Origin of the sequence: Streptomyces sp. NPDC001406, assembly GCF_042895285.1 — a bacterium.
Lineage (GTDB): Bacteria > Actinomycetota > Actinomycetes > Streptomycetales > Streptomycetaceae > Streptomyces.
In genome coordinates, this window is the sequence record NZ_JBIAWG010000019.1 from 7,911 (window position 1) to 192,577 (window position 184,667).

Sequence of the window (184,667 nt, forward strand, 5' to 3'; positions counted from 1 at the left end):
GCGGCGGTCGGTGTTTTTCTGAGTGTGTTCGGGGGCATGTCGGGTCGGCGGACGGAGTCCGGCGCAGGCGGCCGAAGCCCGCGGAGCGGTGCGAGGGTGGCGGTGTGAATGGGTCCCTGGCGCGGCTTCTCGGCTTCCCGTACTTTCCGCTCACCCCTACCTTCCCGTGGCTGGGCCCGCTCGGGGCGGTCCCGCTTCCGACGAAGTGGACGATTCAGTTCGGTGAGCCGATTCCGACGGACGGTTATCCGCCGGAGGCGGCGGAGGACCCGATGTTGATGTTCAATCTGACGGACCAGGTGCGGGAGCAGATTCAGCACACGCTCTACAAGCTGTTGGTGCAGCGGCGGTCGGTGTTTTTCTGAGTGTGTTCGGGGGCATGTCGGGTCGGCGGACGGAGTCCGGCGCAGGCGGCCGAAGCCCGCGGAGCGGTGCGAGGGCGGCGGTGTGAATGGGTCCCTGGCGCGGCTTCTCGGCTTCCCGTACTTTCCGCTCACCCCTACCTTCCCGTGGCTGGGCCCGCTCGGCGCGATCCCGCTCACACGCTCTACAGCTGTTGGTGCAGCGGCGGTCCGTTTTCCTTTGATGCGTTGTGGCCGTCGGTGTACGGCGACGGGGGCGCCCCTTTCAGGAGGGGCGCCCCCGTTGGGTTGATGGTGGGCTAGTTGGCGTCGTTGCTGTCGATTCCCAGGCCCGGGAGGAGGCCCGGGAGGAGGGGCGGCAGGGTGACGTCCGGCTGTGTGGTCGGGGTCTTGCTGGTGGACGGGGAGGCGCTGCCGCTGCTCTTCGGCGGGTCGAACAGGCCGCCCGTGGTGCCGCCGAGCAGGCCGTCGCTCTCGCTGCCGGACGCCGAGCCGCTGGGGCTGCCCGTGCTCGAACTCCGGCCGGAGGCGGAGCTGCCCGTGGAGGGCGCGGTCGACCGGTGTGTGCCGGAGGAACCGGGGGACGCCGAGCCGGTGCCCTGCCGCTTGCCGTCCGCGGTCTGCGAGGGCGTCTGCGGGAGCAGGGACTGGAGCGGCGCGACCTCTTCGTCTATGGCGTCGAACACCGACGAGACCTGGTCACTGACGTCCCCGAGCTGGACGGGCAGCTTGTCGCGGAGCGCGCCCCAGGCCTCACGGTGGGACCGCGAGAAGGCGGAGAGGGCCTGGATGGGGCCCAGGGAGTCCGGGTCGCGCTCGTAGGCCGCGTGCAGCAGGCGGTGGCCCTCCGAGACGTCGTGCTGCATGCCGGACAGCGTGTGGCGGATCTCGCCGATGGACTCGTGGTCCAGCTGGCCGCTGCGCCCGCGCTCCATCAGCCGTCTGGCCTCGCTCAGCCTCGTCGAGGCCTGGTCGAGATACGTCTGGCCGCGCTCGTCCTCCCCATCGCTCAGGTAGTTGAGCTTGAAGTCCTCGATGCCGCGCTTGAGGCCGTAGAGCGAGTCACCGGGCAGCGCGTCGGAACTCGCGGCGGCCACTCCGCCGAAGGCCCCGGCGGCCACCCCGACGCTGAGTCCGCCGGCCGCGAGGCCCTTGGTCAGCCGTGAACGCGGTCGCAACTTCCCCAACGGGCTCGCCCGATGGGCGCCCTTGGCCCGGTGGGAACGCTGCTCGGGCACCGAAGGATCCGCCGCCCCGCCCAGGGTGCCCTCCCGCAGCATGGCCTCCATCGCGGCCACGAGCTGGGCCCGTTGGACGACCTTGACCTCCGGGTCGAGCTCCGGCCTGGGCAGCGCGCCCAGACCGGCCGCGAGGGCCAACAGCTCGCCCTGCTCGGTCCGTTCCGCAGTCGCGGGGAGCGGTGGCGATGCTCCCGGACTCTCGGACTGCGTGGCCGCCGTGTCCCGGTCGGACTGCTCCTCCAGGGCCTGGGCGAAGGCGTTCGCCCGCCGGTGCGCCGATACGTTCGCGATCACTGGCGGCACCTCCTCTCGTCATGACGGTCGACTCCCCAGGGGGTCCTGAGGGTTGCACGCCCCCGAGCACTTCCACACGATCTGGTGATCAGGGTCGGCCCGGACGTGACCACAGGGAGCCTGTATCCCGCACAACGACTGGCGCGGCACTTGGGTTACGGACGACAGATGAAAGGATCAGAAAGACAACAGGCCCTCACGGAACGTGAGTTGCTCGTTGCCCATCGTGTCCGGGCGGCGGCGCGAGTCAGCGTGCGTCGTCGGGCAGGAGCCGGGCGAGGGTGCGCACGGCCCGGTACTGGAGCGTCTTGATGGCGCCCTCGTTCTTGCCCATCACCCGGGCCGTCTCCGCGACGGAGAGGCCCTGGAGGAAGCGCAGCGTCACGCACTCCTGCTGCTGCGGGTTGAGCCGCCGTACGGCGTCGAGCAGAGCGGCGTTCGAGAGCGACTCCAGGACCGAGTCCTCCGGGGAGCGCTCGACCTCGTTGGCGTCGAGCATCTCACCGGTCGTCACTTCGAGGCGGAAACGGCTCGACTTGAAGTGGTCGGCGACCAGGTTGCGGGCGATGGTGACCAGCCAGGCCCCGAAGTCGCGGCCCTGCCAGGTGAAGGTGCCGATGCGGCGCAGGGCGCGCAGGAACGTCTCACTCGTGAGGTCCTCGGCGGTCGCCTTGCCGCCGACGCGGTAGTAGATGTAGCGGTACACCGTGTCGCTGTACTGGTCGTACAGGCGGCCGAAGGCCTCGGCCTCGCCGGACTGCGCGCGCTCGACGAGGTCCATCATCCGCGCGCTGTCGCTGTCCGCGGCCGGACGGCGGGCGGTGGCCGCACCGGCCGAGCGGCCGCGTCTGCCGACCGCGGCGCCGCCGTCGGCCAGTGCGTAGCACGGGCCCACGGGCGCGGCGGTGGCGAAGGCGGGGACGGCGGACGCGGTGGGGACGTAGCCGCGCAACAGCTGCTGGGCCGTCGCGACCGTTGCGCGCAGCGTAGCCAGGCCCGAGGCGTCAACCCCGACGTGTGGGTACACGGGACTCCCAGAGGCAGAGCTTCCATCACGTGCAGTGCGGAACCGTTCACCCGTCGTAGCGACGGAGAGGTACCGGTTTGCGTCCCAGGAGAATAACGCTTCGTGCAGGCGCTGCTACACCCAGTTGCTCAAATCATCGATTGCGTCGCTTCGGTAACCGTTTGGCGCCACTTCAAGTGCCATAGAGTGAACGCTTGTTGATCGGAAAAGTGCGAGTTCCTACGGAGCGAGGGCGTGTTGAGACCCCGGACGGCATAATCCGGCACCTGAGTGCGGCCGACCGGGGGTTTGTGGTGGTGGTGACAGAAGTGGTGACCGAAAGCGTCTACCGACGGCGTCGGTGCAGGGCGATCGCGGCCGCGGTGCCGCCGGCGACCGCTCCGACCCCCGCCGCTGCGGGGATGCCGACCTTCGCCGCCTTGCGGCCGGTGCGGTAGTCGCGCAGCCGCCAGTCCTTCTCACGGGCGTGTCTGCGCAGCTTGGTGTCCGGGTTGATCGCGTAGGGGTGGCCCACGAGCGAGAGCATCGGGATGTCGTTGTGGGAGTCGCTGTAGGCGGCGCAGCGGGACAGGTCCAGGCCCTCCGCGAAGGCCAGCGCGCGGACCGCCTCCGCCTTCGCGGGGCCGTGCAGCGGCTCGCCGACCAGCTTGCCCGTGTAGACGCCGTTGACGGACTCGGCGACCGTGCCCAGGGCGCCGGTCAGGCCGAGGCGCCCGGCGATGACCCCGGCGATCTCCACGGGGGCCGCGGTGACCAGCCACACCCGCTGGCCCGCGTCCAGGTGGGCCTGGGCCAGCGCCCGGGTGCCCGGCCAGATGCGCTCGGCCATGTACTCGTCGTAGATCTCCTCGCCGATCGACTGGAGCTCGGCGACGCGGTGCCCCTTCACGATCGAGAGCGCGGAGTCGCGGGCGTCCTGCATGTGCTCGGGGTCCTCGACCCCGGCCAGCCTGAACCACGCCTGCTGCCAGGCGAACTTCGCCAGGTCGCGGGTCTCGAAGAACTTCCGCTTGTACAGGCCCCGGCCGAAGTGGAACAGCGCGGCACCCTGCATCACGGTGTTGTCCAGGTCGAAGAACGCGGCGGCTTTCTCGTCGCCGAGCACCGGGAAGTCGGGCTCTTCCTCGTCGGGAACACCGGCGGCGTCCTGCGAGGACTTGCGCGCTGCCTCCGCCGAGGCCTCGCCTGCCAACACGCTCCGCGCCGTGGCGGAGCGCCTACGGGGAGTGAGCCATCCGAGAGCGGCCATGGCGTGAGCATAGCCAGTTTGTTCGGTGGTTCCGGAGTCCGGAGGTTTGGAGGCCGTGAACTCTCCGCGACCATGCCGTTAAAGAGGCGGGACAATGGCCGACATGAGTCCCCTCTTCCGCCGTAAGGCACCGGCTCCGCAGGACCGGCTCGTCACTCTCGTCCGCAAGCCCGGCTGTCATCTGTGTGATGACGCACAACTCGTGGTGGAGAAGGTGTGCGGTGATCTCGGTGTGGCCTGGGAACAGAAGGACATCACTCAGGATCCGCAACTGCACGACCAGTACTGGGAGCAGATTCCGGTCGTCCTGGTCGACGGTGAACAGCACACGTTCTGGCGTGTGAACGAAGAACGGTTGCGCAAAGCACTGACCGACTAGTTCAAAGTTCCACGGATGGTCGCTTAGGATCGACGGCGACTTGGTCTTGGGGGCGGGATTGACGAGGAAGTGCGCGGTTTTGCCCCCAGGAGAGAAGCGCGTGACCCCGGTCACGTTGGCCGGGCAAATCGGACACCATCTTTGTGCACGCGTTCACAAAGACATAGCCTGCTGTCGACGGGGCGGTCTGGGTACGTGTGACCGCCCGCAGCCCCGCTCTACCCGCAGGAGCACCGTGGCAACTGGCCGAACACACCGACCGGCGACCCGCAGCCGAGGGATTCCCGAGGCCACCGTCGCCAGGCTTCCGCTGTACCTCCGAGCCCTGACTGCACTGTCCGAGCGCTCGGTACCCACGGTCTCCTCCGAGGAGCTCGCGGCCGCGGCGGGGGTCAACTCCGCCAAGCTGCGCAAGGACTTCTCCTACCTGGGCTCCTACGGAACGCGCGGTGTCGGCTACGACGTCGAGTATCTCGTCTACCAGATCTCCCGCGAACTGGGCCTGACCCAGGACTGGCCGGTTGTCATCGTCGGTATCGGCAACCTCGGCGCCGCCCTCGCCAACTACGGCGGCTTCGCCTCCCGTGGCTTCCGGGTCGCCGCGCTCATCGACGCCGACCCGGCCATGGCGGGCAAGCCCGTCGCCGGCATCCCGGTCCAGCACACCGACGAGCTCGAGAAGATCATCAAGGACAACGGGGTCTCCATCGGCGTCATCGCCACCCCGGCCGGCGCCGCCCAGCAGGTCTGCGACCGGCTCGTGGCCGCCGGCGTCACCTCCATCCTCAACTTCGCGCCGACCGTGCTGACCGTCCCGGACGGCGTCGACGTGCGCAAGGTCGACCTCTCCATCGAGCTGCAGATCCTCGCCTTCCACGAGCAGCGCAAGGCCGGCGAGGAGGCTACCCCCGACGGCGGGGCCCCGGCCGTCGCAGACCGCAAGGACTCCGCCGACCAGGGGCCCGACGGGGACGTACCCGCCGTGATGCCGGCATGAGTCTCCTCGTCGTCGGACTGAGTCACCGCAGCGCTCCGGTCAGCGTGCTGGAACGCGCGGCGCTGTCCACGGACTCCCAGGTCAAGCTGCTCCAGGACACGGTCGCCGCCGAACCGGCCACCGAGGCCGCGGTGCTCGCCACCTGCAACCGCATCGAGCTGTACGCCGACGTGGACAAGTTCCACGCCGGTGTCGCCGAGCTGTCCACGCTGCTCGCCCTGCACAGCGGCGTCGGCCTGGAGGAGCTCACCCCCTACCTCTACGTGCACTACGAGGACCGGGCCGTCCACCACTTCTTCTCGGTGGCCTGCGGACTGGACTCGATGGTCGTCGGCGAGGGACAGATCCTCGGCCAGATCAAGGACTCCCTGGCCAAGGCGCAGGAGCTGCACTCCGCCGGCCGGCTGCTGAACGACTTGTTCCAGCAGTCCCTGCGGGTCGGCAAGCGCGCCCACTCCGAGACCGGCATCGACCGCGCGGGCCAGTCCCTGGTCACCTTCGGCATGGAGCAGCTGGCCGCGGGCACCGAGGTGCAGACCTGGGCCAAGGGCAAGAAGGCCCTGGTCATCGGCGCCGGCTCGATGTCCTCGCTGGCCGCCGCGACGCTTGCGCGCGCCGGGGTCACCGAGGTCGTCGTCGCCAACCGCACCCTGGAGCGCGCCGAGCGCCTCGCGCAGATCCTCACCGAGAGCGCCGAGACGGACGTGACGGCCCGCGCGGTACCGATGGAATCGGTGCCGTTCGAGCTGACACGTGCCGACGTCGCCGTGTCCTGCACGGGAGCGACGGGCCTGGTGCTCACGGCGGACGCGGTCGCGCAGGCCGTCACGGGCCGTACCGGCGAGCCCGCCGCCGGGGCCGAGGCCGGTTCCCGTACGGCGGTGCAGACGGACGTACGAACGGCTCCGCTGCCGCCCACCAGTGTCGGCACCGAGGAGAACTGCCCCCTCGACCTCCCCGCCGTACAGGGCACCGCCGGCTTCTCCGTGCTCGGCGAGGCCGCCGTCGCCGGAATGGCCGCCGCCGAGCTGGAGCAGCACGCGGCCTGGGTGGACAACGGCGCCCCGGACACCCCCGGCCGCGACCGGCGCACGTCCGCCGCGCCGGGTGCCGTCATCGCGCTCGACCCGGCCGCGGACGCCGAGGCGATCGCCGCCCTGGCCGCCACCGTGGCGCTGGTCGGCCGCATCCCCGAGCGCCGCAGGCCCGAACCGGTGGCCGAGATACCGCGCCCGGCCCCCGCGCTCTTCCTCCTCGACCTCGCCATGCCCCGCGACATCGACGCGGCCGTGCACCGGCTGGCCCGGGTGCGGCTGGTGGACATCGAGTCGCTGGCCGAGGCGGCGGCGGACGCGCCGATGGCGGCCGACGTGGACCAGGTCCGGCGTATCGTCTCCGACGAGGTCGCGGCCTTCGGGGCGGCCCAGCGGGCCGCGCACATCACGCCCACGGTGATCGCGCTGCGCACCATGGCCGCCGATGTCGTCGCGGGCGAGATCGCCCGGCTCGACGGACGCCTCCCCGACCTGGACGAACGCCAGCGCGGCGAGATCCGGCAGGCCGTGCACCGCGTCGTCGACAAGCTGCTGCACGCGCCGACCGTACGGGTCAAGCAGCTCGCGGCCGAGCCCGGCGGCGCCGGGTACGCGGACGCGCTGCGCACCCTGTTCGACCTCGACCCCGAGACGGTGGCCTCCGTCTCCCGCGCCGAGGACAGCACCGAGAACCAGGCCAAGAACCGAGGGCCAGCATGAGTACCAAGGCACTGAGACTGGGGACCAGGCGAAGCAAGCTCGCCATGGCCCAGTCGGGGCAGGTGGCGGAAGCCGTAGGCCAGGTGACCGGACGGCCCGTCGAGCTCGTCGAGATCACCACGTACGGCGACAGGTCCCGTGAGCACCTCGCGCAGATCGGCGGCACGGGCGTGTTCGTCACGGCGCTGCGTGACGCGCTGCTGCGCGGTGAGGTCGACTTCGCGGTTCACTCGCTGAAGGACCTCCCGACCGGGCAGCCCGCGGAGCTGGTGCTGGCCGCCGTTCCCGAGCGCGAGGACCCGCGTGACGTGATCGTCGCCCGGGACGCGCTGAAGTTCACCGACCTCCCGCGGGGCGCCCGCATCGGCACGGGTTCGCCGCGCCGCATGGCGCAGCTGAACGCGTACGCGCGCAGCCATGGGCTGGACATAGAGACGGTCCCGATCCGGGGCAACGTCGACACCCGCATCGGATTCGTCCGGGACGGCGAGCTGGACGCGGTCGTGCTGGCCGCGGCCGGCCTCAGCCGCATGGGCCGGATCGAGGAGGTGACCGACTTCCTGTCGGTCGACACGGTTTTGCCCGCCCCCGGCCAGGGGGCCCTGGCGATCGAGTGTGCCGCGGACAACGCGGAGCTGATCGCGGCGCTCGGCAGGCTCGACGACCCGTTCACGCGGGCCGCCGTGACCGCCGAGCGGTCACTGCTCGCCGCCCTGGAGGCCGGCTGCAGCGCCCCCGTGGGCGCGCTGGCCGACCTGCTGGCCGACGGGCAGATTGTCAAGGAAATGCGCCTGCGCGCTGTCGTCGGCACGACCGACGGCTCCCGCACGGTGCAGCTGTCCACCACCGGTCCCGTGCCCGAGACGTACGAGCAGGCAGTGGCGCTCGGTCGCGAACTCGCCACCGAGATGCTTGCCCAGGGCGCGGCCGGTCTGATGGGGGAGCGAGCACATTGAGCCCCACCACCCTTCCCGCCGCCGGTCCGGAACACGGGCACGTCACCTTCCTCGGTGCCGGACCCGGGGATCCGGGACTGCTGACTCTGCGCGCCGTGGAGGCGCTGTCGAACGCGGACGTCCTGATCGCCGAGCACGACGTGCTCGACGTCATCCGGACGCACGCCCGACAGGGTGTCTCCGTCGTGCCGACGGACACGGATTCCTCTTTGGATACGTATCCGGGCAAGGGCACGCCTCAACTGGCGGTTGTTGACGGCGCGTCAACAACCGCTGGGGTCCCGTCGGTGCGGGATGCGGCTCATCTTGTCATGGAGGCCGCGCGGGGCGGCAGGCGGGTCGTGCGTGCGGTGTCCGGGGACCCCGGGCTCGACGCGTACGCCGCCGAGGAGATGCTGGCGTGCGCCGGCGCCGGGGTGCCCTTCGAGGTGGTCCCCGGTGTCGCGGCCGCGGTCGGTGTGCCCGCGTACGCCGGTGTGCCGCTGCGGGACGCGCAGGGCGCGGACGTCCGGTTCGTGGACGCCCGTACGGCGTCGGACCGGTGCTGGACGGAGGTGGGCGCGTCGGACGGCACGGTCGTCGTTTCGACGACGCTGGACTCCGTGGCGGCGGCCGCGGGCGAGTTGGTGGCCGCAGGCCGCAAGCCGGACACTCCGTTGACGGTCACCGTCGCGGGTACGACGACGCGTCAGCGCACCTGGACCGCCACGCTCGGCACGATCGCGCAGACCCTGAAGCAGGCGAAGGTGCTGCCGTCCCCGGAGGGCGGCCGGCCGGTGATAGCCGTGGTCGGTGAGCGCTTCGCGGCCGCCCAGCGCGACCAGCTGTCGTGGTTCGAGTCCAAGCCGCTGTTCGGCTGGAAGGTGCTCGTACCGCGTACGAAGGAGCAGGCGGCGTCGCTCTCCGACCAGCTGCGGTCGTACGGGGCCGTGCCGCACGAGGTGCCGACGATCGCCGTCGAGCCGCCGCGGACGCCCCAGCAGATGGAGCGCGCGGTCAAGGGCCTGGTGACCGGCCGCTACGAGTGGATCGCCTTCACCTCGGTCAACGCCGTCAAGGCGGTCCGGGAGAAGTTCGAGGAGTACGGCCTCGACGCGCGCGCCTTCGCGGGCATCAAGGTGGCCGCGGTCGGCGAGCAGACGGCGAAGGCGCTGATCGCCTTCGGCGTGAAGCCGGACCTGATGCCGAGCGGCGAGCAGTCCGCGGCGGGCCTGCTCGAGGACTGGCCGCCGTACGACCCCGTCTTCGACCCCATCGACCGGGTGTTCCTGCCCCGGGCGGACATCGCCACGGAGACCCTTGTCGCCGGGCTGATCGAGCTGGGCTGGGAGGTCGACGACGTCACGGCGTACCGCACCGTGCGGGCGTCACCGCCGCCGGCGGAGACGCGGGAGGCGATCAAGGGCGGTGGCTTCGACGCGGTCCTGTTCACCTCGTCGTCGACGGTCCGGAACCTGGTCGGCATCGCGGGCAAGCCGCACAACGTGACGGTGATCGCGTGCATCGGCCCGGCGACGGCGAAGACGGCGGAGGAACACGGCCTGCGCGTCGACGTCATGGCTCCCGAGCCGTCCGTCCACAAGCTGGCAGAGGCCCTGGCCGACTTCGGCCTGCGCCGCAGGGCCGCGGCCCTGGAGGCCGGCGACCCGGTCACGCGGCCGAGTGAGCGCCGGCCGGGGGCACGGCGGCGTCGCTCGACGACGTAGCGGCTCCGCGCCCTGTGCGAAGTGCAACGCCCCCTCTCCTGTGGGAGACGGGGGCGTTCGCGATTGGTGCGGGTAGCGAGGGGGGGGTGACGAGCCGGTGGAGGGGGCGGCCGACTTCGGCCTGCGCCGCCGGACTGCGGCGCTGGGGGTGGGGGACCCCGTCACGCGGCCGAGTGAGCGGCGGGCGGGGGCACGGCGGCGTCGCTCGACGACGTAGCGGCTCCGCGCCCCTGTGTGAAGTGCAACGCCCCCTCTCCTGTGGGAGACGGGGGCGTTCGCGATTGGTGCGGGTAGCGAGGGGGGGTGACGAGCCGGTGGAGGGGGCGGCCGACTTCGGCCTGCGCCGCCGGACTGCGGCGCTGGGGGTGGGGGATCCCGTCACGCGGCCGGGGGGGGGGCGGCGGTCAACGACGTAGCGGCTCCGCGCCCTGTGTGAAGTGCTTGCCCCCGTCTCCTGCGCGAGGATGGGGGAGCCCGTCACCCGCCCGAGCGAGCGTCGGCCGGGGGGCCCGGCGGTGGCGGTCCACGGCCTGGGCGGGCTTCGCGGTTGCCGTGGCGTGTATGCCCCGCCGTCCCGTACAGGAGACGGCGGGGCGTTCTTTGTGCCTCAGTAGGCGTGGCGGTCGGCCTTGTGGGTCCAGGCTTCGTAGGCCTCGGCGCCGAGTTCGGGGAGGATCTGTTCGACGTGGATGCGGCGCTGGTCGAGGGGCCGCTGGAAGTCCTCGTACTGGAACGAGTCGTCGAAGCCGATTTCCCGAGTGGCCGTCAGATCGCAGCTGTAGTAGACGTCGTCGATCCGCGACCAGTAGATGGCGCTCATGCACATCGGGCAGGGCGCGCCGCTGATGTAGATCGAGCAGCCCTGGAGCATCCTGGCCCGCTCCGGCACCGGGTCGGGGGACCCTTCGGGGCGCGGCACGTATTCGAGTGTGCTCTCGTTCTGGTGTTCCGGCGATATCGACGGCGCCGCGGGGTTCAGGCGCTGTATGGCCTTGCGGATGGTCTCCATTTCGGCGTGCGCGGTGGGATCGCCGGTGAGCAGTACACGGTTCTGTCCCGTGGCCACGATTTCGCCGTCCCGGGTGAGCACGGCGCCGAACGGCCCGCCCCAGCCCCTCACGACGGATTCTGTGGCCAGCCGTACCGCTTCGGCCAGGAACTCTTGGTGACCCATGTCGGACCTCCACTCAGCACTGCCGAGAAAAAATTGCCCCGCCTTTCCTCGTTTGTTTGATAACTCCCCTTTGAACTAGACTACTCCGTATGGGTTCACGTGCAATCCATGCCCCGGCCGGAGACGGCGCGACCGTTGTGACCTCCCAAAAGGTGCGGGAAGGCTGCGAAGACGACTATCAGCGCTGGCAGGAACGGACCAACCGGGCCGTGCGCGCATTCGACGGATTCGAGGGGACGGAAATGTATCCCCCGGGCGTCGGCGACGAGCGTGCCTGGGTGGTGGTCTTCCGTTTCTCCCGTCTCGACCAGCTGACCGCGTGGCTGGACTCCAGCGAGCGCCGGGAACTGCTTGCCGAGGCCCGCCCGCTCTTCGACGGGACGCCGACACAGGAAGTCCTGGCCGGCGGTGCGCCACCGCAGGCCAAGGAGGAGGCCGTCACGGCGGTCATCTCCCATCATGTGCGCCCAGGCCGCGAGGGGGACTTCGCACGGTGGCAGGTCAAGGCCTTCAAGGCGCAGGCGAAGTACCCGGGTTTCATGGGCAACGAACTGTTCAGGCCGGTCGAGGGAATCCAGGACAACTGGGTCGTCGTCTTCCGCTTCGACACCCGTCAACACCTCGACGAATGGCTCGCGTCGGACACCCGCCAAAGGCTCCTGGAAGAGGGCGAGCGCTACTTCTCCGGCTACGACGTGCAGAAGGTGGGATCGGCCTTCAGCGGCTGGTTCCGCTTCGGCGCGGGCGCGGACAACGCGGTCCCGCCCAACTGGAAACAGGCCATGTCCGTGGTGCTGGGGCTCTATCCCACCGTGATGGTCCTGAACCTGACGGTCGGTCGTGTGCTGACCGACCTCCGAGTGCCCGGCTACCTCAGCCTGTTCGTCTCGAACGTGCTGAGCGTCTCCATCCTGACCTGGTTCATGATGCCCCTGGTGAATCGCATCTTCGCCTTCTGGCTGGTGCCCCAGCGGGCGCGTTCCGTGCGCACCCATGTGGCGGGGGCGGCCCTCGTGATGCTGGGCTGGGCGCTGTGCATCCTGATTTTCGGCCTGACGAGCGGCTGAGCCTCACGAGTGGCTGAGCTTCACGAGCGGCCGAGGAGCTTTGAGGAGCCGGCATGAGCGAAAAGATCGAGGGAGAAATCGTCCGACGGGGCGACGCCGCCTACGACAGCACCTGGTCGGCCATGCTGTGGAACGAGCTCAAGCCGCAGCGCTTTCCCGATCTGATCGTCCGGGCCGCCACCGAGCGCGACGTCCCGGCCGCCGTCCGGCTGGCCCGCGCCGAGGGGCACCGGATCGCCCTGCGCTCCCACGGACACAGCTGGTGCGGCTCACCGCTGCGTGACGGCGGCATGCTCATCGACCTCTCCGCGCTCAACGCATGCGAGACAGACCCGGCTTCGCGCACCGCCACCGTGCAACCGGCGCTCAGCGGGCGCGAGTTCGTCGCCGCGCTCGCCCCGCACGGCCTCGCCTTCCCGGCCGGGCACTGCGGACCGGTTGCCCTCGGCGGCTATCTGCTCAGCGGTGGCCTCGGCTGGAACGCGGGCGTCCTCGGGCCGGCCGCCGCAAGCGTGCGGGCGGTCGAGGTGGTCACGGCGGACGGCTCCACCCTCACCTGCAGCAAGGACGAGCACCCCGACCTCTTCTGGGCCGCCCGTGGCGCGGGCCCCGGCTTCTTCGCCGTCGCCACCCGCTTCCATCTGGCGCTGTACGACCTGCCGACGGCGGTCGCCGAGACCACGTACGCCTTCCCCCTGGCCGACGTCGAACCGGTGACCCGCTGGGCCACCACGGCGGCCAAGCGGCTGCCGGCGAACGTCGAGGCGTCCTTCATGCTCGCGACCGCCTCCCCGGACTACGCGACGGCGATGCCGAGGCCCAAGGTGATCGGTTTCACCGGCACCGCCTTCGCCCGCACGCATGAGGAAGCCGTCGCCTGCCTGGAGCCGCTGCGGGACTGCCCCCTGGCCGACCGCGCCCTGTTCCGCAGGGTGGACGAGCCCAGGACCTTCGAGGACCTCTACGACACGTCGTCCCGCTTCTGGCCCCGGGGCCACCGCAATGTCGTGGACACCCTGTGGTCGGACACCGGGTACGAGACCCTACTGCCCGCGCTCGCCGCCTCCGTCGCCGCGGCCCCCTCGGAGCAGTCACTGGTCCTCGCGCCCCTGTGGCCGGTCTCGCGGGACCGCTCCCTCTCGCGCGACATGGCCTTCCCGGTCCTGGGCGAGACCTATCTGGCCCCCTTCGCGACCTGGGACGACCCGGCCGCGGACGCCGACAATGTGCGCTGGCTGAGGGACACGATGCGGATCGTCGAGCCGTACGGAACCGGCCACTACATCGCCGAGGCCGACCTCACCGCCGATCCGTCCCGGGCCCGGCGGTCGTACACCCCGGCAGGCTGGGAGCGGCTGCGGGCGCTGAAGGCCGCGTACGACCCGGAGAATGTCTTCCACACCTATCTCACGCCGTGACACCGGGAGGGTCTCACGCCGTGACACCGGGCGGTCCGGGCTGCCCGGGGGCCGACAGGGCGTCGGCAAAGGGGCCCCTGCGCCAGGCGTAGCGTAGAGCGCATGACGAAGTACGGCTCCTTCCCCGGTTCGCGGCCCCGGCGACTGCGGACGTCCCCCGTGATGCGTCGCATGGTCGCCGAGACCCGGCTGCACCCCGCCGACCTCATCCTCCCCGCCTTCGTGCGCGAGGGGGTCGGTGAGCCGGTGCCGATCGCCGCCATGCCCGGCGTCGTACAGCACACGCGGGACAGCCTGAAGAAGGCGGCCGCGGAGGCGGTCGAGGCGGGGATCTCCGGGATCATGCTCTTCGGTGTGCCGGAGGAGGGGAAGAAGGACGCCCTCGGCACTCCCGGGACGGATCCGGACGGGATCCTTCAGGTCGCCATCCGCGATGTGCGGGCCGAGGTCGGGGACGACCTGCTGGTGATGTCCGATCTGTGCCTCGACGAGACCACCGATCACGGGCACTGCGGGGTGCTCGACGAGCACGGCCGCGTGGACAACGACGCCACTCTGGAGCGGTACGCCGAGATGGCGCAGGTGCAGGCCGACGCCGGTGCCCATGTCGTCGGGCCCAGCGGAATGATGGACGGGCAGATCGGGGTCGTCCGCGACGCGCTCGACCAGATCGGCCGCGAGGACGTCGCCATCCTCGCCTACACGGCCAAGTACTCCTCCGCGTTCTACGGCCCCTTCCGCGAGGCCGTCGCCTCCTCGCTCAAGGGCGACCGCAAGACCTATCAGCAGGACCCCGCCAACTGGCGCGAGTCCCTGCGGGAGTTGGCCCTCGATCTGGAGGAGGGGGCCGACATGGTGATGGTGAAGCCCGCCGGGCCCTACCTCGACATCCTGGCGAGGGTTGCGGACGCCGTCGACGTGCCCGTCGCCGCGTACCAGATCTCCGGCGAGTACTCGATGATCGAGGCCGCCGCGGAGAAGGGCTGGGTCGACCGCGACCGCGCCATCCTGGAGACGCTGACGGGCATCAAGCGGGCCGGCGCCCGGAACATCCTCACCTACTGGGCCACCGAGGTCGCCCAGCGGCTGCTCTGACGCGGCTCACCAGTTGAGGGCGTCGTCCGCGTTCTGCTGCCAGTACGTCACCTTCAGCGAGCTGTCGTAGTACACGCCCTTGGCCGGCAGCGACGGGGTCGCGGACGCGCCGCCGCTGCTGTTGGGCGTCTTGCCCTGGAAGGCGACGGTCAGCTTGTGACCCGTCGTGCCGCCCTCCCCGCTGCCGTCGGCGGCGGACAGCAGGACGCCCGCGTAGCCGGACTCGCCGGGCGCGAGGGTCGTCACGGCCTGCGGGTGGGTCTCCTCGGCGGCCTGCGGCACCCACTGCATCTCGTCGAAGCGGAGCACCGGGTAGTACGTCAGGTCGCAGTACTTCGACCCGGTGTTCTTGACCGTGATGAGCATGTGGTTGAGCGGGCGGGGGACCGGCTGCGCGGTGACCTTGGTGTTGGAGCCGTTGCACAGGACGCGGTTCTTCGGGTCCCACGGGTCCGAGGAGCCGCCGCCCGAGGAGCCCTTGACGGATCCGGACGAGCCCGAGGACGAGGACCCCTTGGCCGATCCGGACGAGCCCGACGCGGAGCCCGAAGTGGAGCCCGACGCGGAGCCCGAAGTGGAGCCCGAGGCGGAGCCCGAACCCTTCGTGGTGTCGGCGGTGGGTGTCGCGGCGCCCTTGTCGCCCGCGGTCGTGGCCGTCGTGGCGGAGGACCGCGACGCGCCTTCGTCCTTGATCCCGTCACCGCCGTTGCACGCCGTGAGGGCGAGGGCGGCAAGGGCGGCTCCGGTGACGGCGAGCAGCGGGGTACGGCGGGTACGCATGGCAAGTCCTCTTTCGAGCGGAGGGTGGTGTCGTGCTTGGATGACCAGAGCCTGCGGGGCGATCCGTCCCACCTGCCACACCCGGCGGCCGATCAGGGACGCTGGAATGGCCAAACAGGCTCTGACCTGCGGAAACAGTCCCTCCCTGGAACGCGGGAGTGGGACACGGGGGATGGAGGAACAGTGCCGGACAGCACTGTCGGCGGCGGCTTCGCCGAGCTGCTGCGGGAGTTGAAGGACCGTTCGGGGCTCAGCTACGGCGTGCTGGCCAAGCGGCTCCACATGAGTACGTCGACGCTGCACCGCTACTGCAACGGGGACGCCGTACCGGCGGACTACGCCCCCGTGGAACGGCTGGCCCGCCTTTGCAAGGCCGCGCCCGAGGAACTGGTAGAGCTGCACCGGCGTTGGGTGCTGGCGGATGCGATGCGGGGGCGGAAGGGGGAGCCGGCCCGGGCGGACTCCGTACCGGTGGAGCCTGAAGAGCCTGAAGAGGCGGAGGAGCCGGACAGGCCCGAGGAGTCCCGGGAACCGGTGACCTCGGTCCGTACGGACACGCGTCGCCGTACCCGCACCGCCCTCGTCGCCGGTATCGCGGTCGCCGCCGTTCTCGGTGCGGTCACGCTGGCGGTGAAGTTCTCGTCGGACGGTTCGGACGGCACGCACGGCGGTCCCGTCGCGGCGGCCTCGGCACAGGGCGGGGCCGCGGACGGCGCACACTCCGCGAAGACACCGGGCGGCACCGCCTCGCCGTCCGATTCGGCCGCCGGGTCCGCCTCACCCTCGCGCTCTGCCTCCGCCTCCTCCTCCGCGACGGACGAGCGGGATCAGCCGGGCGCCCGCGGCAAGGCCGGGGCCGGTGAGACCGCCACCGCGCCGCCCCTCACCGTCGCCACCCACCCCTACACCTGGGAAAGCCCCTGCGACCAGCGCTACTTGATCGACCGGCCCCCGACGAAGGTCGCCCCGCCGCCGACCGAGAACGACGCGACGGCCTGGGTGGCCGCGCACGGTGCCGTCTCCTCGGGGGAGCAGTACGTCACGCTCACCGTGCAGGGCACCGGCAAGGAGACCGTGGTCGTCGAGAGTCTGACCGTCCGCAGCGACAAGCGCTCGCCCCTCGCCTGGAACGACTACGCGATGGGCTATCCGGGAGTCGGCTGCGGCGGTGGCGTCCCGACTCGCTCCTTCACCGTCGCCCTGGACGCGGCGCGCCCCGCCGTCGTACCGGAGGCCGGGCACCGGAACTTCCCGTTCAAGGTGAGCGAGTCGGACCCGGAGGTCTACTACATCAGGGCCGACGCCTCGGCGTACGACGTGAGTTGGTACCTGGAGCTGAAATGGTCCAGCGGCGCCCGCCACGGCACGCTGCGGATCGACGACCACGGCAGGCCGTTCCGCACGAGCGGCAACAACGCGCGGCCCGCCTACGAGTTCCCGCTGGGCGGCTCGGGCTGGGTCGAGGAGGGGACGACCAAGTTCTGAGAGGACGTGCCGGTGTGCGCCGGAGCGTGCCGGGAGGCCGAGGAGGAGGGTCCCTCGTCGCGTATGCCCTGGCCGTCCTGACAGGCCGAGAGCGTGAACACGGCGACCAGCGCGAGTGCTGCGGCGGCGAGGGGGCGTGCGGGCATGGGGGGCTCCTGGGCGCGAGGGGGGCGTATACGGAACGGCGCTCGGTGTGCCCCCAGCCTGCGAGGAGATCCGGGCCGTTCGCCACCTTACGCGCGTGATTCGGGACGCCTGAACCGGGACCACGCGTCTGACCTGCGGAAACGAAAAGCTCTGGGACGGCGTTCCGGGACGTGCGGACGTGTCCGGATCGCGGAATCAAGGGTGTAGGAAGCAACTGCCTTCCTAGGCTGCGGGCACGGACCCATACGCGCAGCCTGCCGAAGGAGCCATTGCCATGACCGTCACCGAGCCCGCCGCCTCCTCCACCGCAGCCGTCCCGCCGCTCGCCGCGCGGGCCCGTACGGTCGGCGGCTCGCCGGTGCGGGACATCCTCGCGGTCACCGCCCGCCCCGAGGTGATCAACTTCGCGGGCGGTCTGCCGGCCCCGGAGCTGTTCGACCGCGAGGGGATCGCGGCCGCGTTCCACCAGGTCCTGGCCCAGGTCCCGGAGCGGGCGCTCCAGTACTCCACGACGGAGGGCGAGCCGACGCTGCGCGCGGGACTCGCGGCCCGCATCTCCACACAGGGGCTGCCCACCACCCCCGACGACCTGCTGATCACCACCGGCTCGCAGCAGGCACTCTCGCTCCTCTCGACGGCCCTGCTCGACCCAGGGGACACGGTTCTGGTCGAAAGCCCCTGCTATCTGGCGGCACTTCAGGTGTTCGGGCTGGCGGGCGCGCGGGTGGTGGCCGTGCCGGGCGACGACGGGGTGGACCCGGCGGCGCTGGAGGACCTGATACGGCGCGAGCGGCCCAAGCTGCTCTACCTCGTCCCGACCTTCCAGAACCCCACCGGCCGCACGATGCCCACCGCCCGCCGCGCGGCCGTGGCCTCGGCAGCCGCCCGGCACGGCCTGTGGATCGTCGAGGACGACCCGTACGGCGAACTGCGCTACGAGGGCGAGCGGGTGCCGTGGATCGCCACCCACCCCGGCGCCGAGGACCGCACAGTCCTCCTGGGCTCCTTCTCCAAGGTCATGGCACCGGGCCTGCGCCTCGGCTGGCTACGAGCCCCCGGCGAGCTGCTGCGCGCCTGCGCGGTCGCCAAGCAGGCGGCGGACCTGCACACCCCGACACTCAACCAGCTCGCCGCGGCACGCTACTTGGACGTGCTGGACGCCCACGTGGCGAAGGTCCGGGCGGTGTACGGCGAACGCCGGAACGCCATGCTCGCCGGACTTCCCGAAGCCCTCCCGGACGGCTCGTCCTGGAACCGCCCCGAGGGAGGCATGTTCCTCTGGGCCCGCCTCCCGGACTCGTACGACACCACGGCCCTGCTCCCCCAGGTGGTGAAGCAGGACGTGGCATACGTCCCGGGCGCACCCTTCTACGCCGCGACCCCCGACCCCTCGACCCTGCGCCTGTGCTTCGTGACCCAGACACCCGAGGAGATCGGCGAGGGCCTGCGGAGACTGGCCAGGGGGCTGGGCATCTGAAGCCGCGGGCGGCTCACCGGCGCACGGGTCAGTCCCACCAGAAGGACCAGGTGTGGGCGCCGACCAGGCTCTTGGCGTAAGCCTGGAGGTCCTCCCCGGACTCGTCCGGGCAGAACGCGAAGTGCTCGACCGCGAGTGCCTCCGCCTCGGCCGGTGTGGTGGGCGGCGCCGCGACCGAGACGGTCATCCGGGCGTAGGAGAGCGCTATGACACGTGCGCCGAAGCGGTCCTCCCAGGAGCGCAGTACGGCGCAGAGGCGGGCCACGTCGGGCTCGTAGTTGAGGGGGCCGGTCCAGCCGAAAGCCGCCGGGACGTCGGCGGAACGGCGCGCCGGGACGAGGGCCAGCCGGTGGTCCGCCGACCTGGGAGCCGCCTCCAGCAGAGCCGCCACCGCCTCGGCCGCCCGCGCCTCCGGGTCCGCCCCGTGCGTCCCGGCCGGCGCGAGTCCGGGCCACTCGTCCCACGCCTCGGCCAGCACCTCCTCCGCGTCGTGGTCCCCCGGGTACGACGTCTCCTCGGGGAGCAGCTCCCAGTTCTCCGGGCCGCCCAGCTCACCGCCGGCGTCTATGAGCAGCGGGAGGAGTCCGGCCTTCCGTGGGGCACGCTGGAGCGCGGTCCAGCCGCTGAGCGACGCGGGGCCGTCGGCGTACCACAGCACCTCGTCGATGACACGCCCAGGCGGAAGTTGAAGCCCCAGCGAGCGGCCGCTCGGATCGGTCGCCAGTGTGGGCAGCGGGTTGGGAAGAGTCGCCATGCCAGTGACTGTAGGCGCAGGCACTGACAGTGGCCCCGGGGGCTACTTGAGGGACGTGGTGAAGGCGGCCCAACTGGTTGGGGTTACCTGGAGGGTTGGGCCGGTTTCGGGGGTGTGTTTGGAGTCGCGGATGTGGATGGTGTGGGGGGTGGGGGCGACTTCGAGGCAGGCGCCGCCTTCGCTGCTGCTGTAGGTCGACTTGAACCACTGAAGTGCGGTGCTCATAGCTCTCCTAGCAGACTGTCCAGCAGGCTTCTTGAGTCCTCGATGGTGAGGGCCTGCGTTCGCAGCATCGCATACTTGCGAGCCAGGATGGACACCTCATCTGGGTCGGAAACCCACTGGCTGCCGCGTTGGGACTCGGCATAGGCGAGGTGCTGGTGGTCGGGTGTCTCAAGGAGGATGAACGGGCCCGCGTCCCCCGCGTGCGAAGTGCGGTCGAGCGGCAGGATCTGCAGGGACAGGCCCGGGAGTTCGGATTGCTCGCGCAGGTTCCGCAACTGATCAAGATGCGTCTCGTGGCCTCCCGTAGGCATGCGCAGCGCCGGTTCCCAGACGACGAAGCTCAGTGTCGGAGGCACCCTGCGGTGCAGAATCTCCTGGCGCCCGACGCGGGCCTCGATCTTCGTCTCCAACTCGTCCGCGTCGTAAGCGGGAACACGGCCGCCCAGCAGCGCACGCGCGTAGTTCCGGGTCTGGAGCAAGCCCGGGACGACCAGCGCGTCGTACCAGGACAGGGAGATGGCCTCCCGTTCGTGCGCCATGTACTGCTCGGCGTACAGCGGGAACTGGTCGATCTCCGGCAGGTTGTCCACCCCGGCGCTCAACAGGCCCTTGGTGTCGAGCAGTTCGTCCAGCAGCTCGGCGAGGTCCCGTTTCAGTGGTCGTCGGCCCTGTTCGATCGACGCGATCGTCTCCTCGTCCACCATGAGCCGCTCGGCGAGCGCGCGTTGCGTGAAACCGGCCGCCCGGCGCGCCGTCGCGAGCTGGGCGCCCAGCATCTTCATGGCCGAGAGGTTCTTCTTCCGCGGAAGCTTCCTGGAGTTCATGCGGGTCCAACTCCCCACGCCTGCCCTTACGCGACCCGGTACGAACCCGTACAAATAATCTGTACGGGCTCACTCGGTGATCCACGCTAGTCACTCTGCGCGACCTTCGTCTCGTGAACGTCGAAACCGAACTTCCCCACCAGCGCGACCAGTTCTACGGCCGTGACCGCCGATCCGTGCCCGCGGCCAGGCGGTTCACCTGGTGGTCGTTGAAGTACTGGGGACTCGACGACTGGGAACGCGCCGAAGACGTCTCGCTGTGCGTGAGCGAGCTGGCGACCAACGCGCTGGTGCACGGGGTACCGGCCGGGCGCGGCTTCCTGCTGCGGCTCCGGTACGACGGTGAGGTCCTGCGCGTCGAGGTGCACGACAGCGGGCCCGGCCTGCCGAGGGTCGCCGACGAGGCGGACGAGGGCGGGCGCGGGCTGCTGCTCGTGGCGGCGCTCTCCGACAAGTGGGGGGTGGGAGAGCGGGACTTGGGGAAACTGGTGTGGGCGGAGTTCGCCTCAGAGGCGCTCGGGCGTCCGGATGCCCAGTAGTGCCATGCCCCGGTGGAGCGTGCGTGCGGTCAGGTCGACCAGGAAGAGGCGGTTCTCCACGACCTCCGGCGCGTTCTCGGTGCTCAGCACCTGGCACTGGTCGTAGAACTTCGTCAGGTGCGTCGCCAGCTCGTACAGGTACGCCGCCAGCTTGTGCGGCTCGTACGCCGACGCCACCTCCAGGACCGTCTCCGCGAAGTGGTCCAGGTGCAGGCCCAGGGCGCGCTCCGCCGGCGCCAGTTCCAGCTCCGGGTGGGCGGCGGGGCGGGCCTCGCCGGCCTTGCGGAGGATCGACTGGATACGGGCGTACGCGTACTGGAGGTAGACCGATGTGTCGCCGCTCAGCGAGACCATCTGGTCCAGGTCGAACTTGTAGTCCCGCACCGCGGAGGTCGACAGGTCGGCGTACTTCACCGCGCCGATGCCGACGTACCGGCCGTTCTCGACGATCTCCTGCTCGGACAGGCCCACCTTCTCGGCCTTCTCACGGACCACGGCCGTAGCGCGCTCGACCGCCTCGTCGAGGAGGTCCTCCAGCCGGACCGTCTCGCCCTCACGCGTCTTGAACGGCTTGCCGTCCTTGCCGAGGACCGTGCCGAAGGCCAACTGGTGTGTCGTCACGCCGTCGTTCAGCCAGCCCGCCCTGCGCGCCGTCTCGAAGACCATGCGGAAGTGCAGCGACTGGCGGACGTCGACCACGTACAGCAGCGTGCTCGCCTTGTGGTTGAAGACGCGGTCCCGGATGGCCGAGAGGTCGGTGGCCGCGTAGCCGTAGCCGCCGTCCGACTTCTGGACGATCAGCGGGACCGGCTTGCCGTCCGGGCCCTTGATGTCCTCGAAGAAGACGCACAGGGCGCCTTCGGAGCGGACCGCGACGCCCGAGTCCTCCAGCAGGCGGCAGGTCTCGGCCAGCATGTCGTTGTAGCCCGACTCGCCGACGATGTCCGGGTCCCGGATCTCCATGTCCAGCTTCTCGAAGACGGAGTAGAAGTAGATCTTCGACTCGTCCACGAACTTCTGCCACATGGCCAGCGTCCGCGGCTCGCCGGCCTGGAGGTCGACCACCCTGCGGCGGGCGCGCGTCTTGAACTCCTCGTCGGAGTCGAAGACACCCCGCGCGGCCTTGTAGAGGCGGTTGAGGTTGGACATCGCCTCCTCGCCGCTCACGTCACCGGCCTTGTGGTCCAGCTCGTGCGGGTGCTCGTCCAGATACTGGATGAGCATGCCGAACTGGGTGCCCCAGTCGCCGATGTGATGCCGGCGGACGACGGTCTCCCCGGTGAACTCCAGGAGATGGACCACCGCGTCGCCGATCACGGCGGAGCGCAGATGGCCGACGTGCATCTCCTTGGCCACGTTCGGCTGGGCGTAGTCGATCACCGTGGTGCCCGGCCGCTCCGCGTACGGCACGCCCAGGCGGTCCGTGTCCGCGTACCGCGCGGCCAGGGTCTCGATGATCGCCCTGTCGCCGATCGTGATGTTCAGGAAGCCGGGGCCGGAGACCTCGATGTCCTTGATCACGTCACCGGTGACGACCTGGGAGACGACCTGCGTGGCCAGCTCCCTCGGGTTCGCCTTCGCCTTCTTGGCCAGCGCCAGGATGCCGTTGGCCTGGAAGTCGGCCCGGTCGCTTCGTCGCAGCAGCGGGTCCGCGGAGCCGGCGTCCGGCAGGGCTGCCGAGAGTGCCGTCGCGAGGTGCTGCTGGACTGAGTCGCTGAGGGACGTGACCGGGGCCATAGGTATGGGTGCCGTTCTCCTCGTGGGGATGGATAGACCCAGCCAGTATCCCATGGGAGGTAAAGCGGTTTTCCCGGTCGCGGGTCGGTCTGGGAGTATGGAGGTCCATCAAGAGTTCCAGGACAAGAGGACGTGCCGAACGTGGCTCAGAGCACCGAGACCACCGACTGGGTCTCCCGTTTCGCGGATGAGGTCATCGAGGAGTCGGAGCGTCGGGCCCCGGGCAAACCGGTCGTCGTCGCCTCCGGGCTGTCGCCCTCGGGCCCCATCCACCTGGGGAACCTGCGCGAGGTCATGACCCCGCACCTCGTCGCCGACGAGATCCGGCGCCGCGGGTACCAGGTGCGCCACCTCATCTCCTGGGACGACTACGACCGCTACCGCAAGGTGCCCGCGGGCATCGCCGGTGTCGACGAGTCCTGGGCCGAGCACATCGGCAAGCCGCTGACCTCCGTGCCCGCCCCGAAGGGCTCCGCGTACCCGAACTGGGCCGAGCACTTCAAGGCCGCCATGGTCGAGTCGCTGGCCGAGATGGGCGTGGAGTTCGACGGGATCAGCCAGACCGCGCAGTACACCTCCGGTGTCTACCGCGAGCAGATCCTGCACGCGATGAAGCACCGCGGTGACATCGACGCGATCCTCGCCCAGTACCGGACCAAGCCGAAGGCCAAGAAGCAGGGCCAGAAGCCCGTCGACGAGGCCGAGCTGGAGGCCGAGGAGGGCTCCGGCGCGGCGAGCGAGGACGACGGCAGCTCCGGCGCCGCCGGGTACTTCCCGTACAAGCCGTACTGCGGCAACTGCGGGAAGGACCTGACCACGGTCACCTCGTACGACGACGACACCACCGAGCTGGCCTACACCTGCAACGAGTGCGGCTTCTCGGAGACCGTCCGGCTCAGCGAGTTCAACCGCGGCAAGCTGGTGTGGAAGGTCGACTGGCCGATGCGGTGGGCGTACGAAGGGGTCGTGTTCGAGCCCTCGGGTGTCGACCACTCCTCGCCCGGCTCCAGCTTCCAGGTCGGCGGCCAGATCGTCGGGATCTTCGACGGCAAGCAGCCGATCGGCCCGATGTACGCGTTCGTGGGCATCTCCGGCATGGCCAAGATGTCCTCGTCCCGCGGTGGGGTGCCGACCCCGGCCGACGCGCTGAAGATCATGGAGCCGCAGCTGCTGCGCTGGCTGTACGCCCGTCGTCGGCCCAACCAGTCGTTCAAGATCGCCTTCGACCAGGAGATCCAGCGGCTCTACGACGAGTGGGACAAGCTGGAGGGCAAGGTCGCCGACGGCTCCGCCCTCCCGGCCGACATCGCCGCGCACTCGCGCGCGGTGCGTACGGCGGGCGGCGAGCTGCCGAAGACGGCGCACCCGCTGCCGTACCGGACGCTGGCCTCCGTCGCCGACATCACCGCCGGCCACCAGGACCAGGCGCTGCGCATCCTGTCCGAGCTCGACCCGGCCGACCCGCTCGGCTCGCTGGACGAGGCCCGGCCGCGGTACGACAGGGCCGAGGCCTGGATCAACACGCACGTGCCCGCCGACCAGCGGACCATCGTGCGCGAGGAGCCGGACGTCGAGCTGCTGAAGTCCCTCGACGAGGCCTCCCAGCAGTCGCTGCGGCTGCTGCTCGACGGGCTCGCCGAGCACTGGTCCCTGGACGGGCTGACCCACCTCGTGTACGGCGTTCCCAAGGTCCAGGCCGGGTTCTCCGCCGACGCCACGCCCAAGGAGCTGCCGGCAGAGATCAAGACCGCCCAGCGGACGTTCTTCGCGCTGCTGTACCACCTGCTCGTCGGCCGTGACACCGGTCCGCGGCTGCCCACGCTGCTGCTGGCGGTGGGGCAGGACCGGGTACGGGCCCTGCTCGGGGAGTAGGACGGCGTGGTGATGTGAAGAAGAGGGGCCCTCGGCTGAGGGCCCCTCTTCTTGTCGTCGTACGGCTTCTTGTGCTCGTACGGCTTCCTACGCGATGTGGTCCTCTTCCAGCTCCGCGTTGTAGCGGTTCGTGAAGCGGTTGACCATGCGCTTGGCCTCCTCCACCGGGAGGGCGATGCTGAACTCCGCGTCGACGTTCTCGCCGAACTCGCGGGGGGTCGGGTAGCTGCCGTTGATCGACTGCTTGAAGACCTGGTAGTAGGCCTCCTCGTCCGGCTCGGAGCCGCCGCCCTCGCCGAGTTCGCGGGTGCGGCCCGGGCCCACCGGGATGGGGAAGCTGCCGGTCTCCTCCCCGGAGGGCTCCTGGTACTGCTGCGGCTCCTGCTCCTGGCCCTGTTCCTGGTAGTACTGCTCGGCCTGCTGCTGTTCCGCGTACCACTGGGCGTACTGCTGGTCCGGGTCGTAGGCCGGGTCGTAGTCGCCGAAGTAGGGGATCTGCTGGGGGTCGACCGACTGGAACCAGGGGCTCTGGTCGTCCTGGGCCTGCTGCTCCGGGTGCCCGGCGTTCCGGTTCACGAAGTCGAGGCGCTGCTCGCTGGGAGGTGCCGCTTTCTGTGGGACGGGCGCCGCCCCAGCGGCACGACTGCCCGCAGCTATGGCGGATGCATCGACCGCGTCCGCCGCCGCCAGCTCCCGTGTGCCCGCTCCGGTGGCCTGTGCCGGCGCCGGGGGCAGCAAGGCCGGTTCGATGCCCGCCGCTGCCAGGCCCGCCGGGGCCGTGTCCGCCAGGGGGACGCCGTACCTCGCCAGCCTCAGGGGCATCAGGGACTCGACCGGGGCCTTGCGGCGCCAGGCCCGGCCGAAGCGGGCCTGGAGGCGGGCCTGGTAGACGAGACGTTCCTGTTCCAGCTTGATGACCTGCTCGTAGGAGCGGAGCTCCCACAGCTTCATACGGCGCCACAGCAGGAAGGTGGGCACCGGGGAGAGCATCCAGCGGGTGAGGCGGACGCCCTCCATGTGCTTGTCGGCGGTGATGTCGGCGATCCGGCCGATCGCGTGCCGGGCCGCCTCGACGGCGACCACGAACAGGACCGGGATCACCGCGTGCATGCCCACGCCCAGCGGGTCCGGCCAGGCGGCCGCGCCGTTGAAGGCGATCGTGGCCGCCGTCAGGACCCAGGCCGTCTGGCGCAGGAGCGGGAAGGGGATCCGGATCCACGTCAGGAGCAGGTCGAGGGCGAGCAGGACGCAGATGCCCGCGTCGATGCCGATCGGGAAGACGTAGGAGAAGTTCCCGAAGCCCTTCTTGAGAGCCAGCTCGCGGACGGCGGCGTACGAACCGGCGAAGCCGATGCCGGCGATGATCACGGCGCCGGACACGACCACGCCGATGAGAACGCGGTGCATCCGAGTCAGCTGCAGTGGCGCGGCCACCCGTTACTCCCCTCCCCTTGCGTGTTGTTGCGCGCAACAGGGTGGCACATGAGTGCGGCGAACGCGTTGCCGGACTGCCAGGAGCCCGGTCCCCGAGGGGGCCGGGCTCCGGCAAAAAGCGTGGCTGAGCTGGGAGTTGTGCGCCAGGTGTGACGGTCAGCTCTTCTTGGACGCTGACTTCGACGGAGAGGCGCTCGCGGTCTTCGACGAAGATCCGCCCGCCGGCTTCGACGCCGACTTGGAAGGCGAGGGCTTCGTCGTGCCCGCGTCCGAGCCGCTGCCCGTGCCGTTCGCCGAGGTCACGGCGGCCACGACCTCCTTGACCGCCTTCTGGGCGTCCTTCGTCAGGGCGGTGGCGTCCGGGGTCTTCTCGCCGGCCAGGCCCGCGCCGTTGTAGTCGAGGGTGACGACGACGTTCTCGACGCGCGCCACGACCGTCGTCTGCTTGAAGGTGCCTTCCTTCTTCTTCAGGTCGTAGCGCACCGCCATTGCCTCGTTGCCCACGCCGGAGACCGGCACCGACTGCGAGTTCTTGGCGCCGGTCACGCCCTGGGCGCCCTGGACCTGCTTCGTGTAGTACGCCTTGGCCTGGCTCTCGCCCGAGCCGCGGCTGACGTCGGAGTCGAAGCGGAGGAGGGAGACGTTGAGCCAGCGGAACTGCGAGCCCTTCACGCCGTTGCTGTCGAGGCTGTTCCAGGAGCAGCTGGCACGGGAGTCGACATCGTCCGATGTGCCCTCCTTGCCCGACTTCGAGCCCTTCGGTATCAGTTCGCCCAGAGTCTTGTTCGAGAGCGTGTCACACGCCTTCGGCAGCTTGTGGTACCTGGCCGCCTGCACGGTCGGCGAGGCGCTCGTGGAGCCCTTGCCGGAGCTGTCGGCGCTCGCGCTCTGCCCGGCGCTGCCACTGCCGCTGCCGTCGGAGCCGGAGTCCGAGGAGCAGCCGGCGGCGACGAACACCATGGGGACGGCGGCCGCGCAGACAAGGACGCGGCGGAGTCGCCCCGCTCGCCGGTCGCGCCGGTCACGCATGTCGTCTCGGTCGTCTCGCTGGGCTGCTCGCTGCATGGTTCCTTCACTCATGACGCTCGGGGTTCCTGCGGTCGGATCGGGTCCGAGGGGCCACGGTACGCGGTGGGTGAGCTGTGCGGTTCCGGTTCACGCGCTTTGCGGACGGCCGCCGATGGGGTCGGCGGGGCCGTCAGCCGTTGAGCGAGTCGTCCAGCCGTCCGGCCAGATTCCGGGCCCTGTCCTGCATTTCCTTGCTGTCCGGGACCGTGCCGAGGGCCGTCGGCTGCTCGTCGTACTGGATGGTCACGATCACGTTGGACGTGCGGAACACCACAGTCACCGTTCGCTGTTCGGCCGTCGAACCGGAGCTGCTCAGCTGGTCGTCGAGGAACGCCTCGTCGCCGAGATCGTCGAGAGTGCGGGGCTGGAGGTCGGCCGCGGCGGCCTCGGTGGAGGCGGACGAGGACGGGCTGGGGTCGCTCGAACCCGATGCCGATGCCGACGCCGATGCCGACGTCGAGGGCGTGGGCGAGGAGGTCGACGCGCTGGGTGCGGGCAGGTCGGCCGCGGTCTGCCTGGTGGCGAAGAGCTGCTCGGCCTCGTTGTCGTCGCTGACCGCGTTGTCGTAGGACACGACCCGCTCGAAGTCGACGAGCAGATGATCGGTGGCGTCGGCGGACTCGACCTTCCAGCGGCAGCCGACCTTGCGGTCGGTGTCGTACGTCAGCGTCGCCTCGCCCCGGTACGCCCGGTCCCGCTGGTCCGGGTCCGTGATCTGCTTGATGCCGGGCAGCAGGGAGTCGAGCGTGTCGTGACTCACAGCGCCGCAGGCCTCCGGAAGCGTGCGGTACTTGCCGGGCTGGGCGGCGACGGTGGCCGTGCCGGGCTCGCCGGGGTTCGCGTTGTCCGTCGGACTGCTTCCGTCCGAGCTTCCGGTGCAGCCGGCCAGCAGAGCCGCCAGGAGGGCGGCGATGCCGGTTACGTATGCCTTCCGCCGCACGGGCAGGCTCCTCTCGACGGTGGGTCCTCCAGTGTCCCCGCTGGTTAATCGCTTGCCGCAGCGGGGCGCTCCCTGAAGACAATGTGTATCGCACGCACTGCTGTGGACGCCGGTCCCATGTCCTGTTTCGTAGACCTTGGCCCCGCTTTTGCGCTTTGCCGTCATCAAGACTTTTGCTTGGGTATCCGGGGGAATGAGGAAGTTATGTCGTACGTGGAAATGGCGGGCGCGAAGGTCCCGATCCGTATGTGGACCGACCCCGCGACGGTCGAGGACGTCGCGCTGCAGCAGCTGCGCAATGTGGCGACCCTGCCGTGGATCAAGGGCCTGGCCGTGATGCCGGACGTGCACTTCGGCAAGGGCGCCACGGTCGGCTCGGTCATCGCGATGCGGGGTGCGGTGTGCCCCGCGGCGGTGGGGGTGGACATCGGCTGCGGAATGTCGGCGGTGAAGACGTCGCTGACCGCGAACGACCTCCCGGGCGATCTGTCCCGTCTGCGGTCGAAGATCGAGCAGGCGATTCCGGTGGGGCGGGGGATGCATGACGAGCCCGTCGATCCGGGACAGCTGTACGGGCTTGCCGCCGGTGGATGGGACGGATTCTGGGGGCGGTTCGACGGGGTCGCCGAAGCGGTCAAATTCCGTCACGAGCGCGCCGGGAAGCAGATGGGAACGCTCGGAAGCGGAAACCACTTCGTCGAGGTATGCCTCGATGCAGACGGCCGTCTCTGGCTGATGCTGCACTCCGGATCCCGCAACATCGGCAAGGAACTCGCCGAGCACCACATAGGCGTGGCCCAGAAGCTCCCGCACAACCAGGGCCTGATCGACCGCGACCTCGCGGTCTTCGTCGCGGACACACCGCAGATGGCGGCGTACGAGCACGACCTCTACTGGGCCCAGGAGTACGCGAAGTACAACCGGTCGATCATGATGGCGCTCCTGAAGGACGTGATCCGCAAGGAGTTCAAGAAGGCCAAGGTGACCTTCGAGCCCGAGGTGAGCTGCCACCACAACTATGTGAGCCGTGAACGCTACGAGGGCATGGACCTGCTCGTCACCCGCAAGGGCGCGATCCGCGCGGGCTCCGGCGAGTACGGGATCATCCCGGGCTCGATGGGCACGGGTTCGTACATCGTGCGGGGCCTCGGGAACGAGAAGTCCTTCAACTCGGCGTCGCACGGCGCCGGCCGGCGGATGAGCCGCAACGCGGCCAAGCGCCGCTTCTCGACGAAGGACCTGGAGGAGCAGACGCGGGGCGTGGAGTGCCGCAAGGACTCCGGCGTCGTCGACGAGATCCCGGGCGCGTACAAGCCGATCGAGCAGGTGATGGATCAGCAGCGGGACCTCGTCGAGGTCGTGGCGAAGCTCAAGCAGGTGGTGTGCGTGAAGGGCTGACCGGCCCTACAGCCGCTTCTCCAGCAGCGTCACCGCGTACGGGCTGCCCGATCCGCCGTCCTTGGCCGTCTGTTCGCCGACCACCGTGTAGCCCGCCGACTCGTAGTAGGCGCGCAGGCGGGGGTTGGAGGACAGGCAGTCGAGGCGGGCGTAGGGGCGGCCCGTTGCCGCGACACGGCACTCCGCTTCCGTCAGCATGTGGCGGCCCGTTGCGGGTGGGGCCGTGTGCGGGGTGGTCATCAGGCGGTGGATGTAGCCGGCGTCGGGCGGGCGGGGGCCCCAGGCCGCGGGGTCGTCCCACCACAGTTCCCAGGCGCCCGCCAGGTGGCCGCCCGCGTGCGCCAGCCAGACCTCGCCCTCGCGCATGCGGGTGCGGAAGTGGGCCTCGTCCTTCTCGCCCGGCTTCCACTGGTCGATGCCCCGGGCCAGTTGCCACAGGGCCGCCGTGTCCCGGAGTCGGACCAACAAAGTGGTGTCGGCCGGTGTCGCCCTGCGGTACGTCAGCGGGGGCCAGGTCGTCGGGGCCGGTTCCAGGAGGCTCGCGCGGAGGGAATCCGAGAGGGCCTTTGCGTCCAGGCCCAGGGTGTCGGTGACGTAGCAGTCGATCGAGCCGTAGCGGGTGTTCATGGCCGCCAGGAACAGGTGCATCACCGACGCCGGGGCCCGGCCGACGAACGGCCACGTCGGTGTGCGGCCCTCGTTTCTGCGCCGCCAGTCGGAGAGGAGAGCGGGGGTGGCGAGTTCCGTGAGGGTGAAGTCCTCGACGATGGTCGGCTCGTCGATGCCGAGCAACGTCAGCACCATCGCTGCCAGTTGGCCCGTGCGGTCCTTGCCCGAGGCGCAGTGGAAGACCAGGGGGGTGCCGGAGGCGGCCGATTCCGCGATCAGCTCCAGGGCCTCGGCCATCTCCTTCGTCCCGTCCTGAGCCACCTCCAGGTAGCGCTCGGAGAGATAGGGGCCCGGGGCCGTGTCGGGGGACTGGGACGGCTGGTCGTAGGGGCGGTGCTCGATGCTCAGGTTGTGGTACGCGAGAGAGACGTGCTCGGGGACGCGGCCCCTGGCCTCGGCCTCCCAGGGGTGGCGCAGATCCAGCACCGTGCCTATCCCCAGGGAGAGGAAGCGCTCCCAGTCCTTGGTGCCCTCGGCCAGTTTGCCCAGGGAGCCGGCCCGGTACAGCAGGCCCGGGCGGATCCGCCGGCGGCCGTCCGGGGTCGAATAGCCGCCCAGGTCACGGAAGTTGTGCAGGTCTTCGAAGGCTATGTGTCGGTCCACGCCTCAGTGTGCATGGCGGACGGCGTAGATCATCACGAACGCCACGAAGTGGATGCCGAAGAGGAAGTACGCGAGGAAGTACCAGACCTGGCGTTCGTTCTTCGTCTCCTGGGCCAGGCGGCGCTTCTCCAGGGACTCGTCCATGGCCGGGCCCGGCTCCTGGCCCATGTCCGGGCCCGTTCCCTGAGGCTCGCTCATCACAGCTCCCTGTGGACTTTGGTGTTGGACGCCTGGGCGCGGGGCCGCAGCACCAGAAGGTCGACGTTGACATGGCTGGGGCGGGTCACCGCCCAGGTGATCGTCTCCGCCACGTCCTCGGCGGTGAGCGGCTCGGCGACGCCCGCGTAGACCTTCTCCGCCCTGTCCGCGTCGCCGCCGAAGCGGGTCAGCGCGAACTCGTCGGTCTTGACCATGCCGGGCGCGATCTCGATGACGCGGACCGGCTGTCCGACGATCTCCAGACGCAGGGTCTCGGCCAGGACGTGCTCGCCGTGCTTGGCGGCGACATAGCCCGCGCCGCCCTCGTACGTGCCGAGCCCGGCCGTGGAGGACACCACGACCACGGTGCCGTCCCCGCTCGCCACCAGCTTCGGGAGCAGGGCCTGGGTGAGGTTCAGCGTGCCGATGACGTTCGTCTCGTACATCGCGCGCCAGTGCGCCGGGTCACCGGTGGCGACCGGGTCGGCGCCGAGCGCGCCGCCCGCGTTGTTGACCAGGACGCCGATGGTCCTGAAGGCCGTCGCGAACTCGTCGACCGCCGCGCGGTCGGTGACGTCCAGCTGGTACGCCGTCGCCGAGTGGCCGGCCGCCTCGATCTCCTCCGCCAGCGCCTCGATACGGTCCTTGCGGCGGGCGGTGAGGACGACCCGGTAGCCGGCCTGTGCGAGTCCCCGGGCCGTGGCGGCGCCGATGCCGCTGCTCGCACCGGTGACGACGGCGATGCGGGAGGCGGCGGGCGGTGCTGCGGGGGCCATGGGCTGCTCCTCGGGTCCTCGGATGTGCGTACGTTCGTTCCGACCAGGGTAGGCGGCGGTCAGCTCCCGCTCCTCGGCGCCCACATGATCACGGCCATACCGGCGAGACAGATCAGCGCCCCGGCGATGTCCCAGCGGTCGGGGCGGTAGCCGTCGGCGACCACGCCCCACAGGATCGAACCGGCAACGAAGATCCCGCCGTACGCGGCGAGGATGCGGCCGAAGTGGGCGTCCGGCTGGAAGGTGGCGACGAAGCCGTAGGCGCCGAGGGCGAGGACCCCGCCGGCCACCCACAGCCAGCCGCGGTGCTCGCGGACGCCCTGCCAGATCAGCCAGGCGCCGCCGATCTCGAAGATCGCGGCGACGACGAAGAGGGCGGCGGAGCGGAGGATGAGCATGCGCGCAGCTTCGCACGTGCGTGTCACCTGTTGGATGGCGCCTGCTCAGGGCTTTGCGTGGGATACATCCCTACATGGTGAGGACGAGGATGTTTGCTGCGTTCAGTGCGGTGCCGGCCGCTCTTGCGGTCGCGGCCGTGGTCGCCGTCGCCGGGCCCGCGCGGGCGGGCGGTGTGCCGGAGGCCGACCTGTCGTATCACGGTTCGGCGGTGATGACCGGGGAGCGGATGTACGTCCGGCTCACCCCGGCCAACCACGGGCCGTCCGCCGTTCCGGACTCCAGCGTGCGGCTGACCTGGTCGGTGCCGCTCGCGGACGGGCAGCGGCTGCCGGCCGGGTGCGTCCGTACGGGGGAGCGGGAGCTGGTGTGCGGGACGGGTGCGCTGCCCGCGGACGGGCTGGGACAGGCGACCGACGTCGGCGTGGTGCTGAGGGACAGCTCGCCGGAGGTGACGCTGGAGGTCGAGACGGAGTGGAGCGGTGGCACGGTGGACCGCAACCGGGGCAATGACCGGGCGCGGGTGCTGGTGCTCAACACCGGAGACGCGTACTCCTTCTGACCGGGGCCGGAGGTTTTGGCCGGGGGCGGGACCGGTGCGTCGTACGATCTCTGCACGGCGCAGGCGAAAGGGAGCAGGGCATGTCCGGGAGCGCGAACGGGACCGGTACCGCGCGGTCGCGGCTGCTGGACGAGCTGTCCACGGTCTCCCGCCGCTATATGGCGTCGTACGCCCTGTTCAACCAGGCCGTCGCCGACAGCATCGGTCTGCACCCCACCGACCTGCAGTGCCTGAACCTGCTCACGCTGGAGCGGGGACCGGTGACGACGGGCCGGGTCGCGGAGCTGACGGGGCTGACGACCGGGTCGGCGACCCGGCTGGTGGACCGGCTGGAGAAGGCCGGGTACGTGGTCCGGGAGCGGGACGCGGCCGACCGGCGGCGGGTGCTGGTGGCGACCGTGCCGGAGAAGATCGCCGAGTTCGGACAGATGTGGGAGCGGCTGGGCGGCGACTGGTCCGCGCTCTTCTCCGACCTGGACGACGGTGAACTCGGCGTGATCGTGCGGCACATGCGGCGGACGGTGGAGTTCAGCACGGAGCAGATCGCCAGGCTGCGGGGAGAGCGGGGCTAGGCCTGGGCTGGGCCCTGCCTCATACGTCCTGGTTCTCGGCGTCGTACTGGTCGCGGGCCTCGCGCACCTCGTCGAAGTGGTTCTCCGCCCAGTCCTTCACGGCCGTGAGCAGGCAGGCGAGGCTGCTGCCCAGCGGGGTGAGCTCGTAGTCGACGCGGACCGGGACGGACGGGGTGACCGTGCGGGTGAGGATGCCGTCGCGTTCCAGGGTGCGCAGGGTCTGGGTGAGCATCTTGGGGCTCACGCCCGCGATCTTGCGGCCGAGGTCGCTGTAGCGCATGGGGCCGGTGGACAGGGCGGCGACCACGAGGCCGACCCACTTGTCGCTGATGCGGCCGAGGAGCTGGTTGGTGGGGCAGCTGCGGATGAACGCGTCGTACTCGATGCGTGCCTGCTCGCGTCGCTGTGCCGCGGTCATGGTCGCCATGGCTCACCTCCGGGGGACCTACGCACTCTGAGGTAACTACTTACCGATGGATAGTAGCTCTTCCTAGGGTCGTTGGCAGCTGAGGAGATACCGAGGCGATCAGCCCGACAAGGGGAGTTGTGAGTCATGCGAGTCATGCGAGTCATGCGTGCCGCTGTGGTGACGGCGTTCGGCGGGCCCGAGGCCGTGGAGGTCGTGGACAGCGAGGTGCCCGAGCCGGGGGCGGGGCAGGTGCGGATCAAGGTCGCGGCGGCGGCGCTGAATCCGGTGGACGCGGGGGTCCGGGCCGGTGCGTTCGGCGGGGCGGGCCAGGGGATCGGGCTCGGCTGGGACGTCGCCGGGACGGTCGACGCGGTGGGCGGCGATGGGGGACCGTGGAACGTGGGCGACGAGGTGGTGGCGCTGCACTACGGCATGGTGAAGCCGCTGGGCACGCATGCCGAGTACGTCGTCGTGGACACGGACGCGGTGGCCAAGGCGCCGGCGACGGTGGACGCCGTGCACTCGGCGACCCTTCCGCTGAACGCGCTGACCGCCGCGCAGGCGCTGGATCTGCTGGAGCTGGAGCCGGGTCAGTCACTGCTGGTGACGGGTGCGGCGGGTGCGGTCGGCGGGTTCGCGGTCCAACTCGCCGCGCACCGTGGGATCTCGGTGACCGCGGTCGCCCGCGAGGCCGACGAGGAGCTCGTACGGTCCCTGGGCGCGGCCCGCTTCAGCACCGGCGAGGTGGCACCCGGCAGCGTCGACGCCGTCCTGGACGCGGCGCTCCTCGGTGAGCGGGCGCTGGAGTGGGTGCGCGACGGGGGCGCCTTCGTGGGCGTCATCCCGGGCGCCCAGCCCGCCTCGGTGCGCGGGGTACGGACCACCGCGGTGGAGGTGAGCCCGAACGGCACCCACCTGTCCGAACTGGCCGCCCTGGTGGACGAGGGCGTACTCACCCTGCGGGTGGCCGAGACCTACCCCCTGGAGGAGGCATCCAAGGCCCACGCCCGGCTGGGGGAGGGCGGGGTGCGGGGGCGGTTGGTGCTCGTGCCGTAGGGGTGGTGATTCCGTAGGGGACGTGGGCCGGGGTGGCCGGGGGTGTGGGCCGGGGTGGCGATGGTGCCGTGGCCCGGTCGGCCGACCCGGGGCCTGTGGAGGGCGTGTGGATCCTGCCGGTGGGCCGAGCGGCCATGCCCTGGAGGAGGCATCCGAGGTTCACGCCCGGCTGGCGGAGGGCGGGGTGCGGGGGCTGTTGGTGCTCGTGCCGTAGGGGGCGTGTGTCGGAGGTGGCTGGGACGTGGCCGGGGTGGCCGGGGGTGTGGGCCGGGGTGGCGCCCGTGCCGTGGCCCGGCCCGGTGGCGCCCGTGTCGTGGCCCGGTCGGCCGACCCGGGGCCTGTGGAGGGCGTGTGGATCCTGCCGGTGGGCCGAGCGGCCATGCCCTGGAGGAGGCCCCCCCAAGGTGCACGCCCGGCTTGCGGGGGCGGGGTGCGGAGGTGGCCGGGGTTCCTCAGGGGGTCGTGCCGGAGGTGGCCGGGTTGGTGGCGTAGGCCGTCGGGGGTACTCCCACCGTTGCCGTGAAGTCCCGGATCAGGTGTGCCTGGTCCGCGTAGCCGAGGTCGGCTGCCAGGGTGGCCCAGGCCACCGTGTGGTCGGTCTCGGCGTGTTCCAGGGCCTCGTGGATGCGGTAGCGGAGGATGACCCACTTCGGGCCCACGCCGACGTACGCGGCGAAGAGGCGCTGCAGGAGGCGTACGGACATGCCCTCGGACCGGGCGAAGTCCGTGACGCGGCGGATCGTGCGGTCGGTGCGGATGCGGTCGACCAGGGTCATGGCCAGGTCGGCCTGGGGGTCGGGGTGGGGGTTGAGCGAGAGCAGGTATGTGTCGAGGGCGGCTATGCGGGCGTCCTCGTCGTCGGGGGTGAGGACGGGGGCCGGGTCGGTGTCGGGGAGGCGGATCCGCTTGCCCGTCCACTGCGAGACCGGGTGGTCGGGGGCGAAGGGGCGATAGCCGCCGGGCCGGAACTGGATCCCGCAGACCCGGCCCCTGGCCTCCAGCTTCTGTGTGAACAGGCCGAGCCCGATCCCGGCGACCTCGGCGAAGGGCTCCTGCCCCTCGAACCGCTGGAAGACGATGTTCACGGACGGGTGCGGGACGACATGGGAGGCGTACGGCTGGGTCAGCTCCCAGTCGATCAGCCAGTAGTGCTCCAGGTAGGGGCGGAGCGGCTCCGCGGGCTCACGGCGCCGGAAGTCCACGCGCGCGAAGAGTTCCGCGGCGTCGACGATCCCTCGGGTGTCACGGCGTGGGGCGGCCATGTCGCGATCGTAGGACGGGGCACTGACAAGGGGCGGAATACCGGGGCGCGGGTGACGGTTGGAGGGGTATAGTTGAATCGTCAACAATTTGGAGGATGAGCGACCATGCAGTTCGGGATCTTCAGCGTGGGCGACGTCACCCCGGACCCCACCACGGGCCGCACGCCGACCGAGCGCGAGCGCATCAAGGCCATGGTCGCCATCGCGCTGAAGGCCGAGGAGGTCGGCCTGGACGTCTTCGCGACCGGCGAGCACCACAACCCGCCGTTCGTGCCGTCGTCGCCGACCACGATGCTCGGTTACGTAGCCGCGAAGACGGAGAAGCTGATCCTCTCCACGTCCACCACCCTCATCACCACCAACGACCCGGTGAAGATCGCGGAGGACTACGCGATGCTCCAGCACCTGGCGGACGGGCGGGTCGACCTGATGATGGGCCGCGGCAACACCGGGCCGGTGTACCCGTGGTTCGGCCAGGACATCCGCGAGGGCATCAACCTCGCCATCGAGAACTACGCCCTGCTGCGTCGGCTGTGGCGCGAGGACGTCGTCGACTGGGAGGGCAAGTTCCGCACGCCGCTGCAGGGCTTCACCTCCACCCCGCGGCCGATGGACGACGTGCCGCCGTTCGTCTGGCACGGCTCCATCCGCTCCCCGGAGATCGCCGAGCAGGCCGCCTACTACGGTGACGGCTTCTTCCACAACAACATCTTCTGGCCCGCCGACCACACCAAGCGAATGGTCGAGTTCTACCGCAAGCGGTTCGCGCACTACGGGCACGGGACGCCCGAGCAGGCGATCGTCGGGCTCGGCGGCCAGGTGTTCATGCGGAAGAACTCGCAGGACGCGGTGCGCGAGTTCCGGCCGTACTTCGACAACGCGCCGGTCTACGGCCACGGGCCCTCCCTGGAGGACTTCACCGACCAGACCCCGCTGACCGTCGGCTCGCCGCAGCAGGTGATCGAGAAGACGCTGGGCTTCCGCGAGTACGCCGGTGACTACCAGCGCCAGCTGTTCCTGATGGACCACGCCGGGCTGCCGCTGAAGACCGTCCTCGAGCAGCTGGACCTGCTGGGCGAGGAGGTCGTACCGGTGCTGCGCGAGGAGTTCGCCAAGGGCCGCCCGGCCGATGTGCCCGAGGCCCCCACCCACGCATCCCTCCTTGAGAAGAAAGAGGTGACCGCCGTATGAAGCTCGTCGTCGTCTCGGCGGGACTGAGCGTCCCGTCCTCCACCCGGCTGCTCGCCGACCGGCTGGCCGCCGCCGTCGACCGGCAGGCCCCGGTGGAGATCCAGGTGGTCGAGCTGCGCGAGCTCGCCGTGGAGATCGCGCACAACTTCACCAACGGCTTCCCGGGCCGAGGCCTGTCCGCCGCCCTGGACGCCGTCACGGAGGCGGACGGGCTGATCGTCGTCACGCCGGTGTTCTCGGCGTCGTACAGCGGACTGTTCAAGTCGTTCTTCGACGTGCTGGACAAGGACGCGCTCGCGGGCAAGCCGGTGCTGATCGCCGCCACCGGCGGCACCGCCCGCCACTCCCTGGTGCTGGAGCACGCCCTGCGCCCGCTGTTCGCCCATCTGCGGGCCGTGGTCGTCCCGACCGGGGTGTACGCCGCCTCGGAGGACTGGGGCGCGGAAGGGCTGCCGGAGCGGATCGAGCGGGCGGCCGGGGAGCTGGCGGGGCTGATGACCGGGCTGTCGGCTGCCAGGCCGGAGGCCCAGGGCGCCATGGATGTGGTGCCCTTCGAGGATCAGCTCGCGCGGCTCGCCAGTGCTTGAGTCGACGGTGAGAGGACGGTAGGGGCCCGCCCCGGGTTGCCTCTGTGAGGGTGAGAGCCAGGTAAAAAGGGTGATCGTAGGCCCGCTCGCCCCGGCCGAACCGGCACCGGCCTTGGCAGACTGGGTCCGTGCCCCAGAATGTGCTGCTCGCCGAAGACGATCGTGCCATCCGTCATGCCCTGGAGCGTGCCCTGACCCTGGAGGGCTACCAGGTGACGGCGGTCGCCGACGGTGTGGAGGCACTGGCGCAGGCCCACCGCACCCCGCCGGACGTGCTCGTGCTCGATGTGATGATGCCGGGCATCGACGGGCTGCAGGTGTGCCGCGTCCTGCGGGCCGAGGGCGACCGCACGCCGATCCTGATGCTCACCGCGCTGGTGGAGACCGCCGACCGCATCGCGGGCCTGGACGCCGGGGCCGACGACTATGTCGTCAAGCCCTTCGACGTCGAGGAGGTCTTCGCCCGGCTCCGCGCCCTGCTGCGCCGCACCAGCCCGGTGAACGCGGTCAGCGGCAACGGCCACGGCGGCGGCAGCGAACTGGTCAGGGAGCCGCAGATCTCCGACCGGCAGATCGAGGCCGCCGGGCTGCGCATGGACCTCCAGGCCCGCCGGGCCTGGCGCGGCCAGCGGGAGCTGGAGCTCACCCGCACCGAGTTCGAGCTGCTGGAACTGCTGGTCCGCAACTCCGGGATCGTCCTCGACCACTCCACCATCTACGACCGGATCTGGGGCTACGACTTCGGGCCCGGCTCCAAGAACCTGGCCGTCTACGTCGGCTACCTGCGCCGCAAGCTGGACGAGCCCGGCGCGCCGCAGCTGATCCACACCGTGCGGGGCGTGGGTTACGTGCTCCGGGAGGACTGAGTGGGCCGCCTCAGGCGGCTGCTGGCCCGGCGCCGGCCCAAGCTCGTGTCGCTGCGCACCACCTTCGCCGTGTCCTTCGCGGCCGTCACCGCGGTCGTCACCATCCTCGTGGGCATCCTGTCCTACGGCGCCGCCGCGCGGCTGGTGCGGGTGGACCAGCAGTCGGTGTTCACCCAGGTCGTGCAGGACGTGCAGGACGAGGTGCGGCAGCACGAGATGGTGCCGGAGGACTTCAGCTCCTCGCGGCCGGGGCACGATCTGGTACGGCCCGCCCGTACCGATGTGCAGGTGCTCGGGGCGAAGGGGCAGATCGTCGACCACGGGAGTCCCGTGCTCCCCGTCACCGCCCGCGACCGGGCCACGGCCACCGCCGGCGCGGCCGGCCGGACCGTCCAGTACAAGGATGTCCGGGTCGGCGAGGACCTCTTCCGCATCGCCACCGTGTCGCTCGGCGACGGGCGGGGCGCGGTGCAGGTCGCGCAGGAGTTCAGCGACACCGAGGACCTGCTGCGGGCGCTGCAGCAGCGGACGCTGATGCTCATGGCCGCCGTCGTGGTCGCCGCGGGGCTCTTCGGCTGGTGGCTGGCCCGCCGTATCACCCGGCGCCTGGTCGTCCTCACCTCGGCCGCCGAGGACGTCGCCCGCACCCGCCGGCTGGGCATCGAGGTGCCCGTCGCGGGTCTCGACGAGGTGGGGCGCCTGGGCCGCGCCTTCGACCGCATGCTGGGGCGGCTGGCCCAGTCGGAGGAGGACCAGCGCCGGCTGGTGCAGGACGCGGGGCACGAGCTGCGTACCCCGCTGACGTCGTTGCGCACGAACATCTCGCTGCTGCGGCGGATCGACGAGCTTCCGCCCGCCACCCGGGACGAGCTCGTCGCCGACCTCGGCCAGGAGGCGCGCGAGCTGACCGACCTGGTCAACGAGCTCGTCGACCTCGCCGCCGGGCAGTCCGACACCGAGCCCCCGCAGCGGGTGGACCTCGCCGACATCGCCGAGGACGTCGTGGGGCTCGCAAAGCGCCGTACCGGGCGGCAGATCGTCCTGCGGGCGAGCGGCGACACGAGCACCGACGGCCGGCCCGCCATGCTCCAGCGCGCGATCTCCAACCTCGTCGAGAACGCGGCGAAGTTCGACCGCGGCGGCGGGGCTCCCATCGAGGTCAACGTCACCGGGCCCGCCCGGCACGGCACGGTCCGCGTCGAGGTCCTCGACCGTGGGCCCGGGATCGCCGACGGCGACCTGATGCGCATCTTCGACCGCTTCTACCGCGCGGCCGACGCCCGCTCCCTGCCCGGCTCCGGCCTCGGCCTGTCCATCGTCCGTGAGGTGGCCATGGCCCATGGCGGCGCACCGTTCGCCTTCCGGCGCGAGGGGGGCGGATCGGTCATCGGGTTCACGGTCGACGGCGGGATCGCGGGCGGGGGCACGCGGGGCGGCAGGGCCTGAGGGGCCTGAGCGGCGTCACCGCAGCCCCGGCTGCCACCGCCTGGCACAGCCGCGCACATCTCTCCCACCGAAATGGCATGGACCGTTCACTCGTCGGCCAGGTACGACGCGTCGGAACGAAAGGATCCGGCCATTGACTCTCCACGCGCGGCGTCCGGTCGGGGCCGTGCGGGGAGAGTCGTTTCCGTATTGGGGGGACCCACGTGGTGTCCGCGCAAGAGGGCTTCGGCGGGCCGGAGCCCGCGAGACCCGTGCCCAGACGGCCGTACACGGCCAGAGGGCTCAGTGACCGGATCTTCCGGTTCCAGTTGACGGCCACGGGTGTCGTGGTCCTCGGGATCATGGCGGCCGTCGGGCTGTTCCTGCTCCTGAGGGCGGGGCAGGCGCTGCGCACCAGGGGCGTCTGGGCGTTCCTGACGACCGCCGAGTGGCAGCCGGACGTCCACAACTTCGGTATCGCGGCCGTGCTCACCGGCACACTGCTGATCGCCGTCGTGGCGGTGACGATCTCCGTGCCCCTCGCCGTGGGCACCGCGCTGTTCATCTCCGACGTGGCGCCGCGCCCGCTGCGCCGCACCCTCGTGACCATGGTCGACCTGATGGCGGCCGTGCCGTCGGTGGTGTACGGCCTGTGGGGGCTCTTCTTCCTCCAGCAGCACGTCATCGGGCTGTCCCGGTGGCTCTCCGACTGGTTCGGCTGGATCCCGTTCCTCAAGGTGGACGGCACCCAGCCGGGCGAGCCGCTGGCCTCCGACAGCGTCTACACGGCGTCCACGTTCGTCGCCGGGATCGTCGTCGCGCTGATGGTCGCGCCGATCCAGTGCTCGGTGATGCGCGAGGTGTTCGCACAGGCTCCGGCCGGTGAGCGGGAGGGCGCGTACGCGCTCGGCGCCACCCGCTGGGGGATGATCCGCGCGGTCGTCCTGCCGTACGGCAAGGGCGGCATCATCGGCGGCACGATGCTCGGGCTCGGCCGGGCGCTCGGCGAGACCATCGCCGTGTACCTGATCATCTCGCCGGTCTTCACCATCCAGCCGCACATCCTGCAGACCGGCTCGAACTCCGTCTCCTCCCTGATCGCCCTGCACTACGGCGATGCCTCGACCTTCGGAATGTCGGCGCTGATGGCGGCGGGCCTGGCGCTGTTCCTGCTCACCCTGGCGGTCAACTTCACCGCCTCCTCCATCGTGGCCCGCTCCCGGTCCGGCGCGCAGAGCGAGGCATGAGATGACCGTCGTAGAAGAGACCGCGCCCCTTCCCGCACCGGTCGAGGCCGTCCCCGCACCGGCTTCCGCATCCGCCGGACTCCCCGATGTCCCCGACGTGCCGCGCCGTATCGGCGGGCCCACCCGGTCGGGCGTGCTGTCGCTGTGCGGTGCCGCGGCCTCCGGGCTGTGCGTCGCCGTGCTGCTGTTCGGCGAACTCGCGCCGTTCTCCGGCGCGCTGGGCTTCACCGTCACCGCCTACCTCGCCTTCCTCGTCGTCTACGCGGTGCTGACCGGCCTGGAGGAGAACGGGCAGGCCGTGCTCGACCGGGTGATGAGCGTCGTGCTGTGGACGGCGGCGGCGCTGCTGTTCGCCGCGCTCGCCCTGGTCGTCGGCTTCACCGCCTGGCGCGGCCGCGAGGCGCTGCCGCACGGCAACTTCTTCACCCAGGACATGCAGGCGGCGGGCCCGCTCGACCCGCTCGGCAACGGCGGTATCGCCCACGCGATGCTCGGCAGCCTCATCATGATCACCATCGCGCTGCTGATCACCGTGCCGCTGGGGCTGGCCTGCGCGGTCTACCTCAACCAGATCCCCGGCCGCTTCTCGCGGTTCGTACGGACCATCGTCGAGGCGATGACCGCGCTGCCCTCGATCGTGGCCGGTCTGATGGTGTACGCCACCTGGATCCTGGGCCTCGGCATGCAGAAGTCGGGACTCGCGGCGGGCTTCGCGATCAGCGTGATGATGCTGCCGATCGTGATCCGGGCGGCGGACGTGGTGCTGCGGCTGGTGCCGGGCACGCTGACCGAGGCCGCGGAGGCGCTGGGCGCCCCGCGCTGGCGGACGGTGTGGCACGTCGTCCTGCCGACGGCCCGCTCCGGCCTCGCGACCGCCGTCATCCTCGGCACCGCGCGCGGCATCGGCGAGACCTCGCCCGTGCTGCTGACCGCGGGCTTCACGGCCGCGCTCAACCCCAACCCGGCGAGCGGGCCGATGATCTCGCTGCCGCTCGCCGTCTTCAACTTCGTCAAGTCGCCCGAGCCGACGATGATCGCGCGCGGCTTCGGCGCGGCGGCCGTGCTGATGGCCCTGGTGCTGGTGCTCTTCGCGATCGCCCGGATCATCGGCGGCCGCGGCCCCGGCCACCAGAGCAAGCGCCAGGCCCGGCGCTCGGCCCGCGCCTCCCGCCGCGACACGGCCCGCTTCGCGGAACTGCACGCACCGGGACTGTCCCTGTTCGAGGGCGCGGCACCGGCCGAGCCCGCAAGCACACCCCCCGCAGCCACCGGGCTTCTCGACAAGTCCATGCCTCCTGCCCCCGACCCCGCCGCCGGAGACCCCGGCGAGACCACCGGAGACAACGTCTGATGCTCGGTCACCTCACCACATGGCTCCGGCGCCTGCGGGCGCTGGGGACGCTGGGCGCGACGCTCGGCGTGCTCTGCGGGCTGCTGGCGGGCCCCATGGCCGCGCCGGCCGCCGCCGAGAGCTACACCCCCATCGCCGGCGCGGGTTCCACCTGGGCGGAGAACGCCGTCGACGAGTGGCGCCGGGCCGTGAACCAGTACGGCATGCGGATCTCGTACGCCGGTACCGGATCCTCCGACGGACGCCGGCAGTTCCTCAGCGGGACCGTCGACTTCGCGGTGTCGGACATCCCGTTCCAGACCCACCCGACCGACGGTTCCGCCGCGGAACGGCCGGGCGCGGGGTCGTACGCCTACATGCCGATCGTGGCCGGCGGCACCGTCTTCATGTACCACCTGACCGTCAACGGCAAGCGGGTCACCAATCTGCGCCTGTCGGGCGACGTGGTCACCAAGATCTTCACCGGGGTCATCAAGACCTGGGACGACCCGGTCATCAAGGCCGACAACCCGGGACTCCAGCTCCCGCACCGCACCATCGTCCCGGTCGTCCGCTCCGACGGCTCGGGTTCGACGGCGCAGTTCACGATGTGGATGGCCAACCAGCACAAGTCGCTGTGGCAGGCGTACTGCGGCCGCGTCGGCCGCTCGGGCGCCTGCGGGCAGACCTCGTACTACCCGACCGTCTCCGGGATGATCGCCCAGTCCGGCGACCTCGGCGTGGCCGGTTACGTCGCCCAGAACTACGGCGAGGGCGCGATCGGTTACGTCAACTACTCGTACGCGCTCAACGCGCACTACCCGGTCGCCAAGGTCCTCAACCACTCGGGCTACTACACCGAGCCGACCCCGCAGAACGTCGCGGTCTCGCTGCTCAAGGCGAAGATCAACACCAACAAGAGCTCGCCGGACTACCTCACCCAGCAGCTGCAGGACGTCTACAACGACAGCGACAAGCGCAACTACCCGCTGTCCAGCTACTCGTACATGATCCTGCCGATGAAGGTGCAGGGCACCTTCACCAAGGCCAAGGGCAAGACGCTCGGCGCGTTCTCCTACTACTTCATGTGCCAGGGCCAGCAGCAGGCACCCCAGCTCGGCTACTCGCCGCTGCCGATCAACCTCGTCAAGGCGGGCTTCGACCAGATCCGCCGGATCCCGGGCGTGCAGGCGCAGAACGTCAACATCAAGGGCTGCAACAACCCGACGTTCTCCCCCGACGGGCACAACAAGCTCGCCGACACCGCGCCCTACCCGAAGCCCTGTGACAAGAAGGGCGCCGCGCCCTGCACCACCGGCAGCGGCGGCGCCAAGGGCGGCAGCGGGTCCGGCGGTTCGGGCGGTGCCTCGGGCGGCTCGGCCGGCGGTGCGGGCGGCGGCTCCGCGGCCGGTGGCGGCACCGGCGGCAGCGGTGCGGGGGGCTCCGGCACCGGTGGCGGCGGGCAGCCGTCCATCGACCCGGACACCGGGCAGACCATCGCCCCGGGCGGCAGCTCGGGCGGCGGCTCCGGCGGCAGCGGTACGGCCGCCGACGGCACGGTCGCCCTCGCCCAGCCGGTCGCGGTGTCCGCGGAGCACGGCTGGACCAGCACCCAGACGCTGATGCTGCTGGCCGCCTTCCTGGTCCTCGGACTGCTCCTGCTGCCCTCGGTCGTCTCACGTCTCGTGGCCGGCGCCCGGGACAACGACGGTGCCGGGAAGGAGAGTTCGCGATGAGCCGCATCCGCAAAGCCCTGGTCCGCCTGCTCGCGGGCGCCACCGTCGGCGCCCTCGCCGGACTCGCCGTCGCCCAGGCGGCCCCGACCGCCACCGCCGCGCCCGCCACCGGCTCCGCCGTCACCGTCTCCGGGCGCGGCGAGTTCAAGGACATGAGGTTCACGGTCGACCAGACCAGCCACCTCACCAGCCAGGCGATCACCGTCTCCTGGAAGGGCGGCACCCCCACCGCCCTCGCGGGCAGCCAGTTCAACACCGACTTCGTGCAGATCATGCAGTGCTGGGGCGACGACGACGGCACCGTCCCGGCCAACCCCGGCCCGCCGCGCACCCAGTGCCAGTTCGGCGCGTCCCCGACCACCGACCGGGGCAACTGGCCCGGCAACGGGCTGGACGACACCCGCCAGATCTTCTACAGCGCCGATCCCACCAACTACGGCCAGGACAACCGCTACGGGGCGGCCAACCCCAATGCCCCCGGCGAGGTGCCCTTCAAGTCGGTGGACGGTACGACGATCACCACCGGCACCCAGAACAACGCGTTCTTCAACCGCAACACCACCAACGAGGTCGACTTCGCCCGCACCGGCGCCGACGGCACCGGCAAGGAGTTCTTCGAGGTACAGACCGCGAACGAGGCCCCGCACCTGGGCTGCGGCGCACCGGTCGACGAGAACGGCGTCAGCAGGCCGCGCTCCTGCTGGCTGGTGATCGTCCCGCAGGGCCGCCTCGACCTGGACGGCAAGCCGTACCAGGACCACAGCCAGGTCAACGCGGGCTCCCCGGTGTCCTCCACCAACTGGCAGAACCGCATCGCGATCCCGCTGCGCTTCAACTCGGTCGGCAGCAACTGCGCCCTCGGCTCCAAGGAGCGCGCCACCGTCGGCAGCGAGCTCGCCGCCGACGCCATGACCAGCTGGCAGGCGGCCCTGTGCCCGAGCGGCAAGGTCTACGGCTACACGGAGATGGGCGAGCCCGACACCCGCTCCCGGCTGAGCAACGACGGTTCCCTGGGCCTGGGCTTCACCACCCGCGCCCTGGGTGCCGACTACGGCAGCAGCCCGCCGACCGGGACGACCACGTACGCACCCGTGGCGCTCAGCGGCACCGTCATCGGCTTCACCGTCGAACGCAGACCCAGGGCCGGGGCCCCGGCGAGCGTCGAGCGGCTCGCCGGCACCAAGGTCGAGTCGCTGAAACTGAACGCGCGCCTGGTCGCCAAGCTGCTCACCGAGTCGTACCGCAACTCCCTGTGGGGCTCGGTGCTCGGCGGAAAGGCGGCCAAGGGCTACGACTGGGTGAAGAACAACCCGGCCGGCCTGGCGACCGACCCCGAATTCATCTCCCTCAACCCGGAGTTCGCGGATCTCTCGGTCGCCGAGACACCCAACACCGACACCGACCTGATGACCTCCCTCGGCCACAGCGACAGCGCCCGCGTGCTGTGGCAGTGGATCCTCGCCGACAAGGACGCGCGGCGGTTCCTCGCCGGGGTCTCCGACGACTGGGGCATGCGGGTCAACCCGTACTACAGCACCAACGCGGACGTGAACCCGGCCGGCCTGGCCTTCGACCCGGCGCACACGGACGAGTACCCGAAGAACGACCCCTGGTGCACGGTCACGCCCAGCTCCGGCGCGCCCAAGGATCAGCCGCAGTGCATGACGGACTTCCACCCGTACGTCGACGACATGCACGCCGGAGCCCTGCACACCCGCCGTGCCGACACCCTGTGGAAGTCGACCTGGGACCCGCTGGCCACCCCGCCCGCCTACAAGGGCTCGGGCCCGCAGATGGTCGGCTCCCGCTTCGTCATCACCGTGACCGACGCGGCCTCGGCCGCCCGCTACGGCCTGCAGACCGCGAGCCTGCGCAACAACGCCGGCCGCTATGTCGCCCCCACCGCCGAGTCGCTGAGCACGGCCGCCAAGGGCGCCGCAGGCAAGGACCTCGCCGAGATCCCCCCGGGCGGCGACAAGGCGAAGGGCGCCTACCCGCTGGCCCACCTGGTGTACGCGGCCGTCCGGCCCGGCGCGCTGAAGGCGGACGCCCGCAGGGACTACGCGGCGCTGTTGAAGTACGCGGCCGGCGCCGGTCAGGTCAGCGGCGCCGACCCGGGCCGCCTGCCGGCCGGCTACGCCCCGCTCTCCGCGGGCCTGCGCAAGCAGGCGGTGCGCGCCGCCGACGCGCTGCTGCACTACACCGGACCGACCTCCTCCGGCTCGGACGGCGGCGCCGGCAGCGGCGGCACCGGCACCGACGGCGGCACGGGCGGCACCGGAACCGGCGGCACCGGCGACACTTCGGGCGGCGTCTCCGGCGGCCCGTCGGGCGACGGCGGCGCGGGAGCGGGCGGCGGCAGCGCCAAGCCCAGCGCCCAGGCCTCGTTCGACGGCGGAAAGGCCGTGCAGACCACGGCCGCCGGGAACACCCCGGCCGACCCGGCCAACCCGCTGCGGTACGCCGTCCCGGTGGGGGCCGCGCTCGGCGCCGTCGCCGGTGTGGGCGCGCCCTTCGCGGGCGGCCGCAGGCTGCGGCTTCCCCTGCGGGTGCCGCTGCCCGGCGGGCGGACGGTGACCGTCCTGCCGGAGTTCACCCTCCCGGAGCGGCTTCGCAAGCGGCTCCCCTGAGACCGGGTGCCCACCGAGGCGCCCCCACAGACGGCCGCCCGCCCCGAAAGGCAGTCGGGGCGGACGGCCTGCACCACCCTGCCAGATCCCTCCCGTTCCCTCTCTCCTCCAAGCTCTCGTCAGGAGAACTTCGATGCGCACAACGCGCTACTCTGCGGCGCTCGTCGCCGCGGCCGTGGTGGCCGGCGGCCTGGCTCTCGCCTCCCCCGCGTCCGCCGACCCGACCCCCGCGGGCACCTTCCGCCAGCTGGTCGGCGTGGGCTCGGACACCACCCAGGACGTGCTCAACGCCCTCGCGGGCGACACCGTCAACGGCACCGGCTACTCCGCCACCGCCGTGAAGTCCACGAGCGGCGCGGGCCTCGCCTCGTACGACGCGATCGAGCCCGGCACCGGCTCCACCAGCTCCACCATCACCACCCGCTCCGGCGGCCCGTCCTTCCTGCGCCCGAACGGCTCCGGCAAGGGCCGTTTCGCCCTGAGCGCGTCGCTGACCGGCGACAAGTTCCCGGACTCCAACGGTGTCTCCACCAAGGGCCAGGTCGACTTCGCCCGCTCCTCCGGCGGCCCGTCGGCCTCCGGCACCGCGCTCACCTACATCCCGATGGCGCGGGACGCCGTCGGCGTCGCGGTGCGCGGCGCGGGCATCGACAACCTGACCGTGGCCCAGCTGCACGACATCTACACGGGCGTCCTCACCCAGGTGAACGGCCACACCGTGCACCCGAAGATCCCGCAGAGCGGCTCCGGCACCCGCAACTTCTTCCTCAACGCGATCGGCGTGGCCGCCGGTGACGTCCCCGCGGACGTCCCGGCCGTCCAGGAGAACCAGGGCAACGCCGCGCTCACCGAGGACGGCGCGCTCGTACCGTTCTCGGTCGGCAGCTGGATCGCCCAGAACAACGGCGTGGCCCCGGACTACAGCAAGGACTCGGTCACGGCCGGCGGGCACCTGGCGTCGGTCCAGCTGCCCGGCGACACGGGTGCCACCAGCCCGGTGACCACGGTCAACGGCAAGATCGCCCCGGTCAACGCCTACTACGAGAACGCCACCTTCGGCCGTGACGTCTACAACGTCGTCCCGAGCCGGGCGATCGACCCGACCAGCATCTTCTTCGACAAGGACCTCTACGACGTCTTCGTCACCAGCGGCAGCCACACCGCCAAGCTGGCCTCGGACGACGCCGAGAAGGTCATCGCCTCCTTCGGCTTCGTGAACGAGTCGTACAACGGCTCGATCAGCGTGGCCAAGCACGCCAAGCTGGGCGGCCTGGAGGGGACGGGCGCCGACACCTCCAACCCCGCCGCGCCCGCCCTCAAGGCCACCCCCGGCGACGCGAGCCTGAAGCTGTCCTGGACCGCCCCGGCCGCCACCGCCCTGCCGCTCACCGACTACCGGGTCACCCTGACCGGTTCGGACGGCGCCGTCGTGGCCGTCAAGGACCTCCCGGCCGGCACCACCTCGTACACCTTCACCGGCCTGGCCAACGGCAGCTACACCGCCACGGTCGCCGGCGCCAACGTCGCCGGCACGGGCACGGCCGCCACCTGGACCGGCTCGGTCAAGTACGTGAGCAAGACCACGGCGACCGCCGCGACGACGGCGTACGGCAAGACGCCCAAGGTCGTCGTCACCGTCACCGGCTCGCACGGTGCCGCCCCGACCGGCAAGGTCACGGTGAAGGAGGGCGCCACCGTCCTCGGCACCGGCACCCTGGACGCCTCCGGCAAGGTCACCATCGGCCTGTCGAACCACCTCAAGGTCGCCACGCACACGCTGTCCGTCTCCTACGCGGGCAACGCCAAGCTCTACGCCTCGTCGACGACCGCCTCCCTGAAGATCACCAAGGCGGCTCCGTCGATCAGCACCACGGCGCCCGCCACGGTCAGCCACACGGCCCGGGCCAAGGTCACCGTGAAGGTCACCGCGACCGGCACCACGCCGACCGGCACCGTGCGCATCTACGAGGGCACCAAGGTCATCGCCACCGGCACGCTGAGCGGCGGCAAGGTGACCATCACCCTGCCGAAGCTGAGCCGCGGCAAGCACACGCTGCACGCCTTCTACGCGGGCTCCTCGACGGTGGCCTCGAAGAGCGGCGCCAACTTCGTCATCAAGTCCACCTGATCCACCCGCGGCTGCCGGGGAGAGCGCCCCTGTCTCCCCGGCAGCCCCTCGAACTCCATCGAAGGAGGCGGGCCGCCGTGGCCGTCGCCGCACAGTCCACGCTCGCACCGGCCGTGCCGCGCATGCGCGTCCGGGGCGTCACCGCCGTCCGTCATCTCGCCCGCGGCGGCCTGCTCAGCCTCGCCGCCCTGCTGCTCGGCATCACCGCCCAGCTGCTCCTGATCAGCGGCGCCCAGGAACACTCCGCCCAGCACGCCGCCTTCGACGACCTGCGCAAGCAGCTCGCCCTGGGCACGGCCCCGGTGTCCCAGGCCGACCAGCAGGGCAGGCTGCTGGCCCCCGGCACCCCGGTCGCGCTGATCGAGATCCCCGCGCTGGACCTGAGCCAGGTCGTCCTCGAAGGCACCGACTCGTCCGTGATGACCGACGGCCCCGGCCACCGCCGGGACACCCCGCTGCCCGGACAGGCGGGCACCAGCGTGCTGATGGGCCGGGCCGCGGCCTACGGCGCCCCGTTCGGGCACCTCGCCGACCTGGCCGAGGGCGACACCTTCACCGTGACCACCGGTCAGGGGAAGGCCAAGTACCAGGTCGCCGACGTACGGCGGGCGGGCGACCCGGCTCCCGGCGCGCTGGCCTCGGGCAAGAGCCGCCTCGTGCTCGTCACCGCCACCGGCCCCCGCTTCATGCCGTCCGGTGTCCTGCGCGTCGACGCCGATCTGGTCTCCGCGCCCTTCCAGACCCCGGCGGCCGTCATCCGCTCCGGCACCCTGCCGGAGTCCGAGGAGCCGCTGGCCCGCCCCTCCGGCGTGCCGTGGCCGCTGGTGATGTGGCTGCAGGCGCTGCTGCTGGCCGCGGTCGCCGCCGTCTGGGCCTGGCACCGCTGGGGCCGCCACCAGACGTGGATCGTCTTCGCCCCGGTCGTCGCGGTGCTCGGCCTCCAGGTCGCCACGCGCACCACCGAACTCCTGCCGAATCTGCTGTGAACCGAGGTATCCGACCGTGACCGAGACCGTGACCGACACAGTGACCGACTCCGCGACCGACACCGCCGTACTCCCCGTCCACGCGGACCCGGCCGCCGACCCCGCCACCCTGGAGGCCCGTGACGTCTCGGCCTGGTTCGGCACCCACCAGGTGCTCAGCCGGGTCTCGCTGACGATGCCCGCGGGCCGGGTGACCGCCCTGATCGGCCCCTCCGGCTGCGGCAAGTCGACGTTCCTGCGCACCCTGAACCGGATGCACGAGATGATCCCGGGCGCGGCCTTCGGCGGCGAGGTGCTCTTCGAGGGCGAGGACATCTACGCCCCCGAGCGCCGGCTGACGGACGCCCGCCGCCGGATCGGGATGGTCTTCCAGAAGCCCAACCCGTTCCCGGCGATGTCGATCTACGACAACGTGGTGGCGGGCCTGCGGCTGACCGGCACGCGCGTGAACCGCCGTACGAAGGACGAGTTGGTCGAGGAGTCGCTGAGCCGCGCGGGCCTGTGGAAGGAGGTGCGGGACCGGCTGCGCCAGCCGGGCGGCGCGCTCTCCGGTGGGCAGCAGCAGCGGCTGTGCATCGCCCGCGCGCTCGCCGTACGCCCCCGGGTGCTGCTGATGGACGAACCCTGCTCCGCGCTCGACCCCACCTCCACCCGCCGGGTCGAGGAGACGATCCAGGAGCTCGCCGGCCAGGTGACCGTCGTGATCGTCACCCACAACATGCAGCAGGCCGCCCGCGTCTCCCAGCAGTGCGCGTTCTTCCTCGCGGAACAGGGCACCCCGGGCGGCATCGTCGAACACGGAGACACGGATCAGATGTTCGGCTCCCCGGTGGACCAGCGGACGGCGGACTACGTGGCGGGCCGCTTCGGCTGACGGTGCTCGGGGCGGGCGGGCGAGGGGTATCGGCGCCCGGGGCGTCGTCGTCACCGCGTCCGGCTTCGCCCGGTGGGCCTTGGTCGCGGGGCGTGGGTCGACCGCGAAGGTGCCGTGGGTGGGTTTCACGGGGGCGGTGACGATTGCCTTGCTGCGGCTGTCGCCTGTGCGCGGACCGGGTCGTCACCCGTGAGGGCGATGGCCGGAGCGCCGTGGGTCGCCGCGGTGGCCCGGGTCGGTCCGGTCTCGTCGGCCGGGCCGGGAGTGGTGGTCGGCGCGGACCACGGCGGCGGTGCGGGTCGGGCCCTTCGGTGGCGTCATCCGGTCGGGCCGGCCCGTGACCAGGCGGGCGACCGGGTGGAGGAGGTCGCGCAGGAGCCGTCCGGCGTCGTGCCGAGCATCTCGGTGGCGCCCGCCGCCTCGGCGCCCCGGACGGTGGCGTTCATGTCCTCGGTCATCAGCGAACCGTCGCGTTCTCATGGTCTGAGGCCAAGCCGACCCTACGTACTGTAGGTTCCCATCTGCCGACGGCCGTTCGTCTGTCCACCGGGGGGAACCATGCAGGGCACCGAGACACCGCAGGCCCGACGGTCCCGGTGGTTCCTCTCGCAGGCGGGGGTCAGTCTCGCGCCCACGCTCGCCGTGCTCGTCGTGAGCCTTGTGATTGCCGCCACAGGGGTGTATGAACTGTGCGGCTTCGGGCTGCACAGCCTCGACCGGCGCCCGCATCTCTTCAGTGACGGGCTCGCCACGGGCGGTGTGATCGTCGCCGTCGTGGCGGCCGGCGCGGCCGTGGGCAACCTGGCCTGGCATCTGGCGGCGGCGCGGCGGGGATCGGACCGAACCGGGTGAGTGCCGGTCGGCCCATATGCCGACTTCCCTACAAGCTGTAGGGTCAGCCTAGTCCCGTCCCCGTCCCCAAGGTGACCAGTCACCATGCCCGCACCCGCACAGCGGCCGCCCCTGATTTCCCCACAGGTGCCCGCTCAGCGCAACTCCCGACAGCGCACCAACGAGGCCGACCCGTCCCCGCTCAGGGTCTGGGCCGCCACGGCCACGGTCTGGTACCTGCGGCTGATGGCCGTTTTCAACATCGTGGCCGTCATGTCCCTGCCGTTCCGCGAGGAGGTACAGGAGCACAACACCGGCCGGCTCCTGGACCTCCACCGTGAGCACACACACCACGCCGGCCAGTTCTTCACCCCGTACCTGGCCACCGCCGGCCTCGTCTCGGCCGCGCTCGCGCTGTTCCTCGCGCTGGTGATGCAACGCCGCAAGCGGGCCGCCTGGGTGTCCAACCTGCTGCTCGCCGGCCCCCTCTTCGGCCTCTACGTCCTCGCCCTCACCCAGCCCGAATACCGCGGGCACGTCTTCAACTGGGTCTCCGCCGGCCTCACCGGACTCTTCGTGGCCGCCCTGATCGTCGCCCGCCGGGAGTTCAACGCCGTCGGCGACCCCTCCAACCCGAAGCTGGCCCTGGCCGTCGGCGCGGGCGGCATCCTCGTCACCGGCGCTCTCGGCACGCTGCTCGTGAACGCCACCAACAAGCTCCCCGGCGCGACCGTCACCGACGAGATCGCCTACACCTTCCTGCGGGGCATCAGTGTCGGCCCGCTCGCCGACCGCATCGACGCCGTGCACGCGCCCCGCTGGACCGACATCGCCATCAACTTCCTGCTCGCGGCGGCCTTCTGCCTCGTCCTGTACGCCTGCTTCCGCTCACCCCGCGGGCGCCGGCTGCTCAGCGCGGAGGACGAGGAGCGGCTGCGCCGGCTGCTCGACCGGCACGGCGCCCGCGACTCCCTCGGCTACTTCGCGCTGCGCCGCGACAAGGCCGTCATCTGGTCGCCCACCGGCAAGGCCGCCATCGCCTACCGCGTCGTCGGCGCCGTCAGCCTCGCCTCCGGCGACCCGATCGGCGACCCGGAGGCCTGGCCCGGCGCCATCGACGCCTGGCTCGCCGAGGCACGCCGGCACGCCTGGACGCCCGCCGTGATGGGCGCGAGCGAGGAGGCTGGCACCATCTACGCACGCCATGGCCTGGACGCCCTGGAGCTCGGCGACGAGGCGATCGTGGACCTGGCCGACTTCACCCTCGAAGGGCGAGCCATGCGCGTCGTACGGCAGGCGCACAACCGCGTCCGCCGGGCCGGGTACACGGTGCGCATCCGGCGCCACGAGGACATCCCCGACGACGAGATGGCCCTGCTCGTCGAGCGCGCCGACCACTGGCGCGACGGTGCCACCGAGCGCGGCTTCTCCATGGCCCTGGGCCGCCTCGGCGACCCGTCCGACGGCCGCTGCGTGATGCTGGAGTGCCGGGACGCCGAGGGCGTGCCGCGCGCCCTGCTCAGCTTCGTCCCCTGGGGCGAGCGCGGCCTCTCCCTCGACCTGATGCGCCGTGACCGCGAGGGCGAGAACGGCCTGATGGAGTACATGGTCGTGGAACTCCTGCTGCGGGCGAAGGAGTTGGACGTCGAGCGGGTCTCGCTGAACTTCGCGATGTTCCGCTCGGTCTTCGAACGCGGCTCCCGCCTCGGTGCCGGCCCGGTCCTGCGCCTGTGGCGCTCGATCCTCACCTTCTTCTCACGCTGGTGGCAGATCGAGTCCCTGTACCGCGCCAACGCCAAGTACCGCCCGCTGTGGGAGCCGCGCTATCTGCTCTTCGTCAAGAGCAGTGACATCCCGCGCATCGGGCTGGCGAGCGCGCGTGCGGAGGGCTTCCTCACGCCGCCCGCGCTCCCGTCCTTCACCCGGCGCAAGCAGACCCCCTGCGAGGAGGTCACCTCGTCCCCACCGTCCGCAGCACAGTGAGCACCAACGCCCGCGCCACACCCACCACTTCGCTCACGGACACCCGCTCCTCGGCGCTGTGCGCCACCCGCACGTCCCCCGGCCCGAACTGCAGCGTCGGTATCCCGGCCCCGGCGTAGAGCCGCAGGTCGCTCCCGTACGGCGCCCCGCGCTCGCGGGGCCGGGAGGCCCAGCCGTTGGCATCGGTGCAGGCGTCGCGCACCGTGTCCCGCAGCGGATGCCCCTGCGGCATTCGGCCACTGGCGAACCGGCCGCCCGGCCAGGTCACCGTCGCCGGGTGGTCCCGCAGCCAGGGGTCGGCGGCGCAGGCCTCGGCCACACAGCGCTCCAGCTCGGCGCGGGCGTGCGCCGGATCCTCGTCGAGCCGGACACCGAACCGCCCCTCGGCGACGAGCAGATCGGGCACGCTGCTCGCCCAGTCGCCCGAGCGCACGGTCCCGACCGAGAGCGCGTACGGGATCGGGTACTCGGCCATCAGCGGATCGGGGTCGGTGTTGCGGGCGGCCTCCAGCCGGGCCAGCGCCGAGTGCAGCGGCACATAGGCGTCGATCGCGCTCACGCCCGCGTCCCGGGAGCTGGCGTGGGCCGCCTTGCCGGGGACGGCGACACGGAAGGTGAGGGCACCCGCGTTCGCGGTGATCAGCGTGCCGGCGGTGGGCTCCGTGATGACACAGGCGTCGCCCCGGTGCCCGCGCCGCAGCGTCCCGAAGGTACCGATGCCGCCGTCCTCCTCTCCGACGACGAAGTGCACGGCGACCCGGCCGCGCAGCCGTACCCCGGCCGCCCGTACGGCGGCCAGCGCGGCGAGGTGCGCCACCAGCCCGGCCTTCATGTCACAGGCCCCGCGCCCGTGCACGACGTCCCCGGTCACCCTGGGCACGAACGGATCGCCCTCCCACGCGGCGGGGTCTCCGGGCGGTACGACGTCCACGTGCCCCTGCAGCACCAGCGTCGGCCCGTCGTCCCCGCCCGCCGTGTGCCCCACCAGCCCCCAGGCCTCCGTGCGCGGCACCTCCATGCCGGGGAAGTCCGGGTCCGCGAGCAGTTCGGGCAGGTCCATGGACCACAGATCCACATCCAGCCCGAGCCGCTCCAGCCGCCCGGCGAGGTGATGCTGGATCTCCGACTCGGCGGCGCTCCCGGTCACGCTCGGGATCGCCAGCAGTTCGAGCAGGGTGCGGCCGACGGCCTCCTCGTCGACCGAGCCGAGGGCGGCGGCCTCCTGGTCAGTCAGCACACGGACTCCTTCCCGTTCGTTCCCCGTCGTTGCTTCATGCCTTCACTCCCCGTCCTCACTCCACGTCGGCGACGACCGACCCGACACGTTCGGCAAGGCCCGGGTCGCGGCGGACCAGGAGGGAGGCATAGCCGACGGAGGCGAGCAGCGCGGCCAGTGCCGCGTAGGGGAACCAGCTGTACGGCGCGGGCTGCCCCGGCTTGGCGAGGTAGTAGAGCGGAACCAGGATGGCCAGGGTGCCGATCGCGGGCAGCACCAGGTGCCGTACCACCCGGAACTCCTGCGGCCGGTATCTGCGGTAGTACAGCGGCAGGGCGATGTTGGAGGCGAGGTAGACCAGCAGGATCAGGATGGCGCCCAGGCTGGAGGACTCGGTGAAGAAGACCACGGGGTCCATCGAGCCCTTGCCGCCGAGCAGATGCCCCAGGCCCCAGCCCGCGATGATCAGCAGCGCGGTGACGGCGAAGGTGACGATCGCGTTGGTCGGCGTACGGCGCGTGGGGTGCACATAGCCGAAGAAGGACGGCAGCAGCCCCTCGCGTCCGGCGTTGAACACCAGCCTCGCCTGGGAGTTGATCCCCGCGATCAGCACACCGAGGGTGGAGGTCAGGCCTCCGACGTAGGCGACGAACGCCAGCGCGCCGAGGGTGTGGCGGGCGACGTCGATGAAGGGGATGGGGGAGTCGCCGAGCCGCTCCACGTCGTAGCCGAAGCCGGTGACCGTGGCGTACGAGAAGAGGATGTAGCTCACCGTCATGATCGCGACGGAGGAGAACACCGCGCGGCCGACGTTGCGCCGTGGGTTCTCCGTCTCCTCGGCCAGCGCCGCCGAGTTCTCCCAGCCGATGAACAGATACACCGCCAGTGGGAAGCCCGCCGCCAGCCCCTGGAGGCCGTGGGTGATGTGGCCCGGCAGGAACGGGTCGGCCGAGAGGTGGCCGCGGTGCTCGACGATGGCCGCGATCGAGACCACGACCAGGACCAGCATCTCCACGACGAAGAAGTAGCCGGCCCACTTGGTGGAGACCACGATCCCGCGCAGCATCAGCACCACCGCCAGCCCGGTCAGCAGCAGCGTCCAGATGATCCACGGCAGGTCGACGCCGGTGTAGTGGTTGAGGGTGATCTGCACGAACCCGCCGGAGATCGCGATGACGGAGCCCATCGCGATGATGTAGCCGAGGCCGGCGAGCAGCGCCGTGGTCACCGCGCTGACGGGCCCGAAGGTCTTGCCGACGAAGGTGATGAAGCTGCCCGCCGAGGGGTGCGCGCGGGAGAACTCGGCGAGGGTGTTGCCCAGCAGGGCGACGGCGACGCCCGCGGCGGCGATGGTCAGCGGGGAGGCGACGCCCGCGGTGGTGGCCAGGAAGGCGAAGCCGAAGAAGAAGCTCATGGCCGGGCCGACGTTGGCCATCGTGGCGGCGGCGATGTCCGCCATGCCGAGGACGCCGCCGCGCAGCCGCTGGGGCGCGCCGCCGGCCTGGCCCGACGTCGGGGACGGGCCGACCGCTCCGGGGTCGGGCATGGCGACGGCTCCTTCTCGGGGTGGCGGCACGGGCAGGGGAGGGAAGGGGGCTGGCCGGCGCGAGCGGGTGTCAGTCCGGGACGGCGTGCTGGTGGGCCTTCACCGCTCGTACCGCCGGGGCCATCGCGCCGCGGGCGAGCTCGTCCAGCAGGTCGGCGTGGCAGCGGTTCCGGGCCCGTATGACGGCGGGTGCCGGGGCGGGCCGCAGCAGGCACTGCCGGCCGAGCAGGTCGGCGGCGAACTCGCGGATGCCGGCGCCGCCGAGCGTCTGTGCGAGGTCGAGGTGGAAGCGGGTTTCCAGTTCGAGCAGCCGGGCCTCCTCGTCGACCTGGTTCATCTCGTCGACCAGTGCCCGCAGCCCGTCGAGCCCGCCGTCCGGGACCTCGCCGGCGGTGTGGGCGACGAGACCGCATTCGAGCAGCAGATGGAAGGCGTCCAGCGCGGCCGCCTCGGTGGCGTCGTGCATCAGGGCGACGACCGTGTCCCAGTCCGCCGCGACGAAGGTCCCGCCGGCCCGGCCCCGGCGGCGGTCGAGCAGGCCGTCCTGGCACATGCCCTCCAGCGCGCGGCGCACGGTGATCTCACTGATCCCCAGCTCCTCGGCGAGGACGCCGGCGTCCGGCAGCCGGTCTCCCGGTGCCACGGACTTCAGGCGCACCCGCAGGGCGATCCGCGAGCGGACGAGCTCCGATCCGGTGGGGCCCCGGCCCGTCAGGACGCGGGTGTCCCATACCCCGGCGACCGGCGCGGGCCGTGCGGGACCCGGCTGGTTGTAGGGACCGAACTTGCCCGCTGCATTCACCACGACGCCACCCTAACGGCCTGCCGAGCGGGGACTCGGCCCGCGGCGAAGGCGACGGTACGGAGGGTTCTCGCGACCATGCCGCGCTGTTGTGCATGGGGGCTCCCCAGGGGCCGGAACACGGGGACGACGCGGTGGCCGCAGCGAACGACGCGGCTCCGCGCGCTGCACGAAAAATAGAGCAAGGTGAACACTTAAACAAGTCTTGTTCTTTTGGATCGTACTGAACTAATTTCCAGACGCCCTGGTCCGCACTCCCTCCATGGATGTCGAGATGACCACACGTCCCCCCGTCCCCGCCCCTTCGGACACCGGCCCGGCGACGACCGCCGAGAGCGCTCCGGCCGACTCCGGTCTGCAGGCCGGACTGAAGAACCGCCACCTCTCGATGATCGCGATCGGCGGTGTCATCGGCGCCGGCCTGTTCGTCGGCTCCGGCTCCGGCATCGCCGCCGCGGGCCCCGGCATCCTCGTCTCCTACGCGCTCGTCGGCGTCCTCGTCGTCCTGGTCATGCGCATGCTCGGCGAGATGGCCGCGGCCAATCCGACCTCCGGCTCGTTCTCCGCGTACGCGGACCGTGCGCTGGGCCGCTGGGCCGGATTCACCATCGGCTGGCTGTACTGGTTCTTCTGGGTCGTGGTGCTCGCGGTCGAGGCGACCGCCGGGGCGAAGATCCTGGCCGGCTGGATACCCGCGGTCCCGCAGTGGGGCTGGGCACTGATCGTCATGACCGTCCTCACCGCCACCAACCTGGCCTCGGTCAGCTCCTACGGCGAGTTCGAGTTCTGGTTCGCCGGCATCAAGGTCGTCGCCATCGCCGTGTTCATCGTGATCGGCGGCCTCGCGATCTTCGGCCTGCTGCCCGGCTCCGACCACCCCGCATCCGGCTTCTCCTACCTCACCGCGCACGGCGGCTTCCTGCCGAACGGCCCCGGCGCCATCCTCACCGGCGTCCTGATGGTGGTCTTCTCCTTCATGGGCAGCGAGATCGTCACGCTGGCGGCGGGGGAGACCGCGGACCCGCGGGCCGCCGTCACCAAGGCCACCAACAGCGTGATCTGGCGGATCGCGGTGTTCTACCTGGGCTCGATCCTGATCGTGGTCTCGCTGCTGCGCTGGGACGACCCGGCGATCCTCAAGGACGGCTCGTACGTCGCGGCCCTCAGCTCCATCGGCATCCCGCACGCGGCCCAGATCATGAACGCGATCGTGCTGACCTCGGTCCTGTCCTGCCTCAACTCGGGCCTCTACACGGCCTCGCGCATGGCCTTCTCCCTCGGCCGGCGCAACGACGCCCCGGCCTCCTTCGGACGGGCCACGGGACGCGGCGTGCCGCGGGCGGCCATCCTGGCCTCGGTGGTCTTCGGCTTCGTCGCGGTCGCCTTCAACTACCTGTGGCCGGACACGGTCTTCCAGTTCCTGCTCAACTCCTCCGGCGCGATCGCCCTGTTCGTCTGGATGGTGATCTGCTTCTCCCAGTTGCGGATGCGCAAGATCATCGAGCGGGAGACGCCGGAGAAGCTGGTCGTCAGGATGTGGCTGTACCCCTACCTGACCTGGGCCACCATCGCCCTGATCACCTTCGTACTGGGCTACATGCTCACCGACACGGCCGACGGCGGCGGCCGCGACCAGGTGATCCTCTCCACCCTGGTGGCCATCGGCGTAGTGATCTTCGCCCTCCTCCGCGAACGCCGGGCCCGCGGCCGGGAGTCGGTCACGTCGTCCTAGCGACACCCTCGCCGAACGGCGGTGGTACGGCTCGCTCCGCACCACCGCCGCAAGGCCGTAAAACTAGGACGTCGGCGCCGAAGACCATGTCGGCGGCGGCGTGCGAGGCGCGCAGGGCCGGCAGGTCCGACGGCGCGGCCTCACTTCAGGTGTCGGCCGAAGAACCGGTCCCCGTCCTCCCTCTCGAACCACGGGGTGCCGAGGTGGCCGCCCAGATTGGCGTGCAGCGTCTTCTCCTTGCTGCCGAAGGCGTCGAACAGGTCCAAGGCCCGCTGCCGGGGGTTCCCTTCGTCGTCCCACTGCAGCAGGAGCAGCAGCGGAACGGTGACCTGCCGGGCCTCCTCGCGCTGGGCGTGGGGCACGTAACCCCCGGCGAAGAAGCCGGCGGCCGCGATGCGGGGCTCGACCACCGCAAGGCGGATGCCGAGGGCGGTCCACCCCGAGTATCCGACCGGGCCGCCGATCCCGGGCAGCTCAAGGAGGGCGTCCAGGGTGGTCCGCCAGTCCGGGACCGCCTTTTCGACCAGCGGGCCGACGAAGGACTCGAAGATCTCGTCGACCTGCTCGCCGGTCTGCATCGCCCGGCGGAGGTCGGCGCGAGCCTGCTCGTCGGCGGCGGAACGGGGCCGGTCACCGCACCCGGCGGCGTCGATGGAGGCCACCGCGTAGCCGGACGCCGCGGAGAGCCGGGCGCGGGCCACGAGCCGGGGCTGCGCCTTGGGCAGGCCGTTGTTGTGGGCCATCAGGATCAGCGGGACCGGTGCGGATGCGGATGCGGAGCCAGGCGTCCACAGGGTGCCGGGGATCTCGCCGAGGATGAACTCGCGCTCGATGACGCCGTCGTCGAGGCGTTGTTCAGAAGTGAAATGCATGGTCGTGCCTTTCGGGAGTGCGCGTGAACGGCGCTCCCGGACGACCTATCGCCCGACCGTGACCCCGGAGGGGAGCACCCATGTCGATACTGCGTTCACGGGTACCACCTCCTCGTCCTCTCGCACGGCCTCCGGAAAAGTAGCAGCGGCCGCCATGGCCCGCCAACGGGTTTTCGCGGACAAGAGCAGGACCAGCGATGAAGCGCGGTACTCACGCTGGGTCCGCTGAGCCTCGTTTGTCCTCGACGTGCACGACGTGAAGCTCGGTGCCGTCCCGGTGGCGCTTGGAACGTCCGAACAGCCCGACGGCGATCTCCGACCGATCCTGCGGCTCATCAGGGCCGACATAGGTGAGAACGTCGTTGTGATGCCCGGTGACGACCCATCCCTGGACGTCCTTGAGGTCGATCACCCCAAAGTCTCCTGCCGAAGATCCGGCATGCGCCGGGCCGAACTTCTTCAGGAGGTCGGTGGCCTGTTCGGCAAGCTCCCCTTCCGGAGTGGTCAGCACGACACAAGTGCCGTGCTCGAACAGCACCCACGACTTGCGAGGGTCGGCGAGAAGCCGCTGCCAGACGTCTATCAGCATCTCCGTGTTCATGCCGGTCATCATGCCGCAGAGCACTGACACAGGGTGACGATCGACCGACGGCATCACAAAGGGGGGTCCGGAAACCCCGCCCGAAATCAGTGAAACCCCGGCTCACGGCCACACCAGGCAGCACGGCTGGTGCCCCGCCTCATGCAGCCGGTGGCTGAAGTCCTGCCACTCGTGCAGCGATTGGGAGGGGGATGGGGCTGACCTGGGGTTTCGCAGGGAAATGTGCGCTGACCTGGGGAAACTTCTCTCCGTAGTTCTCACAGGTCAACGCCGTTTCCCAGGCTCATGTGCCCTGGATGTGCCCTGTCGGTCTCAGAAGGCCATCGGCTTGGCGAGCAGCATCGGTTGCTGGTCCAGCCCTTCAAGTACGAGATGGGGGATGACTTCGTGGGCTATGTCCAAGGCGTACTCCAGGGCCGCTGCGCTGCCGGACTTGTCGACATCCAGGGCCTCGGACCACTTGCGAGGCTGATAGCGGGCCAGCATCGAGAAGCTGTAAAGGAGTAGCCACCAGGACATGAGGGGCGTCGGGGGCGCCTTGTCGGGCTCGAACGACGGTCGCAGGAAGCGGTCGGCGATGAAGCGGTAGGCGGGAGCCCTCGTGTCGAAGAAGGCGTGGCGCTGTCCAGCAGTGCAAGGATCCGTCTGAGGTATTGATCTTCCTCAGTAGTGGTTGTCACAGCTTGAGGGTATGAGCGAAGATCATACTGGCACGCGGCATTTACGTATATCGCTGCATCGTCAAGTCGGATGTCGGGCGGCCTGGTGTGTAACCGGGCCACCCCGTCGGCCAAGTGCTTCAGACCAGTACGACGGCCGATGGCCGCGGCGTCCGACAAGCGCTGATGGAATGTCGTGGACGGATATCACAGGGAGGTGCCGGTGCCGCAGCACCAGCAGCGTCAGATGACGGACGAGCAGTTCCACGACGCAATGTTGATCTGGAACCACCACCAGATGCGACACAGTCCGCGCGCCTGCTCGGCGGCGATCGGACTGGGTAGCCACGATCTGGGCGTGGCCGCTACTGCCGCTGATCTGTACCACGCTGGCCTTTTCCCCGTCGTGGTGTTCAGCGGCGGCAACAGTCCCACAACCCGTGCCCGTTTCCCGCGAGGCGAAGCCGTCCACTTCCGCGAGCACGCGCTTAGCCTGGGCGTGCCGGACGAGGCGATCCTGGTCGAGCCGAAGGCCGCGAACACCGGCCAGAACATCACCTGCTCCCGCGAGTTGTTGGCCGAGGCCGGTGTGGAGGTCGAGTCGTTGCTGTTGATCTCCAAGCCGTACATGGAGCGTCGCTCGTACGCGACGTGCCGCAAGCACTGGCCTGAGGTGGAGATCGTGTGCGCCTCCGAGCAGCTGGAGCTGGAGGACTACATCAAGTCCATCGGCGACGAGAAGCTCGTCGTCGACATGCTCGTCGGTGACTTGCAGCGGGTGATCGAGTACCCGAAGCTCGGCTTCGCTGTCGAGCAGAACGTACCGACAGATGTGTATGACGCATACGAGCGGCTTGTGCATGCTGGCTTCGACAGCCGACTCGCCGCTCTCTGATGGCGATTCAGCCCCGAAGGTCCTGGACCATCACCGCGTACACGGGTGAGTCGGCGAAGGGTTGCTGCTCGCCGACTTTGGCGTACCCCCACGACTTATAGAGTTCCTGCACCTTGGGGTGGGTGACGTCGACCAGGAGCACGGCGAGGTCCTCCGTACGTTCCTTGAGTAGAGCCTCGTGCAATCGCTCGGAGATGCCCTGCTTGCGCCAGCCAGGGCGCACCATCACCTCGGACACGGCATAGGTAGACGTGTAGCCGTTGTTCGGCTCGTAGCCTGTGGAGCGCCACCACTCCCGGCCCGGGGCGAGCGGGGCGCCGTAGGCGAAGCCGATGGGTTCCTCTCCGTCGTAGGCCACGACGCAGGAGAAGCCCTCCATGCCGGTCCAGTGGTCGACGAACCAGGCGAAGCGCTGGTGGAAGGGGTCGTCCATCTGGTCGGCGTAGGCGTCGGCGTGTACGTCGATGAGCATCTGCCGGAAGCCTTCGGGGAGGCTTCCGTGCTGGAAGTGACGCAGGTCGGTCACGCTCGACTCCATTCGGTTCGCATACGGTCTGCCCAGTCTCGTGCGTAGGAGGCGGAGGGGGACAGGGCGAACAGGCCCCGGTGGAAGTCGCCGATGAGCGTGCGCATACGGCCGGGCAGGGGATCGCCATCCATGATCGTGAAGACGTCGGCGGCTGTCCCTGTGGCTTGTTCGGCGTCCCCTTGGTGCAGTTGGGCAAGAGCGAGCTGGGCCGTCGCGAGCGCCGTGTTACGCCGGAAGGCCGTCGGGATCTTGGCCAGGGCCCGGTGAGCCATGGCTTCTGCGTGGGCGTGGTGTCCGCTGTTGTAGTGGACGATGGCGGCGAGGTGATCGAGTTCGGCCTGGCCGTAGAAGGCCGTCCAGCGCGGGCGCTCGCGGTCCGGAGTCTTGGTGAAGGCGTCTTGGGCCGATCCGAGGGATCGCCCGGCGATGCGGCCATCGCCTAGGGCCGCGTAGGCGAGGGCGGTGCGGACGCGCCCCAGGGAGTCGAAGAACGGGTCCCGTCGTGCGGCCGGGGAGGCTTGCGCGGCCTGCGCTGCTGCGAGCGCTTCCGGCCAGTTGTGGCGCTGGTAGGCGAGCATGGAGAGGTTGACCCACACCCGCATTTCGGTAAGGCCGTCCTGGGAGAGGCCGGCGTACGTCGCGGATTCGTTCAGGTGCCGTTGTGCCTGGTCGAGGTTGCGGGCGTCGATGCAGGACCAGGCCGCGATGGTGGAGTACTCGGCGGCCAGCGCATACAGGGCTCGGCGGACGCGTTCGCCGGCGTTGCGCTGCTGCAACTCCAGTACGTCTTCGCGGCCCTTCACCGCCGCCCTCTCCAACTCGGCGTGACCACCTTGGCGGTCGTCGGTTTCGACGAGGGCGTTCATCCCGGCGGCGGCCCGAGCCACATCTGACATGCCGACCGCGCGGCGCTGGGCGATCAGGGGAGCCGCGGCGGCTGCGGTCCCGGTGGCCGAGGTGATGAAGGTGCGACGCCGCACAGGGTCCTCCTGCGGGTGGTGCATGGTGCGTGGTGCGCTGAACCCTAAGTCCTCGACGGGGCAGCCGAACACCCGCTCCAGCGCCGCGCATGTACGGCCGATGGGGCGGCGGGACGTTCCGTTGAGCAGGTTGCGGACTGTGCGGGCGGAGACGTCGCCGGGTCTGCCGGTGATCTCTGCCAGCGCAGTGTTCATCCGACCAGCCAATTCGTCCTGGGTGAGCCCGAGTTCCTTCATCCGGCTCTTGAGGACGGCGTTCGCTCCCATGCCACCGACCGTAGACCGGCGGTCACCGACCGAACCAGACCCCAGGTCACGGGAACGCAAAGTCTTCCGGGCCGGGGCGAACAGCGCGGGCACGACCTTTCCTGTTCCTCACGGGCCACAGGCCGTTGACTCGGTATCAGCCCGTCGAGGTCCTGATTCCCCCCTTCCTCGACGGCTTGGAGGAGAGCCCGCCCCGGCGCCACCCCGTCGCGGGGGCGGGCGGCCACCCCGGAGGGATGTACCTGTGACCACGACCGCAGCCCGACCTACTGCGACCGGTACCCCCGGCTACACCGAGACGCTGCCGTGCGAGCCGGAATCCGCTCGCCGGGCCCGCATGCTCGTCTCCGCCGCGCTGAGCACGTGGGGCATAGGCGAGTTGGCTGAGGTCGGGGTGCAGATCGTGGCCGAGCTGGTCAACAACGCCATCGACCACACCCGGTGCCGGAAGGTCCGTGTCCTGGTCACGCGCCCGAGCGACGGCGTGGTGCGTATCGGCGTCGCCGACACCTGCAGCGAAGGCCCCGAGCTGGGCAGCCCCGACGACGACGCCGAGGAGGGGCGCGGCCTGCTCCTTGTCGAGGCCCTCAGCTGGAGATGGGGATACGACCGGAAGCGCTGGGGCAAGGTCGTGTGGGCCGAGCTGGAAGCGCCGGCCAAGTGCTGAAACCGCGCGTGCTCTTACGGCTGATGCCCGCTGACGAGTTGCTGGACGATCCCAGCCCGGAAGCCTGCGTGGAAATCAACATCCTCGACCCCATGTGCTCGACAGGTGGCTCCGAGACCGCGACGTTCGCCGAGCCGTTGCGTATCACGCCTGCGGATCTCCTCCGGCTGCACATGGAGGCGGCCCTTGTGCTCGGGGAAATCCGAACCGAGGCCACGTGGGCGGAGATCGAGTATCAGCGACGTCTCGACCGCTGGTTTGAGGATGGCCGGGGCGCGGTCGAGTCCAGGGAACCGGAGATAGCGCTCCTAGCGCGCGTGCTTGAGGGACTCCGTCGGCAAGTTCTCGCGTCGGTCTGACCCCGCTCCAAGGGGCGACCGGTGCTCCACAACCTCCGCTCGGCAACTCGATGTCCGAGGCGTCGGGCGGGCGAACAAGGCAGTCGAAAGCTCAGAACGTCCACAGAGGAAGGAAACACCGTGTTCAACTACATGGACCGATTTCCCACTGGCAGTCCGCTGCCGCAGGGACAACTGACCACTGCTCCTTGGGGCCTGCGCCGCATCGCCCCGTACCCGCCCGTCGAGGCCCCGGACTACGTGACGGTGGAACTGGACCCGGCGACGCAGGCCGCCCGGTACTTGGACGCGTCCGGAACGCCCACCATGTCCCCGGGGCACGGCACATCGTCCGGTACCAACCCGTCCACCGGCACCACGGGCCAGGGCGACCGCAACAGCGACTCCCCGGACAGCGACACGGGGAACGACACCGACCAGTGACTCCAGTGACGAGCAACGATCGTCCGGTCCTGGTGGTCACGAACCTCGACGACCCGACCGCGGACATCGTGATCACCGAGCTGCACGACCGGGGTGTCCCGGTCGCGCGGTTCGACTCCGGTGACTTCCCGGCCACTCTGTCGTGCTCCGCCTCCATCGGCGACACCGACAGGTGGCGAGGAAGCGTGCAGACCCCGAGCAGACGCGCCGACCTGGGCGCCGTCAGGTCCATGTACTACCGGCGCCCCTCTGGGTTCGCCTTCCCCCACCTCGACAGCCAGGACGAGCGATTCGCCATCGCGCACGCCCGCTACGGGCTGGGCGGCATCCTCACCTCGCTCCCCGGCTGCCTGTACGTCAACCACCCCAACCGCATCGGCGACGCCGAGTACAAGCCAGCCGGGCTCGCGGCAGCGGCGGCGGTCGGCTTCACGCTTCCGCCGACGTTGATCACCAACGTTCCCGACGACGCGCGGGCCTTCGTCAGGGCGCACGGCCCTGTCATCTTCAAGCCGATCTCGGTTCCGCTCTACCTTGTCGACGGCAAGGCCCAGACCGTCCCCGTGACCGAGGTGACCGCCGACGAGATCGACGACTCCGTATCCGGCACCATGCACCTCTTCCAGAAGCGGGTGGACAAGGTTGCCGATATCCGGGTGACTGTGATCGGCGAGCAGATCTTCGCCGTGCGGATCGACTCCGGTCTCCTCGACTGGCGTACGGACTACGGCACTCACACATACACGCCGCTTCCCGCGCCACCCGCGGTGGAGCGGTCGATGAGGGCCTATCTGAAGCACTTCGGACTCGTCTTCGGGGCGTTCGACTTCGCTTTGACCGACCGCTGCGAGTGGATCTTCATCGAGTGCAATCCTTCCGGGCAGTGGGCATGGATGGAGCCGCCGACCGGTCAGCCGATGACGGCAGCACTCGCCGATCTCCTGGAAGGAGGACTCCGTGGCCAGTGAAACCGACATCGAGACGGCCGCAGCCGATCTCCGGCGCCGGCTCGCCCGGCAACTGGAGAAGGACGGCCGGCTGCGCTCGCCGCAGTGGCGGGCCGCCGTGGAGGCCGTGCCCCGCCACAGGTTCATCCCGCGCTTCTACCGGGAGAGCCACGCCCCGGGCGTCACCACCTGGGAGCCGGTCACACAGGAGACGTTCGGCAAGGAGGAGTGGCTCCGGCTCGTCTACACCGACGAGACATGGATAACCCAGTTCGACGGTCGGGACATCGACTGGGCCGCCCCGAAGCCGATCAGCAACGCGGCCCCGACCTCGTCGTCGACGTTGCCGAGCCTCGTGGTGCGGATGCTCGAAGACCTGGATGTGCAGGACGGCATGAATGTGCTGGAGATCGGCACCGGAACCGGTTACTCGACAGCACTGCTGTGCCACCGGCTCGGTAGCGAGAGCGTGACCTCGATCGAGACGGACGAGGGCGTGGCCCGACGAGCCGGCCACGCCCTCACCGGATCCGGTCATACCCCCCAGCTGCTGGTGGGGGACGGTCGCGCCGGCCACCCCGACGGAGCCCCGTACGACCGGCTGATCGCCACGTGTGGCTTCCGCAGCATCCCGCCCGCCTGGCTGGCACAGGTCCGGCCGGGCGGCGTCATCCTCACCACCCTTCGCGGCTGGATGCGCTCCCTCGGCCTGGCCAAACTCATCGTCACTGGTGACAGCGCGAGCGGCTGGTTCAGCGAGGACGACCCGAGCTTCATGATCGCCCGCCAGCAGGACGCACCGGAGAGCCTCGGCATGGTGCCGGGCCCCGACGACGGGACAGTACGGAAAGCCGTACGCGGGCCCGAGCTTCTCACCAGCTCCGGGTCGGCGTTCATGGCGCAGCTTGCGGCGCCGAACGCCCGCTTCTTCTCGATGGCGGTCGACGGCGGCCCGGTCAGCATGTTTCTACTGGACAGCGTTACCGATTCCTTCGCGGTCCTCGCTCCCACGGACGGCGGCTGGCAGGTCAGGCAGGGCGGCCCCCGCCGCCTGTGGGACGCGGTCGAGTCGGCGGTGGCCGCCTGGGAGGAATACGGCTCACCGAACACCGCGGCGTTCGGCGTTACTGTCTCCCGCGACCAGCAGGCCGTCTGGCTCGGGAACCCGAACGGTCCACAGTGGGCGCTACCTTCCTGAGACAGCCGCCACCGACGCGAGGAACGCCAGGATGGACGACGAACCGCTGAAGGATTGGGCGGAACGCCGTGACGCGAGGATCGGCCGACTTCGCGCCGTGCCTGTCGTGCCCGGCGACGAGCCCAGGGCCTCGCATCTGAACCCGGATGCACCCCGCGCCATCGAGCGCTGGAACGGGCACGCATGGGAGCTGTACGGGTTCGCCGCCAGGCTGGTCGACGCCAAAGCCATCCTGTACCCGGAGGCCAACGAGCCTTCACCGCCAGGGCCGGTGCCGAAGCCGCTCGGCTCCGGCACCGGCAAGCACCGCAAACCCCAGGCGCCCAGGCCGGACGGTGGCGGCCGGGCACAGAGGTGATCAGCGCCACGGTGCCTGAGGCTGCTGCGTGCGCGGAGCGGCGGGGTGTCCCTCGACGTGGTGCGCTTTGGCGGCTTGGGCTCGTGGGCCGGGTGCGTGTCTTTCGCCGAGGCGGCGGATGCGCCAGGTCAGTGCTCGTGCGGGACGGCGCTGGCTGAGGGCCCGCGAAACCAATGTGCCCTCAACGTGCCCTGGCCGCCTGACGGCCCTCCCCGGCACATGACAAAGGCGGGGTCCGAAAACCCCGCCCGAACACCACGAATCCCCAGCTCAGGGCCACACCAAGCAATACGGCTGATGCCCCGCCTCATGCAAGCGGTGGCTGAAGTCCTGCCACTCGTGCAGCAGCTGGTACACGTTGAACGCGTCCCGCGGGCCGCCCCGGTCCGGGACCGTGGACCAGATGAAGGCCGCCGCGCCCACCGCTTCCTCGCCTATGCCCCGCAGCGGGTCCACCACCGTCATCGGGAGTTTTACGACGGCGTAGTCGGGGTGCAGGACGACCAGCTCCAGGGGCGGGACCTTGTGCAGGGGTACGCCCTCGATGCCGGTCAGCACCATCGCGGCCATCGTCTCCGGCTTGATCTTGGTGAACATGCCGTTCATGCCGAGCTCGTCGCCGCCGAGTTCCTCGGGGCGCATCGAGATCGGGACGCGGGCCGCGGTCGCGCCGTCGGGCGCGCCGAAGTATTTGTACGTCACCCCCACCCGACCACCATTCCTGCTCCCCGTTCTCAGCGGATCGATCCGACGTTCGATACGTCGCTCGTCACGCTCCGACTCACCCGGTGCCCCGTGTGACTGACGTGCCTCGGTCTCCTCCGCGTCGCGTCGGTGCCTTCCCCGCCGGGCACGTCGAGGACCCAGGTCATCAGTCCCCTCGCCCAGTCCGCCACCGCGATGCATATCTCCACCCGACTGCTTTTCTAGGACGCGTGGCCCCCGCCGCGCAACCCGATCATCGTGTCAGTGACCTCCCCCACGGCCGCCCGCCGAAACGTGCGCTGAAACACCAGTCCGCAGGATCTTCGCAGCCTCTGAACACCATGAGCCGTATGAGCTGTGTCTTGAGCTGTCTGTATCAGCTGTGTGTATCAGCTCCCAGTCTCGCAGATGGCGCCGGGTCGGCCCGGCAACGGCGACGTGATTGTCGGAGCGGTGACGAGGGCGTCCTACCCTGATGAGGTCACTACGCAACCGGAGCCCGAGAAGTCGGAGAAGTCGCACGTCATGAGCGAAATGCCCTATCCGTACGAAGCACCTGCCTCGCAGGCTCTGTTCGACCGTGCGGCCGCCGTCACGCCCGGCGGCGTGAACTCCCCGGTGCGCGCCTTCCGGGCCGTGGGCGGTACGCCACGGTTCATGGTGTCCGGCACCGGCCCGTATCTGACCGACGCCGACGGGCGGGAGTACGTCGATCTCGTCTGCTCCTGGGGGCCCATGATCCTCGGGCACGCGCACCCCGAGGTCATCGCCGCCGTCCAGGAGGCCGTCGCGCACGGTACGTCGTTCGGCACGCCCGGTGAGGGCGAGGTCGCCCTCGCCGAGGAGATCGTCGCGCGCGTCGAGCCCGTCGAGCAGGTGCGGCTCGTGTCCAGCGGGACCGAGGCCACCATGTCGGCGATCCGGCTGGCGCGCGGGTTCACCCGGCGAGCCAAGGTGATCAAGTTCGCCGGGTGCTACCACGGCCACGTCGACTCGCTGCTCGCCGCGGCGGGCAGCGGCGTCGCGACGTTCGCGCTGCCCGACACGCCCGGCGTCACCGGTGCCCAGGCCGGGGACACGATCGTGCTGCCGTACAACGACCTGGAGGCCGTGCACGAGGCCTTCCACCGGCACCCCGGCGAGATCGCCTGTGTGATCACCGAGGCCTCGCCCGGCAACATGGGTGTCGTGCCGCCGGCGCCCGGGTTCAACCAGGGACTGAAGGACGCCTGCCACCGCAACGGGGCCCTCTTCATCTCCGACGAGGTCATGACCGGGTTCCGGACCAGCCGCTCCGGGTGGTACGGGATCGACGGGGTCAGGCCCGACCTCATGACCTTCGGGAAGGTCATGGGCGGTGGGTTCCCCGCCGCCGCCTTCGGGGGGCGCGCCGATGTCATGGCGCACCTCGCGCCCGCCGGGCCCGTCTACCAGGCCGGCACCCTCTCCGGGAACCCGGTGGCCACCGCCGCGGGCCTCGCCCAGCTGCGGCTCCTGGACGACGCGGCGTACGAGAAGGTCGATGCCGTCTCCGCGCAGATCCAGGGTCTCGTCACCGAGGCCCTCACCAAGGAGGGTGTCGCGCACCAGCTGCAGACCGCCTCCAACATGTTCTCCGTCTTCTTCACCAACCGCCCCGTGCGCAGCTACGAGGACGCCAAGGCGCAGGAGTCCTTCCGCTTCACCGCCTTCTTCCACGCGCTGCTGGCGGGCGGTGTCTATCTGCCGCCGTCGTCCTTCGAGTCCTGGTTCGTGTCCACGGCCCACGACGAGCGGGCCATCCAGAAGATCGCCGACGCCCTCCCGGCGGCGGCCCGAGCAGCCGCGGAGGCCACCGCGTGAGCAGCAGCAACGACATCACCGTCGTCCACCTCATGCGGCACGGCGAGGTAGCCAACCCGGACGGGGTGCTGTACGGGCGGCTGCCCGGCTACCACCTCTCCGGGCTCGGGCGGCAGATGGCCGACCGGGTCGCCGAGCACCTCGCCCCCCGGGACGTGACGTATGCCGTCGCCTCCCCGCTGGAGCGGGCGCAGGAGACCGCGACCCCGATCGCCAAGGCGCACGGGCTCGACCTCGACACCGACGAGCGGCTCATCGAGGCCGAGAACGTCTTCCAGGGCAAGACCTTCGGCGTCGGGGACGGCGCCCTGCGCAAGCCCGGCAACTGGAAGCACCTCGTCAACCCCTTCCGGCCGTCCTGGGGCGAGCCGTACGTCGACCAGGTCGTACGGATGATGGGCGCGCTCAACGCGGCCAAGGACCGGGCGCGCGGGCACGAGGCCGTGCTCGTCAGCCACCAGCTGCCGATCTGGATCGTGCGGTCGTACGTCGAGCGGCGGCGGCTGTGGCACGACCCGCGCAGACGGCAGTGCACGCTCGCCTCGCTGACGACCTTCACCTACCAGGGCGACAAGATCGTGGCCGTCGGCTACACCGAGCCGGCGCGGGACCTCGTCCCCGCCCATCTGCTCTCCGGCGCCAAGCCGGTGAAGGGGCAGAGCAAGGCGTTCGGCGCCTGACAGCCTGACACACCGTCAAGGGGCCCCATTCCGGGGCCCCTTAGGACGATTTTGTCGCGTTCGTTGCGAAATATAGAACAAGTGATGGAACCTACCGGTTCGTCATGCCCTCTGAGTGGGTGACCACCAGCAGGACGTGATGAATCGGGGTTCTCAATGCGCACCTTCTCCCGGAGGGGAATACTCGGCCTCGGCGCGGGCGCCGCGGCCGCCGCCGGTCTCGCGGGCTGCGGCACTCTCACCGCCTCAGACGGGGACGGACACGGTTCGGGTTCCGACGAGGGCCGCTCCGGGGGCAAAAACGGCGGCAAGGGCGGCGGGCGTCCCGGCCGGCCCATCGGGGACGGCTCCACGTCCTTCACGGGCAAGCAGCCCCACCAGCCCGCCAAGCCCGAGCCGCTGGAGCCGGGGCAGACCCCGCCGCAGTTCGTGATCTTCTCCTGGGACGGGGCGGGCGAGGTCGGCAACGGTCTCTTCCCGCGCTTCCTCGACCTCGCCAAGGAACACGGCGCGAGCATGACCTTCTTCCTCTCGGGGCTGTATCTGCTGCCCGAGTCGAAGAAGCGGCTCTACAACCCGCCGAACAACCCGCGCGGCGCCTCCGACATCGGCTACCTCACCGACGACCACGTCAAGGCCACGCTGACCAACGTGCGCCGCGCCTGGCTGGAGGGCCATGAGATCGGCACCCACTTCAACGGCCACTTCTGCTCCGGCAGCGGCACCGTCGGCAACTGGACCCCGCAGCAGTGGAAGAGCGAGATCCAGCAGGCCAAGGCCTTTGTGAAGGAGTGGCGGACCAACAGCGGATGGACCGACCTGCCGTCGCTGCCGTTCGACTACGACAAGGAGCTGGCCGGCGGCCGTACTCCCTGCCTGCTCGGCCAGAACAACCTGCTGCCCACCGCCCGCGAGCTCGGCTGGCGCTACGACGCCTCCTCGCCCGGCGGCCGTCAGGTGTGGCCGCAGAAGAAGCTGGGGATCTGGGACCTGCCGTTGCAGCAGATACCCTTCCCCGGCCGCAGCTTCGAGGTCCTGTCGATGGACTACAACATGCTCGCCAACCAGTCGGTCAACTCCACCAAGGCGCCCGCCCACAACTACCCGGGCTGGCGGCAGCAGTCGGCGCAGTCCTACATATCCGGATTCAAGCGGGCGTACGAGACAAACCGCGCACCCCTCTTCATAGGCAACCACTTCGAGCAGTGGAACGGCGGCATCTACATGGACGCCGTCGAGGAGGCGTTCAAGCACATCGCGCGCGAGAAGGAGAAGGGCGCGGACGTACGGATGGTCTCCTTCCGGCAGTTCGTGGACTGGCTGGACGTACAGCGGCCGCAGGTGCTCGGCAAACTGCGTACGCTGGACGTCGGGCAGCAGCCGGTCGGCGGCTGGAAGACCTTCCTGGCCTCCGGAGCCGCCTCGAACGCGGCCTGAAATGCGGGTTTCCGCCCGCAAGGGGGGTGCCCAAGATCCTCGGAACGGACATGCGAAACTTTTCACATGACCACCCGTAGCCGCCTCCTGCTTGCCGCCGCGGCCGCCGCAGCGGCGCTGACCCTGTCCGCGTGCACCTCCGGCGGCACCTCCGGCGGAGGCGGCAACACCAACTTCGTCACGGGCAACAACGGCATCGACACGGCCGCCAAGGGCCACCGCTCCCCGGCGCCCGACCTGTCCGGCAGGACCATCGACGGCAAGACCCTCGATGTCGCCGACTACAAGGGCAAGGTCGTCGTCGTCAACGTGTGGGGCTCCTGGTGCGGTCCGTGCCGCGCCGAGGGCAAGTACTTCGCCAAGGTCTCCAAGGACTACCAGGACAAGGGCGTCCAGTTCGTCGGCATCAACACCCGGGACACCAGCACCACCCCGGCGATCGCCTTCGAGAAGGAGCAGGGGATCACCTACCCCAGCCTGTACGACCCGACGGGCAAGCTGATGCTCCGCTTCAAGAAGGGCACGCTCAACCCGCAGCTGATCCCCTCCACGCTGGTCATCGACCGGGACGGGAAGATCGCCGCGCGCGCCCTGGAGGCGCTCAGCGAGGAGAACCTGCTCAAGATGCTCAAGCCGGTCCTCGCGGAGAAGTGACGTGAGTGCGTTTGTCCCGCTCGCCGCGGAGTTGGTGGGCAAGAACGAGACCGTCTACAGCGGCGCCCTGCTGCTGGCCCTGCCGATCGCCGTGCTCGGCGGCCTCGTCTCGTTCTTCTCGCCGTGTGTCCTGCCCCTCGTCCCCGGCTACCTCTCTTATGTGACCGGGGTCACCGGTACCGACCTGGGCGAGGCCCGCCGTGGCCGGATGGTGGCCGGCGCCTCGCTGTTCGTGCTCGGCTTCACGGCCGTCTTCGTCTCCGGCGGCGCGCTCTTCGGTTACTTCGGGCAGACCCTGCAGGAGTACAAGGACACGCTGTCCAAGGTGCTCGGCGTGCTCATGATCCTGCTGGGCGTCTTCTTCATGGGGATGATGCCCTGGCTGACCCAGCGTGAGTTCCGCTTCCACCGGCGCCCCGCCACGGGCCTGGTGGGCGCGCCCCTCCTCGGCGCACTGTTCGGCATCGGCTGGACCCCCTGCATCGGTCCCACCCTCGCCTCCGTCGTCGCCCTCTCCTCGCAGCAGGCGAGCGCCGGCCGCGGCGCCGTACTCACCGTCGCCTACTGCCTGGGCCTCGGCGTGCCCTTCGTCCTCACCGCCGTCGCCTTCCGCAAGGCCCTCGGCGCCTTCGGCTGGGTCAAACGCCACTATGTGTGGGTGATGCGCATCGGCGGCACGATGATGGTCGCCACCGGTGTGCTGCTGCTGACCGGGGCGTGGGACAGTCTCGTGAGCCAGATGCAGACCTGGTCCACCGGCTTCAATGTGGGGATCTGACCGATGAGCAACACCACAACGGACAACTCCGCGGCCGGCGCCGAGGACCAGGACCTGGGCGCCGCCGGCTCCCAGCTGTCCACGGCACCCCAGGAGGAGCTGCCGAACCTGCCCTCCCTGGGCGTCATCGGCTGGATCCGCTGGTTCTGGCGGCAGCTCACCTCCATGCGGGTCGCGCTGCTGCTGCTCCTGCTGCTGTCGCTCGCCGCGATCCCCGGCTCGCTGATCCCGCAGGCCGGAACCGACGCCACCAAGGTCGACGACTTCCGCAAGACCCACACGACGCTCGCGCCGGTCTACGACAAGCTCGGCCTCTTCCACGTCTACAGCTCGGTGTGGTTCTCCGCGATCTACATCCTGCTGTTCGTCTCCCTCATCGGCTGCATCGTGCCCCGCACCTGGCAGTTCGTGGGCCAGCTGCGCAGCCGCCCGCCGGCCGCGCCCAAGCGGCTGACCCGGCTGCCCGCCTACACCACCTGGCGCACCGAGGCCGACCCCGAGCAGGTCCGCGAGGCCGCGCTCGCCCTGCTGAAGAAGCGCCGCTTCCGGGCCCATGTCGCGGGTGACGCCGTCGCCGCCGAGAAGGGCTATGTGCGTGAGCTGGGCAACCTGGTCTTCCACATCGCGCTGATCGTGATGCTGGTGGCCTTCGCCTCGGGCCAGCTGTACAAGTCGGACGGCACCAAGCTGGTCGTCGAGGGCAACGGCTTCGCCAACTCGATCATCCAGTACGACGACTTCAAGTCCGGCAGCCTCTTCACCACCGACGACCTGGTGCCGTTCAGCTTCGACCTCAAGGACTTCCGGGCCACCTACGAGCTCACCGGCCCGAACCGGGGCACCCCGCGCACCTTCCAGGCCGGCATCACCTACACGGACGGCGCGTACGGCAAGCAGAAGTCGACCACCATCAAGGTCAACGAGCCGCTGAAGATCGGCGACTCCAAGGTCTACCTGGTCAGCCACGGCTACGCGCCGGTCATCACGGTCCGGGACGGCAAGGGCACCGTCGTCTACCGCGACGCCGTGCCGCTGCTCCCGCTCGACGGCAACGTCACCTCGAACGGCGTGGTCAAGGTCATGGACGGCTACAAGGACGCCAAGGGCACCGGCGAGCAGCTGGGCATCCAGGCCTTCTTCCTGCCGACCTACGGCGGCGGCGCCTCGGTGCTCTCGCAGTTCCCGTCGCTGCTGAACCCGGTGCTCAACCTGGCGCCGTACCACGGCGACCTGGGCGTCAACTCGGGTCTGCCGCAGAGCGTGTACCAGCTCGACAAGACCCATATGAAGGCCTTCAAGGACGCCAAGGGCCGGCAGTTGAGGGTCAATCTGAAGCCCGGCGAGACCGCGCAGCTCCCGAACGGCGCCGGCTCGATCACCTTCGAGAAGGACATCAAGGAGTGGGCCGGCTTCGAGATCGTCCAGGAGCCCGGCAGCGGCTGGGCGCTCGGCGGCGCGTTCGCCGCGATCTTCGGTCTGGCCGCGTCCCTGTTCATCCAGCGCCGCCGCGTCTGGGTGCGGGCCGTGCGCGGCGCCGACGGCGTGACCGTCGTCGAGATGGCCGGCCTCGGCCGCAGCGAGTCCGCCAAGGTGCCCGAGGAACTGGGCGACCTCGCGGGCAACCTCTACGACCAGGCGCCGGGGGCACCCGACCCCGACGACCCTGCAGAAACCCCCGACCCCGAAGTCGTACCTGCCGAAGGGGCTGAGAAGTGACTCTCGCCGCCGCAACCGATCTCGCCATCGCGACCAATGAGCATCTGGCGAGCATCAGCAACACGCTGATCTACTCGTCCATGGCCGTCTACACCCTGGCCTTCTTCGCGTACATCGCCGAGTGGCTGCTCGGCAGCCGCAGCAAGGTCGGCCGTACGGCCGCGGCGCTCACCGCCGACGCGTCGAAGAAGGCTGCCGCGCCCGCGGTCACCGTGCAGCGGGCGGGGGGCACCGCCGTCCTGGAGCGGCCCAAGGTCGTCGTCCGGTCCTCGGCCGGCGCCCGGGACGTGCCGGACGGCCCCGGCGCTCACGGCGGTGACGAGCAGGGCGACCTCTACGGCCGTATCGCCGTGTCCCTGACCGTGCTCGCCTTCCTGGTGGAGCTCGGCGGTGTCGTCGCCCGCGCGGCCTCCGTGCAGCGGGCGCCGTGGGGCAACATGTACGAGTTCAACATCACGTTCTCCACGGTCGCCGTCGGCGTGTACCTCGGGCTGCTGGCGCTGAAGAAGAACGTGCGCTGGATGGGCCTGTTCCTCATCACCACGGTCCTGCTCGACCTGGGCCTCGCGGTGACCGTCCTGTACACGGCGAGCGACCAGCTGGTCCCGGCCCTGCACTCGTACTGGCTGTACATCCACGTCTCCACCGCGATCTTCTGCGGCGCGGTGTTCTACGTCGGCGCGGTCGCCACGATCCTGTACCTGTTCAAGGACTCCTACGAGAACAAGCTCGTCAGCGGCGGCAAGCCCGGCACGTTCGCGACCTCCGTCCTGGAGCGGCTGCCCGCCTCCGCCTCGCTGGACAAGTTCGCCTACCGCGTCAACGCGGCCGTCTTCCCGCTGTGGACGTTCACGATCATCGCGGGCGCGATCTGGGCGGGCGACGCCTGGGGCCGGTACTGGAACTGGGACCCCAAGGAGACCTGGTCCTTCATCACCTGGGTCGCCTACGCCGGCTATCTGCACGCCCGTGCCACGGCCGGCTGGAAGGGCCGCAAGGCCGCCTACCTCGCGATGATCGCGTTCGGCTGCTGGCTGTTCAACTACTACGGCGTCAACATCTTCGTGAGCGGCAAGCACTCCTACGCGGGCGTGTAAGTGCGGAACCCTGCGTGACGGGTCAGGCTGGTGTCATGAGCGGTTCCATCGAACAGGGCATCAGCCAGACCCATGGGAACACGCACATCCTCCACTTCCTGGTGCGGCTCCCGAGTCCCATGGGCGAGGTCTGGCCCGCGCTCGCCACCCCGGAGGGGCTCGCGGGCTGGTTCACCGTCGCCGACGTCCTCGAACCCCGGCTGGGGGGTGCGGTCACGCTGCGTGACCTGGGTAGCGGGCACATCACCGCATGGGACGTGGACCGGGTCGCCGAGTACACGCTGGAGGGCGGCGGCCGGGTCCGCTTCCATCTGGAGCGGGACGGGGAGACGGGGAGCGCCCTGCGCTTCACCCATGAGTTCCGGGGGGACGGGGAGTCCGAGCATCGCTGGCGGACCCGATTCGAACGCCTGATCGAGGTCGTCGAGGGCGCGGCCTAGGACGGCGGCAGACACTCCTTCGCCGGCGGCTTCCCCTCCGGCCAGGCGATCCGCACGAACCGCGAGCCGCCCTCCGGGGAGAGTTCCACGATCGGCACGGCCTTGTCGTACGGGTTGCCGTGCACGTCCAGACAGATCCAGCCGCTCGCCCCGTCGACCCGCAGCGAGCCCTTGACCTGCGGCCACTGCAGTCCCACATCGGCGAGCGCCGGGATCTTCCGTCCGTCCGGGACCGCCTCGCGGATGCCGTGCACGGCCAGCTGGACGGCGTCGTACGCGATGATCAGCTGCCCGTCGTCCAGGGCGACCGGGCCGATCGGCCCGACCGGCCGCCGTTTGCCGCTCGCCAGCTGCCGCTGGAGCACCTGGGCGTCCGCCGCCGAGCCCCCCGTCCTCGCGGGGTCCCTCACCCAGGCGTCCGGGTGCGCGAGGGCGGTGTAGCGGACGGCCAGGTTGTGCCTGAGGGCGGCGCGGTCCAGGTCCTTCTCGCCGGTCAGATACGAGCCCTCGTCCCCGGTCAGCACCGTGAACTTCCGCTCCTGGCAGCCCCGTCCGCCCAGCGCGTTGATGAACTGCCGCAGCTGGGTGTGCCGGCCCGCGAACAGGATCGTGTCGGTCTCCTTGGACGTGTCGCACACCAGATGGGTGATCTGCCGGAAGGTGTTGGCGGTCGTGCCCTCCTGGGTGCGGTCGGCGGGCGGGGTGAACGGCTGCGGCTCGTAGGGCGACCCCTTGATCAGCGCCGCGAACGACTTCTGCAGCGTCCGGGTGTACGGGTCCCCGGGCTTGTCGTACACCAGCAGCGCCTTGCCCGCGCCGACCTTGGCGAAGGAGGCCAGCGCACGGGCCTCGTCGGTGTTGGTCGGCGAGACCCGGGCCAGCCCCGGAAAGGGGTCCTTGTCGCCCTGGCCGTTGGCCAGGTCGTCGGCGGTGATGGAGGAGCCGACCAGCGGGATGCCCAGCCGGGTCAGCTCCCTGACGGCCTTCTTGTTGTTGTCGGTGCTCTGCCCCACACCGGCGACCGCCCGCAGCCGGTCCGAGGTGGTCGTCATGTGCGCCAGCCGGTCGACCATCTGCCGCCAATGGGCGCCGGTGGCCCCCGGGTTGGCGAGCACCAGCCGGATCGCCGGGGCCTCCCCGTTGGAGTCGTGGTTCGCCCGGTACTGCGCCAGATAGGCGCCCTGCAACTCGTGCTGTATGTCGCTGAGGCTGGCCGCGGCGGTCGCGGTGTACGGCAGCATCATCGCCACCGTCACATAACTCCCGGGCTTCAGGCGGCCGTTCTCCCGCTCGATCGCCCGTACCGTGTCCCGGAGTTCGGGATGCCCGAAGTCGTACGCCGTCGTCGCCACGCCCACGCACTCGTCGCTGTCCTTCGGGCGTGCCACTCCGGGCGCGCAGGAGCGGTCGTCGTGGGTCAGGGTGCGCACGGCGAGGACCAGGCCGGTCACCAGGCATGCCGCGACCAGGAGCGCGAGATAGCGGCGGAGCGGGATCTCCCAGACGCCCTCGCGCAGCCATGTGCCCAGACCCCTGCGTGCCATCACGCCTCCCCGCTCCGGTCGTCCGGGTCATCCGGGTCGTCCTCGTCGTCCGGGCCGGCCGGTGCCCGCCCGGCGAGCGCGGCCGCCGGCCAGTCCCGCGAGGCCCGCCACAGCAGCGCGTTGCCCGCGGGCCGCAGATTGGACAACTGCTCCAGCTCGAACCGCAGCCGGTCGCACACCCTCGGATCGGGCAGTACCAGCGGATCGGCCAGCTGCCACATCGCGTGCAGCAACCGCCGTATCCGCAGGTGCAGTACGGCGTCCACGCCCTCCGGCACGTTCTGGGCGGCGTCCGTCCGGCCGAGGGCCACGGCGGCCCGCCGGTCGCCCCGGCCGCCGAAGTCGCGGCCCTCGGCGTCGTGCGCGTGGAAGTACGGTGCCGACGCGACGAAGCGGAGCGTGCGCAGCCAGGCGCGGGTGTCGAGGGAGTGGAAGGTGTCGCGCAGCTGGGCGACCGCCGACTCGGTCGTTCCCAGGGCGAGTTCGTGGTGCAGCCGGAACGCGTCCATGGGCTCGGTGGCCTGCTCGTAGTGTGCGATCAGGGTTTCGTGGGCGGTGCGCCACTGCCCGTGGTCGGGCTCCCGCAGATGCAGCCGGAGCAGCAGCAGTGTCCGTACGAAGGGATCGCCGACGAACTGGCCCGGCGCGCCCGGCAGTCCCTCCTGGGCGAGCCGGGTCTGCAGGGCCCGTACGTCCGCCGGGCCGAAGTCGTCCGGGAGCAGGGCCGCGGCCAGGGCGCAGGCCGAGTCGTGGTCGTGGGCCGCGGCCAGCACGGTCAGCTCGTCCAGCCGGTCGGCGGGCACCAGCCGGTCGAGGAGTTCGAGATAGGTGGGGGAGCCGGCGTGGTCCTCGTGCAGCCGGACGTCCGCGGTGAGCAGTTCGCCGAGCGATGCCGCCTGCGGCAGGTTCTGCGCGGCCGACTCGGCGAGCACGACGATGCCGAGCGGGTTGCCGCCGGTCAGCCGGTGTGTGGCGTGCGGGAGTTGGGGCGGTACCGGTGTCTCGTCGCAGACGGCGCCCACGATGTGCAGGGTGTCGTCGGGGGTGAGCGGCGGCAGCGACACCAGCAGCGCCCGGGAGGACGGCACGGCGGCGTCCGGGGTCCAGTCGCTGCGCCGGGCCACCTCCGGCAGCGCATGCCGTACGGCGTTGCGTAAGCTCTCCCGCCCGTCGCCGCGCAGCGCGCCGATGAACGCCACCTGGTCGGTCATGGCCTCGGAGCGGTCCCGCAGTACCGCCTCCATGAGCCCCGGACCGGGCGCGACCTGTGCGTTGTCGATGAGCACGAGCGGCCGCCCGAGCCGCTGCATACGGGGCAGCACGCCCGCGTACGCCTCCGTCAGATCGGCGAGCAGGGCCCGCACCAGATGGCGCTCGGCGTGCTCGCGGGAGGTGCCGCCTGCCCGGAAGTGTCCGGAGAGCAGGATCAGCCCGCGCTGGGCGTGCCCGCCCGCGTTCGGATACGTCCGGTACCAGACCGACGCCTTCTGATGCCGGCGGCTCGCGAAGCCCTCCGCGACGGATTCCAGGGTGGCCTCGATCGCCCCCGACAGGAACGGCCCGCTGCCGGTCGCCGCGGCGACCACCTTGGCTGCCACCTTCCCGGCCCAGCGCCCGGCGAAGCCGCTGATCCACGATCCGCTCTCGTTCAGCAGCAGGATCCGCTCGACCTCACGCCGGATCCGCTCCGAGTCGGCGTCGCTCCAGCCGCCGGCCGCCACCGCCACCAGGCCCGACATCAGCCGGGGAAAGGTGATCCGGCCGGCTCCGGTCACCGGCTCCGCGAGCTGCTCGGCGATGACCAGCAGTGCCTGCGCCACCGGTGACCAGGACTCGGCGGGCCGGTCCGCGGGCGGCCCCGCGAACTGCGCGTCCGCACAGTCGACCAACGCGACCGGCGTGTGGCCCTTGTAGGCCTCCCGCAACTCGCCGAGCACCGCGCTCTTGCCCAGGCCCCGCGCGCCGGTGAGCATGACGAAGGGCGGCTCCGCCGGGTGCTCGAACGGATGTGCACGGTGCTGGTAGGGGCGCAGACCCACGAGCCTCGGAGCCAGGCCGGCCGGATCCGTGTCGAACAGGGCCCCCCGTCCGTGCAGACGTCTGTGCACCGCATCCCCCCTCAACGCCAGTGTAGAAAGGGGGAGTTGCTTCGTACCAGATCGCGTGGTGTCCGTTGGATTACGAAACTGTCGACATGATCAGGCACATCAATCGACGGTGATCGAGTCCAGCTTCTCGCGCAGGTACACATGTGAGTCGACGGGCGGGTACGCCACCCGTCCCACCGGGGCCGGGACGGACTCGACGAGTGTGCCCGGGGTGCATTCGCCGAAGTAGACGAGGGACATCAGCTCCTCGGTGGGTGCGTCCGAGGGCGGCGGGAGCACGCGGTGCCGCCCCGACCGCCATCGGTCTCCGGTCCAACGGGCCATCAGATCACCGATGTTGATGGTGAATGCGGCGGGGTCGAAGGGTGCGTCCCGCCATCCGCCCTCGTCCGTGTGGATCTGGAGCCCGCCCCTGCCCGCCTGCCGGTCCAAGATGGTGACCGTCCCGAAGTCGGTGTGCGGACCGATCCGGAACTGCCCCGGCAGCGGCTCGCCGATCACCTCGGTCCCCGGGTACCAGTTGATGTTGAAGCCGTACGTCGGATGGTCCATGTGACGGCTGAAGAAGTCCGGTTCGAGCCCGAGGGCGTGACCGAGCAGGGAAAGGAGCCGCTTCTCCAGCGCGGCCATCTCCCCCAGATACCGCTCGCACAGCGGCCGGAGTTCGGGAACCTCGCCCGGCCACACATTGGGCGCGTACCACTCGGCGTTGACCACCGGGTCCTCGAACGGCTCGTGCGTCGCGAAGGTCAGGGACTCCTTCAGATCGGGCGGGGTCTCGGTCCCCTCCGCGTACGCGTTGGCCTCCGCCCCCGGCCCGAGCCACCCACGTCCGCCGACCTTCGCCTCGTACGCCTGCTTGGCCTCGACGGGCAGCGTGAAGAACCGGCGCGCGGCCTCCCGGACGGCCGAGCGCAGCCCCGGCTCCACCCCGTGCCCGGTCACGAGCAGGAATCCGGCGGTCTGCAGGGCGCGGTCGACGGTACGGGCGATGTCCCCGCGCGCCTCGGCGTCACCGCCGAGCCAGGGGCGCAGATCGATCGTCGGGATGCGGGGCCGGGGCTCACTCACCGATGTCCTCGTTCCACAGGGCCGGGTTGTTCTCGATGAACTCATGCATGAGTGCCGTGCACTCGGGGTCGTCCAGGAGCACGATCTCCACGCCGTGCTCGGCCAGCCAGTCGTGGCCGCCGTGGAAGGTGGCCGCCTCACCGACCACGACCCGGGAGATGCCGAACTGGCGGACCAGGCCGCTGCAGTACCAGCAGGGCGAGAGGGTGGTCACCATCGTGGTGCCCCGGTACGACCGCTGTCGCCCCGCCGCGCGGAAGGCGGCCGTCTCCGCGTGCATCGAGGGGTCGCCGTCCTGCACACGGCGGTTGTGGCCGCGGCCGAGGAGGGTGCCGTCGGCGCCGTAGAGGGCCGCGCCGATCGGGATGCCGCCCTCGGCGAGCCCGGCGCGGGCCTCGGCGACGGCGGTGGCGAGCCAGGCGCGGGCCTGTTGCTGATCCATGCGTTCACTCTCCTCGGGCACGGGCACGGGCGCCGGGACAACATGCCCAACGTGCGGGGGCCTTCAGGGGTGGCCTCGGTAAAGCGCCGGGAAACCCACTCTGTACCCTGGCCCGATCAATCGCCGCGCGAAGCGGCAGTCGGCCCCCGGTGGTGGGAGGAAGTCATGGTTGCCGCTCCGGTTCTTGAGGAGCTGCGGGAGGTCGTACAGCCGCAGGCCAAGCTGGCGAGCCGCAACGGCGAGCACTGGGCGGGCCGGCTGTACATGCGGAAGATCTCGCTGCGGTTCACCCGGCAGTTGGTGCGTACTCCCATCACCCCGGACCAGCTGACCTGGACCATGGTGGTGTGCGGGATCGCCTCCGGCGCGGCCCTGCTCATACCTGGTCCGACGGGGGCCGTCCTGGCCGCCGTGCTGATGCAGCTGTTCCTCCTCTTCGACTGCGTGGACGGCGAAGTCGCCCGCTGGAAGGGGCAGAACAGCGCGACGGGCATCTACGTCGACCGCCTCGGCGCCTATCTCGCGGACGCCGCGCTGATGGCGGGCGCCGGCTTCCACGCGGCGCGCTCGGGTTACGGCGGCTGGGTGTCGGTCGGCATCGCCACCGCGCTCGGTGTCGTCCTGCTGAAGGCCTCCACCGACCTGGTGGACGTGGCACGCGCCCGGCGCGGACTGACCGTCGCCGACGACGAGGCGACCCGGCCGCGTTCCCAGGGCGTCGCGACGGTGCGCAGGCTGGCCGCCGCCTTCAAGATCCACCGCGTCACCAACGGCATCGAGGCGTCCCTGGTGCTGCTCGTCGCCGCGCTCGCCGGCGAGATCACCGGCGGCATCGAGCCCACCCGCTGGGCGCTGGGCGCGCTCGCCGTGATCACCTGGGTGATGGTCCCGGCCCACCTGCTGTCGATCCTGTCCTCGTCCCGCCTGCGCTGACGCCGGTGACCCGGGCTCATCGGCGGCGCCGATGAGCCCATCGGCAGGACGCCCCACGAAGGTGACGAGCAGCCGGAGCTCCATCACTCGGCCTCGGGCTCGTCCTTCCTGAGGGACTTCAGGAACTCGGGGTTGTCGTCGGGGGCGACCCAGGGGGCGGGGGCCGGGGTCCGCACCTTGCCGGCGATCAGCCAGGCGACCGGGCCGACCAGCACCTCGCCGAAGAGCAGGATGATGACGACCCACGCCACCTTCGGCAGCCCGCGCACCTCTTCCTCGGGCGTGTTGAGGCAGTCCACGAACGCGTAGATCCACAGCGCCAGGACCAGCAGGAAGGGGAGATACCTGAGCATTGGCGTGAGATCCCTCGACAGAGTGAGACGGCCCCGGTGACGGGCCCAGGTTAGCCCGTGGCCGATACTGGGTCACATGGCTTACGACGATCTTCGTTCCCTGCTCAGGGCGCTGGAACGCGAGGGCGACCTCAAGCGCGTCAAGGTCGAGGTCGACCCGTATCTGGAGGTCGGGGAGATCGTCGACCGGGTGCAGAAGTCCGGCGGTCCGGCGCTGCTCTTCGAGAACGTGAAGGGCTCCGCCATGCCCCTCGCGATGAACGTCTTCGGGACCGACCGGCGCCTGCTGAAAGCGCTCGGCCTGAAGTCGTACGGCGAGATCAGCGACAAGATCGGCGGGCTGCTGAGACCCGAACTGCCGCACGGCTTCGTCGGGGTGCGCGAGGCGTTCGGGAAGCTCGGCTCGATGACGCACGTGCCGCCGAAGAAGGTCAAGGACGCTCCGGTGCAGGAGGTCGTCATCCAGGGCGACGACGTCGACCTCGGCATGCTCCCCGCGCTGTTCACCTGGCCGCAGGACGGCGGCTCCTTCTTCAACCTGGGGCTCACGCACACCAAGGACCCGGACAGCGGGGTCCGCAACCTCGGGCTCTACCGCCTCCAGCGCCACGACCGGCGCACCATCGGCATGCACTGGCAGATCCACAAGGACAGCCGCAACCACTACCAGGTCGCGGCCCGGCGCGGGGAGCGCCTGCCGGTGGCGATCGCCTTCGGCTGCCCCCCGGCCGTGACCTACGCCTCGACCGCCCCGCTCCCCGGTGACATCGACGAGTACCTGTTCGCCGGCTTCATCGCGGGCAGACGCATCGAGATGGTCGACTGCAAGACGGTCCCGCTCCAGGTCCCGGCGAACGCCGAGGTCGTCCTGGAGGGCTGGCTGGAGCCCGGCGAGATGCTCCCGGAGGGCCCCTTCGGTGACCACACCGGCTTCTACACGCCGCAGGAGCCCTTCCCGGCGCTGAAGATCGACTGCGTGACGATGCGGAAGCGGCCGCTGCTCCAGTCGATCGTCGTCGGCCGGCCCCCGACCGAGGACGGCCCGCTGGGCCGCGCCACCGAGCGCTTCTTCCTCCCCCTCCTCAAGATCATCGTCCCGGACATCGTGGACTACCACCTGCCCGAGGCCGGGGGCTTCCACAACTGCGCGATCGTCTCGATCGACAAGAAGTACCCGAAGCACGCGCAGAAGGTGATGCACGCGATCTGGGGGGCCCACATGATGTCCCTGACCAAGCTGATCGTCGTCGTGGACGCCGACTGCGATGTGCACGATCTGCACGAGGTCGCCTGGCGGGCCCTCGGCAACACGGACTACGCCCGTGACCTCACGGTCGTCGAGGGGCCCGTCGACCATCTCGACCACGCCTCCTACCAGCAGTTCTGGGGCGGCAAGGCGGGCATCGACGCGACGAGGAAGTGGCCCGAGGAGGGCTACACGAGGGACGGCGGATGGCCGGAGATGGTCCTGTCGGACCCGGATACGGCGGCCCTGGTGGACCGTCGCTGGAAGGAGTACGGCCTGTGAGCAGCGCCTCCGCGGCACTCCCGCAGCCAGGACGCACCAAGGCGTTCCTGCGCCTGGTGATGATCGAGCACTCGGTCTTCGCCCTGCCCTTCGCGTACATCGCGGCACTGACCGCGATGTTCGAGCTGGACAAGAACATCCACTGGGGACGGCTGCTCCTGGTCACGATCTGCATGGTCGGCCTGCGTACGTTCGCCATGGCGGTCAACCGGATCATCGACCGCGAGATCGACGCCCGTAACCCGCGCACCGCCCACCGTGAGCTGGTGACCGGCGCGATGTCGGTGAAGCACGCCTGGACCGGCGCGCTGATCGCGCTGGTGATCTTCCTGGGCTCGGCGGCCCTGCTGAACCCGCTCTGTCTGGCCCTGGCCCCCATCGCGGTGATCCCGATGGTGGTCTACCCCTATGGCAAGCGGTTCACGAACTTCCCGCAGGCGATCCTGGGCCTCGCCCAGGCGATGGGCCCGGTCGGCGGCTGGCTCGCCATCTCGGGCACGTGGTCCTGGGACGCGGTGGTCCTCGGCCTCGCCGTCGGCATCTGGATCGGCGGCTTCGACCTGATCTACGCCTGCCAGGACGTCGAGACCGACCGCGAGATCGGCGTCATGTCGGTCCCGGCGCGCTTCGGCATCCCCGCGGCCATCTGGGGCGCCCGCGCCTGCCACACCCTCACCACGGCCCTGTTCGTCTGGTACGCCGTACTCACCGGCGCCGGCGCGTTCTTCTGGCTGGGCCTGCTGATCGTCGCGGCCGCGTTCGTCTACGAGCACACGATTGTTCGCCCACATGACCTGTCCCGCCTGAACCGGGCGTTCTTCTCGACCAACGGATTCATCGGGATCAGTCTGTTCGTGTGCGCCTTGATCGATCTGCTGGTGCGGGGGCTGACGCTGTAGTCCGTCCGGGTGATGCTCGGGTGCGCGGCCGGTCGGCCCCCGGCGGGGCATCCACGCTGATCAGGCTTGGTCCCCGCGGCAGCGGGGGTGGTCCGAGGGCGATACCGATGAATCCGTTCACCCTCAAGGTGCTCCCCGCCCGCGCGGGGTTCGATCCGATGGTCCGGCGGCTCGACCGACCGCCGGATCCGCGGCCGACCTACCGGTCCTGAACACTCTCCGTTCCACCGGTGCGCTCAAGTGCTTCGTGCGACAAGCTCTACGTGGACACCAAGCTCGGGCGTCTCACGGCCGACACCAGTCGTCTCCCCGTGGACCCCGAGGCAGCCGACCGGTCCTGAGCACACCCCACCCCACCGGTACGCTCAAGGTGTGAACGCAGGAGAAACGCAGCGCGTGCCTTGGATCGTGGGGGTGTCCGGAGCATCCGGGACTCCGTACGCGGCCGCTGTGCTGCGTGCGCTGCTCGCGGCCGGTGAGAGCGTCGACCTGGTGGTCAGCCGGGCCTCGCGGCTCACCCTGCTCGATGAGACGGGGATCTCCTTCCGGGACGCCCACTGGCAGGCTGACCTGCGGGAATGGCTGGCCCGTGGGGCGGACGGAAAGCCCGGGACCTTCGATGCGGACGTCGAGGGGGTGCGGTACTGGAACGCGGGCGACCTCGCGGCCGGCCCGTCCTCGGGGTCGTACCCCACCAAGGGGATGCTCATCGTGCCCGCCTCCACCGCCTGCGTGGCGGGCGTCGCGCTCGGCCTCTCGAAGGACCTGCTCCAGCGTGCGGCGAGCGTCACCCTCAAGGAGCGCCGCAAGCTGGTCGTGGCCGTACGGGAGACCCCGCTGAACGGTCAGACCCTGCGGCACCTGGTCGCCCTGGACGACGCGGGCGCGACCGTGGTGCCCGCCTCGCCGGCCTTCTACGCGGGGGCGACCCACATCCAGGACCTGGTGGACTTCGTCGCCGGACGGGTCCTCGACGCGGCGGGCGTCGCACACGGCCTCTACCGCCGCTGGGCGGGCGAACTAGGCGGCGGAACCCGCACGGCGTGACCGCCATCTGAGCAAGTCGCAGCAACTCTCATTACTTCTGGAACTCTTCAGCGGAAGGCTTCGATCGCATGGACGCGGTGGACAGGCAGCTCATCCAGGCCCTGAGAGAGAACGGCCGGGCTTCCTACGCGGAGCTGGGACGCCTCGTCGGCCTGTCGGGGCCCAGCGTCACCGACCGCATCAACCGGCTGGAGGCGGCCGGCGTCATCACCGGCTACCGCGCCACGGTGGACGCCGCCTCCCTCGGCCTCGGCGTCACCGCCCTGATCGGCATCTCGCTCTCCGACGCCGCCGACCACGAGGACGTGGCCCGCCGGCTGAAGGACCTGCCGGAGATCGAGGACTGCTGGTTCATCGCCGGCGACGACTCCTTCATGCTCAAGGTGCGCTCGACGGACGTGGACGGGCTGGAGAAGACCATCCGGCGGCTGAGCGGGACCAAGGGCGTCTCCCGGACCCGTACCACCATCGTGTTGTCCACGAAGTGGGAGAACCGGGTCGGGGAACTGCCGGAAGAGGTCTAGGCGCGCAGCGCCGTATGGGGGCACCGCCCGCCCGAAGGGTGGGGGAGTAGGTTTGGTCGGGCTGTCGGAGAAAGGTGTGGGCATGGACGTCGGGCTCAAGCGCGAGCTGGAGGAGAAGGTGCGGGCGGGCGTTCGCCTGACCCGCGAGGACGGCATCGCGCTGTACGAGTCGGACGACCTGGCCTGGCTGGGCGGCCTCGCGCACGAGGTGCGGACGCGCAAGAACGGCGACGTCGTGCACTTCAACGTCAACCGCCACCTCAACATGACCAACGTGTGCACGGCCTCCTGCGCCTACTGCTCGTTCCAGCGCAAGCCGGGCGAGAAGGACGCGTACACGATGCGCATCGAGGAGGCCGTCAAGCTCGCCAAGTCGATGGAGTCGGAGAACCTCACCGAACTGCACATCGTCAACGGCCTGCACCCGAACCTGCCGTGGCGCTACTACCCGCGTTCGCTGCGCGAGCTGAAGGCCGCGCTCCCGAACGTGTCGCTGAAGGCGTTCACGGCGACGGAGATCCACCACTTCGAGACCATCTCGGGGCTCAGCGCCTCCGAGATCCTCGACGAGCTCATCGACGCGGGCCTGGAGTCCCTCACCGGCGGTGGCGCGGAGATCTTCGACTGGGAGGTCCGTCAGCACATCGTGGACCACCGGACCCACTGGGAGGACTGGTCCCGGATCCACCGCCTGGCGCACGAGAAGGGCCTCAAGACCCCGTGCACCATGCTGTACGGCCACATCGAGGAGCCCCGCCACCGCGTCGACCACGTGCTGCGGCTGCGTGAGCTGCAGGACGAGACCGGCGGCTTCCAGGTCTTCATCCCGCTGCGCTACCAGCACGACTTCGTGGACATGAAGGACGGGAAGATCCGCAACCGGCTCCAGGCCAGGACCCAGATGGCCACCGGTGCGGAGGCGCTGAAGACCTTCGCCGTCTCCCGGCTCCTGTTCGACAACGTCCCGCACGTGAAGGTCTTCTGGGTGATGCACGGTGTGCAGACCGCCCAGCTCGCCCTCCAGCACGGCGCGGACGACATGGACGGCTCGGTGGTCGAGTACAAGATCACCCACGACGCCGACAACTACGGCACCCCGAACAAGCTGACCCGCGAGGACCTGCTGGACCTCATCCGCGACGCGGGTTTCCGCCCGGTCGAGCGCAACACCCGCTACGAGATCATCCGCGAGTACGACGGCCCGGACCCGGCGCGGCGCGAGTCCCCGCAGCCGATGCGTGTCTGAGGGCCCGGCGCGCATGCCCCTTACGTTCACTCTCGACCCCTCCGTCACTCCTGCTCTCCGTGACGGGGTTCTCGATCTGTGGGCCGATGTGTCCAACGCGGGCGGCGCCGTGGGGTTCGTGGCGCCGGTGGGGCGGGAGGAGATACGGCCCGAGCTCGTGAAGCACCTCGTGGCGATGGCCGAGGGGCGGGTCCGGCTGCTCGTCGGGCACGACGAGGCGGGGGAGGTGGCCGCGACCGTGTTCTTCGCCTTCAACACGCACCGGCTGATGAACCACTGGGTGTGGCTCTGCACCGTGATGGTCCACCCGCGGCACCAGGGCAAGGGGTACGGCCGGGACCTGCTGGCGGCCGCCGCCGACGCGGCCCGCGGCTTCGAGGGCATCGACGCCATACGGCTCGGCTGCCGCGGCGGTCACGGCCTGGAGCGGTTCTACGGCTCCTGCGGCTACAAGGAGGTCGGCCGGGTGCCGGGCGCGGTCCGCGTCGCCCCCGGGGACGACCGGGACGAGATCACCATGCTGCTGCCGCTCGTGTGAGGGGTCCGCACGCCCCCCGTGCAAGATCGGGTCCCGGACGTGCTTCACTGGACGGTGCCCGTTTGTGGCGTAAGGACCGTTCGAAACGGAAGTGTGGATTGAGATGCTCCGCTACACGCTGATGCGGCTCGGTATCTTCGCGGGCTGCTTCTTGGTCGTCTGGGGCGCTGTCTACGCCGGCGTCTTCCCGCGCGGCTTCGGCGACTCGAACTTCCTGTGGGTCCTCCTGCTCGCCATGGTGCTCTCGGCGCCGATCAGCTGGGTGGTGCTGCGCAAGGAGCGGGACCGGGCGTCCGTCCGGATCGTCCAGAAGGTCGACCGGATGAAGTCGAACCTGGAGGCCAACCGCAACCAGGAGGACGTGGCGGACGACACCGCGCGGGCCCACGGCCAGACTTCCTAGCGCCTTCCCCGCGTTGAGTGCCCGGGGGCCCAACTAGGCTTGCCCTCATGGGTGCCCTGAAGACCAAGCGGATGCCGCGGGCGGTGCGGGAGCAGCAGATGCTCGACGCCGCCGTACGGACCTTCGGCCAGCGGGGGTACATGGCCGCGTCGATGGACGAGATCGCCGAACTGGCGGGCGTGTCCAAGCCGTTGGTGTATCTGTACCTGAATTCCAAGGAAGACCTGTTCACGGCATGCATACGCCGTGAGGGCAAGGCGCTGACGCAGGCGGTGCGGGACGGCGTCCGGTCGGGGCTGCCCGCCGACCGCCAGCTCTGGGACGGGCTGCAGGCGTTCTTCGCGCACACCGCCGAACACCCCGACGGCTGGTCGATCCTGCACCTCCAGGCCCGCACCCACGGCGAGCCGTTCGCCGCCGAGGTCGCCGCGATGCGCGAGGAACTCGTCGTGTTCGTGACCCATCTCATCGTCGTTGCCGCGCGTGCCGCGCTCCCCCAGGCTCTCGGCTGCGCTCGAGCAGGGCGGGACCCCCATGCTCCGGATCTTCCCGAGCGTGAGGTCGCCGGCCTTGCCGAGGCCCTGGTCGGCGCCGCCGAGTCCCTCGCCGCCTGGGCCAACGTCACCCCCGGCGTCACCGCCCGCCAGGCCGCGGCGACCCTCATGAACTTCGCGTGGGCGGGGCTCGGCAACCTGATGGAGGGCCGGCCCTGGTCCCCGCCCCTCACCGCCGACTAGCCGTGGCCTACGCCGCTCCCCACCGCCGCAGCGCCGGCGCCACCCGCTGACGCCCCACCCGCTACAGCCTCTTCGCACCGCTGCGCGCGACCCTCCGTACGGCATTCTGCACGCACCCCGAACCGGCCGCACCCGCCCCACCGGGCAGCGGCGGTCCCGCTCGTCGAAGCCGTGCCGTTCCAGCAGACCGGTGAGATGGATCCCGGCCCGCTGGGGCGTGTAGTACGGCCGCAGGGGCGGCAGCGGGCCCGCGGCGCGCAGGTCCGCCACCCGGGCGCGGGCAGCGGCGTACGGGTCGGTCTTGCCGATGCCCTGCGCGTCCGCCCACGCGGGGTGCGGCACGGGCAGCGCCCCGGCGTCCAGGTCGTCCCAGGAGGCGAGGCACCCGGAGTGGAGGAAGTAGTGGTTGCCGTGCTTCCCCAAGCTCTCAACTCCGTTCGAGCAGGGGAGACCCCAACCGCGGACGCCGAAATCCGTGAGGATCGCGGTCGGTATCCCGCGGTGCGTCGACTCCAGGGCGGCCGTGGAGCCGACCGTGACCAGCAGGTCGGTGCGGTCGAGGACCTCGCCCATGTTGCCGTGGACCAGCTGGAGGTTGGCGGGGGCGGGCTCGGCCAGTTCCCCGACGAGAAGCTGGTACGGGTCGGCCTCGACACCTGCTGTTCGCCCCCCTGTTCACGCCGTGAGCGGCCGCACCTCGCCCGCCACATGGAGGTGCCGCCCTTCGCCGTCCCGCAGCTCGAAGCCGCCCGCGTCGTCCGCCGCGTAGCGCACGGTGCCCGGCAGCAGCACCGGGGCGCGGAACTCCGCCCGCACCCGCACCGCCCCGGGCGTGCCGTGCGCGGCGAGGCAGCGGGCCACCGTCCACATGCCGTGCGCGATGGCCCGGGGGAAGCCGAAGAGACGGGCGCTGAGCGGGTGGAGATGGATGGGGTTGCGGTCCCCGGACGCGACCCCGTACCGCCGCCCGACGTCCTGCGCGATCCGCCACTCGGCGACGGCGGGCAGCGGCCCCCGCTCGCGGCCGGTCTGCCGGGGCGCGCCGGAACCGGTCCGGTGCCGGGCGAGATAGGTGCTCCGCGACTCCCATACGACCGCCCCGCCGCCGCGCACCTCGGTGACGACGGTCGCCTCCGTCCCGCGCCGGTGCGGCGCCAACCCGTCGACGTGCACGGAGAGTTCGTACTCCCCGGTGGCCGCAAGCCCTGAGCGGCGGGTGATCTCTATGGACGTGTGGACCAGGCCGAGCAGCGGCAGCGGGAAGTCGCGGCCGCTCATCAGCCGCATGGCCAGTGGAAAGCCGAGGACGTGCGGATAGGTCACCGGGAGCGAGTCGTCACCGGTGGCGAAGCCGCACACCCGCTCGTAGGCGGCCAGCCGGGCCAGGTCGACGCGTACACCGGGCAGCACCAGCCGGGTGCGCGGGAAGCCGGCGTCGGGCCGGGGCCGCTTGAACGGCGAGTGCAGGGCGCCCCGGGCGAGCAGGGGCGCGAGGGCGGGGGAGCCGGTGAGGACGACGGCGGCGGACATCAGGCCCCCAGCAGGCTCTGACCGCAGACCCGCACGACCTGCCCGTTCACCGCGCCGGAGGCGGGGTGGGCGAGCCGGGCGGTGGTCTCGGGGGCCAGGAAGCGGCCGGGTGCGGCGCCGGTGAAGCTGAGGTAGCGGTCGGCCATGTCTCCAACTCCCGCAAGACTGGGTCGGATTTGCTTACTCTAGAGTAAGGTTACCGAAGGTAAGTCTATGTCACGGCGATCCCGTCAGGAACCTGAACCTCCCTCACGCAACCCGCGAGATTGCACAGCCCCGTCCCCGGACCATTCCCGAAAGCGCACAAGCCCGCCACAGAGGCCCCGTACGATCGCCTGCCTGACCAGCGGTAACCCCTGCTTGGACGAACCGCCGCTGAACGCCTCGGTGCGCGAGGCACGTACGACATGCAGCAAGCAGTCCGCCGCTGCACGCCCGAGGAGCCGCCCCGTGTCCACCCCGTACCCGAACGCCCCCCTCTCCTCCGGCGCGACGGTCTCGGCGACCGACTACGACGGCGCGCCGATCCTCGTGGAGCCCGAGACACGCCGCCTCGACGGAGCCGTACGCGAGGCCTCCGTACCGCCGTTCGCCCCGCCGGTGACGCACGGGTCGCTGGCGGACCTGCCGTTCGACAACGCCCAGGCGGAACCCGGAGCCGTGGTCCTCAGCCGCAAGACGGCGAGCGGCGACTGGGAGGACGTGACGGCGGCCCGGTTCGCCCAGGAGGTCCTGGCGGTGGCGAAGGGCCTGATCGCGGAGGGGCTGGTACCGGGCGACCGCATCGCCATCATGGCCAACACGACGTACGAGTGGACCCTGCTGGACTTCGCCGCATGGGCCGCCGGCCTCGTCACCGTCCCCGTCTACCCCACCTCCTCGGTCTTCCAGACCCGCTGGATCCTCCAGGACTCGGGCGCGGTGGCCCTGGTCACGGAGACCTCGACGCAGGCCGCCGCCATGGGCCCCGAACTCGAACGCCTCCCCGACCTGCGGCACATGTGGGTGATCGACAAGGGCCATGTGAGCCGTCTGGCGGAGCTCGGCGCACCGGTGCCGGACGGCGAAGTCGGCGTACGCCGCGGCATGTTGGTCCCCGACACGCTCGCCACCCTCATCTACACCTCCGGCACCACCGGCCGTCCGAAGGGCTGCGCCCTGTCGCACGGCAACTTCTTCGCCGAGGTGGACAACGCGATCGAGCTCCTCTACCCCATCTTCAAGGCGAAGTCCGGCGAGGAGGTGTCGGTCCTCCTCTTCCTGCCCATGTCCCATGTCTTCGGCCGCATGGTCGCCATCGCATGCGTCCGGGCCGGGGTACGGCTCGGCCACGCCCCCAGCCTGAAGGCCGAGGACCTGCTCCCGGACCTCGCGGCCTTCAAGCCCACCTGCCTGCTGACCATCCCCTACATGCTGGAGAAGGTCTTCAACACCGCCCGCGCCAGGGCCGAGGCGGGCGGCCGCGCGTCCTCCTTCGACCGGGCGGTGTCGGTGGCGCAGCGCTACGGCGAGGCGCTGGAGGCCCGGCAGACCGGCACGGGCAACGGCCCGAGCCGCTCCCTGAAGACCGCCCGCTCCTTCTACGACCCGCTGGTCTACCGCCGGATCCGCACCGCGATGGGCGGCCGGGTGAAGTACGCCATCTGCGGCGGCTCCCCGCTGGGCCGCCGGCTGGCCGCCTTCTACGCCGGTGCGGGCATCGAGATCTTCGAGGGCTACGGGCTGACGGAGACGACGGGCGCCTCGACCGTGACCCCGCCCCTGAAGCCCCGGCTGGGAACGGTGGGCTGGCCGCTGCCCGGCACCAGGGTCCGCATCGCGGCGGACGGCGAGATCCTCATCGCCGGCGACCATGTGCTGCGCGGCTACTGGGACCCGCAGGCGGGCGGGGTCGTCCCCGCGACCCGCGACGGCTGGCTGGCGACCGGCGACATCGGCGAGCTGGACGACGAGGGCTATCTGACCATCACCGGCCGCAAGAAGGAGCTGCTGATCACCGCGGGCGGCAAGTCGGTGGCGCCCGCCCCGCTGGAGAACTGGCTCCGCTCCCACCCCCTGATCTCCCAGTGCATGCTCGTCGGCGACGCCCGCCCCTACGTCACCGCCCTGTTCACCCTCGACCCCGACGGCATCACCCACTGGCGCCAGATGAACGGCAGGCACCCGGTCCCGCCGGAACTCCTCGTGGGCGACCCCGAGTTGAGGGCGCTGCTGCAACGGGCGGTGGACGAGGCGAACCGGCTGGTCTCCCGCCCCGAGTCGATCAGAAAGTTCGCGGTGCTCCCGGTCGACTTCACGGAGGAGGCGGGCCATCTGACCCCGTCGATGAAGCTGCGCCGGGAGGCGGTCATGCGCGACTTCTCGGCACAGGTCGAGGAGCTGTACGACAGGGCGTAGGGTCCCCGGCCCGTCCGGCGGTGTGCGGTCGGCTCATCCGACCGCTCCAGCCCGCTTAGCCCACCTGGGCCCATGTGCCGGTGCAGATCACGGGTCCGGGAGTTCTCCCGTGCTTCCATCGCGCCAGGAGGCATATGAGATGACTGACGACCGACAGCAGCATGCCGACCCCAGACCGACAGCGTCCCGGCGTCGCGTGCTGGCCACCGCCGCCCTCGCGCCCGTACTGACCGGAGCGATCGGGGCGATCGGGGCGGTTCCCCCCGCCCGCGCCGCGACCGCCGGCCCGGGGGCCGAGCCGGTCCACACCCCCATCCCGCCGGTGATGACCGGACTCGCCGACTGGGCGGACGTGGGCGCGGCCCTCGGCGCACCGGGCGGCATGAAGCGGTTCATGTACCACACGCCCCTGCTGCGCCGGGACCTCCATGTGGTCTCCCGGGGCATCAGGGTCGCCCCCGCGCTCGCCCTGGGCAGCCATGTGTCCTTCGTCCGGTACGCCGACGGCAGCTCGCTCCTCATGGGCGACGCGGTGGTCACCGAGCGCGAACTCCAGCCGTTCAGCGACGCCCTGCACGAGCACGGGATCGGGCAGACCGCGATCCACAAGCATCTGCTGGCCCAGCGGCCCGACGTCTGGTGGTGTCACCTCCACGCCCACGGCACCGACCCGGTGGCCGTCGCCCGCGGACTGCGCGCCGCCCTGGACCGCACCGCCACCCCGTTCCCGAAGCCCCATGCCGCCTTCGCCGTGCCCCCCGTCGTGCCCTTCGCCCCGCCCTTCGACCTGGACACCGCGGCCATCGACGCCGCGCTCGGGGTGAAGGGCACCGCCGACAGCGGCGTCTACCAGAGCACGTTCGTCCGCAGGGAGACCATCACCGACGGCCATCTCCTCCTGCCGCCGGGTTTCGGCTCGACCACCTCGTTCAACTTCCAGCCGCTCGGCCGCGGCCGGGCCGCGATCAGCGGCGACTTCGCCGTGATCGCCGACGAGGTCCAGGACGTCCTCGCCGGGCTCCGGCGCGGCGGCGCCGATCTCGTCGAGCTCCACCACCACAACCTCAACGACCAGCCCCGCCTGTTCTTCGTCCACTACTGGGCCGTCGGCGACGCCGTGAGCCTGGCGCGGCGCCTGCGCCCCGTCGTGGACGCCACCAATGTCACGCCGATGAAGGGGACAGGTGCCTGATGAGCACGAGCGACGAGTCGATCACCTGCCCGTTCGACTACAGCGACGCCCTCGACTTCGATCCCGAGCTCGCGGCCATCATGGAACGCGAGTCCCTCACCCGCATTCGGCTCCCGTACGGCGACGCCGGCGCCTGGCTGGTCACCGGCTTCCGCTCGGTCCAGCAGGTCTGCTCCGACCAGCGCTTCAGCCGGGCGCAGATCATGGGCCACGACTATCCCCGGATGACACCGGAGCCCATCGTCTCCCCCGAGTCCATCAACGTCATGGACCCGCCGCACAGCAGCCGCGTACGGCGCCTGGCCTCCCAGGCGTTCACCCAGCAGCAGGTCGACGGGATGCGGGAGCGGATCGTCCTGCTCGCGGACTCCCTGCTCGACGAGATGGCACAGCAGGGACCGCCGGCGGACCTGGTGCAGCATCTGTCGAACCCGTTCCCCCAGCACACGATCCTCCATCTGCTCGGGATCCCCCGCGACGAGTGGTCCCGGATGCGCGAGCAGGTCCACCGGCTCCTGGTCACCGGCGCGGACAACAGGGCGGCGGCGGCCAAGGTCAAGACCGATCTGACGGACTACTTCGGCGCCATGGTCGAGCAGCGCCGCCGCACCCCCGGCAACGACATCATCAGCTCGATGGCCGCCGCGCGGGAGGGCGAGGACCAGCTCAACGACAGGGAACTGGCCGTCATGACCCTGACCCTGGTGCTCAGCGGGCAGGACACGGCCACCTGCCAGATCAGCAACATCGCGTATCTGCTGCTGACCCGGCCCGAGCTGGCCGACTATCTGCGGCGGCGCCCGGACAACCTGACGAACGCGATCCACGAGATGCTCCGGTACATCCCGTTCCGCAAGGGGGTCGGCATCCCCCGGGTGGCGATGGAGGACGTCGAGATGGACGGCGTGAAGATCCGGGCGGGCGAGTTCGTCCATGTGTCGTACCTGGCGGCCAACCGGGACCCGGTGCGCTATCCGGAACCCCATGTCATCGATCCCGACCTGCCCGGCCGCAACGCCCCCCACATGACCTTCGGCTGGGGCGGCCACCGGTGCATCGCCGTCCCGCTGGCCATGGCGGAGCTGGAGGTGGCGATCGGACGGCTGCTGGCACGGTTCCCCGAGCTGCGGCTGGCGGTGGCGCCGGAGGAGGTGCGCTGGGACACGGAGACGATCCGGCGGTTCCCCATCGAGCTGCCGGTGGCCTGGTGAGCTGAGGGCGGCGGGGCTTCGGGGCGCGGGGGTTCGGGGCGCGCATCGCCCGGACCCCTCAGGCCGCCTGGGCGCGAGCGCTCTCGACGACCGTGTCCGCGAAGGCGCGGGCCGGTGGGCCGAGGGCGTCCCAGCGGCGCACCGCCCAGCCGACCGGCAGCGGGCGCAGAGCGGGCAGCGGAATCAGCCGGAGCCGGCCGGCGCCGGGGACGGCGAGCCCCGGCAGGGCGGGGACGACCGCGCGTCCCACGCCGAGTTCCGCCAGCAGGAGCGCCGTGTCCCAGTCGGCGACGCTGGTGTCGTAGGCGAAGCGCACCCCCGACTCCGCGCACGCGGCCTCCAGATGGGCGGCGGACGCGGAGTTCGGCGGAAGCCGGATCGGGCGTACGTCCGTCAGCTCACCGGCGGCCAGGGACGAGCGTTCCGCCAGCGGATCGTCCGCCCGTACCGCCAGCACCCACGGCAGTTCCACCACCGCCCGCTGCTCGATCCCCCGCACCGGCGCACCGAGCGTTATCCAGGCCAGGTCCAGCGTGCCGTCCGCGAGCGCGTCGAAGCTGCCGCGCCCCGAACTGACCGTGCGGAACTCGAGGTTCACCTTCGGATGGCGGCGGCGGAAGGTGACCACCGCCTCCGACATGAAGTGCCGTACGGTCGTCGCCCCGGTCGCCACGCGCACATACCCGCTGTGCCCGTCGACCAGGTCCCGCAACTGCCGTACGGCGAGGTCGAGTCCGAAGATGCCCTCGGCGGCCGCGGCTTCGAGTATCCGTCCCGCCTGCGTCGGCACGACCCCGCGCGGCTGCCGCTCCAGCAGGGCCACTCCGGTCTCCCGCTCCAGGCGTTTGACGTGCTGGCTCACGGCCGACTGCGTACACCCGAGATCCCGGGCCACCGCGCTCAGGCTTCCGGCCCGGCACACGGCCACGAACACACGCAGGTCGTCGAGGGTCACAACATCCAAGCTAGCACTTGGAGTTGGTGACAAATCCCAAGGATTGACTGAAATGCCGGGCGAGGACGAAGCTCTTCTCCGGGCCCAGGCGGCAACCCGCTCCTCCCCCGGGAAGAGGAGCGGGTGCCGACCGCTCTTGCCGAGGGGAGACGGCGCATGGACGACCGGACGGTGGCACAAGCACGGGAACTCCTGGGGCAGTTGGGCGCCGGCACCCTCGCCCACCCGGGCGGCACCCTCCTCGCCCACCTCGACCGGGTACGGGAGCGACTGGCCCTCTGGGACGCCCGCCCCGCCCTCCGGCTGGCCGGCCTGTGCCATGCCGCCTACGGCACCGACGGCTTTCCCTCCGCGCTGCTCCCGCTCGACCGCCGCCCCGAGCTCAGGACGGTGATCGGCACCGAAGCCGAGGCGATCGTGTACTTCTACGCGAGCTGCGACCGGGGGGCCACCTATCCGACCCTCACGGACCACAACTCCCCCTTCCGCGACCGCTTCACGCATGACACCCTGCGCCCCGCCCCCGGCCTGCTGCGGGACTTCGCCGAGCTGACCGCCGCCAACGAACTCGACCTCGCCCGCCGCGACCCCGACTTCCGCGCGAAGCACGGCCTCGATCTGCTCGCCCTCTTCACCCGCTGGCGGGCCCTGCTGAGCGAGCCGGCCCGGCAGGACTGCCTCGAAGTGCTGGCCGACGCCTAGCTCTTGACTTCACAAGACCCTCGCGCGACATTCCGGTCCCCCAAGCCCGCCTCGGAGGGACCTGCCATGGCCGCCACACGCACCGGCTCACCTACCCGGAGACAAGTGCTCGGCACCGCCGCGGGCGCCGGGCTCGCCCTCGCGGTGACCGGGACCCAGCAGGGAGCCAGTGCGGCCGACCTACCCCTCCTGGGCACGTACGACGTCCTCGTCATCGGGGCCGGGGCGGCCGGGATGACGGCCGCGCTCACCGCCGCGAAACAGGGGCTGAGCTGTGTCGTCGTGGAGAAGGCGGCCACCTTCGGGGGGTCCGCCGCCCGCTCCGGCGCCGGGATCTGGATCCCCAACAGCCCCGTCCTCCTGGCGGCCGGTGTACCGGACACCCCGGCCAAGGCGGCCGCCTATCTCGCCGCCGTGGTCGGGGCGGACGTGCCCGCCTCGCGGCAGCAGGCGTTTCTCGCCCACGGACCCGCCATGATCTCGTTCGTCATGGCCAACAGCCCGCTGCGGTTCCGGTGGATGGAGGGCTACAGCGACTACTACCCGGAGCTGCCGGGCGGCCTTCCGGGCGGGCGCTCCATCGAACCCGACCAGCTCGACGGGAACGTCCTGGGCGCCGAACTCGCCCGTCTCAACCCGCCGTATCTGCAGGTGCCGGCCGGCATGGTGGTCTTCAGCGCCGACTACAAGTGGCTCGCCCTGGCCGCGGTGAGCGTCAAGGGGGCCGCCGTCGCCGCCGAGTGCCTGGCGCGCGGCACCAAGGCGGCCCTGCTCGGGCAGAAGCCGCTCACCATGGGGCAGTCGCTCGCCGCCGGACTGCGCAAGGGACTGCTGGACGCCCAGGTGCCCCTCCGGCTGGACACCCCGCTCACCGACCTGTACACGGAGAGCGGGGCGGTGACGGGGGCCGTCGTCACCCGGGACGGGTCCCCGGGGCTCCTCCGCGCACGGCGCGGGGTCGTGGTCGGGTCCGGGGGGTTCGAGCACAACGCGGCCATGCGGGCGCAGTACCAGCGCCGGCCCATCGGCACGGAGTGGACCGTCGGGGCCAAGGAGAACACGGGGGACGGGATCCGGGCGGGGGAGCGGGCCGGCGGCGCGCTCGGTCTGATGGACGACGCCTGGTGGGGACCGGCGATCCCGCTCCCCGGCCAGCCGTACTTCTGCCTGGCCGAACGCACCCTCCCCGGCGGCCTGATGGTCAATGCGGCGGGCCGCCGCTTCGTGAACGAGGCCGCCCCGTACAGCGACGTCGTCCACACCATGTACGACCGCAACCCCACCGACCCCGACATCCCGGCCTGGCTGATCGTCGACCAGAACTACCGCAACCGGTATCTGTTCCGGGACGTCGCCCCGGCCTTCGTCCTGCCCGACGACTGGTACGGCTCGGGTGCCGTCCACAAGGCCTGGAGCTGGGACGCCCTCGCCTCGGCCGTCGGCATCCCGGCCGGCGCCCTGAGAGCGACCGTCGACCGGTTCAACTCCCAGGCGCTGAACGGCAAGGACACCGACTTCCACCGGGGCGACAGTGCCTACGACCACTACTACACGGACCCGGTCGTCCTCCCCAACTCCTGTCTGGCGCCCCTGTGGCTGCCGCCGTACTACGCCTTCAGGATCGTGCCGGGCGACCTCGGCACCAAGGGCGGGCTGGTGACGGACGCACGGGCGCGGGTGCTGCGGGCCGACGGTTCGGTGATCCCGGGGCTGTACGCCGCCGGGAACGCCAGTTCCGCCGTGATGGGGCACAGCTACGCGGGCGCCGGATCGACGATCGGCCCGGCCATGACGTTCGGGTACGTCGCGGCGCTGGACATCGCCGGGCGGCTCTAGAGGGGCTTGCGCGCGATCAGGAACGCCTGCGGGGTCGACTCGCCGAGGTCCTCGTCCGCTTCGCGCACCGTGCGGGACAGCAGCGCGAAACCGGCCCCGGCGAGCAGTTCCGCCATCCGCTCCGGGCGGCGCCGCTGGAAGTCCAGCGAGACCGGGTGGCCCCACGGGCTGTCGTGGCGGCGCGGCGCGTCACCGGCCTGGAAGCCGAGCAGGAGGTGGCCGCCCGGGGCGAGCACCCGGTGGAACTCGGTGAAGAGGGCGGGCAGCAGCTCCACAGGGGTGTGGATGGAGGAGTACCAGCTCATGACCCCCGCAAGGCCGCCGTCCGGCAGGTCCAGGTCCAGCATCGAGCCCTGGACGAAACGCAAGGCAGGGTTCTCGCGGCGGGCGATCGCGAGCATCGACTCCGACAGATCGAGTCCGAAGACCGGCACGCCGAGGGCGGCGAGGCGGGCCGTGGTCCGTCCGGGACCGCAGCCGAGGTCGGCCACCGGGCCGCCGGTGCCGACCAGTTCGGCGTACGCGCCGAGCACGGCCCGGTCCAGCGGCCTGGCGGCGAGGTCGTCCCGGAAGCGGTCGGCGTAGTCGTCGGCGATCGCGTCGTAGAAGGTGCGGGTGGCGGTGAGGAAGTCGGTGTCGGTCATGGGCGGGGACCGTAGCGAAGGGCACTGACAGCCGGTCGCCTTCAGGCCACCCCGGCCGCCCGCAGCAGTGCCGCCGTGCCCGCCGCGCCGAGCACCACCACCGCGAACGGCGCCCGCCTCCACGCCAGTACCCCGCCCACGAGGACTCCGACCGGCCGCGCCCATCCCGCGAAGCCCCCGCCCTCGGTCAGCGCGCCCGTCGCCGCCAGCGCGACGAGCAGGACGACGGCCCCCGCCGAGGCCAGCTCCTGTACCCGCGCCGGGATCTCCACCCGCCCGTGCAGCACCGGGCCCACCAGCCGGAAGGCGTAGGTGCCCACCGCCAGTGCCAGGACCGCGGCCACCGTCGCGTTCATACGGCGGCCCGCTCACCGCGGCCGTGCAGGAGCAGCCCGGCGAGTGCCAGCAGCACCGGTACCCCGGCCGGCACGGCGGGCGTCACCGCCAGGGCCACCGCCGCGCCGAGCAGCGCACAGCGTCGTACTGCCGCGTCCGCGCGCAGGGCGGGCAGCACCAGGGCCACGAGTACGGCGGGGAAGGCGGCGTCCAGGCCGTAGCGGGCGGTGTCGCCCAGGGCGCTCCCGGCGAGCGCCCCGATCAGCACCCCGGCGTTCCACGCGGCGAACAGGCCGAGCCCGGAGATCCAGAACGCCCTGCGGCGCCGTACCGGATCCGGCTGGGCGAGGGCGAAGGCGACCGTCTCGTCGGTGACCAGATGTGCCCCCAGGAGCCGGGTGACCCGGCCCCGGCCGATGATCTCCGCGACCGCGAGGCTGAAGGCGGCCGTGCGGGTGTTGAGCAGCAGACCGGTGGCCGCCGCGGCCAGCGGGCCGCCCCCGGCGAGCAGCACGCCGACCGTACTGAACTGGGCCGAGCCCGCGTACACCACCAGCGACATCAGCACCGGCACCCACACCGGGAGCCCGCCCGCGACGGAGACGGCACCGAACGACACGCCGACGATGCCGCCGGCCAGCCAGACGAGTGAACTGTCCCGGACCAGCGAGCCGGACTCGGGTGTTCGGAGAAGCGAACGCATGTTTTCTACAATGAACAACGGACACCCAGTCCGTCAAGGCGAACGATCGTACCGATGGAGCGAACGACATGTCCGAGCCCCCCGCCCGGCTCCCGATGGAGTGGATCGCCGCGTCCCTCAAGCGCGAGCGCACCCGCACCGGGCTGTCCCTGTCCGAGCTGGCCAAGCGCGCCGGGATCGCGAAGTCCACGCTGTCCCAGCTGGAGGCGGCGAGCGGGAATCCGAGCATGGAGACCATCTGGGCGCTGGCGGTGGCCCTCGGGGTGCCCTTCAGCGCACTCGTCGAGCCGCCCGCGCCCGCCGTCCAGGTGATCCGGGCCGGTGCCGGACCCACGGTGCATTCCGAGCAGGCCGGCTATCGGGCCACGCTGCTGTCCGCGAGCCCGCCGGGCGCGCGCAGGGATATCTATTACGTCTGGCTCGAACCCGGGACCGTACGGGATTCCGAACCGCACATTCCCGGGACCACGGAGCACATCGTGGTCAGCGAGGGAAGGGTGAAGGCAGGACCCCTCGGGGAGGCGGTCGAACTGGGACCCGGGGACTACATGTCGTACCGCGGCGACGTGCCCCACGCGTACGAGGCACTCACGGCCGGAACGAAGTTCGTACTGATCATGCAGCACATGTGAACCGGAAATGAACGGAAAAGGCAGGAGCCCCGTCGCCTTGCGGCGCGGGGCTCCTTGGGTACTGCTCTCAGGTTCTGCGGTCAGGCAGTGATCAGACGGGGGTGACGTTCTCCGCCTGCGGACCCTTCGGGCCCTGCGTCACGTCAAAGCTCACCTGCTGGTTCTCCTCGAGGGAGCGGAAGCCGGTGGCGTTGATCGCGGAGTAGTGAACGAAGACGTCGGGGCCGCCGCCCTCCTGGGCGATGAAGCCAAAGCCCTTTTCGGCGTTGAACCACTTAACGGTTCCGGTAGCCATAAGCCCTCCTTGGGCTCACAAAGGGTTTGCCCTGCTCCAGAACCTGCAAGTGTGAAACAACGCCGCACAACTGCATATGTCTGAAAACGACGAGAGCCCGCGGTCACATGCTCCGCAGGCTCTGTACTGCAAGGGAAACCAAACTGCAACTTGCGGCGAGCCTAGCATGCAGGCAGCCGAAAGCAATAGAGGTCAAGATCACGTCACCCGGATGTTTGAAGATCCGGTGAGCCGGGTTGACCGTGGGGTCGGAGACAGCACCGTACCTCATGGGGTCTAGTCTCGCGATGTGGACAATTCTCGCACCCGGCCGCGCGTCGGTCACATCCAGTTCCTGAACTGCCTGCCCCTGTACTGGGGGCTCGCGAGAACCGGCACCCTCCTCGACTTCGAGCTGACCAAGGACACACCGGAGAAGCTCAGCGAGCAGCTGGTGCGGGGGGACCTCGACATCGGGCCGATCACCCTCGTCGAGTTCCTGCGCAACGCCGACGACCTGGTCGCCTTCCCCGACATCGCGGTCGGCTGCGACGGCCCGGTGATGTCCTGCGTGATCGTCTCGCAGGTCCCCCTGGAGCAACTGGACGGCGCCCGGGTCGCCCTCGGCTCCACCTCCCGCACCTCCGTCCGCCTCGCCCAGCTGCTACTCGCCGAGCGCTACGGCGTACGGCCCGACTACTACACCTGCCCGCCCGACCTCAGCCTGATGATGCAGGAGGCGGACGCGGCGGTGCTCATCGGCGACGCGGCGCTGCGGGCCAACCTCCTCGACGGGCCGCGCTACGGCCTCGCCGTGCACGACCTGGGCGCGCTGTGGAAGGAGTGGACGGGCCTGCCGTTCGTCTTCGCGGTGTGGGCGGCCCGCCGGGACTACCTGGAGCGCGAGCCGCTGATCACCCGTCAGGTGCACGAGGCGTTCCTGTCCTCCCGCAACCTCTCCCTGGAGGAGGTCGGCAAGGTCGCCGAGCAGGCGGCCCGCTGGGAGGCCTTCGACGAGCGGGTCCTGGAGCAGTACTTCACCACCCTCGACTTCCGCTTCGGCGAGCCCCAGCTGGCGGCGGTCGCGGAGTTCGCCCGCCGGGTGGGCCCGACCACGGGCTTCCCGGCGGATGTGAAGGTGGATCTGCTCCAGCCCTAATCACTACGCTGCTGGGCAGCCAGGCGCAGATCCTGTCGTACGACGACAGCACCCAGGGGGAGGGGGACGCCATGCAGCCGCTCGGAGCCGACGAACCGACCGTCGTCGGACCCTACCGGCTCCTCGGCCGGCTCGGTGCCGGCGGAATGGGGCGCGTGTACCTGGGGCGGAGCACGGGCGGCCGTACGGTCGCCGTGAAGATCGTGCATCCGCACTTCGCGCTCGACGAGGAGTTCCGCGCCCGCTTCCGGCGCGAGGTCGAGGCCGCGCGCCGGGTCGGCGGCGCCTGGACCGCGCCGGTCCTGGACGCGGACCCGGAGGCCGCCGTGCCGTGGGTCGCCACCGGCTACGCGGCCGGCCCGTCCCTCGCGGCGGCCGTGACCGACGGCGGACCGCTGCCCGCGCACTCCGTACGGGTGCTGGGCGCGGGCCTCGCCGAGGCGCTGGCGGCGGTGCACGAACTGGGCCTGGTGCACCGGGACGTGAAGCCGTCCAACGTCCTGCTGACCCTGGACGGACCGCTGCTCATCGACTTCGGCATCGCCCGGGCCACGGACGGCACGGCGTCGCTGACCTCGTCCGGCGTGTCGATCGGCTCGCCCGGCTACATGTCGCCCGAACAGATCCTGGGCAAGGGGGTCACCGGCGCGGCGGACGTCTTCTCCCTCGGCGCGGTCCTGGCCTACGCGGCGACCGGGGAGCCGCCCTTCCCCGGGGACTCCTCGGCCGCCCTGCTCTACAAGGTCGTCCACGAACAGCCCGAACTCGGCTCGCTCGGCGGTGAGCTGCGGGAGGTGGCCGAGGCCTGCCTGACCAAGGACCCGGGCGCGCGGCCGACCCCCGGGGAGGTCGGCCGACGCCTCGCTCCCGACGGGGCCGCGCGGCTCGTCGCGGGCGGGTGGCTGCCGGGAGCGCTGGTCGAGCAGGTCAGCCGGAGCGCCGTACAACTGCTCAATCTGGAGACCGCGGAGGCGGTGCCGTCCGGGCCGGTGGGCTTCAGCAGTCCGTCGGTGGGCGGGAATTCGGGGGCAGCCGTATCGGCCGCGGCGGGGGAGTTCGGACCGGCGCCGGACATGTCGGTGCGGGCGTCCTCGGCCGTCGCGCCGGGGCCGCCGACTTTCGCGCCGGGGGACCAGAACGCCGTACCGGGTGCCCCGACCGTCGTACCGGAGCCGCGGGACGCGGTGCCTGCCGAACAGCGGCCGGGCAAGGTCTCCGTCTCCGTGGCGGCCGTCTCCACTCCGGGCGAGGGAGGCCGTGGGCGCCGGGTGAGCTGCACGGTGGCGCTCGCCGTCGCCGGGGCGCTGGCCGCGGTGACCGTGGGGCTGGGCTTCGTGATCCGCCCGATGCTCGGCGGCGAGGAAGACTCGGGCGCCGGCAGCGGCCAGGAGTACTCCCGGGCACCGAGCACCGCCTCCAGCGACGCCGCGAGCACGCCGACCGCCGTCCCTGACCGCTACCTCGGTACCTGGGAGGGCCAGGGCACCGCCCTCGACGGCAATCTCCCCATCGGCACCTTCCGGCTCACGGTCCACCGGGCGGGCGTCGGCCAGGAGTTGGGCCGTATGACCCAGACCGACCAGCTGGGCGGCGTCTGCACCGACGTCCTCACCCTGAAGAAGGTGACGAAGACGCAGCTCGTCGCGACGTCGGTAGGGGCCAAGGGCAACCACGAGGGCTGCAACCCCGCTCCCCACTCGGTCGAGTTGACGCCGGTCGGGGACGATCTCAAGTACACGTCGGACAGTTCGGCGGAGGGGAATCCGGTTTCGCGGATGTCCAAGGTCAAGTAGCCGACTGCGACTGTTGCCTGCGGCGTCTGACGGAGCCGCTGAGCAAGAGGATCAGCAGCGCGCCAGAGACGGCGACGGCGCCGAGGACGACGAGCCCGATGTGCGGGTACTGCTGGTGGACCCAGCAGGGCCCGCCCACGCGGTAGCAGGAGCCTCCGCGGTGACCGGGTTTGGGGCGGTTGGCCCCCATGAGCACTACGAGGACGGCGGCTGCCGCCACCGTACCGGGCACCGACCGGGCGAACCAGACCATCCACCGTCGGCCGGGTTGGTCCCAGTCGATGCGGACCAGGGGCAGGATCGCTGCGGCCGCGGTCCACGGCGCCAGAACTCCCGCGGTGACGGCGAATCCGTATCCGCCGCCGGGCCAGGCGGGGGCGAGCCCGGTCCAGATGCGGGGCCCCCAGAAGTGCGTCAGCGCCACGAGGCCGACGATCGCCACGACGAGCAGACACCCACCCGCGTTGAGCATCACCTTGTTGCGACCGAAGCGGCGCCGCCGGGGCTCGCGGGCGGGCGCGGCGGTCGTACGGCCCTGTGCCCGCCGGTAGTGGAGGGAGGCAGGCCCCGCCTTCGCCCGCCCCGGCCTCGCCGACCCCCCGCTCACCCCGGAATCACCACCGTCCGCAGCTCACCGTCGCCCAGGTGCAGCATGCCCTTCCCCGGCACCACCTGGCCGCCGACCATGCTCCGGGACAGCCGTACGCCGATCAGGTCCCCGCTCGACGACTCCTGCGGGGAGAGCAGGATGCCGCGGCGGGCCTTCTTGGCGTCGACCTGCCAGCCGGAGAAACCGCTGCACACGTCCTCCTCGTCACCGGCGATGACGAGGGCGAGGCCGCGTTCGGCGCCGCGCGAGACGATCCGCTTCATATGGGACTCGGCGTCCAGGTCCTCGAGGATCTCGCCGTCGTCGACGAGGACGGCGATAGGCTCCTCCAACGACGCCGAGTCGATGACCTCCTCGAAGTCGTCCTCGTCGATGTCGTCGCCGGTGAAGACCTTCAGCACGCCTTCCGTGCCGTCGAGCCCGCGCAACGGAGACTGGCGCGGGGCCGCGACGACCAGCCGTATGCCCTGCGAGAGATAGGACTGGGCGAAGTTCATCAGAACCGTCGAGCGGCCGGACTTCGCCGGGCCCGCGATGACGAACGTCGGCACGCCGTCGGCCAGGTCCGGCCCGAAGCCGACGATCTCGTCGCCGCCGATGCCGGCCAGCGCCCACAGCCGGGAGCGGGAGGCCTCCGGGTCGCGCATCTCCCAGGCGTCGGCGAACGAGATCCGGCTGGGCAGGCTGTCCACCCGGAAGGGACGCCGGGAGCGCGGCACGGACGCGTCCCGGGCCGTGGCGGCCTCACCGATCACGCCGATCGCCGCCGCCTGGCCCTGACCCGTGGTGTCCTCGGCGAGCAGCGCGAACTGGGTCTCCGTACCGGACTCGTTGCGGAAGGCACGGCCCGGCGGGATCTCCTCCGGCACCTTGCGGGCCGGGATGCCGAGCGTGGAGAAGTCGCTGCGGTCGGCGAGGCGCAGACCGTACTTGTCCTCGGTGAGCGTGGCGACACGGCCGACGAGCAGTGTGCGGTCGCCGGTCAGCACCAGATGGATGCCGACGCTCGCGCCCTCCCGCATCATCGTCGTCAGCTCGTCCGTCAGCGAGCCGTGGTCGATCTCGCCGAGGGTGGGCACCCAGCCCTCCCAGCGGTCGAGGAGCACGACGATGTGCGGCAGCCGCTCGTCCTCGGGGGCCGCGGCCCGCTGCTCGCCGATGTCGGCGTAGCCCTTCTCCGCCAACAGGTCCTGACGGCGGCCGAGTTCGCCCTTGAGCCGGTTGACCAGGCGGATCACCCGCTCGGTCTGGTTACGGCCCACGACCGCGCCGCAGTGCGGCAGCCGGGTCAGCGCGTTCAGGGCGCCGTTGCCGCAGTCGATGCCGTAGAGGTGGACGTCGGCGCAGGAGTGGGTGCGGGCGAGGGAGCCCGCGATGGTCCGCAGCACCTGGGAGCGGCCGCTGCGCGGCGCACCGCCGATCATCAGATGCCCGAAGGTCGCGAAGTCGACGACGACCGGGCGGCGCGCCTGGTCGGCCGGCAGGTCCTCCACACCGTACGGCGCGGGCGGCAGCTTGCCCGGGGCGAGGGACGCGACCGGGACCTCGATCTCGTCCAGCAGCAGCGTCTCGGCGAGGGCGGGCAGCCACGGGCTGTGCTGGGCCGGGATGCCGAGGCTCCCGTTGGCGTCGCGGACGGCGTCGACGAGCACCTTCAGATCGGTGATCTCCTCGTCCTCCCGCGCCTGGGCCTTCGGCTTGACCAGCGCGGCCCGGCCCAGGTCCGCCCAGGCCAGCTCGCCCACCCAGGGGGCGAGGGCGGTGGGGTCGGCGGCACCGGGCCTGCGGCCACCGACCCGCCCCGACTGGAAGGGCACCAGGGACGCATGACCGAGGCGCACATACGCCCGACCGGGCGTGTTCTTGGAGATGTGCCCGGCCTCGGGCGAGTCGATGACGTCGCTCGACTCACCGCCATCGGTCACACGCAGGGCGATACGAAGGTTGGTGTTGGCGCGGATCTCGGGGGAGACGACACCGCTGGGCCGCTGGGTGGCGAGCAGCAGATGGATGCCCAGCGAACGACCCCGCTGGGCGATGTTGACCAGACCGGTCACGAAGTCGGGCAGATCGCGCACCATGGACGCGAACTCGTCGATGACGATGAGCAGTCGGGGCACGGGCGCATGAGAGGGATCCCTGCGCACGAGATCCTGATAGTCCTCGATGTCCTTGGCGTCGGCGGCGGCCAGGATGTGCTCGCGCCGCTTCAGCTCGGCGCCCAGCGACTCCAGGGCGCGTTCGACGAGGTGCGCGTCGAGGTCGGTGACCATGCCGACGGTGTGCGGCAGCTTCACACAGTCCTTGAACGCCGAGCCGCCCTTGTAGTCGACGAGCACGAAGGTCATGTTCTCCGGCGTGTTGGCCACGGCCAGCGACGCGACGATGGTCTGCAGCAGCTCCGACTTACCGGAACCCGTCGTACCGGCGATCAGACCGTGCGGCCCGTCCTTGCGCATGTCGATGCCGAACGGACCGTCGTACGACTCACCGATCACCGCGAGCGTGGACTGCCCGCCCATCCGCCAGCGCGCGACGATCGCATCGCTGGTCGGCGGCTCCAACTGCAGCACGTCCAGCAGCCGGCTGGCACCCGGCAGGGCCGAGTCCTCGGTCTCCCCGCTGATGTCACGCAGGGCGGACAGTGACCGGGCGAGCCGCAGCGCCCATGCCGCGGACACGAAGTCGGGCCGCACGTCCTTGATGCGCTCCGCACCGGCTTCCTCGACGCGCAGCCGCAACTCCTGGGTCTGCTCGGCGCGTTCGCCCTCCGGACTACTGGTGGCATGCCAGGCCTGGAAGGACGGAAAGCCTCCGGCGACCTGCTGCTGGGCCGCGGGCCGGCCGGCGTCGCCCTGGGCGTCGTACTCCTGGGCCTTGGGCTCGGCGACGACGAACGCCTGGCACTCACCCGGCAGGAACCGCTCCTCGGCGTCGAGGCAGATGGCGTACATCGCGACGGCCGGCCCCTCGCGCAGCAGCCGTACGACACCCGGCAGCGAGCGCAGCCGCCGCGACCCGTCCCATACGACGACGATGTCCGGATCGCTGAAACCGGCCCCCTGACCCCGGTTCTGCTCGGCGGCCTTCTTACGCGCGTCGAGGATCTGCGTGAGCTCGCCGATACGGGCGCCGACGGTCTCGGCGTCGGTACCGATGAGAACGTTGACGTCCTGACCGCCGGCCGGGCGGGCGTGCGGCAGCCAGCGCACCCAGTCCCAACTGTCCTGCGCGCTGTTCTCGCTCAGCACATAGAACTGGACGTCCATGGGACTGTGCAGCGCGGCGGTCTGGGCGACGGCCCACCGCCCGAGGGCCCGGGCGGAGTCACCGGGCCCCGCCATGCCGATGACACCGAGGGAGCGCAGGGAGAGGGAGACGGGCGCGTCCTCGATGTTCCAGGTCACCTGTCGCCGGTGGTCGTCCTGCTCCGGGTCGTCGAGCACGACCTCGGAGGGCAGCCGCCCGGTCCCGACCCGCACCACCAGATGATCGCGATCGGTACGCCGCCGCTCCCAAAGCCGAGTACGAGGCCCGGTACCGAGCGAAAGAACGGCAGCCGGATCGGGCACGGCGTTACGCCGGTCCAACCGCTCGGTGGTCAGGGCGTCCTGAGCGTCCTTCTCGATCCGCTCCTTCTGCTCCTTGTACTCCTTGAGCTGCTTGGCATGGGACTTGCGCCCGTGCTTCTTGTCCATGAAGTAGTTGGCGAACAGCATGATGGGACTGAGCCCCGCCATGATCAGGTAGTACCACCGATGAAAGATGAGCACGGACACCACGGACCCCACCAGGGGCGTGAGCGCCATCAGCCAGGGCAGCGGCCGTGCTTCGTACTCCCGGGGCGGGCTGGGCAGCCGGAACTTGGTCTGCCGGTCCGGCGGGCGAAGCCGGGGCGGCCGGTTGTAGTCGAGCCCGACCCCGTCCTCGGACCACTTGAGGGCGGCGTTGGGCGGGCTGTAACGGGCCAGCTCCAGCAGGGTGTTGCCGAGGGCGATCTGACCGCCGAGGGGCCAGCCCCAGGAGTCCTTGCCCCCCTTCTCACCAGCCTGGTCTCTCTCGACCTTCTCGATCTCCTCGCCGTCGAGGGTGACGCCCTCCTTGTCCTGGTGCACGCTGACACGACAGGTGCCGTCCGTTGCAACTGACAACGTGAGGGCGCGCGCGTCGAGTTCGGGGTCCTCGATCCGGATGTACGACGCCGGCCCGCTGCCGATGTCGTACCGGCCGACCCCGAGCCGGTGCACGAACCCGGCCACGGGCCCTCCGACGACGCGCAGTTCGACCAGACCGGTGGGCTCACCGGGCAGGCACCCGGCGGGATCCTGGAGGCTGACCACGGCCCCTTCCCGCAGCGGCGACCCGACCACGGTCGCGCTCGGATCGACGGCGTACCCGTCGACATACACGAGCGGCGCCCCACCCGCGGGGGCCAGCCCGTGCTGCCCGATGGGAATGACCTGCGCCCCGCTCTGCCCCACCTGCTGGGCCAGTTCCTGGGCGATGTCCCCGACGGTGGACTCGGGATCGGCATCGAGGACGACGTCGGCGGAGCCCCCGCCGAACGGGTCGACGACGGTCAGAGTCAGGCGCACGCTTGTCCTCCCCAAGCCCCTGTGGCCGCTTTCGCCACGCAGGTCACAGTGAAGGCGACGATATCCGCTCCCTGTTGCCACGGGGCAACGGGGAGACCGGTAACGGTTCCCGATGGCAACGACACGTGCAACGGCCGTAAGCTGCTGCCGCAAGAGCGGACGATCACACCGGTGGAACCATGCGACCCACTTGTCGCGTCCGCGAACAGGGAGCCACGGGGGTTGGCCCTGCGGCGTTTTGAAGAGGGAGCGGCTTCATGGCCAAGGACCTTGATGTCACATACCAGGACATGCGTGACGCAGCCAAGCATGTCGTGAAGGAGAAGGAAAAGCTCCACGAGAAGCTCGACGGCCTCCGCAAGTACATCGCCAACCTGGTCGAGTCCGGCTACGTCACGAAGAGTTCGTCGAAGGCGTTCGACGAGAACTTCGACGAGTTCGTCCGCGGCACGAAGGACACGCTCGACGGCCTGGACGGCATGGGGGACTACCTCACGAACGCGGCCGACAAGTTCGAGCAGATCGATGACGAGCTGGCCAAGGCGGCCAAGAGCAAGTAGGGGTGAATTGCCCGCCCGGTGCGGCAGCGGATGCTGAACGCACCGGGCAGGTGCCCGCTCGGCCGGGGCCGTCAGCTGTCGGGCAAGGGCTGCCGGAGCAGGTAGGTGTGGAGATCACTTCGGGGTTCTTCCGTCTCGACGCGCAGCCAGGAGCCGTCACGGAAGCGGATCAGCACCGCTCTTGTGTCGAACTCCCCGGAGAACGGGTCGACGAGGGTCGCCTCCGTGGCGGGAAGACGAGCGACGATCTCCATGTGCTTCTCGCGTCCCACGGTGACACGCTGCGGCGGAGCCGCCAGGACGATCCCGTCCTGCGTCGCCAGAACCAGCCGCTGATGGTGAGTGGAGTGGCTGTACCAACGGAGCAGGAACTGGCCGGCGTTGCCGTGCCAGTCTCCATCGAAGACCCGGTCGAGTCCTTGTTCGGCGATGATGGCGTCCCGGCGCTTGTCGTCCTCGTCCTGGACCCGAAAACGCTCCTTCTCGTCCTTCGTGGCAAGGGACCGCTTGACTGCGTCCTCCACATTGGACAGAAGGGTCAGCAGCATGAGGAGGGGCATGAACGGCACGGCGAGAACCGCCCCGACCATGCCCAGTGGGCGCAGCCTGCCAGGGCGGAGCCGGGAAGTACCGGCATCCTCCAGGACGTCTGCGGGGGGCTGCGGGATCTTGTCGATCGAGCACCACTCACCCGCTTCGGCGTGGACGCCGAGCCGTTGGGCTATTTCGCGCTGCTTGCCCCTGGACGCCACGTCAAGACTCCCTTTTGCCGATGCGGAAACAGGATCGGTGTGTCAGAGCGTAACCGGCGCGGGGGCCGCGAGCGGTGGCGCACTCGGCGACCGTACCTGCGCTCGTCGGACTGCACGGAGAACAACTACAGAGAGGCAGTACTCATGGGGGACCATATCAAGGCAGATCTTGCCGCTATCAAGCAATGCTCACGCGATCTGACCAAGATCCACCGCGAGTTCGAGCGACACGGCAATCCTGCGGACGAGTATGGCCAGGCCGTCGGTCATGGAGGTCTGAAGGATGCCTTCTCGGACTTCGGGGACACGTGGAAGAAGACGCGGAAGAAACTGATGAAGGAACTTGAACAGCTGGCAGAGTTCACTTCGACCGCAGCGAAGTCGTACGACGAGATCGATCAGGAGCTGGCGAAGGCCATCCGGGACGCCAAGGCGCAGAGCAGGGGGAAGAAGTGAGCAGGACGGATGCCGACTGGCCGCCTCTGTGGCACGACGACCCGACGCCGGGAGACCCCGAGGAAGTGGCCGAACTAGGACGCAAGTTGCGCAAGATGGCCGACATGATCGATGAGCAATCCCGAGTCATCAAGGCACTTGCGTCCGTGGAAGGTTGGGACAGCGAGGCGGGGAAGGGCTTCCACGACATGGCCGGTGGTGCGGCCGACAAGCTGAAGAAGTCCTTCGAGCGCTATGACGAGGCAGCCAAGGCCGTCGGTGAGGAAGTGCGCGAAGGCAGTTCGGAGCAGTTCGCCAGCGAAATGCGCCGCGCACAGCGGAAGGCGGACAAGGCGCTGAGTGATTATCACGACGCCAAAAGCGACCATGATCTTGCGGACCGCGAGGTGAAGAAGTACACCGACAAGTATCCCGCGCACAACATCCCCGAGGCCGAGAAGGACGAGTACGAGCGGTGGGTCAAGAAACGCGCTGAGGCCCTGCATCGTATCGGTGCCGCACGGAAAGAGGTGGCGGAAGCCAGGGACATTTATGACGATGCGGGGGACAAGGCTGCTCGTCATATCAGGAACGTCGTGCATCATGATGCCATTCGGGATCCGGGTGGCTTCATGAACTTCCTTGCGGACTGGGCAGATATGATGTCGAACATCTCTGCCGTCCTTTCCGTGCTAGCGGTGATCTGCGCTTTCGTTCCGCCGCTTCAGTTCCTGGTTCCCATTTTTGCGACCCTCGCCGTGTTGACCAGCGCCGCCGCACTTGCGGGCCACGCGTACGACATGTCGGTGCGCGGTGGGAAGGTCAACTGGCTGAAGTTGGGTGCCGATGCGCTCGGTGTGCTTCCGGGTCTTGGCGCGTTGAAGGGGTTCAGAGCCCTCAACGGCCTAAAGGGATTGGCCAAGGTCAGGGCATTCGGAAAGCTGAGTACCTTTGGCTCGTTCAGGGGATTGGCCGCCGTCGACGGCGTTGGGCACAACTTCCTGAACGGGCTGGGCGTCTCGCTGACCAACAAGCTTCTGAGCAGGACGGCGCGTAAGGATCTCATTGACGGCAGGAAGATCACTGCTGTGCTCAAGGGGACCGGTCTCGCGAGCGCACTGCACAGGATGCTCAGCGGTGAGAACGGCGGGAAGACCGGGTACCAGGAGCCGTCCGAAACCACCACGCCCACTCCTTCGCCGTCGCCCGGCCCCGCCCCGAGCGTCTCACCGAAGACGTTCAATGCGGCCTTGGCGGCTTAGGCCGTTGCGGCCTGTTCAAGGAGAGCAGATGCCATGAGTGAAAATCACGATTTCGGTCAATGGGAGTTCATCGGCCGCAGGGGTGGTGAGGTCGTCACGTTGATCGGCGGTTCTGTGATCGCTGCCGTGCCCGAGGCGAGGCGCGCGGCGGAGCAGGCTGGGCGGGAGCTTCGGTTCGACTTCCTGGACGATCGGGCGGTTCTTGCGCTGCTGCGTCGGCGTCACGTCGACGAGGAGGACATGTTCAAGGCCGGCTTTGCACATGGAGTGCCTCTGGCGCTCGTGGGCTTCGGAGCCACGATCTATTGGGGCGGTGTGGCTCAGCACTGGGATACCGCCGTCGCACGCACGATCTATCTGGCCGTCGTCGCGGCTGTCGTGGGCACTCAACTCTTCTTCTTTGTGCGAAGTGCGATGTCTCACTGGGGTGATCCGGTCCAGCAGAACCTGCGGGCCCGGGCGCGAAGGTACCGGGAGATCGCACGCATCGCTCGACGGGAAGGAGCCGACATCCCTGCGCACTATCCGCACTACGGCCCCTATCCTTTCGCTGCGAAATTCCATCCCGAAGTGGATGATCTCGAACCGTCTGGAAGCGAAGGTACAGATGACCGCTGACACCGTTGATGAAGCCCAGCGGAGCCTCACGGGAAGCAGCGGCGTGGAGGTTCGCTGGATCATGCCCGAAGGTTTCCTTGAGTTGCCCTTCGAGGCAGACGACCTGGATGAACTCGCCGACCAGTTGGCTGAACTGGCCAGGCGGGCGCTGCCCGGCGCCGATGAGGAAGTCCAGTTGCAATGGGCTGCCATGTGCGCCGCGCACTACGACGAGTTCGTAGAGGCAGGCGTGCAGTACGCTGGCTTCGTTACAACGGAGGTCGACGGCGCCCGTTGTACGGCTACGGTGAATGTCAGTCTCATGGATCTGGACGGGCGAGCCGGCAATGATCCGGCAGGATTCATCGCTTCCACGATGCGGCACCTGGAGCTCGGACAGATCGGCGAAGTGCAACTGCCCTGCGGCCCGGCGGTGACATGCGTCGGCAACCGGACTGCCAGTGTTGACGGCAGCCTGACGCAATCGGGGCAGGACGAGCCGATCTGGACGTCTTTCATACAGGTCCAGATTCCACTGAACAACGGGACCATGCTGCTGTTGGAGATGGGAACGCCGACGGTTGAAGGGTGGGACGTCTTCTCCGCCATGTTCGCCGGCGTCGTGAAGAGTGTTCGCTTCTTCGACGCCATGGGAGCTCCCTTGGTGATGCCGGGGTGAAGGAGTCTCCAGAAGCCGATCTTTCGTCACCGATGGGCGTCCCGAGGGACTACAGGCTGCTGGTTCCGCGGGAGTGGTTTCGCATTGACCTCACCCAAGACCGTTGGCGTGCACGACTTAAGACCTTCGTGGACCGGCAGGCGGAGGGGCGGCACGTTTCCGCGGAGCTGACACGGAACGTATGGTCCAGACTGCGCAACACCGCGGAAGCCGGCCGAGCACGCGGCGCCATGGAGCTCTTCCTCCTGACCATCTCGCGGGACGGCGGTCTTCCGGCCTCGCTCCTCGTGTCCTTGGTGCCTCTGGGTGAAACACCCGCTGATCCGCATAGGTACGCGGCGTTGCTCGAAGCGCGCGCGCCTGAAGACCGTGCTCGGACGCAGGTGTCGGTGATCGATCTTCCATCGGGCGCTGCCGTGCGGGTCCTTGGTGCCACGACGTTGAACGTCCATGCCCTCATGCCCGGAGGAGTCGGCTACTTGACGCTCTCCTTCTCGGCGCCGCTCACCGGAATGTCCGGTCCCATGGAGCGGTTGTGCGATGCCATCGCGGGCTCTCTGCGATGGGTGGTGTGACACCGACACGGCGATGGGTCGGAGCAGACCATCACCGTCGGAGCTTGGCCGAGGCGCCCACGGTGATGGCTCGCTGCCCCGAGCCTCCTGTTACCGGTTGACCGCCTGGATCTCCTGAACAGTGACCTCCTGCGTGGCCCCGAAGGTCCCGTTGGGCAGATCGCCGTGCGCACCGCCGCTTCCGGTCCAGCTGATCTGCCAGGTGATGGTGGCCTTCATCTTGAAGGTGCCATCCCCGGACGAGCGCAGGTACTTGATGCCGCACGGCGGTGTCTCGTCGGACTTGCCCTTGGCGTAGGGCTCACCGATGGAGCCGTCGGCGTTGATGGCGCACCCGCCGGAGGCAGGGTAGGTCTCGGCGTCCTCGGTGCCCGGATCCAGCTTCAGGGACACCGGTTTGGCGGTGGTCGTGGCCTGGATGTTGAAGCCGGGGACGTTGATGGCCGCCGTGGCCTGGACTTCGTCGAAGACGGCCTTGTCGAGCCAGGCCCAAGTCGGCAGGTTCACCTTGGTGGTGGCATCCGGCGCGAGGGTCACCTTGGTGTCGGGCAGTTGCATGCGCTGGTACGCGAGGGCGGCGAGGATCTCTGGGGTGACGGCCTCTTCGTACTGGGATGGTGGGGCTTCGCCGTTGTCGACCCAGAAGGGGAGGTCGTTGCACGAGCCCCGCTTGAGTACGTCGGGTTCGTCGGGATTCTCGACAGCGGCCCAGAACATCCCCTCGCCGTCCTTCTTGACGTTGTAGTCCTTGTAGCCGGGGGTGTCGGTCCAGCCGTACTCGTCCTCGTAGTGGCGCTGCATCTCGCCGATCGCCGCGCCTGCGGTGCCGCCCATACCGGGCGTGTTCTTGGCGCTCTCGATCTGCTCGGACATCTTCTTCTTGAAGTCCTTGGCGCCGAGGTACGGGGCGTACCAGCAGGGCGGTGGCGTCCAGTTGACGTCGGAGGACGTCACGTTTCCGGTGCTGCCGTCCTTGGTGACGGCGCCGGAGTACTGGATGCGTGCGGCGGCATAGATGCCGGTGTTGTCGGTGCCGCCCGACTGTTCCGTGTCGGCGCCCTGGGTGTTGCCCGGCTGCTCTCCCGCGTAGGCCGGTTCCGCGAGGGCGAGGACGCCCAGGGCCAGCGTCAGGGCAGCCGCGCCGGTGCTGAGAGCCGTACGCCGTGACCTGTTCACTGGCACTTCGCCGCCTTCGCCTCGACGTACACCTTGGACGCCTGCCACAGATCGTCTCCGGTGGGGAGCTTGACCATGATGATCTTGAAGTAGTCGAAGTCCGTGATGCTGGGCGTGCCCTTCAGGACCTTTCCGGTCTTGACCTCTTTGGAGTAGAACTTGCTTGAGTCCACGCAGAACCCGACCTCCACCGAGTTGCCGTTCGACGCGGACCGGGTGGTGGCCTGGTAGTGGCGCCGGGTGCCGGTTGCCGTCCAGCCGCCTTTGAGCCTGACGTCGATCTGCGTCTTCGCGTACTTCAGCCCATCGCCCGTGGAGTAGGCGGCCAAGGCGGCATCCTTGGTCGTGCGCTTGTCGACGCCCCTGTAGATGGCGCGGACGTAGTTCGCCGCGTCCTCCATCGCAGCCGCTTGGTTCTTGTCCTTCGGCTTGTCCCAGTCGAAGACCAGGTTCACGTCCTTGGGCAGGGACACGTCCACGCCGTCCGGCTTGTCCTCTGCTGGCGCTCCCGCAGCGGATGCCGAAGCCGTCGGCGTCTTCGTGCCCTGGTCGGCGCCGGCGATCTTGTCGTTGTCGCTGGCTTTGTCGTCCCCGCTGCCGCAGGCGGTCAGCAGCAGTGCTGCCGTCGCCGCCAGCGCGGCAGCAACGGGCAAAGTACGGCGCTTCACAGTGAACTCCCCGTGAGAAAAAAGACCATTCAAGAGAGCCGACGGTATCGGGGAGGTTCTCGGTTTCGCCAGAGCGAACTTGCCCGTGAATGGTGATAATTCTGGGCGCATGGGGTGCTTGGGGGCATGCCCTGTGTCCTGATCGTGCCCGAACGGACGACGACCTCAGATGCGTTGGGGCGCTACGCCAGGACCGCTGTGAGACGTGAGTTCCGTTTCGCTATCGCAGGGCCTTGCATCTCAGGCAGGCGCACGGCGGACATGCGGATGTGTACGGCTGGTTCGGCCCGACCGCCGGCCAGGATCTCGCGGTTGCCGCGGTCCTCGGTCACCTCGCCCTGCGCGCCGACCTTGTAGACGCGCAGGGCGAGGCGGGGGCGGCGGTGAGCACTCCTTCACGCGTCGTGGTTACGACCGTAGCCCGCTCCCCGCGTTCCGCGTGGCCTACCCGTGGGTGCCTTCGCGGTCCTCCGCATCGTCCGGTACGACCAGGCGCATGCCCCGGGACTCGGCGACGCGTAGGGCGTCGGTGAGGCACTCGGCGAGACGGATGCCGGCGTAGCGGACCTCGGTGTACGGCGACATCGGGTCGTCCAGCACCCGGCGGGCGCGGTCGAGCACGTCGGTGCCGGTGGCGAGTTGGGCGGTCTCAAGGTCGTCGGCGAGGCGGGAGAGGTACCCGCCGATGTGGTCCGTGACCAGGTAGCTGGGCTTGCCTTCGGGCGTGGGCCAGGGGAGGAGGCGGAGGGAGGCCGGGGCGTGCGGATAGCTGTTCGCGGTGCCACTTGCGTGGCTGTCTGTCTGCTCCATCACGCGGCCACCTCCGGCGCGCCGATCACGTGCTGGTCGAGGTCGATCCCGAAGTTGGCGGCGAGTACGAGGGCAAGGCGGCGGCGCTGCTGGAGAGCGGCCTCGCGCTCGCGGGCGGCGAGATAGGGGCGGACCAGGGCGGAGTCGGCGCCGTCGAGGAAGGTGACCAGGCCGTATGGCGACCGGTGGCCGGGGAGCTGCGGGGGTTCGGCGGTGAGGGGGCAGCGTACGAGGGTGAGGCGGTCGTGCGGGAAGGGGGGCCGGTGAGGACGGCGTCGCCGTTTCCCGGTGCCGGCGGCGAAGAGGAGGCGCAGCCAGTGGAAGGCGCGGGGGATAAGGTCGTGCATGTCGACGCTCCTTGTAAGCGCTGGCCATGCCCCGGGAGGTCTAGCCACCTCGCCGGGGTCTGTCGTCTTCGACGCTACACAGACATATAGCCCTCTGCATACAAGTACAGAGGGATCCACTCGATTGTGCAGGTCGCTACCGCTCTACGTTGGACGTATGAGCGATACGGAAGAACCGATGACACCGCTGGACCCGATGAGCGCCAGACCGCTCTACGTCCAACTGGCCGACGTCATCGCCGGGAAGATCGCATCTGGAGATCTGGCGCCGGACAGGCCCATCCCATCCGAAAATCACCTTGCCGACGAGTACGGCGTGGCACGTCTCACCGCACGCCGTGCCGCACAGGAACTGCGTGAGCGCGGCCTGATCGTCACCGTGCGCGGCAAGGGATCCTTCGTCGTCGAGCAGCCGACTGGTGACGCTCCGGAAGAGAGCGAATCGAACACCTGAAGAGGCCGCGCGTTGTGCAGCGCGGCCTCCTCGGCTGTCTCTGAGCCGCGTCTGTTGCCGTCACGACCGTCTCATTCTCGGACGCGCTCGATACAGGACCGTACTGGTCGAGCTCGGTGTCCTGGGACTGGTCGACCACTGGGCGGAACTTCCTGTGCGCGGGGGACTGCTGGGTCCGGCCGGGCGGACTGAACTGCTCCGGGGCAGGCCGGCGTCACCATTGGTTCACCGTCGCGGCGTGCCCCACGGGTTCCCTTCCATCGGCCACTGAAGACAGCCGACAATTCCAGCCTGTAGATCCCCTCCTCGAACCACGAGCGTCGGTGGTACGACGGCCCCGTCGGCCACCCCGCCAACTCTCCCTGGATGTACCGCCGTTCCGGCTCCCGGAACCAGTGCCGCCCCTGGACCCGGCTCGCCGTGCCCGTCGCGAAGGACACCTGGCCGCGCGTCACGAGGTTCTCGCCCTCGGGAGGTTTCCAGTGATGTCGGTACGACGGCTCGATCGCGGTCTGGCATCCTCACGGTCATTCACGGTGGCGAACCCCTCACCCGGCCGGGTGATGCTGTTCAGGCCGTTCCCCTGGTAACCCCCGCAGTGCCAACGACAGTTTCGGCAGTCGACGCCCCGGCCGCTTGGGCCGCGCCAGGCGACGATCACGGCACGTGTCGGCCAACCCGACGTGAGCAATTCGTGCAGGCCTCATGGGTGCGCGGTGACGGTCGCGGGCGCGGGCCGTGCGCGAGCAGGGCGCTCTGGATTCGCCCGCGCACAGTTCGGCTTGCCTTCGCGTCCCCGTACTCCCAACCGTCGTACGGGTCACCGCCGTTGCAGATCGCAACGACGATTTCAGTGAGGTCAAGGTGTCCGGGCGCGCCTTGAGGGGCTTATGTGCGGCTGATACGGTGCGATCGCTTGACACTCGCCCCGCTGCCGAGTAATCGACCGAGTCGGGGTGATTAGTGTGGAGTGTCCGCTTTCACGTTGGTGACAAGCGTTGACGGAGTTTCAGAGTTCTTGACAGACAGAGTCTTGGGTTACGGGGAGCGGTTGCGTGAAGATCCAAGAGCGTACGGGGGCGGGCGCCGGTCGTTCCGCCGCTCCGGCTCAGCCGTCGGTCGGTGACCGGCTTCCCACTCCGCCTCGCGAGCGTAAACCGGCACTTGCCGCCCTGGCCGTCCTGTTGATCCTGCTCGGTGCGCTCGGTGCGACCACGCTCGTGCTGCGTGCCGGTGACCGGATCGAGGTCGTCAAGGTGACGAAGCAGATCGAGGCCGGGGAGTCCGTCGGTGACAACGTGACCTCCGTGATGGTCGCCGCCGACGACAGCATCAACTACGTCAAGTGGTCCCAGCTGGCCGCCCTCAAGACCCTCAAGGCCAAGTCCACGATCTACCCGGACACGGTTGTCATGGGGCAGATGTTCGCCGAGGGCAGCTCCCTGCCCGCCGGCAAGGCCGCCGTGGGTGTCGCCCTCAAGGAGGGCCAGTACCCGGCCGACATCAGGTCCGGTGACGTCGTGGCCGTCTACAACGTCGACACCAGCAGCTCCGGTTCCGACAAGACCGGCTCCGGCGCGGGCTCCACCACCTCCGGCGGCGGCGCCATCGTCGACACCGCCAAGGTCGAGAAGGTCGCCAACAACAGCGACGCCACGGTGAGCACCGGCAACCTCTCGGTCACCCTGCTCGTCGACCAGACCGACGCCGCCGCCGTCGCGCGTGCCGCGTCCGCCGGCGCCGTGGCCATCGTGCACGTTCCCGGCAACGGCAACTAGAAGGCGGCACCCACCCCATGGCGCTCATCGCAATCGCCGCCGACAAGGGTTCCCCCGGCGTCACCACCGCGGCCGTCGCCCTCGCGGCGGTCTGGCCTCGCCGCGTCCTGCTCGCCGAGACCGACCCGGCGGGCGGCGACCTGGTCTACCGCAGCGCCGCCGCGCACGGCGGACCGCTCAACCCGAACACCGGCATGCTGTCCATAGCTGCGACCGCCCGGCGCGGACTGGTTCCCGATCAGTTGTGGGACCACGTACAGCCGTTGAGCGGCGGTCTCGAAGTGCTCGTCGGGCTCGGCATCGCCGAGCAGGCCACCGGGCTCGCCGGGCTCTGGCCCACCCTCGGCCATGCCTTCGCCTCCCTCGCCGACTCCCCGAACGCGCCCGCCGACGTCATCGCCGACTGCGGGCGGATCAGCGGGGACACCCCGGCTGTCGAACTGTTCCCGCACGCCGCCCTCGTGCTGCTCGTCTCGCGCACCGAGCCCGAGGCCCTCGCCCGGGTCCGGGACCGTGCCGCAGCCCTCTCCACCAAGCTGCACGGCGGTCCCCGCGGTGCCGCGGCTCTGGCCACCCCGCTCATCGGCGTCGTCCTGATCGCCGACCCGAGCAGCTCCGCCAAGCTCGTCAACCAGGTCAACGACATGCTGGTGCACGCCCAGACGGGCGCCCGGGTCGTCGGCACCATCGCCGACGACCCCACCGGCGCCGACCAGTTGGCCGGCCGCAAGCGCGGCCGTCTCGACAAGTCCCTGCTCATCCGCTCGGCCCGCAAGGTCACCGCGGACCTCCACCAGCAGTACGGCGCCGCCTGGGCCGTACCCGCCCAGCAGGGCCACGCGGGAGCCGGCCGATGACCGCTGTCGACCACCAGTTGGTCAAGCGGTTCCGGCAGGAGGCCGGCGACCGCATCGCCGAGCAGCGCCGCATCGACCAGGTGGGCGGCGTCGCGCCGATGTCCACCGAGGACGAGCGGCAGTACGCCCGCGCGGTCATCGCCCAGATCCTGGAGGAGTACGCCCGCACCGAGATCAACGCGGGCCGTACCCCTCTCGACGCGGAGACCGAGGAGCAGTACGCGGCCGCCGTGCACGCCGCGCTCTTCGGAGTGGGCCGGCTCCAGCCCCTGCTGGACAACCCCGACGTCGAGAACATCGACATCAACGGCTGCGACCAGGTCTTCGTCGGGTACTCCGACGGGCGGGAGGTGAAGGGGGACCCGGTCGCCGAGACCGACGAGGAGCTGATCGAGCTCATCCAGGTCCTCGGCGCCTACTCGGGTCTGTCGTCGCGTCCCTTCGACTCCGCCAACCCCCAGCTCGACCTGCGGCTGCCCGACGGCTCCCGGCTCTCGGCCGTCATGGACGTGGCCCGGCGGCCCGCGCTGTCCATCCGTCGCGCGCGCATGGGCAAGGTCTTCATCTCCGACCTCGTCGGCAACGGGACGCTGACGCCCGAGGTCGCGCACTTCATGGCCTGCGCGGTCCGAGCCCGCAAGAACATCATGATCGCGGGCGCCACCAACGCCGGGAAGACGACGCTGCTGCGCGCCCTCGCCAACGAGATCCCGCCGCACGAGCGCCTGATCACCGTCGAGCGGGCGCTGGAGCTCGGCCTCGACACCTTCCACGACCTGCACCCGAACGTCGTCGCCTTCGAGGAACGGCTGCCCAACTCCGAGGGCCAGGGCGCCATCGCCATGGCCGAACTGGTCCGCCGTTCCCTGCGTATGAACCCGTCCCGGGTCATCGTCGGTGAGGTTCTGGGCGACGAGATCGTGACCATGCTCAACGCGATGTCGCAGGGCAACGACGGCTCGCTGTCCACGATCCACGCCAACAGCTCCAGCGAGGTCTTCAACCGTATTTCCACGTACGCGTTGCAGGCCTCCGAGCGGCTGCCCATCGAGGCCAGCCAGATGCTGATCGCGGGCGCGGTCAACTTCGTCGTCTTCATCCAGCGGCGCAACAACTACCAGACGGGCGGCCGCCTCCAGCGCATGGTGACCTCCGTCCGCGAGGTCAACGGCGTCGACGGACGCGTGCTGTCCAGCGAGGTGTTCGCGGAGGCCCCCGACGGACGGGTCGTACCGCACGCGCCCATAGCCTGCCTGGAGGACCTGATGGCCTACGGCTACCAGCCGCACGGGGCGTGGGGGTGACCGGCATGACGTACTCGGCGCCCGCCCACGAGGCTCTCGGCTCGCTCGGCTCCCTGGGCGGCCTGTTCTCCACCGAGGTCCTGTACTCGATCGGCAGCGGAGTAGCCGTCGGCGGCGGGCTCGCGCTGCTGATGATCGCCCTACGCGGACTGCCCGCCAAGCCCGAGCACGAGAAGCAGAGGGCCAACGAACGGGCTGCCGAGCTGATCCGGTTCGCAGGTCAGCGCGGCTCGCTCGCCGCCATCATCGGGCTCGCCGTGCTGCTGCTCACCCGCTGGGCGGTGGCCGGCATCGCGGCCGGTGTCCTCGTCTTCTTCTGGGACCGCCTGTTCGGCGGCGCCGCCGAGGAACGGGCCGCCATGCGCCGCGTGGAGGCCCTCGCCTCCTGGACGGAGTCCCTGCGCGACACCATCGCGGGCGCCGTCGGCCTGGAGCAGGCCATCCCGGCCTCCGCCCGCGCCGCCGCCCCCATCCTCCGCCCGCACCTCGACGCCCTCGTCGACCGGCTGCGCGCCCGCACCCCGCTGCCCGAAGCGCTCCAGCACCTCGCCGACGAGATCAACGACGCGTCGGCGGACATCATCGTGGCGGCCCTGATCCTCAACGCCCGCCTGCGCGGCCCGGGTCTGCGCCAGGTCCTCGGCGCGCTGGCCAAGTCGGCGCGCGAGGAGGTCGACATGCGTCAGCGCGTGATGGCCCAGCGGGCATCGACCCGGCGCTCGGTGCAGATCGTCGTCGCCGTGTCGGTCGCGTTCGTCCTCGGCCTCGCCGTCTTCAACCGCGACTTCGTGAAGCCGTACGGCACGGCGGTCGGCCAGCTCGTCCTCGCCGTCGTCTGCGGCCTGTTCGCGCTGGGCTTCTGGTGGCTGCGCAAGCTGTCGACCATCGAGACCCCGGAGCGGTTCCTGGTGCGGGACGAGTCGGCGGTGCAGTTCGTACGGCCGCGCACGCCCGTTCAGCAGCCCCTGCAACCGACTCAGCCGGCGCAACCGTCCCAGTCGTCGCAGCCGTCCCACCCGGAGGAAGGGATACGCCGGTGAATCTCACGATGCCGATCGTCGTCGGCGTGGTCCTCGGACTGGGCGTCTATGCCCTCATCCGCGCTCTCATGCCGTCGAAGCGCAGCGCGGTCGCCCAGGTCGCCCGGATCGACGCGATGCGGGCCAGGGGAGCCGCGTACGAGTCCGCACGGCAGACGAAGGACAAGGGACGCCTCGGCTCGCTCAGGGCCGAAATCGGCGACCGTGTCGCCGACTTCTACCTCCAGCAGGGCTGGGAGCAGCGCTCGCTGCGCGCGGACCTGGCGGTCCTGGACCGCAGCTGGGAGAAGTTCCTGGCGACGAAGGTGCTGCTGGCCACGGCGGGACTGTTCTTCGGGCCGTTCCTGTTCGCCGTGGTCTGGACGCTGGGCTTCGGCTCCAGCCCGGTCGTCCCGGTCTGGCTGGCCCTGTTGTGCGGGGGGCTCTTCTTCTTCCTGCCCGACCTGGAGGTACGGCGCGACGCGGCCGAGAAGCGGCGTGACCTGCGGCGGGTGATCGGGGCGTACCTGGACCTGGTGTCGATGAGCCTGGCGGGCGGCCGCGGTCTGCCCGAGGCACTGATGGCCGCCGCCGAGGTCTCCGACGGCTGGGCGACCCAGCGCATTCGCAACGCCCTCGCCGACGCCCGGATCACCGGCATCAGCCAGTGGCAGGCGCTCGGCGCGCTGGGCGAGGAGCTGGGCGTCGAGGAGCTGAAGGACCTGTCGGCCTCCCTGGCCCTCGTCGCGGACGACGGTGCCAAGGTCCGCGAGTCGCTCGCCTCCCGTGCCGAGACCATGCGCCACCGCGAGCTGTCCGAGATCGAGGGCAGCGCGGGCGAGAAGTCGCAGTCGATGCTGGTGGCCCAACTGCTGCTGTGCGCCGGCTTCCTGGTGTTCCTGATCTTCCCGGCGGCGATGCGGGTGTTCCAGGTCTGAGCCCCATCCACAACTGCGAATCGTTTCGAGAGGACAACTCATCATGAACGGACGGAACTTCGGTACGGGGATCCCGGCCGTGGACTTCCTGGTCACCTTCCTGCAGGGCCGGATGCAGCGCGCCCGCTCCGGCGAACTGGACCGCGGCGCCTCCGCGGTGGAGTGGGTCATCATCTCCGCGGTCGTCGTGGCGATCGTCGGCGTGGTGGCCGCGATCATCAACGCCGCGCTGAGCGACGGTGCCAACAAGGTCGGCGACTGCATCAAGGGCGCGAGCGCGAGCAAGACCTGCTGATCGCGGGTCCGACACGACGGGGATGACGGGGTTGTTTGTGGGCGTGGGCAGATGGGCGCGCAGCCGCGCGCGGGCCGCGCGCGGCGAGGCCGGTGAGTCCGGCATGACTGCGATCGAGTTCGTGCTGCTCACTCCCGTCCTCTTCTTCATGATCTTCGCGACGGTCCAGTTCGCCCTGTACTTCTTCGCCGACCATGTGGCCCAGGCGGCGGCCCAGGCGGGCGCCCGCAAGGCCCGTGCCACGGCCCACGACCAGCCCGGCGCGTGGCGGGGCGAGGCGCGGGGCGTGGTCGACGACTACATCCGCCAGCTGGGCCCGCAATTGGTGCTGTCGCCGGACGTGACGATGCTCCAGCCGGAGCAGAACACGGTGGGCGTGGAGATCTCGGCGCGGGTGCCGACGGTGTTCCCGGGGCTCGATCTGACGGTGCACGCGCAGTCGTCGGGGCCGGTGGAGCGGTTCGTGAAGGACCAGGGGGCGAACTAGATGGACTGTTTCGCCTTCGTGCGCGGGCGTGTGACGTCCGTGTGGGGTCGTACGACGTCCGTGCGCGGGCGTATCACCCAGGACGGCCGGGACCGGGGCCTGTCGACCGTCGAGGTCGTGATTCTCGCCCCGGTGATGATCATGTTCATCCTGGTCCTGGTGGCCTTCGGCCAGCTGGTCGACGGCCGGGGCGCGCTGGACGGCGCCGCGCGTGACGCGGCCCGCGCCGGCTCGATTCAGAAGGACCACGGCACGGCGATGGCGGAGGCCCGCAAGGCCGCCGAGGCGGACCTCGCGGACGTCTGCTCCGGACCGGTGTCCGTCGTGCAGAAGAGCGCGGGCTTCGATCCGGACGTGGACCCGTTCTTCACGGTCGAGGTGAGCTGCGAGGTGCGCGGTCTGGCGATGCTGGGCCTGAACGTGCCCACGCACCTGTCCGCCAGTTTCTCCTCGTCGCTGGATCCGTACCGGAGGTCGGCGTGACGGATCTCGAAGGGACCTGGCGGACCTGGCGGACCTGGCGGACCTGGCGGTCCGCCCGTCGTGCCAAGCTCGACGACCGGGGCTCCGGCGCCGGCGCGGTGATCATCTTCGCGCTGGTCTTCCTTTCCCTGTCCGCGTTCGTCATCGACGGCGGTCTCTCGATCTCCAAGCGCGAACGGGCCGCCGACATCGCGGAACAGGCCGCCCGTTACGCCGCCCAGGACATCGACAAGGAGGCCCTGTACGACAACCAGGGCGGCGCCGCGCCGATCAACTTCCAGAACTGCGATGCCCGGGTGAAGGCCTTCGCCCGCGAGATGGACATGTCCGGCGCCGACATCGCCGCGACCCACTGTGTGGCGGCCGACGCCCAAGAGGTCGAGGTCGAGGTGCAGTTGACGTACGAGCCGGTGTTCACCGGCATGTTCTACGGCGGGAACGTGGTCGTGCACGGCCGGTCCGTGGCCCGCAACGAGGTCGGCTGAGCCGGCGTGTTCGGGCGCCGGAAGAGCGAGCCGGAAATCCCGCCCGTCTTCTGGGACCGGGCGGGCCGGTTCACGGTGGGCGAGGTGCTGCGGCCCGGCACGCTGACCCGTAAGCCGCTGACCGGGCCACGGGCGATACGCGTGCCGTCCACGCACGACGGTGTCCGGTACCACGCACCGTCGGTGCTCGTCTCCGGCACCGGCAGCGAGACTCCCTCGTACGAGCTGTACGACGCCACACGGCCGACGGAACCGGTCTGCACGCTCACGCCGGAGAAGGCGGGTGCCCGTTACCGCGTGGCCGATGCCGGGGGCGCGGAACTGGGCCTCGTCCACCGGGCTCCGCCCGCAAGGCGCACCGTCGAGCACGGCTGGTGGCTCCAGCAGCCCGGTCACCCGGACGTCGTCGCCCGCTACCACTGGGCGAGGGGCAGCGCGAAGGAGATCGCGACGCGAGGCAAGGAGAGCGTGGTCCGGGGCGCGGGCGCGGTGGTGGGCAGTGTGGTCGACTCCGTTTTCAGCCTGGGGGCGGACGGCGACGCCCGCACGGGCTCGTACCGGTCCCGTCCGGTGACCTGGCGAGCGGAGGGCGACGAAGAGCCCGTGGTCCTGACGTGCGAACACCTTGAGGACGGCAAGGTGTATCGCCCGCAGGCCAGTTGGCTCGACCGGCGACTGGCGTTCGCCCTGGCCGTCCTGCGGGAGGCGTGAACCCTGACCCGTCCATCGATTCTTACCATCTTCATACCTTGAGTCCTCGCGCCCTTACCCGTCAGGGGCAGGCTGGCCGGTCTGTGACCGGTGTGCGCGCCGGGGCCGTGGTGCGGGAGGGGGAGCGTACGCGTGAGTGATCAGCAGGCGGACATCGACCGGATCAGAGAGTGTTCCAGGGCGCTGACGGGCATCCGCGACACCTTCGCGGATCGGGCCAACCCCGCCGAGGGGTACGGCGTCGGGGAGATCGGCTCGCAGAAGCTACTGGACGCCTTCGAGAAGTTCGGCAGCAACTGGAAGATCCACCGCGGCAAACTCACCGAGGAGCTGGAGAAGCTCGCCGGGATCACCAAGACCGCAGCGGACTCGTACGACAAGCTCGACCACGAACTCGCCGAGGCCCTCAGGAAGGCCGACAAGGACGGCAAGCAGGCGAAGGGGACGAAGGGGGCGAAGCAGTGAGCGCCCGCCCCGCCGCCGACCGCTGGGCCGTGCTCGGCGAGACCTCCGATCCGGTGCCCGGCGACCCCGAGGAAGTGGCCGCGCTCGGCCGCCAGTTGCGCAGGACCGCCGAGGCCATCGAGAAGGAGGCCCGCGAGATCAAGGCGCTGGCGTCGGTGGAGAACTGGAAGGGCAAGACGGCCACCGAGTTCCGCAGCTCCGCCGACGGCGCGGGCGACAAGCTGCGCAGGGCGTTCAAGCGGTACGACGAGGCGGCCGCCGCCCTCGGCACCCAGGTCCGGGACGGGGTGTGCAGCAACGAGTACGCCTCGGAACTGCACCGCGCCCAGCAGCTGGCGGACAAGGCGCTGCACGACGCCGAGACCGCCCATGACGACCTCTCCTCCGCCCAGCGCTCCCTGGACCGCCATCCCCATGACACGCCCGAGGACGACCCGGACAGCAAGAAGTTCACGAAGCAGAAGGAACACGCCTCCTCGGCGCTGTCGGCCGCGAAGGACGCCCTCGAAGCCGCCAAGGGGATCCGCGACCGCGCCGCCGGACTGGCCGCCGACGCCATACACGACGTCATCGAGGGCGACGGGCTCAAGGACGGCTGGACGGACAAGTTCAAGAACTGGGTCCACGAGAACGCGGGTTGGCTGACACAGATCTCCAAGTGGGCCGGGCGCATCGCGCTGTGGGCGGGTGTGGCCGCCCTGGCGCTCGGCTGGATCCCCGTCATCGGACAGGCCATCGCCGCCGTCGCCAACGCGGTCGCCCTGCTCGCCAGCGTCGTCGCCCTCGCCACCGACCTGGTGCTCGCCCTGGGCGGGGAGGGAAGCTGGAAGTCGGTCATCCTGGACGCCGTGGGCGTCGCTACCTTCGGTATCGGCCGGGCGGCCATGTCGGGAGCCAGGGGCGCGGCCGCGGGCGGCAAGGCGCTCGCACGCAGCGGCCTGTTCCGCAACGCCGTCGCCTCCGGCATGAAGTCGAGCAAGGCCTGGAACCTGGCCAACCGCGGGGCCCAGGGCGCGATCCGGGGGAAGGCCGCGGCGGAGGCGATGCGCACCATGCCGAAGGGGAGGTTCCCCACCTGGGGCAACCTGAAGGAGGGCTTCAGCCCGGTCTCCATGTACCGGGACACCGTCGACGGAGTGAAGTCGATCGGCAGCGCCTTCTCCAAGCAGGGCTGGAGCGAGGGGCTGAAGGGGATGGCCGCGCCCCGCTCGCTGGGCACCCTGGACCCCGAACTGGCCCGGACCGCCGCGAACCTCGACGGCATCGCGCCGGCGGCGCTGAAGCTGCCCGAGGTCAGCGGGGCGCTGAGCAACTTCAGTGCGCACACCAACGTCTGGGCGGGCTCGACGTTCGCGGGCGTCACGGCCGGCGCCGAGGGCGCCTACGGCACGGTGACGTCGCTCTACGACAGGGTCACGGGATGATTCCCGAGCCCGCTCTCAGACCGGCGGCCGGGCGAGGATCCGGCCTCGAACTGTGCCACACCTCCCGTCTCCACCTGGAGGGCACCGATCTCGTCCTGCACACACGGCGACGGTCGCTGCGGCTCCCGGTCGGCGCCGGCGGCATCACCCGTGCCGTCTTCGTCGACGCGCCCGGAGCGGACCGGCAGCGCATGGGTCCGCCGGTCACCGGCTCCTGGGGCGAGGTCCAACTCCAGGACGAGAGCGGTGCGTTGAGGGGCTGGTTCGACATCGAGGACTGGCTCCCCGAGTCGCCCGCGCTGCCGAAGCGGTCCGTGCAGGGGGACCAACTGCTCAGCCGCAGCGGAGTGTCGGCGCTTTGCAGGGCGGCGGGCATCCCGCTGCACGTGGTGCGGAGCGCGGACGACCCGAGGGCGGCGAAGGGGAAGCGCCGGCGGGGAAGCGTACGCCTGGCCCGGGGCGGCGACTTTCCCGCCTGGTACTGGGGGACGCGGCTGGCGGCCGGGGGCGTGTGGTTCACCGCGTTCACGGTCATCGTCTTCTCCGGCTCGCTGTCCCCCTGGCTCGTGGTGCCCTCCGCCGTCGCCGCCTTCGTGGCCCCGGTCGCACGGCTGGCCCTCCGGCTCCGGACCCGTATGCGCCTTCGGCGGTACGACCCCGTCGTACGGGAGCGCGTGCGGCCGGCCCCCGCGGACGGGCTGGGGGCGACCGTACGGTTCCGGCGGGACACCGAACTGCGGGTGCAGGACCGCGATCTCGTCCTGCGGTATGTCGGCGGTCAGGAGTACTGGCTGCCGCTGACCGGCCCGCACGCCCTGACGACCCTCGTCCTCGTACGGGACCGGACCGGTGCGCCGGTCGGTGCCGAACTGCGGGGGCCGGGGGAGGAGTTGCGGGCCGTACTGCCGTGGGACGCATGGTTCGGCGGCACATCCGGCACATCCGGCACATCCGGGGCGGATGGGTGGGCGCGGCTGCGCAAGGCGGCCGGGACTGCCGGTCTGCGGGCGACCGAGCGGGAGCTGAGCGGCAAGGCCGCCTGGCCCAAGCACCCGGCGCTCGGTGCCGGCCCGCTTCCGGCCTCCCCGCGGGCCGCACGCCGCGAGTCCCGCTTCGCCGGCACCGTCGCCGGTGTCTCGTCCACCGCGGTCATGGCCCTGGCCTCGTACTTCTCGATCGCATGGGGCATGCGGATGCAGGAGGCGCACCCCGCCGCGGCCCCGGCCGTGATCGCCCTGGGCGCGCTCGGCGCCGTACTCCAGGCGATCCCCTACCTGGCCCACCAACTGCACAGCCGCTTCCGGCTGGACCGACCGGCGGATCCGGCACCGGACCGCCCCCTCACGGAGCAAGCCGCATGACAGGACTCCAGGAGACCGCACCCCCGGCCGACTACCGTCTGCTCCTCCCGGACGGCTGGTTCCGGATCCTCCTCGACCCGCCCGAGCAGCGGGACAAGGCGGTCGACGCGCTGGTGGAGCGCCAGTTCCAGGGCATCGACAACGCGCCGCACCTCAAGGAGGACTTCCGCAAGGACCTGCGGCGCCGGGTCGCGAAGGCACACCGCTCGGGCGGTATCGAGCTGTATCTCAGCCTCCAGGAGATCGGCCCGTTCACCATCCCCGCCTCCCTCCTCGTCACCCTCGCGCCGCTCCGGCACCCCGCGCCACTGCCGCTGGAGGCGCTGGCGGAAACGCTGTCCACGGCGGACGGGGGGACGGTGACCATCGAGGAACTGCCCTCGGGCCAGGCGGTCCGGATCCGCAGGCTGCTGCGCCAACCGGGCGAGGAGGACCCGCAGCGGGCCCACAACTCGCTCTCGCTGGAGTACCACGTCCCCGTCCCCGGCACGGCGGCGTTCCTGCTGCTCACCTTCTCGACGCCGCTGGAGCCGATCGCGGACGCGATGGCAGAACTCTTCGACGCGATCGCGGCCTCGCTGACCTGGACGGAGTGACGACCCACATGACGGACGACGACCTCTCGAACCTCGGCCTGGAGTGCTCGGAGGACTGGGTGCCCTTCCCGGTCACCGACACCGACGAATCGGCCATGGACCTGGACTACTGGTCCAAGTACCAGGCGCGGGAACTGGCCGAGCGATACGCACGTGACGGCGAGAAGGCCGACATCCGCGCCCTGACCCGGGACCTGAAGCGCGCGGCGACCGACAGCCGCACCCGCACACCCCTCGCGGCCTTCGGCTGGTACGTCAGCGGCCACAACGCGGTGGCCGCCATCATGGAACTCGACGCCATCCACCCCGACGACACGGTCCCCGACGTGTCCCTGTCCTGGCTGACCGAGCACATGACGGTACGGGACCTCGGCGACCCGGACGTCCGCGAGGTACGCCTCCCACTCGGGGACGCGGTCCGCATCCGCCAGAACTTCATCGGCGAGAAGGTGCGCCTACTGGGCCCCCGCCCGGTGATCCGCTCCCTCTTCTACGGCGTCCGCCCGAAGGGCCTGCGTACGGCGATCACCCTGACCCTGTCCTGGACGGAACCGATCCTGGACGAGCCGGCGGAGCGGATGGGGGACGACATCGCGGGGACGTTGACCGTGTGACGTCGCGCAACTGGTCGGGTCAGCGGTTGACCGACTGGATCTCCTGGACGTTCATGTCCTGCGTCGTCTCGAACGTGCCGTCGGGCAGGTCGCCGCCGCTGCCGTCGGAGCCCTGCCAGGTGATCCGCCAGGTGATGCTGGCCTTCAGGTGGTAGGGGGTGCCGTTGGAGGCGTGGAGGTAGGTGATTCCGCACGGGGGTGTTTTGTCGGCGTCGCCGTTCGCGTACGGCATGCCGATCGAGCCGTCGTCGTTGATGGTGCAGTTGCCGGAGGCGGGGTAGGTCTCGGCGTCCGAGGTGCCGGGGTCGAGGTGGAGTGCCACGGGCTTGGCCGTCGTCTCCGCCCAGAGGCCGGTGTCGGGGAGCTCCGCGCGGACCTTGACCTCATTGAAGGTGCCCTTGTCCAGCCACGCCCAGGTCGGGAGGTTGACGGTGGACCTGGCCGTCGGCTTCAGCTCGATCGATGTACTGGGGACCTTGATCTTGTTGTAGGCGTACTCGGCGAGGGTCTTCGGCGTGGGGGCGTTCGGCACGTCGGGGACCTTGCCGGCGTCGACCCAGAACATGAGCCGGCTGCACAGCGAGGTGTCGTCCACGGCGTTGAGGTCCGGGGCCACTCCGCGCCAGAAGTAGCCGTCCTTGCCGAGGTTGTAGTTCTTGTAGCCCTTCACGGTGTTAGGGGTGGTGAAGGTGCTGATCGCGTCCTTCTCGTCCCTGAAGTGGTCGGTCCAGAGACTCGATCCGTACCACCCGTTGCGCAGGCCGGCGTCGCCGTCGCCGTCCTTCTCGGCGAAGTCCTTCAGCTGCGCCGGGGAGAAGACGGGTTCGTACCAGCACGGCGGCGGCTTCCAGTTCACGTCCGTCGACGAGACCGTGCCCTGCTTGCCACCGGTGGGACCGCTCTGTTGAGTGACCTTGATGCGTGAATAGCGGGCGGAGGCGGTCAGTTCGTTGCCGTTGCTATTGCCTCGCGTGTTGGTGCCCGCGCCTCCGAACGCGTCGGCGGGCGCCGAGCCCAGCAGGGTCACGACAAGCGACCCGGCGATCACGGGTGTCGCCCGGTATCGCGCCCTCACTTGGAGCACCCGCCTCGCTCGGAGTGGACGGACGCGTTCTGCCACACGCCCTGCGCGCTCTTCGCCAGGGAGACCGTGTAGAGGACGTAGGGGTTCGTGCCTGCCGGATTCCCCTCGACCTTGCCGGTCTTGCGGTTCTTGGTGGACGCCTTGCTCTCGTCCGTGCAGTAGCTGAGCGACGCCCCCGCACCGGTCTTGGCCAGGCTGACCTTGGCGCCGAAGGCGGGCAGCTTGCCGATGACGGTGAGGTTCTTGTCGGTGTACGTCTTGATCCACGTCTTGGTCTGCTGGACAACGCCCGCGGTGTCGTAGAAGGCGACGGCCTCGCTGTCGGGGTTGTCGGCGATGATCGCCGCGTAGCCCGCCCGGAGTTCTTCCTTCGCGTCGTTGAGCACCGCCTGCTTCACCGGATCGCTGCTGGTCCAGTTCTCGAACGTGAGCTGGAAACTGCTCGGCAGCGTGATCGCCGGGCGCTTGGCGCCGGAGGACGCCGAAGACGACGCAGAGGCGGAGGCCGACGGGCTCTTCGACCCCTTGTCCGCGCCCTTGATGTCGTCCGACTTGTCGCCGCCGCCTCCGCCGCAGGCGGTCAGCAGCAGGGCCGCGGTGGTCGTCAGGGTGGTCAGGGTCAGGATGCGGCGGGCCACGGTTGAGTCTCCCCCGGAGTTCGGCGTGTGTGCAGCTGGGAACGAAGCTATCAGGGGCGTATGACAGTGACTTGAGCGGTCGTGGGGGGTTGTGCGGGGTATGTGAAGGGGTGGTGCGCGGTCGTTGCGAGGTCAACTTCCGGCGGAAGTGCATCTATTGGACATGGGTGGGGGAATCGGTGGTGATCGGCCCTTCGATCTCCCGCCGTCTCTTCGACGCTGTCAGTCCCACTCAATAGGATCTCTGTAGGCTCGACCCACCCCCCGAACCAACTCCTCCCACACACGACCCAGGACACCCGCCATGGCGCGACGCAGCACATCAAGCTCGACGGGAAGCCCCGCGGGGCCGCGGAACCGGACACCGCAGCCGGTGCGCGTGCGCCGGCGTTCGTTCGGGGACTTCGTCAAGGCGTTCTTCGCGTTCGTCGCCCTGCTCGTGCTGGTCATCGGCGTGCCCGGCGCCCTCGCCGTGACAGTCGGCTGGCCGCTGCCTCATGGCGCGCCCAGCCTCGACTGGCTGCAGCAGGAGATCACCGTCCAGACCTTCCTGCACGTCCTCACCGTGATCGTGTGGCTCGCCTGGGCCCAGTTCACGGCCTGCGTGCTGGTGGAGGTCAAGGCCGCGCTGTCCGGCGTGGGGATCCCGGGGCGGGTCCCCGGCGCGGGCCCCAGCCAGTTGCTCGCCCGGCAGCTCGTCGCCGCGCTGCTGCTCGTCGGTGCCACCGCGGCCAGCCTCACGCCGGGGCTGTCGCAGCTCGGGCACAGCCTGGAGGGGAACCAGAAGGGCACGGTCGCCGCGGCCCAGCAGACCCCGGGCCTCTTCGCGCAGCAGCAGGAGCAGGCCGCCGGCACCGCAGCCGCCCTCGCCGAGCAGGCCACCCACGCCGCCGCCCACGCCGACGCCGGGGGCGGCACGGCCAAGCACGGCGACACGAAGTACTACCGGATCCAGCCGCCCGAGGGCCGTCACCACGACTCCCTCTGGGAGATAGCCCAGCGGCACCTCGGCGACGGCCGCCGGTACAAGGAGATCTACGAGCTCAACAAGGACCGGATCCAGCCCGACGGTTCGCGTCTGTCCGAGGCCAGCCTCATCCGTCCCGGCTGGATCATGGAGATGCCGGGCGACGCGCACGGCGGCGAACTCGTCGAGAACCCCGACGCCCACGTCTCCCACGAGGTGCGGCAGCAGATCCACGACTACGCCAAGACCGGGGATCACGCCAAGGAACAGGAGCAGGGGCAGGGGCAGCACGCTGGCGGCGGCGGTTCCGGTGCCACCGGCGGCTCCCACGTGTCCATCCCCCAGCAGCGGCCCGCCCCGGCCGGCGAGCAGGAGCAGCAGCACATCACCCCCGCCGCCGACAGCGGCTCCGCAAGCCACTCGGGAAGCCACTCCTTCGGTCTGCCCGAAGCTCTCGTCGGCGCCCCCCTCCTCGCCGCCGGCCTGCTCGGCGCCCTGGGCCGGCGGCGCCGGCAGGCGATGTGGCAGTCGGCGCTGGGGGCCGTCGGCGGGCGGCGCGGCATGGAGCCGCCGACGCCGACCGGGGACGCCCAGGACGTCCACGACGCGCTGCTCGTCGGGGCCGATCCCGAGGGCGTACGGCTCCTGGACCGTTCGCTGCGGGGCCTTGCCGCCGCCCTCGCCGCCGAGTCGCGCGCGCTGCCCGTCGTCTACGCCGCCTGGCTCAGCAACGGCGATCTGCACCTCCAGCTCGCCCAGCCGGCCGGAAAGCCGCCGGCGCCCTGGCAGCTCGGGCAGGACCAGACGTTCTGGATGCTGGCGCGCGCGGATGCCGAGAGGTACGAGGACGTCGACACCGCGGCACCGTACCCGGGTCTCGTCAGCCTCGGCACCATGGACGACTCGCGGCTGCTGCTCAACCTGGAGGCCGTGCCCGGCATCGTCTCGCTGAGCGGCCGCGAGGCCGACCGGGCCGCCGTGTTCGCCTCCGTCGCCGCCGAACTCGCCACCAACGGCTGGTCGGACCGGATGACCATCACCCTCGTCGGCTTCGGCGAGGACCTCACCGCGCTCGCCCCCAACCGGCTGCGCCACCTCGACGGCATCGAGGCGCTCATCGAGACGATGGAGGCCGAGACCCGGCAGCGGCGCGGCGCCCTCGGTGCCGCCGGCCACGACTCCGTGCTCACCGGCCGCACCGGGCCCGCCCAGCACACCCGTTGGGCCCCGCACCTCGTCCTGCTCGCCGCCCAGCCCTCCGCCGAGGACGCCGTCAAGCTCGCCGAACTCGCCGCCGACGCCGGCCGGCTCGGCATCGGCTACCTCGTCGGCACCGAGACCGGCGATCTGCCCGGTGCCGCCTGGGAGATGGAGGTCACGCCCGAGGGCAAGCTGCTCGCCCCGCTGCTCGGCCTGGAGCTCGACGCACAGCTCCTGCCGGCCGTTCAGCAGCGCGCGGTCGTCGAGCTGTTTGTCGAGGCCGACCCCGAGCGCGACCCGGACGGCCCGGCCACCACCCCGCCGTTCCTCGTCGACATCAGCGAGCAGGGGCGCCCCGCGGTGTACGCGCGCCTCGTCGGGCCGTACGAGATCATCGGCCTCGACACCCCGGACGGTGAGCGCAGCGCCCTGCTGCACGAGGCGCTCGCCCTGCTGCTTCTGCACCGCGAGGGCGTGCACCCGCGCGTGCTCGCCTCCGCGCTGTGGCCGCGCGGGGTCACCGAGGACGTACGGGACGCGCTCATCGAGCGGCTGCGCACCTGGCTCGGCACCGACCCGGACGGCACGCCCCGGCTCGGCGCCGACGCGACCGGGCGGCTCACGCTCGCCAAGTCGGTCGTCTCCGACCTGGACGTGCTGCGCTCCCTCTACCACGAGGCCACCCAGGGCAAGGGAGTCGACAGCCGCGCCGTACGCGGACGGCTGCTCACCGACGCGCTGGTCCTGGTCCGCGGACCGCTGCTCGCCGACCGGCCCGAGGGCCGCTACCGCTGGCTCACCCACGAGATCGTCGACGCCCAACTCCCGCTGCTGGTCGCCGACACCGGCCTCGCCCTGTCCGCGTTCCACCTGGAGAAGGACCGTGCGGAGAAGGCGATCGAGGCGCTGAACGCGGCGCTGAACTCGGCCCCGGACGACGAGCGCCTGTGGAACGAACTGCTGCGCGCCACCCACGCCACCGGCGACACCGCCCGCCTGCGGACCCTCGCCGTCGACCTCCTCGGCCGCGGCGGTGCCCGCGGTCTGCCGCCGCGCACGGAGGCGCTCCTCGACGAGCTGCTGCCGACCTGGCGCGACGGCGCCGCCGCGGCGGGATGAGCGACCTCGCGCTGATCGCCGCCGCCGCGCTGTGGGGTGCGGTGGCGGGGGCGTTGCTGCCCCGGGCGGCCTACCGCTTCTCCGCCCCGCAGGGGGAGGAGTGGCGGGCGCTGTGTCCGGGCGGGCATCCGGTGCGCGGGTGGATCGGCCGCGGCCGGTGCCCGGAATGCGCCGAGTCCTCGTACGGCCCCGGCGCGCCTGTGCTCGCCACGGCCACCGCCCTCGTCTGCGCCGCGCTCGCCGCCGCCACCGGCACCCGGCCCGAACTCGGCGTCTGGCTGCTGCTCGCGCCCGTCGGGGTGCTGCTCGCGGTCGTGGACTTCCGGGTGCAGCGGCTGCCCGACGCGCTGACGCTGCCGCTCGCGGGCGCCGCGCTCGCACTCCTCGGCCTGGTGACACTGCTGCCGGAGCACGCCGGTGACTGGTTGACCGCGCTGTACGGCGCCCTGGCGCTCGGCGGCGGCTACTTCGTGCTGTTCCTCATCAACCCGGGCGGCATGGGCTTCGGCGATGTGAAGCTGGCGCTGGGGACCGGCGCCGTACTGGGGTGGTACGGCTGGCCGACCGTCATGCTCGGCACCTTCGCCGGCTTCCTGTTCGGGGCGTTGTACGGCGGTGCCCTCGTCGTCGCGCGGCGGGCGGGGCGCAAGACGGCCATACCGTTCGGGCCGTTCCTGATCGCGGGCGCGTACGCGGGACTCCTGACCGGGGCGTACGCGGCCTGACGTCGGCCGGGCCGGAGCCCTGGCGTAGGCTGGCCGGGTCCGTCCGCAACCCTTGACGAAAGGGACGTCCCGGTGACCGAGAAGGCCGACCTCACGTCTTTTGATGTCACAGCCGTGCTCGACCGTGCCGCGGCCGGTGGACGGATCACCCCCGAGGAGGCGCTCGTCCTCTACCGCGACGCGCCGCTGCACGCGCTGGGTGCCGCCGCCGACGCCGTGCGCCGCCGCAACTACGCGGGCACCGAGCACATCGCGACGTACATCATCGAGCGCAACATCAACTACACGAACGTGTGCGTCACGGCGTGCAAGTTCTGTGCCTTCTACGCCGCCCCCAAGGACACCGCCAAGGGCTGGACCCGCGACCTCGACGACATCCTGCGCCGCTGCGCGGAGACCGTGGAGCTGGGCGGCACGCAGATCATGTTCCAGGGCGGGCACCACCCGGACTACGGCGTCGAGTACTACGAGAAGCACTTCGCCGCCATCAAGAAGGAGTTCCCGCAGCTCGTCATCCACAGCCTGGGGGCGAGCGAGGTCGAGCACATGGCCCGGATCTCGAAGGTGTCGGTCGAGGAGGCCATCACCCGGATCCACCAGGCCGGTCTGGACTCCTTCGCGGGCGCCGGCGCCGAGTTGCTGCCCGAGCGGCCGCGCAAGGCCATCGCCCCGCTCAAGGAGAGCGGCGAGCGCTGGCTGGAGATCATGGAGATCGCGCACGGGCTGGGTGTGGAGTCCACGTCGACGATGCTCATGGGCACCGGCGAGACCAACGCCGAGCGCATCGAGCACCTGCGGATGATCCGGGACGTACAGGACCGCACGGGCGGCTTCCGCGCGTTCATCCCGTACACCTACCAGCCCGAGAACAACCATCTGAAGGGCCGTACACAGGCCACGCTCTTCGAGTACCTGCGGATGATCGCGATCGCCCGCCTCTTCCTCGACAACGTCCGGCACATCCAGGGCTCCTGGCTGACCACGGGCAAGGAGGTCGGCCAGCTGTCCCTGCACTACGGCGCCGACGACCTCGGCTCGATCATGCTGGAGGAGAACGTCGTCTCCTCGGCCGGCGCCAAGCACCGTTCCAACCGCCTGGAGATCATCGATTTGATCCGCAAGGCGGGGCGTGTCCCGGCGCAGCGCTCGACGACGTACGAGCACCTCGTCGTGCACGACGACCCGGCGAACGACCCGGTCGACGAGCGCGTGATGTCGCACATCTCGTCGACGGCGATCGAGGGCGGGACGGCCCACCCCGAGCTGAAGCTGCTCGCGTCCAACTGAGCCGACCAGGGCCGACCAGGGCCGAGCCGGCTAGGGCCGACCAGGGCCGACCAGAGCCAACCAGGGGTTCCGTGCTGACACTTCACGTCGCCGAGCATTCGCCCGAGACGGCGGTTCTGGTCGACGGCGCCGCCGTCGCCGCCATCGGCCGGTACGAGGAACTGGCCGTCGCCCACCCGCGGGCGCGGGTGCGGCGCTGGCCCGGCATCCTGACGCCGGGACTGCTGAACCCGTACGGCCCGGAGCTTCTCGAGGCCACGTACCATCCCGACCCGCGCGAGGCCGATGCCCTCGGGACCGAGCCCATCGGCGGCGAGCGGGCGCGGGAGATCTTCCGTGCCGACCCCGCCCGCCTCGGCGCGAGCGCGCGGCGCGGGATCCAACGGATGCTGGCGCACGGCACGGTGGCGCTGGCCGGGGAGCTGCGGTCGCGGGCCGTGGTCGACGCGGTGCGCAGGGCCGGGCTCGCGGTGGGACAGCGGCCGGACCGGCTCCCGGGCCCGGCGGCGCTGTCCCCCACCCCGCTGATCCTGCTGCCGGGGCTGGTGCCGGGCGGTCCCGCCCGATTCGCCGTGTTCGATGTCGCGGACCGCGCCGAACTGGTCCGGCGCGGCGCCGGAACCTGTGTGGCGACCGTGATCGGCGGACGGCTGGTGTACCGCGGCCGGTGACCGGGTTCGGCCGGAGAACCTCTGCCCGGAGGCACGCGGCTGTGAGGAAGATGCCGAGGCTGCCGTGTGACGATGCCGAGGCCGCTGCCATGACGTCGTACCCCCTGCTGCCACAATGGTCGGGTGACCCGCGCATCCCTGGACAAGCAGCCGCACGAAGTCGCCTCGATGTTCGACAACGTGGCGGAACGGTACGACCTCACGAACGACGTGCTGTCCCTCGGCCAGGACCGGCGATGGCGCAAGGAGGTCGCGAGAGCGGTCGACGCGCGCCCCGCACAGAAGGTGCTGGACCTGGCGGCGGGTACGGCCACCTCGTCGCTGCCCTTCGCCCAGACCGGCGCCTACGTCGTCCCCTGCGACTTCTCGCTCGGCATGCTCCAGGTCGGCAAGCGGCGCAACCCCTGGCTGCCCTTCACGGCCGGGGACGCGACCCGGCTGCCGTTCAAGGACGACACCTTCGACGCGGTGACGATCTCCTTCGGGCTGCGCAATGTGCAGGACACGGATGCCGCGCTGCGCGAGATGTACCGGGTGACCCGGCCCGGCGGGCGGGTCGTGATCTGCGAGTTCTCGCACCCGACGTGGGCGCCCTTCCGGACCGTCTACACCGAGTACCTGATGAGGGCCCTGCCGCCGGTCGCGCGGGCCGTCTCCTCCAACCCGGACGCCTACGTCTACCTCGCCGAGTCCATCCGCGCCTGGCCCGACCAGCCCGGGCTGGCCGAGCGGCTGCGCAAGGCGGGCTGGTCGAAGGTGGCGTACCGGAACCTCACCGGCGGTGTGGTGGCCCTGCACCGGGGCTTCAAGGAGAGCTGATCACCTCGAAGGCGTCCCCGGGCTCGTCGAGCTGGCGCTGCATCCCGCCGGAGGGCGGTCTCGGAATGCGCGGCTCGCGAACGCCTCCGCCGCCGTCGCCCTCACCGAAGTCGAACCACACATAGACCATCGAGTCCCTCGGCACCTCGGCACCCGGCTGCGGGTACTGGCGGACGACGTAGTCGACGACGGTGTGGTGGAAGTCCGGCCGGTCCGGCGCGTTGAGCGACAGGCCCCACACGCGGGCCGTCTCGCGCGCGTCCACGGCCATGAGACCGACGAGCCGTGGAACACGCACCTCGGGTGTTTTGGGTGTTATGTGCACAGATGTCACCCCCAGCGACATGGGAAGGGTAACTCCGGCGCGTCCCCGATCGGAAGCGTTTGGTGTCTTTCTGTGGCAGTTGACTACTCTGAGTCACAACTCCAGTCGGTAGCAGTGCCCCTCGCGCCGCGCGCCGGGTGTCACGAAGGTCTCCGCGTGGCGCATGCCCAGCCGCCGGGTGACCGCGATCGAGCGCTCGTTGCGGGCGTCGACCATCGCCACGACGCCCGGCACCCCGGCCGCCCGCAGCCGCTCCAGGGTCTCCTGCGCGGCCGCGGTGACATATCCCCTGCCCCAGTGCGCCCGCCCGAGCCGCCAGCCGATCTCGGTCTCGCCCGTCGGCCCCCACTCACGCTCCCAGGGCTGGGCGCCCGTGAAGCCGATGACCTCGCCCGACTCGTCGAGCATGGTCCACAGGCAGAAGCCGCGCTCGGCGTCGTGCCGCCGCTGGCGAGCGGTGAGCTCCTCGTAGACGGACAGCTCCGCGGCCCTGCCGCCGTGGAACTCCATGACGTCCGGATCGGCGAAGATCCGGTGCCAGGCGAACGCGTCCTCGTGGGTGGGCACGCGCAGCCGCACTGCGGGGAGAGCTCGGTTCACGGGGCATCCCTTCGGCCGGTGATCAATCGTGCTGAATAGACTGCCCATGTCCGGTGCCGGTCGGCACGCAGATTTCGAACCTTGGGGAGATCCCGCCGTGACCGAGCCCCTCTCCGGCAACTCCGCCGATGTGATCGTCGTGGGCGCGGGGCCAGCCGGCTCCACGACCGCGTACCACCTCGCCCGGGCCGGCCTCGACGTACTCCTGCTGGAGAAGACCGAGTTCCCGCGCGAGAAGGTGTGCGGCGACGGACTCACCCCGCGGGCCGTCAAACAGCTGGTGTCGATGGGCATCGACCTCTCCGAGGAGGCCGGCTGGCTGCGCAACAAGGGCCTGAGGATCATCGGCGGCGGCTCCCGGCTCCAGCTCGACTGGCCGGATCTCGCCTCCTATCCGAACTACGGACTCGTCCGCAAGCGCGACGACTTCGACGAGCAGCTGGCCCGCAACGCCCAGAAGGCGGGGGCGCGTCTGCACGAGCGCTGCAACGTCTCCGGCCCGATCGTCGACGAGCGCACCGGCCGCATCACCGGTGTGACGGCCAAGCTCGGCGAGGAGAAGCGGGAAGTCACCTTCCACGCGCCCCTGGTGGTGGCCGCCGACGGCAACTCCACCCGGCTGTCCCTGGCGATGGGCCTGCACCGCCGCGAGGACCGCCCGATGGGCGTCGCGGTGCGTACGTACTTCACCTCCCCGCGCCACGAGGACGACTACCTGGAGTCCTGGCTGGAACTGTGGGACCGCCGTGGCCCGCAGGACCGCCTGCTGCCGGGCTACGGCTGGATCTTCGGCATGGGCGACGGCACCTCCAACGTCGGCCTCGGCGTGCTCAACACCTCCGACTCCTTCAAGGAGCTGGACTGGCGCGAGGTCCTGAAGGCCTGGTGCGCGTCCATGCCGGAGGACTGGGGCTACACCCCGGAGAACATGACCGGCCCGATCCGCGGCGCCGCCCTGCCGATGGCCTTCAACCGCCAGCCGCACTACACCAAGGGCCTGCTGCTCGTCGGCGACGCCGGCGGCCTGGTGAACCCCTTCAACGGCGAGGGCATCGCCTACGCCATGGAGTCCGGCCAGCTCGCCGCCGACATCATCGTCCAGGCGCACGCGCGGGCGACGCCGGGCCAGCGCGAACTGGCCCTGCAGCGCTACCCGCGCGTCCTCAAGGACACCTACGGCGGCTACTACACGCTGGGCCGCGCCTTCGTGAAGCTCATCGGCAACCCGAAGGTCATGCAGATCGCGACCCAGCGCGGCCTGACCCACCCGCTCCTGATGAAGTTCACCCTGAAGCTCCTGGCCAACCTCACCGACCCGACGGGCGGCGACGCGATGGACCGGATCATCAACGGGCTGAGCAAGGTGGCCCCGAAGGCCTGACCCGGCTGCCGCTACGGCGGCTCGGAAGGCCCGGCCCAGCTGCCGCTCAGGGCCTCGATGTTGGCGGGCCGGCGGGCGAAGACCTCTTCCCGCCGGTCCGCCACCTGCCGCAGCGCCTCCTTGCGCTCCCGCTCGGAGCGCCGGTCCAGGTACACCTGACCGTCGAGGTGGTCGGCCTCGTGCGCGAGACGGCGCGCGAAGTACCCCGTCCCCTCGATGACGAGCGGTCGGCCGTCGCGGTCCTGCCCGCGTACGACAGCCCGGTCCGGGCGGGGTACGTCCCTCACCGCGCCGGACACCGACAGACACCCCTCGCCCCCGTCGAGCACCCGCCGTCCGGCCCGGTCCGGAGGGTCGAGGACGGGGTTGACGATGTGACCGACATGTCGGACTCCGTCGTCGTCGCCGGAGCCGGAGCCCCTGAAAAGGGTCGACGAGCTGCGCCACCGGCTGGGCCTGCCCAACACCTTCGACCTGGGGTGAACGCGAAGGGCCGCTGCCCCCGAGCGGCCGCGGCCCTTCACGTGAATACGGCGTGCTGCCGCGGTGTGCTCCTAGAGCACCCGCACCGCGCCGGTCGGCGGGTCGTACGACAGCGGCTTCTCCACGATGCCGGTGGACGGGTTCTGCGCGCCGACGAACATGCCGTCGCCGACGTACACCCCCACGTGGTAGGCGCTGCCCGCGCTACCCCAGTAGAGGATGTCGCCCGGCTGCAGGTTGCTCAGCGAGACCTGGGTGCCGGCGGTCGACTGGGACTGCGAGACACGCGGCAGGCTGATGCCGACCTGCTTGAAGGCGGCCTGCACGAGACCGGAGCAGTCGTAGGCGCTGGGGCCGGTGGCGCCCAGGACGTAGGACTTGCCGATCTGCGCCTTCACGAAGGAGACGACGGCCGCGGCCGAGCCGGTGGCCGTGGACGTGCTCGTGGAGGTGCTGGAGTTCGTGCTGGTGGCGCTGAGGGTGGTCCGCTCTGCGGTGCGGCTGGCGCGCGCGGCGGCGGCCTTACGGGCGGCCTCGGCGGCCTTCTTCTTGGCCTCCGCCTTCTGCTTCGCCTCGGCGAGATCCGCCTTGGCCTGCTTTGCGGCATTTGCGGCGGCCGCGTCACGCTCGGCCTGCAGCTGGTAGTTCGCGGCGGCCTGCTGCGTGGCGTCCGCGGACTGGGCGACCTGGGTGGCCATGTCGGCCGTCAGGGCGGGCAGTTCGAGCGTCTGCGTCACAGGCTCGTCGGCGTAGGCCGACGCCGACGCGCCGGCAGCGGCCAGGCTGAGGACGCCACCGGCAACTCCGGCCCGCATCGCGATCGTCGACGCGCTGCGGCTGCGGGGCTTCCGGTGGCTGCGTATGTGAGCGGTGTGGGGCATGAGAACAACGGGTACCAGGGGCTCCTTCATATCTTCAAGAAACGTGTGCTGCGCCACAGTTGTTCAATCGAGACCGTGAACCCCGGGCGCGTCGTTCTTTATTGACGCCGTAACGGACATTGCGGACTACCGTGATCAAGCCCGTGATCACGTCGTTTCGTTATTACGTCCGAATTGCCCTGCGCTTACCACCGCATGGGGTCGGTGGCCAAGCCCGGTTCTCGGACCGCTCTCATGAATGTGGTGGAGGTCACGGAACGGTTACCGGAGGGGTGGCGTCCCGCGCGTGGATCGGTCGCGTCGAGCTCGTGAATCCGTGCACGCGTCCACATCGCACCCCGGATGTCCCCCCGATGTGTGAACGGACCCCACTAGCAGGACGCCATGTCCAACACGAATTTGCATGCAAGAGAAGCCTCTTGATATTGAGACGACCCCTCCGGCCTGCGACGACGAGCGAAAATGTCACTTTTGGTGAACGCCTGAACGCTTCTCGTACGAAGATCACCGCTCATCCGACTTCATGATCGTTCGTCAGGTGGCAGAGATCACAAAGGTTCGGTAATACCCCGTGTCGCAGATCACAGAGTCGCGGGCATAAGATGCGAGGCAGTTGGGCTTGTGACCTGCTTCACATGTTCTCGATCTTCGTCCGGGGTGAGCGGGGTTCGGGGGACCGGTGGGGCGGAAGTGGGCCCATGGCAACCCGCCAGCAGTCAGTGCCGACTGAGAGGAGCGAGGAGCGGTGAACGCGTATGCGCCCATCCTCGTACTGGGAGCCCTCGGGGCAGGCTTTGCGATCTTCTCCGTGGTCATGGCCACGCTGATCGGTCCGAAGCGGTACAACCGCGCCAAGCTCGAGGCGTACGAGTGCGGTATCGAGCCGACCCCCACGCCGGCCGGCGGCGGGCGTTTCCCGATCAAGTACTACCTGACGGCGATGCTCTTCATCGTCTTCGACATCGAGATCGTCTTCCTTTACCCCTGGGCCGTCACCTTCGACGCCCTGGGTGTTTTCGGGCTCGTGGAGATGTTGCTCTTCGTGCTCACCGTCTTCGTCGCCTACGCGTACGTATGGCGGCGCGGCGGCCTGGAATGGGACTGAGGGGCCTAACGACATGGGACTCGAAGAAAAGCTGCCGAGCGGCTTCCTGCTGACCACCGTCGAGCAGGCCGCGGGCTGGGTGCGCAAGGCGTCCGTCTTCCCCGCCACGTTCGGCCTGGCCTGCTGCGCCATCGAGATGATGACGACCGGCGCCGGCCGCTACGACCTGGCGCGCTTCGGCATGGAGGTCTTCCGCGGCTCACCGCGGCAGGCGGACCTGATGATCGTCGCGGGCCGGGTGAGCCAGAAGATGGCGCCGGTGCTGAGGCAGGTCTACGACCAGATGCCCAACCCGAAGTGGGTGATCTCCATGGGCGTCTGCGCCTCCTCGGGCGGCATGTTCAACAACTACGCGATCGTCCAGGGCGTCGACCACATCGTTCCGGTCGACATCTATCTGCCCGGCTGCCCGCCCCGGCCCGAGATGCTGATGGACGCGATCCTCAAGCTCCACCAGAAGATCCAGTCCTCCAAGCTCGGTGTGAACGCCCAGGAAGCGGCCCGCGAGGCGGAGGAGGCCGCGCTCAAGGCGCTGCCCACGATCGAGATGAAGGGGCTGCTGCGGTGAGCGACGCGAACGGCACCGGCGGTGCTTCCAACGGCGTGAACCCCGACAAGGACCTCGCCGCCGACAACCTCCCCGGCCAGCGCGGCCAGGGTGGCGAGGAGATCCGCGTCCAGCGCGGCATGTTCGGCGCCAACAACGGCGGCGACACCTCCGGATACGGCGGTCTCGTCCGCTCGGTCCGGCTCCCGGGACCCGCGAACCGCCCCTACGGCGGCTGGTTCGACGAGGTCGCCGACGAGCTGGAGGGCGCCCTGGAGGAACAGGGACTCCTCCCCGAGAACGCCATCGAGAAGACGGTCGTCGACCGCGGCGAGCTCACCTTCCACATCGAGCGCGAGCACCTCGTCCGGGTCGCCCAGACCCTGCGCGACGACCCGGCCCTGCGCTTCGAGCTCTGCACCGGCGTCAGCGGTGTCCACTACCCGCACGACAAGGGCCGCGAGCTGCACGCCGTCTACCACCTGCGCTCGATCACCCACAACCGGCTGGTCCGCCTGGAGGTCAGCGCCCCGGACGGCGACCCGCACATCCCGTCCCTGGTCTCCGTGTACCCGACCAACGACTGGCACGAGCGCGAGACCTACGACTTCTTCGGGATCGTCTTCGACGGTCACCCGGCCCTGACGCGGATCATGATGCCGGACGACTGGCAGGGCCATCCGCAGCGCAAGGACTACCCCCTCGGCGGCATCCCCGTCGAGTACAAGGGCGCCCAGATCCCGGCTCCGGACCAGCGGAGGTCGTACTCGTGAGCACACAGTCAGCATCCGCAGCCTCGGCCGCCTCGGCGCGCGAGACCACCGAGGGCACCGTATATACGGTCACCGGTGGCGACTGGGACGAGATCGTCCAGTCCGCGGCCCGCGCCGACGACGAGCGCATCGTCGTCAACATGGGGCCCCAGCACCCGTCCACCCATGGAGTGCTCCGTCTCATCCTGGAGATCGAGGGCGAGACGGTCACCGAGGCCCGCTGCGGCATCGGCTATCTCCACACGGGCATCGAGAAGAACCTCGAGTTCCGCACGTGGACGCAGGGCACCACGTTCGTGACGCGCATGGACTACCTGACGTCCTTCTTCAACGAGACCGCCTACTGTCTCGCCGTCGAGAAGCTCCTCGGCATCGAGGACGACATCACCGAGCGCGCCAAGATCATCCGGGTGCTCCTGATGGAGCTGAACCGGTTGTCCTCCCACCTGGTGTGCATCGCCACCGGCGGCATGGAGCTCGGCGCCACCACGATCATGATCTACGGATTCCGTGATCGTGAAATGATTCTCGACATCTACGAGCTGGTCACGGGCCTGCGCATGAACCACGCGTACATCCGGCCCGGCGGACTCGCCCAGGACCTGCCGCCCGGCGCGGTGGACCACATCCGCGAGTTCGTGAAGAAGATGAAGAAGAACCTCCCGGAGTACGACAAGCTCGCCACCGGGAACCCCATCTTCAAGGCCCGCATGCAGGACATCGGCTACCTCGACCTGGCCGGCTGCATGGCCCTCGGCGCCACCGGCCCGATCCTGCGCTCCACCGGCCTGCCGCACGACCTGCGCAAGACCCAGCCCTACTGCGGCTACGAGACCTACGACTTCGAGGTCCCGACCGCCGACTCCTGCGACTCCTACGGACGCTTCCTGATCCGCCTGGAGGAGATGCGCCAGTCGCTCCGCATCGTCGAGCAGTGCCTGGACCGGCTGCAGCCCGGACCGGTCATGGTCGCCGACAAGAAGATCGCCTGGCCCGCCCAGCTCGCCCTGGGACCGGACGGACTGGGCAACTCCCTCGACCACATCAAGAAGATCATGGGTACCTCCATGGAGGCCCTGATCCACCACTTCAAGCTGGTCACCGAGGGCTTCCGCGTACCGCCGGGACAGGCGTACGCGGCAGTCGAGTCGCCCAAGGGCGAGCTCGGGGTGCACGTCGTGTCCGACGGCGGCACCCGTCCCTACCGGGTCCACTTCCGGGACCCGTCCTTCACCAACCTGCAGGCCATGGCGGCCATGTGCGAAGGCGGCCAGGTCGCCGACGTCATCGTCGCCGTCGCATCCATCGACCCCGTGATGGGAGGCGTCGACCGGTGAGCACGAGTTCTTCGGAGCGGGGCGTCAGCCTGGGCATGCCCGAGCTGCCCGCACCCGACTACCCGGACGACGTCCGAGCCCGGCTGGAGGCGGACGCGCGCGAGGTCATCGCGCGTTACCCCGACTCCCGGTCCGCGCTCCTGCCGTTGCTGCACCTCGTGCAGTCGGAGGAGGGCCATGTCACGCGCACCGGGATGCAGTTCTGCGCGGACATGCTGGACCTGACCACGGCGGAGGTCACCGCGGTCGCCACCTTCTACACCATGTACCGGCGCAGGCCGGGCGGCGACTACCAGGTCGGCGTCTGCACCAACACGCTGTGCGCGGTGATGGGTGGCGACGCGATCTTCGAGTCCCTCCAGGACCACCTGGGCCTCGGCAACGGCGAGACCACCGACGACGGCAAGGTCACCCTGGAGCACATCGAGTGCAACGCGGCCTGCGACTTCGCACCGGTCGTGATGGTCAACTGGGAGTTCTTCGACAACCAGACCCCCGCGAGCGCACGGCAGCTGGTCGACGACCTCCGCGAGGGACGCCCCGTCGAGCCCACGCGCGGGGCGCGCCTGTGCACCTTCAAGGAGACCTCCCGCATACTGGCCGGCTTCCCCGACGAGCGGCCCGGGGCCGTCGAGGAGAGCGGCAGCGCCGGCCCCGCTTCGCTGGTGGGCCTTCGCCTGGCAAAGGGAGAGACCGCACCCGCGCGGGTGGTGCATCCGCGGGACGGCGGACCGCACGACGAGCCGCAGGACACATCGGCCGCCGACCCGGACCACCCGGCAGGGCCTACCGCCGAGGAGGGGGAGTGATGACCGTGGCAGCCGATCTCAAGGACACCAGCCCCGAGAAGCTGCTCGCACCCGTGCTGTCGGCCTTCTGGGACGAGGACAGGTCCTGGACGCTGGACGTCTACCGGAGGCACGAAGGGTACGAGGGGCTGCGCAAGGCGCTCGCCATGTCGCCGGACGACCTGATCGCGTACGTCAAGGAGTCCGGTCTGCGCGGGCGCGGCGGCGCGGGATTCCCGACCGGAATGAAATGGCAGTTCATTCCGCAGGGTGATGGAAAACCGCACTATCTAGTTGTCAACGCCGACGAATCGGAGCCCGGGACCTGCAAGGACATCCCGCTCCTCTTCGCGAACCCGCACAGCCTCATCGAGGGCATCGTGATCGCGTGCTATGCCATCAGGTCGTCGCATGCCTTCATCTATCTGCGGGGTGAAGTCGTCCCCATTCTGCGGCGGCTGCACGAGGCCGTGCGCGAGGCCTACGAGGCGGGCTACCTCGGCGAGAACATCCTGGGCAGCGGGCTGAATCTCAAGCTCACCGTGCACGCCGGCGCCGGCGCGTACATCTGCGGTGAGGAGACCGCACTGCTCGACTCGCTCGAAGGCCGCCGTGGTCAACCGCGGCTCCGTCCCCCCTTCCCTGCCGTCGAGGGCCTCTATGCGTGCCCGACTGTTGTGAACAACGTCGAGTCCATCGCGTCGGTTCCCGCCATTCTGAAAAACGGCAAGGAATGGTTCAGGTCGATGGGCAGCGAGAAGTCGCCGGGCTTCACGCTCTACTCGCTCAGCGGCCACGTCGCCGGCCCCGGCCAGTACGAGGCGCCGCTCGGCATCACGCTCCGCCAGCTCCTGGAGATGAGCGGCGGGATGCGCCCCGGGCACCGCCTCAAGTTCTGGACGCCGGGCGGCTCCTCGACGCCGATGTTCACCGAGGAGCACCTCGACGTCCCGCTCGATTACGAAGGAGTGGGCGCCGCGGGTTCCATGCTCGGCACCAAGGCCCTGCAGTGCTTCGACGAGACCACCTGCGTCGTGCGCGCCGTGACCCGCTGGACCGAGTTCTACGCCCACGAGTCCTGCGGCAAGTGCACACCCTGCCGCGAAGGCACGTACTGGCTCGTCCAGTTGATGCGTGACATCGAGGCCGGCAAGGGCGCCATGGCCGACCTCGACAAGCTCTACGACATCGCCGACAACATCAACGGCAAGGCCTTCTGCGCCCTCGGCGACGGTGCCGCCTCGCCGATCTTCTCCTCGCTCAAGTACTTCCGCGAGGAGTACGAGCAGCACATCACGGGCCGGGGCTGCCCCTTCGACCCGGCAAAGTCGACGGCCTGGGCCGACCGCCCGGAGGTGAACGCATGACCGTGACCACCAGCACTCCCACGGGAGGGGGAGAGGCGGCGGTCCCGCCGCAGGACCTCGTCACGCTGACGATCGACGGCATGGAGATCAGCGTGCCCAAGGGCACCCTGGTCATCCGGGCCGCCGAGCAGCTCGGCGTCGAGGTCCCCCGGTTCTGCGACCACCCCCTCCTCGACCCGGTCGGCGCCTGCCGCCAGTGCATCGTCGAGGTCGAGGGCCAGCGCAAGCCCATGGCGTCGTGCACGATCACATGTACGGACGGGATGGTGGTGAGGACTCAGCTCACCTCGCCGGTCGCCGAGAAGGCGCAGCACGGTGTGATGGAGTTCCTCCTCATCAACCACCCGCTGGACTGCCCGGTCTGCGACAAGGGCGGCGAGTGCCCGCTGCAGAACCAGGCGATGTCGCACGGCAACGCCGAGTCCCGCTTCGACGGCCGCAAGCGGACGTACGAGAAGCCCGTCCCGATCTCCACCCAGGTGCTGCTCGACCGCGAGCGGTGCGTGCTGTGCGCCCGCTGCACCCGGTTCTCCAACCAGATCGCGGGCGACCCGATGATCGAGCTGCTGGAGCGGGGCGCGCTGCAGCAGGTCGGCACCGGCGAGGGCGACCCGTTCGAGTCGTACTTCTCCGGGAACACCATCCAGATCTGCCCGGTCGGCGCGCTGACGTCGGCGGCGTATCGCTTCCGCTCCCGCCCCTTCGACCTCGTCTCCTCGCCCTCGGTGTGCGAGCACTGCTCCGGCGGCTGCGCCACCCGCACCGACCACCGGCGCGGCAAGGTCATGCGGCGGCTCGCCGCCAACGACCCCGAGGTCAACGAGGAGTGGATGTGCGACAAGGGACGCTTCGCGTTCCGGTACGCCCAGCTGAAGGACCGGCTGGACACACCCCTGGTGCGCAACGCCGAGGGTGAGCTCGAACCGGCGTCCTGGCCGGAGGCGCTGCAGATCGCCGCGCAGGGACTGCTGGCCTCGCGCGGCAGGACCGGTGTCCTGACCGGCGGGCGGCTGACCGTCGAGGACGCCTACGCCTACAGCAAGTTCGCGCGCGTGGCCCTCGACACGAACGACATCGACTTCCGCGCGCGCGTGCACAGCGGCGAGGAGGCCGACTTCCTGGCCGCCCGGGTCGCCGGACACGGCCGCGACCTCGACGGTACGGGCGTCACGTACACCTTCCTGGAGAAGGCACCCGCCGTCCTGCTGGTCGGGTTCGAGTCCGAGGAGGAGGCGCCCGGCGTCTTCCTGCGGCTGCGCAAGGCGTGGCGGAAGCACAAGCAGAAGGTGTTCTCGCTGGCCACGCACGCCACCCGGGGCCTGGAGAAGGCGGGCGGCACGCTGCTGCCGGCCGCTCCCGGCACCGAGACCGAGTGGCTGGACGCGCTCGCGAGCGGGGTCGGCCTGGAGGAGCCGGGGACGAAGGCGGCCGAGGCGCTGCGCGCCGAGGGCTCGGTGATCGTCGTCGGTGAGCGGCTGGCCGCGGTCGCCGGTGGCCTCACCGCCGCCGTACGGGCCGCCGCCGCGACCGGCGCCCAGCTGGTGTGGATCCCGCGCCGGGCCGGGGAGCGCGGCGCGATCGAGGCGGGCGCGCTGCCGTCGCTGCTGCCGGGCGGACGTCCGGCCACCGACCCCCGCGCGCGTGAGGAGGTCGCCGCGGCCTGGGGAGTCGCCGAACTCCCGCTCCGCTACGGCCGGGACACCGACCGGATCATCGACGCCGCCGCGAGCGGAGAGCTCCAGGCGCTGCTGGTCGCCGGCGTGGAGGTCGCAGACCTGCCCGATCCGGCACGCGCGCGTGAGGCCCTGTCCGAGGTCGGCTTCGTGGTGTCGCTGGAGCTGCGGCCCGGCGAGGTCACCGAGCTCGCCGACGTCGTCTTCCCGGTCGCCGCGGTCGCCGAGAAGGCGGGCACCTTCCTCAACTGGGAGGGCCGGGCCCGCTTCTTCGAGGCCGCGCTCAAGCCCGAGCAGATGACCCGACGGCTGTCGCCGACCGACGCGCGTGTCCTGCAGATGCTGGCCGACGCCATGGACGTCCACCTGGGGCTGCCGGACCTGCGCACCGCGCGCGCGGAGCTGGACCGGCTCGGCCCCTGGGACGGACCGCGGGCCTCGGACCCGCTGGAGACGGGAGTCGCGCCGCCGCGTCCGGCCGCCGGAGAGGCCGTGCTCGCCGGGCACCGGCTGCTGCTCGACCAGGGCGCCCTCCAGGAGGGCGACGAGGCGCTCGCCGGAACCCGGCACGCGGCACGCGCGCGCCTGTCGGCGGCGACGGCCGCCGAGGCGGGTGTCGCGGACGGCGACGTCCTGGTCGTGACCGGACCTTCGGGTGCGGTCGAACTCCCGCTGCAGATCACTCAGATGCCGGACCGCGTGGTCTGGCTCCCGCTGAACTCCGCGGGTGGGGGCGTCGCCTCCGACACCGGGGCGCTGCCCGGCGCCCTCGTCCGCATCGGTCCGGCGGCCACCGCCGGTGAGGCCCCCGAGGAGGTGGAGGCATGAGCCCGTACCTCGCCGCTGAAGACCTCTCGATGTTCGGCCGCGACCCCTGGTGGCTGGTCGTCGTCAAGGCCGTCTTCTGCTTCGCCTTCCTGATGGTGACCGTGCTGTTCTCCATCGTCTGGGAGCGCAAGGTCGTCGCCTGGATGCAGCTGCGCATCGGCCCCAACCGGCACGGCCCCTGGGGCATGCTCCAGTCGCTCGCCGACGGCATCAAGCTGATGCTCAAGGAAGACCTCATCGTCAAGCGCGCGGACAAGGTGGTCTACGTCCTCGCGCCGATCGTCGCGGCCATCCCGGCCTTCATGGCGATCGCGGTGATCCCCTTCGGACCGGCCGACAACGAGATCTCGATCTTCGGTACGCGCACCACGATGCAGCTCACCGACCTGCCGATCGCGATGCTCTACATCCTCGCGGTCGCTTCGGTCGGCATCTACGGCATCGTGCTGGCGGGTTGGAGTTCCGGATCCACCTATCCGCTGCTCGGCGGCCTCCGCTCCTGCGCGCAGATGATCTCGTACGAGATCGCCATGGGCGCCGCGTTCGCCTCCGTGTTCCTCTACTCGGGGTCGATGTCGACGTCGACGATCGTCGAACAGCAGCAGAACCGCTGGTACATCGTGCTGCTGCCGGTCTCCTTCGTCCTCTACATCATCACGATGGTCGGCGAGACCAACCGCGCCCCCTTCGACATGCCGGAGTCCGAGGGCGACCTGGTCGGCGGCTTCAACACGGAGTACTCGTCCATCAAGTTCGCGATGTTCATGCTTGCCGAGTACGTGAACATGGTGACGGTGTCGGCCGTGTCGACCACGCTCTTCCTCGGCGGCTGGCGGGCCCCCTGGCCGATCAGCAGCTTCTGGGAGGGCGCGAACCACGGCTGGTGGCCGCTGCTCTGGTTCGTCATCAAGGTCCAGCTGCTGCTCTTCTTCTTCATCTGGCTGCGCGGCACGCTTCCCCGCGTCCGCTACGACCAGCTGATGAAGCTCGGCTGGAAGGTCCTCATCCCGGTCTCCGTGACCTGGCTGATGCTCGTCGCGACCGTGCGGACCCTGCGCAACGAGCACTACGACTTCGCCGACATCGCGCTCTACGTCGGCGGGGGTGTCCTGACCCTGCTGCTTCTGACCTTCGTCGCCGACATGTTCCGCGAGAAGGCGAAGACGGCCGAGACACCCGCCGAGGAGCAGGCCGGGTTCGACCCGGCGGCCGGCGGATTCCCCGTACCGCCGCTGCCCGGACAGCAGCTGCCGCCGGTGCCCCGGCGCCGGCCGCGCCGCGAGCGGGAGCTGATTGTCAGTGGTGGGTCGGACACTGTCAGTGACGGATCTTCGGATGGAAAGGAGGCGTCCGATGGCTGAGGAGCCGAAGGAGACCGGGCAGACAAAGCCTGGCTTCCTGAACCCCGTGGCCGGCTTCGGCGTGACCTTCAAGGCCATGTTCAAGAAGCGGCTGACCGAGCAGTACCCGGAACAGAAGAAGACCACGGCTCCGCGGTTCCACGGACGGCACCAGCTCAACCGCCATCCGGACGGCCTCGAGAAGTGCATCGGCTGTGAGCTGTGCGCCTGGGCCTGCCCCGCCGACGCCATCTATGTGGAGGGCGCCGACAACACGGACGAGGAACGCTACTCGCCCGGCGAGCGGTACGGCCGCGTCTACCAGATCAACTACGCCCGCTGCATCCTGTGCGGCCTGTGCATCGAGGCGTGCCCCACGCGCGCGCTCACGATGACCAACGAGTTCGAGCTGGCGGACTCCAGCCGCGCCAACCTCATCTACACCAAGGAGCAGCTGCTCGCCGGTCTCGACGAGAACATGGTCGACACGCCCCACGCGATCTTCCCGGGGATGGACGAGCAGGACTACTACCGGGGTCTTGTCACCGAGGCGGCGCCCGGGACGGTGCGTCAGGTCGCCGTCTCCAAGGGTGAGCAGCCGGAAGAACAGGGGGCCGACGCATGAGCGCGCAGCTCGCCGCCTACACCACCTCCACCGGAGAGGCCTTCCAGTTCTGGGTCCTCGGCAGCGTCGCCGCGATCGGCGCCCTGTGCACCGTCTTCATGAAGAAGGCCGTGCACAGTGCGCTCTGCCTCGCCGGGACCATGATCGTCCTGGCGGTGTTCTACCTCGCCAACGGCGCCTACTTCCTGGGCATCGTGCAGATCGTCGTCTACACGGGCGCGATCATGATGCTCTTCCTGTTCGTGGTGATGCTCGTCGGTGTCACCGCGGCGGACTCGCTGAAGGAGACCATCAAGGGTCAGCGCTGGCTGGCCCTTGCGTGTGGGGTCGGCTTCGGTGTCCTGCTCTTCGCGGGCATCGGCAACGCCTCCCTGAAGGAGTTCGACGGCACCGGCAAGGCGAACGCGAACGGCAACGTGGAGGGCCTCGCGGCCCTGATCTTCACCAAGTACGTCTTCGCCTTCGAAATCACCGGCGCCCTGCTCATCACGGCGGCCGTCGGCGCCATGGTGCTCACGCACCGCGAGCGCACCGAGCGGGCCAAGACACAGCGCGAGCTGTCCGAGCAGCGCGTCCGCGAGGGCAAGAACGTGCCGCCGCTGCCCGCCCCCGGTGTGTACGCCCGGCACAACGCCGTGGACATCGCGGGCCTGCTGCCCGACGGCACCCCCTCCGAGCTCACGGTCAGCAAGACGCTGCGCGAGCGCGGCCAGATCCGTGATGTGTCGGTGGAGGCGCTCAACGATCTGCGGGCCCTGGAGCAGCGCGCCGAGGAGCGGCTGGAGCGGACCGAGACCGAGCCGCCGAACTTCAAGCGGGCCGAGGAGGCGTCGAAGTGAACCCCGTCAACTACCTCTATCTGTCCGCCCTGTTGTTCACGATCGGCGCCACCGGCGTGCTGATCAGACGCAACGCGATCGTCGTGTTCATGTGCATCGAGCTGATGCTCAACGCCTGCAACCTCGCGTTCGTCGTCTTCTCCCGGATGCACGGCAATCTCGACGGCCAGATCATCGCCTTCTTCACGATGGTCGTCGCCGCCGCGGAGGTCGTGGTCGGGCTCGCGATCATCGTGTCGCTGTTCCGTACCCGCCACTCGGCCTCGGTCGACGACGCCAGCCTGATGAAGCTGTAGGGGGTCGCTGAATCGTGGAGAACCTGATTGCGCTGCTGATCGCGGCGCCCCTGCTCGGAGCGGCCGTCCTGCTGGTCGGTGGCCGGCGCCTGGACGCCGTCGGCCACTGGATCGGCACGCTCCTGTCCTTCACCTCCTTCGCGTTCGGCGTGATCCTCTTCGCCGATCTGCTGGGCAAGGGCGCCGAGCACCGCACGCTCACCCAGCACCTGTGGACGTGGATCTCCGTCGGCAGCTTCCAGGCGGACGTCACCTTCCGCCTCGACCAGCTGTCGATGACATTCGTCCTGCTGATCACCGGTGTGGGCTCGCTGATCCACCTGTACTCGGTCGGGTACATGGAGCACGACGAGCGGCGCCGCCGCTTCTTCGGCTATCTGAACCTGTTCCTCGCGGCGATGCTGCTGCTCGTCCTCGCCGACAACTACCTGCTGCTGTACGTCGGCTGGGAGGGCGTCGGTCTCGCCTCGTACCTGCTGATCGGCTTCTGGCAGCACAAGCCGAGTGCCGCGACGGCCGCGAAGAAGGCCTTCCTGGTCAACCGCGTCGGCGACATGGGCCTGTCGATCGCGATCATGCTGATGTTCACGACGTTCGGGTCCTTCGCCTTCGGACCGGTCTTCAGCCACGTCGGTGACGCCTCCGAGGGCAAGCTCACCGCCATCGGCCTGATGCTGCTGCTCGCCGCCTGCGGCAAGTCCGCCCAGGTGCCGCTGCAGTCCTGGCTCGGGGACGCGATGGAGGGCCCGACCCCGGTCTCGGCCCTCATCCACGCCGCGACGATGGTGACCGCGGGTGTCTACCTGATCGTCCGCTCCGCAGCGATCTTCAACGCCGCCCCCGACGCGCAGCTCGCGGTCACCGTGGTCGGCGCGGTCACGCTGCTGTTCGGTGCGATCGTCGGTTGCGCGAAGGACGACATCAAGAAGGCGCTGGCCGGCTCGACCATGTCGCAGATCGGCTACATGGTGCTGGCCGCGGGCCTCGGCCCCATCGGCTACGTCTTCGCGATCATGCACCTGGTGACGCACGGCTTCTTCAAGGCCGGGCTGTTCCTCGGCGCCGGTTCGGTCATGCACGGCATGAACGACGAGGTCGACATGAGGAAGTACGGCGGCCTGCGGAAGTACATGCCGGTCACCTTCGTCACCTTCGGCCTCGGCTACCTCGCCATCATCGGCTTCCCGTTCCTGTCCGGCTTCTACTCCAAGGACGCGATCATCGAGGCGGCCTTCGCCAAGGGCGGCACCCAGGGCTGGATCCTGGGCAGTGTGGCCCTGCTGGGCGCGGCCATCACCGCGTTCTACATGACGCGCGTGATGCTGATGACGTTCTTCGGCGAGCAGCGCTGGCAGCCCGACGAGAACGGCCACGAGCCGCACCCGCACGAGTCGCCGAAGGTCATGACGATCCCGATGATCGTGCTGGCCGTCGGCTCGGTCTTCGGCGGTTTCTACTTCCACCTCGGCGACCGCTTCCTGAAGTGGCTGGAGCCGGTCACCGGACACAGCGAGGGGAACTCGCCGGTCAGCGCCATGACGGTCACCGCTGCCACCCTGGTGTGCCTGGTCGTCGGTGTCGGCATCGCCTACGCGCAGTACGGCCGCAAGCCCGTTCCGGCCGTCGCCCCGCGTGGCTCGCTGCTCACCCGGGCCGCCCGGCGCGACCTGCTCCAGGACGACTTCAACCATGTCGTCCTGGTCCGCGGCGGTGAGCACCTCACCCGCTCCCTGGTGTACGTCGACCACACCCTGGTCGACGGGGTCGTCAACGGCACGGCGGCCGGTTTCGGCGGCCTGTCCGGACGGCTGCGCAAGGTCCAGAACGGCTTCGCGCGGTCCTACGCGGTCTCGATGTTCGGCGGTGCGGCACTCCTGGTCGCCGCGACCCTGCTGATGAGGGCGGTCTGATACCGATGTCCTTTCCTCTGCTGACAGCGACGGCGGCGCTCCCGGCCGTCGGGGCGGTCGCCACGGCGGCCGTACCGGCCGCGCAGCGCACCGCCGCCAAGTGGCTGGCGCTGCTGGTCTCGCTCGCCACCCTCGTCCTCGCGATCGTCGTCCTGGTCCGCTTCGACCCGGACGGCGCCCGCTACCAGCTCACCGAATCCCATGCCTGGATCAAGGACTTCGGGGTCAGGTACGAGCTGGGGGTGGACGGCATCGGGGTCGCCCTCGTCGCGCTGACCGCCCTGCTGATCCCGTTCATCGTCCTCGCGGGCTGGCACGACGCCGACCCGATGGAGACCGGAAGCCGCCGCTGGCGGCCCACGCAGGGCTTCTTCGCGCTGATCCTGGCCGTCGAGGCGATGGTGATCATCTCCTTCGAGGCCACCGACGTCTTCCTCTTCTACATCTTCTTCGAAGCCATGCTCATCCCGATGTACTTCCTCATCGGCGGCTTCGGGGACCGTGCCCATGAGCACGGCGAGGAGGTGGCCTCGACGCAGCGGTCGTACGCGGCCGTGAAGTTCCTGCTGTACAACCTGGTCGGCGGTCTGATCATGCTGGCCGCGGTGATCGGCCTGTACGTGGTCGCCGGGAACTTCAGCCTCCCGGAGATCGCGCAGGCGCGGGCCAACGGCTCGCTGCACATGGCGACGAACACCGAACGCTGGCTGTTCCTGGGCTTCTTCTTCGCCTTCGCGGTGAAGGCGCCCCTGTGGCCGCTGCACACCTGGCTGCCCAACGCGATGCAGGAGGCCACCGCCCCGGTCGCCGTCCTCATCACGGCGGTCGTCGACAAGGTGGGCACCTTCGCGATGCTCCGCTTCTGCCTCCAGCTGTTCCCGGAGGCGAGCAAGTGGGCGACGCCCGCGATCCTCGTACTGGCGCTGATCAGCATCATCTACGGGGCACTGCTCGCGGTCGGCCAGCGGGACATCAAGCGGCTGGTGGCGTACGCGTCGATCTCGCACTTCGGCTTCATCATCATGGGCATCTTCGCGATGACCACCCAGGGCCAGTCCGGCGCCACGCTCTACATGGTCAACCACGGGATCTCGACGGCCGCGCTGATGCTGGTCGCCGGATTCCTGATCTCCCGGCGCGGCTCGCGGCTCATCGCCGACTACGGCGGCGTGCAGAAGGTCGCTCCGGTGCTCGCCGGCACGTTCCTGATCGGCGGCCTGGCGACGCTGTCCCTGCCGGGGCTGGCGCCGTTCGTGAGCGAGTTCCTGGTCCTGGTCGGCACGTTCACCCGCTACCCGGTGATCGGCATCATCGCCACCTTCGGCATCGTCCTCGCGGCGCTCTACACCCTCGTCCTCTACCAGCGGACGATGACGGGCCCGGTGAAGCCGGCGGTCTCCGCGATGCCCGACCTCAGGGCACGTGAACTCCTGGTCGTGGCCCCGCTGGTGGTGCTGCTGATCTTCCTGGGCGTCTACCCGAAGCCCGTCACGGACATCGTCAACCCGGCGGTCAAGCAGACCCTGTCGGACGTACACAAGACCGACCCCAAGCCCGAGGTGGAGGCGGCCAAGTGAGCGCAGCAGCCGTCCACAGCCTGTGGACAACCGCGGCCGAACCGATCTCGAAGATCGAGACGCCGAAGATCGAATATGGGCAATTGTCGCCCACCCTGATCGTCGTCGGCGCAGCCGTCGTCGGGGTGCTCATCGAGGCGTTCGTACCGCGCAAGTCCCGGTACTACGCCCAGGTGTTCGTGTCCGTCGTCGCGCTGTGCGCCGCCTTCGCGGCGGTCGTCGCGCTCGCGTCCGACGGATACGGCACGACCAAGGCGCACATCGCCGCCATGGGGGCGATCGCGGTCGACGGGCCGTCCCTGTTCCTGCAGGGCACGATCCTGCTGGCCGCTCTGGTGGCGCTGTTCACCTTCGCCGAACGGCGCCTGGATCCGGCGGCGCACGGCAACCGGGTCGACTCGTTCGCGGCACAGGCCGCGTCCGTGCCCGGCAGCGACAGCGAGCAGGCGGCGGTCAAGGCGGGCTTCACCACCACCGAGGTCTTCCCGCTCCTCCTCTTCGCCGTCGCCGGCATGCTGGTGTTCCCCTCGGCCAACGACCTGCTGACGCTGTTCGTGGCCCTGGAGGTCTTCTCCCTCCCGCTGTACCTGATGTGCGCGCTGGCCCGCCGCAAGCGGCTGATGTCGCAGGAGGCCGCGGTCAAGTACTTCCTGCTCGGCGCGTTCGCCTCGGCGTTCACGCTGTTCGGCATCGCGCTGCTGTACGGCTACGCGGGCTCGGTGTCGTACGCGAGGATCGCGCAGGTCGTGGACGGCACGGTCACCAATGTCGACCCGGCGCTCGCCAACACCATGGGCAACGACGCGCTGCTGCTGATCGGTACCGGCCTGGTGGTGATGGGCCTGCTGTTCAAGGTGGGCGCGGTGCCGTTCCACATGTGGACGCCCGACGTCTACCAGGGCGCCCCGACCCCGGTGACCGGCTTCATGGCGGCGGCGACGAAGGTGGCGGCGTTCGGCGCCCTGCTGCGGCTGCTGTACGTCGTCCTGCCCGGTCTGCGCTGGGACTGGCGGCCGGTCATGTGGGCCATCGCGGTCCTGACCATGCTGGGCGGCGCGATCGTCGCGATCACCCAGACCGACATCAAGCGGCTGCTGGCCTACTCGTCGATCGCGCACGCGGGATTCATCCTCGCGGGTGTCATCGCGACCTCGCAGAACGGCGTCTCGTCCGTCCTCTTCTACCTGGCCGCGTACTCCTTCGTGACGATCGGCGCGTTCGCGGTGGTCACCCTGGTGCGCGACGCGGGCGGCGAGGCGACGCACCTGTCGAAGTGGGCCGGTCTCGGTCGGCGCTCGCCGCTGGTCGCGGCCGTGTTCGCGGTGTTCCTGCTGGCCTTCGCCGGTATCCCGCTGACCTCGGGCTTCGCCGGTAAGTTCGCGGTGTTCAAGGCGGCGGCGGAGGGTGGCGCCGCGCCGCTCGTCGTGATCGGTGTGATCTCCTCGGCGATCGCGGCGTTCTTCTACATCCGCGTGATCGTGCTGATGTTCTTCAGCGAGCCGAGGCCGGAGGGGCCGACGGTCGCCGTGCCGTCCCCGCTGACCATGGCGGCGATCGGCGTGGGCGTGGCGGTGACCCTGGTCCTCGGTGTGGCACCGCAGTACTTCCTGAACCTGGCGAGCCAGGCGAGCGTGTTCGTGCGCTGAGCAGCCCGGTCGCGGCAGCAACGGCCCGGCACCCCCTCACGGGTGCCGGGCCGTTTGCCGCGCTGCGGTCGCCCCGTGCCACTGGCCGACCGCACAACGGAGCAGACGGAACCTGTGGATAACTCCGGTGCTGTCGGTGCGGAGCCCTATCGTGGTTGCAGTGGTCGAGGGACGACGTACGGGGGGCACGACGATGGGTGGGACGGGCGGGATCAGCGAGATGCCAGGGGCGACCGACAGCGAGGCGCTGGCCACACTGCACCGGGTCTTCGGGTACGAGGCCTTCCGTGGTGAGCAGGAAGCGGTCATCGAGCATGTGGTGGCCGGTGGCGACGCCGTCGTCCTCATGCCGACCGGCGGCGGAAAGTCGCTGTGCTACCAGATCCCCGCGCTGGTCAGACCGGGTACGGGAGTCGTGGTCTCCCCGCTGATCGCGCTCATGCAGGACCAGGTCGACGCGCTGCGGGCGCTCGGTGTGAACGCCGGGTTCATCAACTCCACCCAGGACTTCGACGAGCGGCGCGTGGTCGAGGCGGAGTTCCTGGCGGGTGAGCTGGATCTGCTGTACCTGGCGCCCGAGCGGCTGCGCCTGGACTCCACCCTGGACCTGCTGTCCCGGGGCAAGGTCGCCGTGTTCGCGATCGACGAGGCGCACTGCGTCTCCCAGTGGGGCCACGACTTCCGCCCCGACTATCTGGCCCTGTCCGTCCTGGGCGAGCGCTGGCCGGACGTCCCGCGGATCGCGCTCACGGCGACGGCAACCCGGGCGACGCACGAGGAGATCACACAGCGGCTGCACATCCCGACGGCACGCCACTTCGTGGCGAGCTTCGACCGGCCCAACATCCAGTACCGCATCGTGCCCAAGGCCGACCCCAAGAAGCAGCTGCTCGCCTTCCTGCGGGAGGAGCACGCGGGCGACGCGGGCATCGTGTACTGCCTCTCGCGGAACTCGGTGGAGAAGACCGCCGAGTATCTGAGCCGCAACGGCGTGGAGGCGGTGCCCTACCACGCCGGCCTGGACGCGGGTACACGCGCGGCGCACCAGTCCCGGTTCCTGCGCGAGGACGGCCTGGTCGTGGTGGCGACCATCGCCTTCGGCATGGGCATCGACAAGCCTGACGTACGGTTCGTCGCCCACCTCGACCTGCCCAAGTCGATCGAGGGCTACTACCAGGAGACGGGCCGTGCGGGCCGTGACGGACTGCCCTCCACGGCCTGGATGGCCTACGGCCTGAACGACGTCATACAGCAGCGCAAGCTGATCCAGTCCGGCGAGGGCGACGAGGCCTTCCGCCGCCGGGCGGCCGCCCACCTCGACTCGATGCTCGCGCTCTGCGAGACGGCCCGCTGCCGTCGCGGCCAGCTCCTCGCCTACTTCGGCCAGGACCCCGAACCCGCGGGCTGCGGCAACTGCGACACCTGCCTCACCCCTCCGGAGACCTGGGACGGCACGATCGCCGCGCAGAAGGTGCTGTCGACGGTGGTCAGACTCCAGCGGGAGCGGGGGCAGAAGTTCGGCGCCGTGCAGATCGTGGACATCCTGCTCGGGAAGCGCACCGGCAAGGTGATCCAGTTCGACCACGACCAGCTGTCGGTGTTCGGCATCGGCGAGGACCTGGCCGAGGGCGAATGGCGCGGCGTCGTCCGGCAGTTGCTGGCGCAGGGGCTGCTCGCGGTCGAAGGGGAGTACGGCACGCTGGTCCTCACCGAGGCGAGCGGAGCGGTGCTGCGGCGGGAGCGGGAGGTGCCGCTGCGCAAGGAGCCCAAGAAGCCGGCGGCCGCGCGCACCACGTCGTCCTCGTCCGGCCGGGGCGACCGCAAGCCCAAGGCCGCCGTGGCCGAGCTGCCCGACGACCTGCTCCCGGCCTTCGAGGCCCTGCGCGCCTGGCGCGCCGAACAGGCTCGTGAGCAGGGCGTTCCGGCGTACGTCATCTTCCACGACGCCACGCTCCGGGAGATCGTCAGCAGCCGGCCCGGCTCGGTGGCCGAGCTGGGCACGGTCAGTGGCGTGGGGGAGAAGAAGCTGGCGACGTACGGGGAGGGCGTGCTCGGGGTGCTGGCCTCCATGGACGGCCCGGCCGAAGCCACAGCCACTGCCGCATCCCCGGCCGCGGCCGCACCGGCGACTGCCCCCGCACCGGCGGCCGCCGCCCCGGACGACGACTGGCCCGAGATGGACATGGAGCCGGAGCCGGAGGACTGGATATAGCCCGACGGGGTCAGGACAGCGCCGTGAGACCCGGAGCGAACGTGATCAGCAGCGGGAGGAGCGGGACCAGCGCGGCCAGCGTCGTCGTGAGCGCCCGCTGACGGCGGAGCAGCCGCGGTGGGGGCTCCAGGAGGCGGTCGACGCGCTCGCCCAGCAGACGGTGGCTGGAGGCGCAGGACAGGACGCCGCGGTGCTGGTTCAGCTCGATCAGGGCCAGGGCCGTGGTGAGGTGGCCGCAGCGGCGGGACGCCGTGTCGTCGGCGGCCAGTTCGACCAGGCGGTGGGTCTGGTCGCAGAAGTGGGCGAAGAGCGGGACGTGCGGGAAGCCGGTGGCCAGCGCGGTGGAGAGGTGCAGCAGCCAGTCGTGGCGGGCGCGGGCGTGACCGCGCTCATGGGTCAGGACGGCGTCCAGCTGATGGTCGGTGAGCCGGTGCAGGGCCCCGGTGGTGACGACCAGTTGGGGTGGGTGTCCGGGCATCCACCAGGCGTCCGGGTACTCGTCCTCCAGCACCAGCATGGGCCCGCGTGCGGCCGGCAGCCCCGCGGGCAGGTCGGGGGCGCGTTCGCGCAGGTGCGCCCGGGCCAGTCCGCGCCGCCTGCGTGCGTCGGCGAGTTCACGGGCGAGCATCGCCGTCGTCCACGCGGCGCCGCAGGCCAGCAGCACGGTGAGCGCGACGGCCCAGACCGGGGCGACGGAGAGGTCGTACGCGGCGGTGACGGCGGGCGGCGCGGGTGCGAAGACCCGGTCGCGCACGGTGTGGAAGACGGTCGCGGTCCCCAGCACCAGCGCGGCCAGGCAGCACAGCAGCACGGTGGCGACCAGGCACTGCCACACCCACAGCCCGACCACGGGTTCCCGCTCGGGCCACTCGGCCCGGGTCAGCGCGCGCGGCGCCGGCACGGCGGCCAACAGGGCGACGACACTCAGCAGGAGCAGGCAGACGGTCATGCCGGGGGCTCCGGTTCCTGGTCGGAGACAGGGGCGGGTGGCGGGTGGCCGGGGTGGTGCGGCGGCTCGTACGGCGCAGGGCGTGGCCGTACGTCGGTGACGCGGCGGGTGGTGCAACAGGCACACGGCGGTGCTACCGCTGTCGTACGCCGGGTTGTGCTGTGCCCCGTCAGTATGACGGTGACGGGCCCCCGGAGTCAGGAGTCGAGGGCTATCCGCCACCCCGGATTTCCCCGCCGCCGCCCCCGGGCTTCCGCCCGCCGCCCCGCCGTCCCCTACTCCCGCAACGCCCCTCGCACAGCGCTGAGAACCGCCTCCTCGCCCGCCCCCATGGCCCGCGCCTCGGCAATGAACCTCCTGGTCAGCGAGGCGAGTTCGGCCGGGTCGGGGCGTCGGAGCGGGGTCGGGAGCGGTGCCACCCGGGTTCCGGCGCCCCGGCGGGTGCGGATCAGCGACGCCGACTCCAGCTCGCGGTAGGCGCGGGCCACCGTTCCCGCCGCCAGACCCAGGTCGGCCGCCAACTGCCGTACCGTCGGCAGGCGTTCGCCCTCCGGCAGGCGGCCGGTGGTGATCAGGGCCGCGAGCTGGGCGCGGATCTGCTCGTACGGCGGGACCGGGCTGTCGGTGTCGACCCGTACGGCCGCGCCGCTCACCGGCGCACCCGCCGCTCGCTCCGGCGTCGCCAGGTCGCCCGGGGCGCGCAGACCATGGACAGCATCAGCGCCACGGTCACGAAGGTGACCAGGGACAGCGGCCACAGCACCCAGCGGGCCACGATCCACAGCGCCTCGCCGCAGCCGGAGTCCATCAGCACTCCCGACGTCACCGCGGTGGTCCCGAACAGGGAGGACGAGACCACCAGTCCCCAGGCCGCGACGATCGCCAGGCTGCGGTCGCGGCGGGACTGCTCGTCGCCGGGACGGGTCGCGATCCGCCGCAGGGACCAGCCGCAGGCGCCGGTGGCGACGGCGAGGCAGGCCAGTATCGGCAGGCCGTAGTGGAGTCCGGGCCAGGGGCTGAACGACGCGGTCCCGCCCCGGCAGGTCATCGTCAGCGCGCGGCTCGCCCGCCCCACGTCGTCCGGCGAGGCCACCGCGGCGGCCACGCCCAGCAGCAGCACCAGTACGACCGCCATCGCGATCAGCACCCAGGTCATCCGGGGCGGCACGTAGTCGCGCACCCGGCGCGGGGCGAGCCCGGCCGTGCGCACGGCACCGCGGGTCGGCTGCGTCAGCGCGTCGCCGACCAGTACCCCGGCCACCGCGCACAGCCCGAACGCCGGGATGGCGTACAGGATTCCGTCCCCGTGGTCGAGCGGGATGAGCCAGTACGCCACGAGCGCCCCCGCCAGCAGGCCCGTCCAGCGGGCGTAGCGGTCGACGAACCTGCGTGACGCCGATGCGGTGGCATCGACTTCGGTCATGAGAGTTCCCCCGGAAAAGAAGCACGTCTTGTACTCACCGCTTGTATCAAGCGGTGAGTACAAGATGCGATCCCCAGGGGGCTTGTGTCAACTGCTTGCTACAACGTGCCCGGTGACCTCGCCCAGGCCCACCCGGACCCCGCCCGCGCCCGGTGCCCACGCCGACAGCGTCACCACGTCCCCGTCCTCCAGGAACGTCCGCTTTCCGTCCGGCAGTTCGAGCGGATCCCGCCCGTTCCAGGTCAGTTCCAGCAGCGAGCCGCGCTCACCCTCCACCGGACCGCTCACGGTCCCCGAGCCGTACAGGTCCCCGGTCCGCAGCGAGGCCCCGTTCACCGTCATGTGCGCCAACTGCTGCGCGGCGGTCCAGTACATGGTGGAGAACGGCGGCTCGGACACCACGTGACCGTTGATCGCGACGGAGATCCGCAGGTCGTAGCCGCCGGGCTCCACCGCTTCGGCACAGTCGTCCAGATACGGCAGCAGCGGGTACGTCCGCTCGGGCGGCGCCACCCGTGCCTCGTCCAGCGCCTCCAGCGGGGTGATCCACGCCGACACCGACGTGGCGAAGGACTTGCCGAGGAACGGCCCGAGGGGGACGTACTCCCAGGCCTGGATGTCCCGCGCCGACCAGTCGTTCAGCAGGCACAGTCCGAAGACGTGCTCCCGGAAGTCGCCCAGCGCCACCGGCCCGCCCCTCTGCGACGGCACGCCCACCACGAAGCCGACCTCGGCCTCGATGTCCAGCCGGACGGACGGACCGAAGACGGGCGCCGGGTCGTTCGGACCCTTGCGCTGCCCGGACGGCCGTACGACATCCGTCCCCGACACCACGACCGTGCCGGAGCGCCCGTGGTAGCCGATCGGCAGATGCTTCCAGTTGGGGGTCAGCGAGTCCTCGGCGTCGGGGCGGAAAATCTGCCCCACGTTCCGGGCGTGGTTCTCGGAGGCGTAGAAGTCGACGTAGTCGGCGACCTGGAAGGGCAGATGCAGGGTCACCGACGACAGCGGGTGGAACAGCGGTTCGATCGTCTCGCGGTGCGAGGGCACCGTGACCCATGCCGTCAGCGCGCGCCGGACGTCCGACCACGCCGTGCGGCCGGCGGCCAGCAGCGGGTTGAGGGTCGGCTGCGCGAGCAGGGCGGCATACGGGGAACCGAGGGCGTGCGCCGCTGCGCCGGCGTCGAGTACGTGGTCGCCGAGCCGGACTCCGACGGTCCGTTCCTGGCTGCCGGTGGGTGAGAACACGCCATACGGAAGGTTGTGCGGACCGAAGGGGTCGCCCTCGGGGACGTCGAAGGGGGGCATGGGGTTCTGCCTCGCTCTCATCCGTGCCATGCATGGCCATACGTTCCATGTGGTCGCGCCACACGTTACGGGGGCGTGCCCCTCTTCGGCAGTGTCTAAAGAGTTCGCAATGTCCGAATAGGCCTTGTCGGAGGGGTCAATTCCGGCTTAGCGTCCTTTGGGGGACACGGACGGGGTCGATCCGGTCCGTAGGGGGACGCGTGGGGGGACCCGTGGCCAGGAATGCCGTCAGCGTGCCTTTCGAGGCGGACCGTACTGTGCCGGGCCTGATCGTCAAGTTCGGCGACTACCCGCTGCACCACGGTGGCGTCGGCGCGATCCGCAGCCTGGGCCGTCTGGGTGTCCCCATGTACGCGATCACCGAGGACCGCTACACCCCCGCCGCCTCCTCCCGGTATCTCACACGCGCGTTCGTCTGGCCGACGAGCGGTGCCGAGGAGCCGGAGTACCTCGTGGCGGGGCTGCTCCGCATCGGCGCCCGCATAGGCCGCCCCACCGTGCTCGTCCCCACCGACGAAGAGGCCGCCGTCCTGATCGCCGAGCACCAGGACGCGCTCAAGGACACCTTCCTCTTCCCGCCCGTCGACCCCGGCCTGCCGCGCCGCCTGGCCAGCAAGCAGGGCCTGCACGAACTGTGCATGGAACACGGCATCCCCAGCCCGACGGCGTCCTTCCCGCAGTCGTACGACGAGATCGTGGACTTCGCCGAGAAGGCCCGCTTCCCGGTGGTGGCCAAGAACCGGGAGGCGTTCGTACGGCGCAAACGGCCCGCCGTGAACGGCACCACGCGGATCGCCACCCGCGAGGGCCTGCTCACGCTCGCCCGCGACTGGGGCGAGCACCCCGGAGTGATCCTCCAGGAGTACCTGCCGAGGGAGGAGGCCGAGGACTGGATCGTGCACGCCTGCTTCGACGCCGACTCGGCCCCGCTCGCCATGTTCACCGGCGTCAAGGTCCGCTCATGGCCGCCGCACGCGGGCATGACGGCGAACGCCTATGTCGTCGACAACCCGGAACTCGCGGACCTCGCCGCACGTTTCATCAAGCAGATCGGCTTCAGCGGCATCATCGACCTCGACCTGCGCTTCGACCGCCGCGACGGACAGTACAAACTCCTCGACTTCAACCCGCGCATGGGCGCCCAGTTCCGCCTCTTCGAGAACGAGTCGGGGGTGGACGTCGTACGCGCCATGCATCTGAATCTGACCGGGCGCACCGTTCCGGAGGGGGAACAGCGCGCCGGCCACCGGTACATCGTGGAGAACATCGACCTCCCCGCCCTCCTCGCCTACCGCCGCAGCGGCTATACGACGCCGCACGCGCCGGCGCGGGCGAGCGGGACGGAGCTGGCCTGGCTCGCGGGTGACGATCCGCTGCCCTTCTTCACGATGCTCGCGCGCTTCGTGCGACCGGGCGCGAAGCATCTGTACCAGCTGTGGCGCACCAACCGCCGTGGCAGTACGACCGGTTCGGGCAACTAGACGTTCCTCGTCCCGACCGTCCGTACCGGACCACGAAGTGACGAAATGACGTCCTGGGGAGGGACTTCGTGATTCAACCGGTAGCAGTCCTCGGTGCCGGACCATTCGGCCTGTCCACCGCCGCCCATCTGCGGGCGCGCGGCATCCCCGTGCGCGTCTTCGGCGATCCCATGGTGAGCTGGCGCGACCACATGCCCGCCGGAATGATCCTCAAGTCGACCCCGGCGGCCTCCAGCATCGACTGCCCGCAGCCGGGCCACACCCTCGCCGACTACTGCGACGCGGCCGGCATCCGCCGGCTGGTGACCGACGAGGACCTCATCCCGGTCGAGACCTTCATCTCCTACGGCGAGTGGTTCCAGCGGAACCTCCTGCCCGAACTGGAGCGGGTGCGGGTGGTCTCCGTGGACCGCCGTACGGGCGGCGGTTTCGAACTCAAGCTGGAATCGGGGGAGTTGTTCACGGCCCGCGCGGTCGTGGTCGCGACCGGGCTGTCCGGACTGGCCCACCTCCCGGCGGAGCTGGCGAAGGCCGCGGCGGACGGACCCACCCCCACGGGCCTGGTGTCCCACAGCTCACAGCACCACGACCTCAGCCCCTTCAAGGGCAAGGAGCTGATCGTCATCGGCGCCGGCCAGTCCGCGCTGGAGACGGCCGCCCTGGCGGCGGAGGCGGGTGCACAGGTGCGCGTGGTCGCGCGCGGCAAGGGCAAGGTCGCCTTCGGCGCCCCGCCCTGGAAGCAGCCGAAGCTGCGCCCGGAGTCCCCCTTCGGCCGGGCCTGGTCCCTGTGGGCCCTCAGTTACTACCCCCACCCCTACCGCTACCTTCCGGCCCAGGCCCGCCACTATCTGGTCCGCCGGGTCCTCGGCCCGCTCGGCGCGTGGTGGCTGCGCGACCGCTTCGAGGGCAAGGTGCAGGTCCAGGAGGTGGAGCGGCTGGTCGGCGCGGACGTCTCCGACGGCAGCCCGCTCCTCACGGTCCGCACCCTCGCCGGCGCCACCCAGGGGCTCACCGCCGACCATGTCGTCGCGGCCACCGGCTACCGCGTGAACGTCGCGGCCATGGACTTCCTGGGCCATGAGCTGCGCACCCGCCTCGCGGTCAGCCGCGGCACCCCGAAGCTCGGCGCCGGCTTTGTCTCCTCGGTCCCCGGCCTCTACTTCACCGGCCTCCCGGCCGCCGGGTCCTACGGCCCGGTGATGCGCTTCGTCTGCGGCACCGAGTTCGCCTCCCCGCGGCTGGCCAAGCACCTGGCGGCGGCGCACGGCTGAGCGCAGGGGCGGGCGGCTACCCCTCCTCGGCCGCCCGCTGCCACGCCAGGAACTCCTCGATCAGCTCAGGGGGGTTGGCCGCCTCGGTGGCCTCGATCTCCCACTCGGGACAGTCCATGTCGAAGACGACGACGGGCAGCCGACGGCCGAAGAGCCGCTCGATCTCCCCGCTTTCGTGCAGATGGCGGGCGAGATCGATACATGCGTCGGCGAAATGCAGCCCGAGCAGATCGCGCTTGGCCTCGACGTCGCCCTCTTCGTCGGCGTCCCGGTCTCCCTCCTCGTCGTCCCGGTCGCCGTCGAACCAGAGGCCGAGTTCCTTGACCTCCTCCACGTACAGCGGTGCGCCGGCCGGGTCCTCGGGGACGTTGCCGAGCATCTCGAAGCCGTCCAGGAGCCAGCAGGCGTAGTGCCAGCGGGCCTCGCCCAGGTCCCCGTGACGCTTCTCCAGCTCGTACTGGCTCTCGGTGTTGTAGCCGATGGCCACATAGGGGTGGCGCTCGTCGTAGTCGATGCGCCAGATACGGAAGGAGAGGGCGTAGATCTCGGGCCTCAACTCCTCGGGGAAGCGCGCGAGAACGGCGGGCGCCGCCTTGCGCAGATACCTCCGGAAGACTTCCCGCCGGTCCGTCACCACATCCGCCCCCGTTTCCTCAGCTCCCTCGGCGCAATGACAGCAACCTAACGCGCACCACTGACGATGGCGGGTGGCGGCATCTCCGCGCGGACCGCGTGGGGTTGAGAACAACGGCTGGGACGGGGGTGAGTCGCAGCGGCATGTTGTCCGTATTCTCTGATCATGGCCGCTCCCCCCGCTTATTCACTCGTCGCCACCGACCTGGACGGAACGCTGCTCCGCGGCGACGACACCCTCTCCGACCGCTCCCGCGCGGCCCTCGCGCGGACGGTGGAGGCCGGTGCGCAGCATCTCGTGGTGACGGGGCGCCCGGCGCCGAGAGTGCGGCCGCTGCTCGACGAACTCGGCAGCAGGGGGCTCGCGGTGTGCGGACAGGGCGCGCAGTTGTACGACGCCGGCGCGGACCGTCTGCTGTGGTCGGTCACCCTGGACCGGGAGTTGGCCGAGACCGCGCTCGGCAAGATCGAGGCCGAGGTGGGTCAGGTGTACGTGGCCGTCGACCAGGACGGGGTGGACGGGCTCACGCTCATCGAGCCGGGGTATCTGATGCCGCACCCGACCCTGCCCGCCGTACGGGTCCCGCGGCGCGACGATCTGTGGTGCGAACCCATCAGCAAGGTCCTGCTCCGCCATCACGCCCTGTCCGACGACGAGTTGGCGGCGATCGCCCGTGACGTCGTGGGTTCGCTGGCGACGGTCACCATGTCCGGGCCGGGGACCGTCGAGCTCCAGCCGTGCGGTATCACGAAGGCGACCGGACTGGCGCTGGCCGCCGAACACCTGGGGCTGAGTGCCCGGCAGGCCATCGCCTTCGGGGACATGCCCAACGACATCCCGATGTTCGACTGGGCCGCCCGTGGTGTGGCGATGGCCAACGCCCATCCCGAACTCAAGGCGGTGGCCGACGAGATCACCTTGTCGAACGAGGACGATGGCATCGCCGTCGTCCTCGAAAGACTCTTTGCCTAGCTCTCCCGTTGCGGGGGAGGGAGAGGGAGATCCGTCAGCACGCGCCCCGTGGCGTCCGTCAGTACGCGCCGAAGACGTTGTCCATCGAGCCGTACCGCGCGGCCGCGTAGTTGCAGGCGGCGGTGATGTTCGCGACCGGGTCGTAGATGTCGAACGACGTTCCGACCACGTGGTACGCGTTGAACGTCGGGTCGATGACCTGGAGCAGGCCCTTGGACGGGATGCCCTTGGCCGCGTTGGAGTCCCACAGGTTGATGGCCCGCGGGTTGCCCGACGACTCACGCATGATGTTGCGGTAGATGCCGTTGTACGTGCCCGGAATGTGCCTTTCCTTCATGATGGCGAGGGACTCGCGGATCCAGCCGTCGAGGTTGTTCGGGTAGCCGGCCAGGGTCGTTTCGGCCGCGGCGGGCGTGGTGGCGGGGGCGGCCGAGGCCGTGGTCGCGCCGATGAGCGGGAGGGCGAGCACCGCGGCGCCGGTGCCGGCGACGGCGAGCTTGCGGACGAGGCGGGTGGTGCGGCGGGGCTGAGCGGCAGCGGCCATGGGGGATTTCCTCTCCGTCGCCTGCGAGGTGAGCTGTCGGGTTCGGACGGGGAGGTGCCCGGCCGTGCCGCCCTGAGGCTGCGCGACTTCACCCCGAGCCGTTCCGTGCGACATGTGTCGTCCGGTCCGGCGGCCTACCTGGGTTCCCCCGCTCCTGCCTACGCGAAATGAGTTCGTCGATGGGTTACGTCCGGCGGCGGCAGGATTCGGCGTCCGCCTGACTGGCCGGAAGCTATGCGAGAGCACATGTCGGGAACAAGTACCTGATTCACAGAACGCACCAATTGACCTTGGGTTGAGGCGTATGGGGCACTTGATCCTTTGCGGTTGCACAGCCTCAACTGGCCGACAGGAAAAGGGCAAACGGGTGTTTGGCCGGATGTGGGGCGACATAAGGCGGCGTGACCCAACTCACGGAATAACATTCACGGCAAATCAGACATGCAGGTCACAGGGGGTTCGCGGGGGTCCGCGGGGCGCGCTTCTCCCACGTCCGGTCCGTGTGTATCGGGGACCGTGCGAGAACGGGGGCGCCCCGGAGCCGGTGCGTGACGCTCGTCACGTGGGGTGAGGGTCGGAGCGGCTCGCCGACCCGGCGGGCGGGGAAGGGTGCCGTAGGCCGTGGCCGGGGGGCGGGAGTCGAGGGCGTACGCGCGCGGGAGCGGCTGGTCCAGGGGGTCCGCCGGGGCGGAGGCACCGTCGGACGGGGTGCCGTCCCTGAGCCGGTGGTCCCACCGGCGCAGGGTCTCCTGGAGGAAGCCGATCGCCGGGCCGGCCGGCCGCGGTCGGGGTATTCGTGCGGTCAGGGGCCGACGATGCCGCGGACGCGGTCGCGCGGAAGGTGTTCGACCGGACGGAGGACCGTGTCGTGGTACGGGTCGTGCCGGCCGCCCACCGCGAGCACGGCGGCCCTGATCGTGTCGTACTCCTCGCGGGCCGAGGCGCTCCAGCCACATGCCCCGCCAGGCGTAGCCGTGGCCCGCTCACCAGGGTTCGTCCGGCAGGGGCCGCCATACGCGCGCGTACAGCCGTGTCCTGTCGGGCAGGGGGATGCGGATGTCGTCGTGCGTGGTCTCGTAGGGGGAGGACGTACGGATGTGTATGGGTGGTGCCCCGTGGCGCCGGCTGACCGGGTACATGCGGGTATATAGGGACAAGCAGTGTCACATCATGATGAGTCGATAAAAATCAATCCTTATCAACTGATCAAAAACATACCGGTCGTGATCCGATACCGCCTGGGCTGTAACGGTGGGCGCTATCGGTGATCGAAACCTGACCGGATACGCTGACTTGAGTGATGGCAGCGACCTATCGACAAACCGTGTAATCGCCAGCAGACACCAGCAGACAGGAGACCCCACGTGACCGTCGTCGGGCCGTTCGGGCTGAGCGTGCGGGACCAGGCTCTGGAAGCCGATGTCCAGGCCGGATTGGCGGCTGTCGAGGAAGGCTTGCTCGAAGCCACCAAGAGTGAGGTCCCGTTCATCACGGAGGCCGCCCAGCACCTGGTGAGGGCGGGCGGGAAGCGGTTCCGGCCGCTGCTCGTGATGCTCGCGGCCCAGTTCGGCGACCCGTACGCGCCGGGTGTCGTGCCCTCGGCCGTCGTCGTCGAGCTGACGCACCTCGCGACGCTGTACCACGACGACGTGATGGACGAGGCCGCGGTGCGCCGCGGTGTCGAGAGCGCGAACACCCGTTGGGGCAACTCGGTCGCCGTTCTCACGGGTGACTTCCTGTTCGCCCGTGCCTCGCAGATCCTCGCCGATCTCGGTCCCGAGGCGGTGCGGGTCCAGGCCCTCGCGTTCGAGCGGCTGGTCACCGGGCAGATCCTGGAGACCGCGGGGCCCTCGGACGGCCGGGACCCGGTCGAGCACTACCTGGACGTGCTGGGCGGCAAGACGGGCTCGCTGGTGGCGGTGTCCTGCCGGTTCGGGGCGATGATGTCGGGGGCCGACGAGACGGTCGTCGACGTGCTCACCCAGTACGGCGAGCGGCTCGGTGTCGCCTTCCAGCTGGCGGACGACGTGCTCGACATCGCGTCCGACTCGCACGAGTCCGGCAAGACGCCGGGCACCGATCTGCGCGAGGGCATCCCGACCCTTCCGGTGCTGCGGCTGCGCGAGCGGGCGCAGCGGCTGGGGCTGGCCGAGGACATCGCGCTGTGCGAGCTCCTCGACTCCGACCTGACCGACGACGCGCGCCACGCCGAGGCGCTGGCCGCCCTCCGTGGCCATCCGGCGCTGGAGCAGGCCCGGCGCGACACCGTGCGCTACGCGGAGGACGCGCGGGCGGCGCTGGCCCCGCTGCCGGAGTGCGACGCCAAGGCCGCCCTGCTCGAACTGTGCGACGCGGTGGTGCACCGGGCCGGGTAGTTCCCGTCGAGCGGTGTGACGCACGTCGCATTTATGGACTGAGTCTAATCTAAGATCCCTTCCGTACCCATGCCCAGAAGCTGACGCAGGGGGCGTCAGCCGCATACGGGGAGAAAACCGAATCATGGGTATGAACGGAACGTTCATCGCGCGCCGCAAGGGCCTCGTCGCCACCGCCGTCGCGATCGCCGCGTCCGCCGGTGTCGCCGCCGCGGCGATCCCGGCCGCCGCCGGCGAGAGCCGCACCGGCAAGGAAACGACCATCCTCGCCGCAAGCCTCCGGGGCGCCAACGAGGTGCCGGTCGAGGGCGGCCCCGCCGTGGGGGACAAGGACGGCGCGGCGCTGGAGTTCATCGAGGTCAAGGGGGACAAGGTGTCCGTCGCCGTGGCCTGGCGCGGCACCGGCAGGCCCACCGATCTCCACATCCACCAGGGCGCCAAGGGCACCAACGGCGGCGTCAGGATCAACTTCGGGAAGCTGCTCGGCAAGGCTCCCCAGGGGCGGCACAGCCTCACCGGCACCGTCACGGTGAACGACCCCGCCCTGCTCAAGCAGCTCACCGAGGACCCCGGTTCCTTCTACGCCAATCTCCATACCGCAAAGTTCCCGGGCGGAGCCGTCCGCGGACAGCTCCACAAGGTCACCACCACCACCGACTTCCGGCACGTTCTCGGCAGCTTCCAGGCCTCCGTCGTCAAGGGGAAGCAGATCTACGAGTGCAAGGCGGCCGAGGGCGGCGGATACGCCTTCGGGCAGCGTGACGTCAGTGCCCGGCTCGGCGGCCACATCCGTCACTCCTTCGTGAAGCCCAACTCCGGCACACCGCAGTGGACCGCGCCGGACGGGAGCGCCGTCACGGGCGCCCTGATCGCCAAGACGCCCAACGGCGACGGCAACATCCCCGAGCTGGACCTCAAGGCCACCAGGTCCGGCAAGCACCACGGGCTGCTCGCCGGCACCGGTGAGATCCTGCGGCTGAACACGGTCGGCGGGCTCGCCCCGGCCGGCTCCTGCACCCCGGGCAGGATCGTCGGTGTGCCCTACCAGGCGGACTACGTGTTCGTGCGCACGCACTGAGCCGCGGGCGGCGTCTCCCACGCGGCCGACCCCTACGGGTCGGGGGAGGCGCCGCCTCCGTGTGTCATACCCCAGTCGTACACGGAGTTGAGCCCGCGGGCTGACGCTTCCGCACGGCCGATTTGGTCAACTGGAAACCACGGAAATCACCACTCCTCACCGATTCGGGTGAGAATGGCGGCTCAGGGTGGGACAGAGTGCGAGGACAGCCGCCGCCGACGACGGAGGTAAGGCACACATGGCACCGTACGAATCCGACGGCACCACGGGCGCGACGCAGGTCGACGACCTGCGCTCGGGACGTCGCAAGGCCGCCCGGTACGTCGTACCGGTCGCGGTGGTGGGGGTGGCGGCGGCGACCATCGGGCTGGTCCCGGCGCTCGCCGACTCCGGTGACCCCGATCTGCCGAAGATCACCGCGCAGCAGCTCATCGAGAAGATCGCCAAGTCGGACGTGCAGCAGCTGTCCGGCACGGTGAAGGTCAGCACGGACCTCGGGCTCCCCGACCTCGGCGGCCTGGAGAGCGGTCTGCTCTCCGGCGCGGGCCCGTCGGGTGACGGTTCGTCCGCCGACCCGACGTCCAAGCTGACCGAACTCGTCAGCGGCACGCACACCCTGCGCGTCGCCGCGGACGGCCCGGACCGGCAGAAGCTCTCGCTGATCGAGAGCGCCGCCGAGTACAGCCTCATCCACAACGGCAAGGACGTGTGGGGCTACGACAGCAAGTCCAACGAGGTGTACCACGGCAAGGCCGACGAGCAGGGCAAGGACAAGGGGAGCGAACCGCCCGCCACGCCCAAGGACTTCGCCGACGAGGCCCTCAAGTCGGTGGACGACACCACGTCGGTGACCGTCGACGGCACCGTGCAGGTGGCCGGCCGGGACGCCTACAAGCTGCTCGTCAAGCCCAAGCAGTCCGGCACCACCGTCGGCGCGATCAGCATCGCCGTCGACGCGAAGACCGGGCTTCCGCTGAAGTTCACCCTCACCCCGAGCAGCGGCGGCGCGGCCGTGGTCGACGCGGGCTTCACGCAGGTCAGCTTCGCCAAGCCGGCCGCCTCGACCTTCGACTTCACCCCGCCCAAGGGCGCGAAGGTCACCGAGGAGGACCAGGCGTCGAAGGCGCCCGGGAGGGGTTCCCTGAAGCCGGGCGACGACTTCGCCAAGGGAGCCGAGGGCTTCAAGGGGGCCGAGGGCTTCAAGGGTGACGAGGGCTTCGACGTCCTCGGCAAGGGCTGGAACTCCATCGCCACCTTCGACACCGGCAGCAAGGGCGGCGTACCGTCCGGCTCCGCCGCCGGCGGCGGCGACCTGGGCGGCTTCCTCGGTTCGCTCGGCGACCAGGTGCACGGCAAGTTCGGCAAGGGCACGGTCTTCTCCACCCGCCTGATCAACGCCCTGATCACGGACGACGGCAAGGTCTACGTCGGCGCCGTGACCAAGGACGCCCTGGTCCAGGCGGCGAACGCGGCGCAGTAGGTACCCTGCGGGCACGACGAATCGAGGGAGCCGATGGACGAACCGTCCGCCACGGAGCAGGAGACCGAGGCCTCGGACGCGGAACCGTGCGTCATCGAAACCCGCGGCCTCACCAAGCGCTACCGCGGCGGACAGCTCGCCGTGGACGGTCTCGACCTGACCGTCCCGGCGGGCAGCGTCTTCGGCTTCCTCGGTCCGAACGGCTCCGGCAAGACCACCACCATCCGCATGCTGATGGGGCTCATCGAGCCCACCTCCGGCACGGCGCGGGTACTCGGGCGTCCCATGCCCCGGTCCGCACGCGCCGTGCTGCCGCACGTCGGCGCGCTCATCGAGGGGCCCGCCCTGTACGGCTTCCTCTCCGGCCGGGACAACCTCCTGCGGTACGACGCCGCCGACCCGACCGCCGACCCGCGCACCCGGCGCACCCGCGTCGCGGCGGCACTGGACCGGGTGGGCCTGACGGCCGCCGCCGCCAAGAAGGCGAAGGCGTACTCCCTGGGCATGAAGCAGCGCCTGGGACTCGCGGCCGCGCTGCTCCAGCCCCGCAGACTCCTCGTCCTCGACGAGCCGACCAATGGGCTCGACCCCCAGGGCATGCGCGAAATCCGGTCCCTGGTGAGGGAACTGGCCTCCGACGGCACCACCGTCTTCCTCTCCTCCCACCTCCTCGACGAGATCGAGCAGGTGTGCACGCACGCGGCGGTCATGGCGCAGGGCAGGCTCATCACCCAGGGCGCGGTGGCGGACCTGGCGGCGGGCGCGCGCGGCCGGCTGGTGGTCACCACGCCGGACACCGAGGACGCGGCCCGGGTGCTGAAGGAGCGGGGGGTCGCCGATGTCGTCATGGCCGAGGACCGGGTGACCGGAGAGCCGCCGTCCGGTGAACTCGCCGACCTCACCGCCGCGTTGGTGACGTCCGGGGTGCGCGTGCGGGGCTTCGCGGTCGAACGGGCCTCGCTGGAGGACGCGTTCGTGGCACTGACCGGAGAGGGCTTCGATGTCGCAGGCTGAACTCGCGTCGGCGCAGGTGGAGAAGACCGCCATACGCGCCCCGAATCCGCTGTGGACCTTCGGTCTGCTGCGCAGCGAACTGCTCACCACCTTCCGCCGCTGGCGCACGCTCGCTCTGCTGGGGGTGCTGGCGGGAGTGCCGATCCTGGTCGGGATCGCGGTGAAGATCGAGACGCGGGGCGGTGCGCAGCCCGGCCGCGGCGGCGGCGAAGGGCCCGCCTTCATCGCCCAGATCACCAACAACGGCCTGTTCCTCGTGTTCACCGCACTGGCGGCGACACTCCCGTTCTTCCTGCCGATGGCGATCGGCGTCGTCGCGGGCGACGCGATCGCGGGCGAGGCCAACGCGGGCACCCTGCGCTATCTCCTGGTCGCCCCCGCGGGCCGCACCCGCCTCCTGCTCACCAAGTACGCGACCACCATGGCCTTCTGCCTGCTGGCCACCCTGGTGGTCGCGGTCTCCGCGCTGGCGGTGGGCGCGCTGCTCTTCCCGCTCGGCGACCTGACGACCATCTCCGGCACCCGGATCGGCTTCGGCGAAGGCCTGGGCCGGGCCCTGCTGATCGCCCTGGTCGTCGCCGCGTCACTGACCGGGATCGCGGCGCTCGGCCTGTTCATCTCGACGCTGACCAACAGCGGGATCGCGGCGATGGCGACCACGGTGGGCCTGCTGATCACCGTCCAGATCCTCGACCAGATACCCCAACTGCACGCGCTCCAGCCGTACTTCTTCTCCCACTACTGGCTGTCCTTCGCCGACCTGATGCGCGACCCCGTCTACTGGGACGACCTGGTCAAGAACCTGGGCCTGCAGGCCCTGTACGCCGCGGTGTTCGGCTCGGCGGCCTGGGCGCGGTTCACGACGAAGGACATCAGCGCCTAGCGGTACCAGCACCGGCACCGGCTCCGCACGGGGTTCAGGCGGCCGCCGTCTCGTAGGGGAACCGCGCGAGCGGCGCCTCCCGCGCGAAGAACGTCTTGGCGCGCGTCAGCGCCTCCGTGTCCCGCAGTACGTCCCCGGGCGCGCTGCCGTTGCCCAGCAGCACCCCGCCGAAGCGCATCCTCAGATACGCGGCCGAGTTGCTGAGCAGGCCGACCAGCGGATCGGCCACCTCCGGCTCCGCGTGCGCGAGCGCGGTGACGCCCCAGAGCGTGCGCCCGGCGAGGGCCGCCTTGAAGTCCAGGCCGGGGGTGCGCAGCCAGCCCGACCAGTGGTCCAGGTAGCGCTTGGTCTGGGCGGACACCGAGTACCAGTACAGCGGCGAGACGATCACGATGTCCGTGGCCGCGAGCGTGGCGTCCAGGAACAGGCCGGTGGCGCTGCCGGAGGCGGGCCGCACATGGTCGCTGTCGTGCCGTTGGTCCACGAAGTCGGGCAGCGGGTGCTCGGCGAGGCTGATCCACTGCCGCTCCACCTCGGCGGGCAGCTGCTCGGCGGCCTTGCGGGCCAGCAGCTCGGAGTTCCCGTCGGCGCGGGCGCTGCCCAGCACGAAGAGGAAGCGGCGGGTCATGGTTTCCCCCAGGAGGATCGGCGTACGGCGTGCGAGCAATACACGCACATGCATCATATGCATACGCAAGCATTCTGGGAAGGGGGCTCCCGCGCGACTACCGCCCGCCGCCCGCTGCCCCGGTCAACCGCACCAGCGCATCGGTCCCCCGCGGCGCCCCGCCGCTCAGATCGCCCAGGCGCCAGTCGTCCACCCAGGGCACGCGGTACACGTCGACGACCGACTCGATCACCTTGACCTGCCGGTCCAGTTGGCGCGGCAGCCGTCCCGGGGCGTCCGCGACGAGCACCACGGCGTCCAGGTCGAGACCGGCCGGTGCGGCGCCCTGCCGGAAGGTCTCGACGGCTTGCGTGGCACGGGCCAGCCCGGTCGCGTGGGTCCGCGCCACGAGCAGTACCGACGGCGGGGCGTCCGGCCCGGGCCAGTCGCGTCCGCAGTCCCGGCCGCCGTACACCGCCGCGAGCGTGCTGGTGCCCGCGCCGCCGTGCGTGCCGACCCAGGAGAAGGGCCGGGCGGCACAGGGCCCGTGCGCGGTCGTCCCCCACATCCGGTCCGGTTCCGGATGCCGCTCCCGCTCCGGTACGGCGACCGGTCCACGGACCCAGATCTCCGGCCCCTGCTGCCCGCCTGGCTGCATTCTTGCGCTCCTCCTGTTCCGATGGCGTGTCAGCGCCTGGTGCGAGTCTGTGACATCGCAGTGACGTGGGAACCGTAGCGACAGGAGACACTCGACAGTACGCAGGTGTACGACCGGATCGTGACGCCGGGGGAGTGAGGGGACCGATGTCTCGACTCAGCCGCGAGAAGAAGCGGGAACAGCAGCGGGCCGCCTTCCCGGCGGAACCGGTGGATGTCCGCGTTTCGGGTACGGGCGGCGCTTCGGTCGCCGGCGTACCGGTCGTGGCGGGGCCCGGCGAGGAGATCCAGCAGGCCGTCCTGAACCACCTCCACGGCCTGGTCCTCGCGGCCGGCCGCCCCATACTCGCCTCGGTCCACGACGCCCGCATCGGTTACGTCGTCCCGCTCCAGGTGGAGGCGGACGGTTCCAGCCGTTTCGCGGGGGAGCCGCTGCGGATGGCTCCGCCGGCGGAGCGGGTGGCACCGTTGCCCGAGCGGGTCGCTTCGCTGCCTGAGCGGGTGGCTCCGTTGCCCGAGCGGGTGGCGTCGCTGCGTAAGCGGGTCGCTTCGGACAAGCCCACCCATCTGCTGCGGTCGGTCGATGAGCCGGTGCGGGATGCCGTGCCGACGTTTCCGCTGCGGGCGGTGCCGGAGGCGGCGGCGAGCGGGGAGCCCCTGGGCCCCGGGATCGTCCAGATGCCGACCGGGGTGTTCGGGCCGCCGCCCGTCATGAGCACCGAGCCGGGACCGGCCGCCGGGCCGGAGCCGGTCGCCGGGCCGGAGCCGGTCGCCGTACCCGAGCCTGTCGCCGTACCGGAGCCGATCGCCGCACCCGAGCCGGACGCCGTACCGGAGCCGATCGCCGCACCCGAGCCGGACGCAAAGCCGAAGGCGGCCGCCGAATCCCCGGCCGCCCGGCCCCCCGCCCCCGATTACGCCACCGAACCCGACCCCGACCCCAAGCCCACCCCCGCCCGCGGCTTCGACGCCGTGGCCGAAGAGGTGCTCGGTGACGGTCCCGTGACCACCACCGAGGAGGGCGCCGCGCTGCTCACCGAGCCGATGACGCGGATCAACGAGGCCGTCAAGGCGGGCCGGATCGATTCCGCGGCCGAGCTGGCGCAGCGCACGGTCGCGGAGGCCTCGGCGCTGCTCGGCCCGGACCACCCCGAGGTGCTCCATCTGCGCGAGCTGACCGCCTACATCGCCTACCTGGCCGGCGATCCGCTGCGCGCCTTCCGGCTCTCGCTCGACCTCGCCAGGCGGCGCCGCCAGGCCCGCGACGCCGAGGCGGCGTACGGAAACGTGCAGAGCGCGGCCGCCGCCTGGCGCGCCGTACGCGACCCCGAGCAGGGCCTGAGCCTGGGCCGGGAACTGATCGCGCTGTGGACGGAGCTCACCGCCGAGGAGGGCCCGGCCGCCGAGGACATCGAGCAGCTGGAGTCCGCGCACAACCGCATGGGCCGCCTGACCGAACGCGCCCGCAGGGCCGCGCACCCCGGCAACGGCTAGGCGACGCAGTACTCGTTCCCCTCCGGGTCCGCCATCACCACCCACTCCCCGGAGGGCTCCCGCACCTCCCGCAGCACACGCGCCCCCAGCCTCTTCAGCCGCTCGACCTCGTCCGCCCGCCGTCCCTCACCCGGGTGCAGGTCGAGATGGAGCCGGTTCTTGACGGTCTTGGCCTCGGGGACGCGCTGGAACAGCAGCCGCCGCCCCAGTCCGATGCCGCGTTCCTTGTCGTACGGGTCGTCGGGGTGCCGTACGGCGATCAGGTCACGGAAGGCCGCGCGGCCGTGGAACTCGACGGTGGCCTCACCCGGCAGCGCGCCGAGTTCCAGCAGCCGCTCGACGAGCGCGCTGTTGTCCTCGACCTCGTAGTGCAGCGCGGCGGCCCAGAAGTCGGCCTGCGCATGCGGGTCGGTGGCGTCGACGACGAGCTTCCAGTGCAGCGGGGCGGGCGTGGCGTCCGGAGTCTGTGTCATGCCGCTCACTTATAGCCGACGCGGGTGTCCTCCTCACGGGAAGCGGGGATGCGGCTGTCCCGGAGTTCGGCGAGGGCGCGGGCGCTGCGGCGGGCGGTGCGCAGGGCGTCCCAGGTGAGCAGCGACAGCGCGAGCCAGACCAGCGCGAAGCCGGCCCAGCGCTCGGGCGGCATGGCCTCGTGGAAGTAGAGGATGCCGAGCAGGAACTGGAAGACGGGGGCCAGGTACTGGAGCAGCCCCAGCGTGGACAGCGGCACGCGGATCGCGGCCGCCCCGAAGCAGACGAGCGGGAGCGCGGTGACGATTCCCGTGGAGGCGAGGAGGGCGGAGTGCCCGGTGCCGCCGGTGCTGAAGGTCGAGTCGCCGCGCGCGGTGAGCCACAGCAGATAGCCGAGCGCGGGCAGGAACTGGATCGCGGTCTCGGCGGCCAGCGACTCGATGCCGCCGAGGTTGACCTTCTTCTTCACCAGCCCGTACGTGGCGAAGGAGAACGCGAGACACAGGGAGATCCACGGCGGCTGCCCGTAGCCGACGGTCAGGACGAGCACGGCGGCGAACCCGACGCCCACCGCCACCCACTGCACGGGCCGCAGCCGCTCCTTCAGGAGCAGCACGCCCATGGCGATGGTGACCAGGGGATTGATGAAGTACCCCAGTGAGGCCTCCACGACGTGACCGGCGTTCACGGCCCAGATGTACACACCCCAGTTGACCGTGATCACCGCTGCCGCCAACGCGACCAGGGCCAGCCGGCGCGGCTGCCGCAGCAGCTCCCCGGCCCAGGCCCAGCGCCGTACGAAGACGAGCGCGACGGCGACGAACGCGAGGGACCACACCATCCGGTGGGCGAGGATCTCCACCGATCCGGCGGGCTTCAGCAGCGGCCAGAAGAGGGGAACGAGCCCCCACATCCCATAGGCCGCGAAGCCGTTCAGCAGACCTGTCCGCCGCTCGCCCCTCGATATGTCGGCCACGGGCCCCTCCTGCTCACTCCACGCGTCCTGTCCGCCTGGACGAAGGTAACGCCGCGCACCCCCTGCTGTCATGCCCGTATCGCTATACGGTCATGACAGCAGGGGGTGCGGGCGCGCCCGGGCCCGGCGGGGGAGTCTCAGCCCTTGAGCGCGGCGGTGATGGCCTCGGAGAACGGGCTGGTCGGGCGGCCGATCAGCCGGGACAGGTCGCCGGAGGAGATGACCAGCTCGCCCTTCGCGATGGACGCGTCCACGCCGACCAGGATCACGGCGAACGGCTCGGGCATACCGGCGCCGGTGAGGATGCCCTGGAGGACCTCGGCGGGCACGGAGTTGTAGCCGATCTCCCTGCCGGTCTGCCGGCTCAGCTCGGCCGCGTACTCGGCCAGGCTCCAGGCCTCGTCGCCGCCCAGCTCGTACGTCCGGTTCTCGTGGCCCTCACCGGTGAGCACGGCGACGGCGGCGGCCGCGTAGTCGGCGCGCGAGGCGGAGGAGACGCGGCCCTCACCGGCGGCCGCGACGACGGCGTTGTGCTCCAGTACCGGGGCGAGGTTCTCGGTGTAGTTCTCGTGGTACCAGCTGTTGCGCAGCAGCGTGCAGGGCAGGCCCGAGGCGAGCAGCAGCTCTTCGGTGGCCCGGTGGTCGTCGGCGAGCGCGGCCGTCAGGCTGCCGGGGGCGCTGGTGTACGCCAGCAGCGCCACGCCTGCCGCCTTGGCGGCGTCGATGACGACCTGGTGCTGCTGGACACGGCCCTTGTCGAACTCGTTGCCGGAGATCAGCAGCACTTTGTCGCCGGACGCGAAGAGTCCGTCGAAGGTCTCGGGCTCGTTGTAGTTCGCGACGGCGATCTTCACGCCGCGCGCCGCGAAGTCGGCCGCCTTGGCCTCATCGCGCACGACGGCGGTGATCTGTTCGGCCGGGACCTTCTCCAGCAGCTGCTCCACGACGTGGCGGCCGAGGTGTCCGGTGGCTCCGGTGACGACGATGCTCATGGTCTGCAATCTCCTTGTGGGGTGCGGCTGTCACTAACCCTAGGAGGTGCACTAACTGTATGAAAGTACCCACTTTGAAGTAAGGTACTGGCATGAGAGTAAGTACTGAGGGGGCATCGGCCGCAGGCGGGCCGTCCAAGTACGTGGTCGGTGAGGAGATGTGCCCTCACCGCATGGTCCTGGAGCACGTCACCAGCCGCTGGGGTGTCCTGGTCCTGATCGAGCTCCTCGACCGGTCGTACCGCTTCAGCGAGCTGCGCCGGGCGATCGGCCGGGTCAGCGAGAAGATGCTCACCCAGACCCTCCAGACCCTGGAGCGCGACGGACTGGTCCATCGTGACGCCAAGCCGGTCATCCCGCCCCGCGTCGACTACTCCCTGACCGACCTGGGCCGCGAGGCCGCGGAACAGGTGCGGGCGCTGGCGCTGTGGACCGAAGGCCGGATGGACGACGTGGAAAAGGCCCGCCGGGCATACGACGAGGCCCGGGAAATCCAGTCCCGGGCCTCGTGAACGCGCGTCGGCCGGCTCAGCCGATCACCGTCCAGGTGTCCCCGCCGGCCAGCAGCGTGGCCAGGTCTCCCTTGCCGTTCTGCTCGACCGCCGTGTCCAGCTGGTCGGCCATCTCGCTGTCGTAGACCGGCCGCTCCACCGACCGGAAGACCCCGATCGGCGTGTGGCGCAGGGTGTCCGGGTCGGCGAGGCGGGAGAGGGCGAACGCCGTCGTGGGCGATGCCGTGTGGGCGTCGTGGACGAGGATCCGGTCCTCGTTGTCGGGGGTGACGGTGACGACTTCCAGGTCACCCGTGGCGCTGTTGCGTACGAC

The 184,667-nt window shown here is 70.4% G+C and carries 178 protein-coding genes, 5 pseudogenes and 1 riboswitch; of the genes and pseudogenes, 116 read left to right on the forward strand and 67 right to left on the reverse strand.

The window, feature by feature from the left end; translation table 11 throughout:
* Positions 1–116: 116 nt before the first annotated feature.
* Positions 117–365, forward strand: a pseudogene (locus ACFY1J_RS36760) (glycerol acyltransferase); the annotation flags it as partial.
* A 296-nt stretch (positions 366–661) separates the two neighbouring features.
* Here the strand turns inward: ACFY1J_RS36760 and ACFY1J_RS36765 are convergent.
* From ACFY1J_RS36765 to ACFY1J_RS36775, 3 genes are all read right to left on the reverse strand, one after another.
* Complete coding sequence (locus ACFY1J_RS36765) at positions 662–1,897, reverse strand: DUF5667 domain-containing protein (RefSeq protein ID WP_390711435.1); 1,236 nt, start codon at positions 1,895–1,897, stop codon at positions 662–664.
* A 247-nt stretch (positions 1,898–2,144) separates the two neighbouring features.
* A complete protein-coding gene (locus ACFY1J_RS36770) occupies positions 2,145–2,924 on the reverse strand; it encodes an ECF subfamily RNA polymerase sigma factor, BldN family (protein WP_263211187.1) in 780 nt (259 codons plus the stop codon).
* A 325-nt stretch (positions 2,925–3,249) separates the two neighbouring features.
* Positions 3,250–4,173: an HAD family hydrolase gene (locus ACFY1J_RS36775; RefSeq protein ID WP_390732718.1), complete on the reverse strand. Its 924-nt coding sequence runs from the start codon at positions 4,171–4,173 to the stop codon at positions 3,250–3,252.
* A 103-nt stretch (positions 4,174–4,276) separates the two neighbouring features.
* Between ACFY1J_RS36775 and ACFY1J_RS36780 the strand changes: the two genes are divergently transcribed.
* The 5 genes from ACFY1J_RS36780 (at position 4,277) to ACFY1J_RS36800 (ending at position 9,965) form a co-directional block, all read left to right on the forward strand.
* Positions 4,277–4,552 (forward strand): glutaredoxin family protein, encoded by a 276-nt coding sequence (locus ACFY1J_RS36780; RefSeq protein ID WP_263211190.1) that lies wholly within the window; start codon positions 4,277–4,279, stop codon positions 4,550–4,552.
* Positions 4,553–4,787: 235 nt separating this feature from the next.
* Entirely contained in the window at positions 4,788–5,549 is a 762-nt protein-coding gene (locus ACFY1J_RS36785) for a redox-sensing transcriptional repressor Rex (protein ID WP_363299707.1), read from the forward strand.
* Complete coding sequence (locus ACFY1J_RS36790; protein WP_390732719.1) at positions 5,546–7,303, forward strand: glutamyl-tRNA reductase; 1,758 nt, start codon at positions 5,546–5,548, stop codon at positions 7,301–7,303. Before ACFY1J_RS36785 ends, ACFY1J_RS36790 begins: the two co-directional genes overlap by 4 nt.
* Entirely contained in the window at positions 7,300–8,259 is a 960-nt protein-coding gene (hemC, locus tag ACFY1J_RS36795) for a hydroxymethylbilane synthase (RefSeq protein ID WP_390711438.1), read from the forward strand. Before ACFY1J_RS36790 ends, hemC begins: the two co-directional genes overlap by 4 nt.
* The gene (locus ACFY1J_RS36800) at positions 8,256–9,965 is read left to right on the forward strand and encodes a uroporphyrinogen-III synthase (protein WP_390711439.1); all 1,710 of its coding nucleotides are present in this window, start codon (positions 8,256–8,258) and stop codon (positions 9,963–9,965) included. The genes hemC and ACFY1J_RS36800 overlap by 4 nt, the downstream gene beginning before the upstream one ends.
* Before the next feature lie 607 nt (positions 9,966–10,572).
* Here ACFY1J_RS36800 and ACFY1J_RS36805 read toward each other — a convergent pair.
* Positions 10,573–11,139, reverse strand: a complete 567-nt coding sequence (locus ACFY1J_RS36805; protein ID WP_390711440.1) for a nucleoside deaminase — start codon at positions 11,137–11,139, stop codon at positions 10,573–10,575.
* A gap of 89 nt (positions 11,140–11,228) precedes the next feature.
* On the opposite strand from ACFY1J_RS36805, the gene ACFY1J_RS36810 reads away from it, so the two are divergent.
* From ACFY1J_RS36810 to hemB, 3 genes are all read left to right on the forward strand, one after another.
* The gene (locus ACFY1J_RS36810; protein ID WP_390732720.1) at positions 11,229–12,206 is read left to right on the forward strand and encodes an antibiotic biosynthesis monooxygenase; all 978 of its coding nucleotides are present in this window, start codon (positions 11,229–11,231) and stop codon (positions 12,204–12,206) included.
* A gap of 53 nt (positions 12,207–12,259) precedes the next feature.
* Positions 12,260–13,624 (forward strand): FAD-binding oxidoreductase, encoded by a 1,365-nt coding sequence (locus ACFY1J_RS36815; RefSeq protein ID WP_390732721.1) that lies wholly within the window; start codon positions 12,260–12,262, stop codon positions 13,622–13,624.
* Between the two features lie 102 nt (positions 13,625–13,726).
* Complete coding sequence (gene hemB, locus ACFY1J_RS36820) at positions 13,727–14,719, forward strand: porphobilinogen synthase (RefSeq protein WP_390732722.1); 993 nt, start codon at positions 13,727–13,729, stop codon at positions 14,717–14,719.
* A gap of 6 nt (positions 14,720–14,725) precedes the next feature.
* On the opposite strand, the gene ACFY1J_RS36825 is transcribed toward hemB, so the two are convergent.
* Positions 14,726–15,499, reverse strand: a complete 774-nt coding sequence (locus tag ACFY1J_RS36825; RefSeq protein WP_390732723.1) for a DUF4232 domain-containing protein — start codon at positions 15,497–15,499, stop codon at positions 14,726–14,728.
* Positions 15,500–15,682: 183 nt separating this feature from the next.
* Here ACFY1J_RS36825 and ACFY1J_RS36830 point away from each other — a divergent pair, with 183 nt between their 5' ends.
* Both ACFY1J_RS36830 and ACFY1J_RS36835 read left to right on the forward strand, forming a co-directional pair.
* Positions 15,683–16,984 (forward strand): helix-turn-helix domain-containing protein, encoded by a 1,302-nt coding sequence (locus ACFY1J_RS36830; RefSeq protein WP_390732724.1) that lies wholly within the window; start codon positions 15,683–15,685, stop codon positions 16,982–16,984.
* 421 nt (positions 16,985–17,405) lie between these two features.
* Positions 17,406–18,608 (forward strand): PLP-dependent aminotransferase family protein, encoded by a 1,203-nt coding sequence (locus tag ACFY1J_RS36835; RefSeq protein WP_390732725.1) that lies wholly within the window; start codon positions 17,406–17,408, stop codon positions 18,606–18,608.
* Between the two features lie 28 nt (positions 18,609–18,636).
* Here ACFY1J_RS36835 and ACFY1J_RS36840 read toward each other — a convergent pair whose 3' ends face one another.
* From ACFY1J_RS36840 to ACFY1J_RS36850, 3 genes are read right to left on the reverse strand one after another with little or no spacing between them, the layout of a single operon-like run.
* On the reverse strand, positions 18,637–19,362 hold the full coding sequence (locus tag ACFY1J_RS36840) for a DUF4253 domain-containing protein (RefSeq protein ID WP_390732726.1): 726 nt from the start codon (positions 19,360–19,362) through the stop codon (positions 18,637–18,639).
* Between the two features lie 42 nt (positions 19,363–19,404).
* Complete coding sequence (locus ACFY1J_RS36845) at positions 19,405–19,587, reverse strand: DUF397 domain-containing protein (protein ID WP_390732727.1); 183 nt, start codon at positions 19,585–19,587, stop codon at positions 19,405–19,407.
* Entirely contained in the window at positions 19,584–20,411 is an 828-nt protein-coding gene (locus tag ACFY1J_RS36850) for a Scr1 family TA system antitoxin-like transcriptional regulator (RefSeq protein ID WP_390732728.1), read from the reverse strand. Before ACFY1J_RS36850 ends, ACFY1J_RS36845 begins: the two co-directional genes overlap by 4 nt.
* A 113-nt stretch (positions 20,412–20,524) precedes the next feature.
* On the opposite strand from ACFY1J_RS36850, the gene ACFY1J_RS36855 reads away from it, so the two are divergent.
* Positions 20,525–20,950 carry an ATP-binding protein gene (locus ACFY1J_RS36855; RefSeq protein WP_390711450.1) on the forward strand — a complete coding sequence of 142 codons (426 nt, stop codon included), beginning with the start codon at positions 20,525–20,527 and terminating at the stop codon, positions 20,948–20,950.
* On the opposite strand, the gene argS is transcribed toward ACFY1J_RS36855, so the two are convergent.
* The gene (gene argS, locus ACFY1J_RS36860) at positions 20,918–22,687 is read right to left on the reverse strand and encodes an arginine--tRNA ligase (protein WP_390711451.1); all 1,770 of its coding nucleotides are present in this window, start codon (positions 22,685–22,687) and stop codon (positions 20,918–20,920) included. The two genes, ACFY1J_RS36855 and argS, sit on opposite strands and share 33 nt — an antisense overlap.
* A gap of 132 nt (positions 22,688–22,819) precedes the next feature.
* On the opposite strand from argS, the gene lysS reads away from it, so the two are divergent.
* On the forward strand, positions 22,820–24,559 hold the full coding sequence (gene lysS / locus ACFY1J_RS36865; protein ID WP_390732729.1) for a lysine--tRNA ligase: 1,740 nt from the start codon (positions 22,820–22,822) through the stop codon (positions 24,557–24,559).
* An 87-nt stretch (positions 24,560–24,646) separates the two neighbouring features.
* On the opposite strand, the gene ACFY1J_RS36870 is transcribed toward lysS, so the two are convergent.
* The 3 genes from ACFY1J_RS36870 to ACFY1J_RS36880 form a co-directional block, all read right to left on the reverse strand.
* Complete coding sequence (locus ACFY1J_RS36870; protein WP_390711453.1) at positions 24,647–25,993, reverse strand: DUF2637 domain-containing protein; 1,347 nt, start codon at positions 25,991–25,993, stop codon at positions 24,647–24,649.
* Positions 25,994–26,149: 156 nt separating this feature from the next.
* Complete coding sequence (locus ACFY1J_RS36875) at positions 26,150–27,073, reverse strand: DUF3558 domain-containing protein (RefSeq protein WP_390732730.1); 924 nt, start codon at positions 27,071–27,073, stop codon at positions 26,150–26,152.
* A 118-nt stretch (positions 27,074–27,191) separates the two neighbouring features.
* Entirely contained in the window at positions 27,192–28,001 is an 810-nt protein-coding gene (locus ACFY1J_RS36880; RefSeq protein WP_390732731.1) for a DUF3558 domain-containing protein, read from the reverse strand.
* Between the two features lie 204 nt (positions 28,002–28,205).
* Here ACFY1J_RS36880 and ACFY1J_RS36885 point away from each other — a divergent pair, with 204 nt between their 5' ends.
* Positions 28,206–29,399, forward strand: a complete 1,194-nt coding sequence (locus ACFY1J_RS36885; protein ID WP_390732732.1) for an RtcB family protein — start codon at positions 28,206–28,208, stop codon at positions 29,397–29,399.
* A gap of 6 nt (positions 29,400–29,405) precedes the next feature.
* Here the strand turns inward: ACFY1J_RS36885 and ACFY1J_RS36890 are convergent, their stop codons facing one another.
* From ACFY1J_RS36890 to ACFY1J_RS36905, 4 genes are read right to left on the reverse strand one after another with little or no spacing between them, the layout of a single operon-like run.
* On the reverse strand, positions 29,406–30,671 hold the full coding sequence (locus ACFY1J_RS36890; RefSeq protein WP_390732733.1) for a tyrosine-protein phosphatase: 1,266 nt from the start codon (positions 30,669–30,671) through the stop codon (positions 29,406–29,408).
* A 3-nt stretch (positions 30,672–30,674) separates the two neighbouring features.
* Complete coding sequence (locus tag ACFY1J_RS36895; RefSeq protein ID WP_390732800.1) at positions 30,675–30,869, reverse strand: hypothetical protein; 195 nt, start codon at positions 30,867–30,869, stop codon at positions 30,675–30,677.
* Positions 30,869–31,645, reverse strand: a complete 777-nt coding sequence (locus ACFY1J_RS36900) for an SDR family NAD(P)-dependent oxidoreductase (RefSeq protein WP_390711459.1) — start codon at positions 31,643–31,645, stop codon at positions 30,869–30,871. Before ACFY1J_RS36900 ends, ACFY1J_RS36895 begins: the two co-directional genes overlap by 1 nt.
* Positions 31,646–31,704: 59 nt before the next feature.
* Positions 31,705–32,043 (reverse strand): YnfA family protein, encoded by a 339-nt coding sequence (locus tag ACFY1J_RS36905; RefSeq protein WP_363299732.1) that lies wholly within the window; start codon positions 32,041–32,043, stop codon positions 31,705–31,707.
* Positions 32,044–32,132: 89 nt separating this feature from the next.
* On the opposite strand from ACFY1J_RS36905, the gene ACFY1J_RS36910 reads away from it, so the two are divergent.
* Together ACFY1J_RS36910 and ACFY1J_RS36915 are read left to right on the forward strand one after the other, a co-directional pair.
* Positions 32,133–32,603, forward strand: coding sequence for a hypothetical protein (locus tag ACFY1J_RS36910; RefSeq protein WP_390711461.1), 471 nt, complete (start codon positions 32,133–32,135; stop codon positions 32,601–32,603).
* Between the two features lie 80 nt (positions 32,604–32,683).
* Positions 32,684–33,175 (forward strand): MarR family winged helix-turn-helix transcriptional regulator, encoded by a 492-nt coding sequence (locus tag ACFY1J_RS36915; RefSeq protein ID WP_390711462.1) that lies wholly within the window; start codon positions 32,684–32,686, stop codon positions 33,173–33,175.
* Positions 33,176–33,194: 19 nt separating this feature from the next.
* Here the strand turns inward: ACFY1J_RS36915 and ACFY1J_RS36920 are convergent, their stop codons facing one another.
* Positions 33,195–33,602: a winged helix-turn-helix transcriptional regulator gene (locus ACFY1J_RS36920; RefSeq protein ID WP_390711463.1), complete on the reverse strand. Its 408-nt coding sequence runs from the start codon at positions 33,600–33,602 to the stop codon at positions 33,195–33,197.
* Between the two features lie 144 nt (positions 33,603–33,746).
* Here ACFY1J_RS36920 and ACFY1J_RS36925 point away from each other — a divergent pair, with 144 nt between their 5' ends.
* Complete coding sequence (locus tag ACFY1J_RS36925; RefSeq protein WP_390732798.1) at positions 33,747–34,640, forward strand: NADP-dependent oxidoreductase; 894 nt, start codon at positions 33,747–33,749, stop codon at positions 34,638–34,640.
* 452 nt (positions 34,641–35,092) lie between these two features.
* Here ACFY1J_RS36925 and ACFY1J_RS36930 read toward each other — a convergent pair whose 3' ends face one another.
* Positions 35,093–35,902 (reverse strand): DUF6597 domain-containing transcriptional factor, encoded by an 810-nt coding sequence (locus tag ACFY1J_RS36930; RefSeq protein WP_390732734.1) that lies wholly within the window; start codon positions 35,900–35,902, stop codon positions 35,093–35,095.
* Between the two features lie 105 nt (positions 35,903–36,007).
* Between ACFY1J_RS36930 and ACFY1J_RS36935 the strand changes: the two genes are divergently transcribed.
* The 11 genes from ACFY1J_RS36935 (at position 36,008) to pstB (ending at position 50,902) form a co-directional block, all read left to right on the forward strand.
* Positions 36,008–37,093 (forward strand): LLM class flavin-dependent oxidoreductase, encoded by a 1,086-nt coding sequence (locus ACFY1J_RS36935; protein WP_390711465.1) that lies wholly within the window; start codon positions 36,008–36,010, stop codon positions 37,091–37,093.
* Positions 37,090–37,680, forward strand: coding sequence for an FMN reductase (locus ACFY1J_RS36940; protein WP_390732735.1), 591 nt, complete (start codon positions 37,090–37,092; stop codon positions 37,678–37,680). Before ACFY1J_RS36935 ends, ACFY1J_RS36940 begins: the two co-directional genes overlap by 4 nt.
* A 140-nt stretch (positions 37,681–37,820) precedes the next feature.
* Positions 37,821–38,546, forward strand: a complete 726-nt coding sequence (locus ACFY1J_RS36945; protein WP_390711594.1) for a response regulator transcription factor — start codon at positions 37,821–37,823, stop codon at positions 38,544–38,546.
* On the forward strand, positions 38,547–39,992 hold the full coding sequence (locus ACFY1J_RS36950) for an ATP-binding protein (RefSeq protein ID WP_390711467.1): 1,446 nt from the start codon (positions 38,547–38,549) through the stop codon (positions 39,990–39,992).
* Between the two features lie 251 nt (positions 39,993–40,243).
* Positions 40,244–41,218, forward strand: a complete 975-nt coding sequence (gene pstC, locus ACFY1J_RS36955) for a phosphate ABC transporter permease subunit PstC (protein ID WP_390711468.1) — start codon at positions 40,244–40,246, stop codon at positions 41,216–41,218.
* 1 nt (position 41,219) lies between these two features.
* Positions 41,220–42,569, forward strand: a complete 1,350-nt coding sequence (gene pstA, locus ACFY1J_RS36960) for a phosphate ABC transporter permease PstA (RefSeq protein WP_390732736.1) — start codon at positions 41,220–41,222, stop codon at positions 42,567–42,569.
* Positions 42,569–44,284, forward strand: coding sequence for a phosphate ABC transporter substrate-binding protein PstS (gene pstS / locus ACFY1J_RS36965; protein WP_390732737.1), 1,716 nt, complete (start codon positions 42,569–42,571; stop codon positions 44,282–44,284). The genes pstA and pstS overlap by 1 nt, the downstream gene beginning before the upstream one ends.
* Positions 44,281–46,914 carry a hypothetical protein gene (locus ACFY1J_RS36970; protein WP_390732738.1) on the forward strand — a complete coding sequence of 878 codons (2,634 nt, stop codon included), beginning with the start codon at positions 44,281–44,283 and terminating at the stop codon, positions 46,912–46,914. Before pstS ends, ACFY1J_RS36970 begins: the two co-directional genes overlap by 4 nt.
* Positions 46,915–47,047: 133 nt before the next feature.
* Entirely contained in the window at positions 47,048–49,042 is a 1,995-nt protein-coding gene (locus tag ACFY1J_RS36975) for an Ig-like domain repeat protein (RefSeq protein ID WP_390732739.1), read from the forward strand.
* 77 nt (positions 49,043–49,119) lie between these two features.
* Positions 49,120–50,028 carry a sortase gene (locus ACFY1J_RS36980; protein WP_390732740.1) on the forward strand — a complete coding sequence of 303 codons (909 nt, stop codon included), beginning with the start codon at positions 49,120–49,122 and terminating at the stop codon, positions 50,026–50,028.
* A 109-nt stretch (positions 50,029–50,137) separates the two neighbouring features.
* Entirely contained in the window at positions 50,138–50,902 is a 765-nt protein-coding gene (gene pstB, locus ACFY1J_RS36985) for a phosphate ABC transporter ATP-binding protein PstB (protein WP_390711595.1), read from the forward strand.
* A 317-nt stretch (positions 50,903–51,219) separates the two neighbouring features.
* Here pstB and ACFY1J_RS36990 read toward each other — a convergent pair whose 3' ends face one another.
* The gene (locus tag ACFY1J_RS36990) at positions 51,220–51,360 is read right to left on the reverse strand and encodes a hypothetical protein (protein ID WP_390732741.1); all 141 of its coding nucleotides are present in this window, start codon (positions 51,358–51,360) and stop codon (positions 51,220–51,222) included.
* A gap of 100 nt (positions 51,361–51,460) precedes the next feature.
* On the opposite strand from ACFY1J_RS36990, the gene ACFY1J_RS36995 reads away from it, so the two are divergent.
* A complete protein-coding gene (locus ACFY1J_RS36995; RefSeq protein ID WP_390711475.1) occupies positions 51,461–51,754 on the forward strand; it encodes a hypothetical protein in 294 nt (97 codons plus the stop codon).
* An 84-nt stretch (positions 51,755–51,838) separates the two neighbouring features.
* On the forward strand, positions 51,839–53,716 hold the full coding sequence (locus ACFY1J_RS37000; RefSeq protein WP_390732742.1) for a phosphatidylglycerol lysyltransferase domain-containing protein: 1,878 nt from the start codon (positions 51,839–51,841) through the stop codon (positions 53,714–53,716).
* Here ACFY1J_RS37000 and ACFY1J_RS37005 read toward each other — a convergent pair.
* From ACFY1J_RS37005 to ACFY1J_RS37015, 3 genes are all read right to left on the reverse strand, one after another.
* Positions 53,685–54,953 (reverse strand): ArgE/DapE family deacylase, encoded by a 1,269-nt coding sequence (locus tag ACFY1J_RS37005; protein WP_390732743.1) that lies wholly within the window; start codon positions 54,951–54,953, stop codon positions 53,685–53,687. The genes ACFY1J_RS37000 and ACFY1J_RS37005 overlap by 32 nt on opposite strands.
* Positions 54,954–55,008: 55 nt before the next feature.
* Positions 55,009–56,478, reverse strand: coding sequence for an APC family permease (locus ACFY1J_RS37010; protein WP_390711478.1), 1,470 nt, complete (start codon positions 56,476–56,478; stop codon positions 55,009–55,011).
* 70 nt (positions 56,479–56,548) lie between these two features.
* Entirely contained in the window at positions 56,549–57,283 is a 735-nt protein-coding gene (locus ACFY1J_RS37015) for a FadR/GntR family transcriptional regulator (RefSeq protein ID WP_390711479.1), read from the reverse strand.
* Between the two features lie 271 nt (positions 57,284–57,554).
* Between ACFY1J_RS37015 and ACFY1J_RS37020 the strand changes: the two genes are divergently transcribed.
* Positions 57,555–59,012, forward strand: a complete 1,458-nt coding sequence (locus tag ACFY1J_RS37020; RefSeq protein WP_390732744.1) for an amino acid permease — start codon at positions 57,555–57,557, stop codon at positions 59,010–59,012.
* A gap of 140 nt (positions 59,013–59,152) precedes the next feature.
* On the opposite strand, the gene ACFY1J_RS37025 is transcribed toward ACFY1J_RS37020, so the two are convergent.
* The 3 genes from ACFY1J_RS37025 to ACFY1J_RS37035 all read right to left on the reverse strand — a co-directional run bounded on the left by ACFY1J_RS37025 (position 59,153) and on the right by ACFY1J_RS37035 (position 61,139).
* On the reverse strand, positions 59,153–59,884 hold the full coding sequence (locus ACFY1J_RS37025) for a dienelactone hydrolase family protein (RefSeq protein WP_390732745.1): 732 nt from the start codon (positions 59,882–59,884) through the stop codon (positions 59,153–59,155).
* Positions 59,885–60,095: 211 nt separating this feature from the next.
* Positions 60,096–60,485, reverse strand: coding sequence for a hypothetical protein (locus tag ACFY1J_RS37030; RefSeq protein WP_390711482.1), 390 nt, complete (start codon positions 60,483–60,485; stop codon positions 60,096–60,098).
* Positions 60,486–60,797: 312 nt separating this feature from the next.
* Positions 60,798–61,139 (reverse strand): YaaC family protein, encoded by a 342-nt coding sequence (locus tag ACFY1J_RS37035; protein WP_390711596.1) that lies wholly within the window; start codon positions 61,137–61,139, stop codon positions 60,798–60,800.
* Between the two features lie 252 nt (positions 61,140–61,391).
* On the opposite strand from ACFY1J_RS37035, the gene ACFY1J_RS37040 reads away from it, so the two are divergent.
* A complete protein-coding gene (locus ACFY1J_RS37040; protein ID WP_390711597.1) occupies positions 61,392–62,039 on the forward strand; it encodes a YdcF family protein in 648 nt (215 codons plus the stop codon).
* Between the two features lie 7 nt (positions 62,040–62,046).
* On the opposite strand, the gene ACFY1J_RS37045 is transcribed toward ACFY1J_RS37040, so the two are convergent.
* The gene (locus tag ACFY1J_RS37045) at positions 62,047–62,577 is read right to left on the reverse strand and encodes a GNAT family N-acetyltransferase (RefSeq protein ID WP_390711483.1); all 531 of its coding nucleotides are present in this window, start codon (positions 62,575–62,577) and stop codon (positions 62,047–62,049) included.
* Positions 62,562–63,815: a helix-turn-helix domain-containing protein gene (locus ACFY1J_RS37050; protein ID WP_390711484.1), complete on the reverse strand. Its 1,254-nt coding sequence runs from the start codon at positions 63,813–63,815 to the stop codon at positions 62,562–62,564. Before ACFY1J_RS37050 ends, ACFY1J_RS37045 begins: the two co-directional genes overlap by 16 nt.
* Positions 63,816–64,059: 244 nt before the next feature.
* Between ACFY1J_RS37050 and ACFY1J_RS37055 the strand changes: the two genes are divergently transcribed.
* From ACFY1J_RS37055 to ACFY1J_RS37080, 6 genes are all read left to right on the forward strand, one after another.
* Positions 64,060–64,482, forward strand: coding sequence for an ATP-binding protein (locus ACFY1J_RS37055; RefSeq protein ID WP_390711485.1), 423 nt, complete (start codon positions 64,060–64,062; stop codon positions 64,480–64,482).
* 23 nt (positions 64,483–64,505) lie between these two features.
* On the forward strand, positions 64,506–64,841 hold the full coding sequence (locus ACFY1J_RS37060) for a hypothetical protein (protein ID WP_390711486.1): 336 nt from the start codon (positions 64,506–64,508) through the stop codon (positions 64,839–64,841).
* Positions 64,842–64,961: 120 nt separating this feature from the next.
* Positions 64,962–65,264: a putative ATP-grasp-modified RiPP gene (tgmA, locus tag ACFY1J_RS37065; RefSeq protein ID WP_390711487.1), complete on the forward strand. Its 303-nt coding sequence runs from the start codon at positions 64,962–64,964 to the stop codon at positions 65,262–65,264.
* Between the two features lie 5 nt (positions 65,265–65,269).
* Positions 65,270–66,232: an ATP-grasp ribosomal peptide maturase gene (gene tgmB / locus ACFY1J_RS37070; protein WP_390711488.1), complete on the forward strand. Its 963-nt coding sequence runs from the start codon at positions 65,270–65,272 to the stop codon at positions 66,230–66,232.
* Positions 66,222–67,409, forward strand: coding sequence for an ATP-grasp peptide maturase system methyltransferase (tgmC, locus tag ACFY1J_RS37075; protein ID WP_390711489.1), 1,188 nt, complete (start codon positions 66,222–66,224; stop codon positions 67,407–67,409). Before tgmB ends, tgmC begins: the two co-directional genes overlap by 11 nt.
* Positions 67,410–67,440: 31 nt before the next feature.
* The gene (locus ACFY1J_RS37080) at positions 67,441–67,767 is read left to right on the forward strand and encodes a DUF6087 family protein (RefSeq protein ID WP_390711490.1); all 327 of its coding nucleotides are present in this window, start codon (positions 67,441–67,443) and stop codon (positions 67,765–67,767) included.
* Positions 67,768–68,037: 270 nt separating this feature from the next.
* On the opposite strand, the gene ACFY1J_RS37085 is transcribed toward ACFY1J_RS37080, so the two are convergent.
* Entirely contained in the window at positions 68,038–68,673 is a 636-nt protein-coding gene (locus tag ACFY1J_RS37085) for a hypothetical protein (RefSeq protein ID WP_363299752.1), read from the reverse strand.
* Between the two features lie 324 nt (positions 68,674–68,997).
* On the opposite strand from ACFY1J_RS37085, the gene hemL reads away from it, so the two are divergent.
* The 8 genes from hemL (at position 68,998) to ACFY1J_RS37125 (ending at position 77,116) form a co-directional block, all read left to right on the forward strand.
* The gene (gene hemL / locus ACFY1J_RS37090) at positions 68,998–70,314 is read left to right on the forward strand and encodes a glutamate-1-semialdehyde 2,1-aminomutase (protein ID WP_390711491.1); all 1,317 of its coding nucleotides are present in this window, start codon (positions 68,998–69,000) and stop codon (positions 70,312–70,314) included.
* 32 nt (positions 70,315–70,346) lie between these two features.
* The gene (locus tag ACFY1J_RS37095) at positions 70,347–70,994 is read left to right on the forward strand and encodes a histidine phosphatase family protein (protein WP_390732799.1); all 648 of its coding nucleotides are present in this window, start codon (positions 70,347–70,349) and stop codon (positions 70,992–70,994) included.
* A 156-nt stretch (positions 70,995–71,150) separates the two neighbouring features.
* Complete coding sequence (locus tag ACFY1J_RS37100) at positions 71,151–72,431, forward strand: hypothetical protein (protein ID WP_390711492.1); 1,281 nt, start codon at positions 71,151–71,153, stop codon at positions 72,429–72,431.
* Between the two features lie 66 nt (positions 72,432–72,497).
* Positions 72,498–73,085 carry a TlpA family protein disulfide reductase gene (locus ACFY1J_RS37105; RefSeq protein WP_390711493.1) on the forward strand — a complete coding sequence of 196 codons (588 nt, stop codon included), beginning with the start codon at positions 72,498–72,500 and terminating at the stop codon, positions 73,083–73,085.
* A gap of 1 nt (position 73,086) precedes the next feature.
* Positions 73,087–73,863, forward strand: a complete 777-nt coding sequence (locus ACFY1J_RS37110; protein ID WP_390711494.1) for a cytochrome c biogenesis CcdA family protein — start codon at positions 73,087–73,089, stop codon at positions 73,861–73,863.
* A gap of 3 nt (positions 73,864–73,866) precedes the next feature.
* The gene (locus ACFY1J_RS37115) at positions 73,867–75,579 is read left to right on the forward strand and encodes a cytochrome c biogenesis protein ResB (protein WP_390711495.1); all 1,713 of its coding nucleotides are present in this window, start codon (positions 73,867–73,869) and stop codon (positions 75,577–75,579) included.
* Entirely contained in the window at positions 75,576–76,676 is a 1,101-nt protein-coding gene (ccsB, locus tag ACFY1J_RS37120; RefSeq protein ID WP_390711496.1) for a c-type cytochrome biogenesis protein CcsB, read from the forward strand. The genes ACFY1J_RS37115 and ccsB overlap by 4 nt, the downstream gene beginning before the upstream one ends.
* Positions 76,677–76,711: 35 nt before the next feature.
* On the forward strand, positions 76,712–77,116 hold the full coding sequence (locus tag ACFY1J_RS37125) for a hypothetical protein (RefSeq protein WP_390711497.1): 405 nt from the start codon (positions 76,712–76,714) through the stop codon (positions 77,114–77,116).
* Here ACFY1J_RS37125 and ACFY1J_RS37130 read toward each other — a convergent pair.
* The 4 genes from ACFY1J_RS37130 to ACFY1J_RS37145 form a co-directional block, all read right to left on the reverse strand.
* Positions 77,113–78,660, reverse strand: coding sequence for a hypothetical protein (locus ACFY1J_RS37130; protein WP_390711498.1), 1,548 nt, complete (start codon positions 78,658–78,660; stop codon positions 77,113–77,115). The two genes, ACFY1J_RS37125 and ACFY1J_RS37130, sit on opposite strands and share 4 nt — an antisense overlap.
* Positions 78,660–80,768 carry a hypothetical protein gene (locus tag ACFY1J_RS37135; RefSeq protein WP_390711499.1) on the reverse strand — a complete coding sequence of 703 codons (2,109 nt, stop codon included), beginning with the start codon at positions 80,766–80,768 and terminating at the stop codon, positions 78,660–78,662. The genes ACFY1J_RS37130 and ACFY1J_RS37135 overlap by 1 nt, the downstream gene beginning before the upstream one ends.
* A gap of 99 nt (positions 80,769–80,867) precedes the next feature.
* On the reverse strand, positions 80,868–81,839 hold the full coding sequence (locus ACFY1J_RS37140; RefSeq protein ID WP_390732746.1) for an isopenicillin N synthase family dioxygenase: 972 nt from the start codon (positions 81,837–81,839) through the stop codon (positions 80,868–80,870).
* Entirely contained in the window at positions 81,832–82,281 is a 450-nt protein-coding gene (locus tag ACFY1J_RS37145) for a nucleoside deaminase (RefSeq protein WP_390711501.1), read from the reverse strand. The genes ACFY1J_RS37140 and ACFY1J_RS37145 overlap by 8 nt, the downstream gene beginning before the upstream one ends.
* 165 nt (positions 82,282–82,446) lie before the next feature.
* Here ACFY1J_RS37145 and ACFY1J_RS37150 point away from each other — a divergent pair, with 165 nt between their 5' ends.
* Positions 82,447–83,214: a CDP-alcohol phosphatidyltransferase family protein gene (locus tag ACFY1J_RS37150; protein WP_390711502.1), complete on the forward strand. Its 768-nt coding sequence runs from the start codon at positions 82,447–82,449 to the stop codon at positions 83,212–83,214.
* A gap of 86 nt (positions 83,215–83,300) precedes the next feature.
* Here the strand turns inward: ACFY1J_RS37150 and ACFY1J_RS37155 are convergent.
* Positions 83,301–83,567 (reverse strand): annotated as a pseudogene (locus tag ACFY1J_RS37155) (PLD nuclease N-terminal domain-containing protein); the annotation flags it as partial.
* 76 nt (positions 83,568–83,643) lie between these two features.
* Between ACFY1J_RS37155 and ACFY1J_RS37160 the strand changes: the two are divergent.
* The 8 genes from ACFY1J_RS37160 to ACFY1J_RS37195 all read left to right on the forward strand — a co-directional run bounded on the left by ACFY1J_RS37160 (position 83,644) and on the right by ACFY1J_RS37195 (position 90,489).
* Entirely contained in the window at positions 83,644–85,095 is a 1,452-nt protein-coding gene (locus tag ACFY1J_RS37160) for a menaquinone biosynthesis decarboxylase (protein WP_390732747.1), read from the forward strand.
* The gene (mqnP, locus tag ACFY1J_RS37165; RefSeq protein WP_390711504.1) at positions 85,092–85,994 is read left to right on the forward strand and encodes a menaquinone biosynthesis prenyltransferase MqnP; all 903 of its coding nucleotides are present in this window, start codon (positions 85,092–85,094) and stop codon (positions 85,992–85,994) included. The genes ACFY1J_RS37160 and mqnP overlap by 4 nt, the downstream gene beginning before the upstream one ends.
* Before the next feature lie 396 nt (positions 85,995–86,390).
* Positions 86,391–87,041, forward strand: a complete 651-nt coding sequence (locus ACFY1J_RS37170; protein WP_390711599.1) for a UbiX family flavin prenyltransferase — start codon at positions 86,391–86,393, stop codon at positions 87,039–87,041.
* Positions 87,042–87,109: 68 nt separating this feature from the next.
* Complete coding sequence (locus ACFY1J_RS37175) at positions 87,110–87,565, forward strand: Lrp/AsnC family transcriptional regulator (RefSeq protein ID WP_363299771.1); 456 nt, start codon at positions 87,110–87,112, stop codon at positions 87,563–87,565.
* Positions 87,566–87,647: 82 nt separating this feature from the next.
* Positions 87,648–88,811 (forward strand): aminofutalosine synthase MqnE, encoded by a 1,164-nt coding sequence (gene mqnE, locus ACFY1J_RS37180; RefSeq protein ID WP_390711505.1) that lies wholly within the window; start codon positions 87,648–87,650, stop codon positions 88,809–88,811.
* Between the two features lie 13 nt (positions 88,812–88,824).
* Positions 88,825–89,349, forward strand: a complete 525-nt coding sequence (locus ACFY1J_RS37185) for a GNAT family N-acetyltransferase (protein ID WP_390711506.1) — start codon at positions 88,825–88,827, stop codon at positions 89,347–89,349.
* A 103-nt stretch (positions 89,350–89,452) separates the two neighbouring features.
* Positions 89,453–89,752 carry a DUF4229 domain-containing protein gene (locus ACFY1J_RS37190; protein ID WP_390711507.1) on the forward strand — a complete coding sequence of 100 codons (300 nt, stop codon included), beginning with the start codon at positions 89,453–89,455 and terminating at the stop codon, positions 89,750–89,752.
* A gap of 47 nt (positions 89,753–89,799) precedes the next feature.
* On the forward strand, positions 89,800–90,489 hold the full coding sequence (locus ACFY1J_RS37195; RefSeq protein ID WP_390711508.1) for a TetR/AcrR family transcriptional regulator: 690 nt from the start codon (positions 89,800–89,802) through the stop codon (positions 90,487–90,489).
* A gap of 324 nt (positions 90,490–90,813) precedes the next feature.
* Here the strand turns inward: ACFY1J_RS37195 and ACFY1J_RS37200 are convergent.
* The 3 genes and pseudogenes from ACFY1J_RS37200 to ACFY1J_RS37210 all read right to left on the reverse strand — a co-directional run.
* A pseudogene (locus tag ACFY1J_RS37200) lies at positions 90,814–91,107 on the reverse strand (DUF6716 putative glycosyltransferase); the annotation flags it as partial.
* Between the two features lie 57 nt (positions 91,108–91,164).
* Positions 91,165–92,019: a MaoC family dehydratase gene (locus tag ACFY1J_RS37205; protein ID WP_390711509.1), complete on the reverse strand. Its 855-nt coding sequence runs from the start codon at positions 92,017–92,019 to the stop codon at positions 91,165–91,167.
* Entirely contained in the window at positions 92,019–92,165 is a 147-nt protein-coding gene (locus ACFY1J_RS37210; RefSeq protein ID WP_390711603.1) for a hypothetical protein, read from the reverse strand. Before ACFY1J_RS37210 ends, ACFY1J_RS37205 begins: the two co-directional genes overlap by 1 nt.
* 304 nt (positions 92,166–92,469) lie before the next feature.
* On the opposite strand from ACFY1J_RS37210, the gene ACFY1J_RS37215 reads away from it, so the two are divergent.
* The 3 genes from ACFY1J_RS37215 to ACFY1J_RS37225 all read left to right on the forward strand — a co-directional run bounded on the left by ACFY1J_RS37215 (position 92,470) and on the right by ACFY1J_RS37225 (position 96,819).
* A complete protein-coding gene (locus ACFY1J_RS37215; protein WP_390711510.1) occupies positions 92,470–94,416 on the forward strand; it encodes an AMP-dependent synthetase/ligase in 1,947 nt (648 codons plus the stop codon).
* A gap of 139 nt (positions 94,417–94,555) precedes the next feature.
* Positions 94,556–95,608: a DUF1259 domain-containing protein gene (locus ACFY1J_RS37220; protein ID WP_390711511.1), complete on the forward strand. Its 1,053-nt coding sequence runs from the start codon at positions 94,556–94,558 to the stop codon at positions 95,606–95,608.
* Entirely contained in the window at positions 95,608–96,819 is a 1,212-nt protein-coding gene (locus tag ACFY1J_RS37225) for a cytochrome P450 (protein ID WP_390732748.1), read from the forward strand. Before ACFY1J_RS37220 ends, ACFY1J_RS37225 begins: the two co-directional genes overlap by 1 nt.
* Positions 96,820–96,877: 58 nt before the next feature.
* Here ACFY1J_RS37225 and ACFY1J_RS37230 read toward each other — a convergent pair whose 3' ends face one another.
* Positions 96,878–97,774 (reverse strand): LysR family transcriptional regulator, encoded by an 897-nt coding sequence (locus ACFY1J_RS37230; RefSeq protein ID WP_390711513.1) that lies wholly within the window; start codon positions 97,772–97,774, stop codon positions 96,878–96,880.
* Positions 97,775–97,930: 156 nt separating this feature from the next.
* Between ACFY1J_RS37230 and ACFY1J_RS37235 the strand changes: the two genes are divergently transcribed.
* The gene (locus tag ACFY1J_RS37235; RefSeq protein ID WP_390711514.1) at positions 97,931–98,476 is read left to right on the forward strand and encodes a DUF6817 domain-containing protein; all 546 of its coding nucleotides are present in this window, start codon (positions 97,931–97,933) and stop codon (positions 98,474–98,476) included.
* Between the two features lie 66 nt (positions 98,477–98,542).
* The gene (kstD, locus tag ACFY1J_RS37240; protein WP_390732749.1) at positions 98,543–100,312 is read left to right on the forward strand and encodes a 3-oxosteroid 1-dehydrogenase; all 1,770 of its coding nucleotides are present in this window, start codon (positions 98,543–98,545) and stop codon (positions 100,310–100,312) included.
* On the opposite strand, the gene ACFY1J_RS37245 is transcribed toward kstD, so the two are convergent.
* The 3 genes from ACFY1J_RS37245 to ACFY1J_RS37255 are packed head-to-tail and all read right to left on the reverse strand — an operon-like array spanning position 100,309 to position 101,995.
* Positions 100,309–100,956, reverse strand: coding sequence for a class I SAM-dependent methyltransferase (locus tag ACFY1J_RS37245; protein WP_390711516.1), 648 nt, complete (start codon positions 100,954–100,956; stop codon positions 100,309–100,311). The two genes, kstD and ACFY1J_RS37245, sit on opposite strands and share 4 nt — an antisense overlap.
* 41 nt (positions 100,957–100,997) lie before the next feature.
* Positions 100,998–101,312 carry an AzlD domain-containing protein gene (locus ACFY1J_RS37250; RefSeq protein WP_390711517.1) on the reverse strand — a complete coding sequence of 105 codons (315 nt, stop codon included), beginning with the start codon at positions 101,310–101,312 and terminating at the stop codon, positions 100,998–101,000.
* Entirely contained in the window at positions 101,309–101,995 is a 687-nt protein-coding gene (locus tag ACFY1J_RS37255; RefSeq protein ID WP_390711518.1) for an AzlC family ABC transporter permease, read from the reverse strand. Before ACFY1J_RS37255 ends, ACFY1J_RS37250 begins: the two co-directional genes overlap by 4 nt.
* A gap of 68 nt (positions 101,996–102,063) precedes the next feature.
* Between ACFY1J_RS37255 and ACFY1J_RS37260 the strand changes: the two genes are divergently transcribed.
* Complete coding sequence (locus ACFY1J_RS37260) at positions 102,064–102,627, forward strand: helix-turn-helix domain-containing protein (protein WP_390711519.1); 564 nt, start codon at positions 102,064–102,066, stop codon at positions 102,625–102,627.
* Between the two features lie 91 nt (positions 102,628–102,718).
* Here ACFY1J_RS37260 and ACFY1J_RS37265 read toward each other — a convergent pair whose 3' ends face one another.
* Positions 102,719–102,922, reverse strand: coding sequence for a cold-shock protein (locus tag ACFY1J_RS37265; protein WP_004984723.1), 204 nt, complete (start codon positions 102,920–102,922; stop codon positions 102,719–102,721).
* Positions 102,923–103,211: 289 nt separating this feature from the next.
* Between ACFY1J_RS37265 and ACFY1J_RS37270 the strand changes: the two genes are divergently transcribed.
* Both ACFY1J_RS37270 and ACFY1J_RS37275 read left to right on the forward strand, forming a co-directional pair.
* Complete coding sequence (locus ACFY1J_RS37270; RefSeq protein ID WP_390711520.1) at positions 103,212–104,060, forward strand: menaquinone biosynthetic enzyme MqnA/MqnD family protein; 849 nt, start codon at positions 103,212–103,214, stop codon at positions 104,058–104,060.
* A 71-nt stretch (positions 104,061–104,131) separates the two neighbouring features.
* The gene (locus tag ACFY1J_RS37275) at positions 104,132–105,853 is read left to right on the forward strand and encodes a serine/threonine-protein kinase (RefSeq protein ID WP_390732750.1); all 1,722 of its coding nucleotides are present in this window, start codon (positions 104,132–104,134) and stop codon (positions 105,851–105,853) included.
* On the opposite strand, the gene ACFY1J_RS37280 is transcribed toward ACFY1J_RS37275, so the two are convergent.
* Both ACFY1J_RS37280 and ACFY1J_RS37285 read right to left on the reverse strand, forming a co-directional pair.
* Positions 105,846–106,460 (reverse strand): hypothetical protein, encoded by a 615-nt coding sequence (locus ACFY1J_RS37280; RefSeq protein WP_390732751.1) that lies wholly within the window; start codon positions 106,458–106,460, stop codon positions 105,846–105,848. The genes ACFY1J_RS37275 and ACFY1J_RS37280 overlap by 8 nt on opposite strands.
* A complete protein-coding gene (locus ACFY1J_RS37285; RefSeq protein ID WP_390732752.1) occupies positions 106,457–111,058 on the reverse strand; it encodes an FtsK/SpoIIIE domain-containing protein in 4,602 nt (1,533 codons plus the stop codon). Before ACFY1J_RS37285 ends, ACFY1J_RS37280 begins: the two co-directional genes overlap by 4 nt.
* A gap of 257 nt (positions 111,059–111,315) precedes the next feature.
* Between ACFY1J_RS37285 and ACFY1J_RS37290 the strand changes: the two genes are divergently transcribed.
* Complete coding sequence (locus tag ACFY1J_RS37290; RefSeq protein WP_235459416.1) at positions 111,316–111,618, forward strand: WXG100 family type VII secretion target; 303 nt, start codon at positions 111,316–111,318, stop codon at positions 111,616–111,618.
* A gap of 71 nt (positions 111,619–111,689) precedes the next feature.
* On the opposite strand, the gene ACFY1J_RS37295 is transcribed toward ACFY1J_RS37290, so the two are convergent.
* Positions 111,690–112,370: a hypothetical protein gene (locus tag ACFY1J_RS37295; RefSeq protein ID WP_390732753.1), complete on the reverse strand. Its 681-nt coding sequence runs from the start codon at positions 112,368–112,370 to the stop codon at positions 111,690–111,692.
* Between the two features lie 144 nt (positions 112,371–112,514).
* Here ACFY1J_RS37295 and ACFY1J_RS37300 point away from each other — a divergent pair, with 144 nt between their 5' ends.
* The 5 genes from ACFY1J_RS37300 to ACFY1J_RS37320 all read left to right on the forward strand — a co-directional run bounded on the left by ACFY1J_RS37300 (position 112,515) and on the right by ACFY1J_RS37320 (position 115,918).
* Entirely contained in the window at positions 112,515–112,826 is a 312-nt protein-coding gene (locus ACFY1J_RS37300) for a WXG100 family type VII secretion target (protein ID WP_390732754.1), read from the forward strand.
* The gene (locus tag ACFY1J_RS37305; protein ID WP_390732755.1) at positions 112,823–114,067 is read left to right on the forward strand and encodes a putative T7SS-secreted protein; all 1,245 of its coding nucleotides are present in this window, start codon (positions 112,823–112,825) and stop codon (positions 114,065–114,067) included. Before ACFY1J_RS37300 ends, ACFY1J_RS37305 begins: the two co-directional genes overlap by 4 nt.
* 33 nt (positions 114,068–114,100) lie before the next feature.
* Positions 114,101–114,685 (forward strand): hypothetical protein, encoded by a 585-nt coding sequence (locus tag ACFY1J_RS37310; RefSeq protein WP_390732756.1) that lies wholly within the window; start codon positions 114,101–114,103, stop codon positions 114,683–114,685.
* On the forward strand, positions 114,642–115,343 hold the full coding sequence (locus ACFY1J_RS37315; protein WP_390732757.1) for a hypothetical protein: 702 nt from the start codon (positions 114,642–114,644) through the stop codon (positions 115,341–115,343). Before ACFY1J_RS37310 ends, ACFY1J_RS37315 begins: the two co-directional genes overlap by 44 nt.
* A 230-nt stretch (positions 115,344–115,573) precedes the next feature.
* The gene (locus ACFY1J_RS37320; protein WP_390732758.1) at positions 115,574–115,918 is read left to right on the forward strand and encodes a hypothetical protein; all 345 of its coding nucleotides are present in this window, start codon (positions 115,574–115,576) and stop codon (positions 115,916–115,918) included.
* Between the two features lie 90 nt (positions 115,919–116,008).
* On the opposite strand, the gene ACFY1J_RS37325 is transcribed toward ACFY1J_RS37320, so the two are convergent.
* The 4 genes from ACFY1J_RS37325 to ACFY1J_RS37340 all read right to left on the reverse strand — a co-directional run bounded on the left by ACFY1J_RS37325 (position 116,009) and on the right by ACFY1J_RS37340 (position 118,919).
* Positions 116,009–117,094, reverse strand: coding sequence for a hypothetical protein (locus ACFY1J_RS37325; RefSeq protein ID WP_390732759.1), 1,086 nt, complete (start codon positions 117,092–117,094; stop codon positions 116,009–116,011).
* Positions 117,091–117,762: a hypothetical protein gene (locus ACFY1J_RS37330; RefSeq protein WP_390732760.1), complete on the reverse strand. Its 672-nt coding sequence runs from the start codon at positions 117,760–117,762 to the stop codon at positions 117,091–117,093. The genes ACFY1J_RS37325 and ACFY1J_RS37330 overlap by 4 nt, the downstream gene beginning before the upstream one ends.
* Before the next feature lie 444 nt (positions 117,763–118,206).
* Positions 118,207–118,572 carry a hypothetical protein gene (locus tag ACFY1J_RS37335; RefSeq protein WP_390732761.1) on the reverse strand — a complete coding sequence of 122 codons (366 nt, stop codon included), beginning with the start codon at positions 118,570–118,572 and terminating at the stop codon, positions 118,207–118,209.
* Entirely contained in the window at positions 118,572–118,919 is a 348-nt protein-coding gene (locus ACFY1J_RS37340) for a hypothetical protein (protein WP_390732762.1), read from the reverse strand. The genes ACFY1J_RS37335 and ACFY1J_RS37340 overlap by 1 nt, the downstream gene beginning before the upstream one ends.
* Before the next feature lie 157 nt (positions 118,920–119,076).
* Here ACFY1J_RS37340 and ACFY1J_RS37345 point away from each other — a divergent pair, with 157 nt between their 5' ends.
* The 16 genes from ACFY1J_RS37345 to ACFY1J_RS37420 all read left to right on the forward strand — a co-directional run bounded on the left by ACFY1J_RS37345 (position 119,077) and on the right by ACFY1J_RS37420 (position 132,190).
* The gene (locus ACFY1J_RS37345) at positions 119,077–119,373 is read left to right on the forward strand and encodes a GntR family transcriptional regulator (protein WP_390732763.1); all 297 of its coding nucleotides are present in this window, start codon (positions 119,077–119,079) and stop codon (positions 119,371–119,373) included.
* 1,055 nt (positions 119,374–120,428) lie between these two features.
* The gene (locus ACFY1J_RS37350; RefSeq protein ID WP_390732764.1) at positions 120,429–121,151 is read left to right on the forward strand and encodes a hypothetical protein; all 723 of its coding nucleotides are present in this window, start codon (positions 120,429–120,431) and stop codon (positions 121,149–121,151) included.
* 17 nt (positions 121,152–121,168) lie between these two features.
* A complete protein-coding gene (locus ACFY1J_RS37355) occupies positions 121,169–122,008 on the forward strand; it encodes a hypothetical protein (RefSeq protein WP_390711539.1) in 840 nt (279 codons plus the stop codon).
* The gene (locus ACFY1J_RS37360; RefSeq protein WP_390732765.1) at positions 122,005–123,312 is read left to right on the forward strand and encodes a CpaF family protein; all 1,308 of its coding nucleotides are present in this window, start codon (positions 122,005–122,007) and stop codon (positions 123,310–123,312) included. Before ACFY1J_RS37355 ends, ACFY1J_RS37360 begins: the two co-directional genes overlap by 4 nt.
* A 5-nt stretch (positions 123,313–123,317) precedes the next feature.
* Positions 123,318–124,352, forward strand: a complete 1,035-nt coding sequence (locus ACFY1J_RS37365) for a type II secretion system F family protein (protein ID WP_390732766.1) — start codon at positions 123,318–123,320, stop codon at positions 124,350–124,352.
* The gene (locus tag ACFY1J_RS37370; protein ID WP_390711541.1) at positions 124,349–125,269 is read left to right on the forward strand and encodes a type II secretion system F family protein; all 921 of its coding nucleotides are present in this window, start codon (positions 124,349–124,351) and stop codon (positions 125,267–125,269) included. Before ACFY1J_RS37365 ends, ACFY1J_RS37370 begins: the two co-directional genes overlap by 4 nt.
* 43 nt (positions 125,270–125,312) lie before the next feature.
* Positions 125,313–125,564, forward strand: coding sequence for a hypothetical protein (locus ACFY1J_RS37375; protein WP_363299817.1), 252 nt, complete (start codon positions 125,313–125,315; stop codon positions 125,562–125,564).
* Between the two features lie 22 nt (positions 125,565–125,586).
* The gene (locus ACFY1J_RS37380; protein WP_390711542.1) at positions 125,587–126,051 is read left to right on the forward strand and encodes a TadE family protein; all 465 of its coding nucleotides are present in this window, start codon (positions 125,587–125,589) and stop codon (positions 126,049–126,051) included.
* Positions 126,052–126,534 carry a TadE/TadG family type IV pilus assembly protein gene (locus ACFY1J_RS37385; RefSeq protein WP_390711543.1) on the forward strand — a complete coding sequence of 161 codons (483 nt, stop codon included), beginning with the start codon at positions 126,052–126,054 and terminating at the stop codon, positions 126,532–126,534.
* On the forward strand, positions 126,531–127,019 hold the full coding sequence (locus ACFY1J_RS37390; protein WP_390732767.1) for a TadE/TadG family type IV pilus assembly protein: 489 nt from the start codon (positions 126,531–126,533) through the stop codon (positions 127,017–127,019). Before ACFY1J_RS37385 ends, ACFY1J_RS37390 begins: the two co-directional genes overlap by 4 nt.
* A gap of 6 nt (positions 127,020–127,025) precedes the next feature.
* Positions 127,026–127,730 (forward strand): hypothetical protein, encoded by a 705-nt coding sequence (locus ACFY1J_RS37395; protein WP_390732768.1) that lies wholly within the window; start codon positions 127,026–127,028, stop codon positions 127,728–127,730.
* A gap of 132 nt (positions 127,731–127,862) precedes the next feature.
* Positions 127,863–128,195 (forward strand): hypothetical protein, encoded by a 333-nt coding sequence (locus ACFY1J_RS37400; protein ID WP_390732769.1) that lies wholly within the window; start codon positions 127,863–127,865, stop codon positions 128,193–128,195.
* Positions 128,192–129,619, forward strand: coding sequence for a hypothetical protein (locus ACFY1J_RS37405; protein ID WP_390732770.1), 1,428 nt, complete (start codon positions 128,192–128,194; stop codon positions 129,617–129,619). The genes ACFY1J_RS37400 and ACFY1J_RS37405 overlap by 4 nt, the downstream gene beginning before the upstream one ends.
* Positions 129,616–130,980, forward strand: a complete 1,365-nt coding sequence (locus ACFY1J_RS37410; RefSeq protein WP_390732771.1) for a hypothetical protein — start codon at positions 129,616–129,618, stop codon at positions 130,978–130,980. Before ACFY1J_RS37405 ends, ACFY1J_RS37410 begins: the two co-directional genes overlap by 4 nt.
* Positions 130,977–131,576 (forward strand): hypothetical protein, encoded by a 600-nt coding sequence (locus ACFY1J_RS37415; RefSeq protein WP_390711549.1) that lies wholly within the window; start codon positions 130,977–130,979, stop codon positions 131,574–131,576. The genes ACFY1J_RS37410 and ACFY1J_RS37415 overlap by 4 nt, the downstream gene beginning before the upstream one ends.
* Positions 131,577–131,584: 8 nt before the next feature.
* Entirely contained in the window at positions 131,585–132,190 is a 606-nt protein-coding gene (locus ACFY1J_RS37420; protein WP_390732772.1) for a hypothetical protein, read from the forward strand.
* Positions 132,191–132,209: 19 nt separating this feature from the next.
* Here ACFY1J_RS37420 and ACFY1J_RS37425 read toward each other — a convergent pair whose 3' ends face one another.
* Positions 132,210–133,265 carry a hypothetical protein gene (locus ACFY1J_RS37425; protein WP_390732773.1) on the reverse strand — a complete coding sequence of 352 codons (1,056 nt, stop codon included), beginning with the start codon at positions 133,263–133,265 and terminating at the stop codon, positions 132,210–132,212.
* Positions 133,262–133,912: a hypothetical protein gene (locus ACFY1J_RS37430; protein ID WP_390732774.1), complete on the reverse strand. Its 651-nt coding sequence runs from the start codon at positions 133,910–133,912 to the stop codon at positions 133,262–133,264. The genes ACFY1J_RS37425 and ACFY1J_RS37430 overlap by 4 nt, the downstream gene beginning before the upstream one ends.
* Before the next feature lie 304 nt (positions 133,913–134,216).
* On the opposite strand from ACFY1J_RS37430, the gene ACFY1J_RS37435 reads away from it, so the two are divergent.
* From ACFY1J_RS37435 to ACFY1J_RS37455, 5 genes are all read left to right on the forward strand, one after another.
* The gene (locus ACFY1J_RS37435; RefSeq protein WP_390732775.1) at positions 134,217–137,198 is read left to right on the forward strand and encodes a BTAD domain-containing putative transcriptional regulator; all 2,982 of its coding nucleotides are present in this window, start codon (positions 134,217–134,219) and stop codon (positions 137,196–137,198) included.
* Complete coding sequence (locus tag ACFY1J_RS37440; protein ID WP_390732776.1) at positions 137,195–137,923, forward strand: prepilin peptidase; 729 nt, start codon at positions 137,195–137,197, stop codon at positions 137,921–137,923. The genes ACFY1J_RS37435 and ACFY1J_RS37440 overlap by 4 nt, the downstream gene beginning before the upstream one ends.
* 72 nt (positions 137,924–137,995) lie before the next feature.
* A complete protein-coding gene (mqnC, locus tag ACFY1J_RS37445; protein WP_390711554.1) occupies positions 137,996–139,210 on the forward strand; it encodes a cyclic dehypoxanthinyl futalosine synthase in 1,215 nt (404 codons plus the stop codon).
* 71 nt (positions 139,211–139,281) lie between these two features.
* The gene (locus ACFY1J_RS37450; protein ID WP_390732777.1) at positions 139,282–139,881 is read left to right on the forward strand and encodes a hypothetical protein; all 600 of its coding nucleotides are present in this window, start codon (positions 139,282–139,284) and stop codon (positions 139,879–139,881) included.
* A 123-nt stretch (positions 139,882–140,004) separates the two neighbouring features.
* A complete protein-coding gene (locus tag ACFY1J_RS37455) occupies positions 140,005–140,700 on the forward strand; it encodes a demethylmenaquinone methyltransferase (RefSeq protein WP_390711556.1) in 696 nt (231 codons plus the stop codon).
* On the opposite strand, the gene ACFY1J_RS37460 is transcribed toward ACFY1J_RS37455, so the two are convergent.
* Both ACFY1J_RS37460 and ACFY1J_RS37465 read right to left on the reverse strand, forming a co-directional pair.
* Positions 140,687–140,998 (reverse strand): PASTA domain-containing protein, encoded by a 312-nt coding sequence (locus ACFY1J_RS37460; protein WP_363299829.1) that lies wholly within the window; start codon positions 140,996–140,998, stop codon positions 140,687–140,689. The genes ACFY1J_RS37455 and ACFY1J_RS37460 overlap by 14 nt on opposite strands.
* Positions 140,999–141,118: 120 nt before the next feature.
* Positions 141,119–141,625, reverse strand: coding sequence for a GNAT family N-acetyltransferase (locus ACFY1J_RS37465; protein WP_390711557.1), 507 nt, complete (start codon positions 141,623–141,625; stop codon positions 141,119–141,121).
* Between the two features lie 46 nt (positions 141,626–141,671).
* On the opposite strand from ACFY1J_RS37465, the gene ACFY1J_RS37470 reads away from it, so the two are divergent.
* Positions 141,672–143,006 carry a geranylgeranyl reductase family protein gene (locus tag ACFY1J_RS37470; protein WP_390711558.1) on the forward strand — a complete coding sequence of 445 codons (1,335 nt, stop codon included), beginning with the start codon at positions 141,672–141,674 and terminating at the stop codon, positions 143,004–143,006.
* An 11-nt stretch (positions 143,007–143,017) separates the two neighbouring features.
* Here ACFY1J_RS37470 and ACFY1J_RS37475 read toward each other — a convergent pair.
* A pseudogene (locus ACFY1J_RS37475) lies at positions 143,018–143,410 on the reverse strand (peptide deformylase); the annotation flags it as partial.
* A gap of 150 nt (positions 143,411–143,560) precedes the next feature.
* Positions 143,561–144,370: a C40 family peptidase gene (locus tag ACFY1J_RS37480; RefSeq protein WP_390732778.1), complete on the reverse strand. Its 810-nt coding sequence runs from the start codon at positions 144,368–144,370 to the stop codon at positions 143,561–143,563.
* Positions 144,371–145,115: 745 nt separating this feature from the next.
* On the opposite strand from ACFY1J_RS37480, the gene ACFY1J_RS37485 reads away from it, so the two are divergent.
* The 15 genes from ACFY1J_RS37485 (at position 145,116) to recQ (ending at position 163,233) form a co-directional block, all read left to right on the forward strand.
* A complete protein-coding gene (locus tag ACFY1J_RS37485) occupies positions 145,116–145,475 on the forward strand; it encodes an NADH-quinone oxidoreductase subunit A (RefSeq protein WP_007383963.1) in 360 nt (119 codons plus the stop codon).
* Positions 145,476–145,488: 13 nt separating this feature from the next.
* Entirely contained in the window at positions 145,489–146,043 is a 555-nt protein-coding gene (locus ACFY1J_RS37490) for an NADH-quinone oxidoreductase subunit B family protein (protein WP_361466338.1), read from the forward strand.
* Positions 146,040–146,795: an NADH-quinone oxidoreductase subunit C gene (locus ACFY1J_RS37495; protein ID WP_390711560.1), complete on the forward strand. Its 756-nt coding sequence runs from the start codon at positions 146,040–146,042 to the stop codon at positions 146,793–146,795. Before ACFY1J_RS37490 ends, ACFY1J_RS37495 begins: the two co-directional genes overlap by 4 nt.
* The gene (locus ACFY1J_RS37500) at positions 146,792–148,132 is read left to right on the forward strand and encodes an NADH-quinone oxidoreductase subunit D (RefSeq protein WP_390732779.1); all 1,341 of its coding nucleotides are present in this window, start codon (positions 146,792–146,794) and stop codon (positions 148,130–148,132) included. Before ACFY1J_RS37495 ends, ACFY1J_RS37500 begins: the two co-directional genes overlap by 4 nt.
* The gene (gene nuoE, locus ACFY1J_RS37505; protein ID WP_390732780.1) at positions 148,129–148,941 is read left to right on the forward strand and encodes an NADH-quinone oxidoreductase subunit NuoE; all 813 of its coding nucleotides are present in this window, start codon (positions 148,129–148,131) and stop codon (positions 148,939–148,941) included. Before ACFY1J_RS37500 ends, nuoE begins: the two co-directional genes overlap by 4 nt.
* The gene (gene nuoF / locus ACFY1J_RS37510; RefSeq protein WP_390711563.1) at positions 148,938–150,287 is read left to right on the forward strand and encodes an NADH-quinone oxidoreductase subunit NuoF; all 1,350 of its coding nucleotides are present in this window, start codon (positions 148,938–148,940) and stop codon (positions 150,285–150,287) included. The genes nuoE and nuoF overlap by 4 nt, the downstream gene beginning before the upstream one ends.
* Positions 150,284–152,788: an NADH-quinone oxidoreductase subunit G gene (locus ACFY1J_RS37515; protein ID WP_390732781.1), complete on the forward strand. Its 2,505-nt coding sequence runs from the start codon at positions 150,284–150,286 to the stop codon at positions 152,786–152,788. Before nuoF ends, ACFY1J_RS37515 begins: the two co-directional genes overlap by 4 nt.
* Complete coding sequence (gene nuoH / locus ACFY1J_RS37520; RefSeq protein ID WP_390732782.1) at positions 152,785–154,149, forward strand: NADH-quinone oxidoreductase subunit NuoH; 1,365 nt, start codon at positions 152,785–152,787, stop codon at positions 154,147–154,149. The genes ACFY1J_RS37515 and nuoH overlap by 4 nt, the downstream gene beginning before the upstream one ends.
* Positions 154,142–154,753: an NADH-quinone oxidoreductase subunit NuoI gene (gene nuoI / locus ACFY1J_RS37525; protein ID WP_390711566.1), complete on the forward strand. Its 612-nt coding sequence runs from the start codon at positions 154,142–154,144 to the stop codon at positions 154,751–154,753. Before nuoH ends, nuoI begins: the two co-directional genes overlap by 8 nt.
* Positions 154,750–155,592, forward strand: a complete 843-nt coding sequence (locus ACFY1J_RS37530; protein ID WP_390732783.1) for an NADH-quinone oxidoreductase subunit J — start codon at positions 154,750–154,752, stop codon at positions 155,590–155,592. The genes nuoI and ACFY1J_RS37530 overlap by 4 nt, the downstream gene beginning before the upstream one ends.
* Positions 155,589–155,888 carry an NADH-quinone oxidoreductase subunit NuoK gene (gene nuoK / locus ACFY1J_RS37535; RefSeq protein ID WP_066995480.1) on the forward strand — a complete coding sequence of 100 codons (300 nt, stop codon included), beginning with the start codon at positions 155,589–155,591 and terminating at the stop codon, positions 155,886–155,888. Before ACFY1J_RS37530 ends, nuoK begins: the two co-directional genes overlap by 4 nt.
* A 14-nt stretch (positions 155,889–155,902) precedes the next feature.
* Entirely contained in the window at positions 155,903–157,798 is a 1,896-nt protein-coding gene (gene nuoL / locus ACFY1J_RS37540; RefSeq protein WP_390732784.1) for an NADH-quinone oxidoreductase subunit L, read from the forward strand.
* Between the two features lie 5 nt (positions 157,799–157,803).
* Positions 157,804–159,375: an NADH-quinone oxidoreductase subunit M gene (locus ACFY1J_RS37545; RefSeq protein ID WP_390711569.1), complete on the forward strand. Its 1,572-nt coding sequence runs from the start codon at positions 157,804–157,806 to the stop codon at positions 159,373–159,375.
* Complete coding sequence (gene nuoN / locus ACFY1J_RS37550) at positions 159,372–161,021, forward strand: NADH-quinone oxidoreductase subunit NuoN (protein WP_390732785.1); 1,650 nt, start codon at positions 159,372–159,374, stop codon at positions 161,019–161,021. Before ACFY1J_RS37545 ends, nuoN begins: the two co-directional genes overlap by 4 nt.
* Positions 161,022–161,214: 193 nt before the next feature.
* Positions 161,215–163,233: a DNA helicase RecQ gene (gene recQ / locus ACFY1J_RS37555; protein ID WP_390711602.1), complete on the forward strand. Its 2,019-nt coding sequence runs from the start codon at positions 161,215–161,217 to the stop codon at positions 163,231–163,233.
* Between the two features lie 10 nt (positions 163,234–163,243).
* On the opposite strand, the gene ACFY1J_RS37560 is transcribed toward recQ, so the two are convergent.
* The 4 genes from ACFY1J_RS37560 to fahA form a co-directional block, all read right to left on the reverse strand.
* Entirely contained in the window at positions 163,244–164,182 is a 939-nt protein-coding gene (locus ACFY1J_RS37560) for a M56 family metallopeptidase (protein WP_390732786.1), read from the reverse strand.
* A gap of 275 nt (positions 164,183–164,457) precedes the next feature.
* On the reverse strand, positions 164,458–164,835 hold the full coding sequence (locus ACFY1J_RS37565; RefSeq protein ID WP_390711572.1) for a GntR family transcriptional regulator: 378 nt from the start codon (positions 164,833–164,835) through the stop codon (positions 164,458–164,460).
* Positions 164,832–165,605, reverse strand: coding sequence for a hypothetical protein (locus tag ACFY1J_RS37570; RefSeq protein ID WP_390732787.1), 774 nt, complete (start codon positions 165,603–165,605; stop codon positions 164,832–164,834). The genes ACFY1J_RS37565 and ACFY1J_RS37570 overlap by 4 nt, the downstream gene beginning before the upstream one ends.
* An 87-nt stretch (positions 165,606–165,692) precedes the next feature.
* Entirely contained in the window at positions 165,693–166,913 is a 1,221-nt protein-coding gene (gene fahA / locus ACFY1J_RS37575) for a fumarylacetoacetase (protein ID WP_390711574.1), read from the reverse strand.
* 233 nt (positions 166,914–167,146) lie between these two features.
* Between fahA and ACFY1J_RS37580 the strand changes: the two genes are divergently transcribed.
* Positions 167,147–168,394 (forward strand): ATP-grasp domain-containing protein, encoded by a 1,248-nt coding sequence (locus tag ACFY1J_RS37580; RefSeq protein WP_390732788.1) that lies wholly within the window; start codon positions 167,147–167,149, stop codon positions 168,392–168,394.
* Positions 168,395–168,462: 68 nt separating this feature from the next.
* The gene (locus ACFY1J_RS37585) at positions 168,463–169,665 is read left to right on the forward strand and encodes an FAD-dependent oxidoreductase (RefSeq protein ID WP_390732789.1); all 1,203 of its coding nucleotides are present in this window, start codon (positions 168,463–168,465) and stop codon (positions 169,663–169,665) included.
* Between the two features lie 16 nt (positions 169,666–169,681).
* Here ACFY1J_RS37585 and ACFY1J_RS37590 read toward each other — a convergent pair whose 3' ends face one another.
* Positions 169,682–170,299, reverse strand: a complete 618-nt coding sequence (locus tag ACFY1J_RS37590) for a hypothetical protein (protein WP_390732790.1) — start codon at positions 170,297–170,299, stop codon at positions 169,682–169,684.
* Between the two features lie 165 nt (positions 170,300–170,464).
* Here ACFY1J_RS37590 and ACFY1J_RS37595 point away from each other — a divergent pair, with 165 nt between their 5' ends.
* Positions 170,465–171,271, forward strand: a complete 807-nt coding sequence (locus ACFY1J_RS37595; RefSeq protein ID WP_390732791.1) for an HAD family hydrolase — start codon at positions 170,465–170,467, stop codon at positions 171,269–171,271.
* Positions 171,272–171,329: 58 nt separating this feature from the next.
* Here the strand turns inward: ACFY1J_RS37595 and ACFY1J_RS37600 are convergent, their stop codons facing one another.
* Positions 171,330–171,815, reverse strand: coding sequence for a transglycosylase SLT domain-containing protein (locus ACFY1J_RS37600; RefSeq protein WP_390711579.1), 486 nt, complete (start codon positions 171,813–171,815; stop codon positions 171,330–171,332).
* Positions 171,816–171,820: 5 nt separating this feature from the next.
* Positions 171,821–172,004: riboswitch (cyclic di-AMP (ydaO/yuaA leader) on the reverse strand.
* A gap of 794 nt (positions 172,005–172,798) precedes the next feature.
* Positions 172,799–172,954, reverse strand: a complete 156-nt coding sequence (locus tag ACFY1J_RS37605; RefSeq protein WP_390711580.1) for a hypothetical protein — start codon at positions 172,952–172,954, stop codon at positions 172,799–172,801.
* 225 nt (positions 172,955–173,179) lie between these two features.
* On the opposite strand from ACFY1J_RS37605, the gene ACFY1J_RS37610 reads away from it, so the two are divergent.
* The 5 genes from ACFY1J_RS37610 to ACFY1J_RS37630 all read left to right on the forward strand — a co-directional run bounded on the left by ACFY1J_RS37610 (position 173,180) and on the right by ACFY1J_RS37630 (position 178,645).
* The gene (locus ACFY1J_RS37610) at positions 173,180–174,190 is read left to right on the forward strand and encodes a polyprenyl synthetase family protein (protein ID WP_390711581.1); all 1,011 of its coding nucleotides are present in this window, start codon (positions 173,180–173,182) and stop codon (positions 174,188–174,190) included.
* A 124-nt stretch (positions 174,191–174,314) separates the two neighbouring features.
* Positions 174,315–175,268 (forward strand): CHRD domain-containing protein, encoded by a 954-nt coding sequence (locus ACFY1J_RS37615; protein WP_390711582.1) that lies wholly within the window; start codon positions 174,315–174,317, stop codon positions 175,266–175,268.
* A gap of 238 nt (positions 175,269–175,506) precedes the next feature.
* A complete protein-coding gene (locus tag ACFY1J_RS37620) occupies positions 175,507–176,748 on the forward strand; it encodes an outer membrane lipoprotein carrier protein LolA (protein WP_390732792.1) in 1,242 nt (413 codons plus the stop codon).
* A 33-nt stretch (positions 176,749–176,781) separates the two neighbouring features.
* Positions 176,782–177,762 carry an ABC transporter ATP-binding protein gene (locus ACFY1J_RS37625; protein WP_390732793.1) on the forward strand — a complete coding sequence of 327 codons (981 nt, stop codon included), beginning with the start codon at positions 176,782–176,784 and terminating at the stop codon, positions 177,760–177,762.
* On the forward strand, positions 177,749–178,645 hold the full coding sequence (locus ACFY1J_RS37630; RefSeq protein WP_390732794.1) for an ABC transporter permease: 897 nt from the start codon (positions 177,749–177,751) through the stop codon (positions 178,643–178,645). Before ACFY1J_RS37625 ends, ACFY1J_RS37630 begins: the two co-directional genes overlap by 14 nt.
* Positions 178,646–178,679: 34 nt before the next feature.
* Here ACFY1J_RS37630 and ACFY1J_RS37635 read toward each other — a convergent pair whose 3' ends face one another.
* Together ACFY1J_RS37635 and ACFY1J_RS37640 are read right to left on the reverse strand one after the other, a co-directional pair.
* Positions 178,680–179,273 carry a flavodoxin family protein gene (locus tag ACFY1J_RS37635; protein ID WP_390711586.1) on the reverse strand — a complete coding sequence of 198 codons (594 nt, stop codon included), beginning with the start codon at positions 179,271–179,273 and terminating at the stop codon, positions 178,680–178,682.
* A 97-nt stretch (positions 179,274–179,370) separates the two neighbouring features.
* Positions 179,371–179,910, reverse strand: a complete 540-nt coding sequence (locus ACFY1J_RS37640) for a DUF6668 family protein (RefSeq protein WP_390711587.1) — start codon at positions 179,908–179,910, stop codon at positions 179,371–179,373.
* Between the two features lie 146 nt (positions 179,911–180,056).
* Between ACFY1J_RS37640 and ACFY1J_RS37645 the strand changes: the two genes are divergently transcribed.
* Complete coding sequence (locus tag ACFY1J_RS37645) at positions 180,057–181,403, forward strand: tetratricopeptide repeat protein (RefSeq protein WP_390732795.1); 1,347 nt, start codon at positions 180,057–180,059, stop codon at positions 181,401–181,403.
* Here ACFY1J_RS37645 and ACFY1J_RS37650 read toward each other — a convergent pair.
* The 3 genes from ACFY1J_RS37650 to ACFY1J_RS37660 all read right to left on the reverse strand — a co-directional run bounded on the left by ACFY1J_RS37650 (position 181,400) and on the right by ACFY1J_RS37660 (position 183,842).
* Positions 181,400–181,876 carry a VOC family protein gene (locus ACFY1J_RS37650; protein ID WP_390732796.1) on the reverse strand — a complete coding sequence of 159 codons (477 nt, stop codon included), beginning with the start codon at positions 181,874–181,876 and terminating at the stop codon, positions 181,400–181,402. The two genes, ACFY1J_RS37645 and ACFY1J_RS37650, sit on opposite strands and share 4 nt — an antisense overlap.
* Before the next feature lie 5 nt (positions 181,877–181,881).
* The gene (rarD, locus tag ACFY1J_RS37655; protein ID WP_390711589.1) at positions 181,882–182,850 is read right to left on the reverse strand and encodes an EamA family transporter RarD; all 969 of its coding nucleotides are present in this window, start codon (positions 182,848–182,850) and stop codon (positions 181,882–181,884) included.
* A 137-nt stretch (positions 182,851–182,987) separates the two neighbouring features.
* On the reverse strand, positions 182,988–183,842 hold the full coding sequence (locus ACFY1J_RS37660; protein WP_390732797.1) for an SDR family oxidoreductase: 855 nt from the start codon (positions 183,840–183,842) through the stop codon (positions 182,988–182,990).
* A 92-nt stretch (positions 183,843–183,934) separates the two neighbouring features.
* On the opposite strand from ACFY1J_RS37660, the gene ACFY1J_RS37665 reads away from it, so the two are divergent.
* Complete coding sequence (locus tag ACFY1J_RS37665; protein ID WP_390711591.1) at positions 183,935–184,354, forward strand: winged helix-turn-helix transcriptional regulator; 420 nt, start codon at positions 183,935–183,937, stop codon at positions 184,352–184,354.
* Between the two features lie 16 nt (positions 184,355–184,370).
* Here the strand turns inward: ACFY1J_RS37665 and ACFY1J_RS37670 are convergent.
* Positions 184,371–184,667: pseudogene (locus ACFY1J_RS37670) on the reverse strand (2-oxoacid:ferredoxin oxidoreductase subunit beta); the annotation flags it as partial.

Coding starts and splice junctions, on each gene's coding strand:
- argS (WP_390711451.1), bottom strand. CDS start 22,687: ATGGCCCCGGTCACGTCCCTCAGCGACTCAGTCCAGCAGCACCTCGCG.
- ACFY1J_RS36990 (WP_390732741.1), bottom strand. CDS start 51,360: ATGACCGAGGACATGAACGCCACCGTCCGGGGCGCCGAGGCGGCGGGC.
- ACFY1J_RS37130 (WP_390711498.1), bottom strand. CDS start 78,660: ATGGCACGCAGGGGTCTGGGCACATGGCTGCGCGAGGGCGTCTGGGAG.
- ACFY1J_RS37385 (WP_390711543.1), top strand. CDS start 126,052: ATGGACTGTTTCGCCTTCGTGCGCGGGCGTGTGACGTCCGTGTGGGGT.
- ACFY1J_RS37260 (WP_390711519.1), top strand. CDS start 102,064: ATGTCCGAGCCCCCCGCCCGGCTCCCGATGGAGTGGATCGCCGCGTCC.
- ACFY1J_RS37265 (WP_004984723.1), bottom strand. CDS start 102,922: ATGGCTACCGGAACCGTTAAGTGGTTCAACGCCGAAAAGGGCTTTGGC.
- ACFY1J_RS37190 (WP_390711507.1), top strand. CDS start 89,453: ATGCTCCGCTACACGCTGATGCGGCTCGGTATCTTCGCGGGCTGCTTC.
- ACFY1J_RS36810 (WP_390732720.1), top strand. CDS start 11,229: ATGGGTTCACGTGCAATCCATGCCCCGGCCGGAGACGGCGCGACCGTT.
- ACFY1J_RS37435 (WP_390732775.1), top strand. CDS start 134,217: ATGGCGCGACGCAGCACATCAAGCTCGACGGGAAGCCCCGCGGGGCCG.
- ACFY1J_RS37310 (WP_390732756.1), top strand. CDS start 114,101: ATGAGTGAAAATCACGATTTCGGTCAATGGGAGTTCATCGGCCGCAGG.
- ACFY1J_RS37335 (WP_390732761.1), bottom strand. CDS start 118,572: ATGGAGCAGACAGACAGCCACGCAAGTGGCACCGCGAACAGCTATCCG.
- ACFY1J_RS37185 (WP_390711506.1), top strand. CDS start 88,825: ATGCCCCTTACGTTCACTCTCGACCCCTCCGTCACTCCTGCTCTCCGT.
- ACFY1J_RS36900 (WP_390711459.1), bottom strand. CDS start 31,645: ATGGCCCCCGCAGCACCGCCCGCCGCCTCCCGCATCGCCGTCGTCACC.
- ACFY1J_RS37220 (WP_390711511.1), top strand. CDS start 94,556: ATGACTGACGACCGACAGCAGCATGCCGACCCCAGACCGACAGCGTCC.
- ACFY1J_RS37660 (WP_390732797.1), bottom strand. CDS start 183,842: ATGAGCATCGTCGTCACCGGAGCCACCGGACACCTCGGCCGCCACGTC.
- kstD (WP_390732749.1), top strand. CDS start 98,543: ATGGCCGCCACACGCACCGGCTCACCTACCCGGAGACAAGTGCTCGGC.
- ACFY1J_RS36845 (WP_390732727.1), bottom strand. CDS start 19,587: ATGAGCACCGCACTTCAGTGGTTCAAGTCGACCTACAGCAGCAGCGAA.
- ACFY1J_RS37615 (WP_390711582.1), top strand. CDS start 174,315: ATGGGTATGAACGGAACGTTCATCGCGCGCCGCAAGGGCCTCGTCGCC.
- ACFY1J_RS37415 (WP_390711549.1), top strand. CDS start 130,977: ATGACAGGACTCCAGGAGACCGCACCCCCGGCCGACTACCGTCTGCTC.
- ACFY1J_RS37040 (WP_390711597.1), top strand. CDS start 61,392: ATGACGGACGAGCAGTTCCACGACGCAATGTTGATCTGGAACCACCAC.
- ACFY1J_RS37195 (WP_390711508.1), top strand. CDS start 89,800: ATGGGTGCCCTGAAGACCAAGCGGATGCCGCGGGCGGTGCGGGAGCAG.
- ACFY1J_RS37300 (WP_390732754.1), top strand. CDS start 112,515: ATGGGGGACCATATCAAGGCAGATCTTGCCGCTATCAAGCAATGCTCA.
- ACFY1J_RS37635 (WP_390711586.1), bottom strand. CDS start 179,273: ATGACCCGCCGCTTCCTCTTCGTGCTGGGCAGCGCCCGCGCCGACGGG.
- ACFY1J_RS36790 (WP_390732719.1), top strand. CDS start 5,546: ATGAGTCTCCTCGTCGTCGGACTGAGTCACCGCAGCGCTCCGGTCAGC.
- ACFY1J_RS37620 (WP_390732792.1), top strand. CDS start 175,507: ATGGCACCGTACGAATCCGACGGCACCACGGGCGCGACGCAGGTCGAC.
- ACFY1J_RS36780 (WP_263211190.1), top strand. CDS start 4,277: ATGAGTCCCCTCTTCCGCCGTAAGGCACCGGCTCCGCAGGACCGGCTC.
- ACFY1J_RS37630 (WP_390732794.1), top strand. CDS start 177,749: ATGTCGCAGGCTGAACTCGCGTCGGCGCAGGTGGAGAAGACCGCCATA.
- recQ (WP_390711602.1), top strand. CDS start 161,215: ATGGGTGGGACGGGCGGGATCAGCGAGATGCCAGGGGCGACCGACAGC.
- ACFY1J_RS37530 (WP_390732783.1), top strand. CDS start 154,750: ATGAGCGCGCAGCTCGCCGCCTACACCACCTCCACCGGAGAGGCCTTC.
- ACFY1J_RS37235 (WP_390711514.1), top strand. CDS start 97,931: ATGGACGACCGGACGGTGGCACAAGCACGGGAACTCCTGGGGCAGTTG.
- ACFY1J_RS37145 (WP_390711501.1), bottom strand. CDS start 82,281: ATGGATCAGCAACAGGCCCGCGCCTGGCTCGCCACCGCCGTCGCCGAG.
- ACFY1J_RS36935 (WP_390711465.1), top strand. CDS start 36,008: ATGCAGTTCGGGATCTTCAGCGTGGGCGACGTCACCCCGGACCCCACC.
- ACFY1J_RS37605 (WP_390711580.1), bottom strand. CDS start 172,954: ATGTACCCGGTCAGCCGGCGCCACGGGGCACCACCCATACACATCCGT.
- ACFY1J_RS36915 (WP_390711462.1), top strand. CDS start 32,684: ATGTCCGGGAGCGCGAACGGGACCGGTACCGCGCGGTCGCGGCTGCTG.
- ACFY1J_RS36885 (WP_390732732.1), top strand. CDS start 28,206: ATGTCGTACGTGGAAATGGCGGGCGCGAAGGTCCCGATCCGTATGTGG.
- ACFY1J_RS36805 (WP_390711440.1), bottom strand. CDS start 11,139: ATGGGTCACCAAGAGTTCCTGGCCGAAGCGGTACGGCTGGCCACAGAA.
- ACFY1J_RS37010 (WP_390711478.1), bottom strand. CDS start 56,478: ATGCCCGACCCCGGAGCGGTCGGCCCGTCCCCGACGTCGGGCCAGGCC.
- ACFY1J_RS37650 (WP_390732796.1), bottom strand. CDS start 181,876: ATGACACAGACTCCGGACGCCACGCCCGCCCCGCTGCACTGGAAGCTC.
- ACFY1J_RS36920 (WP_390711463.1), bottom strand. CDS start 33,602: ATGGCGACCATGACCGCGGCACAGCGACGCGAGCAGGCACGCATCGAG.
- ACFY1J_RS37600 (WP_390711579.1), bottom strand. CDS start 171,815: ATGGCCGCTGCCGCTCAGCCCCGCCGCACCACCCGCCTCGTCCGCAAG.
- ACFY1J_RS37175 (WP_363299771.1), top strand. CDS start 87,110: ATGGACGCGGTGGACAGGCAGCTCATCCAGGCCCTGAGAGAGAACGGC.
- ACFY1J_RS37085 (WP_363299752.1), bottom strand. CDS start 68,673: ATGCATCGCGGTGGCGGACTGGGCGAGGGGACTGATGACCTGGGTCCT.
- nuoH (WP_390732782.1), top strand. CDS start 152,785: ATGAGCCCGTACCTCGCCGCTGAAGACCTCTCGATGTTCGGCCGCGAC.
- ACFY1J_RS37030 (WP_390711482.1), bottom strand. CDS start 60,485: ATGAACACGGAGATGCTGATAGACGTCTGGCAGCGGCTTCTCGCCGAC.
- ACFY1J_RS37625 (WP_390732793.1), top strand. CDS start 176,782: ATGGACGAACCGTCCGCCACGGAGCAGGAGACCGAGGCCTCGGACGCG.
- ACFY1J_RS36925 (WP_390732798.1), top strand. CDS start 33,747: ATGCGTGCCGCTGTGGTGACGGCGTTCGGCGGGCCCGAGGCCGTGGAG.
- nuoI (WP_390711566.1), top strand. CDS start 154,142: ATGGCTGAGGAGCCGAAGGAGACCGGGCAGACAAAGCCTGGCTTCCTG.
- ACFY1J_RS37640 (WP_390711587.1), bottom strand. CDS start 179,910: ATGCAGCCAGGCGGGCAGCAGGGGCCGGAGATCTGGGTCCGTGGACCG.
- ACFY1J_RS37515 (WP_390732781.1), top strand. CDS start 150,284: ATGACCGTGACCACCAGCACTCCCACGGGAGGGGGAGAGGCGGCGGTC.
- ACFY1J_RS37380 (WP_390711542.1), top strand. CDS start 125,587: ATGACGGGGTTGTTTGTGGGCGTGGGCAGATGGGCGCGCAGCCGCGCG.
- ACFY1J_RS37345 (WP_390732763.1), top strand. CDS start 119,077: ATGAGCGATACGGAAGAACCGATGACACCGCTGGACCCGATGAGCGCC.
- mqnE (WP_390711505.1), top strand. CDS start 87,648: ATGGACGTCGGGCTCAAGCGCGAGCTGGAGGAGAAGGTGCGGGCGGGC.
- hemB (WP_390732722.1), top strand. CDS start 13,727: ATGACGAAGTACGGCTCCTTCCCCGGTTCGCGGCCCCGGCGACTGCGG.
- ACFY1J_RS36905 (WP_363299732.1), bottom strand. CDS start 32,043: ATGCTCATCCTCCGCTCCGCCGCCCTCTTCGTCGTCGCCGCGATCTTC.
- ACFY1J_RS37490 (WP_361466338.1), top strand. CDS start 145,489: ATGGGACTCGAAGAAAAGCTGCCGAGCGGCTTCCTGCTGACCACCGTC.
- ACFY1J_RS37360 (WP_390732765.1), top strand. CDS start 122,005: ATGACCGCTGTCGACCACCAGTTGGTCAAGCGGTTCCGGCAGGAGGCC.
- pstS (WP_390732737.1), top strand. CDS start 42,569: ATGCTCGGTCACCTCACCACATGGCTCCGGCGCCTGCGGGCGCTGGGG.
- ACFY1J_RS37150 (WP_390711502.1), top strand. CDS start 82,447: ATGGTTGCCGCTCCGGTTCTTGAGGAGCTGCGGGAGGTCGTACAGCCG.
- ACFY1J_RS37095 (WP_390732799.1), top strand. CDS start 70,347: ATGCGGCACGGCGAGGTAGCCAACCCGGACGGGGTGCTGTACGGGCGG.
- ACFY1J_RS36995 (WP_390711475.1), top strand. CDS start 51,461: ATGCAGGGCACCGAGACACCGCAGGCCCGACGGTCCCGGTGGTTCCTC.
- ACFY1J_RS37570 (WP_390732787.1), bottom strand. CDS start 165,605: ATGACCGAAGTCGATGCCACCGCATCGGCGTCACGCAGGTTCGTCGAC.
- ACFY1J_RS37100 (WP_390711492.1), top strand. CDS start 71,151: ATGCGCACCTTCTCCCGGAGGGGAATACTCGGCCTCGGCGCGGGCGCC.
- ACFY1J_RS37020 (WP_390732744.1), top strand. CDS start 57,555: ATGACCACACGTCCCCCCGTCCCCGCCCCTTCGGACACCGGCCCGGCG.
- hemC (WP_390711438.1), top strand. CDS start 7,300: ATGAGTACCAAGGCACTGAGACTGGGGACCAGGCGAAGCAAGCTCGCC.
- ACFY1J_RS36815 (WP_390732721.1), top strand. CDS start 12,260: ATGAGCGAAAAGATCGAGGGAGAAATCGTCCGACGGGGCGACGCCGCC.
- ACFY1J_RS37275 (WP_390732750.1), top strand. CDS start 104,132: ATGCAGCCGCTCGGAGCCGACGAACCGACCGTCGTCGGACCCTACCGG.
- ACFY1J_RS37355 (WP_390711539.1), top strand. CDS start 121,169: ATGGCGCTCATCGCAATCGCCGCCGACAAGGGTTCCCCCGGCGTCACC.
- ACFY1J_RS36940 (WP_390732735.1), top strand. CDS start 37,090: ATGAAGCTCGTCGTCGTCTCGGCGGGACTGAGCGTCCCGTCCTCCACC.
- ACFY1J_RS36875 (WP_390732730.1), bottom strand. CDS start 27,073: ATGAGTGAAGGAACCATGCAGCGAGCAGCCCAGCGAGACGACCGAGAC.
- ACFY1J_RS36835 (WP_390732725.1), top strand. CDS start 17,406: ATGACCGTCACCGAGCCCGCCGCCTCCTCCACCGCAGCCGTCCCGCCG.
- ACFY1J_RS36850 (WP_390732728.1), bottom strand. CDS start 20,411: ATGAACTCCAGGAAGCTTCCGCGGAAGAAGAACCTCTCGGCCATGAAG.
- ACFY1J_RS37125 (WP_390711497.1), top strand. CDS start 76,712: ATGAGCGGTTCCATCGAACAGGGCATCAGCCAGACCCATGGGAACACG.
- ACFY1J_RS37440 (WP_390732776.1), top strand. CDS start 137,195: ATGAGCGACCTCGCGCTGATCGCCGCCGCCGCGCTGTGGGGTGCGGTG.
- ACFY1J_RS37420 (WP_390732772.1), top strand. CDS start 131,585: ATGACGGACGACGACCTCTCGAACCTCGGCCTGGAGTGCTCGGAGGAC.
- ACFY1J_RS36825 (WP_390732723.1), bottom strand. CDS start 15,499: ATGCGTACCCGCCGTACCCCGCTGCTCGCCGTCACCGGAGCCGCCCTT.
- ACFY1J_RS36840 (WP_390732726.1), bottom strand. CDS start 19,362: ATGGCGACTCTTCCCAACCCGCTGCCCACACTGGCGACCGATCCGAGC.
- ACFY1J_RS36975 (WP_390732739.1), top strand. CDS start 47,048: ATGCGCACAACGCGCTACTCTGCGGCGCTCGTCGCCGCGGCCGTGGTG.
- ACFY1J_RS36930 (WP_390732734.1), bottom strand. CDS start 35,902: ATGGCCGCCCCACGCCGTGACACCCGAGGGATCGTCGACGCCGCGGAA.
- ACFY1J_RS37115 (WP_390711495.1), top strand. CDS start 73,867: ATGAGCAACACCACAACGGACAACTCCGCGGCCGGCGCCGAGGACCAG.
- ACFY1J_RS37080 (WP_390711490.1), top strand. CDS start 67,441: ATGGACGACGAACCGCTGAAGGATTGGGCGGAACGCCGTGACGCGAGG.
- ACFY1J_RS37560 (WP_390732786.1), bottom strand. CDS start 164,182: ATGACCGTCTGCCTGCTCCTGCTGAGTGTCGTCGCCCTGTTGGCCGCC.
- ACFY1J_RS37410 (WP_390732771.1), top strand. CDS start 129,616: ATGATTCCCGAGCCCGCTCTCAGACCGGCGGCCGGGCGAGGATCCGGC.
- ACFY1J_RS37545 (WP_390711569.1), top strand. CDS start 157,804: ATGTCCTTTCCTCTGCTGACAGCGACGGCGGCGCTCCCGGCCGTCGGG.
- ACFY1J_RS37025 (WP_390732745.1), bottom strand. CDS start 59,884: ATGCATTTCACTTCTGAACAACGCCTCGACGACGGCGTCATCGAGCGC.
- ACFY1J_RS37105 (WP_390711493.1), top strand. CDS start 72,498: ATGACCACCCGTAGCCGCCTCCTGCTTGCCGCCGCGGCCGCCGCAGCG.
- ACFY1J_RS37160 (WP_390732747.1), top strand. CDS start 83,644: ATGGCTTACGACGATCTTCGTTCCCTGCTCAGGGCGCTGGAACGCGAG.
- ACFY1J_RS37050 (WP_390711484.1), bottom strand. CDS start 63,815: ATGGGAGCGAACGCCGTCCTCAAGAGCCGGATGAAGGAACTCGGGCTC.
- fahA (WP_390711574.1), bottom strand. CDS start 166,913: ATGCCCCCCTTCGACGTCCCCGAGGGCGACCCCTTCGGTCCGCACAAC.
- ACFY1J_RS37225 (WP_390732748.1), top strand. CDS start 95,608: ATGAGCACGAGCGACGAGTCGATCACCTGCCCGTTCGACTACAGCGAC.
- ACFY1J_RS36910 (WP_390711461.1), top strand. CDS start 32,133: ATGTTTGCTGCGTTCAGTGCGGTGCCGGCCGCTCTTGCGGTCGCGGCC.
- ACFY1J_RS37205 (WP_390711509.1), bottom strand. CDS start 92,019: ATGTCCGCCGCCGTCGTCCTCACCGGCTCCCCCGCCCTCGCGCCCCTG.
- ACFY1J_RS37365 (WP_390732766.1), top strand. CDS start 123,318: ATGACGTACTCGGCGCCCGCCCACGAGGCTCTCGGCTCGCTCGGCTCC.
- ACFY1J_RS37645 (WP_390732795.1), top strand. CDS start 180,057: ATGTCTCGACTCAGCCGCGAGAAGAAGCGGGAACAGCAGCGGGCCGCC.
- ACFY1J_RS37290 (WP_235459416.1), top strand. CDS start 111,316: ATGGCCAAGGACCTTGATGTCACATACCAGGACATGCGTGACGCAGCC.
- ACFY1J_RS37255 (WP_390711518.1), bottom strand. CDS start 101,995: ATGCGTTCGCTTCTCCGAACACCCGAGTCCGGCTCGCTGGTCCGGGAC.
- ACFY1J_RS37480 (WP_390732778.1), bottom strand. CDS start 144,370: ATGCCCCACACCGCTCACATACGCAGCCACCGGAAGCCCCGCAGCCGC.
- ACFY1J_RS37320 (WP_390732758.1), top strand. CDS start 115,574: ATGGAGCTCTTCCTCCTGACCATCTCGCGGGACGGCGGTCTTCCGGCC.
- ACFY1J_RS36895 (WP_390732800.1), bottom strand. CDS start 30,869: ATGAGCGAGCCTCAGGGAACGGGCCCGGACATGGGCCAGGAGCCGGGC.
- ACFY1J_RS37470 (WP_390711558.1), top strand. CDS start 141,672: ATGTCCGGTGCCGGTCGGCACGCAGATTTCGAACCTTGGGGAGATCCC.
- ACFY1J_RS36970 (WP_390732738.1), top strand. CDS start 44,281: ATGAGCCGCATCCGCAAAGCCCTGGTCCGCCTGCTCGCGGGCGCCACC.
- ACFY1J_RS37045 (WP_390711483.1), bottom strand. CDS start 62,577: ATGGAGTCGAGCGTGACCGACCTGCGTCACTTCCAGCACGGAAGCCTC.
- ACFY1J_RS37375 (WP_363299817.1), top strand. CDS start 125,313: ATGAACGGACGGAACTTCGGTACGGGGATCCCGGCCGTGGACTTCCTG.
- ACFY1J_RS37595 (WP_390732791.1), top strand. CDS start 170,465: ATGGCCGCTCCCCCCGCTTATTCACTCGTCGCCACCGACCTGGACGGA.
- hemL (WP_390711491.1), top strand. CDS start 68,998: ATGAGCGAAATGCCCTATCCGTACGAAGCACCTGCCTCGCAGGCTCTG.
- ACFY1J_RS37340 (WP_390732762.1), bottom strand. CDS start 118,919: ATGCACGACCTTATCCCCCGCGCCTTCCACTGGCTGCGCCTCCTCTTC.
- ACFY1J_RS37315 (WP_390732757.1), top strand. CDS start 114,642: ATGATCTCGAACCGTCTGGAAGCGAAGGTACAGATGACCGCTGACACC.
- ACFY1J_RS37060 (WP_390711486.1), top strand. CDS start 64,506: ATGCCCGCTGACGAGTTGCTGGACGATCCCAGCCCGGAAGCCTGCGTG.
- ACFY1J_RS37665 (WP_390711591.1), top strand. CDS start 183,935: ATGAGAGTAAGTACTGAGGGGGCATCGGCCGCAGGCGGGCCGTCCAAG.
- pstA (WP_390732736.1), top strand. CDS start 41,220: ATGACCGTCGTAGAAGAGACCGCGCCCCTTCCCGCACCGGTCGAGGCC.
- ACFY1J_RS37245 (WP_390711516.1), bottom strand. CDS start 100,956: ATGACCGACACCGACTTCCTCACCGCCACCCGCACCTTCTACGACGCG.
- ACFY1J_RS37250 (WP_390711517.1), bottom strand. CDS start 101,312: ATGAACGCGACGGTGGCCGCGGTCCTGGCACTGGCGGTGGGCACCTAC.
- ACFY1J_RS37000 (WP_390732742.1), top strand. CDS start 51,839: ATGCCCGCACCCGCACAGCGGCCGCCCCTGATTTCCCCACAGGTGCCC.
- ACFY1J_RS37210 (WP_390711603.1), bottom strand. CDS start 92,165: ATGGCCGACCGCTACCTCAGCTTCACCGGCGCCGCACCCGGCCGCTTC.
- ACFY1J_RS36775 (WP_390732718.1), bottom strand. CDS start 4,173: ATGGCCGCTCTCGGATGGCTCACTCCCCGTAGGCGCTCCGCCACGGCG.